General features: G+C 38.4%; 166 protein-coding genes, 2 pseudogenes, 1 CRISPR repeat array and 1 riboswitch. Of the genes and pseudogenes, 144 read left to right on the forward strand and 24 right to left on the reverse strand.

The window, feature by feature from the left end; translation table 11 throughout:
- Positions 1-322 precede the first annotated feature (322 nt).
- On the forward strand, positions 323-871 hold the full coding sequence (locus tag ACIP9W_RS06300) for an RNA polymerase sigma factor (protein WP_282243072.1): 549 nt from the start codon (positions 323-325) through the stop codon (positions 869-871).
- A gap of 517 nt (positions 872-1,388) precedes the next feature.
- Here ACIP9W_RS06300 and ACIP9W_RS06305 read toward each other — a convergent pair.
- The 3 genes from ACIP9W_RS06305 to ACIP9W_RS06315 are packed head-to-tail and all read right to left on the reverse strand — an operon-like array spanning position 1,389 to position 4,225.
- Positions 1,389-2,957, reverse strand: a complete 1,569-nt coding sequence (locus ACIP9W_RS06305; RefSeq protein WP_142538031.1) for an ABC-F family ATP-binding cassette domain-containing protein — start codon at positions 2,955-2,957, stop codon at positions 1,389-1,391.
- Between the two features lie 33 nt (positions 2,958-2,990).
- The gene (locus ACIP9W_RS06310) at positions 2,991-3,173 is read right to left on the reverse strand and encodes an SE1832 family protein (protein ID WP_142538030.1); all 183 of its coding nucleotides are present in this window, start codon (positions 3,171-3,173) and stop codon (positions 2,991-2,993) included.
- 47 nt (positions 3,174-3,220) lie between these two features.
- Entirely contained in the window at positions 3,221-4,225 is a 1,005-nt protein-coding gene (locus ACIP9W_RS06315; protein ID WP_400787284.1) for a hypothetical protein, read from the reverse strand.
- Between the two features lie 89 nt (positions 4,226-4,314).
- On the opposite strand from ACIP9W_RS06315, the gene ACIP9W_RS06320 reads away from it, so the two are divergent.
- The 4 genes from ACIP9W_RS06320 to ACIP9W_RS06335 all read left to right on the forward strand — a co-directional run bounded on the left by ACIP9W_RS06320 (position 4,315) and on the right by ACIP9W_RS06335 (position 7,685).
- Entirely contained in the window at positions 4,315-5,115 is an 801-nt protein-coding gene (locus tag ACIP9W_RS06320) for an NAD(P)H-binding protein (RefSeq protein WP_400787287.1), read from the forward strand.
- Positions 5,116-5,189: 74 nt separating this feature from the next.
- Positions 5,190-5,753 carry an NADPH-dependent FMN reductase gene (locus tag ACIP9W_RS06325; protein ID WP_400787290.1) on the forward strand — a complete coding sequence of 188 codons (564 nt, stop codon included), beginning with the start codon at positions 5,190-5,192 and terminating at the stop codon, positions 5,751-5,753.
- Between the two features lie 116 nt (positions 5,754-5,869).
- Positions 5,870-6,388 carry a sigma-70 family RNA polymerase sigma factor gene (locus ACIP9W_RS06330; RefSeq protein WP_400787293.1) on the forward strand — a complete coding sequence of 173 codons (519 nt, stop codon included), beginning with the start codon at positions 5,870-5,872 and terminating at the stop codon, positions 6,386-6,388.
- Positions 6,381-7,685, forward strand: a complete 1,305-nt coding sequence (locus ACIP9W_RS06335; RefSeq protein WP_400787296.1) for a DUF4179 domain-containing protein — start codon at positions 6,381-6,383, stop codon at positions 7,683-7,685. The genes ACIP9W_RS06330 and ACIP9W_RS06335 overlap by 8 nt, the downstream gene beginning before the upstream one ends.
- Before the next feature lie 53 nt (positions 7,686-7,738).
- On the opposite strand, the gene ACIP9W_RS06340 is transcribed toward ACIP9W_RS06335, so the two are convergent.
- Positions 7,739-8,266, reverse strand: a complete 528-nt coding sequence (locus ACIP9W_RS06340) for a helix-turn-helix domain-containing protein (RefSeq protein WP_282243068.1) — start codon at positions 8,264-8,266, stop codon at positions 7,739-7,741.
- 226 nt (positions 8,267-8,492) lie between these two features.
- Here ACIP9W_RS06340 and ACIP9W_RS06345 point away from each other — a divergent pair, with 226 nt between their 5' ends.
- The gene (locus ACIP9W_RS06345; protein ID WP_400787299.1) at positions 8,493-8,885 is read left to right on the forward strand and encodes a DoxX family protein; all 393 of its coding nucleotides are present in this window, start codon (positions 8,493-8,495) and stop codon (positions 8,883-8,885) included.
- Positions 8,886-9,181: 296 nt separating this feature from the next.
- Here ACIP9W_RS06345 and ACIP9W_RS06350 read toward each other — a convergent pair whose 3' ends face one another.
- Together ACIP9W_RS06350 and ACIP9W_RS06355 are read right to left on the reverse strand one after the other, a co-directional pair.
- Entirely contained in the window at positions 9,182-11,371 is a 2,190-nt protein-coding gene (locus tag ACIP9W_RS06350) for a DNA topoisomerase III (RefSeq protein WP_400787301.1), read from the reverse strand.
- 193 nt (positions 11,372-11,564) lie between these two features.
- Positions 11,565-12,506, reverse strand: coding sequence for a VOC family protein (locus tag ACIP9W_RS06355; RefSeq protein ID WP_400787303.1), 942 nt, complete (start codon positions 12,504-12,506; stop codon positions 11,565-11,567).
- Positions 12,507-12,662: 156 nt separating this feature from the next.
- On the opposite strand from ACIP9W_RS06355, the gene ACIP9W_RS06360 reads away from it, so the two are divergent.
- The 18 genes and pseudogenes from ACIP9W_RS06360 (at position 12,663) to cas2 (ending at position 29,222) form a co-directional block, all read left to right on the forward strand.
- On the forward strand, positions 12,663-13,076 hold the full coding sequence (locus ACIP9W_RS06360) for a BlaI/MecI/CopY family transcriptional regulator (RefSeq protein WP_400787306.1): 414 nt from the start codon (positions 12,663-12,665) through the stop codon (positions 13,074-13,076).
- Between the two features lie 3 nt (positions 13,077-13,079).
- The gene (locus ACIP9W_RS06365) at positions 13,080-13,925 is read left to right on the forward strand and encodes a M56 family metallopeptidase (protein ID WP_400787308.1); all 846 of its coding nucleotides are present in this window, start codon (positions 13,080-13,082) and stop codon (positions 13,923-13,925) included.
- Positions 13,926-14,058: 133 nt separating this feature from the next.
- Positions 14,059-14,700, forward strand: coding sequence for a DsbA family protein (locus ACIP9W_RS06370; protein WP_400787310.1), 642 nt, complete (start codon positions 14,059-14,061; stop codon positions 14,698-14,700).
- Positions 14,693-15,094 carry a disulfide oxidoreductase gene (locus ACIP9W_RS06375; protein ID WP_400787633.1) on the forward strand — a complete coding sequence of 134 codons (402 nt, stop codon included), beginning with the start codon at positions 14,693-14,695 and terminating at the stop codon, positions 15,092-15,094. Before ACIP9W_RS06370 ends, ACIP9W_RS06375 begins: the two co-directional genes overlap by 8 nt.
- 18 nt (positions 15,095-15,112) lie before the next feature.
- On the forward strand, positions 15,113-15,646 hold the full coding sequence (gene resA / locus ACIP9W_RS06380; RefSeq protein WP_400787312.1) for a thiol-disulfide oxidoreductase ResA: 534 nt from the start codon (positions 15,113-15,115) through the stop codon (positions 15,644-15,646).
- 486 nt (positions 15,647-16,132) lie between these two features.
- Positions 16,133-16,768 (forward strand): hypothetical protein, encoded by a 636-nt coding sequence (locus tag ACIP9W_RS06385; protein WP_400787315.1) that lies wholly within the window; start codon positions 16,133-16,135, stop codon positions 16,766-16,768.
- 12 nt (positions 16,769-16,780) lie between these two features.
- A complete protein-coding gene (gene ybaK / locus ACIP9W_RS06390; protein WP_400787317.1) occupies positions 16,781-17,266 on the forward strand; it encodes a Cys-tRNA(Pro) deacylase in 486 nt (161 codons plus the stop codon).
- 72 nt (positions 17,267-17,338) lie between these two features.
- Positions 17,339-17,989 carry a YczE/YyaS/YitT family protein gene (locus tag ACIP9W_RS06395; RefSeq protein ID WP_400787320.1) on the forward strand — a complete coding sequence of 217 codons (651 nt, stop codon included), beginning with the start codon at positions 17,339-17,341 and terminating at the stop codon, positions 17,987-17,989.
- Positions 17,990-18,068: 79 nt separating this feature from the next.
- Positions 18,069-19,130: a hypothetical protein gene (locus ACIP9W_RS06400; protein ID WP_400787323.1), complete on the forward strand. Its 1,062-nt coding sequence runs from the start codon at positions 18,069-18,071 to the stop codon at positions 19,128-19,130.
- A gap of 84 nt (positions 19,131-19,214) precedes the next feature.
- Positions 19,215-20,411: a glycine C-acetyltransferase gene (locus tag ACIP9W_RS06405; RefSeq protein WP_400787636.1), complete on the forward strand. Its 1,197-nt coding sequence runs from the start codon at positions 19,215-19,217 to the stop codon at positions 20,409-20,411.
- Positions 20,412-20,826: 415 nt separating this feature from the next.
- Entirely contained in the window at positions 20,827-21,519 is a 693-nt protein-coding gene (locus ACIP9W_RS06410) for a CRISPR-associated endoribonuclease Cas6 (RefSeq protein ID WP_400787326.1), read from the forward strand.
- A 24-nt stretch (positions 21,520-21,543) separates the two neighbouring features.
- Positions 21,544-23,280: a hypothetical protein gene (locus ACIP9W_RS06415; protein ID WP_400787329.1), complete on the forward strand. Its 1,737-nt coding sequence runs from the start codon at positions 21,544-21,546 to the stop codon at positions 23,278-23,280.
- On the forward strand, positions 23,277-24,233 hold the full coding sequence (locus tag ACIP9W_RS06420) for a type I CRISPR-associated protein Cas7 (RefSeq protein ID WP_400787331.1): 957 nt from the start codon (positions 23,277-23,279) through the stop codon (positions 24,231-24,233). Before ACIP9W_RS06415 ends, ACIP9W_RS06420 begins: the two co-directional genes overlap by 4 nt.
- 3 nt (positions 24,234-24,236) lie before the next feature.
- Positions 24,237-24,971, forward strand: coding sequence for a type I-B CRISPR-associated protein Cas5b (gene cas5b / locus ACIP9W_RS06425; protein WP_400787334.1), 735 nt, complete (start codon positions 24,237-24,239; stop codon positions 24,969-24,971).
- A 67-nt stretch (positions 24,972-25,038) separates the two neighbouring features.
- Positions 25,039-27,534, forward strand: a complete 2,496-nt coding sequence (gene cas3, locus ACIP9W_RS06430) for a CRISPR-associated helicase Cas3' (RefSeq protein WP_400787336.1) — start codon at positions 25,039-25,041, stop codon at positions 27,532-27,534.
- Positions 27,535-27,548: 14 nt separating this feature from the next.
- A complete protein-coding gene (gene cas4, locus ACIP9W_RS06435; RefSeq protein ID WP_400787338.1) occupies positions 27,549-28,049 on the forward strand; it encodes a CRISPR-associated protein Cas4 in 501 nt (166 codons plus the stop codon).
- A gap of 61 nt (positions 28,050-28,110) precedes the next feature.
- Positions 28,111-29,055 (forward strand): annotated as a pseudogene (gene cas1b / locus ACIP9W_RS06440) (type I-B CRISPR-associated endonuclease Cas1b); the annotation flags it as partial.
- Complete coding sequence (cas2, locus tag ACIP9W_RS06445) at positions 29,055-29,222, forward strand: CRISPR-associated endonuclease Cas2 (protein ID WP_400787340.1); 168 nt, start codon at positions 29,055-29,057, stop codon at positions 29,220-29,222. The pseudogene cas1b and the gene cas2, both read left to right, overlap by 1 nt.
- A gap of 295 nt (positions 29,223-29,517) precedes the next feature.
- Positions 29,518-32,906: a CRISPR direct-repeat array (repeat unit 30 nt; unit sequence GTTGAACCACAACATTGGATGTATTGAAAT).
- A 676-nt stretch (positions 32,907-33,582) separates the two neighbouring features.
- Here the strand turns inward: cas2 and ACIP9W_RS06450 are convergent.
- Positions 33,583-34,218, reverse strand: coding sequence for a hypothetical protein (locus ACIP9W_RS06450; RefSeq protein ID WP_400787343.1), 636 nt, complete (start codon positions 34,216-34,218; stop codon positions 33,583-33,585).
- Positions 34,219-34,386: 168 nt separating this feature from the next.
- Between ACIP9W_RS06450 and ACIP9W_RS06455 the strand changes: the two genes are divergently transcribed.
- Complete coding sequence (locus ACIP9W_RS06455; RefSeq protein ID WP_400787346.1) at positions 34,387-35,346, forward strand: L-threonine 3-dehydrogenase; 960 nt, start codon at positions 34,387-34,389, stop codon at positions 35,344-35,346.
- A 198-nt stretch (positions 35,347-35,544) separates the two neighbouring features.
- On the opposite strand, the gene ACIP9W_RS06460 is transcribed toward ACIP9W_RS06455, so the two are convergent.
- The 5 genes from ACIP9W_RS06460 to ACIP9W_RS06480 all read right to left on the reverse strand — a co-directional run bounded on the left by ACIP9W_RS06460 (position 35,545) and on the right by ACIP9W_RS06480 (position 39,321).
- Positions 35,545-36,885, reverse strand: coding sequence for a YjiH family protein (locus ACIP9W_RS06460; protein WP_400787349.1), 1,341 nt, complete (start codon positions 36,883-36,885; stop codon positions 35,545-35,547).
- A gap of 107 nt (positions 36,886-36,992) precedes the next feature.
- Entirely contained in the window at positions 36,993-37,679 is a 687-nt protein-coding gene (bshB2, locus tag ACIP9W_RS06465) for a bacillithiol biosynthesis deacetylase BshB2 (protein WP_400787352.1), read from the reverse strand.
- A 13-nt stretch (positions 37,680-37,692) separates the two neighbouring features.
- The gene (locus tag ACIP9W_RS06470) at positions 37,693-38,043 is read right to left on the reverse strand and encodes a YojF family protein (protein ID WP_400787355.1); all 351 of its coding nucleotides are present in this window, start codon (positions 38,041-38,043) and stop codon (positions 37,693-37,695) included.
- 118 nt (positions 38,044-38,161) lie between these two features.
- Entirely contained in the window at positions 38,162-38,995 is an 834-nt protein-coding gene (thiD, locus tag ACIP9W_RS06475; RefSeq protein ID WP_400787357.1) for a bifunctional hydroxymethylpyrimidine kinase/phosphomethylpyrimidine kinase, read from the reverse strand.
- A 68-nt stretch (positions 38,996-39,063) separates the two neighbouring features.
- The gene (locus ACIP9W_RS06480; protein ID WP_400787360.1) at positions 39,064-39,321 is read right to left on the reverse strand and encodes a hypothetical protein; all 258 of its coding nucleotides are present in this window, start codon (positions 39,319-39,321) and stop codon (positions 39,064-39,066) included.
- 103 nt (positions 39,322-39,424) lie between these two features.
- Between ACIP9W_RS06480 and ACIP9W_RS06485 the strand changes: the two genes are divergently transcribed.
- The 4 genes from ACIP9W_RS06485 to ACIP9W_RS06500 all read left to right on the forward strand — a co-directional run bounded on the left by ACIP9W_RS06485 (position 39,425) and on the right by ACIP9W_RS06500 (position 41,713).
- Positions 39,425-40,183, forward strand: a complete 759-nt coding sequence (locus tag ACIP9W_RS06485; RefSeq protein ID WP_400787361.1) for a DUF4230 domain-containing protein — start codon at positions 39,425-39,427, stop codon at positions 40,181-40,183.
- A gap of 6 nt (positions 40,184-40,189) precedes the next feature.
- Positions 40,190-40,843 (forward strand): uracil-DNA glycosylase, encoded by a 654-nt coding sequence (locus tag ACIP9W_RS06490; protein WP_400787364.1) that lies wholly within the window; start codon positions 40,190-40,192, stop codon positions 40,841-40,843.
- Between the two features lie 213 nt (positions 40,844-41,056).
- Positions 41,057-41,305 carry a YwdI family protein gene (locus ACIP9W_RS06495; protein ID WP_400787367.1) on the forward strand — a complete coding sequence of 83 codons (249 nt, stop codon included), beginning with the start codon at positions 41,057-41,059 and terminating at the stop codon, positions 41,303-41,305.
- 27 nt (positions 41,306-41,332) lie between these two features.
- Positions 41,333-41,713: a DUF423 domain-containing protein gene (locus ACIP9W_RS06500; RefSeq protein ID WP_142537999.1), complete on the forward strand. Its 381-nt coding sequence runs from the start codon at positions 41,333-41,335 to the stop codon at positions 41,711-41,713.
- A 66-nt stretch (positions 41,714-41,779) separates the two neighbouring features.
- Here ACIP9W_RS06500 and gerQ read toward each other — a convergent pair whose 3' ends face one another.
- The 3 genes from gerQ to hemQ all read right to left on the reverse strand — a co-directional run bounded on the left by gerQ (position 41,780) and on the right by hemQ (position 43,407).
- A complete protein-coding gene (gene gerQ / locus ACIP9W_RS06505; RefSeq protein ID WP_142537998.1) occupies positions 41,780-42,103 on the reverse strand; it encodes a spore coat protein GerQ in 324 nt (107 codons plus the stop codon).
- 25 nt (positions 42,104-42,128) lie between these two features.
- Entirely contained in the window at positions 42,129-42,548 is a 420-nt protein-coding gene (locus ACIP9W_RS06510; RefSeq protein ID WP_142537997.1) for a cell wall hydrolase, read from the reverse strand.
- A 109-nt stretch (positions 42,549-42,657) separates the two neighbouring features.
- On the reverse strand, positions 42,658-43,407 hold the full coding sequence (gene hemQ / locus ACIP9W_RS06515; protein WP_400787370.1) for a hydrogen peroxide-dependent heme synthase: 750 nt from the start codon (positions 43,405-43,407) through the stop codon (positions 42,658-42,660).
- Between the two features lie 167 nt (positions 43,408-43,574).
- On the opposite strand from hemQ, the gene lipL reads away from it, so the two are divergent.
- The gene (gene lipL, locus ACIP9W_RS06520; protein WP_400787373.1) at positions 43,575-44,417 is read left to right on the forward strand and encodes an octanoyl-[GcvH]:protein N-octanoyltransferase; all 843 of its coding nucleotides are present in this window, start codon (positions 43,575-43,577) and stop codon (positions 44,415-44,417) included.
- 18 nt (positions 44,418-44,435) lie between these two features.
- Here lipL and ACIP9W_RS06525 read toward each other — a convergent pair whose 3' ends face one another.
- Positions 44,436-45,059 (reverse strand): RsfA family transcriptional regulator, encoded by a 624-nt coding sequence (locus ACIP9W_RS06525; RefSeq protein ID WP_400787375.1) that lies wholly within the window; start codon positions 45,057-45,059, stop codon positions 44,436-44,438.
- A 157-nt stretch (positions 45,060-45,216) separates the two neighbouring features.
- Here ACIP9W_RS06525 and ACIP9W_RS06530 point away from each other — a divergent pair, with 157 nt between their 5' ends.
- The 3 genes from ACIP9W_RS06530 to ACIP9W_RS06540 all read left to right on the forward strand — a co-directional run bounded on the left by ACIP9W_RS06530 (position 45,217) and on the right by ACIP9W_RS06540 (position 47,355).
- Complete coding sequence (locus tag ACIP9W_RS06530; RefSeq protein WP_282243032.1) at positions 45,217-45,444, forward strand: YuzB family protein; 228 nt, start codon at positions 45,217-45,219, stop codon at positions 45,442-45,444.
- Positions 45,445-45,528: 84 nt separating this feature from the next.
- The gene (locus ACIP9W_RS06535; protein WP_142537992.1) at positions 45,529-46,824 is read left to right on the forward strand and encodes an HD domain-containing protein; all 1,296 of its coding nucleotides are present in this window, start codon (positions 45,529-45,531) and stop codon (positions 46,822-46,824) included.
- 15 nt (positions 46,825-46,839) lie between these two features.
- Positions 46,840-47,355, forward strand: coding sequence for a YwgA family protein (locus ACIP9W_RS06540; RefSeq protein ID WP_400787379.1), 516 nt, complete (start codon positions 46,840-46,842; stop codon positions 47,353-47,355).
- A gap of 109 nt (positions 47,356-47,464) precedes the next feature.
- Here the strand turns inward: ACIP9W_RS06540 and ACIP9W_RS06545 are convergent, their stop codons facing one another.
- A complete protein-coding gene (locus tag ACIP9W_RS06545; protein ID WP_282243030.1) occupies positions 47,465-47,650 on the reverse strand; it encodes a 2-hydroxymuconate tautomerase in 186 nt (61 codons plus the stop codon).
- Between the two features lie 165 nt (positions 47,651-47,815).
- Between ACIP9W_RS06545 and ACIP9W_RS06550 the strand changes: the two genes are divergently transcribed.
- On the forward strand, positions 47,816-48,094 hold the full coding sequence (locus tag ACIP9W_RS06550) for a YciI family protein (protein WP_400787382.1): 279 nt from the start codon (positions 47,816-47,818) through the stop codon (positions 48,092-48,094).
- Between the two features lie 327 nt (positions 48,095-48,421).
- Positions 48,422-48,946, forward strand: coding sequence for a YwhD family protein (locus ACIP9W_RS06555; RefSeq protein ID WP_400787385.1), 525 nt, complete (start codon positions 48,422-48,424; stop codon positions 48,944-48,946).
- A gap of 1,141 nt (positions 48,947-50,087) precedes the next feature.
- On the opposite strand, the gene ACIP9W_RS06560 is transcribed toward ACIP9W_RS06555, so the two are convergent.
- Positions 50,088-52,160, reverse strand: coding sequence for a transglycosylase domain-containing protein (locus ACIP9W_RS06560; RefSeq protein ID WP_400787387.1), 2,073 nt, complete (start codon positions 52,158-52,160; stop codon positions 50,088-50,090).
- 245 nt (positions 52,161-52,405) lie between these two features.
- On the opposite strand from ACIP9W_RS06560, the gene ACIP9W_RS06565 reads away from it, so the two are divergent.
- The 37 genes from ACIP9W_RS06565 (at position 52,406) to ACIP9W_RS06745 (ending at position 94,007) form a co-directional block, all read left to right on the forward strand.
- Positions 52,406-53,560, forward strand: a complete 1,155-nt coding sequence (locus tag ACIP9W_RS06565; RefSeq protein ID WP_400787389.1) for an RNA-guided endonuclease InsQ/TnpB family protein — start codon at positions 52,406-52,408, stop codon at positions 53,558-53,560.
- A gap of 164 nt (positions 53,561-53,724) precedes the next feature.
- Positions 53,725-54,558 (forward strand): spermidine synthase, encoded by an 834-nt coding sequence (speE, locus tag ACIP9W_RS06570; RefSeq protein ID WP_282243026.1) that lies wholly within the window; start codon positions 53,725-53,727, stop codon positions 54,556-54,558.
- Positions 54,559-54,562: 4 nt separating this feature from the next.
- On the forward strand, positions 54,563-55,435 hold the full coding sequence (speB, locus tag ACIP9W_RS06575) for an agmatinase (RefSeq protein WP_400787392.1): 873 nt from the start codon (positions 54,563-54,565) through the stop codon (positions 55,433-55,435).
- 126 nt (positions 55,436-55,561) lie between these two features.
- Positions 55,562-55,981: a YwiB family protein gene (locus ACIP9W_RS06580; RefSeq protein ID WP_400787393.1), complete on the forward strand. Its 420-nt coding sequence runs from the start codon at positions 55,562-55,564 to the stop codon at positions 55,979-55,981.
- Entirely contained in the window at positions 55,982-57,649 is a 1,668-nt protein-coding gene (gene argS, locus ACIP9W_RS06585; RefSeq protein WP_400787396.1) for an arginine--tRNA ligase, read from the forward strand.
- A gap of 708 nt (positions 57,650-58,357) precedes the next feature.
- Positions 58,358-58,497: riboswitch (cobalamin riboswitch) on the forward strand.
- Between the two features lie 132 nt (positions 58,498-58,629).
- The gene (locus ACIP9W_RS06590) at positions 58,630-59,604 is read left to right on the forward strand and encodes an ABC transporter substrate-binding protein (protein WP_400787398.1); all 975 of its coding nucleotides are present in this window, start codon (positions 58,630-58,632) and stop codon (positions 59,602-59,604) included.
- A gap of 4 nt (positions 59,605-59,608) precedes the next feature.
- The gene (locus ACIP9W_RS06595; protein WP_142538226.1) at positions 59,609-60,592 is read left to right on the forward strand and encodes a FecCD family ABC transporter permease; all 984 of its coding nucleotides are present in this window, start codon (positions 59,609-59,611) and stop codon (positions 60,590-60,592) included.
- Between the two features lies 1 nt (position 60,593).
- Complete coding sequence (locus ACIP9W_RS06600; protein ID WP_400787400.1) at positions 60,594-62,063, forward strand: adenosylcobinamide amidohydrolase; 1,470 nt, start codon at positions 60,594-60,596, stop codon at positions 62,061-62,063.
- Positions 62,064-62,065: 2 nt separating this feature from the next.
- Entirely contained in the window at positions 62,066-63,025 is a 960-nt protein-coding gene (cbiB, locus tag ACIP9W_RS06605; RefSeq protein WP_400787403.1) for an adenosylcobinamide-phosphate synthase CbiB, read from the forward strand.
- Positions 63,012-64,088: a pyridoxal phosphate-dependent aminotransferase gene (locus ACIP9W_RS06610; protein ID WP_400787406.1), complete on the forward strand. Its 1,077-nt coding sequence runs from the start codon at positions 63,012-63,014 to the stop codon at positions 64,086-64,088. Before cbiB ends, ACIP9W_RS06610 begins: the two co-directional genes overlap by 14 nt.
- On the forward strand, positions 64,061-64,591 hold the full coding sequence (locus ACIP9W_RS06615) for a bifunctional adenosylcobinamide kinase/adenosylcobinamide-phosphate guanylyltransferase (protein ID WP_400787409.1): 531 nt from the start codon (positions 64,061-64,063) through the stop codon (positions 64,589-64,591). The genes ACIP9W_RS06610 and ACIP9W_RS06615 overlap by 28 nt, the downstream gene beginning before the upstream one ends.
- Before the next feature lie 9 nt (positions 64,592-64,600).
- Entirely contained in the window at positions 64,601-65,425 is an 825-nt protein-coding gene (locus ACIP9W_RS06620) for a cobyric acid synthase (RefSeq protein ID WP_400787412.1), read from the forward strand.
- Complete coding sequence (gene cobS / locus ACIP9W_RS06625; RefSeq protein WP_400787415.1) at positions 65,422-66,171, forward strand: adenosylcobinamide-GDP ribazoletransferase; 750 nt, start codon at positions 65,422-65,424, stop codon at positions 66,169-66,171. The genes ACIP9W_RS06620 and cobS overlap by 4 nt, the downstream gene beginning before the upstream one ends.
- Positions 66,141-66,740, forward strand: a complete 600-nt coding sequence (locus tag ACIP9W_RS06630; protein ID WP_400787417.1) for a histidine phosphatase family protein — start codon at positions 66,141-66,143, stop codon at positions 66,738-66,740. The genes cobS and ACIP9W_RS06630 overlap by 31 nt, the downstream gene beginning before the upstream one ends.
- The gene (locus tag ACIP9W_RS06635; protein WP_400787426.1) at positions 66,692-67,081 is read left to right on the forward strand and encodes a bifunctional adenosylcobinamide kinase/adenosylcobinamide-phosphate guanylyltransferase; all 390 of its coding nucleotides are present in this window, start codon (positions 66,692-66,694) and stop codon (positions 67,079-67,081) included. The genes ACIP9W_RS06630 and ACIP9W_RS06635 overlap by 49 nt, the downstream gene beginning before the upstream one ends.
- Positions 67,078-67,668 carry a cob(I)yrinic acid a,c-diamide adenosyltransferase gene (locus ACIP9W_RS06640; RefSeq protein WP_400787431.1) on the forward strand — a complete coding sequence of 197 codons (591 nt, stop codon included), beginning with the start codon at positions 67,078-67,080 and terminating at the stop codon, positions 67,666-67,668. The genes ACIP9W_RS06635 and ACIP9W_RS06640 overlap by 4 nt, the downstream gene beginning before the upstream one ends.
- 5 nt (positions 67,669-67,673) lie before the next feature.
- Positions 67,674-68,156, forward strand: a complete 483-nt coding sequence (locus ACIP9W_RS06645) for an ECF transporter S component (protein WP_400787434.1) — start codon at positions 67,674-67,676, stop codon at positions 68,154-68,156.
- Positions 68,149-68,811 (forward strand): hypothetical protein, encoded by a 663-nt coding sequence (locus ACIP9W_RS06650; protein ID WP_400787437.1) that lies wholly within the window; start codon positions 68,149-68,151, stop codon positions 68,809-68,811. The genes ACIP9W_RS06645 and ACIP9W_RS06650 overlap by 8 nt, the downstream gene beginning before the upstream one ends.
- Before the next feature lie 452 nt (positions 68,812-69,263).
- A complete protein-coding gene (locus ACIP9W_RS06655) occupies positions 69,264-71,291 on the forward strand; it encodes a sigma 54-interacting transcriptional regulator (protein ID WP_400787440.1) in 2,028 nt (675 codons plus the stop codon).
- Positions 71,292-71,303: 12 nt separating this feature from the next.
- Complete coding sequence (locus ACIP9W_RS06660; protein ID WP_400787443.1) at positions 71,304-72,158, forward strand: 3-hydroxyacyl-CoA dehydrogenase family protein; 855 nt, start codon at positions 71,304-71,306, stop codon at positions 72,156-72,158.
- 6 nt (positions 72,159-72,164) lie between these two features.
- The gene (locus tag ACIP9W_RS06665; protein ID WP_400787446.1) at positions 72,165-72,944 is read left to right on the forward strand and encodes an enoyl-CoA hydratase/isomerase family protein; all 780 of its coding nucleotides are present in this window, start codon (positions 72,165-72,167) and stop codon (positions 72,942-72,944) included.
- Between the two features lie 15 nt (positions 72,945-72,959).
- Positions 72,960-74,117 (forward strand): acyl-CoA dehydrogenase family protein, encoded by a 1,158-nt coding sequence (locus ACIP9W_RS06670; protein ID WP_400787449.1) that lies wholly within the window; start codon positions 72,960-72,962, stop codon positions 74,115-74,117.
- Between the two features lie 5 nt (positions 74,118-74,122).
- On the forward strand, positions 74,123-75,319 hold the full coding sequence (locus ACIP9W_RS06675; RefSeq protein ID WP_400787452.1) for a thiolase family protein: 1,197 nt from the start codon (positions 74,123-74,125) through the stop codon (positions 75,317-75,319).
- Positions 75,320-75,349: 30 nt separating this feature from the next.
- Positions 75,350-76,504 (forward strand): acyl-CoA dehydrogenase family protein, encoded by a 1,155-nt coding sequence (locus ACIP9W_RS06680; protein ID WP_400787455.1) that lies wholly within the window; start codon positions 75,350-75,352, stop codon positions 76,502-76,504.
- A 21-nt stretch (positions 76,505-76,525) separates the two neighbouring features.
- Complete coding sequence (gene menB, locus ACIP9W_RS06685; protein WP_400787458.1) at positions 76,526-77,365, forward strand: 1,4-dihydroxy-2-naphthoyl-CoA synthase; 840 nt, start codon at positions 76,526-76,528, stop codon at positions 77,363-77,365.
- 15 nt (positions 77,366-77,380) lie between these two features.
- Complete coding sequence (locus tag ACIP9W_RS06690; RefSeq protein ID WP_400787460.1) at positions 77,381-79,012, forward strand: AMP-binding protein; 1,632 nt, start codon at positions 77,381-77,383, stop codon at positions 79,010-79,012.
- Positions 79,013-79,029: 17 nt separating this feature from the next.
- Positions 79,030-79,776, forward strand: a complete 747-nt coding sequence (locus ACIP9W_RS06695) for an SDR family NAD(P)-dependent oxidoreductase (RefSeq protein ID WP_400787462.1) — start codon at positions 79,030-79,032, stop codon at positions 79,774-79,776.
- A gap of 66 nt (positions 79,777-79,842) precedes the next feature.
- Positions 79,843-80,595 carry an SDR family NAD(P)-dependent oxidoreductase gene (locus ACIP9W_RS06700; RefSeq protein WP_400787465.1) on the forward strand — a complete coding sequence of 251 codons (753 nt, stop codon included), beginning with the start codon at positions 79,843-79,845 and terminating at the stop codon, positions 80,593-80,595.
- Between the two features lie 156 nt (positions 80,596-80,751).
- A complete protein-coding gene (locus ACIP9W_RS06705) occupies positions 80,752-82,905 on the forward strand; it encodes a (Fe-S)-binding protein (RefSeq protein WP_400787468.1) in 2,154 nt (717 codons plus the stop codon).
- 162 nt (positions 82,906-83,067) lie between these two features.
- Positions 83,068-84,276 (forward strand): acetyl-CoA C-acetyltransferase, encoded by a 1,209-nt coding sequence (locus ACIP9W_RS06710; protein WP_400787638.1) that lies wholly within the window; start codon positions 83,068-83,070, stop codon positions 84,274-84,276.
- Positions 84,273-85,124, forward strand: coding sequence for a 3-hydroxybutyryl-CoA dehydrogenase (locus ACIP9W_RS06715; RefSeq protein ID WP_400787470.1), 852 nt, complete (start codon positions 84,273-84,275; stop codon positions 85,122-85,124). Before ACIP9W_RS06710 ends, ACIP9W_RS06715 begins: the two co-directional genes overlap by 4 nt.
- Before the next feature lie 14 nt (positions 85,125-85,138).
- Complete coding sequence (locus tag ACIP9W_RS06720) at positions 85,139-86,275, forward strand: acyl-CoA dehydrogenase (RefSeq protein ID WP_400787472.1); 1,137 nt, start codon at positions 85,139-85,141, stop codon at positions 86,273-86,275.
- Positions 86,276-86,352: 77 nt separating this feature from the next.
- Positions 86,353-87,492 (forward strand): acyl-CoA dehydrogenase, encoded by a 1,140-nt coding sequence (locus tag ACIP9W_RS06725; RefSeq protein WP_400787473.1) that lies wholly within the window; start codon positions 86,353-86,355, stop codon positions 87,490-87,492.
- A gap of 9 nt (positions 87,493-87,501) precedes the next feature.
- The gene (locus tag ACIP9W_RS06730) at positions 87,502-88,119 is read left to right on the forward strand and encodes a TetR/AcrR family transcriptional regulator (protein ID WP_400787475.1); all 618 of its coding nucleotides are present in this window, start codon (positions 87,502-87,504) and stop codon (positions 88,117-88,119) included.
- A 27-nt stretch (positions 88,120-88,146) separates the two neighbouring features.
- Positions 88,147-91,404, forward strand: a complete 3,258-nt coding sequence (gene icmF / locus ACIP9W_RS06735) for a fused isobutyryl-CoA mutase/GTPase IcmF (RefSeq protein ID WP_400787476.1) — start codon at positions 88,147-88,149, stop codon at positions 91,402-91,404.
- 314 nt (positions 91,405-91,718) lie between these two features.
- Positions 91,719-92,258: a DNA-directed RNA polymerase subunit delta gene (gene rpoE, locus ACIP9W_RS06740; protein WP_400787477.1), complete on the forward strand. Its 540-nt coding sequence runs from the start codon at positions 91,719-91,721 to the stop codon at positions 92,256-92,258.
- Between the two features lie 153 nt (positions 92,259-92,411).
- On the forward strand, positions 92,412-94,007 hold the full coding sequence (locus ACIP9W_RS06745) for a CTP synthase (protein ID WP_400787478.1): 1,596 nt from the start codon (positions 92,412-92,414) through the stop codon (positions 94,005-94,007).
- A 959-nt stretch (positions 94,008-94,966) separates the two neighbouring features.
- Here the strand turns inward: ACIP9W_RS06745 and ACIP9W_RS06750 are convergent.
- Positions 94,967-95,482 (reverse strand): DUF2529 family protein, encoded by a 516-nt coding sequence (locus tag ACIP9W_RS06750; protein ID WP_400787479.1) that lies wholly within the window; start codon positions 95,480-95,482, stop codon positions 94,967-94,969.
- Positions 95,483-95,646: 164 nt separating this feature from the next.
- Between ACIP9W_RS06750 and ACIP9W_RS06755 the strand changes: the two genes are divergently transcribed.
- The 31 genes from ACIP9W_RS06755 to murA all read left to right on the forward strand — a co-directional run bounded on the left by ACIP9W_RS06755 (position 95,647) and on the right by murA (position 122,527).
- Positions 95,647-96,003, forward strand: coding sequence for a response regulator (locus tag ACIP9W_RS06755; RefSeq protein ID WP_400787482.1), 357 nt, complete (start codon positions 95,647-95,649; stop codon positions 96,001-96,003).
- Between the two features lie 107 nt (positions 96,004-96,110).
- Positions 96,111-96,968, forward strand: coding sequence for a class II fructose-bisphosphate aldolase (locus ACIP9W_RS06760; protein ID WP_400787484.1), 858 nt, complete (start codon positions 96,111-96,113; stop codon positions 96,966-96,968).
- A gap of 86 nt (positions 96,969-97,054) precedes the next feature.
- Positions 97,055-97,702 (forward strand): fructose-6-phosphate aldolase, encoded by a 648-nt coding sequence (gene fsa / locus ACIP9W_RS06765; RefSeq protein WP_282242988.1) that lies wholly within the window; start codon positions 97,055-97,057, stop codon positions 97,700-97,702.
- Between the two features lie 19 nt (positions 97,703-97,721).
- On the forward strand, positions 97,722-98,999 hold the full coding sequence (locus ACIP9W_RS06770; RefSeq protein WP_400787486.1) for a UDP-N-acetylglucosamine 1-carboxyvinyltransferase: 1,278 nt from the start codon (positions 97,722-97,724) through the stop codon (positions 98,997-98,999).
- Between the two features lie 118 nt (positions 99,000-99,117).
- The gene (gene glpX / locus ACIP9W_RS06775; RefSeq protein WP_142537944.1) at positions 99,118-100,080 is read left to right on the forward strand and encodes a class II fructose-bisphosphatase; all 963 of its coding nucleotides are present in this window, start codon (positions 99,118-99,120) and stop codon (positions 100,078-100,080) included.
- Between the two features lie 264 nt (positions 100,081-100,344).
- Positions 100,345-101,628 carry a transcription termination factor Rho gene (gene rho / locus ACIP9W_RS06780; protein WP_400787489.1) on the forward strand — a complete coding sequence of 428 codons (1,284 nt, stop codon included), beginning with the start codon at positions 100,345-100,347 and terminating at the stop codon, positions 101,626-101,628.
- A 160-nt stretch (positions 101,629-101,788) separates the two neighbouring features.
- On the forward strand, positions 101,789-101,998 hold the full coding sequence (gene rpmE / locus ACIP9W_RS06785; RefSeq protein ID WP_142537942.1) for a 50S ribosomal protein L31: 210 nt from the start codon (positions 101,789-101,791) through the stop codon (positions 101,996-101,998).
- 302 nt (positions 101,999-102,300) lie between these two features.
- Entirely contained in the window at positions 102,301-102,897 is a 597-nt protein-coding gene (locus ACIP9W_RS06790; protein ID WP_400787491.1) for a thymidine kinase, read from the forward strand.
- 130 nt (positions 102,898-103,027) lie between these two features.
- Positions 103,028-104,107, forward strand: coding sequence for a peptide chain release factor 1 (prfA, locus tag ACIP9W_RS06795; RefSeq protein ID WP_400787493.1), 1,080 nt, complete (start codon positions 103,028-103,030; stop codon positions 104,105-104,107).
- Positions 104,100-104,957, forward strand: a complete 858-nt coding sequence (gene prmC, locus ACIP9W_RS06800; protein WP_400787495.1) for a peptide chain release factor N(5)-glutamine methyltransferase — start codon at positions 104,100-104,102, stop codon at positions 104,955-104,957. Before prfA ends, prmC begins: the two co-directional genes overlap by 8 nt.
- A gap of 45 nt (positions 104,958-105,002) precedes the next feature.
- On the forward strand, positions 105,003-105,536 hold the full coding sequence (locus ACIP9W_RS06805; RefSeq protein ID WP_400787498.1) for a stage II sporulation protein R: 534 nt from the start codon (positions 105,003-105,005) through the stop codon (positions 105,534-105,536).
- A gap of 68 nt (positions 105,537-105,604) precedes the next feature.
- Positions 105,605-106,633: an L-threonylcarbamoyladenylate synthase gene (locus ACIP9W_RS06810; protein ID WP_400787501.1), complete on the forward strand. Its 1,029-nt coding sequence runs from the start codon at positions 105,605-105,607 to the stop codon at positions 106,631-106,633.
- A 666-nt stretch (positions 106,634-107,299) separates the two neighbouring features.
- Positions 107,300-107,803 (forward strand): manganese efflux pump, encoded by a 504-nt coding sequence (locus ACIP9W_RS06815; protein ID WP_400787504.1) that lies wholly within the window; start codon positions 107,300-107,302, stop codon positions 107,801-107,803.
- 58 nt (positions 107,804-107,861) lie between these two features.
- On the forward strand, positions 107,862-108,302 hold the full coding sequence (locus tag ACIP9W_RS06820) for a low molecular weight protein arginine phosphatase (protein ID WP_400787507.1): 441 nt from the start codon (positions 107,862-107,864) through the stop codon (positions 108,300-108,302).
- Position 108,303: 1 nt separating this feature from the next.
- Positions 108,304-109,611, forward strand: coding sequence for a methyl-accepting chemotaxis protein (locus ACIP9W_RS06825; protein ID WP_400787510.1), 1,308 nt, complete (start codon positions 108,304-108,306; stop codon positions 109,609-109,611).
- 97 nt (positions 109,612-109,708) lie between these two features.
- Positions 109,709-110,146: a ribose 5-phosphate isomerase B gene (gene rpiB, locus ACIP9W_RS06830; RefSeq protein ID WP_282242976.1), complete on the forward strand. Its 438-nt coding sequence runs from the start codon at positions 109,709-109,711 to the stop codon at positions 110,144-110,146.
- Positions 110,147-110,165: 19 nt separating this feature from the next.
- Positions 110,166-110,711 carry a TIGR01440 family protein gene (locus ACIP9W_RS06835; RefSeq protein WP_400787513.1) on the forward strand — a complete coding sequence of 182 codons (546 nt, stop codon included), beginning with the start codon at positions 110,166-110,168 and terminating at the stop codon, positions 110,709-110,711.
- Positions 110,712-110,732: 21 nt separating this feature from the next.
- Positions 110,733-111,968 (forward strand): serine hydroxymethyltransferase, encoded by a 1,236-nt coding sequence (gene glyA / locus ACIP9W_RS06840; RefSeq protein WP_400787515.1) that lies wholly within the window; start codon positions 110,733-110,735, stop codon positions 111,966-111,968.
- 483 nt (positions 111,969-112,451) lie between these two features.
- On the forward strand, positions 112,452-113,081 hold the full coding sequence (gene upp / locus ACIP9W_RS06845; RefSeq protein ID WP_142537930.1) for a uracil phosphoribosyltransferase: 630 nt from the start codon (positions 112,452-112,454) through the stop codon (positions 113,079-113,081).
- Positions 113,082-113,372: 291 nt separating this feature from the next.
- On the forward strand, positions 113,373-113,591 hold the full coding sequence (locus ACIP9W_RS06850; RefSeq protein ID WP_282242973.1) for an AtpZ/AtpI family protein: 219 nt from the start codon (positions 113,373-113,375) through the stop codon (positions 113,589-113,591).
- 6 nt (positions 113,592-113,597) lie between these two features.
- Positions 113,598-113,969 carry an ATP synthase subunit I gene (locus tag ACIP9W_RS06855; RefSeq protein ID WP_282242972.1) on the forward strand — a complete coding sequence of 124 codons (372 nt, stop codon included), beginning with the start codon at positions 113,598-113,600 and terminating at the stop codon, positions 113,967-113,969.
- Between the two features lie 29 nt (positions 113,970-113,998).
- On the forward strand, positions 113,999-114,712 hold the full coding sequence (gene atpB / locus ACIP9W_RS06860; RefSeq protein ID WP_142537927.1) for a F0F1 ATP synthase subunit A: 714 nt from the start codon (positions 113,999-114,001) through the stop codon (positions 114,710-114,712).
- Between the two features lie 62 nt (positions 114,713-114,774).
- On the forward strand, positions 114,775-114,999 hold the full coding sequence (atpE, locus tag ACIP9W_RS06865; protein ID WP_142537926.1) for a F0F1 ATP synthase subunit C: 225 nt from the start codon (positions 114,775-114,777) through the stop codon (positions 114,997-114,999).
- Between the two features lie 145 nt (positions 115,000-115,144).
- Entirely contained in the window at positions 115,145-115,669 is a 525-nt protein-coding gene (atpF, locus tag ACIP9W_RS06870) for a F0F1 ATP synthase subunit B (protein WP_400787522.1), read from the forward strand.
- On the forward strand, positions 115,666-116,202 hold the full coding sequence (locus ACIP9W_RS06875; protein WP_282242970.1) for a F0F1 ATP synthase subunit delta: 537 nt from the start codon (positions 115,666-115,668) through the stop codon (positions 116,200-116,202). The genes atpF and ACIP9W_RS06875 overlap by 4 nt, the downstream gene beginning before the upstream one ends.
- A 27-nt stretch (positions 116,203-116,229) precedes the next feature.
- A complete protein-coding gene (gene atpA / locus ACIP9W_RS06880; RefSeq protein WP_142537923.1) occupies positions 116,230-117,738 on the forward strand; it encodes a F0F1 ATP synthase subunit alpha in 1,509 nt (502 codons plus the stop codon).
- Positions 117,739-117,783: 45 nt separating this feature from the next.
- A complete protein-coding gene (atpG, locus tag ACIP9W_RS06885) occupies positions 117,784-118,644 on the forward strand; it encodes an ATP synthase F1 subunit gamma (protein WP_400787526.1) in 861 nt (286 codons plus the stop codon).
- Positions 118,645-118,678: 34 nt separating this feature from the next.
- Entirely contained in the window at positions 118,679-120,094 is a 1,416-nt protein-coding gene (atpD, locus tag ACIP9W_RS06890) for a F0F1 ATP synthase subunit beta (protein WP_282242968.1), read from the forward strand.
- 24 nt (positions 120,095-120,118) lie between these two features.
- Positions 120,119-120,523, forward strand: a complete 405-nt coding sequence (locus ACIP9W_RS06895) for a F0F1 ATP synthase subunit epsilon (protein ID WP_142537920.1) — start codon at positions 120,119-120,121, stop codon at positions 120,521-120,523.
- A 144-nt stretch (positions 120,524-120,667) separates the two neighbouring features.
- Complete coding sequence (locus tag ACIP9W_RS06900; RefSeq protein ID WP_282242967.1) at positions 120,668-120,904, forward strand: DUF1146 family protein; 237 nt, start codon at positions 120,668-120,670, stop codon at positions 120,902-120,904.
- A gap of 327 nt (positions 120,905-121,231) precedes the next feature.
- The gene (gene murA / locus ACIP9W_RS06905) at positions 121,232-122,527 is read left to right on the forward strand and encodes a UDP-N-acetylglucosamine 1-carboxyvinyltransferase (protein WP_282242966.1); all 1,296 of its coding nucleotides are present in this window, start codon (positions 121,232-121,234) and stop codon (positions 122,525-122,527) included.
- Positions 122,528-123,110: 583 nt separating this feature from the next.
- Here the strand turns inward: murA and ACIP9W_RS06910 are convergent.
- Positions 123,111-124,061, reverse strand: coding sequence for a nuclease-related domain-containing protein (locus tag ACIP9W_RS06910; protein WP_400787532.1), 951 nt, complete (start codon positions 124,059-124,061; stop codon positions 123,111-123,113).
- A gap of 277 nt (positions 124,062-124,338) precedes the next feature.
- On the opposite strand from ACIP9W_RS06910, the gene spoIID reads away from it, so the two are divergent.
- The 9 genes from spoIID to ACIP9W_RS06955 all read left to right on the forward strand — a co-directional run bounded on the left by spoIID (position 124,339) and on the right by ACIP9W_RS06955 (position 131,386).
- Positions 124,339-125,280 carry a stage II sporulation protein D gene (spoIID, locus tag ACIP9W_RS06915; RefSeq protein WP_400787534.1) on the forward strand — a complete coding sequence of 314 codons (942 nt, stop codon included), beginning with the start codon at positions 124,339-124,341 and terminating at the stop codon, positions 125,278-125,280.
- Between the two features lie 30 nt (positions 125,281-125,310).
- Positions 125,311-125,973: a peptidoglycan DD-metalloendopeptidase family protein gene (locus ACIP9W_RS06920; RefSeq protein ID WP_400787537.1), complete on the forward strand. Its 663-nt coding sequence runs from the start codon at positions 125,311-125,313 to the stop codon at positions 125,971-125,973.
- 68 nt (positions 125,974-126,041) lie between these two features.
- Positions 126,042-126,317, forward strand: a complete 276-nt coding sequence (locus ACIP9W_RS06925; protein WP_142537915.1) for a sporulation transcriptional regulator SpoIIID — start codon at positions 126,042-126,044, stop codon at positions 126,315-126,317.
- A gap of 845 nt (positions 126,318-127,162) precedes the next feature.
- Positions 127,163-128,155 (forward strand): rod shape-determining protein, encoded by a 993-nt coding sequence (gene mreB / locus ACIP9W_RS06930; protein ID WP_400787539.1) that lies wholly within the window; start codon positions 127,163-127,165, stop codon positions 128,153-128,155.
- A gap of 252 nt (positions 128,156-128,407) precedes the next feature.
- A complete protein-coding gene (locus ACIP9W_RS06935; protein ID WP_400787542.1) occupies positions 128,408-129,247 on the forward strand; it encodes a flagellar hook-basal body protein in 840 nt (279 codons plus the stop codon).
- A gap of 22 nt (positions 129,248-129,269) precedes the next feature.
- Positions 129,270-130,109, forward strand: a complete 840-nt coding sequence (locus ACIP9W_RS06940; protein WP_400787544.1) for a flagellar hook-basal body protein — start codon at positions 129,270-129,272, stop codon at positions 130,107-130,109.
- Positions 130,110-130,133: 24 nt separating this feature from the next.
- Entirely contained in the window at positions 130,134-130,400 is a 267-nt protein-coding gene (locus ACIP9W_RS06945) for a DNA-directed RNA polymerase subunit beta (protein ID WP_400787546.1), read from the forward strand.
- Positions 130,401-130,412: 12 nt separating this feature from the next.
- Positions 130,413-130,853, forward strand: a complete 441-nt coding sequence (fabZ, locus tag ACIP9W_RS06950) for a 3-hydroxyacyl-ACP dehydratase FabZ (RefSeq protein ID WP_142537910.1) — start codon at positions 130,413-130,415, stop codon at positions 130,851-130,853.
- 149 nt (positions 130,854-131,002) lie between these two features.
- Positions 131,003-131,386 (forward strand): hypothetical protein, encoded by a 384-nt coding sequence (locus ACIP9W_RS06955; RefSeq protein ID WP_400787549.1) that lies wholly within the window; start codon positions 131,003-131,005, stop codon positions 131,384-131,386.
- 47 nt (positions 131,387-131,433) lie between these two features.
- Here ACIP9W_RS06955 and ACIP9W_RS06960 read toward each other — a convergent pair whose 3' ends face one another.
- A complete protein-coding gene (locus tag ACIP9W_RS06960) occupies positions 131,434-131,862 on the reverse strand; it encodes a YwpF family protein (protein WP_400787551.1) in 429 nt (142 codons plus the stop codon).
- A 259-nt stretch (positions 131,863-132,121) separates the two neighbouring features.
- On the opposite strand from ACIP9W_RS06960, the gene ACIP9W_RS06965 reads away from it, so the two are divergent.
- Positions 132,122-132,541 carry a single-stranded DNA-binding protein gene (locus tag ACIP9W_RS06965; RefSeq protein WP_400787553.1) on the forward strand — a complete coding sequence of 140 codons (420 nt, stop codon included), beginning with the start codon at positions 132,122-132,124 and terminating at the stop codon, positions 132,539-132,541.
- A 78-nt stretch (positions 132,542-132,619) separates the two neighbouring features.
- On the opposite strand, the gene ACIP9W_RS06970 is transcribed toward ACIP9W_RS06965, so the two are convergent.
- Positions 132,620-135,331, reverse strand: a complete 2,712-nt coding sequence (locus tag ACIP9W_RS06970) for a DEAD/DEAH box helicase (RefSeq protein WP_400787556.1) — start codon at positions 135,329-135,331, stop codon at positions 132,620-132,622.
- Positions 135,328-136,908, reverse strand: coding sequence for a hypothetical protein (locus ACIP9W_RS06975; RefSeq protein WP_400787558.1), 1,581 nt, complete (start codon positions 136,906-136,908; stop codon positions 135,328-135,330). The genes ACIP9W_RS06970 and ACIP9W_RS06975 overlap by 4 nt, the downstream gene beginning before the upstream one ends.
- A 334-nt stretch (positions 136,909-137,242) precedes the next feature.
- On the opposite strand from ACIP9W_RS06975, the gene ACIP9W_RS06980 reads away from it, so the two are divergent.
- The 19 genes from ACIP9W_RS06980 (at position 137,243) to ACIP9W_RS07070 (ending at position 155,175) form a co-directional block, all read left to right on the forward strand.
- A complete protein-coding gene (locus ACIP9W_RS06980; RefSeq protein ID WP_400787561.1) occupies positions 137,243-137,599 on the forward strand; it encodes a hypothetical protein in 357 nt (118 codons plus the stop codon).
- A gap of 141 nt (positions 137,600-137,740) precedes the next feature.
- Positions 137,741-138,202: a transcriptional regulator gene (locus tag ACIP9W_RS06985; RefSeq protein WP_400787564.1), complete on the forward strand. Its 462-nt coding sequence runs from the start codon at positions 137,741-137,743 to the stop codon at positions 138,200-138,202.
- A gap of 405 nt (positions 138,203-138,607) precedes the next feature.
- Positions 138,608-139,420 (forward strand): flagellin N-terminal helical domain-containing protein, encoded by an 813-nt coding sequence (locus ACIP9W_RS06990; protein ID WP_400787641.1) that lies wholly within the window; start codon positions 138,608-138,610, stop codon positions 139,418-139,420.
- Positions 139,421-139,623: 203 nt separating this feature from the next.
- Entirely contained in the window at positions 139,624-141,003 is a 1,380-nt protein-coding gene (locus ACIP9W_RS06995; RefSeq protein ID WP_400787567.1) for a S41 family peptidase, read from the forward strand.
- A 16-nt stretch (positions 141,004-141,019) separates the two neighbouring features.
- Complete coding sequence (locus ACIP9W_RS07000; protein WP_400787569.1) at positions 141,020-141,697, forward strand: hypothetical protein; 678 nt, start codon at positions 141,020-141,022, stop codon at positions 141,695-141,697.
- Entirely contained in the window at positions 141,694-142,941 is a 1,248-nt protein-coding gene (locus tag ACIP9W_RS07005; protein WP_400787571.1) for an efflux RND transporter periplasmic adaptor subunit, read from the forward strand. The genes ACIP9W_RS07000 and ACIP9W_RS07005 overlap by 4 nt, the downstream gene beginning before the upstream one ends.
- A 147-nt stretch (positions 142,942-143,088) precedes the next feature.
- Entirely contained in the window at positions 143,089-143,367 is a 279-nt protein-coding gene (locus ACIP9W_RS07010) for a hypothetical protein (RefSeq protein ID WP_400787573.1), read from the forward strand.
- A gap of 275 nt (positions 143,368-143,642) precedes the next feature.
- Positions 143,643-143,903, forward strand: a complete 261-nt coding sequence (locus ACIP9W_RS07015) for a YhdT family protein (RefSeq protein WP_400787576.1) — start codon at positions 143,643-143,645, stop codon at positions 143,901-143,903.
- Positions 143,900-145,345: a sodium/pantothenate symporter gene (gene panF, locus ACIP9W_RS07020; protein ID WP_400787578.1), complete on the forward strand. Its 1,446-nt coding sequence runs from the start codon at positions 143,900-143,902 to the stop codon at positions 145,343-145,345. Before ACIP9W_RS07015 ends, panF begins: the two co-directional genes overlap by 4 nt.
- 15 nt (positions 145,346-145,360) lie before the next feature.
- Positions 145,361-146,278: a DMT family transporter gene (locus ACIP9W_RS07025; protein WP_400787581.1), complete on the forward strand. Its 918-nt coding sequence runs from the start codon at positions 145,361-145,363 to the stop codon at positions 146,276-146,278.
- A gap of 149 nt (positions 146,279-146,427) precedes the next feature.
- On the forward strand, positions 146,428-147,117 hold the full coding sequence (locus tag ACIP9W_RS07030; RefSeq protein ID WP_400787583.1) for a hypothetical protein: 690 nt from the start codon (positions 146,428-146,430) through the stop codon (positions 147,115-147,117).
- Between the two features lie 86 nt (positions 147,118-147,203).
- The gene (sigI, locus tag ACIP9W_RS07035; RefSeq protein WP_400787586.1) at positions 147,204-147,956 is read left to right on the forward strand and encodes an RNA polymerase sigma-I factor; all 753 of its coding nucleotides are present in this window, start codon (positions 147,204-147,206) and stop codon (positions 147,954-147,956) included.
- Positions 147,953-148,951, forward strand: coding sequence for an anti-sigma factor domain-containing protein (locus ACIP9W_RS07040; protein WP_400787588.1), 999 nt, complete (start codon positions 147,953-147,955; stop codon positions 148,949-148,951). Before sigI ends, ACIP9W_RS07040 begins: the two co-directional genes overlap by 4 nt.
- Positions 148,952-149,159: 208 nt before the next feature.
- Positions 149,160-150,194, forward strand: a complete 1,035-nt coding sequence (gene argC / locus ACIP9W_RS07045) for an N-acetyl-gamma-glutamyl-phosphate reductase (RefSeq protein WP_400787591.1) — start codon at positions 149,160-149,162, stop codon at positions 150,192-150,194.
- 36 nt (positions 150,195-150,230) lie between these two features.
- Positions 150,231-151,436, forward strand: coding sequence for a bifunctional glutamate N-acetyltransferase/amino-acid acetyltransferase ArgJ (gene argJ, locus ACIP9W_RS07050; RefSeq protein ID WP_400787644.1), 1,206 nt, complete (start codon positions 150,231-150,233; stop codon positions 151,434-151,436).
- On the forward strand, positions 151,399-152,175 hold the full coding sequence (gene argB / locus ACIP9W_RS07055; RefSeq protein WP_400787594.1) for an acetylglutamate kinase: 777 nt from the start codon (positions 151,399-151,401) through the stop codon (positions 152,173-152,175). The genes argJ and argB overlap by 38 nt, the downstream gene beginning before the upstream one ends.
- A complete protein-coding gene (locus ACIP9W_RS07060) occupies positions 152,172-153,296 on the forward strand; it encodes an acetylornithine transaminase (protein ID WP_400787597.1) in 1,125 nt (374 codons plus the stop codon). The genes argB and ACIP9W_RS07060 overlap by 4 nt, the downstream gene beginning before the upstream one ends.
- 352 nt (positions 153,297-153,648) lie before the next feature.
- Entirely contained in the window at positions 153,649-154,116 is a 468-nt protein-coding gene (locus ACIP9W_RS07065; protein ID WP_400787600.1) for an SRPBCC family protein, read from the forward strand.
- A gap of 114 nt (positions 154,117-154,230) precedes the next feature.
- Complete coding sequence (locus ACIP9W_RS07070) at positions 154,231-155,175, forward strand: NERD domain-containing protein (RefSeq protein WP_400787602.1); 945 nt, start codon at positions 154,231-154,233, stop codon at positions 155,173-155,175.
- Between the two features lie 181 nt (positions 155,176-155,356).
- Here ACIP9W_RS07070 and ACIP9W_RS07075 read toward each other — a convergent pair whose 3' ends face one another.
- Positions 155,357-155,911 (reverse strand): helix-turn-helix domain-containing protein, encoded by a 555-nt coding sequence (locus ACIP9W_RS07075; RefSeq protein WP_400787605.1) that lies wholly within the window; start codon positions 155,909-155,911, stop codon positions 155,357-155,359.
- Between the two features lie 249 nt (positions 155,912-156,160).
- On the opposite strand from ACIP9W_RS07075, the gene ACIP9W_RS07080 reads away from it, so the two are divergent.
- The 12 genes and pseudogenes from ACIP9W_RS07080 (at position 156,161) to ACIP9W_RS07135 (ending at position 176,580) form a co-directional block, all read left to right on the forward strand.
- Positions 156,161-156,988 carry a transporter substrate-binding domain-containing protein gene (locus ACIP9W_RS07080; protein WP_400787607.1) on the forward strand — a complete coding sequence of 276 codons (828 nt, stop codon included), beginning with the start codon at positions 156,161-156,163 and terminating at the stop codon, positions 156,986-156,988.
- Between the two features lie 31 nt (positions 156,989-157,019).
- Positions 157,020-157,679 carry an amino acid ABC transporter permease gene (locus ACIP9W_RS07085; protein ID WP_400787609.1) on the forward strand — a complete coding sequence of 220 codons (660 nt, stop codon included), beginning with the start codon at positions 157,020-157,022 and terminating at the stop codon, positions 157,677-157,679.
- Positions 157,680-157,700: 21 nt separating this feature from the next.
- The gene (locus ACIP9W_RS07090) at positions 157,701-158,429 is read left to right on the forward strand and encodes an amino acid ABC transporter ATP-binding protein (protein ID WP_400787611.1); all 729 of its coding nucleotides are present in this window, start codon (positions 157,701-157,703) and stop codon (positions 158,427-158,429) included.
- Positions 158,430-159,514: 1,085 nt separating this feature from the next.
- The gene (locus ACIP9W_RS07095) at positions 159,515-161,770 is read left to right on the forward strand and encodes a hypothetical protein (RefSeq protein WP_400787613.1); all 2,256 of its coding nucleotides are present in this window, start codon (positions 159,515-159,517) and stop codon (positions 161,768-161,770) included.
- 957 nt (positions 161,771-162,727) lie between these two features.
- Positions 162,728-163,018 carry an immunoglobulin-like domain-containing protein gene (locus ACIP9W_RS07100; RefSeq protein WP_400787647.1) on the forward strand — a complete coding sequence of 97 codons (291 nt, stop codon included), beginning with the start codon at positions 162,728-162,730 and terminating at the stop codon, positions 163,016-163,018.
- Positions 163,019-163,965: 947 nt separating this feature from the next.
- Entirely contained in the window at positions 163,966-166,359 is a 2,394-nt protein-coding gene (locus tag ACIP9W_RS07105; protein WP_400787615.1) for a bifunctional metallophosphatase/5'-nucleotidase, read from the forward strand.
- 96 nt (positions 166,360-166,455) lie between these two features.
- The gene (locus ACIP9W_RS07110; RefSeq protein ID WP_400787617.1) at positions 166,456-170,244 is read left to right on the forward strand and encodes a chitobiase/beta-hexosaminidase C-terminal domain-containing protein; all 3,789 of its coding nucleotides are present in this window, start codon (positions 166,456-166,458) and stop codon (positions 170,242-170,244) included.
- 104 nt (positions 170,245-170,348) lie between these two features.
- Positions 170,349-170,762, forward strand: a pseudogene (locus tag ACIP9W_RS07115) (DUF6359 domain-containing protein); the annotation flags it as partial.
- Between the two features lie 537 nt (positions 170,763-171,299).
- Entirely contained in the window at positions 171,300-172,139 is an 840-nt protein-coding gene (locus ACIP9W_RS07120) for an endonuclease I family protein (RefSeq protein WP_400787650.1), read from the forward strand.
- A gap of 147 nt (positions 172,140-172,286) precedes the next feature.
- Positions 172,287-174,668 (forward strand): preprotein translocase subunit SecA, encoded by a 2,382-nt coding sequence (gene secA, locus ACIP9W_RS07125; RefSeq protein WP_400787619.1) that lies wholly within the window; start codon positions 172,287-172,289, stop codon positions 174,666-174,668.
- A complete protein-coding gene (locus tag ACIP9W_RS07130; protein WP_400787621.1) occupies positions 174,668-175,543 on the forward strand; it encodes an accessory Sec system S-layer assembly protein in 876 nt (291 codons plus the stop codon). The genes secA and ACIP9W_RS07130 overlap by 1 nt, the downstream gene beginning before the upstream one ends.
- A gap of 431 nt (positions 175,544-175,974) precedes the next feature.
- Positions 175,975-176,580 carry a hypothetical protein gene (locus ACIP9W_RS07135; protein ID WP_400787623.1) on the forward strand — a complete coding sequence of 202 codons (606 nt, stop codon included), beginning with the start codon at positions 175,975-175,977 and terminating at the stop codon, positions 176,578-176,580.
- Positions 176,581-176,799 lie beyond the last annotated feature (219 nt).

Consider the following 176,799-nt stretch of genomic DNA (forward strand, 5'->3'; position numbering starts at 1 on the left):
TCTAGCCGGAATAGCTTAAGCTGAAGTCCATGGACTGAGCTTAGCGAAGGAAGCGGCTGAAGCCAAGCCAGCGTAAAGTGTACGTCCTGCAGCGGAAATCTTAGCGGATTCTTTATTCAATTCACTACGTCGCAGTTTCCCTATTATGCGCGACATACCAATTTTATTGCTCATTTTCATTTCTCCTATTGAAGCGGAAATAGGCGTTTTCATTTTTCTAACTTACACGATTGTAATTATATTGAAAGAGAATACGATAGAGGGTAAGGTTCGGATTTGGCATTATAGAGTTATAAAGAAAAGCCGAGCGGAGGAATAAAAAATGCAAGTTCAAATTGAAAATATTTACGAAGAATATAACCGATACATATATTACTTATGCTTGAAACTAACTAAAAATCAAATAGATGCAGAAGATTTAATGCAAGAAGTATGGATGAAAGTTGTACGATATGAATCCTATATGAAAGAAGTGGACCATGTAAAAGCTTGGTTAACGACTATTTGTATGAATACTTTTCGCGACAGATACCGTAAACAAGTAAGACGTAGCAAATACGTTGCCAATCAACCAGAGCAACTAGATATTTCTTTATTGGATTTAATTGCTGCAGATGTTTTATCTGTAGAAGAGCAGTTGGAGAAAGAAGATGTAGGAGAAATTATTCGTTCCAAAGTTGCTGAATTAGATGGCATCTACCAAAAGACAGTGATGTATTTCTACGTACATCAATTTTCACTGATGGAAATTGCAGAAGTGATGAAAGTTTCCATCGGTACAGTAAAATCACGATTATTTAGAGCGAAGCAACGTCTAAAAGAGCTCATCATGAGTGATGAAGTTGCAAAAGATTCATTAGTTTTAGTGTAATGTGAAAGAGCTTCCCCTTGTTCGAATGCGACAAGTGGAGGCTTTTTTGTTTCGGGGAAAGGGGAGAGCAAAGAGGAGTGCGAACCGAGCTAAGTATCACCACCACCCGAGCAATCACCTCAGTAAACCGCGCATATATTGATGCAAATCGAGCAATAAGTATCGCCACTCGAGCAATCACCTCAATAAACCGCGCATATATTGATGCAAACCGAGCAATTAAGTAGAGGTCGAGCAATAAGTATCGCCACTCGAGCAATCACCTCAATAAACCGCGCATATATTGATGCAAATCGAGCAATTAAGTAGAGATCGAGCAATAAGCATCGCCACTCGAGCAATCACCTCAGTAAACCGCGCATATATTGATGCAAACCGAGCAATTAAGTAGAGGTCGAGCAATAAGCATCGCTATCCAAGCAATCACCTCAAGGATTCGCATATTACCGAGCACGATTTTCCAGCATCATAACCAACTAAAAACCCCAAGCACAAAATGCTTGGGGTCACCAAAATACTATTCTTCTACAACCTCTTTACCAGTAGAGAACCATTCTTCCACGTTCCATACTTTCGTTACTAATCCTTCATAAAACTCAGGCTCATGGCTGACGAGGACGATTGTGCCTTTAAATTCTTTCATCGCACGCTTTAATTCTTCTTTTGCATGGATGTCTAAATGGTTTGTCGGCTCATCGAATATTAACCAGTTGCTTTCTTCCATCATAAGCTTACATAAACGGACTTTTGCTTGTTCGCCACCGCTTAAAGAAGAAAGTGGGCGAGAGATATGCTCACTTTTCAAACCAGTACGAGCTAGAGCGGCACGAACTTGGTTTTGTTCCATACTAGGATAAGTTTCCCAAATGGATTCAATTGGTGTAATATTACCAGCTTTTACTTCTTGCTCGAAGTAAGAAGGGTATAAGAAATCCCCGCGGATTACTTTTCCGCCTAGTGCAGGAATCTTACCTAAAATTGTTTTCAGTAAGGTCGATTTACCGATACCATTCATACCAACAAGTGCAATTTTTTCTCCACGCTCAATGGTAAATGTAAGTGGTGGGAGCAGTGGATTATCATAACCAATTTGTAAATGCTCTGCTTCGACTACGTAACGTCCAGAGCTACGTGATTCTTTAAAACCGAATTCTGGTTTAGCGGCAGTTTCTGGACGATCAATGCGTTCGATGCGGTCCAATTGTTTTTGTCGAGATTTTGCACGACCAGTTGTAGAGTATCGTGCTTTGTTTTTGGCGATGAAATCTTCTTGTTTTTTAATGAATTCTTGTTGCTTTTCATAAGCGTCGATATGCTGCCTTTTATTCAACTCAGCAAGCTCTAAAAACTTTTCGTAAGAAGCTGTGTAGCGTGTAAGCTTAGAGAATTCTAAGTGGAAAATAACATCAACAATGCCATTCATGAATTCCGTATCATGGGAGATCAATAGAAATGCATAGGGATAGTTCTTCAAGTAATTGGATAGCCAATTAACATGCTCTTCGTCTAAATAGTTGGTAGGCTCGTCCAATAAAAGCACTTTTGGCTTTTCTAATAATAGTTTTGCCAATAGAACTTTCGTACGCTGACCACCAGAAAGTGCTTCCACAGGTCGATCTAAACCAATAGCATCTAGGCCAAGCCCACGTGCAACTTCTTCTACTTTCATATCTAGCGAATAAAAATCTCCGGCATCTAATACATCTTGTATTTCGGCCATTTTTTCTAGTAACACTTCTAATTCTTCTGGCGTTGCATCCGCCATTTTAGCAATGATTTCATTCAATTCTTCCTCTTTCTTATAAAGAGGTAAGAATGCATCACGTAATGTGTCGAACATTGAACGTCCTGGTTGCAGGCGAGTATGCTGATCTAAATAGCCGTAATGTGTACCAGGAAGCCATTCAACACGGCCTTCATCGTAAATGATTTCCCCTGTTAAAATATTCATCAATGTCGATTTTCCAACACCGTTTGCCCCAACAAGTCCAACGTGTTCACCTTCCACCAAGCGAAACGAAACTTCTTTAAAAAGCGTACGATCTCCGAATGTATGTCCCAAATTTTCTACATTTAATAAGCTCATATATTATTTCCTCCAAAAAGAAAGCTCAACGGACTATAGTGCCGCGAGCTGTTTGTTTAGTTCTGCAAGGTCTTCTTCCATTTTGGCTAATCTACGTTCGGCGTTTTCTACTTGAGTGGGGTGGCCATTCGACTCTAGTTTTTCCATGTCACCTTGTAATCGGATATAGTCCATTTTTAACTCAGCAATTTCCGCTTGTAGTTGATCTTTTGTCATGAATAATCACCTTCAGCTTTTTGCCCTATTGTAGCATAAAAATGGGTTTAACGTGCGATTTCTTCCTCAGCTTTTTTATTTGCAATCGTTTGTTCAATCAGTTCTACTACTTCTACTAAATTAGGAGTAAAGTCAAAGTTTTTTTGTTTGTGAATATAAGCTTTTCTACGATTATCATGCAGTATAATTTCCATAACGGCATTTTGTAAGTATGATTGTTTTATTTTCCGACCTAGCCCTAAATTTGCGAAGCCATGTCCTTCCTGCGGAAAGGCGTAATTCACTTCCTCCTCGTGTGCGCAAAGGATAATACATGGAATTTGGAATTGTGCTACTAAGAAAGGCATGTAAGAACCGGAAGTTATGACGATATCACTAGTAGTAATAAAAGAATCCGGCGTGGCTGTCTGGATAACCTTAATCGATTTTCTAGTGAGTGCAAACCGTTTAAGATCCAAGATATCATGCTTGTAGTGCTCATCTACTAAAACACTAATCTGCAAAGGAATATGAAGTTGCACAAGATGTCTAAGCGTTCGATATGTTAAGTTTTCTGGATCCTCATGTGGAAACGCGACAACAATATGTGGTGGATTCTGTGTCGTGTTATTATGTTTAGGAACAATTGCTTGGGATGGGATATATCCTGTTAGCCCATAAACAAAATGCTCTTTGGAAAGATCTTTTGGATTTTCATATAATGCTTGGAAAACAAGATCAGCTAGAGCACCGCCATCCCCGTGATCGTCAAAATGAATAAGTGGACAGTTCAAAGCTTTTAAACGGCGAATTAAATCCTTTTCAGAATTTCCACTATCATGGATTATACAATTGGGGTTAAAAGATTTCATTTCTTCTAGTAAATGTGCATTATTATTAAAAGCACATGTTTTAATATGTTTTTTTTCTAAATAGTTTAGAAGGCTTGTATTAGTACTAGGCACAAAAACCTTATAATCGGATGTTTTCAAAGCAGGTAACAGCGCATTCGCACGGTCAGCAGGGTATAAACCCCGGTGTGGTAATGTATTTAATAGATAAGCTAGTTTCATTATTCATCTTCCTTTCCTGTGCATATTCTTAATATTGTATGGAAAAGGACAGGTGTATATGACAACTAGAAATGCGAGGAGGGATTGAGGTGGCAAAAAGAACGGCCATCGTAGTGGGGGCTACGGGCTTTACCGGGCAACACTTAGTCAAACAATTATGTGAAAGTGAAGAATATGTTGCAGTGACGATAATTGCTCGAAGAAACATTACATACACACATGCAAAGCTAGATGTGAAGATTCGAGAATTCGATAAACTAGAAGAAAGAGATTTTGAAATTGCGGATGATTTATTTTGCTGTTTAGGGACCACGATGAAAAAAGCGAAAACAAGAGAAAACTTCGAAAAAGTAGATTTGGAATACCCACTTAGAATTGCTTCTTTAGCTAAAAAGCGTGGTATTCCCAACTTTCATGTTATCTCCGCCGCTGGATCCAGTAAAAGATCTCCTTTTTTCTATAGCCGTACAAAGGGAAGAATGGAGCAAGAGCTGATAGACTTAAAGCTACCGCATCTATTTATTTTCCGTCCTTCGTTATTGACGGGGGGACGGGCAGAATTTCGATTAGGGGAGCGGTTAGCAGAAGGAATTTTTCAATTAATCAATCCGATATTAGTCGGTCCATTTAGAGGCTTGCGGGCAATTGAAGGGAAGCAACTAGCATTTGCTATGTACCATTATGCAGTGCATGGAAGAACAATGAGTGTAAATACATATAAATCGAGCGATATTTTAAATGCTAGACCTATTGAAAAGAATGATGAAGAACCAATTACTAGAGAAGAGCTATTTGATTGGAGCAAGCGGAAAGATATTTTTGTAGAAGCTGATAAAATGCAGGAACAAACAAGTGACAATCTTCTCAGTCGAAAGAATGAACTTTTTTAGAACCATGCCAATTTTCTCACAAGAGAGCCCCTTCTTTGATACAATAAAGTACGGGTAAAGGAGGTTCTACAACGATGAAAATTCTACTCGTAGACGGAACAATTATCGGCACGAAAACTAGTGTCATTCTTGAAAAAGTGAAAGACTATATAGAGGAAATTAGTACAGAGCACACCCTAGAAATTATTCGATTTGCCAATTATGAGCATCAGTTTGTAGATGGCAGACCAATGGATCAATACAATGATGATATGAAGCTGCTTGTCAGTAAGTTCGAGCAAGCAGATGGATATATCATTGCAACACCGATTTTCCAAGGATCCATTCCAGGTGTTCTAAAAAACGCTTTTGACTTTTTACATCCGAAAACGATGCGATACAAACCGGTATCTATTGTTGCTAACGGTGGGACATATCAACATCACTTAGTAATCGAAAATCAGCTGAAGCCAATTTTGGATTACTTCAGATGTCTTGTGACACCAAATTATGTCTATACACACTCTAGCCATTTTGATACGAATAATGTAATCGTGGACGAAGATGTGCATAATCGTCTACGTGAATTAGCTCGTGTATTCGTGCAATATGCGGAAATGAGCAAAGGTCTTTGCAAAGAGCCAATTGATACGCATTAAATAAGTCAGAGGATATCCCATTCAGTTGGTGGTATCCTTTTTTAATTTTAAAATAAATGAACTTTTTCCTTACTCGGATGTCTAATAGATAATAACAACTGGAATGGGGTGATGGGATGGAGGAAGTGGAGCTTGCAAGTAAAGCGATCAAGCGAGATGAACAAGCATTTTTACAGCTTATACAACTGCATAAATACGCTCTTTATCGAACGGCTTTGGCATTTCTAAAAAATGAACATGAAGCAATTGAAGCAATACAGGAAGTGACATTTAGAGCCTATCAAAAAATACATACTGTAAAAGAACCAGCGTATATGAAGACATGGCTTATTCGAATTATGATCAATTATTGCCAAGACCAGTTGAAAAAGAAGAAGCGTTTTACATCAGGTGAAATGTTAGGGGAGATTGGAAACCACTCGGATAACTTGAAGCTTGAAATAGAAGAAGCAATAGCATCCCTATCCAAAGCAGATCAACAGCTAATTTATCTGAAATACTACCAAGATACAAAAATTAAAGAAATAGCAGCACTTGAAAAAATACCAGAAGGCACAGTCAAATCAAGACTCCATAAAGCACTCAAGTCACTGAGAAAATTCCTGGCGGAGAAAGGGGACGTAGATCATGTATGAGAAAGAAGAAGAGATGCTAAACCAATCAAGAGAGCAACTGGAGCAACTGGCAATACCTGAACAGCAGATAAATGATGCCATTCAAAGAGGTATATGGGAAGCTAATAGTAAAAGAAGAAAGCGTAAAAAAACATTTTGGACTCTATCGGTCGCTGCAATACTCATGCTCACCTTTATCACTTCCATTCGTGTTTCCCCGGCCTTTGCAAACGTAGTTGCGTCATTACCTGGTATGGAAAGATTCGTGGACATAATTCAGTTTGATAAAGGGCTAGAAGCAATTATAGAAAACGAATATTATGAGCCATTAGGTGTAAGTCAGGTGAAAGACAATATGACGTTTACGATAGATGGAATTATATTAGATGAAACAGGAATGGAAATCTTTTATACATTGGAAGCACCGTTTTCTATTGAAGATATCCCATATGGAGAAATTGAAGTGTGGAATGATGGGAGAAATCTTAGTGAGGATTCAAGCTATTCATTTGGATATTATGGTGAAAAAACAAATAGGATAGTCGAACGTTTTAGTTTTACGTTTGGAGAAGTAAAACAATTTCCTTCTCAACAATTCGAATTGATCTTTCAGCTAGAGAACGAAAAAAAGACAACCTTTAATATTCCGTTCACCTTGAAAAATAAATTACAGCAGGGAAAAGTATATGCTTTAAATCAAGAAGTAGAGATGGACGGACAAAAAATGTTGTTGAAAGATATAACGGTTTACCCGCTACGTGTAGCAGTGAAGATAGTATTTGACGAACAAAACAATATGGAAATTTTGCAGTTCGAAGATATGCGTCTAGAGGACGAAAACGGGGAAGTATGGAGCTCCATTCAAAATGGAACAAGTGGTTTTGGTGGAATAGAAAATAAAGAAAGAACTTACTTCTTGCAAAGTAATTATTTCAAAAAACCTAAAGAACTTTTTATAAAAATGGATAAGGTGCAGGCGCTGCCTAAAGAAGAAAGCTATTTACTAGTCGACTTTGGAAAGAAGAAGATTCTCAAACAGCCTTCAATAGGTAAAGTAGAAGTGACAAATATCGAAAGCAATTCATTAACAGTAAAATATCTACCAATACGAGAAAACCATTCCTATTCCCTGTTTTCCCAAGGTAAGAATAGAAATGGTGGAGTAGTCGATATACCCTCTCAAAGTATGAGAGGCGATGGAGAACATGAATACTCCGAAATAATTGTAGATGCAGCAGATATTATTAATCCGGTAAGAATTGACTTTATTGCTTATCCAAATTACTTAGATGGTTCTATGTCAATTCAGATTAAATAATAAAAAAAGCTACCGCCAAGGAAATCTTCAGCCTTGGCGGTTATATTATTCCCTTAACGACTCTCTTCCTTATAAACAGCAATAAGTAAGACAGCGTTCTCTTCCCCAATATTTTTGACAAAGTGGGGGACACAAGCGTTCCAACTGAATGAGTCACCTTCATTTGCAATGACCGAGTCTTCCCCTTGTTCTGCGAGTACAGTTCCCTTAAGGACAATATGACTTTCTTCCCCTTCGTGCGCATTCGCTTCTCCGGTTGATGCACCGGGTGCTAATTCCACATGCATCATGCGTAGCCCACTTTGAGAGGTAAGATGTTCAATTTTAATATCATTATGTGTTGTATATACTCGCTCGGACTTCCTTACTACTTTCATATGTTCCTTTTTTTCTAGTAGTAAGTAAGGCAATGGAACATCCAAATAGTTTGCGATCGTTTGTAGTGTATTGAGGGAAGGGGAGGTATTATCGTTTTCGATATTACTGATAAACCCTTTTGACAACCCGATTTGATCACTCATTTGCGCAATGGTAATCTTCTTTCGTTTACGTATATCCCGGATTTTGGAGCCAATTTCCATGTTCAATCCTCCCGAAATAGTTTTATTGGTTATATCGTAACACAATTTAATTGACGATATCTATTACACGATGTTATCTTATAAGAAATAAATATTCTTAATAGAAAACTATATTTTAGTTGACTGGGCCCAATTCAAAAAAGAATATTTTTTTAAATAAAAAGTTCACTTATATGAATAAAATATTTTTAAGTGAATAAAAAATAGACGAAAGAAGGAAAGTAAATTGGATAAATTAGGTATTGGTACATTGTTATTAAGACTTGTGTTAGGAATAAGCTTTTTTATACATGGGCTTGTAAAGTTTCAAGGTGGTATTGAAAATACTGTAGGATGGTTTGAAAGCATTGGAATTTTAGGTTTCTTCGCTTATGCAGTAGCTACATTGGAATTAGTAGGAGGCATTGCACTTATTTTAGGAATTGGAACTCGTGTAGTTTCTGCATTTTTTGTTGTATTAATGGTTGGCGCAATTATAAAAGTGAAATTTGCTATCGGATTTTTAGGTACACCTGAGATGGCTGGTTATGAATTAGATCTTGCATTTTTAGTAATTGCTCTGTTTTTAGTGTTAAACGGCAGTAAGTTTTTATCTATTGACGAAGCATTTTTTAAATAAAACATCCAGTGAAGGATTCTAGAAACTCGCTTTTATAAAGTGGAGACTCACAAAGCTGCTTAAAGCCAACTTTGTGAGTCTTTTATTTGACAGTATATGGCTAAGGGATACCAAAAAAGTGTGGAAGCAACCAATTGGATCATGCAAGCAACCAAATGGACGGCGAAAGCAATTAATTTCTGGATGAGAGCAACCAATTCACGCGCAGGAGCAATTACTTTCTGCGACGAGCTTTGCGCAGGAGAAACCAACTATAAACAAGCCGATTCATACAAAGAATCGGCTTGTTTTTTTATTTAGAGTTTTAAGTTTTTCAAAGCTTCAGCTAGTGCATTGTTCACTGGCTCTTCTTCTTTATTTTGCTTTTTCATATACTTTTGTACATCGCGTTTATCTGCTTTTCCACCGGAAGTTTTTTTGCGTCGTGCTTCAAAAGCAGACAGCTTTTCACGGTAACCACATGTACAAGTGAAAATTTGTCCATCACCTTCACCACGTAGCTCTAGTTTTTTCTTACACTGTGGACAGCGAGCGTTTGTCACTCTCGATACGTTTTTGCGATGTCCGCATTCACGGTCTTGGCAAACGAGCATTTTGCCTTTTTTGCCGTTCACTTCAAGCATTGGCTTGCCGCAGTCTGGACAGCTCTTGGTGGAAATATTATCATGTTTGAATTTTTTATCGCTGTTTTTAATGTCACTAACAATTGTTTTTGTATAGTTTTTCATTTCACCGATAAACAGGTTTTTGTTCAGTTTACCTTTTGCGATAGCCTCGAGTTTTTGTTCCCATTCTGCTGTAAGAGCAGGAGTTTTCAAATCAGCTGGCACTAAATCTAGCAATTGTTTCCCTTTAGAAGTAAGGTAAATATCTTTTCCTCTTTTCTCCAAGAGGAAGGAATTGAATAGTTTTTCGATAATATCTGCTCTTGTCGCAACTGTACCCAAACCACCTGTTTTATCGAGTGTTTTTGCTAATTCTTTATCCTGTGTACCCATATATTTTGCCGGGTTTTCCATGGCTGTTAGTAGAGAAGCCTCATTGAATCTTGCTGGCGGCTTTGTTTGTCCAGATGTTTCGTTTACGAATTTGATGGAAAGCTTATCGCCTTTTTCGATACGAGGAAGTATTTGTTCCTTCATATCATCGGCATTTTCATCTTCGTCAAAACGATTTTCATATACTTCCTTCCATCCGGAGGAAAGAATCGTTTTTCCTCTTGCTACAAAATTTTCGTCACCAATAGAAGCTTTCACTGTAATTTGCTCGTATTCAAAAGGAGGGTATAGAACTGCTAAAAAGCGTTTCACGACTAAATCATAAATTTTACGTTCTTTATCTGTGAAGCTGGCTTGATTGACAATTTCCTCTGTTGGAATAATGGCGTGATGATCTGATACTTTACTATCGTCGACAAATGCCTTATTTGCTTTAATTGGTTTTTGCAACACTTTGTTCGCAAGCTGTCTATATTGTCCGATCCCGCAAGATTTTAGACGCTCTGGTAGCGTTTCTACAATATCACTAGACAGATATCTCGAATCTGTACGAGGGTAAGTTAATACTTTGTGTCGCTCATAAAGTGTTTGCATAATGCCAAGTGTTTCTTTCGCGGAGAAGCCAAATATTTTATTGGCATCGCGTTGTAATTCTGTTAAATCATATAGCTGTGGAGCAAAGCTCTTTTTGTGTTTTTTATCGACATCGATAATCGTACCTTGCTTATTGTCTACTTTTGCAATGACTTGTTCTGCTTTTTCCTTGGAGAATGTCCGCATATCATTAGTTTGGCGATCCTGCCATGTTAGTTTTAGGTTATTCGTTGTATGTGCTTCTACACCGTAGAATGTCTTCGGTTTAAAATTGCGTATTTCATCTTCTCTTTGTGCGATGATCGCAACTGTAGGAGTTTGCACGCGCCCACATGATAACTGCGCATTGAATTTACTTGTCAGTGCACGAGTTGCGTTTAGTCCGATATACCAATCTGCTTCTGAGCGGGCAACAGCTGCATGGTATAAATTTTCATACGCTTTACCAGACTTTAAGTTTTGAAAGCCCTCTTTAATCGCTTTATCTGTAACCGATGAAATCCAAAGACGTTTAATCGGTTTGTTTACTTTAGCTTTTTCAATAATCCATCTGGCAACTAGCTCACCTTCACGACCAGCGTCTGTTGCGATAATAATATCACTAACATCCGTACGAACTAATTGACTTTTGACTGCATTATATTGCTTGCTTGTTTGTTTAATCACAACTAGTTTTAAATCATTTGGAAGCATCGGTAAGTCTTCTAGATTCCATGTTTTGTATTTTACATCGTAGCTTTCCGGATCTGCTAGCGTTACGAGATGCCCGAGTGCCCATGTGACAATATATTTGTCGCCTTCTAAAAACCCGTTTCCTTTTTTATGACAATTCAATACACGCGCAATATCGCGAGCTACTGAAGGTTTTTCTGCAATTACTACACTTTTCTTCATCTATATAAAACATCCTTTCCACGTAACCATTGATATATCAATTACGCCTCGGAGTAATTGCGTCCAAATTTGGTATTGAGCATGCTTAATTAACTCCTCACCAAATCTGTGACATCCGCCGGAGGCTTTAACTTCAATGCGTTGGGGTTTTGTTCAACTCATTAAAGTTAAATATAGCATAGAAAGGCCGTTTTTACTTGCTGATGATTTCAATCGTGTTTCTTGAAGGATCTTGAACGATGATCGAGTTAGCTTTCTCTTCAAACTGAAAATCCAAGTCGGTCAGTCGAGCCTTTGCTTCCTCTAATTCTTCTTTTGAAAAAAGAAGGGTAAAGTTTTTTAGCCCTTTAGAATTATCTGGTGGAGCAGGGATCCCAGTACCTGACCATGTATTTAGAGCTACATGGTGATGATAGTTATCTTTGGATAAAAATAAACTTCCATTATCTTTACTCGTAATATCAAATCCCAGGCCATCCACATAAAATTTTTCCGTCATTACAAGTTCTGTAGCTTGTAGATGCATATGTCCGATACGAGTATTTTCCGGAAGTCCGCTCCAATTAGGATTAGCTTCATTTGCTAATTTTTCAAAATCTATCGGGTAAGATCCGCCTGCATAACCGCCGTTTTTGTCTCTTTCCCAAGTATCAGGTGGAAGATCTACATAAATTTCAATCCCATTGCCATCTGGATCTGCTAAATAAAGTGCATCGCTATACTGATGATTGGCAGCGCCTTGCATTGGATATTCGGTTTGTGCTAAATGCAACATCATATTTCCTAAACTAGCATGATCAGGCATTAAAATCGCAAAATGATAAAGTCCCGTTGTGGGAAATGGTCTTTCCACAGAGTCCTCTTTCTCTTCTAGTATAAGTAGGGGAGTGCTCTCATCGGCAGTAAGTGTTACCCGTTTTGGTTCTTTCGTTAAAATATCAAATCCTATTACTTGTTGATAAAACTCAGTAAGGTTATCGATATCAGAAACAACTAAGTGCACTTCTCCGATTCTAGTAGGAGAGTCTGTATTATATACTTCATAAGTTGAAACGTTCTTTTTAAAAAGCATAAATAGTAAAATAAACACTATTATTAAGACAATACCTATGATGATCAATCGTTTATTTTTCATTGCAAAGTTCTCCTTTTTTATTTACACTACAAATTGTAGTGTAACAAGAGAGCATTACAAAATACAATTATTTTATTCGCATATTCTTATTCGAGCAAATATGTTTGACCGGAAAACCTGTTTAAACTACAATGTGTAATGTGAGGAGCTGAAGCTATGAAAATTCGAAAGTTTAAAATGAATGAGAGTGGATTGAACCGCTTTTTTGGTCCTCTAGAAGCAAAAATTATGGACATCTTATGGAACGACGTAGAAATGACGATTAAAGATGTGCAACAAGTGCTTGATAAGGAAAAGGTTACGAATTTTAACACAGTGATGACCGTCATGAACAGACTAGTGGAAAAAGGAATTTTGCAAAAGAGAGCAGAAGGAAGATCCTCTCTTTTTAAACCGGTACAAACGAGGGATGAGTTTTTAAGTGCGCAATCGAAAGAAATGACAAACGAGCTGATGGATGAATTCGGCAACGTTGTAGTCAGTCATATGTTAGATGCACTAGAAGACGTAGATGATGACCTTGTTGCGAAGCTAGAGCAAAAAATTAAAGAATTGAAAAAGGAACAATAGCCTATGTCCAAACGTCAATCATCGTTTCTATTTCTCGCAGCACTCGTCATATCAGGTACCATTTTCCTGCAGATGGCTATATACGCAGTCTCTATACTAGTAGGGTGGAACGTCAAATTTAACCTCGTGGTAGTATGTCATAGCTGGTTGAAGGCAGTTGGGCTATCCTCACTAGAGTATGCTTTGGACGGACTCGTAATCTTTACGCTCCTTTTAACCATTTGGCATATTAGCTCGCAATTGATTCATACTGCACGTATGAAAAAACGATTAGAGCAATATAGAGCAAAAAAACTGACGACTGAGTTCAATCAAACATATGGCAATGAAAAAGAAGATTTAATTATCATCTCGCATCCTACACCAATGGCAATTACGATGGGATTTGTGCAGCCTAAAATCGTTATTTCAACAGGCTTGATAAACTTATTAACAAATGACGAACTGGAAGCTGTCATTGCACATGAGATGTATCATAAGGCAAACCGTGATCCACTAAAGTTATTTATATTATCGCTTTGTGCATCTACAATTGGGTACATCCCCATTTTAAAATGTTTTAACCAGCAATATAGAATAATTCAAGAAATTTTAGCGGATGAATTTGCTATTAAAAAACAAGCAACATCTGTGCACTTAGGTAGCGCACTTTTGAAAATGTTGAAGGTGGGATCGGCGAAAAAAATGCCCTTTTCCTATGCATCCTTTGCAGATACATCGGTTAATTACCGAATTGAATATATATTGAATCCATTACAAATTCAAATGAAAATTCCGGTAAAAGTCGCATGGCTATCATTCGCTATTTTTAGCATGATTTGCGCCATTTTTATGTACGCAATAGCGTAGTTAAATTATTTTGTTTGGATAAGCTGGCCGCTCGATTCTGCGGGAAATCGAGCAGTGAGCTTTAGAAAACAAGATACTTTCATTTTTTACCCCACTACACTACATAATGTAGTTTGAATTAGGAGTGTTTTAATTGTCAAAAAAATTATTTTGGATCATTGGAATAATCGCTGTATGTATTATAGGGATTATCGTATTAACAGACGCAAAACAGGAGTCAGTAGACATTGACTATGCAGGGCAGCCATTTATCGGGGAAGAATCAGCACCTGTTGAAATTATCGAGTTTGGGGATTATAAATGCCCGCATTGTGGAGATTTTGATAGTACATTATTTCCACTCATCAATGAACAATTTGTAGAAACAGGAAAAGCGAAGTTTTACTTTATGAACTACTCATTCATCGCACCAGACTCTACGACTTCTGCGCAATTTGCAGAGACCGTGTATAAAGAGCTTGGGAATGAAAAGTTTTGGGAATTCCATCACTTATTATTTGCCAATCAGACAACTGAATCAGGACAAGAAAATGTAATGACGGAAGAGTTTTTACAGGCAGTATTAGCAGAAGTGGCGACTGCTGAAGAAGTAGAAAAGGTAAGTCTTGCATATAGCGAAAGTTCTGCAAAAGAAGCATGGCAGAAGGATATGAATATAGCAAACAATCTAGGAGTTGCTTCTACACCGACAATCTATATAGGGGGGAAGGAATTCACTGGTGCAACGATGGATGATTTTGCAAAGAGGGTAGAAGAGGCTACCGATGATAAATAAGCCACTTCTATTTGCGTGGATCACCTCTCTTATTGCGGTGGTAGGTAGTTTGTTCTTCAGCGAGCGTATGGGGTTTATCCCATGTACGCTTTGCTGGTATCAGCGAATTTTAATGTATCCACTTGTTATATTTCTAGGCATCGCTTTTTATCGAAATGATCGGGAGATTTATAAATATATATTGCCCATTTCGATTATTGGCATCGTTATGTCTAGCTATCATTATGCGCTGCAAAAGATTCCTTCCATGCATGAATTCAGTAGTTGCACAAGTGGAGTTCCATGTACTGGACAATATATTAACTGGTTTGGATTTGTGACCATTCCATTTTTAGCGCTGATTGCTTTTATATTTATTACTATTATGATGCTCATACTTTGGAAACGTAAGTAAGAAAGGAGAATTGTGTCAATGGAAAAAAAGAAAAAACGGTTTTACATCCGTACGAGTATTTTAACCTTATTAGTCGTAGCAATCGTTTTTACTATCTATTCGAATTTAACGAAAGAGAAAACTGCGATATTACAAGTAGGAGACAATGCACCGGATTTTGCGCTTATTGATATGAATGGTGAAAAGCATCAATTATCCGATTACAAAGGGCAAGGCGTCTTTTTAAACTTTTGGGGAACTTGGTGTAAACCATGTGAAAGAGAATTTCCACTCATGGACAAACACTATCAGGATTACAAAGAACAAGGTGTTCAAATACTCGCCGTTAATATTGGAGAATCCAATTTCGCTGTTCAGAAATATGTAGATAGAAAAGGCTTAACATTTCCTGTTCTAATCGACAACAATAAAAGTGTCATGGAAACATACAATATCAATCCGTTGCCAACAACGATGCTTGTGAACCCAGAAGGCAAGATAGAGAAAATCATAACTGGGGAAATGAGCGATGAAGCAATTAAAGGGAATATGGAACAAATTAAGCCGAATTAAAGCATCCTTACAATAGCAGTACAAACCAATGCCATGGTTTGTGCTGCTGTTTTTTTATTCATGCTAGAGACATTGACTACCAATTAAAACAAAATTTCATATAGTACTTTTCAATAAAGGCATCCAGGAAATGGTTAAGGGCAACCAATCAACCATTGAAAGCAATCAGTTTTACTTGGAAAGCAACTAAAATAGCAGGAGAGCAACCAAATTGCATGTGAAAGCAATCAATTCTTAAAATAACAAGTTTACTTGGATTGAGATACCAACGATTGAAACATGTTATTGACATGAATAACCCTATATAAGTTTCGCATTTATTATTGTCCACAGCCTAATAGTTATTTATACCTGTTTTGTCTGTAAAAAGCTTAACTGCATTTTGTATCATTTTTCATACATAAGCTTATGACTAAAGTTTGTTTGATTATTCTGATAATGTGGTAAAATATTCTATAATAGAAATGCAGGAAAGAGGTGCATCATTTGAACTTAGTAAGATCCACTGGTAATGGCATGCTAGGGCGATGGGCAGACGTTGAAGAAAGAAAACGAATGCACAAACGTCATAATGCTGGCGATGCATACCGTAGACAAGCGGAATATCTCCAACCCAAAATACCAACCCTATCGCAAATAGAAGAGTTGCTATTAGGGAATAAAGAAAAAGTAACTGATACGCCAAGCAATCCAAAAACGAATATAATTGATATAAAAGGTCCTAGTATCCCAGTGCAAACAATCGATGGACCGACACTAGAAAAAACAGTGGAGCTATTAGAGAAAGTAAGAAGCACCGCACTTGCCCCTACAGAGCCAACGCCTGAGGACCTACGTGTTGCGGCTAGTGCATCCGCTAAGATTCAGCGTGTGAATGCACAAATAACGTTAAATATGGAAGCGAACCGTCAAATTGCGCTTGAAGTAAAACAACAACTAGAAGACGAAGCATCTATTTCGAACCGCTCCGTTCCTTCGGATCTTTCCTCACCTAAAGTGTTGCAAGAAGACCTACAGAAAAAACGATTGAAAGAACAAGCGATTGCAAAATATTCGTATCAAGTACATTTAAAGAGATACGGATTTGCTGATGTAGAGCCGAGTTTCTTCCATATAGCTTAGGAGCACTGAGAAATGGCCAAAAAACCAAAAACGAATGCAGTTCGAATATTAGAACAGCAAAAAATAGATTTTGAACTAATAGAATATGAATTGACTGGTGACAAAGTAGACGGGGTAACTGTAGCAAACAAAATCGGCTATCCTGTTTTTGTCGTCTATAAAACGCTGCTTGTAACAGCTGGAACAGGGAAATATTATGTGTGCATCATCCCTGTTGACAATGAACTAAATTTAAAAGCAATTGCGAAGGTAGTCGGAGAGAAAAAGGTAGAATTGCTTCCTCTAAAAGATTTACTCCCGACTACTGGATATATACGAGGGGGATGTTCTCCTATAGGAATGAAAAAACTATTTCCAACAGTAGTGGATGCAAGTGCGGAAAAGCATGATTTTATCATTGTAAGTGGCGGGAAAATTGGACTTCAAGTAAAGCTTGCATTACCTGATTTACTTCGAATGACAAAAGGGCAGGTAGCTGCAATTAGTAATAATGGATAGCTATCTACCTGTTAGAATTTAAGCCATTACCACATTGTGTTGATGGCTTCTTTGTAGGGAAGAAGGAGTGAAATGAGCAAAGAATGTATATGGCGCTGGACGTTTTTTATTAGCGGTGTTCTTTTGATGTCTCTTGGTATTTCATTGACGATTAAAGGGCAGCGCTTTGGAATTAGTCCATGGGATGTTTTGCATGTTGGACTGTATAATCACTTAGGATTGTCGATTGGTACGTGGGCTATATTAACTGGCATTATTATCGTCGTAGCTACGATGATTGGCACAAAAAAATGGCCACCATTAGGTACATGGCTAAATATACTTTTCATCGGTTTTTTTATTGATCTCTTCAACTGGATGTTACCAGATTTCAAGAGCTTTGCTGGTCAATCTATTAGTTTTTTGTTGGGACTAATCGTTATGGGGATCGGTGTTGGAGTATATGTATCTCCTAATATTGGAGCTGGTCCGCGAGATTCATTGATGCTTTTAATAGTACAGAAGTTGGGTTGGAGCATTAAAACAGTACGTACTGGCATCGAAGTAATTGTAGGAATTGCCGGTTGGATACTTGGTGGTCCAGTAGGTATCGGAACCGTTATAACAGCACTCCTCCTAGGCCAACTTGTTCATTACACTTTACCGATGTCTCAAAAAATTTTACTAAATATAAGTGGCTATACACAGCCTTTTGCAAAACTGAGTGTGGATGATCAGGAATGATTTTCTACACTTTTTTTCATCTTTTTCATTTCGTTCGCATATAGTATCCATGGAACGAAGAGATGGAAAGGGTGATAATTTGGGCGGGACAGTTACGCATTATATGGGAAGATCTTATACAGGACAAGGCGTGAAAAACTTTTATAAAGAACTTATTCAGGAAGCTAAAAAAGTATATTTTTTTAAAGGACCGACTTCTTATCGACTAACAGAAGTATTGAAAGAAATAGGATATGCCGCTATTCGCAGAGGCAAAGATACGGAATGGTTCTATGATCCATTACATGAGGATGTTTTAGAAGCTGTATATATTATCGATTCGAAAACGCTCTATTTACAAGCGGATACGATTGATCCTACTTACTACGGGGCAGGACATATATGGGTTCCATTTTATGAAACATATGATGATCGAAAGCTGCACGATTTAGCTCCTTTAATTCGCGATAAACAAATTGCAAATGAAGGTTGGTTGACGAAAGGGCTACAAACTTTATCACGTGCTAAGGTTATTCATGATGAATGGGAGCAGCTAATCCTTCCGGCAATCGATTGGGATGGCATCAACGCATTGCTAGAAACGGTCAAAAAGAAATGTCTTGGAAATGTGCAGCTTCAAAAAAAGTCAGACGTGACGCATCGATTAATGGGGTCACTCACTCCTGTAGGCGCACAAGATACGTTAAAGTCTATTTCTAAAAACTTAAAGTCTCGTTTATATATAAAAGGTTTACCTGGTAGCGGAAAATCCTCCTTTATGAAAAAGTTTGGAGAAGCCGCAAAGCTACAAGGATTGGATATTCGCTTCATCTGGTGCGGATTAGATGCAAATAGTGTGGATGGAATCATTATTCCTGAGTTGCAGCTATGTATTGTAGACGCAACAAGCCCTCATGTATACGACCCTGAACGTGAAGGAGACGAGATTGTCGATTTCATGTCACATATTAATCAAGAATTATTAGAGGATAAGAAGATTGCAGAGGTAAGACAACGATATTCAAACGAAATGGAGCTAGCACAAGATTACATTTCCACGTATGCAGGTGACTCTAGAACGATCAGAATGCTCTATGATTCTACAATAGATGAAGAGAAATGGACAACTTTCCAAAATGAGATGATTGCAACAATCGAGTGAGCAGGGATATTTTCCTGCTTATTTTTTTCGTATTTTTCTAGGAACATGGTAAACTAGAGAGGAATATTTCGCTTGAAAGGAAAGATGACCTTGTCAAACGTACTAAACAACTTTTTAACAGAAAACTTAGATGCACTAAAAAACCAAGGATTATATAACGAAATTGATCCAGTAGAGGGAGCAAATGGTGCAAAGATTCTAGTTCGTGGTTCGGAACTTATTAACTTGTCTTCTAATAACTATTTAGGACTAGCAACTAATACAGAGCTTAAACAAATCGCAAAAGACGCAGTGGACAAGTATGGTGTCGGTGCAGGTGCGGTCCGTACAATCAACGGAACACTAGACCTTCACGTAAAACTAGAACAAAAACTAGCAGAATTCAAAGGAACAGAAGCAGCTATTTCCTATCAATCCGGCTTCAACTGCAACATGGCAGCCATTTCAGCCGTAATGGATAAAAACGATGCAATTCTATCGGACCAATTAAACCACGCATCCATTATCGATGGTTGCCGACTTTCAAAAGCAAAAATCATTCCATTCAATCACTCCGACATGGAAGATTTACGTGCAAAAGCAAAACAAGCTACAGAATCGGGCCAATACAATAAAGTAATGGTTATCACGGATGGCGTATTCTCGATGGACGGCGATATCGCAAAACTACCAGAAATCGTAGAAATCGCAAAAGAATTTGACCTAATCACTTACGTAGATGACGCTCACGGTTCAGGTGTTACTGGTAAAGGAAAAGGAACAGTAAAACACTTCGGTTTAGAAAAAGAAATCGACTTCCAAATCGGTACTTTATCCAAAGCAATCGGCGTCGTAGGTGGATACGTTGCCGGTAAAAAGAACTTAATCGACTGGCTAAAAGTCCGTTCACGTCCGTTCTTATTCTCAACAGCACTACCACCAGGAGACGTTGCGGCAATCACTGCAGCAGTTCAAATGATCATCGATTCAACAGAATTGCATGACAAGCTTTGGGAAAACGGAGACTACTTAAAAGCAGGTCTATCCAAGCTTGGCTTCGATATAGGAGAATCCGAAACACCAATCACTCCATGTATTATCGGAGACGAGAAACTTACACAGGAATTCTCTAAACGACTATTCGAAGAAGGCGTCTACGCAAAATCCATCGTCTTCCCAACAGTACCAAAAGGCACTGGTCGCGTCCGCAATATGCCAACAGCAGCTCATACGAAAGAGATGCTGGATGAGGCGCTTGCGATTTATGAAAAAGTTGGGAAAGAGCTTGGGGTAATTCAATAATAATAAAATCCCTAATTATTTTGAAATGCTTTAACATAATTAGGGATTTTTTCTTGTTTAGAGTATTCGACTATTTTAAGTAATGGAAATACAAAAAAGAAAAGATACATTTTTACTATGCATGTAATGCGTATATATTCACTTGTAGTAGGTTAACATATGGTTTAATGTTTAATATATTGATTTATAGCAAATTAACTTCAACATTATATGTATTGAAATTTAGTATTGTAAATAATATTAGTTTTCGATTATTATTGAACCGCAACATAAGATGTATAATAGCTTCTAAGCCTTTTAAAGCTATTTAATGAAATTTTCATTAGTATTGTAAATAATTTAAGTAAGTATTTGACAAGTTGTGAGTAGTACTTTATGATGAAGATAAAAGTCAGAATATTCGAAAGGTGAACTTATGAAAATTTTCGAAATACGTTTAAAAGTTTATTTATTAAAAAATGTTCCGGGAGAAAATAGTGCCGAAGAAATTAGTAAACTGATAGACCAATCACTATTTATGAATGAGCAGACAAAAGAAATGCACGAAAAAAGAGAGTATGCCCCATATACTTTTAATAGTTTTTTTCCAATCGAAAAGTCCAATCTATATAAGGAAGGAAATATTTACACAATCATTATTCGTACCATTTCGGAAGAGTTTAAAAATCATTGTGAAAACTACTTAAGTAATTGTTATACAGAAACTTTGAAAGCTCTTTCGGTCGAAGCAAGAATCTTTAGGGAAGGGTTGATTGAAAAAGTTTATTCAATTAGTCCTGCTTTGATTAAAACTGATAGTGGTTATTGGAGAAATCAACTAACTTTGCAGGATTTTGAAAGATTGTTGAAAGAAAACTTGTATAAAAAGTATAAGCATTTCTACCAGCAAGAAATTGATGAATCGGTAGAACTCTATACACATTTACAATTCGATAACAGAATTCCAGTAGCTATTAACTATAAAGGGAAAAAATTATTGGGAGACAAAGTAACAATTCAAGTGGCTTCTAATGAAGTTGCACAAACGTTATTTTTTATGGCTTTAGGCGTAGGTATATTAAATAACAATGCTCGTGGTTCGGGGTATCTGAATGCTAAATTCTACTAATAGATTAAAAGGCAGGTGGATAAAGTGCTAAAAGATATAATGACTGTTTTTGAAAAAGAATATGAAATATATGGAGATCAATTAATAATTGATAATTACTTTTTATCTCCTGGAACTTATGTTGAATTATCCGTAACAGAAGGCATTAAACATACTTTGGAGGTGGATAAAAATCTTGACGTGGATGAGGAACTTTACGCTTATTTCGCTGTCAGAGATTACTATTCTAAGCTATTAGATATGAACAAACCAATAGATGGAAAAAAGGTGATACATTCCAATCAATTAAACGGTTTTTTTGTCAAGAAAGAAAGTTTAACGAATGGGAAATTGACGAAAGATGTTATCCGAAATTATTACAATGTTCTACTAAATCCGAGGGGAAAATACAAGGATAAGAAAAAACTAGAAATGTATGAGAAGGTTGAAAAAGAGTACGGAGCAGTTGATAAAGAAGAAATAGAAAAAATTCAAAGATGTGTAGAAGAAAATTTGCCGAGAATACAAGAAAATTTGAAGATTGATAAAAACTATTTAAAAATATTTATTGAAAAAGAGGAAGCCGATTTTATCAGTGAAGGGAAAAAGTATCTAATTCCAAATATTTATAACAGCACCGATTTTAATGTCCAAATAGGGAAAGAAACATATGGTCTTCCGAACAATAACATGGGGTTAAATACGAAGAAGCCATATCTTGAAAATAAAAACCGAAAAACAACTGTTCCTTATTTAGTTTCAATTGAAGAAGTGCAAAAACAAAAAGCATTATTCGATTATTTAATGAACTTTGCTAGTCAAGGAAAGCGACATATTTTCATTGAAATAGGTGAAGACGAAAAAATATCTGCACGAAAGGACGGAGAGCTAATTTCGGAAGCCTTTACTGGATACTATATGCGCATTCAGAAGGGGAAAGAGCTTGAAATCCACGACTTTGATGTGATTCAAAGATATGATCCGAAAATCGAATTCCAAATGCAAAATATATTAGATATTGACCTTAGTAAAGAAAAGTATTTTTCAATTTCTTTCAGTCAGACTGATGACTTGAAGGAAATACAGCAATATGTGAATGAAATTTACTTTAATAAGTACTTAATAAACAATTATTTTACAGATTCAAAGGATTTAAGAATATTTGATTTCCGATTGAAGGAAGCTTTAATAGTGTCTCGTCGTGCATGGTTTGATTGGTTTTATAAAGGAAATTCGCAATTGGTGAAGCAAATGTTAGATTATGTTTCTTTAAGTCTTATTAAAAATTCTATTATACAGGATTCTTTTTTTAGAGCAAGACATCAATTTAATCTATATCACTCATTAAGAGAATATTTTTATAAAGGAGATGTAAAAATGGCAGATATAGTGAATGAAGTTAAAAATAAGTTACGAGCGAAGAGTGAACGAAAAAAAACTGCATCAATTGAATCAGATGATGAATATTTCTTTGCAGTAGGACAAGTACTACGTTATTTATTATCGTTAAATAAGTCAAGCAGTAAAAATGACTCCTTAATAAATCCATTTCTAAACAGTAGTAATAGTTCTCGCTTGAACAAACTCATAGTAAATTTATTTAAAAAGTATAATTACGGAATTAAAGGGAATAAACGACTATATAATTTGATGGCTATGGTACAAGGTTATGATACTAAAAGCAAGGTGAATGACAGTATGATTTTAGCAGGTTATTTAAACAATAATATAGTGTATGAAAAAAATGAGAATACGGATACAGAGGGAGATGGAGAACAATGAAAAACAAAGTCTACGGTGTATTAGGGATCAAATCAATTATGGCAAATTGGAATGCTGATTTTTCCGGGCATCCAAAAAGTATTTCTACTGGAGAAGTGTTCGGTAGTGATAAGGCATTAAAATATCCTATGAAAAAAATGTGGGAGAACCAAAATGAAAAAGTATTATATGTAAAATCCTATAAAATAGATGTAGATAAAAAGAAAAATGAAAGTACACTCCGACCAAAGTCTTTAAAAGAGCGTTATGAAGAGCTTTTTGAAGTGGAAAATTTAAAAAATGAAAAACAGCAAGACGTTATATTAAGAAATTTATTTAATGCAATTGACGTTAAAAATTTTGGTGCAACATTTGCCGAAGAGGGATCCAATATTTCTATAACAGGTGCGGTTCAAATTGGACAAGGGTTTAATAAATACGAAGATACAACAACAGAGGAACAACAAATTTTATCCCCATTTCGTTCGGATAATAAAGAGCAAAAAGGCAAAGGGGAAGAAGCAAAATCTTCTACACTAGGCTCTAAAATCGTCAGTTCTGAAGCACACTACGTATATCCTTTTGCTATTACGCCATTCGTCTACAACGAGTATGTAGGTTTAGGTGTTACCGAAGGATATACCGAAGAAGATTACGAAAAATTTAAAGCTGCTTCATTAGTAGCGGCAACATCTTTTAATACAAATTCTAAACTAGGTTGTGAGAATGAGTTAGCGGTTTTTATTAAAGTTGAAAAAAGCACTTATTTACCCGACTTAGCGCAGTTTGTTACGTTTGTAAAAGGCTACGAAGGGGAAAAAAATACGCTTAATCTAGAATTTAGTGAGTTACTAAATGAAATCCAAGAAAAAATTGTGAATATTGAAGTGTACTTTAATCCATATACTACAAATCTTGAAGGAAAAATCGAAGGAGCAAAATACTACAATATTTTTACTCTGAAAGAGGTGTAATAAATGAATGCTATTAAGTTTAGCCTCTCTGGGAGAACTGCTTTTTTTAAAAAGCCGGATGTAAATACATATTTGTATTTTACATATGGCCAAATTCATAAAATAGCTCTTTTAGGAATGGTAGGTGCTATTTTAGGATTTAAGGGATATGCTCAGCAATCGAAAAATGATGTGTATCCTGAGTTTTATTCTAGGCTAGGGAATTTAAAAGTTGCAATTCGCCCAGAAACAGAAAAAGGATATACAAGTAAGAAAATGCAACTATTTAACAATTCGGTTGGATATGCCTCACAGGAACAGGGGGGAAATTTGATCGTTAAAGAACAGTGGCTAGAAGATCCTAAATGGACTATTTATTTATTAACTGAGGATCATGCTGATGGTTTATTAATAGAAAAACACTTTCTAGAGAAACATTTTATTTATTACCCATACTTAGGGAAAAATGACCACTTTGCTACAATCAGGGACATTGAACTAGTATCTTTGCAGGGAATAGAGGAAGTTCAAAAGTTAGATAGTCTCTTCGTAAAAGATGAAAATACCAAATTAGAAAGTGTTTATGATGAGGATGGTTATACAAGCGATTGGAAATATGAAGAATCATTGCCGATATCACTTAACTTGGAAACGAATCAGTATGAAACAAAGAAATTTGCATTTACAAATATGAATGCTGTGCTGAGAGATACATCCCTTTGTTTTTTAGATGAAAATAAGTGTTTATTTTTCTTTTAATTCGAAAAGACTTGTGATTATTCACAAGTCTTTTTTGGGAAAACTATCAAAAAAGGATGATTATTATATGCTGCAAAGTAAATTGTTCGACATGAAAGTTATTGCCAATATAGATGAATTGTACGCACATACTAAAAATGAAGGATTAGAAAAGGAGTTTCTTATTGACCATTTAGATAAAACAATCTTTTATTTCGAAAAAATTTATACTGAGAAGAATTTAGACAGCATTTTTAACAATATAGCAAAAACACTTTTTAATAATAATGAAAAAGCATTAATTGACTTTAATGAACTTGCATTAAATGCAGTTTATATGCACGACATAGGAAAAATAAATGTTAATTTTCAAAACTTTAAAATGAGTAATCCACTACCGCATCTGAAAAAAATAAGGAATACTGATTCTAATCACTCTATGTTATCTGCTGTTATTTATTACTGCAACTACATGAAAATCGTAAAAAAATGGACGGATCCTCAAGTCCAACAAAAATTTAGAATGCTATTATTACTCAACAGTTATGTTATTTCTAAGCATCATAGTAATTTCGATTCTTTAGCTGACTTTCAAAGGAAATTCGAGAAAGGTTTCAAAGATTATTCCAAAAATAGTTTTTTCGATAGTTATTCCATTCCATTTGAAAATGCAATTGCCCCAGGGATTGAAGGGTATTTTAAATCTTATAAATGGATGAAAGATGTTTCTAAAGAATTATATATTTACACACGTTTATTATTTTCTACTTTATGTGCAGCGGACTACTATGCAACAGGAGAATTTATGAATAATAAACCTGTAAAAGATTTTGGAGTAATAAAAAACCTCGAAAAATTTGTTTCGAAGTATCAATCAACCAATGTTTATCAAAGTATCCAAAAACAAAAAGAAAAAAGTTATCCCTTTGAAGTCCTGGATGATGTTAAAGATATTAATATACTTCGTTCAGAAATGTTTTTAGAAGCGGAGAAAAATTTAGAAATACAAAAAGATGAGGACATTTTTTATTTGGAGGCTCCAACAGGGAGTGGGAAGACGAACATGTCTATTAATTTATCATTAAAGCTTCTTGAGCAAAATGAGCAACTTAATAAAATTATTTATGTTTTTCCCTTTAATACTCTTGTAGAACAGACGTATAGCACATTAGTTGAGTTATTTGAGTTTGAGGATGATATTGCAGTGTTAAATTCTATTACCCCCATGTTGGAAAGAAAGGAACGGTCGGACGAAGAAATTCTTAGGACAGATTATGAACAAACGGTTTTAGATAATCAGTTTTTGCATTATCCAATTGTATTGACATCCCATGTAAATTTCTTTGCATATCTATTTAGTACAAAAAAGGAACAATTATTTGCTTTATCCCATTTAGCAAATAGTGTCATTATTTTGGATGAAATACAAAGCTATCGTAATAATATTTGGAAAGAAATGATTGGTTTTTTACAAAAATATGCAAGCACATTAAATATTAAAATCATTATCATGTCTGCTACTTTACCGAGGCTAGGAAATTTAATCGGTGCTTCTGTACCCACACTAATTGAAGATAGAGAAAGATACTTTTCGCATCCTTTATTTAAAAATCGTGTGGTACTGGACTATTCCTTGTTAGAAATTGAGGAATTTGAACTGAATGATTTAGTTGAAAAAGTTGAAGTAATAGCAAATGGGTCAAATAAGAATATACTTATAGAATTTATTACGAAAAAGACCGCTGCAGAATTTTTTAATCTTGTAAAAGAAAAGTTTCCAACAAGGCAAGTGGAGCTAATAACGGGAGATGATCATAAAGCGGAACGAAAAAGGGTAATAAATCTTGTAAAGAAAAGTAAAAACTTTCTACTGATTGCGACACAGGTGATTGAGGCTGGCGTGGATATTGATATGGATATAGGATTTAAAAATATATCAACCTTAGACGGAGAAGAGCAATTCTTAGGTCGAATAAACCGCTCATGCAAAAATGATGAACTAGGAAAGGTTTATTTCTTTCAATTAGATGTCGTAAATACTATCTATAAAAAGGATTTGAGAGTTAACAATAAAGAAGATTATTCTTTAAAAAACCCAGATTTTCAACATATGTTACTGGAAAAGGATTTTATAAATTTTTATGAAAAAATATTTAATCGAATTGAAGTTAGTACAACAAAAAAGAATAGCAAAAACTTGGATGAATTTTATAAAGAATGTGTAGATCGTTTAAACTTTTTAGAAGTCCAAGAAAGATTTCGTTTAATAGATGAAAAAGACTATGAAATTACGGTATTTGTTAATAGTGAAATTATTTTAGAGGATGGTACCAGATTAATAGGTGAAAAAGTATGGGAAGAATATAAGCAAATAGTCATCAGTAAAGGGTTATCGTTCGCTGAAAGAAAGGTTAAACTTTCCGTGCTGAACGAAAAGATGAATTACTTTTTATATCAGATAAATTTTGTTGTTAATTATCAAGATACAATTGGCGGTATTTTTTATATTAGAAATGGAGGGCAATGTTTTACGGAAGGAAAGTTTGACCGAGAACTAGTAAGGATGAATTCAATGTTTGCATAAAACGGAGGAATTTTATGAAAGCTACGGGTACTTTAGTTAACTACTATTTCCATTGTAAAAGACAATGTTGGCTTTTTGCCAATCGAATTAATTTAGAAGACAATAGTGAAAATGTAAAGATCGGAAAAGTGATGCATGAGATAAATGCTGAGAAATCAAAACTTGCAGAAGTGAAAATTGACAATATTCGTATCGATAAAATTACGGATGATTTTTTAGTGGAAGTGAAAAAATCAGATGCGGATGTAGAAGCAGTAAAATGGCAAACATTATTTTACTTGAAAGTGTTAAAAGAAAAGGGAATTGTAAAGAAAGGAAAAATAGAATTTATTGAAAAAAACAAACAAAACCAAAAAGTAATTATCGTAGAATTGTCAAAAGAGGTAGAACAGGAATTAGAAAAACTAATCTTAGAAATTGAAAAAGTTTGTACCCAGGCGATTGTTCCGCCACCGATTTATGAAAGAAAATGTAAAAAATGCGCTTATCATGATTATTGTTATATAGGAGAGTGATAGAATGGCAAGCTCTACAAAATATATTACAACAATGGGTGAAATGTAACGAAAAGATAATTCGTTAATATTTAGAAATGATCAGGGGCATACACATATACCAATTGAAGGGGTCAAGGAAATATATTGTTTAAATGAAGTTTCGATGAATACAAAACTTTTTGATTTTCTCTCTAAGAGTGGAATCACAGTACACTTTTTTAATTATTTTCAACAATATTCTGGTACATTTTATCCTAAAGAAGGATTAGTGAGTGGAAGAGTTACGATTTCACAAGTAAAAGCTTTTGAAGAAAAAAGGCTAGATATCGCAAAATCAATTGTAAGGGGAATAGCTAGCAATATACATCAAGTTTTATATCATTATTATAAGCATTCAGTAAATGAACTGAAACCATTAATTGATTGGTTAGCTAAAGATGTACAGAGAACAATAAATACTGCTCAAAATGTTCAGCAATTACTATTTATAGAAGGTAGTATTTGGAAGAGATTCTATGAGTCGTTTATTAACTTTTTACCTGAGAATTTCTTATTTAATAAACGAGTAAGAACACCACCTGATAATCCTATGAATGCCTTAATTTCTTTTGGCAACTCGTTACTATATGCAAAAACAATTTCTCAAATCTATCAGACACATCTCAATCAAACTATCAGTTTTTTACATGAACCCTCAGAAGCAAGATTTTCTTTAAGCCTAGATTTATGTGAGGTTTTTAAACCACTCATTGTATTTAAAACAATTTTTGATTTAGTAAATAATCGAAAGCTTCGAATCGATAAGCACTTTGAGCAAAAGCTAAATTATTGTTTGCTGAATGAAACAGGAAGCAAAATTTTTATACAAGCATTCGAAACAAGATTAGATACTACATTTGTACATGCAGCTTTAAATAGAAAAGTAACTTACCATACTGCAATCAAACTCGATGCATATAAACTAATAAAATCCGTAACAGAAGGTAAGGAGTTTGTTCCATTTTCTATTAAGGAGAAAAAGTAATGACCAAAACGTTCAATTCAAATTATGCTTTAGTATTTTACGATGTAAATGAAAAGAGGGTTAACAAAGTTTTCAAGGCTTGCAAAAAGTATTTAACCCATTATCAAAATTCTGTATTTAGAGGAGTAACAACCCCTTCGAAAATAATGCAACTGAAAAAGAAATAATGAATATAATTGACGATGAAGAGGACAGAGTATCGATAATCATGTTAATGAATGAATTGTCTTTTAAAGAGATGGAGCTAGGTAAAATCAAGCAAGAGGATGATCTCTTTCTTTGAATTTTTCCCAGGCAAATAAAAGCAGTGACTTTAAGAAAACCAGTATTTACAAAGGTTGAATGTCATTTTTATTGCATTTTACGATACAACTCAATTTACCTGGTAAAAATTCCGTTAATGCCATGGTGTATATGATGTTATAATGAATTGAAGTTAGCAAGAAGCCTTTATTTTTCGGCGTTGAACCACAACATTGGATGTATTGAAATTCTATATTTGGAGTCTCAGCACTCTCAGTATTCTGGTTGAACCACAACATTGGATGTATTGAAATATGGTCGATGAATCACCAATCATTTCCGCTTGTTTGGTTGAACCCCAACATTGGATGTATTGAAATTATTTATGCCAAGGCAATAACGAAGGATTCCTTGACGTTGAACCACAACATTGGATGTATTGAAATTTTTCCTTTGAAACATTTTGCATACTCTTGAAAAAGTTGAACCACAACATTGGATGTATTGAAATGTGTCATAGTTTTGAAGCCTTTTCGAGTCTTCACGTTGAACCACAACATTGGATGTATTGAAATTCACAGTTAAAGGGTCGGCTATTTGGTCGGCTTCCGGTTGAACCACAACATTGGATGTATTGAAATTAAGCTTTCATATTCCAAGCATCATAAGCTTTATGTTGAACCACAACATTGGATGTATTGAAATAGCCTTATATCATTATAAGACCTTCCAGACATAAATGTTGAACCACAACATTGGATGTATTGAAATATAGATACAGTGTGATTTTCAAATGTTCTAGGGTCTGTTGAACCACAACATTGGATGTATTGAAATGAAGGGGACTTCATTTTGGACTAACTGCGTAGATCGTTGAACCACAACATTGGATGTATTGAAATTCATATTCGATATTAAAAATATCACAGAATTTAAAGTTGAACCACAACATTGGATGTATTGAAATTGATTTATAATATAACGGCTTCTGCGGTCAACTTCTGTTGAACCACAACATTGGATGTATTGAAATTTCCCTTACCCACGCTTTGTTTTTTAATCGGACCACGTTGAACCACAACATTGGATGTATTGAAATAAGAAGTGCCGTCAAAGGACTACCCAAGTATTCCAAGTTGAACCACAACATTGGATGTATTGAAATATGATTCCAACAGTAATTAGCTTCTTAATTGCTCGCAGTTGGACCACAACATTGGATGTATTGAAATGAGGGTTCTAAAGGACTTTCTTCAAAACTTTCCTCGTTGAACCACAACATTGGATGTATTGAAATATAAATTTCTCATTCATATCATACGTCTTTACACGAGTTGAACCACAACATTGGATGTATTGAAATATATTAATCTCACCGCATGAATAACACCGATAATCGGTTGAACCACAACATTGGATGTATTGAAATTATACTTGTCCACTTTTGATATATCGTACACATACGTTGAACCACAACATTGGATGTATTGAAATATACCTAGTACATCACAACCACCAAAGCAACCACCGTTGAACCACAACATTGGATGTATTGAAATTTCAGTAGCGGGTGGGGTTGTTTCATCGCTACAAAAAGTTGAACCACAACATTGGATGTATTGAAATGTAACAATAGGCCAATATCAAAAAGTATTATATTGCGTTGAACCACAACATTGGATGTATTGAAATTAATAAGTTCCTCCTCTTATTAGGTATACCTTATTAGTTGAACCACAACATTGGATGTATTGAAATTAGCTGGATGGATTAACATTCCCATTTACCCCTACATGTTGAACCACAACATTGGATGTATTGAAATTTAGGAGGTTTTTCGCACTCTTCTTCTTCTGGCTCTTGTTGAACCACAACATTGGATGTATTGAAATATAGAATCTGCAAGATACTCATATGATTGTTTAGCGTTGAACCACAACATTGGATGTATTGAAATTTCATAGGTATCTAACAGCTCGTTGTCGTCAAGTTTGTTGAACCACAACATTGGATGTATTGAAATTGAAAAGTATGAACTGTAAGAACTTGCTTTAAAATTGTTGAACCACAACATTGGATGTATTGAAATCCGATATGAGGAACTAAAGGACCTATGTTCTCTTGGTTGAACCACAACATTGGATGTATTGAAATTGATTAATGGCAATATCCACTGATAGACCAGTAGCCGTTGAACCACAACATTGGATGTATTGAAATAAGATAGTGACTCATAAATCTCTTGATTGCTTCTTGTTGAACCACAACATTGGATGTATTGAAATATGATGCTATAAAAGAAAATGGAGTCCCAGAGGAGCGTTGAACCACAACATTGGATGTATTGAAATATAAAACCGCACTCGGTTAGTATTGACGGCATTTGTTGAACCCCAACATTGGATGTATTGAAATCTAACAAACTCATGGAGAAAGGTGAAATCGAGCTTAGTTGAACCCCAACATTGGATGTATTGAAATTTTGGTAGCAATAGCTTTTTTCCTCTGCAATGTTCAGTTGAACCACAACATTGGATGTATTGAAATTTTCGACGTCAGCCTATAATCGTATGAAAATGGACGTTGAACCACAACATTGGATGTATTGAAATTCACAACTGTTAATGCCATGCCGAGTAGAATAATCGTTGAACCCCAACATTGGATGTATTGAAATGTGTTATGGTTTTAAGATCTTTAAGTTCAAGACCTGTTGAACCCCAACATTAGATGTATTGAAATATGCAAGGAATACTTCGATTAGGTAGAGAGCTGTAAGTTGAACCACAATATTGGATGTATTGAAATATCTCTAAGGCTCTTGCTAGTGCGATAGCTTTACCTAGTTGAACCACAACATTAGATGTATTGATATTAATCAGCTGCCATTAAACCATGCTTTACTAGTTTATGTTGAACCACAACATTAGATGTATTGAAATTAAAGATATTAAATATTCGAGATGAATTAGGACTCATTGGAAGAGGTTGAACCCCAACATTGGATGTATTGAAATTTTTATTCACCTACTTGGTATTGTGCGTTGGTGTCGGTTGAACCACAACATTAGATGTATTGAAATAACGGTAAAATCTTATAGATGCTAGCGCCTTTTATTCGTTGAACCACAACATTGGATGTATTGAAATAACGCTTGCTATAGAAGGTCTACAAGCCGAAATGTGTTGAACCACAACATTGGATGTATTGAAATTTGGTCTCTTGGATCAGCTCCATAAAATCGATTCGGTTGAACCATAACATTGGATGTATTGAAATAATAAATAATCCAGAAGGGTATTTCTAAAAAGCTCAGTTGAACCACAACATTGGATGTATTGAAATAGTAGTAAGAGAAAATAATGAAAAACATTCAGCCTCGTTGAACCATAACATTGGATGTATTGAAATTTAGCCACTAACGTTCCTGTCTGAAGAGTTTCAGGTTGAACCACAACATTGGATGTATTGAAATATACAAGCGATTGAACGGTTGAGTAATGAGCTATAAGTTGAACCACAGCATGGGATGTATCGAAATTATTTTAAGTCTGAAAATCTAGCGAAAATGCAAGAAGTTGAACCCCAACAATGGATGTATTGAAATAAGTTCTTCATACGAATAATCTTCGGACATGTGATAGTTGAACCACAACGTTGAATGTATTGAAATTCAGAAACAACGAAAAGTGGGCCATTTGAAATTCTCGTTGAACCCCAACATAGGATGTATTGAAATATCCAGAGAATAGTGTTTTCACTTTGATAAAGCCGTTGAACCACAACATGAAAAGTAATGAAATAGGGAGATGAAGAAAAATTTAATTGGCACTTAATGTTGGAGCATAACATGAAATGTATGTATTGAAATTAAAAAGATTGTATCCGATGTTTGAGCCGGTTTACGTCGAACCACAACATGTGGTGTATTCAATCGCTTACCGTAATGGCTATGGTTGAACCATGGCTATCGTTGAACCGGAATATGAAATGTATTGAAATTAATAATGAATTGAAAATTAATGATGAAATTATCGTTTTGAACCACAACATGGGTTGTATCGACATACATATATTTTGACAAATTACTGCGAGTGACATCATAATTGATCTACAAGAAATCATTGACTATACCAAAGCGGTTAAACGATGCGGCAGAGTCAGAAGGATTCATTTTTCTCAGCTTCTTCAATTTGATAAAAAAAACGATTAGACGTTACGAACCACCCTTATTAAAGGGAAGTATCCAACCAAAAAAGCAGCCGCTTATCGGCTGCTTTTCTTTACGAAAAGTCTCTTTCAGCGTAGTGAAACGAATAAAAAAGACTAAACTTCTGTATACCCCGCGCACTCTCCACACTAGCACTTGCTGCAATCTGAAACGTCTCCAAGTCTCCTTGTTCCTTTGCAATGATCGCATCAATTGCATATGGCATCCAACCAGGTAGCAGGTTCGCTTTTAATGTTTGGGCTTCCTCATATTTCCCTTGCAAAGCTTTTGCATAAGCAATGTAGTATGTACGAAGTGGCTCTTTACTTACTTGTTCAGCAAGTCTTACAAACGAAGAAACATCCTTTTCATATAGTGCTAAATTAGCTTTGTAAACTTGTTGCATATAAGGTTGTTTATATTTCTTTAGGACGCCATTAATCGCTTGCGCAATGGCTTCACGATGGCCCGTTTTTATGGCAAGTGCATAAGCAAAAAGCGGCTTTTTTTTATTTTCCTGTAAATAACGCTCAATTCGTGCAAGTTTATTCGATTTGTACACAATATACATCTGTGGTCCAACCAATAAAACAAAAAACAACACCACAACACTCAAATAAATTAGCCAAAAGGGAAGGTCCGAAGCACCCATGACAACGGAGAGTACCGTACCTAGTAAAATAATCAAAACATATCTAAGAATTTTCATATTTACCTCTTTTTTCTTTTATTATACCAAATCCACATATAAATCTCTTATTGTATTTTCCAAAAGAACAGCATATAATAATAAAAAATAAATGCTATTAAAACAAGGTTAATTACTATAAAGTGTTCTTTCCAAAAATACAATTGTTTTCGAGAGGGAGTAGACAGCATGAAAAAAATTATGGTCACCGGAGCCTTAGGGCAAATTGGTTCAGAATTAATCACCAAACTTCGAAAAGAATATGGTGCAGAAAACGTACTTGCAACAGATATTCGAGAAATCACTTCTGAAACCACGAAAAGCGGCCCTTTTGAAGTATTGGATGTTACAGACGGAGAAAAAATGCATCAAATTGCAAAGAACTTTGGAGCAGATACCATTATGCATATGGCTGCACTTTTATCGGCGACTGCAGAAGCGAAACCACTATTTGCATGGAACTTAAACATGGGTGGGCTAATGAATGCGCTCGAAACTGCTCGCGATTTAAATATGCAATTTTTCACGCCAAGCTCAATTGGAGCATTTGGACCTTCTACTCCCAAACAAAACACACCTCAAGACACACTTCAACGCCCGACGACTATGTACGGTGTAAACAAAGTGTCAGGAGAATTACTATGTGATTATTACTTCCATAAGTTTGGATTAGATACACGTGGCGTACGTTTCCCGGGACTGATTTCGAACGAGACTTTACCTGGTGGCGGAACGACTGATTATGCAGTAGATATTTATTACAAAGCGTTAGCAGAAGGGAAGTACACTTCTTATATTGCGGAAGGTACTTTCATGGATATGATGTATATGCCGGATGCACTGCAGGCGATAGTAGATCTAATGGAAGCAGACGCGTCGAAGTTAATTCACCGCAATGCGTTTAATGTAACAGCGATGAGTTTTGAACCAGAACAAATTGCTGCATCTATTAAAAAAGTAATTCCAACATTTACAATGGAGTACGATGTAGATCCTGTGCGCCAAGCGATTGCAGACAGCTGGCCGGATTCAATTGACGCTACTGTAGCAAAAAATGAGTGGGGCTTTACTTATAAATACGATCTAGATGCAATGACGAAAGATATGCTAGAAAAATTAGCAACTAAAAAAACAGCGAACTCCTTGTAAAAGGGTTCGCTGTTTTTTATTTCTTAAGAGACTATAAAATTGATCACATGTAGATAGCTTACTATGAGTACAATTACATCCAGACTCCAGCGCCTTGCCCCTCGGGGTCAAATGTGAAAAAGCTGTGGCTTGGGAGCTGCCTCCTCGCTTTTCCTCATTTGCCTGTCGGGGCAGACATAGGCGCTTCCGCTTTTGTTCTTAGAACAAAATATGTGCTGCCGCTGCAATAATAGGAAATGCAATAAGTGTACGTAGTAGGAAAATAAAGATTAAATCTTTAAAGTTAACGGGAATTTTCGAACCAAGTAACAATCCACCAACCTCAGACATATAAATGAGCTGCGTTACAGACATTGCGGCGATGAAGAATAGTGTCTTATCTGACTCGATTCCACCGCTTAGTAGCGTCGGTAGGAACATATCCGCAAACCCGACAACCATTGTCTGAGCCGCCTCGGCAGCTTCCGGAATGCCAAAAAGCATTAATAAAGGTTCAAAAGGTTTTCCTAAAATCGTGAAAATTGGTGTGAACTCTGCAAGCATTAGTGCGATTGTACCGAAAGCAAGCACGACTGGTGCAACACCGATGTATAAATCGATAACATTTTTAATCCCATCTGAGAAGAACTTCTTAATGGAGCGGTTATCATTCGCTTTCACAAGCGCATTTTCTAAACCATGTGTAAAAGCATTATAGCCTTCAGGAAAATCTTCAGCTTTTAAATCTAGCGGACGACCATCAATGTGTTCCTCTGGTTTACCACGTAATGGATAAATTCTAGGCATGATGAATGCTAATACAAAACCGCAAAGCAGAACGGTAAAGTAAAATGGCAAGAAATAGTTAGAAAGACCAACCTCATCAAGTACGACGATACAAAATGTGATAGATACCACTGAAAATGTAGAACCAATAATGGTTGCTTCTTTTTTCGTATAATAGCCTTCTTCATATTGTCTTGCTGTCAATAAAACTCCAATAGTTCCGTCACCAACCCAAGAAGTAAGGGCATCTACCGCAGAACGTCCTGGAAGCTTGAAAAGCGGACGCATAATTTTTACTGCCATTGTACCGAAAAACTCTAGTAATCCAAAGTTCAATAAAAACGGCAATAATAGACCTGCGAATAAGAAAATCGTAAATAAGAATGATACTAAACCATCTGGGCTAAGTAGCATTCCACCAGTATTTTCATTCCAAACCGCTTCCGGTCCCATTTGGAAGATGATTAATACAGCAAAAACAGCACCAACTACACGAGTAATGGTCCAAAATATCGATACCTTAAATAATTGGTTAATAAATGTATTTTGCTTAGGCAAAAATAGAAATATAACTGATCCAATTGCCGCAATCCATATCATTACTAATGCAATCCATTGCACGAATGGAGAAATTGCATTAGATAACATATTAGAAAACAACGCAATCGGAATTTTAAAGCCTTCCGAAGTAGGAAGGGGAATCATAAACATAATAACTCCTGCAATCGATGGAAACAGGAACAAAAGCCATGTAGATAAAGAAAACTTCTTCAATGTTATTGCCCAACTTTCTATGAATGAATAAATATGCGTAGTGCCAAGTCATTTATACATACTAATTCATTTGCATAGAGAAGTCTATATAAACAAGGGATGTTCTATTATTCGAAATCTTTGTTGAAATCGTACGTATAGAAGCGTTCGAAATGCAGCCAATTTTCTGCTTCCGGCTCACCATCCGCTAAGCGTTTATCCATTTCTTCTAGCATCCATGCCGTCTGCGAAATATGTGCGCGCATCGCACCCATTTTTTCTTCTCTCGACTCCTTGATATTATGCACAATATCTGGTTCTCCTAAAGCTTCCTTGGTATCATTTGAAAAAGCAAGTGCATAAATAGTAGGACGAGCCTCTTCTGGCATGCGGCGAATTGCACGGATCATAGCACGCCCAGTTGCATCATGATCAGGGTGGACCGCGTAGTTTGGATAGAACGTAATAACAAGCGATGGATTGGTATCAGCAATTAAATTTTCCATCATTTCCACCATTTTTTCATCATCTTCAAACTCCACTGTTTTGTCACGGAGCCCCATCATGCGAAGATCCGTTACGCCCATTGCTTTGGCAGAAGCGAGTAGCTCCTCTTTTCGAATTTGTGGAAGTGTTTCACGTGTCGCAAAAGGAGGGTTTCCTAAGTTTCTTCCCATTTCGCCTAAAGTTAGACACGCATATGTAACCGGAATTCCTTGTTTTACGTAAGTTGCAATCGTGCCGGAAACGCCGAAAGCTTCGTCATCTGGGTGAGGGAATACAACAAGTACATGTCGTTCCATTGGTAAAGTCATTTGTTTGTCCTCCTTAATAAGTGAATGGTGTTTTACTGATTTGTAGTGCTACTGCAAGCTTTCCATTTTGGTCATGTCCTGCCATTAGTAAGCGATCATGTTCGTCTAATTCGAAATGCGTAATACCTTGAGCGTATACCCAGCCATGCGGTAGTTTAAGGCCGACACGATGCGGTGCTTCACCCGCTACTTTTCCAAGCTCATATCGAAGCATGACATTGCGGATAAAAGCCCCTGCATTGAATACCTTTTCATCAAAATGAGATGCATATGCACCATTTGTAGTTTCTAGATGTATATACACATCTTCATTTGCAAATTTATTCAAAAGTACTTGTAGTTGTTCTACTTTAACAAGTTCCATTTATATATAGCCTCCTAACATAACGTCTTTTATAAGTATAATGAAAATAAGTTTGGGAAGCGAATGATTGAGATGAAAAACTCGCAAAGTCAGTGAGACTTTGCGAGTGAATAATTTCTTATACAGTAGTTGTCGTTACTTCTGGTGCCCCGTATTTACCTTTAGCTCCGTGAAGTACTGGTCCTACATATTGGTTTAGTTTCCAACCATGTGCAATAGCGGCTGAAACGAATTCTTTTGCTTCGAAAACAGCATCCGCAACTGATAAACCATTTGCCAAGTTAGCAGTCACCGCGGCAGCAAATGTACAGCCAGCTCCGTGGTTATAAGTTGTATCTGTTTTTTCTGTTTCTAACAATGTGTGGGTTTGTCCATCATAGAAAAGATCGACCGCTTTTGTGTGTGCTAATTGTTTGCCGCCTTTGATCACAACATTTTTAGCACCAAGTGCATGAATTTTCTCCGCAGCAGCTTTCATATCGTCAATTGTTTTAAGTGTTCCCAGACCTGAAAGTTGTCCAGCTTCAAAAAGATTTGGAGTAACGACTAAAGCACGTGGTAGTAGGTTAGTAATCATCGCATCCACTGTGCCTGGGTTTAATACTTCATCTTCACCCTTGCACACCATAACAGGGTCGATTACGACATTGTTTGTGCCAGACGCTTCTATGATGTTTCCAGCTGTTTCGATAATTTCTTCTGTACTTAGCATACCCGTTTTAATCGCATCGACATTTGTCGATAAAGCGGTTTTAGCTTGTCGTTTTATCTCTTCTACTGGAAGAGAAAATACACCATGGCTCCAACCGTTATCAGGATCCATCGTAGCAACAACCGTTAGAACGTTCATGCCATATGTACCATGCTCTTGGAATGTTTTTAAATCTGCTTGTATACCAGCTCCGCCTGAAGTGTCAGAGCCTGCAATTGTTAGTGTTTTTTTAATCGACATTTTAGCGTTTCCCCTTTTGATAAAAAGTTAATATTTTTCATTATATCAGACAATAGTCGAAACTTAAATTAAGGAAGTTTCGGAGCCGTTAATAATTTCAGCAGAATGAAAATGAAAAGAGCTGCGACGAAAAAAGTGATAACAGACCCGAATTTAATATCATTAATAAATAAGGAGATTGCTAAAAATAGAAGAAAGCCAATGAATAGTAGCATGCCCACTGTAAAACAGCCAAGCCCAAAGCTTTTCGCACCATTAGAAACTTCATTTGTACTAGCTGCTTGTTCAATTTTTCTTAGTTTCTCCCGATAATGTAAATCAGCCATACACATATCACCCTTTTTTAGCTTAACAGATATAGAATAGTTGTGAAACGGACAATTTTTTTGTACTGTTAACGTAGTAGATTAAGAGGAAAAGAGAGATGATATGCGAAAAGATGACAAAATTCGAGAAATGGAGAAACTTCTAGCAGAATTGAAAGCACAAAAAAACGAAACAACTGCAACAATAGCAGAAAATCCTTCTAGACAAGGGTTTGGCTTTGGGAAAATTCCACGTGCTTTATATAGATTTAGAACGAAATCGATTATCCTTATTGTAATAATTGTTCTCCTCTTGTTAGCTGCATTACCATTTGCCGCTTATTGGGCGATTCAAGGTAGTACGTTTACGGAGAACAAAGGTTCAATTGTCGAACGAGTACAGGCACTAAATGAATTGTCGACCGCTGAAGCCTATACAAAAGTAATTATTGAACGACAGGATAATCAGTTATTCGGCAAGGAAATCGGCATAGACTTACCAGGGACAAAAAGGCAGCTTCTTGTTGTGGTGCCTGGAGCTGTTCGTGCAGGAGTAGATTTCTCTCAAGTGACGGAATCGGATATTAAAGTGGACGACGAGAATAAGACGGCGACACTTACATTGCCGATGCCACAATTTCTAGGTGGACCTGAAATTTTCTTCGACCAAGTAGAAGTATTCTCATATGAAGGATTATTTCGTGAAAAAGCGGATATAACAGAGGCATACGAGCTTGCAGAAACAGCGAAAGAAATGATGAAGGAAGAAACGATGGAACAAGGCATTTTACAGTTAGCGGAAGAAAATGCGGAGAAATCTGTGAAAGAGATGTTCCAATTAGTAGATTACGACGTACAAGTTCAGTTTAAGGATAAGGAGTGATGCGCATTGCCAAACTGGAAAGAAGTCTTAGCAGATGAATGGGAAAAGCCATATTTTTTGGAACTCCAATCTTTTTTAGATAAAGAATATGCAGAACAAACAATTTATCCAAAACGAAAGGATATTGGCAACGCATTTCGTGCAACGCCTTTTGATGAAGTAAAAGTAGTAATTTTAGGACAGGATCCCTATCACGGGGAAGGACAGGCGCATGGGATGAGCTTTTCGGTAAATCCTGGAGTTCGCATACCACCGAGTTTACGCAATATGTTTAAGGAGCTCGCGGATGATATAGGATGTCCTATTCCTTCGAACGGCTATTTATTGAAATGGGCACAGCAGGGGGTTTTATTGCTTAATACGGTAATGACCGTACGAGCAGGGCAAGCTAATTCACATAAAGGAATGGGTTGGGAAACGTTTACGGATGAAGTGATCAAGCGTCTATCGGAAAGAGAAAAGCCGATTATCTTTGTCCTCTGGGGAAGACCAGCTCAAATGAAGAAAAAGCTTATTGATACGAAAAAACATATGATTTTAGAATCTCCACATCCAAGTCCGCTAAGTGTGCATCGAGGATTTTTTGGGAGTAAGCCGTATTCTAAGATAAATGCGCAGCTTGAAGCATGGGGAGAGACCCCAATCGATTTTTGCTTGTGATTATGCTATTATATGGACGGGAAAGCGAGGGAGTAATTTGGCAGTAAACTGTTTTAAATGCCGCCACTTTTTTACTACATGGGATGCGAGACATCCACGTGGGTGCAAAGCTTACGGATTTAAAACGAAAGAGCTCCCATCTGCATTAGTAAAGCGTACCTCGGGCATGGAATGCTTGAAATTCGAACGAAAGCAAGAAGAGGGGCAAAGACGATGATTTCAAATGAACATATTTTCATGCAAATAGATAAACAGCTTACGCTAGCCAAAACAACTGGTAATGAACAAACGAAAAGAGAAGCACTCGCTGCAATACGAGCATTATGCGATTTAGCGTTAGAATCCGGGGGAACATCGCAAGCTTCACCAGTTGTCCAAGCGGTAGCCCTAGCCCCAGCAATACAACAGCCGGTTGCATTAAAAGAAGACGATGCAAACGGAGAGTCATTATTTGATTTCTAAATAGAAAGATAGAAAGTAGGAATGATTGTGAAATTATTTATCATTGCAGGAGCTATCAATGGATTTTTGGCAGTAGCATTTGGAGCTTTTGGCGCACACGCTCTAAAGGAAAAACTATCGGAAAAGTATTTAGCGATTTGGGAAACGGCTGTACAATATCAAATGTTCCATGCACTGGCATTAATCGCAATCGGCATTTTGATGAGTAGCAAGATACTTGGACCTGTTTCATCATTAAATACAGCAGGCTATTTAATACTAGCAGGAATCATTTTATTCTCTGGTAGCTTGTATGTATTGAGTTTAACTGGTATTGGCATTTTAGGAGCTATTACTCCGATTGGCGGCGTAGCATTTTTAGTAGGATGGATTATGATTATTGTTGCTGCTGCGAAGTTTGCGAGTTAATGAAGTGAATAGCGTAACAATGACAACAAAGAGACTTATCCTTTAAATTCGGATAAGTCTCTTTGTTTATAAGTTATAGTTAATTTCTTCATCAAATGTTACATAGTCTAGATAAATCATTAACATTAAGTATCTTTTCCCATTTGGATCACTAATGATCACATGATCGCGGCCTGCTGCTTCTACATAGCCTTTAATCACTTTGGCATTCCATTCTTTGTTATTTTCAAAAGTGAAATAGAATGTACCTAGCTTACCTCTGTTCATTCGTAAAATGTTCTCGATATACGATTCTTCTTGTCGGCCTGGGCTTGGCGGTTGAGCAGGAGGAGTCATCGGTTGTTGCTGTTGAGGTGGAAAAGCTCCAGGATACCAATAATATTGAACCATTCATACATCCTTTCTGGAAATAGAATTATACACTTGGGCAATCGGCAACGGTTGGAGAGTAAAAACAATGCGTTTTAAAACGTCCGGTGTTCCATTGGTTATACCACTGAGGAGGACAATCGCCACCTGGATCAAAAAACCATAAGGAGCGTTCGCCGGGACTAAAACGTTCTCCATTAATAACGCGTCTTGCTAAATTTCGATCCTGTTCACGGGCACGTTGATAAAAATAAGATTGGGTTGTTGCCACAAAGCCACCTGGTTTTTGGAATACCATCTCTTCCAAATTACGAATATTACGAAAATCTAAGCAATCGGCAAGAACCCGGTTCACTCCAACATTACCAACCAATAACATACCAAGCTGACCATCACCCTCAGCTTCCGCACGCATTAGCCTTGCTAGTAAATCTAGTTGCCTTGAAGTGGACTTAACTACTGCCAACGCATCACCTCCTATATATACACTATGTTCGGAGAGAAGAAATGATACATATCGCAAGAAGAGGTGGAAAGAAAAAAAGACTGCGGTTGCAGTCTTTTAGATTAACTATTTAAATATTGAAAAATTCTACTCGTTTTTCGCCTGCTAAAATGGTACCGATAAAGAACGAACCGAATTCCGCAAAACGAGCACTTACTTCATCAAAGCGCATTTCGTATATTAGTTTTTTAAATTGAAGAACATCGTCTGAGAACAGTGTTACTCCCCATTCGAAATCATCGAAGCCTACAGATCCAGAGATGATTTGTTTGACTTTACCAGCATAGCTGCGGCCGATTAAACCATGGCTGCGCATCAGATCTTTACGTTCTTGCATTGGAAGCATATACCAGTTGTCTTCTCCGGTACGACGCTTGTCCATTGGATAGAAGCAGATATATTGTGAACGTTGAAGTTCTGGATATAAACGAGCTCGTACATGTGGATTTTGATATGGATCTTCCGTAGATTCTCCAGCTAGGTAGTTAGATAATTCTACAACTGATACATAAGAATAAGCAGGAATTGTAAAGTCTGCAATCGTTAATTTATTGAATTTCGCTTCGATTTCTTGAAGTTCGTCTATTGTTGGACGTAGAGTCATTAACATGAAATCTGCTTTTTGCCCTACAATCGTGTAAAAAGCATGTGCGCCTGTTTTTGCGTCATCTGCTTGTTGAAGTTCGTCTAAAAATGCCACAAATTCATCTGTTGCTTCTTTGCGAAGTTCTGGATCTACTTGTTTCCAAGATGCCCAGTCCATTTGGCGAAAATCATGTAAAACGTACCAGCCGTCTAGTGTAATTGCTGCTTCATTCATTTTATCAGACACTCCTTTTATATAAGAAATTTACATCTTTAGTTTATCACAAGAAAAGATTCTTATCTCGTAATGACCTCGATATTGCATGACAATATGTGACAAAGTCGTGTATGCTTAAACTAATGAAAACAGTAGAGCAATCGTTAGATTAAGGAGTAAGAAGTATGTCACAAATAGAAGCATTATTACAGCACAAAGTTTGGCGATTTTGGGATCAATCACTAAGTGGTAAAAGTCGCTCCGCATTGGAGTCATTTGCAGCGGACGATCTTCTTTGTCATTTAGTTGGTCAAGGATTGTCACCAGCAACTGTTCGAACATGGGTACATGATCAGACGGTTGTGTTAGGTATCCAAGATCACCGATTACCATTCGTAGAAGAAGCACAAGATTTTCTACGTACACAAGGATACATATCAATTGTCCGTAATTCGGGAGGTCTCGCGGTTGTATTGGATGATGGAGTGCTGAATATTTCCATCGTATTGTCTGAACAAGCGCAGTCAGTTGATATTTCCGCTGGCTATGACGTAATGCTTACTTTCATCCGGCTTCTCTTTCCAGAAGCAGAAGGAAAAATAGAAGCTTATGAAATTGTCGGTTCCTATTGCCCAGGTTCATATGATTTAAGTATTGATGGCAAGAAATTTGCTGGAATATCACAGCGAAGGCTTCGTCAAGGAATCGCTGTGCAAATATACTTATGTGTAGAAGGTAGTGGAAGTGAGCGTGCTGAATTGATTCGCCAATTTTATGAAATCGGTGTGCAAGGGGAAGAAACGAAATTCACCTACCCGGTCATAAAACCAGAAGTAATGGCTTCGTTAAACGAACTATTAAATGAATCGTTTACAGTTCAGGATATCGTCATCCGAGTTCAACAGGTTCTACAACAGCTATCTACAAAAATAGTATCGCAATCCGTCACGCAAGATGAAATGGAGCTTTATCAGTTTTATATGCAACGTGTTGTCGATCGTAATAAAAAGATGCTTACAAAGGAATAAGAAAAACCACCAACTGCATTACATAGTTGGTGGTTCTTTTGAAACTAGGTTTCCGTTTTTCTCCATTTGGAAAACAGGTACAGCTGGCACTTCTTCATCATTCAATGTAACAAGTCGTCGTGCGCGGTTCATAATTTGTACAAACTGCTCGTAATCTTGTTTAATCGCTGCATTTTCTTTTTCAAGTTTGGCAAGTTCAGTTTCTAGTTTGCGAATTTTCTCGTTTGATATAGAAGCTAAATGACGATATCTAGAAATATCCGAATCGCTATGCTGTAAACGAACGAGATACGCAATAATAATATCGATTGATAAAGCAGAAACTGGAACCGATGTGGTGCGTTCGCCTTCTTCTTGAGGCTTGGCAAGATAGATACCGTTTCCTCTACGTCTATAATCTTTTCCTAATATACGTAGCTTTTCTTTTCTTTCTTTTTTTGCTTCTTTTAGTTCAGCTTCATATTGATGGCGGACAACTGCATTCCAGCGAAATCCACATGCAGCAGCAGTTCGATTTAATTCGTCACCTGCTTCTTCAAATGCATTTAGTTGTGTACTGCCTTCGCGGACGTGTCGTAACACCATTTCCGCTAACATTTCATCATTTTCTGTCATCCATGCGTCTTGTCTGATTTTTACCATATTGCTCCTCCTACCATGTTCATAGTTTCGTTACTCTATTAACATCATGGACAACATAGCGCTCTTTTATTCACGTAAAATACACTTGATAGCAATATATATTTTAAGATACAATGGCGTGTAGACTATTATCATATAGAGAAAGGGTTGTGGACGAATGGCAAACCATTTCAGAGTTTGCGATGAGTGTCAGGCCGTGAATTTAAAAACATTAATTCCAAAGCTTAAAACAATAGATCCAGAAGCAGAAATTGAAATTAAAGAATGTCAATCCTACTGCGGGCCGGGGCGAAAAAAGACATTCGCATTTGTCAATAACCGTCCTGTTGCAGCTTTGACAGAAGATGAATTAATGGAAAAAGTACGCGCCAAACTAGAAGACTAAACAGAACTTTTGCCGCCTTACCATGAGCGGTTTTTTTCTTTATAATGAAGGGTAAATAACATTTAACTTCACGGAGGTGGGCAAATGAGCTATGCAACGCAGAAACTAGCAGAAGAGAAAGTGTTTAAAGATCCGGTTCACAGGTACATTCATGTTCGTGACCAGGTCATTTGGGACGTCATCGGCGCAAAGGAATTTCAACGACTTCGCCGCGTTAAACAGCTTGGAACTACATATCTAGTTTTTCACGGGGCAGAACATAGTCGCTTTAGTCACTCTCTAGGAGTTTACGAAATTGTCCGTCGTATTGTGGATGATAGTTTCAATGGCCGACCGGAATGGGATGCCTCTGAAAGACTTTTAGTTTTATGTGCAGCACTTTTACATGATTTAGGACATGGACCGTTCTCACATGCTTTCGAAAATGTGTTCAATCTAGATCATGAGGAATTTACAAGAAAAATATTACTTGGGGAAACCGAAGTAAATGAAATATTAAAAAGGGTAAGCAAAGACTTCCCACAAAAAGTAGCAGATGTTATTGCGAAAACCTATGGAAATAAACAAGTCGTTAGCTTAATATCCAGCCAAATCGACGCCGATCGTATGGATTATTTACAGCGAGATGCTTACTTTACAGGCGTAAGCTACGGTCATTTTGATATGGAGCGAATTCTGCGTGTCATGCGTCCAAGGGAAGATCAAATCGTGATCAAATCTAGCGGTATGCATGCAGTGGAAGACTATATTATGAGTCGCTATCAAATGTACTGGCAAGTGTATTTTCATCCCGTTTCCAGAAGCGCAGAAGTGATTTTAACGAAAATCTTACATCGTGCAAAAGCTTTAAGTAAAAGTGGGTATGATTTTGCACAGCAACCAACTCATTTCCAAGGCTTTTTCGATGGCACATTCACGTTAAATGAATATTTAGCTTTAGATGAAGGTGTCTTAATGACCTATTTTCAGCTTTGGGTGAACGAGAAGGATCCAATATTAGCTGATTTAAGCTATCGTTTTGTCAATCGGAAACTATTCCAATATATTGAGTTTGACCTGGCAAAAGATTATATGAAGATGAAAGAGTTGGAGTTATTATTTAAAAAAGCGGGTATAGACCCAGAGTATTATTTAGTATTTGATTCGTCATCGGATTTACCATACGATTTTTATCGTCCAGGGGAAGAGGGAGAACGAATTCCTATCCATTTACTTATGCCATCCGGAGAAATTAGAGAGCTTTCTCGTGAATCGGAAGTAGTAGAAGCGATTTCAGGAAAACGTCGAACTGATCATAAATTATATTTTCCAGAAGACTTTTTAACGGAAGACGGAAAGAAAAAAGCATTAAAAAAACAAATATTAGATCTGTTGAAATAAAGGTGGGGGCTAGAATTGCTAGAAGAACATGCAAAAATCATACAATTTATCGGAGCAGCAGACGGGATAACTGGCAGAAAAAAACTGCAAAAAATGGTGTACATCGCTAAAAAGTTAGACTATCCATATAAAGAAAAATACGAGTTTCATGTATATGGTCCATATTCGCATGAGCTCACATTGCGAGTAGAAGAGCTTTGCAATATGGGATTTTTACAGGAAGACAGACAGGATAAAGGCTCATACGTCCAATACAAATACCAAATGACGAACGCAGGCGAGCATTTCACACAAATGGCGCAACTGGAAGAAGCAGCACCAGCGCTAGTCGAGTGTATTTCACAAATGAAAAACAAAAGCTCTCGCTTCTTAGAGCTCGTTTCAACTCTTTTGTTTTTCGACCATCTTCCAAAAGAAGAACAAATCGAAAAGCTCCACGCTGTGAAAGGAAAGCTAAATTTCACAGAAGAAGAAATTGCAGATGCATACGAATTCGTCATGAATTTAATGAACATGAGAACTATCCACTAAGGGATGGTTCTTTTTTTATGGAGCAATAATCCTAACTGAGACAAAACAAGCGCCGAACGCGACAAAACCAAAAAATGCCCTTTGCTAAAGCAAAGAGCACTCTCCAAAATTATTTATCACTAAATAATTTCCCAGCGACACCGTAGTGATTTTTTGGCATGTCCTCGATAAACACGACAACATTTTCAGCTGGTGCGTTCACTGTTTCCACTACTGCAGCTGTTACTTTTTCTACCAAAGCTCTTTTTTGTTCTTCAGTACGGCCTTCTAGCATTTTTACTGTTACATATGGCATTTCATTTCCTCCTTTAGTGAAAATTTCTGTATAGTAGTATCATAACATAGTGATTTGCAAAAAAATCAGATATATTCAAAACAAAATAGTGGATTATACCCTTCATGCAATTGAAAAACTAAAGTGAAAATGGAAACCGTAATAGGAAAGAAAGGATGATTATAAATGAAATACTTCGCCGTTTTATTACCGATGTTAAATCAGGAGAAGAGCATAGAATTCCGCGCACAGCATCTTCAGTATTTAGAGCAAAAGCGCAATGAAGGCAAAATAATTGCCAATGGTCGATTTGCTGATAGTACTGGGGGATTAGTCATTTATCGAGTTGAAACGGTAGAAGAAGTGGAACAACTTGCAAAACAAGACCCTTATGTGATTCAAGGAGCGCGAGGGTGTGAAATACACGAATGGGAAATGGACAGTAACTCAGCATTACTCCATTAATGTGAATAGTGTACACGAAGGAGGCATTGCTGCACTTTTATAGTGCGTATGGGATAGGAAGTGTTTAGACCTTTAACATAGCCTATAAATGTATGAACAGTAAATGTGTTAAACCTTCCTTTTAATGCTCTCAAGTTAGGCGTTTTTTCCCTCGACAACTGTTTTGTACATACGCGCAATTAGCCTGCTTTTCTATGCATTAACTTGCGTTTATGATAAGATTAAGAAAAGTTTCAATCCTTGATATATCAAGGGTTCAGGAAGTATAATTCACATTATGTAATATGAAAATACTAGATATTAAAAAAGAACGGAGGGAACTTTCGGATGGCAAATGAAGAAAAACCAAAACAAAAAATCGGCTTCACCATTATAAAAAATGATCCAACTGATGGACATAAAGGATTCGGAATTGGTTCTCTATCTTTAGAGAATGTGTCACCGGTTATTATCGACGTTGAAGAAGATGTTGCAAGAATTGAAATTGGTGCGATGCACGCGCGCAGCGACACGGAAAAAGGTATCAAGTTTACGACGAACCGCGAAGACTCAGAAGGCGGAAAACCGTATTGGCTAGTGTGGGTAACAATCGATTACAAAGCAGAAGGTCCGTATTATGCAGGGGTTACTGCATGCGAAATGGTAGTAAACCGCGAAAAACGCCGTGGCTACAAATTACTTGCAGACCACGTAAATCGAATGGACAAATCGATGAAACGCCATATTATGGTAGATTTTATGGATGATCGTTCCAAAAATATTTTAAGCGACTTCTTACAAACGCATAACCATGAAATGTGGGAGCGTAGCGACGAAAAGCTACATAATGACCTGGCTGTAACTTCCAATTAAACAGTAACAATTTGGTATAATTTCGTAATGAGGTTGAATTCAAACCAAAAAGAAAGTACAATTTACTTAAAGCTTACTTCACAGTAATGCTAGGACACTTAGGAGTCGTAAGTAGGCTAGGAACGTGTAATCATTGTGACAACCCAATCCTGTAATTACATAATTTTGGCAGAACGCAACACTAAGAAAAAGCTTTCTATTACCTTTTATAGGTAGTAGAAAGCTTTTTATTTTGGTTTGGTTGCTTTCACCGAGAATTAGTTGCCCTAGCTAGGAAATTGATTGCTTTCACCAAGGAACTGGTTGCTTTCACCAAGGAACTGGTTGCTTTCATTAGCAATTGGTTGCCCTTAACCTTTTATTCCAATCAGGCTTATTTCTCAGCCAAGTTAACTTGTTATAAAGAGAACTAGTTGCTGTCCCAGCCAAATTGGTTGCTTTCGCCGAGAAATGGTTGCTCTGGCTAGAGAATTGATTGCTGTCACCAAGGAACTGGTTGCTTTCATTAGTAATTGGTTTCCCTTAACCTTTTATTTCCAATCAGGCTTATTTCTCAGCTAAGTTAACTTGTTATAAAGAGAACTAGTTGCTCTCCCAGCCAAATTGGTTGCTTTCACCGAGAAATGGTTGCTCTGGCTAGGCTATTGATTGCTTTCACCAAGAAACTGGTTGCTTTCGTCTGCAATTGGTTGCCCTTATCCGTTTATTTCCAATCAAGCGTATTTCTCGGCCAAGTTAACTTGTTATAAAGAGAACTAGTTGCTCTGCCAGCCAAATTGGTTGCTTTCGCCGAGAAATGGTTGCTCTGGCTAGAGAATTGATTGCTTTCACCAAGAAACTGGTTGCTTTCATTAGTAATAGGTTGCCCTTAACCTTTTATTTCCAATCAGGCTTATTTCTCAGCCATGCTAATCGTTAGAAAGAGAACTAGTTTCTCTGCCAGCCAAATTGGTTGCTTTCGCCGAGAAATGGTTGCTCTGGCTAGGGAATTGATTGCCTTCATCAAGAAACTGGTTGCTTTCATTAGCAATTGGTTGCTCTCGCTGGGAAACTGGTTGCTTTCATTCGCAATTGGTTGCCCTTATCCGTTTATTCCCAATTAAGCTAACTAGTTGCTCATATCCATCCATTCCCACTCACTTCATTCTCCAAAAAACGAAAATGGGAATATGGACCATGGTGTTGTATCCTCGCTATCGGATGCTTCGAATGTTTGTTGCTTCAGCGTTGGATCTGTACATAGCTTAGTTGGAATGTCTTCCTCTTTTAAATAGACAAGTCGTTGTTTTTCACAAGCGGAAGTGGCAATTCCACCAGTCTCAATATCCACAATAACTCCGCGAACTCCTGCAGGAGCAATAAATGGTTCTGATGGTAAGCCTTGATGTGCTTTTTCCATAAATTCAATCCACACTTGCTTTGTTACTTGTCGAGCTTCGGCTTCACTCACCTGTTTTCCTTGGTCATAGCCATTCCAAACACCAGCAGTCAATTGAGGGGAGAAGCCGATTAAATATTGATCGGAAATCGTCGTCCCGGATTTTGCTGCATATGGTCTCGTTTGTTTTGCACGAATACTTAAGCCAGTTGCAGGAGAGTAATCATTGAAAGTCGGATCGAACATACCGGTTAGTAAATGAGACAGCAAAAAGGCATCTTGTTCAAGCAACACTTTTTTATCTTTCCTTTTATCTTTTTCCAAATCATAAAGAACCTTGCCGTTGTTATCGGTTATTTTCGTAATATAAGTTGGTTCTCTTAATATTCCCTTTGCAGAAATAGCATTATATGCTTTCGTCATATCCAACAAAGAAGCTTCTGAAGTGCCGAGCGCAGTTGCGGGCGTTTCATCGATGTCCATTTTAATATTAAACCGTTCAATCAATTGTTCAAAAGGCTTGTACCCAATTTGTTCAAGCGTTTTGACAGCGTATATGTTATCCGAGATGGCAAGTGCTTGTGCCATCGATATAGGGTGCTCCGCAAACTTATCATTGACGTTTTTCGGCTCATATTCCTGTCGTCCATTATCGTAAGTGAAAATAGTTCGTTCACTTTTCATATAAGTCAGAGGTGTGAATCCATTTTCTAACGCAGAAGCAAATAATAATGGTTTTATCGTCGAACCAGGCTGCCTTTTCGCTTGCGTTACTCGGTTAAATGGACTTTCGCTGAAATCGCGTCCACCGACCATTGCTGTAACGTATCCCGTTTTTGGCTCGATGCTGACAAACCCAATTTGTAGCTCTCCTTCGGGCATCCACTTTTCGATGACCTCTTCGGCTGCTTGTTGGTGACTTCTGTTCAAAGTGGTCTCGATTGTCCAACCACCTTCTTCAATTCGGCGACCCTTTTTCTGAAGAATTGCTGTCGCTTCCTTCCAAACCTCTTCTAAAAAGTAAGGAGCTGCTTTTTTCTTCACAAGCGAATCTTCCGTTTTTAACACATAATGTTCACTGACTGCACGTTCCCGTTGATCTGCAGTTATAAATTGCTCATTTTCCATTAATTTTAAAATCAGTTGTTGTCTGTTTACCGCTTTTTCCTCATCGACTAATGGGGAGTAATAGGTAGGTCCTTTAGGGATTCCCATCAATAAAGCCGATTCTGCAAGTGTTAAGTCTTTTGCACTTTTTCCAAAATAATATCGGCTAGCGGCTTCTACACCGTACATACCGTGACCAAAATAAACAGTGTTTAAAAATCCTTCGAGCAATTCATCTTTTTCATAGAAAACTTCCAAACGGTAAGCATACAAAGCTTCATTGATCTTCCGAGTCCAAGACTTTTCATGTGTCAAAAATAGATTTCTAGCATATTGCTGGGTAATCGTACTCGCGCCTTCTACTTTTCGCATCGCTTTTATATCCTTCAAAAGAGCAGAAGCAATTCGAGTATAATCAAACCCGTGATGCTTATAAAATTCCTGATCTTCTACTGCAATAATCGCATCAGGAATAAATGGTGACATGTCCTCGAGAGAAACCCAGTAACGCCTTTGATCTTCAAATCGATCCCCAATTACATTTCCCTGGTCATCTAAAAATACCGACGAAATAGGTACTTGGATAATAGGTGCACCAACGATTTGAGCGTAAACCCGGAGCGTAACAAGTGCACCAATTAATGCAAAGCTAGCAACGATACTTAGTAAAAAAACTCTTTTCATGCGTTTAGATCGAGTGGCTTTTTTCCGGTATTGTGCACGCCCCAATAAAATCTCCTCCGTCCTGTTTGGATGTTTTTATTAGTATGAGAACAATAGATTCAAATTAAACGGAAAAAGAAAAAAGTATTGCACTTTTGTGAAAAAGCTCTATACTTTCTTTGTATTATTTTTTTTGAGATAAAATATATACAAATAATATTGATAAGGGAGAAAATTAGCGTTAAATTATAAATTATGAGGTATATTTAATATAGAAGTGAAAGAAATAAAGTATTATGAGGATGATGAAGTTGAAAAAGGCTTATAAAACAGAAATTCTCCTAGACGATAAACAAACTCAAATAGTGAACCAAACAATTGGGGTTTGTCGTTATGTGTATAATCTTTATCTCTCCACTGCTCAGGAGCATTACGAAAAAACTGGTAAGCATCTTTCAGGTTATAATTTTTCAAAATGGTTGAACAATGTTCATACAATTCATAGGGACTTATGGATTAAAGACGTTTCAAGCAAAGCTGTAAAACAATCCATTATGAATGGGGACAGGGCATTTAAAAATTTTTTTAAAGGCTTAGCTAAGTTTCCACAATTTAAATCAAAGAAAATCCGTGATGTTAAAGCTTACTTTCCGAAAAATAACAAAACAGATTTAACTATTGAACGTCATCGGATTAAAATCCCAACAATTGGGTGGGTAAGATTAAAAGAATATGGTTATATTCCTACAGAATTAGATGCTTCCAGTTGTACGGTATCAAAAAAGGCTGGGAGATATTTTATTTCAGTCCTTGGTGAAATCGAGCAAAAAAATGAACATACTATAAACAGCCATGATGGAATTGGAATTGATTTAGGAATAAAAGAATTTGCAACATGTAGTCATAATAAAACATTCCTAAATATCAACAAAGGGCAAAATGTAAGGAAGCTAGAAAAGAGTTTAAAAAGACAACAAAAAAAGTTAAGTAGAAGTTATGAACAAAATAAAAATCGAAAGAGAGGTGAAATCTGCTATAAAAATAGGCAGAAGCAACTACTAGTTGTACAAAAACTGCACGTTAGATTAGCGAATATTCGTAAGGAGTACATCCGATTTGTAGTTCGACAGTTGGTGAAAACCAAACCAACCTATATTGCTATTGAAAATTTATACATCAAAGGCATGATGAAAAACAGACATCTTTCAAAAGCGATTTCGCATCAGCTTTTCTATAATTTCAGAGAATGGCTTCTTAAAAAATGTATTCAGCATAATATTGAATTACGTTTGGTAGATAGATGGTATCTATCTTCTAAGTTGTGTTCTTCTTGTGGAACAAAGAAAACCCAACTGAGCCTTTCAGAACGATTATTTAAGTGCGATTCTTGCCAACTGGAAATGGATAGAGATTTTAATGCTTGTATAAATATTAAATTTGCAACGAATTATACAATATTAACTTAGTTAATCTATGTATATATAGGGTGGGCTACATCCGAATTTAAGCCTGTGGAGAACTAAAAAACGTTAGTAACGAGTAGTTGGTGAATTCGGGTTCATTGAAGCAGGAAATTGTCTAGCGTAGTAAAATTATACATTTTACTATGTTTTTAGTAGCAGATAGATAGATGAGCGGATTTTGGTTTACTGAAAAACAAACCGAGAATTTTGGAATTACGATGAAGGTAAAACGTACACTTCATACGGAGCAAACAGACTTTCAATTATTGGAAATGGCAGAAACAGAAGAGTGGGGGAATATGCTCTTTTTAGATGGCATGGTTATGACATCTCAAAAAGATGAGTTTGTTTACCACGAGATGGTTGCACATGTTCCTTTATTTACTCATCCAAACCCGGAAAATGTATTAGTTGTTGGTGGCGGAGACGGTGGCGTAATTCGTGAAATTATGAAGCACCCGAAAGTAAAAAAAGCAACACTTGTTGATATAGATGGAAAAGTTATTGAGTATTCAAAGAAATATTTACCGGAAATTGCTTGTGAATTAGAAAACCCACGTGTAGACGTTCAAGTAGGCGACGGATTCATGCATATTGCAGAATCTGAAAACGAATACGACGTTATCATGGTAGATTCTACTGAGCCAGTAGGTCCTGCGGTAAACCTATTTACAAAAGGTTTCTATGCTGGAATCTCAAAAGCCCTAAAAGAAGACGGATTGTTCGTTGCACAATCGGACAACCCATGGTTCAAAGCGGACTTGATTCGCCAAGTACAAAAGGACGTAAAAGAGATTTTCCCAATTACAAATATGTACTTAGCGAATATCCCGACGTATCCAAGTGGACTTTGGTGCTTTACGATCGGATCAAAAAAATACGATCCACTTCAAGTGCCGGACGAGCAGTTCCACGAAATCGACACAAAATATTACACAAAAGAGCTTCACAAAGCAGCATTCGTATTGCCTAAATTTGTGAAGGACTTAGCAGGAGAGTAAGCCGATGCGATTTGATGAAGCTTATTCAGGAAATGTTTTTATTAAAAGCAAGCAAAATTACGAAGAAGCACAAGCAGTTATTTACGGGATGCCAATGGACTGGACAGTAAGCTATCGCCCAGGCTCACGCTTTGGCCCGCAGCGTATTCGTGAAGTTTCCATTGGTTTAGAGGAGTATAGCCCATATTTAGACCGAGAGCTGGATGAAGTAAACTATTTTGATGCAGGAGACATTCCGCTTCCATTTGGAAATGCATCGAAAAGCTTAGATTTAATCGCAGGTTTCATTCGCCAACTTATGCAAGACGGGAAAGTTCCTGTTGGCATGGGCGGCGAGCATTTAGTGTCATGGCCGGTTATGAAAACAGTGGCGGACAACTATAAAAATCTTGCGATCATTCATATGGATGCGCATACGGATTTACGTGTGGAATATGAAGGGGAGCCACTTTCTCACTCGACACCGATTCGTAAAATTGCGGAATACATCGGTCCAAAAAACGTTTATTCATTTGGAATCCGTTCCGGAATGAAAGAAGAGTTCGATTGGGCAAAAGAAAATGGCTTGCATATTTCAAAGTTTGAAGTATTAGAGCCATTAAAAGAAGTATTGCCTACACTAGAAGGTCGTCCTGTCTATGTCACAATTGACATCGACGTATTAGACCCTGCACACGCACCTGGTACGGGAACAGTAGATTGCGGTGGAATCACTAGCCGTGAGTTACTTGCTTCTATCCATGCGATCGCAAACTCAGGCGTCAATGTAGTTGGGTTCGATTTAGTAGAAGTCGCACCGATTTACGATTCATCGGAACAGACTGCTAACACTGCGTCGAAGTTGCTACGTGAAATGATTTTAGGTTGGGTTAAATAATTTAAAGACGTGTTGTCCTTTTAGGACACACGTTTTTTTAGGTTTTACCTATGTTTAGTTGTCATTATCATGCTTTTAGCTTTATAATAAAAAGGTTACATTAAAATGCTCTAAAGGATGAACGCAATGTCTCAACCAATAAAAAAAATAGTTAATATCCACTTACAATCTACGATTCAACACCCAGATGCCGCATTAGAAACATTTGATATCCAAACAACAGGCGAACTTATGATAAAAGGGAAACAATCTTATTTAGTTTACGAAGAAACCCAAAATGACAAAGCAGTCAAAACGACCGTAAAGTTAAATAGCGATTCTGCTTTAATTCTTAGAAGTGGCGGCGTAAAAATGAGACTGCCATTCGTAAAAGGAGAGCTTCAAACAGGAAGCTATGATCCAGGTTACGGAACTATAATGATCACAACAAATACGAAACAACTACGATTTGAAGATGGGCAATTCCGAGTGGAGTATGAACTCTTGATAAACGAAGAAGTAGTTGGTACATATACATTAGAACTAATTTACATGGAGGCGAATTAAATGAACGCAGTAGAACAAGTACAACAATCGATCAAAAACGCGTTACAACAAGCAATTGTGAAAGCGGAACTTGTAACAGAAGAACAAATTCCTTCTATCCATTTAGAAACACCGAAAGACAAAGCAAATGGGGATTACGCAACAAATATTGCCATGCAATTAACGAAACTAGCGAAAAAAAATCCACGTCAAATTGCAGACGCTATCGTAGAAAACCTAGATATGTCAGGTACAATGATGGAAAAAATCGACATCGCTGGTCCAGGATTTATGAATATTACCGTGCGTAAGGATTATTTACAGGAAGTAGTAAAAGCAGTACTTGCTGAACAAGCTGATTATGGCCGTACTAAATCTGGTGCTGGCGAAAAAATTCAAGTCGAGTTCGTCTCTGCGAATCCAACTGGTGACTTGCATTTAGGACATGCGCGTGGTGCATCTGTTGGAGATTCACTATGTAACGTACTTGATTTTGCAGGATATGATGTTTCTCGTGAATATTATATTAATGATGCTGGAAATCAAATCCATAACTTAGCGGTTTCTATTGAAGTGCGCTATTTCGAAGCATTAGGCTTAGAAAAAGAAATGCCAGAAGACGGATACCGCGGTCAAGATATTATTGATATCGCAGCGGATCTAGTAAAAGAGCATGGCGATAAATTTGTACAAATGTCTGACGAAGAGCGTTATAAAGCGTTCCGTGCACACGGTTTAAAAGTAGAACTTGCGAAGTTACAAAAAGACTTAGCGGACTTCCGTGTAGGATTCGATAATTGGTTCTCTGAAACTTCTTTATACACAGATGGAAAAATTGAAGTAGCATTAGATAAATTAAAAGCAAACGGTCATATTTTCGAAGAAGAAGGAGCAACTTGGTTCCGCTCTACAACGTTTGGCGATGACAAAGACCGCGTATTGATTAAAAGTGACGGCTCTTTCACGTATTTATTACCAGATATCGCTTACCATGAAGATAAGCTAGTACGCGGCTTCGACCAACTGATCAACATTTGGGGAGCAGACCACCACGGATACATCCCACGTATGAAAGCGGCGATTGAAGCACTTGGATACGAGCGTGAAAAACTAGAAGTTTCCGTTATTCAAATGGTTCAACTATATAAAGACGGCGAAAAAATGAAGATGAGTAAACGTACTGGTAAAGCAGTTACGATGCGTGAACTAGTAGAAGAGGTAGGCCTGGATGCAGTTCGTTACTTCTTCGGCATGCGTTCAGGCGACTCACATATGGACTTCGATTTGGACTTAGCCGTTTCTCAATCAAATGAAAACCCAGTGTATTATGCTCAGTATGCACATGCACGTATTTGCTCCATCTTACGAGCAGCTGAAACTCAACAATTAAAAGCTTCAACAGATTCACTTGATTTATTACAAAGCGAAAAAGAATTAGATCTATTGAAAAAAATCGGTGACTTCCCACAAGTAGTAGCAGATGCTGCAAAACTTCGTGCACCTCACCGCGCTGCAACTTATATCCAAGAGCTAGCAGCAACATTCCACAGCTTCTACAATGCGGATAAAGTACTCGATGCAGAAAATGTCGCTTTAACTGGCGCTCGTCTTGCACTAGTTACATCTGCTCGCCAAACAATCGCGAACGCACTTCGCTTAATCGGCGTTGCGGCTCCAGAAAAAATGTAATATCGAACACTTCGACCTCGGTCGGAGTGTTTTTTGTTGGAGGAATATGTTTAGTTGGAAAAATACATGCGTTAGTTGGAATTTTGGAGAGTTTAGTTGGAATTTTAGCGCATTTAGTTGGAAAATTGAGCATCTTAGTTGTAAAAGGATATTTCTTCCTTAAATCATGGTAGAATTCTTTATCGGCCATATGTCCAGTTTGTGCTTGGGTGGAGAGTTTCTTGATGAGAAAGTGTTTAGTTGGAAATATTCAAGATTTAGTTGGAATTTTGGGGTGTTTAGTTGGAATTTTAGCGCATTTAGTTGTAAAAATGAGCGACTTAGTTGTAAAAGGATATTTCTTCCTTAAATTATGCCGAAATTCTTTATCGGCAATATGTCCAGTTCATGCTTGATTAGAGATTCTTTTGGGGTGAAAGTGTATAGTTGGAAAAATTCATGATTTAGTTGGAATTTTGGAGAGTTTAGTTGGAATTTTAGCGCATTTAGTTGTAAAAATGAGCGACTTAGTTGTAAAAGGATATTTTTTCCTTAATTCGGACCGGCTTTCTCTAGCGGAAATATGTCCAGATCATGCCTGGTCGTAACGTTTTTTGGGGGAGAAAGTGTTTCCGTCTTAGTCGGAAAACCATTTTCCCCTTCATTCGCTATAAAAAAATCCCTGTCGACAACCATGCCATTTCATGTATAATGAAGTCGATGCATACAAAATATTTTGAACATAAAGGTGCTTGCTATGAAACTAGTAAGTTAAAAGGGAAGCTGGTTTAAATCCAGCACGGTCCCGCCACTGTGTGTGATAGTCCGCTATCATGAGTCAGAAAACCTGCCTTTATGTGTGAACACTTTAATGCCTACGAGGATAGGTAACGTGTGAGTCGGCTTGGCTTATGGAAACCTTGCAGATTTATACCTATTCTATCTCTCGTTCATTGGACGAGAGTTTTTTATTTGCACAGAAGAAAATGGGGGAAAGTAACATGAAGAAATTATGGCAATTATGGATGACATCCGCTTTAGCAGCATTGCTATTAGTCGGTTGTGGTCAAGAAGAAGCAAAACCTGTCGAAAATAACGACAATGCTCAACAAGAACAACAAGCAGAGGTAGATGAAGCTACATTTCCGATAACAATGACGGATGCGGTTGGCAATGAAATAACGTTAGAAGAAGCTCCAAAAACAATCGTTTCCATGATCCCAAGTAATACAGAAATTCTATTCGCGCTTGGGTTAAATGAAGAAATCGTTGGTGTAAATGACTATGATAACTATCCAGAAGAAGCGCTAGAAAAAGAGAAAATTGGTGGACAGGAATTCAACGTAGAGAAAATCTTATCGATGAATCCAGAAATCGTATTTGCGCATGAGTCTATGTTAGGAATAGGCGAAGCTGGTTTACAACAACTCCGCGATGCTGGTGTGAAAGTATTTGTTGTGAAAAATGCAACTGATTTCAATGAAACATATACAACAATCGAACAAATTGGTCGTGCTACAGGTAAATTAGAAGAAGCACAAAAAATTGTAGAAGATATGAAAGCAAAAGTAGAAGAAGTAAAAGAAAAAGTGGCAAAAGTAGAAACGAAGAAAACAGTATTTGTAGAAACTACAGATGTTCCAGAAGTTTATACACCTGGTAAAGGAACGTTCATGCAAGAAATTTTAGATATGGTGAATGCAGAAAATATCGCAGCAGATCAAGAAGGCTGGTTTATGATTTCACCGGAAGAAATTGTTAGCCGTAATCCAGACGTAATTATCGTTATGTATAGCTATGTAGATGGAATTGTAGATAGTGTAAAAGCACGTGATGGTTTCGATACGATTACTGCGGTGCAAAATGATGCGGTAGTACAAGTGGATGAAAACTTAACGAGTCGTACAGGTCCACGTCTTGCAGATGGGTTAGAAGAAATCGCGAAAGCAATTTACCCAGAGGCATTTAGTGAGTAAAGCCATGATCGGCTACATCTTGTCGATTGCAGCACTACTTGTTGCAATTTGGCTTGGTGTATCGGTCGGATCCGTTAAGGTACCGATCAGCACATTATGGGATACGGGAGCAGATGCAATCGCATCGAATATTGTTTGGAAAATTCGCATGCCGCGTGTTGTGCTTGCAGGGCTAGTTGGTGCATCACTAGCTATTGCAGGCGCTGCGTTTCAAGGATTGTTAAAAAATCCGCTTGCCGATCCTTATACGTTAGGAGTGTCGTCCGGTGCCTCGGTAGGTGCCGTGACTACGCTCTTTTTCGGTATTTCGGTACCATTTTTAGGGATATTCACGTTGCCGGTTTTCAGTATGATCGGTGCATTAGTGACGATGTTTCTAGTTATTTCTTTTGCAAAACTAGTCGATCGTGCGATGAAAATGGAAACAATTATTTTAACGGGTATTATATTTAGCTCTTTTTTAGGCTCCGTTATTTCACTAATGATTGCACTCACTGGGGAAGAGTTACGCCAAATTATTAGCTGGCTTCTCGGTAGTGTGTCGATGCGCGGCTGGAGTTTTGTGCAAATGGCTATCCCTTTTGTGCTCATTGGTACGCTGTTATTATGGTTAAACAGAAGAGAGCTAAATGCGATGCTGTTTGGGGAAGAGCGAGCACAGCATTTAGGAGTCAATGTGAAAAAGAGAAAAATGATGATTTTGATCGGTGGGTCAATGCTTACCGGCACAGCAGTTGCAGTATCTGGAACAATTGGGTTTGTCGGGCTTGTCGTTCCCCATATGACAAGACTACTATTTGGCTCGGACAATCGGCATGTATTACCGCTTAGCTTTATAAATGGGGCGGCGTTATTGATCATCTGTGATTTAGTGTCTCGTACGATTATTGCGCCTACTGAGCTGCCGATTGGTGTTATTACAGCATTTATCGGTGCACCGGTGTTTGCATTTATTTTCTTTAGACAACGAAAAAAAGGAGGCATTTAATATGTTGCAAGTAGAAAATGTTTCAGGTGGTTATGACCGTAAATTGATCGTTAAAAATGTCTCCTTTCATGTTGAAAAAGGAGAGATGCTCGGAATTCTTGGTCCAAACGGGAGCGGGAAGTCCACTTTGCTAAAAGTAATCAGTGGCATACTGCATAAGGAATCTGGAGATGTATTAATAGATGGTAAATCCCTACATGCTTATTCGTCGAAAGAGCTAGCGAAAAAAATGGCGGTTCTTCCACAACTACATAGTCACGCATTTTCCCATACGGTGAGAGATACGATTGCGCTTGGTCGCTACCCTCATCAGAGTGGTTTGTTTGCTTCGTGGTCAAATGAGGATGAAGCAGCCGTAAACTTGGCGATGAAGCAAATGGGGATAGAAAAATACGAACATCATATGTTAGATCTATTGTCCGGTGGGGAGCAACAGCGTGTATTTGTCGCACAAGCACTCGCACAACAAGCTCCAATCCTGCTACTGGATGAACCAACGAATCATTTGGATATTGCACATCAAAAACAATTGTTAGATACGATCAAAACGCAAGCAAATGAAAACGGGATGACCATCATCAGTATATTTCATGATATCAATCTTGCATCTCTTTACTGTGACCAGCTCCTATTAATGGATCATGGCCAAGTAAAAGTCATCGGAGAACCGCATGAAGTCGTTATGAAAGAACAAATTGAAACGGTATATAAAGCCAGAATTAGCACAAATCCGCATCCAGAGCGTCCAAAACCTCAAATCACGATACTACCAGATATAAAAGAGCGGCGTGAGGAGAAACTCATTACAATTGAAAACTTTCAAGTGACCGATGAGTTAGTCGTATTTCAAGCAGAACACCAATTAAAAACTTGGTCATCCGCAGTCATAAATGCGGGGACTGGCTGGTATCGAACGTTCGTGAATCGAAGAGTAGATGCCCACTATAATATTGATAACGCCCAAACAGAAATGCAACAATTCCTAACCGATCGCGGCTATTCTGAAACGGAAACAGTAGGAATGATGACTGCTGTTTATACGAAAGATGCGGTCATTAAACAATACGATGGAGATTTTGGCTCCGTTATTATTATGGTGACTGCAGGAGTTGGAAATGCAGTAGATGTGGCAAAAGCTTATGAAGTAGAAGCAATGCCCGCTATCGGTACAATTAACACATGGATCATCATAAACGGGGAACTAGCAGAGGAAGCTTTTATACAAGCGGTCATTACTGCAACCGAAGCGAAAACAAAAGCACTAGCCTACGAACAAGTTAAGGATCCACGCACTGGCACGATTGCGACTGGAACATCGACAGATAGCGTGCTCGTTGCAGCCGCGCAACAAGGAGCGCATATTCCATATGCAGGCCCTATTACGGAAGTAGGTAAAAAAATAGGGCTTGGTGTCTATGAATGCACAGTGGAGGCAATCCAAACTTACAAAAAAGCAAAAGGCTGGGAATAGAAATGGGTCCTCATATTATCGCAATTGCAATAGGGCTCTTGCTCGATAGAATAATCGGAGATCCGCAGAATTGGCCGCATCCCGTTCGATTTATTGGTACGCTCATTTCAAAGCTAACCACTTGGTTGAATAAAGGAAGGTCGAAGAAAGCAAAAGGATTTCTACTCGTTTTTATCGTAGTAGGCATTACCTTTTCTGTCACGATTGCACTTTTAGTAAGTGCGTATTCCATTCATATGTGGGTTGGAATTATAGTGGAAAGTATTTTAATTGCTTCAGGATTAGCCCAAAAAAGCTTAAGAGAAGCAGCGATGGATGTATATAAACCGCTAGTTGCAAATGATTTACCTACTGCTAGACAAAAGCTATCGTGGATCGTCGGAAGAGATACAGAAACGTTAGGTGAACAAGAAATTACACGAGGTGTCGTGGAAACAGTTTCCGAGAATATTAGTGATGGAATTACGGCTCCGCTTTTTTATGCGTTCTTGTTTGCAGGAGCTCCCGGGCTTTGGGTTTATAAAGCGATCAATACACTCGATTCGATGGTTGGTTATAAAAACGAGCAGTACGAAGAGTTCGGATACGCTGCTGCAAAGCTGGATGATATAGCAAACTTTATACCTAGTCGTTTGACGGGCTATCTTATTATGCTGTGGGGTAAAAAAGAAAGTAAGCTACCTTTTAACAAGCGTATGAAAGGCTGGTGGCTTGATGCGAAAAAACATCCAAGCCCAAATAGTGGTTATTTAGAGGCAGCAACTGCTTACCAGCTAGGCATTCAACTTGGGGGAATGAATACATATAAAGGAATTATTTCAAATCGTGCCCGCATGGGAATTGGAGAGGTCCCTTTATCACCAAACCATATATTAAGTACCATCTCTCATTTGAATACAGCAGTATATCTATTTTGGCTTTGGATGATGGTCATTGGAGGAATTTTATATGGCATTACCTAATCATGGAGCAAATGCACATCACGTATATGAACGTCTAGGAATCGAGATGCCAGAAAAAATAATGGATTTTAGTGAAAATGTAAACCCATTAGGTCCACCAGCTTTCGTAATGGAAAAATGGTCTTCATATGCGGAGTTAATCACAAAATATCCAGATCCGGCTGGAGAGCCTTTTTTATCTGCAGCCGCTAAGTATCACGACGTATCCGTCAGTAACATCATCGTTGGAAACGGAGCAGCAGAACTATTTGCAAGCATTGCAAAACGATATGAAAACAAGCGTGTCGTCTTGATTCATCCAACCTTTTCAGAATATGCGGCGACACTTGCTCCTTATCATGTATACATAAAAGAAATAATTGCAACAGGCCAGCTTCCTTTAGATGAGGTATTCGATGAAATTGAGTTTGCAGAGGCAATCTATATTTGCAGACCAAATAATCCAACCGGTTATTTAATTCCTTTAGAGGAAATTATCCAACTTGCAAGCTACGCAAAAAGATATAGATGTGAAGTCATCTTAGACGAAGCATTTCTCGACTTTATTGATGAAAAAGAATCCTTTATCCCGTATTTGAAGGATTTTCCTAACGTGATGGTCGTGCGTTCGATGACGAAAATGTATGCGATCCCAGGTTTACGTCTTGGATATGCATTAGGGAGCGAAGCGTTCATAAAAGATATCCGCTCCCGGTTGTCACATTGGAATAGTAATGCGATTGCTATAACGATCGGAGCTGACTGTTTGCAGGAAGAAGCGTACCGAATGCAAGCAATCACTTTTGCAAAAGAAATGCGGGAGGGCTTTACCGATTTCCTAGAAAAGTGGAATTGCATTGTATTGCCGTCCACAACTAATTTCCTCTGTTTCCAACTGCCCGCACCTTCAAGTTCGAAGGCGTTTTTCGAGTATTTATTGGCAAAAGGGTGTGTCCTTCGCCATACAGAAAACTTTAAAGGTTTGGATGGAAAGTGGTTTCGTGTTGGCATGAAGGTAAAGGCACAAATGGAGTATTTGCAAAGGGAGATGACCACATGGTTCGAGGAAAACTTGTCTTCATAACAGGGGGAGTGCGGAGCGGAAAAAGTAGCTTCGCTGAAAAACTTGTCATGAACGAGCAAGCAAAACGAAATGTGTACATTGCTTCTGGTATTGCAGTCGACGAGGAAATGAAAGCACGTATTACCAGACACCAAGACGATCGTCTAAATTACCCAGTCGAATGGGTGACAATTGAGCAGCCACGACATATGGAGCAGATTCTTCCACACATTGAAGAAGATGATGCTATTCTTTGGGATTGTGTTACTACTTGGCTTGCAAATGAGCTTTACGAAGGTCAAATGGAAGAAGTAGAAAAGCAGTTATTCGTGACAATGGAAAAATTATTAGAAAAAGTACAGGTGCTAGTCATAGTTTCAAATGAAGTGCTGGATGAACCAGTATCAAAATATGAATATACAGCTTTCTATCAAGAGTGGATTGGTCGGCTCCATCAAAAGCTTGTAGCAAAAGCAGATCATGCCTATGAAATGGAATATGGCATCGGTCATCAGTGGAAATGAGGGATGCAGATGAAAGGCTTAATGGTGCAAGGGACCGCTTCTAGCGTAGGGAAAAGCTTAGTATGTACAGCGATTTGCAGGCTCCTAGCAAATGAAGGAAAGCGAGTGGCTCCATTTAAATCACAAAATATGTCGTCTTTAAGTATCCAAACAGAGGAAGGCTTGGAAATAAGTGTTTCGCAATCTTTACAAGCAAGAGCCGCAAAAACCCCTTATAGAGCAGAAATGAACCCTATACTGCTGAAACCCGCGGGAAACATGGAATCCGACATCATTATTTTAGGGGAAAAGCTGAATAAAATGAATGGAATGCATTACCGGGAGCAGTTTTTTGAAGAAGGTCAACTATTGATAAAACATAGCTTAGAGAAGCTTTCCGCGACTTATGAATATTTAATTTTAGAAGGGGCCGGTAGCCCTGTAGAAGTGAATTTAAGAGATCGAGAATTAGTAAATATGCGGATTGCTGATTTAGCAGATGTCCCAGTTTTATTAGTAGCAAATATTGAGTATGGAGGAGTATTTGCATCTATCGTCGGTACGCTTGCACTGTTACCAGAAGCGCAAAGAGCCCGAGTAAAAGGAATCATTATCAATAAGTTTCGAGGGGATGCTTCCTTATTTCAAGACGGAATAGATTTTATCGAGTCATATACGGGAATCGATGTGATTGGAATCGTTCCTTATTTTCCTAATGAACTAGAGGAAGAAGACGGCGAAGCGAAAAATGGCCGGAATGCATCTGATGAACAAATAGACGAATGGGCAAACCATTTCAATAAACATGTAAAATGGGAAAAGATCATTTCCATGTTAAACGGGGTGCAAAAGTGAATAGCCTGTTACTAGCACTTCAATTTTTCACCATCATACCAGTGAACAAAAATTTACCGATGGAAAGACGTCAGATTACGGGGATGTATAGTATTTTTCCTTGGTTAGGTGCTGTAATCGGGGCCATTGCCTGTATCGTGCTTTACGCTCAATGGAGTCCATTAATGACTGGATTTAGTATTGTACTGCTTGGCATTTTGTTTTCTGGCGGACTTCATATGGACGGGTTTATCGATACATCGGATGCATTTTTTTCTTATAAAGACCGTATGAAGCGATTTGAAATATTAGATGATCCGCGAGTCGGTGCATTTGGTGTAATGGCTGTTGTTTTGCTGGTCGTTGGCAAAGTTATTATAGTATCGGAAGTAATTGCAGCAACATCTTTTCATGGGATTTTACTCCTACTGATCCCTTATTTTTCTAGGGTGGTACTTGTCGTTTTATTCTCTTGCACAAATAATGCGAAAACGAGTGGACTCGCTCATTTTTTCAAGCAAAAAATGAATGAGAGGGCTGTGTTGTTTGCAGCTGTATGTCACTTTTTACTTGGTCTAGCTGTTTTAGGCTTGCTGACGGATTGGCTTATTGCGGTAACAGTAGCAGTTGTGTTGTTTGGTTTTATTTGTTTATTTCGCAATTGGGCGCTTAGGAACTTCGGAGGGGTTACCGGCGATTTGCTTGGAGCGAGTGTGGAAGTTTCGGAGGTGGTATTATGGCTGGCACTTTTACTATTACTCTCGTAAGACATTTGCCAACGCAAGGGAATCGCGATAAAAAATACATCGGCTGGACCGATGAACCGATCATCGATGACATCCTAACGAAAAAACTAACTGCCATAAACAAACAAGTGATTGGCAGCGATTTAACGCGATGCAAACAAACGGTAGCAAAAGTTTTTAGGGGAATTTCTTATACGGAAAATGCAAATTTCAGGGAATGCTCCTTTGGTGATTGGGAGCAAAAAACATATAATGAATTAAAAGAAGATACTTTATATAGAAATTGGTTGGATAATCCGAGAGAAGTTGCTCCTCCAAATGGAGAGTCGTTAGAACAAATGGAAGACCGAGTATTGCAAGCTTTTTATGAAGTAGTGGAAGAAGTAAACCATCCCATTATTATTACACATGGTGGTCCCATTCGCTTTTTGTTGATGAAATTTGCACCTATTAAAAAAAGTTTTTGGGAATGGGAAGTACCACATGGGTGCAGCTACGAGTTGCAATGGACACTTAAAAAAGACGTACTGGAGGGAAAGCGATGCATGTCATTTTCGGTGGAGCATTTAATGGAAAACGAGCGTACGTAGAGAACCGGATTCAAGGACAAAACGTGCAATGGATGAATGCCGAGGAGGATATTCCAGTATTATTGTCAAATACAGAAGTAGTCGTTGTTTATGGGGTAGAAAATTTGGTACAAACAAAGTTGGAAGAATGGCTCGAACACTTGGAGCGATGGAATATGAAATTCGAGGTTATTGTAATCGCAACTGAAATTGGTCGAGGAATTGTACCGATGGAAGCAACTGCCCGTAGATTAAGAGATGACGTCGGTCGATTTTATCAACAACTTTTTACAAAGGCGGAAAGTGTTACACGTATTTGGTATGGAATTGCACAAACAATAAAGGGAGATGTGTGGAGATGAAGATTTATACAAAAACTGGCGACAAAGGGAAAACAGGCTTAATCGGAGGAAGAACAGATAAGGATAATATACGTGTAGAAGCATACGGAACAATCGATGAGCTAAATTCATTTATCGGAAAAGCAGTGACGGAACTAGACCCGGCTGTATTTGCGGATATTCTAGAAGATCTAGAAACTATTCAGCATGAGCTATTCGATTGTGGCGGAGATCTTGCAAATGTATCGAATCGTCGCGTATATAAAATGACAGACGAACCAATTGAAGCAATGGAAAAACGAATAGATGTACTAGTCGATGAGAGCCCAGCGTTGGAGCGCTTCATTTTGCCTGGCGGAACACCTGCAGCAGCAACACTTCATATAGCACGCACTGTTACGAGACGTGCAGAACGACAGGTGGTCACTTTGACAAAGGCAGAAGAAGATGTACCAACAGTTGTGCAACGCTATTTAAATCGACTATCTGACTATTTATTTGCGGCAGCTCGAGTGACTAATGCACGGATGAAAGTTTCAGATGTAGAATATGTTCGAAGTGCAAAAGTATTCAAGAACGTAGGAAGCGTTAAAAAAGAGGGGGAGTAAGTAGAGTGAAGCTTCGTTTACTTACACTTGCAGCAATGTTTGCAGCTCTATCGGCGATAGGGGCATTCGTTAAAATTCCAGTTGGGATAGGGAGTGCGGCACTTGATACAGTGCCAGCACTTATATCTGCGGCATTTTTATCACCTGTTTATGCTGGTGCTGCATCTTTAATTGGCCATCTATCATCTTCTTTATATGCTGGATTTCCTCTTGGACCACTGCATATAATTATCGCTATCGAAATGTTTTTGATTTTATTCGTGTTCTCGAAGCTGCATCAAGCAGGCCGAAATGTGTGGAAATGGGTATTTTTCATCTTTGCAAATAGTGTGCTTGCAACACTGCCGTTTTACTGGATTATTTCACCTGCATTTTTTGCAACTGCATTACCGGGAATTACAATCGCGACGGTTTTGAACGCTGGCATCGCGATAGTTGTTACACCAGTCTTAGAGCGAGTAATGGAAAGAGTGAAAATGCATGCGTAACGCGGTATTATTGCCAAATGGGCTTGTATTAACAACCGATAACTCAGCTGCAATCGGTGAGAAACAGGCGGATATTGTCCAAGTACCAGATGAAGTCGTTGCTTATTTTGCAGGTAGAGTTGCACTGTTGGAGCAGTGGGCAGCCGGCGCATATCCAGTTTCCATCGTACTACATAATTTTTCTGGCAATAAAAGCTGGGATAAATATATAGCAGGGATGGAGAAATTATTTGGAGAAATAGATCAGCCGTGTCCCGAGATTACTGGCAGCACAGAATCCAACATGGAAACGTTGCAATCAGCGATGGCTGTAACAATGATCGGCACTAAACAAATAACGAGTCCTGAAAATTATGCGTGGTATGTGTACGGAAAACCATGTGTTGGTGAAGAAGTAATGACAGAGTCTGAGAAAATTGCAGACATGAAGAAAATTTTGGACGGTGTGAATAGCGAGTTCGTTCAGAGAGTTTGGCCAGTTGGTTCATCTGGAATTACAGGAGAATGCGAACAACTTGGTTTATCTTGCGAGTTAAAAGAATGGGACACAGAGAAATCGGCAGGTCCAGCAACTTCGGTACTACTTGGTATTGCAAATGATCTAGTGGAAGAAGCAAGACAGCATTTTGGACAGTATTTTGAGAAAATAAATTAATCGGAAGAGGCTATCTCGTATAGGGATAGCCTTTTCATATGAAATTTAATCACGCTTAACCATATTAAAACAGTTGTTAGCAAACAATCCCCTATTCAAACTTCTTTTTAATATATTTCATTTTAAATAAAAAGAAAATTCTAAAATATTTTAATATATTACAATATGGTTCTTGGAATAATAAACTCACCATATTTAATAAAAGATGCCAATACAATACTATTCTTCCTAATATCGTTGCAATAACGCAACGAATAAAACTTTCCTAATATCATATAGTTAAACTTTTGCAACAAATATCGTCTAGTTGATGCACCGAGTGAAATTGATACATAAAAACCTTTATGCTACTGTTGTTGTAATACGATGAGGAACATAAAAATAAAAAATTGAACTAATATATAGCTCAAAAAACTGTTGCAAAAATGCAACAGTTGAAAGTAGGTGTAAAAATGGAAACATCCATTTCGATTCAACCGGTTGGTGTATACAAAACTACGCTCCATTCATTGCATATAGTTGTGAAAGATTTTATGGAACAACAATATCAATACGGAATCGTTTTAAATCGACTAGGCAAAGTAGAAGGGTTTTTCACAAGTACCGAGTTACTCAAGCATTGTTATGAAATAGGATTCGATTATGTAGAAGATATGGAATCATTGATGACTTTGTCAAAAGTGCTCAATAAAAAATTTGAAATCTTTGACGGTGAACCTGTAACTATTACAGACATGCCGAAAAATAAAGAGTTATATATTTTACGAAAAGACAAAGAAATTGTTGGGGTTATGGACCGTGAAAGTTATCTTTCTTTTATTGTGAAAAAGCAACAGTTCGAACTATATCACTTTAATACGATATTTAATGCAGTTCCTAGTGGCATTATGGCGGTCAACATTGAAGGCAATGTGACTATGTTAAATCCAGCTGGAGAAAAAATTTCTGGTGTACCAAAGGAAAAAGCCATTGGAAAATTTATTACAGATATCGTGCCACCGGAAGGTCTATTGCAAGTATTACAAGACGGGCAAGGGCATGTGGAAAAATATAAAGTACGAAAAAGATGGTATATATCGTACCGGGAACCTATTTTTGATGGAAAGCAACTTGTTGGTGCAGTTGGCGTTTTCGATGATATTTCAAAAATAGAGAAGTTATCATCGGAGCTAGATACTGTGAGAGAACTTGTAAAAGAAAATGAGGCATTAATGGGGAATAGCGAAAACGGGATCGCCATTGTAGATATAGCCGGTAATATTTTGAGGAAAAATAATCAATTTCAACAACTATATTTGTCCATTATTAATGACAAAAATCATATGGAAATCTTTTTTAGGACGATAAACGATGTAGTTAGATCAAAGAAAATACAGCATTACGAAGGAACGATTGGGCAAGGGGTGGTATGTCACTTTCAATTTGAGCCTGTGTTAGAAGAAGAAACTACTCATAAAATCATCGTGCGAGTAAGAGATATTACGGCTAAAAGAGTAGCTGAACATCAAATGATACAGATGAAAAAAACATTAAAGAATTTACTGTACATGGAGCAATCCATTCCATATATTCACAAAAGTATAGAAATGAATGACATTGCAAAGGAAATCCTTAAAATTGCTAAAGTGAGTGCACCAGTCCTTATTAAAGGTGAAATTGGAACAGGCCGTACTAAGTTAGCAAAAGAAATTATGCAAAACAGCGATCGAAAAAATGCTCTTTTTATAGAAATTGATTGCCGAGGAAAAAGTTATGCTGAATTGAAAAAGGTATTAGTAGGAGAACCACACCAGTTTTTGCGCTTATTAAAAACAGTAGAAGGCGGCATCTTGTACATAAAAAACATAGATTTTTTACCTTTTACATTGCAAGAGCAACTAGCAAATCTTATTATGCACCAATCTAAAGAACAGTCTGGAACAAAAGTGGATGTAAGGTTTATAGCTTCTCTAAGTAAAGAAATAGCTTTTGACGGACCTCATGCTTTTAGTGAACGATTGTATTATTTAATAAATGCCATGACCGTTACCGTTCCACCTTTAGAAACGAGAATAGATGATGTTAAATTGATTGTGCAACAGTTTATAAGACTACTACAAGAGAAATATAATCGGGAAATCATATGGACCGAGGATGCGCTAGATTTTATCGTCTCTACTAAATGGGAACGTAATTTTCTAGATATTCAGGAATGCTTAGAACAAGTTGTTGTTACTTGGCCAGATGCAGTCCTTACTAAAGAACAGTTGATATATTACTTAAAAGATAAAGAGCAGGAATTAAAAAAAGCGATTGTGGTCAATAAAATCATTCCATTAAAGCAAGCAGTGATGGAAGTGGAAAAAGAATTAATTGAACTGCTTAGTACACAACAGATTTCCTATAGAAAAATGGCTAAAATTTTAGAAGTCAATGCCTCTACTATTATCAGAAAAGTGAAAAATATAGAAAATGATAATAAAACTTTGCAGGAAGAATAGGAGTGAAACTAGATGGTACAAGAAATTACAGTTGTAGGTGCAGGCATTATGGGGAGTGGCATTGCCTATACAAGTGCATTAAATGGTTTTTCAGTCGTATTGCAAGATATTGCGGAAGCTAGCCTTTTGAAAGCAAAAAAAGAAATTGAAAAGCTAGCCTTGCATAGTGAGGAAAAAGGATTCATCACGACTCAGCAAAAAGAAAGCGCTTTAAAAAGGATAACATATGAATCCGATTTAGAAATCGCTGTGCAACAAGCAGAATTAGTCATCGAAGCAGTTATAGAAAACATGGACGTAAAAATAGAGCTGTTTCAGAAACTAGATCATCTATGTCATCCGAATGCTATTTTAGCGACTAATACATCTTCCCTTAGTCCAACGGAAATCGGCGGACAAACTTCGCGGCCGGGTAAAGTGGTTGCAATGCATTTCTTCAATCCTGTACACAAAATGAAATTAGTAGAAATCATACGAGGGCTTGATACAACAGACGATACAGTAGCTGTGATTAAAGCGGTAACGGAACAATTGCAAAAAGAATCAGTAGAAGTAAATGAGTTCCCGGGATTTGTTACATCACGCATGAATGTACTTATTGGCAATGAAGCAATGAATATGTTAATGGAAGGTGTTGCATCAGCGGAAGATATCGATAAAGCGATCAAACTCGGTTTAAATCATCCGATGGGTCCTTTTGAAATGGGTGATCTTGTAGGATTGGATACACGTTTACGAACATTGGAATATTTATATAAAACATTAGGTGAAAAATATAGACCAAGTCCTCTTCTAGTGAAATATGTGAAGGCAGGTCGGCTCGGTAAAAAAACTGGCAAAGGTGTTTACGATTACAGGGAGGAGTGATGGATATTGTTCACATTTGAAAATATTCAACTAGAAGTAGAGCAACAGATTGCCTATATTACGCTCAATCGTCCAGAAGTTCGAAATGCATTAGATACCAAAATGCAACAAGAGTTAGAGAAAGCTTTTGAATATGTAGAAAAACAGCAAGATATTCGCATTGTCATCGTGCAAGGTGCAGGTGGAAAAGCATTTGCAGCGGGTGCGGATATAAAAGCTTTGCATGAACGGCCAACACTTGATGCGCTAATGCCAGGAATGCAAGGATTATATACAAAAATTGAACAGTGTACGAAAGTGACAATCGCCGTTGTTAACGGATATGCGCTTGGTGGTGGTTGTGAGTTAGCGATGGCTTGCGATTTAAGAATTGCTACAGAAAAGGCGAAATTTGGATTGCCCGAGTTAAATCTTGGCATTATACCGGGTGCTGGTGGCACGCAGCGCTTACCACGATTAATCGGAAAAGGACGTGCACTCGATTTAATCTTAACAGGCAGGATCATTGATGGTGTGGAAGCAGAGCGTATTGGATTAGTGAACTATTATACGACCGAAGAAGAGCTAGATGAGACACTTGCTTCCATTACATCCGCTATTTTGAAAAAAGGACCAATGGCCTTGCAGTTAGCGAAGTTTGCAGTTAATCGTGGAGTTGATGTAGATATGCAGACGGCACAATGGATGGAGAAATTATCGACAGCGGTTTTATTTGGAACAGAAGATAAAGAAGAAGGTACAAGAGCTTTCATGGAAAAAAGGGATGCGGTATTTATAAACAAATAATAGGGGGGAAGCATAATGAATTTCCGATTTTCCGAGGAAATAGAGTCATTAAAAGAGATCGTAAGAAAGTTCGTAAGAGAAGAAGTAGAACCAGTTGCCAATCAAATTGAAGAGGAAAATGTGATTCCTCCTCATCTCGTATCGATGTCAAAGGAAATGGGGTTATTTGGTCTTAGCATCCCGGAAGAGTATGACGGATTAGGTTTAAGTATGGTAGATAAATGCGCGATTCTTGAAGAGCTTGCAAAAACACATAATGGCTACACAACATTGATATCTTGTCATATCGGCATTGGTTCTGTAGGACTTGTTGAATTCGGAAACGAAGAACAAAAAAAGAGGTATTTGCCGAAAATGGCGACTGGAGAATGGATAGGTGCTTTTGCATTAACGGAGCCTGATGCAGGTTCCAATGCGGCTAATCTAAAAACAACCGCTGTAAGGCGTGGAGATAATTACATTTTAAATGGTTCTAAGCACTATATTACAAATGCACATGATGCACATGTATTTACAGTAATGGCGGTGACAGACCCGACAAAAGGCACTCGTGGAATTACTTCTTTTATCGTAGAAAAAGGAACGCCGGGCTTTGAGATTGGCGCACCGGAAAAGAAACTAGGTCTCCGGGGCTCCAATTCAGCTGAACTTTACTTTGAAAATGTAGAAATACCAGCTGAAAATGTGCTCGGTACAGAAGGAGAAGGGTATATTAATGCACTGAAAATTTTAGCAAATGGACGTGCAGGTATGGCAGCAAGGTGTTTGGGCTCCTCTGAACGTTTGTTAGAACATTCGATGGAACATGCGCTAGAACGTAGGCAGTTTGACCAACCAATTTTTAACTTCCAAGCAATTCAGCATATGATCGCCGATATGGCATTGCAAATTGAATCATTGCGCTCGTTTACATACCGGGTAGCATGGATGGTCGATCAAGGGGAGCGAGTTGTGAAGGAAGCAGCTATGGTAAAGCTTTACGGTTCAGAAGTATATAACAAAGTAGCCGATAGTGCTCTTCAAGTGCACGGTGGATTAGGCTATATGAAAGACTATCCAATTGAGCGTTTTTTCAGGGATGCACGTATTACGAGAATTTATGAAGGCACATCTGAAATACAACGGAATATTATTGCATCTGAATTAAATAGAGAGTATACGCCTAGGAGGTAAGTTGGATGAGAGATGTTTACATTGTGGAAGGGGTTCGTACTGCTATCGGGAAACTTGGTGGGGCTTTTAAAGAAGTGCAAGCGGATCTATTAGCAGCCCACGTCATTCGAGGACTCTTACAGAAAACAAACCATTCCTTTGAAGTAGATGAAGTGATTTTAGGACAAGCAAGACAAAGTGCAGATGCAGCAAATATTGCACGGGTTGCAGCGCTTCACGCGAAGCTAGGAGAAGGCGTAACGGGTTATACTGTGCACCGACAATGTGGCTCTGGCTTACAGGCGATTAATAACGCTGCGCAACAAATAGCGCTAGGTTTACATGATGTTGTCATTGCAGGTGGTACAGAGAGTTTAAGTACTGCACCGTATTATTTACGAAATGCTAGATACGGATTTAATGTAGGAAATGGCGTGTTATGTGACCCGAATACAGAGAGCCAAATCCACTCGCAACCAATCGATCAATACGGCACATTCACAATGGGTTATACAGCTGAAAATCTAGCGGAAAAATATCATATTTCGAGAGAAGCACAAGATGACTTCGCCCTTCGAAGTCAGCAATTAGCATTACTAGCAATTGCAGAAGGTCGTTTTGAAGAGGAAATTATCCCATATGAGATAAAAAATCGAAAATTGAACGTGCAAGTCGCAGTAGATGAGCATCCACGTCAAACCTCACTCGATTCGCTAGGGAATTTAAAGGCTGTTTTCAAAGAAGGTGGAACAGTAACAGCAGGTAACTCAAGTGGTAGAAATGATGGTGCTTCGGCGTTACTACTAATGACAAAAGAAAAGCTGGAGGCATATGGTTTACAACCGAAAGCGAAAATTATCACCCAAGCAGTTGCAGGTGTTTCACCAGAACTAATGGGAATTGGACCAGTACTATCTACGCAAAAAGCGTTAAAACAAGCAAACTTGACGCTTCAAGACATAGATGTAATTGAACTGAATGAAGCATTTGCTGCACAAGCTTTAGCCGTTATACAAGAAGCAGGGATGGAGCTAGACAAAGTAAATGTCAACGGAGGAGCAATTGCGCTTGGTCACCCAATTGGAGCAACAGGTGCAATTTTAACGACAAAACTTATATATGAATTACAAAGACAAAAAGCGCGTTATGGATTAGTGACATTATGTATTGGCGGTGGACAGGGCATTACTACCATTATAGAAAACTGTCAGTATTCTAACTAGAATAAGCGAACAAAAAAGGGGAATATACGTATGTTAAATTTTGAATTTTCAGATGAGCAAGAGCAGTTTAGAAAGATTTTACGAGATTTTGCTAAAGAAGAACTGCTCCCCCATTATACAAAATGGGATCGTGAAGGCATTACACCTAGGCATCTATGGAAAAGGCTCGGCGATTTAGGGGTCAATGGTTTACGGATTCCGGAAGAGTATGGTGGCAGCGGGGCTGATTGTGTCACGACAGGTATCGCAGCAGAAGAAATTGGAAGAGGCGACTTTAATCTAACATATGCAGTCATGTTAAATGCCTTAATCGGTGAGATTATTGCCAAACACGGTAGTGCAGATTTAAAAGGAGAGTGGCTTCCACAAATTGCAAGCGGTGACAAAATCGTTGGTATTGCGATTACAGAACCATCTGCTGGAACAGATGCTGGGGGAATCCAATCGACAGCAAAATTAGATGGCGACTATTACGTACTAAATGGAGAAAAGTCCGGCATTAGCGTAGCCACTTGCGGCGATGCATTTATTATTTTTGCTAAAACAGATCCATCACTCGGCAATAGAGGAATTAGCGCATTTCTAGTACCAGCCGAGTTGGACGGACTAGAAACAAAAGGTTATGAAGATATGGGTAATATTCCTATTGGTCGGGGTTCCCTTTATATGAATGATGTCAAAGTTCCGGTTGCAAACTTAATCGGCAATGAAAACAAAGGATTTTCTCAAGTTATGAATGGCTTCGATTTAAGTCGCTTACTTATCGGCTTGCAATGCGTAGGAACGGCGATGCAAAGTATTGACGAAACGATTGAACATGTGAAAATTAGAAAATCATTTGGTCGTCCCTTAGCAACATACCAAGCAGTGTCATTTTCCCTAGTAACGCATTTTACTCAGCTAGAACTTATCAAATGGCAAGCATATCGAGGATTATGGCTCCGCGATAACAATTTGGAACATTCGAAGGAATCTTCTAGCGTAAAATGGTTAGGTCCCAAATATAGTGTAGAAGCAATTCATGAATGTTTATTGTTAAATGGTCACTATGCGTATACGAAAGAAATGCCTTTAGAGCAACGTTTACGAGATGTTATTGGATTAGAAATTGGAGATGGTACTGCGCAAGCAAACCAAATGGTCATTGCAAAAAGCATTATTGGAAAAGAGTTCCGTACTTACTAAAAAACAAAGGGGATAGGAACAATGGAAACGACAAAAAACACAACCGAAAATACAGTGCAAATCGATTTGACGGATATTTTATATGAAAAGAAAGATGGAATTGCAAAAATTACAATTAACCGACCAGCCGTTTATAACGCATTTCGTGCACAGACGATTCAGCAGCTAATCTGGGCTTTTCGAGATGCATGGGACGATTTGCGAATTGGAGCGGTCATTCTAACGGGTGCAGGTGAAAAGGCTTTTTGTGTAGGGGGTGACCAAAAAGAAAAAGGAAATGAAGGCGGTTATGATTATTCCGGTGGTTTAGGCGGTGGAATCGGTCTTGAAATAGAATCACTACATCAAGTAATTCGTAATATTCCAAAGCCTGTTATTGCGGCTGTTAATGGGTTCGCTATTGGAGGAGGGCATGTATTACATGTAATTTGTGATTTAACCATTGCCGCAGATACTGCGAAGTTTGGGCAAAGTGGACCGAAAGTCGGGAGCTATGATGCAGGTTTCGGTTCTGCTTACTTAGCGCGTATCGTTGGGGAAAAGAAAGCTCGTGAAATTTGGTACTTATGTGAACAGTATACTGCAGAAGAATGTAAAGAAATGGGGCTTGTCAATAAAGTCGTACCTGCCAATGAATTGCAACAAGCAGCTCAAGAATGGGCGGAAAAGATTTTGCAAAAAAGCCCCACAGCTATTCAAATGCTTAAATACTCGTTTAATGCAGATAGTGCCAACATACAAGGCATTTCGCAGCTTGCAATGGGGAGCTTGGCGATGTTTTATAACACACCAGAATCGAACGAAGGAAAAGAAGCATTTTTAGAAAAACGACCAGTCAACTTCAATAAATTCCGTGGATAATGAGGGAGGAAAAGGATGAAACTCGAAACGTTATTAACTGCGAATCTGATAGATGGGTATCAATCTGTTTGGCCGTATAAAACGATTTTGAATTACTTGAACGATGCAATCGAAAAGTATCCACAGAAAGAAGCAATTATTGATAAAAATTCTCGTTATACATACGAGGAATTAGGCAAGATGGTCGACCGAGTAGCATTAGGTTTATTAGAACTAGGCATTGAAAAAGGTGATGTTGTATCTATACAACTGCCTAATTGGAATGAATTTATCATACTCCACTACGCGATTACTAGAATTGGAGCTATTACAAACCCGTTAATTCCAATTTATCGAGAACGCGAAATTTCCTATATGGTTGGCATGGTTGAATCAAAAGTACTTATTATTCCATCAAAGTTTAGAAATTATGATTATGTACAAATGGTACAAGCGATTCGACCAAAACTACCTTCACTAAAGCATTTGTTTGTGATGGGCGATGATATTCCGAGTGATGCACAACCATTAAGTTATTTATTTGATACCCCGTGGGAAACGAAGAAAGATCCGAGGATTTTAGATGATATTCAACACGATCCGAATGATGTCACTGAAATTATATTTACTTCAGGCACAACAGGTAATCCGAAAGGGGTTATGCACACGCATAATACACTATGCGTGTCGACTAATTTTTGGATTGAACGTTTGCAGTTAACAAGTGAGGATGTCATGTTTATGGCTTCTACTTTTGCGCATCAGACAGGATTTGGATATGGCGTTCGCTTACCTACACATATTGGTGGAACCGCTGTATATCAAGATATATGGAATCCCGAAGAGTTTTTACGATTAGTAGAAAAGGAAAAGATTACGTTTACAGCTGGTGCAACGCCATTTTTGCAAGATACAATCCAATCACCCGATATTGAGCAATATAATTTAGATTCACTGCGTGCATTCGTAGCAATTGGTGCACCGATACCACGGCCACTTATTAGAAAGGCAGCGGATATCGTCCGCTTTTCCACCCTGTCCGGGTGGGGGCAAACAGAAGATGGGCTAGTGACGCTTACTAAGTTGAATGATTCAGAAGAAAAATTAACAAATACAGACGGCGTTGCTCTTCCGAGTATGGCAGTGAAAGTCGTGGATGCGGATTTCAATGATCTACCCGCAAACGTAGAAGGTAGCTTACTTTGTAAAGGTCCAGCTCTGTTTGTCGGTTATTTAAAACAAATGGAACAAACGCTTTCGGAATTTCATGATGGATGGTTTATAACTGGTGACCGTGCAATCATGGATGAAGACGGATATATTCGAATATCTGGACGAAACAAAGATGTCATAATTCGAGGCGGTGAAAATATTCCCGTCGCATATATTGAAAATATTTTGTATGAACATCCAGATGTAGCAATCGCCCAAATTGTTGCGATGCCTGACTTACGCTTGCAAGAAAAAGCATGTGCTTTTATCCGAATGAAACCTAATACAACACCGCTTACATTACCACTTCTTCAAGTTTTCTTAGAAGAAAAAGGGGTAGCAAAACAGTATTGGCCAGAGCGATTAGAAATACTTGAAAACTTCCCGCAGACAGCAAGTGGGAAAATACAAAAGTTTAAATTACGCGAACTGATTACAGAGGATGTTACAAACTAAGGCAGGGGGAAATGAACATGACAAATAAAGTCGCTTTTATTACAGGGGCTGGACGAGGGATTGGTAGACAAATTGCATTGACGCTAGCAGCTAAAAATGTAACAACTATTGTGTCGGATGTGAACGATGCAAATGCAAATGAAACAGTATCACTCATAGAACAAGCTGGTGGAGAAGCAATTGCAGTGTATTGTGACGTAACCAAATTGAGCAGTGTAGAAGAAGCTGTGCAGGAAGCCGTAAGTAAATTAAGTCGTATTGATATACTAGTGAATAATGCAGGATGGGATAAAATTGAACCATTCTTAAAAAGTGAACCATCTACTTGGGAAACGATTTTAAATATTAACCTATTAGGTCAAATTCATACGTGTAAAACAATACTTCCGCTCATGATTGAAAATGGATACGGAAAAATTGTCAATATTTCCTCTGATTCTGGACGGGTTGGTTCAAGTGGAGAAGCAGTTTATTCCGCAGCAAAGGGCGGTGTAATTGCGTTTACGAAAACATTGGCACGCGAAATGGCAAGACATAAAATTAATATAAATAGCATAGCGCCAGGACCTGCGGATACACCGTTATTCAAGGAAATTGGCGAATATAATGCTGGCATCGCTGAAGCACTTATTAAAGCGATTCCATTTAGACGACTTGCGCAGCCAGAAGATATTGCAAATGCAGTAGCATTTCTATCTTCAGAAGAGGCGAATTATATTACAGGCCAAGTATTATCGGTCAATGGTGGATTGGCAATGGTGTAAAAAGTACAATCAACAGGAGCCAACTTTGACTCCTGTTTTTTTCTATCTAGAAAGGAAGTGTGGAAAATGGGGAACTCACTAAGTGGCCGCATAATTTTAGTTACAGGGGCTGCAAATCGAATTGGAAAGGCAATAGCCATTGCAGCAGCAAATGAAGGAGCAACTATTGCACTGCATTATAACCATTCTGCCGAACAAGCAGTGATAACAGCTAAAGAAATTGAACAATTAGGGAGCCAAGTTGCTTGTTTTCAATCAAATATCGCCAACTTAGAGGATGTACAAAAGATGCACAAAGCTATCCAAGAGCAACTAGGAACAGTGTATGGAGTAATAAACAATGCAGGATATGGACAAATGAAGCCTTTCTTTGATTATGAACCAAATGAATGGAAACAAGAAATCGATGTTTGTTTAAATGCGGTTTTAAACTTAGCCTACACATTTGTCTCATCTATGAAAGAACAAGAAGAAGGCAAGTTTATTACGATTGTAGGCGACTCAGCGCGCACCGGTGATCGCAAGCTCATCGTATCAGCAGCGGCGAGAAATGGAGTGATAAGTTTTATGAAGTCTTTAGCGCAAGAAGTAGGGAGACAACAAATTCAGTGTAACACCGTCTCACTCGGTTTAATTGATCAAGATGACTTGCAAATGGGAGAAGATATATATCGTAAAGTTGTAAAAGGGTATCCGCTTCACCGTTTAGGCAAGCCAGAAGATATTACAGGGATGATGAAGTTTTTATTGAGCGATCAATCCGATTGGATCACAGGCCAAGTGTTTTCTATCAACGGTGGTCATAGTATGTTAGGCTAATGGAAAAAGAGAAGATTAATTTAGACTATTCTTGAAAATAATTATTGACTGAATGCTCATTCAGTTTTAATATTAAATTAATTCTTTATTAATCTATTAGCCTAATGGTATTCTATGCATAACATCATTTTACGTCTTTAAGGGGGAGAGGATAAGATGAATCCATTGTTAATCGCTAACTGGGTACTGTTTATCGCAGTTACTTTGTATGCAATTGGTTTGTTCGCATATTTGTTAAAAACAAGATATGCATATATCAAACTTGGGAAAAAAGTGGAGTTTGAAGATAATGTGAAAGAACGACTCCAGAAAATTTGGGTGTATGTATTTGGACAAAAGAAACTGTTAAAGGATAAGAAAAGTGGAGCAATCCATGTCATGTTCTTTTATGGGTTTTTACTTGTTCAGTTTGGAGCTATTGATTTTATTTGGAAAGGTTTAGCGCCTGGTTCGCATTTGCCATTAGGTCCGTTGTATCCAGCGTTTACATTTTTCCAAGAAATCGTGACATTTGTTATTTTAATAGCGGTCGTTTGGGCATTCTACCGACGCTATATTGAAAAATTAGTTCGTTTAAAAAGAGGATGGAAAAGTGGATTAGTTCTTATTTTCATCGGTGGTCTAATGGTTTCCGTTTTAGTAGGTAACGGTATGGGCATGATTTGGCATGATCACGCAGCAACTTGGTCGGAACCGATTGCCTCATCTGTAGCGACAATTTTTGGAATATTGCCAACGGCGGCGGCTATAACTATCTTCTATGCAATGTGGTGGGTGCACCTACTATTCTTGCTAACATTCTTAGTATACGTACCGCAATCGAAGCATTTCCATTTAATCACTGGTCCTGCAAACGTTTACTTCCATCGTTTAGATAATGTGGGGAAATTACGTCCGATCAATTTCGAAGAGGAAGAGGACGAAGAGGCGGATGAAGAAGAAATGCCATCGTTTGGTGTTGGGAATATCCATGAGTTTACCCAAGCACAAATGATCGACTTCTACGCATGTGTAGAATGTGGTCGTTGTACAAATATGTGTCCTGCAACGGGAACAGGTAAAATGCTGTCTCCAATGGACTTAATCACCAAGCTTCGAGATCATTTAACATTTACTGGAGCTGTAGAAACAAAGGCAAAACCTTGGGTACCGGCACTGGCATTCCAAGGGACAAGAGGTAACCAACTTGCAATGGCTGCTGGTGCAGAAGGTGCGATCATCGAAGATATTTATAGCCCGTCCCTGATTGGTGACGTTATTACCGAAGAAGAAATTTGGGCATGTACGACTTGCCGTAACTGTGAAGACCAATGTCCAGTTATGAATGAGCATGTTGATAAAATTATCGACCTTCGCCGTTATTTAGTAATGACAGAAGGAAAAATGGATCCAGATGCACAACGCGCTATGACGAATATTGAGCGTCAAGGAAATCCATGGGGCTTAAACCGTAAAGAGAAAGAAAATTGGAGAGATGCTCGTCCAGAAATTCATATTCCAACAGTGAAAGAAGTATCTAAAGCTGGAGAAGAATTTGAATACTTATTCTGGGTAGGCTCCATGGGATCATTCGATAACCGTTCCCAAAAAATCGCTTTAGCCTTCGCACATTTGATGAACGAAGCTGGAGTGAAGTTTGCGATTCTCGGCAATAAAGAAAAGAACTCTGGCGATACACCACGTCGTCTAGGGAACGAATTTTTATTCCAAGAGCTAGCAACATCGAATATTTCTGAATTTGAAAAAGCTGGTGTCACAAAAATTGTCACTATTGACCCGCATGCATATAATATCTTTAAAAATGAATACAGCGATTTCGGTTGGAACGGGGAAGTGCTTCACCATACAGAAATGCTATACGACTTAGTACAGTCAGGACGCTTGAAACCACAATACGCAGTGGAAGAAACAATTACATTCCATGATTCTTGTTATTTAGGTCGATACAATGATGTCTATGACGCACCACGAGAAGTGTTAAAAGCAATTCCTGGAGTGAAACTAGTGGAAATGGATCGTAATCGTGAAACAGGTATGTGTTGTGGAGCTGGTGGTGGACTAATGTGGATGGAAGAACATGTAGGAAATCGCATCAACGTTGCGCGAACTGAACAAGCGCTTGAAGTGAATCCAACGATAATTTCATCTGGTTGTCCATACTGCTTAACGATGTTATCTGATGGTACGAAAGCAAAAGAAGTAGAAGAAAAAGTAGGCACATACGATATCGCTGAATTACTAGAGAAATCTATTTTTGGTGAATTCACGCCATCGTCTGAAGAAGAAGAAAAAGAAGAAGCAATTGTTTAACAAATATATTGCAAATAGTTTAACAGTTTCGTAAACTAGAAGTAACAGTAAAGGGAGTAGTTGATACTCCCTTTTTCTAACAAGTCAAATTGAGCGAGCGTTCAGTCAGTTAAATTTTTTATTTTATTAGTGATGAAAGCGCATACAAAAGGGGTGGCTATGTTGACAAAAACAGTAATTTTAGATGGGGCACGTACAGCATTTGGTAAGTTCGGTGGAGCACTTAGCAGTTTAACTGCTTCGGATCTTGGAGGAATTGCGATAAAAGAAGCATTAGCTCGCGCAGGGGTAGACGGAGTAGATGTGGATGAAGTAATTATGGGAACTGTATTACAAGCAGGGCAAGGACAAATTCCTTCAAGACAAGCGGCAACAAAAGCGGGAATTCCTTGGTCAGTGAAAACGGAAACGATTAATAAAGTATGTGCTTCTGGTATGAGAAGTGTGACGCTAGCTGATCAATTAATTCGACTTGGTGACGAGGAAATAATTGTTGCAGGTGGAATGGAATCGATGTCGGGAGCTCCTTATTACTTACCAAAAGGTCGATTTGGTCTTCGTATGGGTGATGGTCAAATAGTAGATGGCATGATTTATGATGGACTTTCTTGTTCTTTCCATCCGAAAAAGGTACATATGGGAACATACGGAAACTCTACTGCCGAGAAGTTTGAATTATCACGGGAGAAACAGGATGAATGGTCCTATAGAAGTCATAATCTTGCATTAAAAGCGATTGACAATGGAATTTTAGCAGAGGAAATAGTTACAGTAGAAATACCTCAGCGAAAAGGAGATCCAGTTGTCGTAAAAGAAGACGAAGCACCAAGACGCGATACATCAATCGATTCACTTGCTAAATTGAAACCAGCGTTTGGTAGTGATGGAACAATCACAGCAGGTAACGCGCCAGGGGTTAATGATGGGGCTTGTGCAATCGTTTTGACCAATGAAGAAAAAGCAAAAGAGCTTGGTAAAGAGCCACTGGCATACGTCATTGGACATGCGGAAATCTCGATTGAGCCAGAAAACTTTCCTCAAACACCGGGAATCGTCATCAATAAATTGCTTGATAAAACTGGAAAAAGATTAGAAGATATTGATCTATTTGAAATAAATGAAGCATTTGCAGCAGTAGCACTAGTTAGTAGTCAAATTGCAGGCTTAGATGAGGAAAAAGTGAATGTAAATGGTGGAGCGGTAGCACTTGGTCATCCGATTGGAGCATCTGGTGCAAGAATCATCTTAACACTTGCGTACGAATTAAAACGCCGTGGCGGTGGAATTGGTGTTGCTGCAATTTGTTCAGGCGGCGGGCAAGGGGATGCAATAATGATCGAAGTTCCGAAAACAGGGGGAAATAACGCATGACGATTCAAAAAGTAATGGTAATTGGTGCAGGTCAAATGGGATCGGGAATTGCGCAAGTTTGTGCGCAGGCTGGATTTGAAGTGAAGCTAAATGATCGGGAAGAACAATACTACGAACGTGGTATTCAAACAATTACAAAAAATCTTTCCCGTAATGTGGAAAAAGGTCGCATGACAGAAGAGGAAAAACAAGCAGTACTAAATAATATTACCAAATCACTGTCAATCGAAGACGCAAGCGACGTGGACATCGTGATTGAGGCAGCAGTTGAAAATATGGAAATCAAGCAATCTATTTTCAAACAGCTAGACGAAATCACACCAAAGCACACAATTTTAGCTACAAACACTTCATCGCTACCAATTACAGAAATTGCTGCTGTAACGAATCGCCCGGAACAGGTCATTGGGATGCATTTTATGAATCCAGTTCCTGTCATGAAGCTAGTAGAAATTATTCGTGGTCTTGCAACTTCGGATGAAGTATACACAGCTATTGAAGAGATGACGAAAAAACTAAGCAAAGTACCAGTTGAAGTAAATGACTTTCCAGGTTTCGTCTCCAATCGTATATTAATGCCGATGATCAACGAAGCAATTTACACGCTATATGAAGGGGTTGCTTCTAAGGAAGCGATAGACGATGTAATGAAACTCGGGATGAATCATCCAATGGGTCCACTTCAACTGGCAGACTTTATCGGTTTGGATACTTGTTTATACATTATGGAAATCTTACACGAAGGGTTCGGAGACAGTAAATATCGTCCATGTCCACTGCTTAGAAAATATGTAAAAGCTGGTTGGCTAGGGAAAAAATCAGGTAGAGGTTTCTACATTTACGAGTAAAAGGGGAAAATAAGATGGAGCTAAAGTTTACTGAAGAACAACTTATGATGCGCAACATGGTCAGAGATTTTGCTAAAACAGAAATTGAACCTTTTATCGGCCGCATGGAGCAAGGGGAATTTCCTCGTGAAATCATTCGGAAAATGGGGGAGCTAGGGCTAATGGGTATTACGGTCCCAGAGGAATACGGCGGCTCAGGGATGGATTTTACAAGCTATGTCCTTGCAATTAATGAACTCTCAAAAGTAAGCGCAGTAGTTGGGGTAATTCTTTCTGTGCACACTTCTGTTGGAACAAACCCAATCCTCTATTTTGGCAATGACGAGCAAAAAAATAAATACATTCCAAAGCTTGCAACTGGTGAATACCTAGGAGCATTTTGCTTAACTGAACCGTCCGCTGGATCTGATGCGGGAGCATTGAAAACAAAAGCTGTAAAGAAAGACGACCACTATGTACTGAATGGTTCTAAAGTATTTATAACAAATGGTGGAGAAGCAGATGTAAACATTGTTTTTGCTTCGACAGATCCTTCTCAAGGCTCCAAAGGAATTACAGCATTTATCGTAGAAAAGGATACGCCAGGTTTCATTGTTGGAAAAGACGAAGAAAAAATGGGCTTGCACGGCTCTAGAACAGTTCAGCTGACGTTTGAAGATATGAAAATTCCTGTAGCAAATAGACTTGGTGAAGAAGGCGACGGATTTAAAATCGCAATGGCGAACTTAAACACAGGGCGCATCGGAATCGCAACGCAAGCGCTAGGCATCGCAGAAGCGGCCTTCGAGGCAGCAGTTGCGTATTCAAAAGAGCGCATTCAATTCGGCAAGCCAATTGCTGCGAATCAAGGAGTAGGCTTCAAACTTGCAGATATGGGGACTGCAGTAGAGGCAGCGAAACTCCTTGTCTACCGAGCGGCAAGTCTTCGCGATCAAGGAGCACCTTGCGGTAAAGAAGCATCGATGGCAAAACTATTTGCCACCAAAACAGCAGTAGAAGTAGCAATTGAAGCAGTGCAGGTTTTCGGTGGATACGGCTACACAGAGGACTATCCAGTAGAACGCTATTTCCGTGACGCGAAAGTAACGGAAATTTACGAAGGCACTAGTGAAATTCAAAGAATCGTAATTAGTAAACACATAACTAATTAAAGTATCTTCCAATAAACGGTGAGAAGAGACGAACTTAACAGTGAACGCGACATAACAAAAAAGGGGCGGGATACACAATGAACTTTCAACTTTCAGAAGAGCATGAAATGATTCGTAAAATGGTACGTGATTTTGCAGAAAACGAAGTAGCACCAACAGCAGCAGAGCGTGACGAAGAAGAACGTTTTGACCGTGAAATCTTCGATAAAATGGCAGAACTTGGCTTAACGGGTATTCCTTGGCCAGAAGAATATGGCGGAATCGGTTCTGACTATCTTGCTTATTGTATCGCTGTAGAAGAACTTTCTCGTGTTTGTGCTTCCACGGGAGTTACACTTTCTGCACATACTTCACTTGCAGGATGGCCGATCTTCAAATATGGCAATGAAGAGCAAAAGCAAAAATATCTTCGCCCAATGGCTGAAGGCACTAAAATCGGTGGTTACGGTTTAACAGAAGCTGGCTCTGGTTCAGATGCAGGAGGCATGAAAACGACAGCTAAACTAGATGGTGACCACTACGTTTTAAACGGATCTAAAATCTTCATTACAAATGGTGGAATTGCAGATATTTATGTTGTATTTGCGGTAACAGATCCAGAATCGAAGCATAAAGGAACGAGCGCATTTATCGTGGAGGCAGATTTCCCAGGATTCTCGGTAGGGAAAAAAGAAAAGAAACTAGGCATTCGTTCTTCACCTACAACGGAAATTATTTTCGATAATTGCCGCATACCAAAAGAAAACCTCCTTGGGGAAGAGGGAGAAGGCTTTATCATCGCGATGAAAACTTTAGATGGTGGACGAAACGGGATTGCTGCTCAAGCAGTTGGAATCGCACAAGGCGCATTAGATGCAGCGGTCGGATATTCAAAAGAGCGCGTGCAATTTGGTAAGCCAATCGTTGCGAACCAAGGGGTATCCTTTAAACTAGCGGATATGGCGACAGCAACAGAAGCATCACGACTACTTACGTATCAAGCAGCGTGGTTGGAATCGAATGGGCTTCCTTACGGAAAAGAATCCGCGATGGCGAAGTTAATGGCTGGAGATACAGCGATGAAAGTAACAACAGAAGCTGTGCAAGTTTTCGGTGGATACGGATATACAAAGGATTATCCAGTCGAGCGTTATATGCGCGATGCAAAAATTACTCAAATATACGAGGGAACACAAGAAATTCAACGACTTGTTATTTCTCGTATGTTGACGAAGTGATAGATGCCTATGGAAAAGCATGAAGTACTGACATCTATAAAAGATGAAAGTCTCATCGAAAAAAGACGCCATCAAATGATCCGTGCTGGTGTGACGCTATTCAAACAAAAAGGCTTTCACCGAACGACAACAAGAGAAATTGCAAAAGAATCCGGCTTTAGTATCGGAACGCTATATGAGTACATTCGGACAAAGGAAGATTTGCTCTATTTAGTTTGCGACAGTATTTACAATGAAGTGCATAACAAACTATCGCAAATTCCACTGCAAAACGGCACGACGCACGGGCTTAAAAATGCGATACGTCAATATTACGAGGTCATTGACGATATGCAGGATGAATTCGTCGTGATGTATCAAGAAACAAAATCCTTACCTAAAAGTGCATTGCAATACGTACTTTCCAAAGAGTTGGAAATGGTTGAAATTTTTCGTAGTATTCTGATTGGCTGTCAACAAGCTGGGGAACTTGAGCTAACAGATACACAAATCAATCTGTATGCTCATACACTTGTCGTTCAAGGGCAAATGTGGGCATTTAGAAGATGGGCGCTCGGCAAAGAATATTCGCTCGAACAATTTACTGAATTACAAATACAGTATGTACTGAAGGGGATGGGACAGTAAATGGTTACTAAACAAAGGGGGAGCAACATGTCTTCTGTAGAAGTATATCGTCCAAAAAATCATATTCGTTTTGTCACAGCATCGAGTCTTTTTGACGGGCATGACGCATCGATTAATATAATGCGTCGTATTTTACAAGGTAGCGGGGCAGAAGTCATTCACTTAGGCCATAATCGTTCCGTAGAAGAAGTCGTGAATGCTGCGATTCAAGAAGACGTTCAAGGAATTGCGATATCTTCCTACCAAGGAGGACATGTAGAGTATTTTAAATATATGAAGGACTTACTCGTAGAACGTGGTGCACCTCATATTCAAATATTTGGTGGAGGCGGCGGAGTAATCATTCCAAAAGAAATAAAAGAGCTGCAAGAATACGGAATATCCGGTATTTTCTCACCAGAAGATGGTCGAAAACTGGGTCTCCAAGGAATGATCAATAAAATACTGGAAGCATGTGATGTACCTACTAAATCGAAAGGTGCCAGCCTAGAAGTGGAATCCGTATCTACGGAGAAACCAGAATTGCTTGCGCACTTAATCACCGTTGCGGAAGAAGCACATCAAACGGGAGATGTCGAAGCAAAAGCGATGATTGAACATGCAAAAAGTATTACAAAAGGTACACCAGTGCTTGGTATTACAGGAACAGGGGGAGCAGGGAAAAGTTCATTAACCGACGAATTAATTCGCCGTTTCCTTCATGACTTGCCAAACAAAAAAATTGCAGTTCTTTCTATTGACCCAACGAAGCAAAAAACTGGTGGCGCGTTACTTGGTGACCGTATTCGCATGAACGCCATCTTCAATAAACGAGTATTTATGCGAAGTCTTGCAACACGTGGATCTCGTACAGAATTATCCGGTGCAATATCGGATGTGCTGGATGTCGTAAAAGCAGCAGGATTCGATCTGATCATTGTAGAAACGAGTGGTATTGGACAAGGGGACGCTGAAATTGCCAATGTATCAGATGTTTCGATGTATGTAATGACAAGCGAGTTCGGTGCACCGTCTCAACTGGAAAAAATCGACATGATTGACTATGCAGACTTAATCGTCATCAATAAATTTGAACGAAAAGGCTCAGAAGATGCGCTTCGCCAAGTGCAAAAGCAATATCAACGAAGCCGTGAATTATGGCATGACGATTTAGATACAATGCCAGTTTACGGGACGATAGCGAGCCAATTTAATGATAAAGGAACGAATTCATTATTTGCAGCATTAATCGGGGTATTAAATGATAAAGCAGGTACAGACTGGGAGACATCCTACGAACAGTTTGTGAAAACACAAAAACAAAACGTTATCATTCCAAACGAACGTCGCTACTATCTTCGTGAAATTACCGATGCAGTTCGTGGGTACCATAAAAAATCTGAAGAACAAGTAGCTTTTGCACGAAGACTATTCCAATTAGAAGGTGCCCTTGAAGCGGTAAAAGAAAAAGCAGCAGATGACGCGCTAGTAAGTTCCCTAGAATCACTTGCTTCAGGTGTACGTGACGAATTAACGGCAGAATCTAAACGTATATTAGAAAAATGGTCTGCTTTAAAAGTAGCTTATGCTGGAGATGAATTTATCACCAAAGTTCGCGATAAGGAGATTCGAACTATCCTTCGTACCGAAAGCCTATCGGGGCTTAAAATACCAAAAGTAGTCCTTCCGAAATTCGCCGATTACGGGGAAATTTTAAGATGGGTGTATAAAGAAAATGTACCGGGATCGTTCCCATATACAGCAGGAGTTTTCCCTTTCAAACGAGAAGGAGAAGACCCGAAACGTCAATTTGCAGGAGAAGGTACACCAGTACGTACGAATCGTCGTTTCCACTATTTATCAAAAGATGATGATGCTAAACGATTGTCTACTGCATTTGACTCTGTAACTTTGTACGGAGAAGATCCGGATCACCGTCCAGATATCTTCGGGAAAGTGGGAGAATCAGGCGTAAGCGTTTGTACGCTAGATGATATGAAACAGCTATATGATGGCTTTGATTTATGTGCACCCTCGACATCGGTATCGATGACGATTAATGGGCCAGCACCAATCATTTTAGCGATGTTCATGAATACAGCAATCGATCAGCAAGTGAAGATTCGAGAAGCAGAACTTGGGCGCACTTTGACTTTGGAGGAATTCACAGAAGTAAAAACAAATACATTGCAAGTCGTTCGTGGAACGGTGCAAGCAGATATTTTAAAAGAAGACCAAGGACAAAATACCTGCATATTCTCAACAGAATTTGCCCTTCGTATGATGGGTGATATTCAACAATATTTTATCAACCAAAAGGTTCGAAATTATTATTCCGTATCGATTTCCGGATATCATATTGCAGAAGCTGGTGCCAATCCGATTTCACAGCTGGCATTCACGCTTTCTAATGGTTTCACGTACGTGGAATACTATTTAAGTCGTGGTATGCATATAGATGATTTTGCACCAAACCTATCATTCTTTTTCTCAAATGGCCTAGATCCTGAGTATACGGTAATTGGCCGGGTTGCTCGTCGTATATGGGCAGTGGTAATGCGAGACAAATACGGTGCAAATGAACGAAGTCAAAAACTAAAATATCATGTGCAAACTTCCGGTCGAAGCTTACATGCGCAAGAAATCGACTTTAATGATATTCGCACGACACTTCAAGCATTAATGGCATTGCAAGACAACTGTAATTCACTTCATACAAATGCGTATGATGAGGCGATTACCACACCAACAGAGGAATCGGTTCGACGTGCAATGGCTATTCAAATGATTATTACAAAAGAACATGGTCTATCGAAAAACGAAAATCCACTGCAAGGTGCTTTCATTATCGAAGAACTAACAGACATAGTGGAAGAAGCCGTTCTTGCAGAGTTTGACCGTATTAACGATCGCGGCGGAGTACTTGGTGCAATGGAAACGCAATATCAACGAGGGAAAATCCAAGAAGAATCAATGTACTACGAGATGAAAAAACATACAGGCGAATTACCTATTATTGGAGTTAACACGTACTTAAATCCTAATCCAGCAAGTGCGGAGGATATCGATAATATGGAAATTGCCCGTGCAACAACAGAAGAAAAAGAATCACAAATAACCAATCTTCGAGAATTCCAAACAAAGCATGCAGAAGAAGCAAGCGTTGCACTTGCCAAGCTGAAGCAAGTAGCAGTATCTGGTGGCAATATCTTCGAAGAGCTGATGCACACAGTCCAAAAAGCAAGCTTAGGACAAATCACCAACGCACTTTATGAAGTAGGCGGACAGTACCGAAGAAATATGTAAAAAGAATTAGTGTCTCGATGTATTATCGGGACACTTTTTTGTATAATGAAGTAAGGTAGATTATGTAGTAGAGGAGAATAAGCGTGAAAAAACCAATTCAAATAATGCTAATTATTATACTCCTACTACTTACTATTTTTTTGTATAATAGAAGACTGGCTTCTATTCCATTACTCTTGCTCTCTTTTTATTTATTTTTATTGGCAGGAGAAAAGTTTTCTCTTTTCAAAAAGAATAAATGACGGTAGCATATAACATAATGGTTTGTATATAATGGAAAGTATGCAAACGGACATAGAAAGGACGTGCACGATTTGAATTTTCGTGAAATGACAACAGCACAACTACAAGAAGAATCGCTAATAGATTTAGGATTTGCGATTTTAGAAGATAAGAAAAATGCATTAACACTAACAGATCTATTTGATGAAATACAAAAATTAAATGGATTCACGGATGAAGAAATGGCTGCTCGTAAACCACAATTCTATACAGATATGAATATCGACGGTCGCTTTTTAGCAATTGCTGAAAACCAATGGGGACTAAGAGAATGGTACCCAGTGGAACAAATTGAAGAAGAAACTGCTCCTACTGTTAAAGTACGTAAAAAGAAAGCAAAAGCAGTGGATGATGATGATTTAGAAGATTTAGATGAAGATGAAATCGTATTCGAGGAAGAATTCGATGAGTTTATTGAAGACGAAGAAGAAGATGAAGAAGACGATGTCGTAGTTGACTTTGAAGAAGATATCGATGAAGAAATCGAAGAGGATCTAATCGATGAGGATGAAGAAGACTTCGACATTATCGATGACGAAGAATTAGATGAAGAAGAAGAGGAAGAAGAATAATTCTTGACATCTTCTTAGAATCGCTATAAGATTCTATTGGGCTCTTTTTAAAGAGACGTTACTCATGTGCATATAGCGCTCCCCTGCCAAATTAGCAGGCGGGGCGCTTTTTTGTTATTGTAGAACTAATTAACATTCTAGGAGGAACACATTTTGACTAAATTTATTTTTGTTACTGGTGGGGTTGTATCTTCATTAGGTAAAGGAATCACTGCAGCATCACTAGGTCGTTTATTGAAAAATAGAGGATTAAATGTAACAGTTCAAAAGTTTGATCCATATATTAACTTGGACCCAGGGACAATGAGTCCATATCAGCACGGGGAAGTTTTCGTTACAGATGATGGTGCAGAAACGGATCTAGACTTAGGTCATTACGAGCGTTTTATGGATATTAATTTGAATAAGTATTCCAATATTACAACAGGGAAAGTGTATTCTTCCGTTTTAAGAAAAGAACGTCGTGGTGATTATAACGGTGCAACTGTACAAGTAATCCCACATATTACAAATGAGATTAAACAACGTCTATTCTTAGCTGCAAAAGAAACACAAGCAGATATCGTTATCACTGAAATCGGTGGAACGGTTGGAGACATCGAATCTCTTCCATTCCTAGAAACGATTCGTCAAATGAAACGTGATGTAGGAAGCAATAATGTGATGTACATTCACTGTACATTAGTTCCGTTTATAAAAGCTGCTGGTGAGATGAAAACAAAACCAACACAACATAGTGTAAAAGAACTGCGTAGCCTTGGTATTCAACCAAACGTAATTGTTCTTCGTTCAGAAGCACCAGTTCCTCAAGACATGAAAGACAAAATCGGTCTTTTCTGTGATATCAAACCTGAAGAAGTAATTGAATGTATCGATGCGGATTCATTATATGAAATCCCATTAAATCTTCAAGCGCAGCATTTAGATCAAATCGTTGTAGATCACTTCCAACTAACTACAAAAGAAGCAGATATGACGGACTGGAGAGCATTAGTAGATCAAGTAAAATCTTTATCGAAAAAAGTACGTATTGGTCTAGTTGGTAAATATGTTGAACTTCAAGATGCTTACATCTCTGTTGTAGAAGCAATGAAACATGCAGGATACCAATTCGATGCAGATGTCGAAGTAAAATGGGTGAACGCAGAAGAAGTGAACGATGCAAATGTAGCAGAAGCTCTTTCAGATGTAGACGGCATCCTTGTTCCAGGTGGATTCGGAGACCGCGGTGTAGAAGGGAAAATCTCTGCAACTAAATACGCTCGTGAAAACAATGTGCCTTTCCTAGGTATTTGTTTAGGAATGCAATTGGCAACAGTGGAATTTGCACGTTCTATTTTAGAGCTTCAAGGTGCACATTCTTCAGAGCTGGATCCAACTACAGCACATCCAATCATTGACTTATTGCCAGAACAAAAAGATGTAGAAGACTTAGGCGGTACACTGCGTCTTGGATTATATCCATGTAAACTAACTCCTGGATCTAAAGCTTTCGAAGCTTACGGAGAAGGACTTGTATATGAGCGCCACCGTCACCGTTATGAATTCAACAACGAATACCGTGAACAATTTGAAGCAGCAGGATTTGTATTCTCTGGTACAAGCCCAGATGGTCGTCTAATCGAAATCATCGAGCTTCCAGAGCACCCATTCTTCGTAGCTTCTCAGTTCCATCCGGAATTTGTGTCTCGTCCACGACGTCCACAACCACTATTCCGAGAATTCATCAAAGCATCAGTAGGTGAATAATATAAAACAAGCAGTTCGACATAGTCGAGCTGCTTTTTTAGTGTGCATAAAGGGATGATTGGCAATAAGAAACCAATTGGAGCAGTGGATTGGAGAAGAATGGCTAAGGGCAACAGAATAGCGTGGGAAAGCAACCAAATCTGCGCTTTAGGCAACCAACTCAGCACGAGAGCAACCAAATAGTAGGCGAAAGCAACTAATTTGACCGTGAGAGCAACTAAATCTCATAATAATAAGTCGACTTCGATTGAGACAGTTTTCAAATGGAGGTAAATGGCAAAGGGCAACCAAATAGTTGGGAAAGCAACCAAATCTGCGCTCTAGGCAACCAACTCAGCACGAGAGCAACCAAATAGTAGGCGAAAGCAACTAATTTGACCGTGAGAGCAACTAAATCTCATAATAAAAAGTCGACTTCGATTGAGACAGTTTTCAAATGGAGGTAAATGGCAAAGGGCAACCAAATAGCGTGGGAAAGCAACCAAATCCGCGGTCAAAACAACCAATTCAGCATTAGAGCAACCAAATGATAGGCGAGAGCAATCAATTAAAGCGTGAGAGCAACCAAATCTCATAATAATAAGACGACTTCTATTGAAATAGTTTTCAAATGGAGGTAAATGGCAAAGGGCAACCAAATGCGAAGGGAAGCAACCAAATTCGCGGTTAAAGCAACCAACTCAGCACGAGAGCAACCAAATAGTGGGCGAAAGCAATCAATTTGACCGTGAGAGCAACTAAATCTCATAATAATAAGTCGACTTCGATTGAGACAGTTTTCAAATGGAGGTAAATGGCAAAGGGCAACCAAATAGCGTGGGAAAGCAACCAAATCCGTGGCCAAAGCAACCAACTCAGTGAGAGGGCAACCAAATAGTAGGCGAAAGCAACCATTTCCCTAACAAAAGCAACCAAGCCAAAAAAATGCCCAAAGAAATGTCTTTGGGCACTCTCCATCACTATTCACCTAATAGCATTTCATCTAGCTTCATCTTCACAGCTTCGTACACAAACATTGCCGCCAATGCATATGGCAAAACCATACGGGACCCATCTTCTGCAGGTAGCAAACCTTTCGTTAACTTCAAAGAAATATATGTATAGGCAAGATCGGCTAGCTTATTTTCTTCGCTTGCAGGCTCTGCAGCAAGTACGCTAAATGGGATAAATTCCTCGCTTAAACGTTCGGCAAGCTCCATTACTTCCTCATTTTCAGAAGAGCGAGCGATAATCCAAACGCGATCTGCGCTTGTAAGCTGAACGGTTGGTGTCCAAGTTTTCATACTTGGAAAAGGCTCTGCAGCAAATTGGGCATTTACAGCAATACTTGCCATTTCTCCAAATGTTGCAAAATAGATATTACCTTCTCTTGCAGCTGCTTGTGCCAATAGTCGAGCAGTTTCTTCTATGTTCTCTTCCTCCGAAGTTGCTATACGCTGAAAAAGACCAGTGAGTTGTGTTGTTAACATTTTCATTCTTTATTCACCTCTTTGTCATTATATCGGAAAGTCAAAAAAAGGTCGCCTTTATGCCTATCAAATGAAAGTTTGAAAAATAATTAGGAAAAAAGGAGGAATAGGAAGCTATGTATCGAATAGTAGTATAAAAGTGGGAAATTCAAAAAAGGGGTTTGTTCATCATGAAACACATTTTAATTGTAGACGATCAGCTCGGAATACGAATGCTCTTAAAAGAAGTTTTTTCACAAGTAAAATACGAAGTAAGTTTAGCAGCAAATGGTTTTGAAGCATTAGAAATTGCAAATTTAGGGCAAATTGACGGTGTACTATTAGATATGAAGATTCCCGGGATGGATGGTATTCAAATCTTAAAAAAACTGAAGGATAAATGGCCCGATCTACCTGTAATGATGATGACTGCTTATGGGGAATTGAACTTAATTCAAGAAGCGATGGATTTAGGAGCATCTCTCTACTTCACAAAGCCCTTTGATATATTTGAAGTGCGCGATGCTGTAACTAATTTATTGAATTAAGGAGCTTTCCTAGCAGGCAGTGGAAAGCATCGCCTTTTTTTGATATGATGAAAAGGATATAGGGTAAAAACACATTATGAAATAGTGAATAGAGGAGGCCCATTTAAATGGCTTTAGTATCAATGAAAGAAATGCTTGAAAAAGGGAAAAAAGAAGGCTATGCAGTAGGACAATTCAATATTAACAATTTAGAATTTACACAAGCTATATTACAAGCTGCTGAAGAAGAAAAGTCTCCAGTTATTTTAGGCGTTTCCGAAGGTGCGGCAAAATATATGGGTGGCTTTACTACAGTAGTGCATATGGTAAAGGGATTAATGGAAGACTACCAAACAACAGTACCAGTAGCTATTCACTTAGACCATGGTTCTAGTTTTGAAAAATGTAAAGCGGCAATTGACGCAGGATTTACATCCGTTATGATAGATGCATCTCATCATCCTTTTGAAGAAAACGTAGAAATTACATCGAAAGTGGTAGATTATGCACATGCACACAACGTTTCTGTAGAAGCAGAGCTTGGCACAGTTGGAGGTCAAGAAGACGATGTAGTAGCTGATGGTGTTATTTATGCAGACCCAGCAGAATGTGCAGAACTAGTTAAACGTACTGCAATTGATTGTTTAGCTCCAGCGTTAGGCTCTGTTCACGGACCATACAAAGGAGAACCAAATTTAGGGTTCAAGGAAATGGAAGAAATCTCTCAGCTTGCGGACCTTCCATTAGTATTACACGGTGGAACTGGAATCCCAACACATGACATTACACGTGCTATTTCTCTTGGAACAGCGAAAATTAATGTGAACACGGAAAACCAAATTGCTGCTACAAAAGCGATTCGCACATACTTAGCGGAAAATGAAGCGCAATATGACCCACGTAAATACTTGACTCCAGCACGCGATGCGATTAAAACAACTGTAATCGGCAAAATGCGCGAATTTGGAAGCTCAAACAAAGCGTAAACGAGTCAACACAAACTACTATAAGGGAGAAGTGTTCATCCAAAGGACCTTCTCCTATTTGTCCATCATGAGGAGGAAATACTACAATGAAATTTTTTATCGATACAGCAAATTTTGAAGAAATAAAAGAAGCACACGCATGGGGGATTTTATCTGGTGTTACAACGAACCCATCGCTAGTTGCAAAAGAGAACATTTCTTTTCATGATAGACTTCGTGAAATTACAGCGCTTGTGGATGGCTCAGTCAGTGCTGAAGTAATTGCACTAGATGCAGAAGGAATGATTAAAGAAGGTAGAGAGCTTGCTGCAATTGCGCCAAACATTACAGTGAAGCTACCAATGACGCCAGAAGGTTTAAAAGCTTGTGCCGTATTCACAAAAGAAAATATTAAAACAAACGTAACGCTGATTTTCAGTGCAAACCAAGCATTGCTTGCAGCTCGCGCTGGTGCCACATATGTATCTCCATTTTTAGGCCGTTTAGATGATATTGGGCATGATGGTATGGAGTTGATCGCTAAAATTGCACAGATCTTCGAAATGCATCAAATCGATACAGAAATCATTGCGGCTTCTATTAGACATCCACAGCACATTACAGATGCTGCGTTAAATGGCGCGCATATTTCAACAACTCCATTTAAAGTATTAAAGCAATTATTTAACCATCCTTTAACAGACAAAGGGATTGAAGGGTTTCTAGCGGATTGGAACAATCGTAAAAGCGAGTAACAAGTCGAAGGAGAAACGTATGGAAGTTTATAAGATAAAAGGTGCAAAACGCCTAAAAGGTACGATTAAAGTAAATGGAGCGAAAAATAGTGCGGTTGCATTAGTTCCAGCTTCGCTACTTGCAAATTCACCTGTTACAATAGAAGGCTTACCAGAAATATTAGACGTGTGGACGCTAAAAGAAATTTTAGAGGAACTAGGAGCAGATGTTACTTTTGAGAACGGAACGATGACGATCGATCCAACAAAAGTAGTGGATTTGCCGCTTCCAAATGGCAATATTAAAAAGTTACGCGCCTCCTACTATTTAATGGGTGTCTTACTTGGGAAATTTAACAAAGCAGCAATCGGATTGCCGGGTGGATGCCACCTCGGCCCACGTCCGATTGATCAGCATATTAAAGGTTTTGAAGCTTTAGGAGCTACTGTATCCAATGAGCATGGCGCAATTTATTTGCGTACAGATGGGTTAGTAGGATCCAAAATTTATTTAGACGTCGTAAGTGTTGGAGCGACGATTAATATTATGCTTGCCGCAGTACTTGCAAAAGGAAGAACTATCATTGAAAACGCTGCGAAAGAACCGGAAATCATTGATGTTGCAACGCTTCTTTCCAATATGGGAGCAAACATAAAAGGTGCCGGAACGAATGTCATTCGTATTGATGGTGTAAAAGAGCTGCATGGTACAAAGCATACAATTATTCCAGATCGCATCGAAGCAGGGACATTTATGATTATGGCAGCGGTTGCAGGAGATGGTGTCACCATCGATAATGTCATCCCATTCCATGTAGAAGCATTAACTGCGAAACTGCGGGAAATGGGCGTAAAAGTAGAAGAATATGAAGAAAAGATATTCATTCCAAAAACAACCCGTTTGCATGCGGTAGATGTGAAGACGCTTGTATATCCAGGCTTTCCAACCGATTTACAACAACCATTCTCGGTGTTAATGACACAAGCAACTGGCACATCGGTTATTACGGATAGCATATATTCTGCCAGATTTAAACAAATCGATGAACTTCGACGCATGAATGCTAATGGTCGTGTCGATGGTAGAACAGCCATCATTACGGGACCAGCGAAGCTAGAAGCGGCAACGGTTCGAGCTAGTGATTTGCGTGCTGGAGCGGCACTCGTTATTGCCGGTTTGCTAGCAGAAGGAGAAACCGAAATTCAAGATATTTTTCATATTGAACGAGGGTACAGCTCAATTATTGAAAGACTTCAAGGACTCGGAGCAGACATTCGCCGTGTAACTGTAAAGGAAGTAGAAGTCAACAACGAGTAGGTCTGCTTCCTTGGCATGACATAGGTGCTTCCGTTTTTCTTATAAAATATGCTACAATAAAGCAGGAAGAAACATAGACCGGATTTTATTTACCGTAAAACGGGAGGCATATAATTAGATGGAACGTAGTTTATCAATGGAATTAGTCCGAGTAACAGAAGCAGCAGCAATCGCATCAGCTCGTTGGATGGGACGCGGATTAAAAAATGAAGCAGATGATGCAGCAACTACAGCAATGCGTACAGTTTTTGACACAATCCCAATGGAAGGTGTCGTTGTAATTGGGGAAGGGGAAATGGACGAAGCACCGATGTTATATATCGGAGAAAAGCTCGGACATGGAACTGGAGGACCTCAAGTAGACGTAGCTGTAGACCCTTTAGAAGGTACGAATATCGTAGCTTCAGGTGGCTGGAATGCATTAGCAGTACTTGCTATTGCTGATCGCGGAAATCTGCTTCATGCTCCAGATATGTATATGGACAAACTAGCTGTAGGTCCTGAAGCAGTAGGGCAAGTAGATATAAACGCACCTGTAATTGATAACCTAAGAGCAGTAGCACGTGCAAAAAACAAAGATATTCAAGATGTTGTGGCAACGATTTTAGGTCGTCCACGTCACCAAAAGATTATCGATGAAATTAGAGCTGCTGGTGCTCGCATCAAGTTAATCAATGACGGGGATGTAGCAGGAGCAATTAATACAGCATTTGATAACACTGGTGTAGATATTTTATTTGGCATGGGGGGAGCTCCAGAAGGAGTAATCTCAGCAGTTGGATTAAAATGTTTAGGCGGAGAAATTCAAGGGAAACTTGTACCACAGGATGAAGCAGAGCTAGCTCGTTGTATCAAAATGGGTCTTGATGTAGACAAGGTTTTACGTATGGAAGACTTAGTAAAAGGCGACGATGCAATTTTTGCAGCAACTGGGGTAACCGATGGAGAACTTCTTCGTGGTGTACAATTTAAAGGTGCTTTTGGTTCTACACACTCAATCGTTATGCGTGCAAAATCAGGTACGATTCGTTTTGTAGAAGGACGCCATAGCTTGAACAAAAAACCGAATTTAGTTCTATAAGTGAAACTTCTCTTAAGTATACCCGGTCATTATGTACCGGGTATCCTCATAATAAAGTGAAACTTCCATTAGTGGGGGTTTTTCTTCACCCCTACTTGATGGTTAGTTAAACCAATCGGGGATTTACAGGCTGTTTCTCCCTCTATTTTTCTCTCGCAAAAGTTGAGGAGGAAATACAGCATGTTAAACCGGGGTAAACTTCATTCCTATTAAATCCGAAAAAAGTCTTCACAACAAAATATAATAAAGAGTGGTGCGTTGCCGATGACACAAACGACAATTAATGAATTAGAAAACATGACGCTTAAAGAGCTATATGCTCTTGCGCGTAAATACAAAGTGGCTGCTTATAGTAAACTTACAAAAAAAGAACTTATTTTTGCTATATTAAAATCACGTGCCGAACAAGAAGGCTTCTTCTTTATGGAAGGTGTATTAGAAATTATTCAGCAGGAAGGTTTCGGATTCTTACGTCCGATTAACTATTCTCCAAGTTCTGAGGATATATATATTTCTGCTTCTCAAATTAGAAGGTTTGATCTGCGTAACGGAGATAAAGTTACAGGAAAAGTGCGTCCTCCAAAGGAAAGTGAGCGCTACTACGGTCTTCTACATGTAGAACTAGTAAACGGAGAAGATCCGGAAATCGCGAAAGAACGTGTACATTTCCCCGGACTTACACCACTATACCCAGATCGTCATATTAAATTAGAAACTGTTCCGGAAAAGCTATCTACTCGCATAATGGATTTAGTAGCACCGGTTGGATACGGTCAACGCGGATTAATCGTTGCTCCTCCAAAAGCAGGGAAAACATTATTGATAAAAGAAATCGCAAATGCTATTACAACTAATCATCCAAACGCAGAACTTATTGTTCTGTTAATAGATGAACGTCCTGAGGAAGTAACTGATATCGAGCGTTCTGTAAAAGCTGATGTCGTGAGCTCCACATTTGATGAAGTACCAGAAAATCATGTGAAAGTGGCGGAATTAGTTTTAGAAAGAGCAATGCGTATGGTCGAACATAAGCGTGACGTAATCATTTTAATGGATTCTATTACACGTCTTGCTCGTGCGTACAACTTAGTAATTCCACCAAGTGGACGTACATTATCTGGTGGTATTGACCCTGCTGCTTTCCATCGTCCGAAACGATTTTTCGGAGCGGCGCGTAATATTGAAGAAGGCGGTAGCTTAACAATCCTTGCTACAGCTTTAGTAGATACAGGTTCCCGCATGGATGAAGTAATCTATGAGGAATTTAAAGGAACAGGTAACTTAGAACTTCACTTAGATAGAAGCCTCGCAGAACGTAGAATTTTCCCAGCCATCGATATTCGCAGATCTGGAACTAGAAAAGAAGAGCTACTCATCCCTAAAGAGCAGCTTGATAAATTGTGGGCAATCCGCAAAACATTCTCCGACTCATCTGATTTTGCAGAGCGTTTCTTGAAAAAACTTCGCCAAACAAAAACAAACGAAGCATTTTTCGAGCAACTAGCAGAAGAAATGAAAGCACATCGAAGTGGGAAAGTAACGCTATAAAATAAAATAGTTGCAAGTGAATGTTAAAGATGATACTATATTTAACGTAACATCATACATTTCTGCTACATATGCGGTTGACATCAATCGGATCGTGTAAGGTATCAGTTTTCATAACCAACTCTGTTCCAGATGGTTCAGGGCGAGAGGAGAGATAGAGATGAAAGCAGGAATTCATCCCGATTACAAAGAAGCAACAGTAACATGTTCATGTGGTAACACATTTACAACAGGTTCTGTTAAATCAGACATTAAAGTCGAGTTCTGTAACGAATGTCACCCATTCTATACTGGACGTCAAAAATTCGCAGCTGCGGATGGCCGTGTTGATCGCTTCAACAAAAAATACGGTATTAAAGAAGAAAACTAATAACAAAATACCTGTAAGGCACATGGTGCTTTACAGGTATTTTTATTTGTGTGATACATATTCTCGTATAGCTATTCGCTAGAATAACGCTGAAGTAAAAAGTGAAAATATTTCTTTAAATGAAGAAGTACAGCTGTGTATGTTATAAATAGATAGTGAAAAAATCATAAACTATTAATGATAAAGTGGAAGTGCTTGGAAACCAATTTTTCTAAAGCACATTTTTATGATAAATAAAAGACAAGATTTTTAATTTGTTTTTCGGTATGATGAGTAAAGACTGTTTGAAAGGGAGTATTTAAATGTTTATTACATCCCAAATGGGCTGGATAGAAGTTATATGTGGAAGTATGTTCTCTGGTAAATCAGAAGAGCTAATTCGTCGTATTAGACGTGTGCAATTTGCAAAACAGAAAATTGCCGTGTTTAAGCCGATGATTGATAATAGGTATAGTGAAGAGGCAGTCGTGAGCCATGATGGAACATCTACAATCGCGATTCCGATTCAACAATCCGAGGAAATATGGGAACATATTTCAGATGAAATCGATGTAATAGCAGTAGATGAAACGCAATTTTTCGACGAAGGAATAGTGGATGTTGTCACAAAACTTGCAGATCACGGTTATCGTGTAATTGTAGCGGGACTGGACCAAGACTTCCGTGGCAAGCCATTCGGACCTATGGCTGCTATTTTATGTATGGCGGAGGACGTAACGAAACTCCATGCTGTTTGCGCAGTTTGTGGATCTGAAGCAAGTAGAACTCAAAGGCTAATTAATGGACAACCTGCCGGTGCAGATGATCCGATCATTTTAGTTGGAGCATCGGAAGCGTACGAACCTAGATGCCGCCACCACCATGAAGTACCTGTTGGAACAACAACTTTACAGAAATAATATTACGAAGAGTGGCTAAAGCTGCTCTTTTTTCTTGCAGTTAAGTTGCCTAAGATAGAAAAAGTAGCGGAAGCCATGATTTTTCTTTATAATAGGAATGATATAGACTTAAACGAACGAGGTGAGGTCGATGTTTGATCGATTACAGTCGGTGGAAGATCGTTATGATAAATTAAATGAATTACTCAGCGACCCGGATGTCGTAAATGATACGAAAAAATTGAGACAATATTCGAAGGAACAATCCGATTTACAAGATACAGTAGATGTATATCGCGAATACAAAGAAGTAAAAAGTCAGCTTCAAGATGCGAAGCTTATGCTAGAAGATAAGCTAGATGCAGACATGAAAGAAATGGTAAAAGAAGAAGTGAATGAGCTGGAGTCACAAATCGTGGAATTAGAAGAGCGACTTCGTGTTTTATTGATCCCGAAAGATCCAAATGACGATAAAAACGTTATTATGGAAATTCGAGGAGCTGCAGGTGGAGACGAGGCAGCACTATTTGCGGGTAATCTATTCCGCATGTATAGTCGTTATGCGGAAACTCAAAATTGGAAAATCGATGTAATGGATTCTTCCCCTACAGGACTTGGTGGTTATAAAGAGATTATTTTCATGATCAACGGAAACAATGCCTATTCGAAGATGAAATATGAAAACGGGGCGCACCGAGTACAACGTGTCCCAGAAACAGAGTCTGGTGGTCGTATTCATACATCAACAGCAACAGTTGCGGTACTTCCAGAAGTAGAGGAAGTAGATGTAGAAATTCATGAAAAAGATATTCGAGTTGATACTTTCGCATCTTCTGGTGCAGGGGGACAATCGGTTAATACAACGATGTCTGCTGTGCGTATGACCCATTTACCAACTGGTATTACTGTGTCGATGCAAGATGAAAAATCACAAATCAAAAACAGAGAAAAAGCGATGAAAATACTTCGTGCTCGTGTTGCAGATAAATTCTTACAAGAAGCGCAAGCGGAATATGATGCGGTTCGAAAATCTGCAGTAGGTACCGGGGACCGCTCCGAACGAATTCGCACATACAATTATCCACAAAACCGAGTGACGGATCACCGTATTGGATTAACGATTCAAAAGCTTGACCAAATTTTAGAGGGTAAGCTGGACGAGATCGTTAATGCGTTAATCGTGGAAGATCAAGCAGAAAAATTAGAAAGAATGAATGATACGAATGTGTAAAACAAATTATGAGGCCCTTACCCGGGCTTCTTCTTTTTTAGAGGAGAATAATCGGGAAAAAGGAGTCGCACGTTTTCTGCTGCAGCATGTCTTAGGAAAAAGTTATTCACAACTAATGCAAGACTTATATGAAGACATATCCACAGAAGATTTTCAAACCTTTTGGTCATATGTGGAGGAACATAAAACGGGTCGACCATTCCAATATATTATTGGGCAAGAAACATTTTATGACCGAAGCTTTTTAGTGAATGAACATGTCTTAATACCTCGACCTGAAACAGAAGAGTTAATAATAGAAGTAAAAAATCGAACGAAAAAACTATTCGGCGCACAAATGGCACCGAAAATCGCAGATATTGGGACTGGCAGCGGCGCAATTGCCATTACGATAAAAAAAGAAATGCCAACTGCAAGCGTTACAGCAACGGATATTTCAGCGGATGCACTAGAAGTAGCTAAACAAAATGCACAGAGGCTAGATGTGGAAATAGCATTCAAACAAGGGGATTTACTTGCCCCAATTGCAAATGAAAAATGGGATATCATCTTATCGAATCCACCTTATATAGGAAATGAAGAAGCGGTGGAGATGTCTGATACAGTGCTAGATTATGAGCCACATCTTGCTTTATTTGCGGAAGAAAACGGCTTGCAATTATACCGAAAAATGGCGGAGCAACTCCCACAAATGATGAAAATTCCTAGTTTCATAGGTTTTGAGATAGGTTATGCCCAAGGACCTGCTGTACAAAGTATGCTACAAACAGCTTTTCCAACTGCAACTGTAGAAATTGTAAAAGATATTAATCAAAAAAATAGATTTGTTTTTTGCACAATCGATGTATAAGTTATGAATCTATTGGTAACAATATTCCTAAGGGAGGAATGTTACATGTTACCAGATTACGAGATAAAAAAAGCACCGCGAATTGGCGGGCAAATAGATGCAGTTATTTTCTTTATATGGATGTTGCTACTTATTCAGTTTTGTTTATTTTTTCTTTTCCAACAAGGAGAAGAGGCAGAAGGATTACGCTTTCGTTTAATTGCCAATAGTAATACCGTCCAAGACCAACAAATAAAAGAAGAAGTCAAAAAAACAATTGAACCGATCTTACTGAAATATAATCTAGATCAGCAACAAGCATATAGCGAATTAGAACAAGCTGTGGATAAGTTGTCAGAAAAGTTAAATGAAGAGATTCATCTATCCACAGGTATAGCTCTATTTCCACCTAAAGTTTGGAATGAAGGAATTACTTCCCAAACGAATGTCGAATCAATCGTAATATCTATTGGAAATGCACGTGGAGATAACTGGTGGTGCTCGCTATTTCCTAAGGTTTGTTATAAAGAAGAAGTAGAAAAAGAAGAAAAGCCGAAATTTTGGGTATGGGAATGGTTAAAAAAGAAGTTTTCCACATAATTACCCACAAAATTCAGAAAGTTATCAACAAATTGTGGACAAAGTAGAGGGAAAGGAGAAAATACGACATGAAAACTGAAATAATGAGTGTGGATAACTTTTTAACAAGAGATCTTAGTTATACACAAGCTGTGGATTTGTTAAGTGCGGGAGAAACAGTGGCGTTTCCAACTGAAACTGTTTATGGCTTAGGTGCTATTGCCACGAGTGAAAATGCGGTGTCTAAAATTTTCGAAGCAAAGGGTAGACCGCAGGATAATCCACTTATTGTTCATATTGGTTCAAAAGAAGAACTATCCACATTTACACAAAATGTTCCGAATCTAGCCAATATATGTATGGATGCATTTTGGCCAGGACCACTTACGCTAGTATTACCTATTAAAACTGATTCGCTTGCTAAAAATGTGACAGCTGGATTAAATACAGTTGGTGTTCGCATGCCGGATCATCCTGTAGCGCTAGAATTACTTAGACGTTTAAAACAACCTGTCGCTGCTCCAAGTGCAAATAAAAGCGGAAAACCTAGCCCTACGAAAGCTGCACATGTATATCATGACCTTAACGGGAAAATTCCACTTATATTAGATGGCGGAGCAACTGGAATTGGATTAGAGTCAACGGTTTTAGATTTTACAACGGAAGTACCAACAATCTTACGCCCAGGCGGAGTAACGAAAGAAATGCTAGAAAAAGTAATAGGCCCGGTAAATGAGTCAAAACTTACAGACGAAGCAGAAGCACCTCGTGCACCAGGGATGAAGTATGCACACTATTCGCCGGATGCTCCTGTCTATTTAATAGAAGCATCCATTTCAACAGTACAACAGGCGATTGAACAAATACATAAGGATGAAAAAAAAGTAGCGTTAATTGCAACCGAACAGTTCACTTTCACAAAAGCGGACTATTATTTTTCATTAGGACAAGAACACCAACTAGAAGATGCTGCTCACTTGCTATACGAAGCGCTAAGAAATTGTGATGAAACAGACGCACATATTATATTAGTCCCAATATTTGTGAAACAGGGTGTGGGAACAGCTATTATGAATAGACTGGAAAAAGCAGCTAATGGGAATTGGTTTGAGAGTTAACTACTTTAATGCCATTTAGGATACTTTATGTATAGGTGCTTTTGGAGAGCTTTGAACTGAACGAGTTCTATACGATTATCGAGAATCCTTGATGTGAAAGCTTTTGGGAACGAAAGAATAATCACTTTCCTATCGAGAGAAAAGCAGCCAAAGATACAATTTTGGCTGCTCTGTACTTCTCTATTGTATTTCGGCCTTTTCAATTAGAAGGAATTATCCAATTCTAATATAGTGTCAACAGATTGTTAGCATTTCACTTTTCAAAAGTAAGTAAGGAACGCATGATAGAAAGCGCGAGAGCTCCCGAAATTGCATCTTCGGAGGTCCGCACGATGCGGGTCAGACAGTCATTGCGACACGATGTCGCGTACTTAGACTGTCTTCCCTTAAACATATGTATTGGAAAGCAGCTTTTCACTTATTATCCAAAAAGGTTTAAACTGTTTTTTTATGTCTTCAAAAGGGAGAAGGACAGACGTCTGCCATAAGATTGCCTCTCCAGAAATCATTCGGTAATGATATAGCAACATGTCTGTCCAGAGTCCTTCGAAACCAATAGAAACAGTTTTAAAATTTAAAGTACGCCCTTTGCTTTTATGATCTAGGTGTATTCTCTTCCATCCTTTTGCATACATTTAATTATGCAAAAGGACGGGGGAGATTTTTTTGTGGCGTGAAATTGTCGCGGGTGGATTAATGTCAGTAGATGTCCTGATTTTGTTTTCACTCGTGCTATATCGGAAGCAAATATTTACACTGGCAGCGTGGGTCGCATCTTTACATATGCTTTTTCCGTTAATTGGTTACTATGCGGGAGCAGTAGTGCAAAATTATTTGAAATTTGCAAGTCCGTACTTATCTTCATTTTTACTAATACTTGTTGGTTTACAGATGATTTTAGCAAGGTCTCCTAAACAAGTGCCGCTGCTATCACCTTATTTACTAGCGGTTGTTGCAAGCATTGATACCTTTTCAGTAAGTATTTCATTTGGTATGCTTAAAGTAGAAAAGTTTCTATTCATTTTAAGTTCGGGCATATTTTCTTATTTGGCTGTATTTATTGCCCAAAAAGTAATTTTCAAGCATGCTTTTCTGAATAGAGGACTTATAATGAAGTTGGCGGGAGTCGGGATTTTAATATTAGGGGTTATAATTTTACGAAATATTTAACAATTTACAACAATATTTGAGGCTAATTATTATATACTAGAGATGGGGAAATGTTACGATGAATATTTTGTTTGTTTGTACAGGTAATACATGTCGAAGTCCAATGGCAGAAGCGATCTTAAAGGCTAGAGATATAGAGAATATCCAGGTCCGTTCCGCAGGTATTTATGCGATGGATGGGGGAGAAATGTCTCTTAATGGGCAAAAAGTCTTAGAAAAAGAGAATATACCTTTTACCCATGAGTCCGCTGCGATGAACGAAGCATTAATGGATTGGGCGGATCTCATTCTAACAATGACTGCATCACATAAGCAAGCGATTATTTATTCATTTCCACAGGCTATTTCCAAAGTGTATATGTACAAGGAGTTTGTGACACCTGAAAATGCACAAGATGTGTCCGATCCTTATGGAGGCGATTTACGTACATATGAGTACACATTCCAAGAACTAAACACACTTACAGACGGACTAGTGAAAAAACTCCAGGGGGATTAGGATGACAACCGAAAAAAAGCGTTACTCATTTGGAATTCAAAAGAAAATTGTTTTATTTGTTACAGTTCTAGCGTTGGTTACATACACAACGAGTGCATTATTCATCAATTTTGTACAGCCGTTACTTTTTGAAAATGCGACAAATTCGCTTGCGTTTGAGATTGCTATGTATGCATTAGGAATAATTTGGTCCGGTATACTTGCTTATTTTTTCAGTGGACTAATTATTAAACCTTTATTTCATTTGGAAAAGGTAGCAACACTTGCGTCAGAAGGTAAAATCGGTGTAGACGTGGAAGTACCAAAATCGAAAGATGAAATCCAATCTGTTTCAATCGCTTTTCAATCAATGCTTGTCAATTTAAGAGATATGGTTCAGAGCATTGAAGATAATTTTGAGAAAACGAATAATTCGGTGCAACAATTATCACAGCAATCTTCTGTAGCCGCTGATCAGGCAGAAGCGATTGCGCAAACGATTGCACAAATTTCCGAAGGGGCGGAGCATTCGGCTGTCGCTGTACAAGAAACGGTAGAGTCTGTGGAAGACGTTCGAGTACTAGCCTCTGAAGTAAATATGCGTGCAGAAAAGTCCAACGTACAGTCTAAAGAAATGATTCAAGGCTTGTCGCAAACAACCGAAGTCATTCAATCGCTTGTAAATGGTATCCAACAAGTTGCTACTGGTAGCGAAGCGGCTTTAGTCAATGTAAAGCAGCTCGAAGTAAACGCCGGAAAAGTGGAAAATATTATTCAACTAGTAGGTGATATAGCGGCTCAAACGAATTTACTTGCATTAAATGCATCAATCGAAGCTGCGCGTGCTGGAGAACATGGAAAAGGTTTTGCGGTCGTGGCAGAGGAAGTTCGTAAACTAGCAGATGAAAGCGGGAAAGCTGTTCAAGGGATTTCTTCCTTAATCAACGCCATTCAAACTGATGTCCAAACGGTTGTTCATCAAATGACCAATCAAGTAAACTTTGCAGTGGGAGAAGCGAAACGTGTTTCTGAAACGAATGAGGCTGTAGAAGGAATGTCGGATAAAATCCATCATATGGCGCAATCCGTTGCCGAAATTTCTTCATTGGTAGAAAAACAATTAACGAATATCGAAAATACTGCCCGTCAGTCCCAAGAAGTAGCAGCGATTGCTGAAGAAACGTCTGCAGGAGCAGAAGAAGTAAGAAGTGCAACAGATGAACAAGCACGATCAATCGAACAAATTGATCGCTTATCGTTCGGATTAAAGCAACAATCTGAAGAATTATTCAAGGTAATTTCGCAATTTGACAGAAATTCGTCAAAATAGATACTTTAAATACAATTCACTTAGCGTGAATTGTATTTTTTTTTGCAGATAAATGGTATGATGAAGTGGAGTACTAAAACAGAAAAGAGGGAACAAATTGAAAATTGCAATTTCTTCTGATCATGGTGGAAATAATCTTCGCAAGGAAATTATACAACAACTAGAAGAGCTCGGACTTTCTTATGAAGATTTTGGTCCAATGAGTGATGATTCTGTTGACTATCCTGACTATGCAATACCGGTAACAGAAGGTGTAGTAAGTGGGGAATTTGATCGTGGTATTTTAATTTGCGGTACAGGCATTGGTATGTCAATTGCGGCAAACAAAGTAAAAGGTATTAGATGTGCGTTAGTGCATGATGTATTTTCGGCAAAGGCAACAAGATGCCATAATGACTCAAACGTACTTGCAATGGGAGAACGAGTAATTGGTCCAGGACTTGCAAGAGAAATCGTTGCAACTTGGCTTGCACAAGATTTCGAAGGCGGACGCCATACGCGCCGTGTAGAAAAAATAACAGCTTTAGAAAACTGAGGAAGAAGGGGATTTTCAGATGGAAGCAAAAGATTTGTGGAAAGAGCAAATAGAACAGCTTCTGCTGGAAGTAGAGCAGCAAATTGACTTTCACGAAGATGATCTTTTTGTTGTCGGCTGTTCAACCTCAGAAATTATAGGGCAAAAAATAGGAACTGCCGGTGGTTTAGAAGTAGCGGAAATCTTATATGGACCATTGGAAGCATTTGCGAAGCGTAACAGTGTGCATTTAGCTTTTCAAGGCTGCGAGCATATCAATCGCGCTATAACACTGGAAAGAAAAACGCAAAGGCTTTATAGATTACCGGAAGTTTCTGTTATTCCAGTTGTTCGTGCAGGCGGCTCCATGTCTGCTTATGCGTACACACAATTCCAAGACCCAGTCGTAGTCGAGCATGTAAAGGCGCGTGCCGGCATTGATATAGGACAAACCCTTATTGGTATGCAACTGCAACCTGTAGCTGTTCCAATTCGCGTGTCCACAAAACAAATTGGGGGAGCAATCGTGACGATTGCAAACACACGTCCGAAACTAATTGGTGGAGAACGTGCATTTTACGGTTGATATTAGAGGAGGAAATGAGAAATGCAGAAAATTTTAGCACAAGATCCAGCGGTATACGAAGCGATGCTTGCGGAGAAAAAACGTCAACAATCCAATATCGAGTTAATCGCATCTGAAAACTTTGTATCCGAAGCAGTTATGGAAGCACAAGGTTCAGTTTTGACTAATAAATATGCAGAAGGCTACCCAGGTAAACGCTACTATGGTGGCTGTGAACATGTGGACGTAGTAGAAAATATTGCTCGTGATCGTTTGAAAGAAATTTTCGGAGCAGAGCATGCCAACGTACAACCCCATTCAGGTTCACAAGCGAATATGGCGGTTTACATGACAGCTTTGCAACCAGGTGACACAATTTTAGGAATGAATTTATCACATGGTGGGCATTTAACACACGGTTCCCCTGTAAACTTTAGTGGAATTCAATATAACTTCATCGAGTACGGTGTAAGTAAAGAGACAGAACTAATCGATTACGAAGAAGTTCGAGCAATTGCATTAGAGCACAAACCAAAAATGATCGTTGCAGGAGCTAGCGCATACTCACGTACAATAGACTTCGCTAAGTTCCGTGAAATTGCAGATGAAATCGGCGCATACCTATTTGTAGATATGGCTCATATTGCAGGGCTAGTTGCTGCAGGTCTTCATCCAAACCCAGTTCCACATGCTCATTTTGTAACATCAACAACACATAAAACATTACGTGGACCACGCGGAGGATTAATCTTAACAACTGAAGAATTCGCCAAGAAAATTGATAAAACAATTTTCCCTGGAATTCAAGGTGGTCCACTAATGCATGTGATCGCAGCAAAAGCAGTTGCATTTGGAGAAGCACAACAACCTGCATTCAAAGAATACCAAGCACAAGTGATCGCAAACGCTAAAACACTAGCAGATAGTTTAGTAGCAGAAGGTCTTCGTATCGTATCTGGTGGTACAGACAATCACGTAATGCTAGTAGACGTTTCTGCACTTGATCTTACAGGTAAAGTAGCTGAACACGTTCTGGACGAAGTTGGAATTACGGTTAACAAAAATACAATTCCTTATGAAACACAAAGTCCATTCATCACTTCTGGCGTTCGTCTTGGAACACCAGCGGTAACTTCTCGTGGATTCAAAGAAGAGGAAATGAAGGAAATTGCAGCAATCATTGCAAAACTACTGAAAAACCACGAAGACGCAGAAGTAATCCAAGAGGCAAAAGACCGCGTTGCAGCTCTAACAAATAAATATCCATTGTACAATTAATACAATAAATTGAAAGTAAGCTACTTTTTTTTCATAGAAAGGTAGCTTACTTTTTTTATGGTACATGCGCTTTCAGGAGACATGGGTTCCGCTCAATTTTTGCCAATAAGTGGTTTAACGGGACAAACTTCACTGTAAACACGACAAACCGGACAAGCAGATCCATTCCGGCACCCTGCAACTCCAAATCTCTAGCCGTATTTTGGATGGAATAAGACCATTTTGGAGAAGCTACATAAATAGTAAGATTTACAGAGGCGAAGATACTAATTTAGCGAGTAACTTTCCGACGCTAGAGGAGAAATCATAGAGGCCATTTAATCGAGCTATATTTTGGAACCACGGTCAAGAAATACTTTTTTACAAACTAATGACGCCAGTGTGAATAGACGCAATATTAAGATATGCTATTAGTAGTATGTTACCTGCGTTTTTTGTTATAATTAATAGAATTTTAAATAAAACCGCGAAGGAGACAAAAATATGCCAAAAGTATTTGTATTTGATCACCCCCTTATTCAACACAAACTAACATATATCCGCAATATCGAAACGGGAACGAAAGAATTCCGCGAACTTGTTGATGAAGTTGCTACACTAATGGCTTTCGAAATCACACGTGATTTACCGTTAGAGGAAACAGAAGTAAGAACTCCAGTACAAACAACGAAATCAAAAGTATTAGCAGGAAAGAAAATAGGAATCGTGCCTATTTTACGTGCAGGAATTGGGATGGTTGACGGAATCTTGAAATTAATCCCAGCGGCAAAAGTGGGACATGTCGGCCTTTACAGAGACCCAGAAACATTACAACCAGTGGAGTATTATGTAAAACTTCCAGCAGATGTGGCAGAACGTGATTTCATTTTAGTGGATCCGATGCTTGCAACAGGTGGTTCTGCAATTGAGGCAGTTAATTCTCTTAAAACCCGCGGTGCAACGAGCATTAAGTTTATGTGTTTAATTGCAGCTCCAGAAGGTGTAGAAGCATTACAAAAAGCCCATCCAGATGTAGATATTTACATAGCTGCACTTGATGAAAAATTAAATGACCATGGTTACATCGTACCAGGTTTAGGTGATGCTGGAGACCGTCTGTTCGGAACAAAATAAAAACTCTACCCTATTTAAGTGAAAAGCTAGTAATGAAAGTAGCTTGGCCATAAAAATGGTCTGCTGACAAGCAAGTAGTTTCCACATTTCTTTTAAATTTGTCAAACCGATGTCAAATAAGAAGTATTTGTGAAGTTTTTCACTCTTACCAATTGACATCAAATTGCCCCTATTGTATGCTTACAAAGGATGTCAATGATAGGGGTTTCATGCGCGAAACACCTTGTCACATCTACTTTCTACTAGATTCACAGTTTTTACTTAATGCAGGAAAACATGAGGATTCTATTTATGCGTCACACAAGACGTCCGTTACAAGGGATAGCATTATATTCAGCGATTCTCTCACAGCTTGTAGGTTCTATATTAATAGGAATATTCACAGGAATGTGGATAGACAAAACATATGGAACCACTCCAATTTTTTTAATAATTTGCTTACTACTAGGTCTTATGTCTGGTGTGTTAGCGCTTATTACTACCATTCGAAAATATAATTCAGGAGACTAATGAACAATGCTAGAAATGCAACGTATTTTTACGAAGCAGAAGAAATACATATTTTTTTTGCTCGCAGTATGTGCGGTAGGTTGGGGATTCACCCCATATTCGACAATTTTTGCAGGCTTAGCACTAGGTTCGTTGTTTGGTTTGTATAATTTCTGGATTCTAACTCGTAGAATGGAGAAATTTGATCGAGTGTTATCTGGTGAAAAAGGACGAGCAGGTTTAGGAACAGTATTCCGCTTTGGATCTGGTATTGCAGCTGTTGCAATTGCACTTGCCCTTCCACAATATATTCATCTTATTAGCACGGTAATTGGTTTAATGATTCCCTATGTTCTGCTTTTAGTAGAACGAGTTATGTTTCATTCAAAAAATCAGTAATGAGTATGTGAAAGAGAGGTGAACAAATCGTGGAACATGCAAATCCCACATTTAAGTTTCTAGGGATGTACGGTAACTGGTCCAACATTTTAATGCTTGCTGTTACTACACTCATCGTATTTTTGATCGCTTACATAGCGACAAGAAACTTGAAACTTAAGCCAACTGGTATGCAAAATTTCATGGAGTGGATTATGGACTTCGTGAAAGGCATTATTAAAAGTAACTTCGATTGGCAAACTGGTGGACGATTCCATATTCTTGGTATTACATTAATCATGTTTATCGCTGTAGCGAACGTACTAGGACTTCCGTTTTCTATTTCGTATGATGGAGTACTTTGGTGGAAATCTCCAACAGCAGATCCAACAGTAACAATGACACTAGCAGTAATGATTCTTCTATTAACGCACTATTATGGTATAAAAATGAAGGGCTTGTCGGAATATGGGAAAGACTTCTTAAAGCCACTACCATTCCTATTACCTTTAAAAATTATTGAAGAATTTGCAAACACGTTGACACTCGGTCTTCGTCTTTACGGTAACATCTATGCAGGAGAAGTTCTATTAGGACTACTTGCAGGCTTAGCAACAGGTTATGGCTTTTTCGGCTTTGTTGGTGCAATTATCCCAGCAATGGCATGGCAAGGTTTCTCTCTATTCATAGGCGGAATCCAAGCGTTCATTTTCGTTATGTTAACAATGGTGTATATGTCGCACAAAGTGTCGGCAGACCATTAATATAATTGCTTGATTTTTAAGCAAAATAAAACAAAACAACATTCCAAGGAGGAAATTAAACAATGGTAGGTTCAGTTGGTCTTTTAGCAGCAGCTATAGCAATCGGTTTAGGTGCACTTGGTGCAGGTATTGGTAACGGTCTAATCGTTTCAAAAACAGTAGAAGGTATCGCTCGTCAACCAGAAGCTCGTGGAGCTCTACAAACAGTTATGTTCATCGGGGTAGCATTAGTTGAGGCGATTCCAATCATCGCTGCAGTTATCGCGTTCATCGTATTAAACCAATAGTATAAATATAGACAAGTCTATAATGGCGGAAACTAATCCGCCATTCTCTTTATGAATTAGAAAACAATAATAAATTATTTACATGATAAAAGCAAGATTTTAAAAGCAAGATCTCTTAATAGCGTTTGAAAGGAGTGAAACAATCGTGTCTTTTGATTACCTAGTCCTTGGTGCTAGTGGCCATGACGGATTAAACATTTGGGATATCATCGCTACACTATTCTTCTTCTTATTACTTATGGCTCTTTTGAAGAAAGTAGCATGGGGTCCACTTATGGGAATTATGACTCAACGTGAAGAGTTGATCGCAAGTGAAATCGAAGCAGCTGAAAATAGTCGCCAAGAATCACAGCGTTTACTTGAAGAACAACGTGACTTACTAAAAGAAGCGCGTACAGAAGCATTAGCGATTGTTGAAAATGCGAAGAAGCAAGGAGAAGCATCTCGTGAAGATATTATCACGACTGCTCGTACCGAAGCTGTGCGTTTGAAAGAATCAGCTGTTCGTGAAATCGAGACAGAAAAAGAAAGAGCGATTGCAGCAGTACGACAAGAAGTAGTTTCACTTTCTGTACTTGCAGCGTCGAAAGTTCTTGAAAAAGAAGTTTCGGAAGAAGATAATCGTGCGCTAATCGAGGCAACGATTGCGAAGGCAGGGGAAGCTAATTGAGTAATTCAACTGCAGCAAAACGATACGCAATCGCATTATTCGAGCTAGCACAACAAAAAAACGAAATTCCATCTGTTGAAAATGATTTACGTGAACTTAAGCTTGTTTGGAATGGCAACAAAGAAGTGAAGACATTATTCACTTCACCGAAGCTATCACTAGATAAGAAAAAATCGTTAATCCGTGAGATTTTCAAAGATGCTAATCCGATTGTGATTAATACACTTTTAGTATTGATCGATAAGAAAAGATTAGGTGAAGTATCAGATATTATTACTGAATTTATGGCGCTTTCGAACGATGCACAAGGCATTGCGGACGCAAAAGTATATACGACTCGCGAGTTATCAGAACAAGAACGTGCAAACGTTTCAGCTGTATTTGCGAAAAATGTCGGAAAACAATCTTTACGTATTCAAAACATTGTAGATCCATCCATTATTGGTGGAATGCGTGTTCAAATCGGAAACCGCATTTACGACAGCAGTCTTAGCACGAAGCTAGATCGTTTAAAACGTAATTTGATCGGTTAATATTATGAATTTTGAGAGGTGACATACATGAGCATCAAAGCTGAAGAAATCAGTGTCTTGATTAAACAGCAGATTGAGAATTATGAATCTGAGATGAAAGTTAGCGATGTTGGTACAGTTATCAAAATTGGTGACGGTATTGCCCTTGCTCATGGCCTCGACAACGTCATGGCTGGAGAACTTTTAGAATTCTCAACTGGTGTTTTAGGTATGGCACAAAACTTGGAAGCGAACAACGTTGGTATCGTTATCCTTGGACCATACACTGACATCAAAGAAGGCGATGAAGTACGTCGAACTGGCCGTATTATGGAAGTTCCTGTAGGGAAAGAATTGATTGGTCGCGTAGTAAACCCACTTGGCCAACCAGTCGATGGACTAGGTCCTATCGCAACTACAAAAACTCGTCCAATCGAAAGTCCTGCACAAGGGGTTATGGCACGTAAATCTGTTCATGAACCACTTCAAACAGGTATTAAAGCGATTGACGCACTTGTTCCTATCGGTCGTGGTCAACGTGAGTTAATCATCGGTGACCGTCAAACAGGTAAAACAACTGTAGCAATTGATACAATCCTTAACCAAGCAGACCAAAACATGATCTGTGTTTACGTTGCAATCGGTCAAAAAGAATCGACTGTACGTAATGTAGTTGAAACACTTCGTAAAAAAGGTGCGTTAGACTATACAATCGTTGTTACTGCATCAGCATCACAACCAGCTCCATTATTATACTTAGCTCCTTATGCGGGTGTAACTATGGCAGAAGAATTTATGTTCGAAGGCAAGCACGTGTTAATCGTTTATGATGATTTATCTAAACAAGCTGCTGCTTACCGTGAACTTTCATTACTTCTTCGTCGTCCTCCAGGTCGTGAAGCATATCCAGGGGATGTATTCTACTTACACAGCCGTTTACTAGAGCGCGCTGCGAAGTTAAATGAAACACTTGGTGCAGGTTCAATCACTGCATTACCGTTCGTTGAAACGCAAGCTGGGGATATCTCTGCTTATATTCCAACAAACGTAATCTCAATTACAGATGGTCAAATCTTCTTACAATCTGACCTATTCTTCTCGGGTGTACGTCCAGCGATCAATGCTGGTTTATCCGTATCTCGTGTAGGTGGTTCAGCTCAAATTAAGGCAATGAAAAAAGTTGCGGGTACACTACGTCTAGACTTAGCTGCATACCGTGAACTAGAAGCATTCTCTCAATTTGGATCAGATCTTGACGCTGCAACTCAAGCAAAACTTAACCGTGGTATGCGTACAGTAGAAGTATTAAAACAAGACTTGAATAACCCAATCAAAGTGGAAAAACAAGTTATGATTTTATACGCTCTAACTCGTGGCCATTTAGATGATATTCCAGTAAAAGATGTTACTCGTTTCGAGACAGAACTTAATAGCTGGTTAGATTCAAACCACACAAACGTTTTAGATCATATTCGTACGACTAAAGACCTTCCTTCAGATGAAGATATGTCAAATGCAATCAATGCATTTAAAAAGACTTTCGCTAAATCTGAGTAATTCTAAAGTCTAAGTGAAAAAAAACGATAAGGTGGTGAAATACCAGTGGCATCATTACGCGATATTAAAGGTAAAATTACGTCAACAAAGAAAACAAGTCAAATTACGAAAGCTATGCAAATGGTTTCAGCTTCTAAATTGAATCGTGCAGAGGAAAATGCGAAAGCATACGTTCCTTACATGACGAAAATTCAAGAAGTAGTAGGTGCAATTGCAACAGGAACAAGCGATGGAGCGCATCCAATGCTAACTTCTCGTCCTGTGAAAAAGACTGCATATCTTGTTATAACGGCGGATCGTGGCTTAGCAGGTGCGTATAATAGTAATATTATTCGTGCAGCAGCAAATAGCATAGCGGAGCGACATTCTTCGAAGGATGAGTATGTTATCTTTGCAATTGGTCGTATGGGACGTGACTTCTTCGTGAAACGTGGTTCGAATGTAATCGGAGATGTAATAGGTTTACCAGACCAACCTGCTTTTTCTGATATTAAAGAAATAGCGCGCAGAGCTGTTGGTATGTTCACGGATGGTACATATGATGAACTTTATATGTACTATAACCACTTTGTCAGTGCCATCTCTAGTGAAGTTACAGAGAAAAAGGTACTGCCACTTACGGATCTTGCAGTAGAAACAGGCACAACTGCTTCTTATGAATTCGATCCTTCAGCTGAAGCGATTCTAGAAGTGTTACTTCCACAATATGCGGAAAGCCTAATTTTTGGTGCATTACTCGATGGTAAAGCAAGTGAACATGCTATGCGTATGTCCGCGATGAAGTCTGCAACAGACAACGCAACTGACTTAATTGGTAACTTAACATTAGTTTATAACCGAGCACGACAAGCAGCAATTACGCAAGAAATTACGGAAATTGTCGGCGGTGCAGCGGCTCTTGAATAGTCTATGAAAGAAAGTAAGACAGGAGGGAACAGTAGTGAACAAAGGACAAGTACTACAAGTAATGGGTCCAGTTGTTGACGTTAAGTTTGACAACGGACAATTACCAGCTATTTATAACGCTTTAACTGTAGCGATTGAACGTCCAAACGAAGCGCCTACTACGTTAACGCTAGAAGTAGCTTTACACTTAGGAGATGACGCTGTTCGTACTATTGCAATGGCATCAACTGATGGTCTTAAGCGCGGTACGGAAGTAATTGATGCTGGTGCAGCGATTTCTGTTCCTGTTGGTGACGTAACACTAGGACGTGTATTCAACGTATTAGGTGAAGTTATCGACTTAGGAGAAGAAATTTCAGTGAATGATCGTCGTGATCCAATTCACCGTTCAGCTCCAACATTTGAAAATCTTTCAACAGAAGTTGAAATTCTTGAAACAGGTATTAAAGTAGTAGACCTTCTTGCTCCATATATTAAAGGTGGTAAAATTGGTCTATTCGGTGGTGCCGGTGTAGGGAAAACAGTTCTTATCCAAGAACTTATCAATAACATCGCCCAAGAACACGGTGGTATTTCGGTATTCGCTGGTGTTGGTGAGCGTACACGTGAAGGAAACGACTTATTCCATGAGATGAGCGATTCTGGCGTTATTAAGAAAACAGCAATGGTATTCGGTCAAATGAACGAGCCACCTGGAGCACGTATGCGTGTTGCATTAACTGGTCTTACAATGGCTGAATATTTCCGTGATGAACAAGGTGCAGACGTACTATTATTCATCGACAACATTTTCCGTTTTACACAAGCTGGTTCGGAAGTATCCGCACTATTAGGTCGTATGCCTTCTGCTGCTGGTTACCAACCAACACTTGCAACGGAAATGGGTCAATTACAAGAGCGTATCACGTCTACTAATACTGGTTCGGTTACATCTATCCAAGCGATCTATGTACCAGCCGATGACTATACGGATCCAGCTCCAGCAACAACATTTGCTCACTTAGATGCAACAACAAACCTAGAGCGTAAATTATCTGAGATGGGTATCTACCCAGCTGTGGATCCTTTAGCTTCTTCTTCTCGTGCGCTTTCACCAGAAATCGTAGGGCAAGAGCATTATGAAGTAGCACGCCAAGTGCAATATACTTTACAACGCTACAGAGAGCTACAAGATATCATTGCAATCTTAGGTATGGATGAATTAGGGGACGATGACAAATTAACGGTTAACCGTGCGCGTCGTATTCAGTTCTACCTATCTCAAAACTTCCACGTTGCGGAACAATTTACTGGTCAAAAAGGTTCATACGTTCCAGTTAAAGAAACAGTTCAAGGATTTAAACAAATTCTTGAAGGACAATATGATCACCTTCCAGAGGATGCTTTCCGTCTAGTTGGACGTATTGAAGAAGTAGTTGAAAAAGCGAAAAGCATGGGCGTAGAAGTATAATAAATCGGACCAGGAGGTAAAAATATGAAGACACTTACAGTCAATATTGTCACTCCCGACGGCCCGGTATACGATTCTCAAGTCGACATGATCATCGCTAAAACAGCATCCGGTGAAATCGGTATTTTACCTGGACATATTCCAACAGTTGCGCCACTTGTTATAGGTGCCGTTAAACTGAAAAAAGATGGGAAATCCGAGTACGTAGCAGTAAACGGCGGATTTGTTGAAGTTCGTCCTGAAAAGGTTTCGATTCTAACACAATCAGCTGAAGTTGCTTCCAATATCGATGTAGCTCGTGCTAAAGAATCGATGAAACGTGCAGAACAACGTCTTCAAGGAAAAGCAGATGCAACAGATTTTAATCGTGCAGAACTTTCATTGAAACGTGCGATGAATCGTATCAACGTTTATGAGGGTAACATTTAACTATATTTTGTATTATGGAACGGGCAGATAAAGTTCTGCCCGTTTTTTCTTGAATACATAGTTTGTGATGTTATAATACTAATCTAGTGTTTTATTCGTAACTAACTAGTAAGTGAAGGAAAACAAAATGGAGGACGATGAAAAATGAGTTTATTAAATAGCGAACAAGCAGTACTTGCGATTTTAGCAAATATTTTTTTTATCGGAATTTCTTTTTATGCATTACAGGCACTTATGCTGGACAGAATAATTAAAAAGAATCATGTGTTTCAAGCACAGCTTTTATTCATTTTGGCTAGCATTACAATAGGCTCAACTGTCGCAAATTTTTTCTTGAACCTTACTGCATGGTCAGATCAATTACAATTTTTATTTAATTAAAAAAACAGATCCTATATGCTCATGCAAATATTGGACAAGTTTGTATGAGCATGTAGAATCTGCTCGTATTTCCTGGGAAATAGTTTGTCGAATAGGTTTTAGTCAAAGCTTTAGAGGGTACTAAAAATTATCTACACGAAAAGCCTGGGTATTACGTATAATAGAACAAGAAAATATACTGAATTAGACATTGAAAATAGTGTTTTTGATGCTTGTATATAGTCGAATTACGTTGTATGATGAATATTGTTTTGAATACCTAAATATGACATCATACATATTTCTTTTATATAAAGCAAATGAGGATAAGAACGCGGAGGGAACGAAGTGGATAAAATCATTGTTAAAGGTGGCCAAACGTTAAACGGGAAAGTTAGAGTAGAAGGTGCAAAAAATGCAGTTCTACCAGTACTTGCTGCGGCATTGCTCGCTACAAACGGAAAAAACGTTATTAAAGATGTGCCTACACTTGCAGATGTTTTGACAATAAACGAGGTTTTAAAAAGTTTAAATACAGAAGTAGTATATAATCCGGAGAAGAATGAAGTGATTATTGATTCACAAAATAGACTTTCGAGTGAAGCTCAATTTGAGTATGTGCGCAAAATGCGTGCATCTATTCTTGTAATGGGTCCTATTTTGGCGCGCAATGGTTTTGCTCGTGTTGCGCTACCTGGAGGCTGTGCGATTGGATCACGTCCAATTGATCAGCATTTAAAAGGATTTGAAGCAATGGGTGCTGAAATTTCTTTTGGTAATGGCTTTGTTGAAGCAAAAACAAATGGTCGTTTACAAGGTGCTAAAATTTATCTAGATGTACCAAGCGTCGGTGCAACAGAAAATATTATGACAGCAGCAGCTCTTGCAAAAGGCACTACTGTTATCGAAAATGCTGCAAAAGAACCGGAAATTGTCGATTTAGCTAACTTCATCAACGAAATGGGAGGTAAAGTCAAAGGTGCTGGTACAGATACAATTCGTATCGAAGGAGTAAATGAACTTCACGGCACAGAACACCATATCATCCCAGATCGTATAGAAGCAGGTACTTTTATGGTAGCAGCAGCTATTACAAAAGGTGATGTAATTATCGAAAATGCCGTACCTGAGCATATGACTGCTCTAATTTCGAAAATGCAAGAAATGGGTGTTGAAATCACAGAAGAGGAACAGGGACTTCGTGTGAAAGCTAGTGGCGATTTAAAATCTGTTGATATTAAAACAATGCCGCATCCTGGTTTCCCAACTGATATGCAATCACAAATGATGGCATTAATGATGACTGCACACGGAACTGGTATTATTACAGAAACGGTTTTTGAAAATCGTTTTATGCACGTAGAAGAATTCCGCCGCATGAATGGCAACATGAAAATTGAAGGACGTTCCGTTATCATGGAATCTCCATCTAATCTTCAAGGTGCAGAAGTCGGTGCAACAGACTTACGTGCAGCAGCAGCATTAATCATCGCAGGCTTAGTTGCCAATGGTATCACACGTGTAACAGAACTATATCATTTAGATCGTGGTTATGTGGACTTCGACAAGAAGCTTGCAGCACTTGGTGCAGACATCGAACGTATTGGAACAGAGAACCCTGAAAAAGCAATACAATTTGTGTAATATTATATGTAGAGCATTATTCATGTATTCGTGAATAGTGCTTTTTTTGTGTTTGATTGCTTTTGATTGGGAACTGGTTGCGTTCGCTAGGGGATTGGTTGCTTTCGGTTGCATACTAGTTGCTTTGAGGCGGATACAAGTTGCTGTCACAGTAAGTTTGGTTGCCCTTTGCCAAATATTAGAAGACGAGCCTCTTTTTCCGAACGCCTAGCTACTAATGTACTTGTTATTTTTAGTTGGTTGCTCTGATCGAAGAATTGGTTTCTTTGACCAGAGCTTTGATTGCTCTCGGCTGCATACTAGTTGCTTTGAGACGGATACTGGTTGCTGCCACAGTCAGTTTGATTGCCCTTTGCCATATATTAGACGACGAGCCACTTTTTCTGAATGTCCAGCTACTAAGTACTTATTATTTTTAGTTGGTTGCTCTAGTCGAAGAATTGGTTGCTTTGATTGGAGCTTTGATTGCTTTCGGCTGCATACTAGTTGCTTTGAGGTGGATACTGGTTGCTGTCACAGTCAGATTGGTTGCCCTTTGCCACTTATTAGAAGATAAGCTACTTGATTTTCCTACTGGGCCACATTATTTATCAAAATTCATCGTATATTTTCTGCTTCGGGACTGTCCTGTTTTGATTAGCATGGGATTGTTTAAAATTTTTGTTGCCTCATACTTATTGTTCAGCTGTAAATATTGTTGGCATTCCCGATTAGATATTGTGCTTTTATAGATGAGAAAATAATCTTTTAGTGCGGATTCGTGTGCATAACGATGAGAGGATTTGCATTTTGGGCAATACCAATTTCTAATTACTTTTTTCATTCCAATCAATCCACAATGCAAACATTCAACTCCTTTTCGAAGTGAGCTGGGATTTATATCAAAATGATTGGTTAAGGGAAATGGATGAAAATCGATATTTTCTTTTAGAAGTAAATACTTTAAGTTTTCTAGCTGTGCGGGAGATAGAATGCAAGGACTAGCTTTGAGTTTCCGTATATAAGGTTTGATTCCTCTTCGGAATAATATCGTTTTATTTCGTGGAGGGTCTTTAATAATGCTAGAAGAAAAGGGGAAAACGACGGCGCTAAAGACAGGTAATGAAATATGATTTGCTTGAAAGAGTCGTTTCAATTGGATTTCGTATTCTTCTAATTGAAGAAATGGATTGTCAAAAGCATGTGTTTCCTTTGTTGCAAGTGTTCTAATCATTTGTTGATCTGTAAATGTAATTTCTCCTTTAATATTTTTTACTTCTAAAATTATCGCATAGTATTGGGTAATAATTAGTATATCCATTTGAAAAAGAGTTTCGGAATCCAACAATACATCATGGAAAATGTAGAAATTATACGGTAAATCTAGCTGCTCTATCACTTTCATCACAGCTTCCTCTCCAATATTACCAGCAGCTATTTGATAGTATTCCTCCTGAATCTTAGAAAATTTTAAATGGTTTTTAGGAGTTCTTTTATATAGAGCCTGCAAAGCTTCTGCATATAGCGAAGCCGAATAGTTTTTGGCTATCATCATATCACCTCGCAAATAGCTTAGCATAATCTATGGGAAAATTAGAAACTGCAGTAACAGCGTTTTGGCATTGTTTTTTACAAGGGAATGAAGTAGAAATTGCATTCCGAATGGAAACAAGCATCAAAAAATCAATTTTGCCATAAATTTTTTTATATTGGTTGTTTTCGTCATTTAAATAGTCGCCCTTCGCCGATATTTGTTAATAATTCAGTTCGACCTTCACTGTACGCGAAAAAATCCACTCATGAGAACTCCCTCCTTAGCATATAGTTGTCCCATGAAACAAAATATCCTACTACTAATCCTATGCATCGGTCTTTTGTTATTACCCTTTTTATTAATCAAAGAAAAGCATGACGCTAAACCTGCACCAGTAGTCGATAAAGTATTAGAAGTAGACTGCCCAATACTAATAGAAGTGGAAGGGGTCAAGGAGAAAATTCCTCTTGAAACATACGTACTAGGTGTCGTGGCTGCAGAAATGCCTGTTTCCTTCCATGAAGAAGCGTTAAAGGCGCAATCTATCGCGGCAAGGACGTATGTGCTAAGAGAAACAAACTATGGGGAAAAGTCGATCGACAAAACAGTGCAAAAACAAGTATACGCAACAATTGAAGACCGCAAGAAGAAATGGGGGGCCTCCTTCGAAGCATATGAGGACAAGCTTCAAAAGGTTATCGCAGCAACAGAAGGAGAAATTATTGTTTACCAAGATCAATTGATCACTGCTATGTTCTTTTCTTCTAGTAACGGCCAAACAGAAAGCGCGGAAAATTACAGTGGATATGCAATTCCTTATTTAGTCTCCGTACAAAGCGAGGCGGAAGAACAATATGCACCGAATGTAAAGAAGCAATTTGAGTTCACCCAAAGAGAGTGGGCAAAGGCTTTTGGTATAAAGTGGTCTTCTAACATAGCAACTAGTTTTCAAGTTACAAAGACAGATACAAATCGCGTGGAGTCGATTCAAATGAACGGCAAGACATGGACTGGTAGAGAAGTTAGAGCTCTACTTGGACTACCTTCCACTGATTTCACAGTAACTTTTCAGAATGATAAAGTGGTAGTAAACACTGTGGGATATGGGCATGGGGTAGGGATGAGCCAGTACGGGGCCGAGGTGCTTGCGAACAATAACGTAAGTGCTCACGACATTTTATTGCACTATTATAAAGGAACAGAAATAAAAAGTTTTTCAGCATGTTTAAAATCTCCTTGATTTGCCAACAATGCAATTGAGGTGATGAAAATGAGAGAAGAACAATCAAACAAGACTTCTCAGAAGAAGAAAAACAATCCGAAAAAGCCATGGTTTTGGCCACTAGTGTATACTGGTTTTTCGGTAGCATTCGTAGGAATGATTTGGGGGTACAATGTCTATGTGAGCAATGATTCAGCAGAGGATGCTGAATGGAGCAAAACTGGTGAAGAACCTGATAAAGTAGCAATTGAAACAAATGCTCAAACAGAAACGCTGAAATATCCATTTGAAGAAGCACTGTTTGACAAAGTGGAAGTTGTACAACATTATTACGACATGGAAGCTGATGAAACGACTCGTGAAAAATCACTACTCGTATTCAATCAAACTTACAGAACAAGCACAGGTGTCTCCCTATCTATGAATAGCGAACCTTTCGAAGTAGTAGCTGCTATGAGTGGAAAAGTAGAAGAGGTAAATTTAGATCCATTTGTAGGAGATGAAATTGTCTTATCACATGCAAATGGTATGCAAACAAAATATCGCTCAGTCACTGGCATTCTAGTAAAAGTTGGAGACGAAGTAGAACAAGGGCAACCTCTTGCATCTACATCAGAGAATGAATGGAATCCAACAGCAGGTAACCACTTGCAATTTGAAGTACTTGAAAACGGCGTACTTGTTAATCCGGAATCATTACTAGCTTTTTAATTCATAATACCTTATACGTATGCATAAAGTGATGAAAAGTGTTCCTTTACTAACGAAAGGAAGAGTTGGTGCACGAAACGATTCGTCATAGATGTATACGTTTAGGTGAAATGGTCATTGAAACGAAAAAAACTGTCCGTGCCATCGCGAGCACAACCGGTCATTCCAAAAGTACTGTTCATAAGGACTTAACGGAAAGACTTCATTTAGTAGATCCGCAGCTAGCAAAAGAAGTGAAAGAAATTCTTGCGTATCATAAATCGGTCAGGCATTTGCGAGGTGGAGAAGCTACGAAAAGAAAATGGAAGTCAAAAAAGGAAGATAGAAAAGGTCGTGATTTGTAAAATCACGGCTTTTTCTTATGGAGTGAGCAGAGAGAAAACCTAGATTGGTTGCTTTCGCTCGCAAACTAGTTGCTCTACCATAGGATTTGGTTGCCATTAGCCATTTATTTCCAATAAATCAACAGAAATTCTGAGTTTGCTGAGATTTCTCGTTGTAGCCAAGAGTTTCTGTTAATTGGTTGCTCTACCATAGGATTTGGTTGCTTTCACAGAGATCTAGTTGCTTCCAGGATCCAATAGGTTGCTCTCCGCCCGATTTGGTTGCCCTTAACCATTTATTTCAAATAAATCAATAGAAATCCTGAGTTTGCTGTGATCTCTCGTTGTAGCCCAGAGCTTCAGTTGATTTGGTTGCTTTCACTCGCAAACTAGTTGCTCTACCATAGGATTTGGTTGCTCTCGCAGAGATTTAGTTGCTTTCAGGATCCAATTGGTTGCTCTTCGCCCGATTTGGTTGCCCTTATCCATTTATTTCAAATAAATCAACAGAAATCCTGAGTTTGCTGAGATTTCTCGTTGTAGCCAAGAGTTTCAGTTGATTTGGTTGCTTTCACAGAGATCTAGTTGCTTTCAGGACCTAATTGGTTGCTCTCCGCCCGATTTGGTTGACCTTATCCATTCATTTCCAATCAAGCACCGACGTTCTTCCCAGTTATATCATCTACCACTCCTCAATTAATTACCCTCCTCCGTAAATTTATTTCCCCCAGTCATTCCCCACAAATTCTACCTAATACGTTTCTAAAAAAAGTGTAATTCTGACAAAACTATGATAAAATAATAAGTTAGAGACGTATGGAAATATACATATAAAAGGTTCTGACAGGGAAGGAGAAACACTGTTAATGTTTGCGAAGGATATTGGAATAGATTTAGGTACTGCGAACGTACTAATTCATGTAAAAGGAAAAGGGATTGTATTAAACGAACCTTCCGTTGTAGCCATAGATAGAAATACTAAAAAAGTGCTTGCAGTAGGCGAAGAAGCTCGTCAAATGGTTGGGAGAACTCCAGGTAACATCGTAGCGATTAGACCCCTTAAAGACGGTGTAATTGCCGATTTTGATATAACCGAAGCCATGCTCAAGTATTTCATCAATAGTTTGAATGTAAAAGGATTTTTGTCCAAACCACGCATTTTAATTTGTTGTCCAACAAACATTACAAGTGTCGAACAAAAAGCAATCCGTGAAGCTGCAGAGAAATCTGGCGGTAAAAAGATATACTTAGAAGAAGAACCAAAAGTGGCGGCGATCGGTGCCGGCATGGATATATTCCAACCGAGCGGAAATATGGTTGTGGATATAGGAGGCGGTACAACTGACGTTGCGGTGCTATCAATGGGCGATATTGTAACTTCCGAATCCATTAAAATTGCTGGGGATGTTTTTGATAACGATATTCTTCAATATATTAAAAAAGAATATAAACTTTTAATCGGGGAACGTACAGCAGAAGATATTAAAATGACGATTGGTACAGTTTTCCCAGATAGCCGTAAGGAAGAAATGGATATTCGCGGGCGCGACATGGTAACAGGACTTCCGCGAACGATAACGATCCATTCAGAAGAAATAGAAAAAGCATTACGAGAATCAGTTTCTGTTATTGTACAAGCTGCCAAAAATGTGCTTGAAAAAACGCCACCTGAATTATCCGCTGATATTATTGACCGCGGTGTCATTATAACTGGCGGGGGAGCTTTGCTTCATGGTATGGACCACCTACTCATGGAAGAACTGAAAGTACCAGTATTTATTGCAGAAGCACCAATGGATTGTGTCGCAATTGGAACCGGAATTATGTTAGATAATATCGATAAAATAACTAGACGCTAGTTAGAAAAGTGGAAGCGCCTATCTCTGCCACGACTGGCAAATGGGGACGTGGTAGGTCTGCAAAGTACGCCACATCCTGTGGCAAAGCAGACATAACCCGCATCGTGCGGGCCAAGGAGGCAGCTCTTCAGCCACCACAGCTTTTTCACATTTGACCCCGAGGGGCAACGTTCTTCTGCGACGAGCTGTGCGCAGGAGCAAGGCGCTGCAACTAGACATTAGAATTAAACAAATTAGAGTGGAGGCTTTCTCATGTTTCGTGGATTTCATACAGTTGCATCGGGAATGATTGCGCAACAACGTAGAACAGAGTTGCTGACTAATAATATGGCAAATGCCAATACACCAGGATATAAAGCAGATCAAACGACGATTCGTTCTTTTCCGGAAATGCTGATGTCTAGGCTTGGGCCAACTAAAATACCAACGGAAAATGCTATACATGGAAAGTATGCAGCAGAAATTGGTGGACTTGGAACAGGTGTATATATGCAAGAAACAATTGCACTCTTAACACAAGGTCAATTGCAACAAACCGAGTTAAATACGGATATTGCCTTGATTGATGGAGCACTTCCGGTAGACGAGGAAACTGGTCAAACTGGTGCAGTATTTTATCGTTTGCAACATCCTGAAGAAGGAGAAGCCTACACTCGAAATGGTAATTTTACGCTAGATGCGGCAGGCTTTTTAACGAATGCACAAGGACTATATGTGCTGGATAATAACGGGGAGCGGATTCAACTGCAAAATGATGATTTTCGATTAGCCGAGGATGGGCAGATTTTTGTAAATGATGCTTCCGTTGCACAAATCGGTGTTTCATTTGCAGCGCAGCCAGATACGTTAATAAAACAAGATAATGGTCTATTCCAAACGGCAGACGGCGCAAACCTACCATCTGCTTATGATACAGCGAACGTGAGCTTCTCTATGCAGCAAGGGTATATTGAACGTTCAAACGTCGATGCACAAAAAACAATGACGGAACTTTTAACCGCATACCGTGCATTTGAAGCAAATCAAAAAGTACTGCAAGCATACGACCAAAGCATGCAAAAAGCAGTGAACGAAGTTGGAAGAGTAAACTAATGAAGGAAGGAGGTCCACTTACATGTTACGTACAATGATTACTGCAACTAACACGATGTCTCAGCTACAAAGCCAACTAGATATTATTGGAAATAACCTTTCCAACTCAGGTACCCATGGCTACAAAACAAAAGATGTAAAATTTCAAGAGCTTCTTTACCAGCAATACAATAACGACAAGTTAGATACAGCTGAAAGACAATCGCCTTTAGGAATTCGTTATGGAGTAGGAGCTTCTCTTGCTCAAGCACAGATGAATTGGAAACAAGGAAGCTTGCAATCTACTGGTAGAGATCTAGATTTTGCTTTTCAAGAACCGAAACAATACTTTAATGTGCTAATGCCAGATGGCGAAAATGGACAACAAACGGTATACACACGCCAAGGCGCATTTTATGTATCACCACTTGAAAATGGTCAATTAATGCTCGTTAATGGCGATGGCTATCCAGTAGCAGATAGTGCCGGACAAGCAATTACAATTCCAGAAAACGTTTCAAGCTTTTCGGTCAATGAAACAGGAATCCTTAAAGCAACCTACCCAGATGGTACAACAGTTCAGCGTGAACTAGCCGTATCTGTATTGCAAAAACCACAGTTAATGGAACAAATCTCTTCGACATATATTGGGATGCCTACTAATTTTGATGAACTCGGTGTAAATGCAGAGGACGTAATGACGGATCTCCAAGGTGCTGAGCGAAGCGAAATTGCATTAACAAACCAAGTACTTGAAATGTCAAATGTGGATATATCAAAGGAAATGACCGATTTAATGACGGCGCAACGATCGTATCAATTCAATGCGCGTTCCATTACAATAGCAGACCAAATGATGGGTCTCATCAATGGAATAAGATAATCATTTCCGTAAGGAGTTAAACTAATGACAGAAGAAGTAAAAATCTCTGGCAGACGACAGCGACGATTAGAGAAAGAACAAGATCAAACAGCAGAACCTAAAAAAACATATTGGGTACAAATTCGTATGTTTCCTATTTGGCTGCGTATACTACTATGCATCATACTTTTTGCAGCAGCAGCCGCTGCTGGATTAATGGTAGGATACGGTGTTTTAGGTGACGGCAAGCCAACAGATGCACTAAAATGGGAAACATACCAACATATTTTAGATATAAAAGATGGGAAATAGGAGGACGTTTCTATGTTAACAACTGAGCAAGTACAAGCACTTTTACCTCATCGTTATCCATTTTTAATGATAGATCGTATTTTGGAATTAGAAGAAGGAAAACGAGCAGTAGGATTGAAAAATGTAACAATAAACGAAGATTTTTTTAACGGTCATTTCCCTGGATACCCAGTAATGCCAGGCGTATTGATCGTTGAAGCTCTTGCACAAGTAGGTGCGGTAGCTGTTTTACAAATTCCTGAAAACAAAGGAAGACTCGCTTTCTTTACAGGCATTGATAATTGCCGTTTCAAACGACAAGTAAAACCAGGCGATCAATTAAAATTAGAAGTGGAACTAACAAGATTACGCGGAGCAATGGGCAAAGGCCACGGTATTGCAACAGTAGACGGTGAGCTTGTTTGTGAAGCAGACATCCTATTTGCATTAGGTCCAGTAGTAGAGAATGCTTAATAATAGTATTCCTTTATTCGCTTAAAAATACAATTAGTTAACATGTAAAAACAGGCAAGTTTGCCATGGCATAGTTCCTTCTTTTCCTGGACAACCTATCGTAAGTCACAAAATGTGATGAACATAATCCAGGAAGGAGGAATTTTTTAATGCTAAAAAAAGCTTTGCCGGTAGTGGCTCTTAGTTCTGTTTTGTTAGTTGGTTGTAATATGAACGATGATAACGTTCCAAATAATAACGAAACGCCGATGGAAGATGTTCGTGAAGGTGTGGACAAAATAGTTCCAGATCCAAATGTAAATACACCATCGCCAACAAACGAAAATGGAAATGATAATTTCAACAATAACATTGATAACAATGGTAATACTGGCGGCGGAGCAAACAATGGTGTGAATGATATGCAGCCGAATATGCAAAATGAGAACGTTCCAAATGTAAGTGACGGTCCAATTGCACAACCGGATACGGGGAATAATGCAGATATGAATACAAATGAAGGCGTTATTCGAAAAGATGACGACAACAAGTAATAAAAAAAGCTGATTCCTTTATTGGGAGTCAGCTCTTTTTGAATTTATTATTGATCCCTTTTTAAAGTAGGTCTCGTCTTCATATCATGTTCAAATTTTGCTAAAAGTTCTTCTCCGGTCAATCCTTCTTCGATTAAATCAGAAAGCAGAGACTCTGCATATTTTCGTCTAGCACGTTTCAATGTACCACGCAATAACACCGATAAATGATCCCCGATTTGTTTCACTGAATAAGTTACCACTTCAAAATGTGCCGGTTCGTTTTCTGGATAAGAAATAACCACCTTTGCATTAAATAATTCGCCAGAGGTTTTCAATTCATTAAAAAAATCCTCATATTTTTGATCGATAAATAATTCTAATATCCATGACCGACTTGTATTCTCCTGGTTGATAACAATTCCATCTTCCAGTGCAATCTGCGTTTCTTTACTTTCTCGAATAATATCAACGGAAATCATTTTGAATGTTTTCATAGACAGTCCATCCACCTTTACAGGGTTTATTAATACCCATTATAACATAGCAGTCGCCCCCCATAAAAAAACTTACGGAAATGCCAAAATTGTATTTTGGTTTTTTCTTTTATAGAGTTTATTAGTACCTGAAGCTAATAAGGAAATACAAAATACCATTTCCACAAAGAAAAGCCCAGGTAAATGAAATTGTTGGCTTTTGCTAACAATTAAAAGAGACGTTATGATGTTGCCATTGAGACAAAAGGAGGTGACAAAAGTGAACACGGTTTCGATAATCGGACGAATGACAAAAGCTCCACAGCTCAAGTATTTATCGGAAGGAAGGTTACAAACAAGCTTTGTCCTTGCCGTAAATAAAGGATATAAAAATGATGATGCGGACTTTGTGCTATGCACGATTTGGGGGAAGCTCGCAGAAACAACGGTCAAGTATTGTGGGAAAGGCTCACTTGTTGGGATATCAGGTAGGCTAAATACGAGATCATATGACAAAGGCGATGGAACAAGAGTATTTGTGACAGAGGTAGTTGTGGAGGACATCCGATTTCTAGTGACTAAAAAACGAGACGAAGAAGAACAAAACGATATGCAATCGATTGCTACACATGAACACTCCAAGAATGAAGAAACCGATTTCGAGTTTCCAGCAACACAATCCAATCAACTTCCAGTATAGAAAGCGAAGACCGCAAAACTTTGCTGTTACAAAAGAGGAAAACCTGACCGGTGAAGCTCGGTCAGGTTTTAAATAAAATCAAATCGACAATGTTAATAAATCTTTTATATCCGCATCTGACATTTCCGTGATCCACTGACTTGAATGAATCAATTCTTCCGATAATGCTTGTTTTTCCTCTAGTAGCTTATCGATTTTTTCTTCGATAGTACCAATCGTTATAAACTTATGCACATGCACAAAGTTTGTTTGACCAATCCGATATGCTCGGTCGGTTGCCTGATTTTCGACAGCTGGATTCCACCAACGGTCCGCATGCAAAACATGGCTTGCAGCAGTTAAATTTAAACCAGTTCCACCAGCTTTCAATGATAAAAGGAATACAGGAAATTCCTTCGCCTGGAAAGCTGTTACTAAGTGATCACGTTGGTTTTTCGGCATGCTTCCAGTTAAAAATGGTGCATCGACTTCATATAGTTCGGTCAAGCAATGCTGCAGTAAATGTCCCATTCCAATATATTGTGTGAAAATCAGACATTGCTCACCACGAGCTGCAATTTCACCTGCCAGCGTCACGATTTGCGCAAGTTTTTCAGAGCGTTCAAGCATATCTTCCGCATCATCGAACGGCTCTTTCAAATAAAGAGCGGGATGATTACATAGCTGTTTTAATTTACTTAGCATTTTTAAAATGAGTCCCTTTTTCTCAAAACCAGAAAGTGTATCTAGTTTACTCACTGTTTCTTGAATAAGCGATTCATATAAGGCAGCCTGCTCGGTAGTCAACGCACAATATTCACGTTGTTCTAGTTTTTCCGGTAAGTTGAGCAGAAGCTCTGGATCTTGTTTCGTTCTTCTTAATAAGAAAGGCTGAATTTTTACCCGTAGTTTATGTTTAGTAGCATTAGAATTATCCCGTTCAATCGGCACGATATAGTTTTCCTGGAACTTACCGAACGAACCTAAATAACCTTTATGGATAAAATCGAAAATAGACCATAGCTCCGATAATCTGTTCTCGACCGGCGTACCGGTTAACGCGATATGATGTGCACCTTTAAGCTTTCGAATTGCACGAGACTGCTTTGTATGCATGTTTTTAATGTTTTGTGCCTCATCAAGTGTAATACTAGACCAAACAATTTCTTCAAGTGATTCTGCATCTTGCATGGCAGTCCCGAATGTTGTGATGACAACATCTGCAGTCAAATCTATTTCTTTTGTACGAGCAGAACCATAATGCGTTTGTACTTTTAAAGAAGGCGCAAATTTTGCCAACTCTTTTTGCCAGTTTCCTAAAACGGAAGTCGGACAAATGATGAGCGAAGGAGTTTTTCGCTTTTCGTTTTCATGTACATGCAATAAGTAGGATATTAATTGCACCGTTTTTCCAAGCCCCATATCATCCGCTAAACAAGCTCCGAATTGTTCGTTACGCATGAAAACAAGCCATTCTAGACCAAGCTGTTGATAAGGGCGCAGCGTAGTTAGTAAATTAGGAGAAACAGCTACTGCAGGAAATCCTTTTTTCTCTGAAAGTTGTTCCATAAGTGTTTGAAGGGATTTTTGCATTTCAAATTGGAATAATGGATCCTCATCAGACTCTTCGTCATCATCTAGCATCAGTGCCATTTCTTCCGGTATTTCTCGGAATAATAGTTCTTTCACTGTCCAATTTTCGTCCTCTGATTTTTTCATTAGCTCGCGTATTTCATGCATCCATGCAGCATCTATGCGGAACCATTCATTTCCGGCTTGAATATAAGATCGGTTTTCACTTACAAGACGCTGAAAATCCTCTGTAGAAATTTCTTGGCCATTTAAAGAGAAGCTCCAGTTAAATTGCAAAATTTCATTGAGCCCAGCAGTAGTTTTATACGTATTCGACGTTTTGGCAATTGTTTTGACGCGCATTTTCGTATCTTTTACTGCTTTTAACCATGCAGGAAGTACAATTTCAAATCCGAGCGCTTGTAGTTTAACTAAGTCATCTCGCAAGAATATGCGAACTTCTTCATCCGATAAAGTGGAGGAGAAGAATATGTCCGGATTCAAGCTATCAATCGAAGAAATTAGAGAAAACATTTTCGATTGTATTTCTTCTATAAAACTGCTAAATTCACTCCATTTATCAGGTAAAGCCTCTTTGATAGGTAGTGCCTTTTTACGATAAGCCGGTGTCCAGTATACACTGCTTTTCTTTCCACGAACGACTGTTTCAAGTAACCATGTGTCATCAAGTGCTTCTGGTTCGGATAATCGTAATGCAACGAGTATATTTGGATGCTTCGTTTGCGATTTGATCGGCCATCCGCCTTGTTCAAAAAACGGGATAAGTGCAGGTATATCTTCCATCGCAAGACCGGCTTGATAAAGCTTTTGTGTCACAGCATTCGAAATAAGCACCTTTGCTTCTTCATCAATCGGCGCTTTCACTTCAAATCGATTGTCTTTCAGTTGAAGCTGGTCCCATAAGTTTGGACTTGCCCAAACATTTGCTGCTTCTTTAAATGTTTGCAACCAATTGTTAGAATCCTCGTTTACGCCGGAAAAAGTGATAAAAGGATGTTTTTTTCCGGAAAAAAGTTCAATTAATTCAACTGGAGAAGCAATAAGAGCGTTGTCTTCCACTTGTGCATTAAGTCCGAAATAACTTTCTCGGTGGTCTATATATAAATAGGGAACCCATTGTTCTGCAGGGCTGATTGCCGTTGTTAAATGGAAGTTCCCATTCTCAGTGGCATGAATATGGAGTGAAAAATCTTTTGTAATAGATAAAGGCTGGGTCATAATGGCAAGTTTCCTTTCTCTATTTCTTGTTGTAATGCACGAAGACGTTTGTATTTTTCACGTACGTTTTCAACATATGCATTCCAATAATCGGTGTCATTTGATTTCTTGGCTACTTGTTTCATCTTCTTCCAAATACGGACTGCCTGTTTGTAGCTATATCGATTTTTTTCTTGAATAAAACGCATCGCATAATGATGGTAAAGCGGAAGCAATACTTCTGGAGCTTCTTCCTTTACAACAGGCAAGCCACAAGCCTCCGCATATTCGAGCGATGAATTTGCTGACTGATGTAGCGCCATCCAATCGCGGTAACGTTTCTCTTTTAATAACAAAGTCGAATAAGACTGTATTCCATACAGCCCAAATGATTGATATAGCTTTTCAAGTTCTTCTGATTCCAGTTGGATTGATGCAAATAACAACTCTAACCGTCGAATGAGCATAACGCGTGTTGGATTGGTAACCACTTCATTTAGATATCGGGAAACATGCGGCAATATTTTCCGCGCAAGATTATTTACCATATCTTTATTGGTTGTGTGAAGCGCTTTTTCGCACACTTCCAACCATTCTAATAATTGCTCCGTTTCCATCTTCTCAGCTGCTGCAAGCAACTCAGTAGTCATCGATAACGTAAGATAGAAATATGGCAACACGATATTCAAAGGAATATCCTCATCTGTTTGATCCAGTTGTTCTAAATATTTTACTTCTTCTAGACGTGTCTTTTTATCCGTCACAAGGGCATCCCAAAATGCTAAATATACGTGCTTTCGAAAACGAAAAAGGGACTCCGTTTCAAAATAAAAAGAACGAACACGTTTCATCATGTCGTCGTAAAAAGGATCTGCTGCGAACATTCTCGGCTTGGAAGCTAGCTGGGCTAAAGAATCATCCAGTTCATCTACATACTCATGTAAAAAATGAAAAACACGATTGCGCATATTTGAATCGGCAAATGGCTCTAAATAAGGCCAAATTTTAACAAGAATCGACAGATTTACATACACATCATAAATCGGCTGCCATTCTCTTTCAAAAGGGCGAGATTTTTTAATTTGCGCTTTCAAATCATGCACGGCGAATTCTAATAAATAAAAACTCGTCGGTGGATATTGAGAAATGAACTTCCGGAAGAAGTTTTCGACGATTAGCTCCCAACTTCGAGGACTACGTTCATCTTTTAACAAAGTTAGCTGGGTCATATCATCATTGGCACGCCACTCCGAAATCCATGTCGACAACGAATCATTTTGTTGATACAAATAAAAAACAGCCGCCACAATATGCCGACAAGGCTTCTGCATTGGGCAAGGACAGTTAAAACGATTTTGTAATAGGTCATAAGATATGTCAATATTACTAACGTCTCGAACCGTGAAATCAATTTTGTGCTCTTGCGGATAATAATTAGAAATAGAAACTGCCCCATTGCGCACAAAAAAAGTGGCACGTCGAACAAGCTCTTCGTCCTCTAAAATAGCAGGATGTAGCTTCTTTTCAATCATGTCCATTGATTGGTAAATATATTTTTTATAATGCGCGGCAAGTTTTTGGTAAGAAGTAAGGTTCAAGGGAATCTCTCCTAAGAAAAAAGGCTTTCCTTCCATTATACGTATAATCGAACGAGAATAAAAGCCGTACCTATTATTTAATAGAGAAAAGCTTAAATGAATGGTACGTTTATTTGGAAGGCGTTTTTTACGGTTTTTACTATTCCTTTAGTGACGTCAGTGGTAATAGTATTCTTCATGAAAAGGAACAAGAGATCATTATCTACTAAATGATGAAAATTTACAATAATTAACCTAATCTTTGTATTATTTAGGGAATAGTATGTTACTATAATTAGGAGGGAATTGGGGTTAAACTGATAAGAAGGACGTGTAGATAATAGAAAGAATACAGTTGCATATACCTAATTTATTAGGTATTCTAACTCGCCAACCGACAATGAAATCTGAAAAAATAAAATTGGTTGGTGCGAAAGCAAGCAATTTAAAGTATTTAAGTAATAATCCCTCAGAAGTAGAAACATGTATTAAACAAATTGTAGCGGAAGAATTCACAGTTTATGATTTGGAGTTAGATTTTGAAACAGAAACGTTTACGTTCTATTTAGAAAACGACAATGATCTAAACGAACCGGAAATTTTACAAAAAGTATTTAAGACGTTTGCGATTAGATATGGTCCTACAAAGGTCGGATTTTTCTCTTATGCAAAAGGAAGAAATGAACCGACTGCTTTATTAGAAAAAAGATGAATACCAAAAAAGCAAATGCGATCTGCATTTGCTTTTTTTATGCGTGAAACTTCACTAAACACAGGAGATGCACTACACGAAAAACGAAAAATATGATAAACTAATATTAATCAGAAAATTCTAATATAAGGAGGGGATGACATGCTACTCGTACAATTAATGAAACCATTTTACACAAAGCAAGAAGGCAATCGAATAAAATTAGTTTTTGCATACCAATACTTCTCCATCCGTAAAGATGATGAATTGTTCCATTTCATACCGGTCGAAGGGAAGGAAATCATTGTTAATGCAGAAACATTGCAAGTGGAAAACCTAGCAGAAATTTTTGTTTTTCAAAAAGGAAATCGATATATCCGTCTACCACTCTATCAACTATTAGTCGTTTCAGATGTTCATAAGCATTTACAAGCAATCATCGAAAAAAATGTCCATATGAATTTAAGTTCTTCATCTCTAGAAAATGCTGCTACAGTTATACAGGAGCTAGAAGAAAAAAACTATGAACGTATGATTGATTATGCATTATTGCATAGAGACGTTAGCTTATTCAACAAATTACAACAATATAAAGAATTTAATGGGGGTTTCCCAATTGAATAATACGAACACATAGAAACACCTAACACAAAAAAATGATAGGTGTTTTTGTGATTCTAAAACGAAATGAAAAAGTGAAAAAACAATACGAAACCACTTGATCCAAGCACCCCAAACCAAATATCCCCTCAACTGAAACCTGTCCATTTGTCGATTTTCATATACTTTCGACTCCTTTCTATGTAAATTTCCCGGGAAATAACTCGATTGAATGTGTAAGTCTAAAATTATTTGAAAAGTTTTAAGCAACATCCCCTAAAACCTAACAAATTATACGAAACTACTAGCACCATATTACAAAGGGGTTACATGTACCAAGTACTTGTAACCTCTGAAACAAAACTCTCTCAATACTATGCAAAAATTGCCGATATAAAAAGAAATGCAAGCACGGAGGGAGCTGAGTCGATGCTAGGGAAATGGAATGCTACTGGGTTGTCTATTTTAAGAAACATGAATACACATTGGGCGATAGCAAATAAGTCCATGGAACGCATCTCCTCTGGCTATCGTATTAACCGTGCTGCAGATGATCCCGCAGGACTTGCTATTTCAGAGAAAATGCGTGCACAGATTCGCGGTCTTGGTCAAGCGGCTCGTAATATTCAAGATGGTATTTCCCTGCTTCAAACAGCAGAAGGCGGACTAAATGAAACTCATTCTATCTTGCAGCGAATGAGGGAACTAAGCATACAATCTGCCAACGATACATTAACAGATAATGATCGGAACCAATTGGCAATCGAATTTGATGAGCTAAAGAAAGAAATTTCAAGAATTTCTACCGATACAGAATTTAACACAAAGACATTACTCGATGGTTCTCAGACTTCATTAAAAATACAAGCTGGTGCAAATGCAGGACAACAAATAGAATTGGTAATTGGCGACATGGGAGCAGCCACAATTGGAATAGAGAATCTTTCTATTTCTACAAGAGAAGCAGCTAACAATGCAATTGGCGAACTAGACAAAGCGATTAATAAAGTATCAAGTGAGCGTTCTAGAATGGGTGCATATACAAATCGATTAGAACATGCTTACAATAATGCAGTGAACATGGAAGAAAATTTGACCGCTGCGGAATCTCGGATTCGTGACGCGGACATCGCAAAAGAGATGATGGCACTTACAAAAGCGAACATCCTTGCGCAAGCAGGACAATATGTACTAAGTATGCATATGCAACAAGCGCAATCCATACTACAACTATTAAAATAAGCTGTTCTATATTATTAACTTTTCCAAAACAATCGTGAATGCATCCTATTCACGATTATTTTGTTTGAAAACGGTGAAAGCGCCAATTCCATAACTAGTAGGAGTGCTATAAATTATTACCAATTTATTGATCGTAGAAAGTTCTGCAAAATGGTAGGTTTTGGGGTAATATAGGTTTATAGAGTACGAGAGGGGGAATAGGTATGAAGAGGTTTTCTGCATTTGGTGCAATACTGATGACAATTGGTTTGTTGTTGGCTCCAATGACAGCAACGGCTGCGCCGATTGATGAGGTGAAGCAACTAGTTAGTGAACATTATATGGGAGAGCTTCCTTCGAATTTACAGAGCATGACTTCGATTAATGACATTATTGTAAAACTGGATCCGTATTCTTCTTATTTTACAAAAGAAGAATTTGAGGCATATACAGGCTCTATCAACAATTCAGCGACTGGTATCGGTGTTATAATTGAAGAACATGAAAAGGGAATCCAAATAGTGAGCACGTTGGATGGAGCGGCTGCCGCACTTGCAGGGATAGAGCCAGGAGATATTATTTTGTCGGTTGACGGTGAGACGACAAAAGGTATGTCGATTCAACAGGCATCTTCCCTTATTACTGGCAAGGAAGGGACGACGGTGAAGCTAGTAGTGTTGAAATCTACTAATCTAACAAAAACATACAAAATAACACGCAACAAATTCACTGTTCCCGCCGTAACGAAGCAACTTTTGTATGGAAATATCGGATATATTGGACTCAATACATTTTCAGATGATGGCGCAACACTTGTATTAAAAGCAAAAGAGGAGCTTCAAAAGCAAGGAGCAACTTCATTTATCATGGATCTAACAAATAATGGTGGTGGCTTTGTACATACTGCAGAGGAACTCGTTGGTTTATTTCCAAAAAGTCCTTATGCCTATGCACTCCATATGAAAAAACAAAATGGGTTAGTGAAATCCGTGCAGCAACCATCCCTTTTCCCTGCAAACACCAAAGTACTCATAAATGGATATAGTGCCAGTGCATCAGAAATGGTTGCTGGAGCATTACTCGATCAGAAATCGGCAACACTATACGGCCAAACGACATATGGCAAAGGTTCGATGCAAACGTTTTACGAGTTGTCGGATGGTTCCTATTTAAAACTGACGGTCGCAAACTTCACGGGACCAAAAGGAACGGTTATCCATAAAACCGGCGTCAAACCACAAATAACGACAACGGTCGGACACGAACTAGCAAAAGCACATCTAGATGCCATTCTCGAAGCAAATAAAACCTACAAAAAAATGCCAACACTACAAAAGGTACCAACAACAAAAGAATTTACGGTTACATTCTCTAAGTCTGTAACAACAAGCAAACAGCAAAAAGTAGAGTTAGTTAAACTAGGAACTGCGAGCAATGTACAAGTAAACATCAAGCAAAAATCGCAGAATCAGGTCATATTATCACCAATAGCACCGCTTGAAAAAGGAGCAGCGTACTTACTGCTCATTCATCCAACATTCCAAACAGAAACAGGAGAAATGATGAAAAACGGTGCCTACGTGGAAGTAACTGTCCAGCCATAAGAGGGGGAACAATGGAATGTTTTTTGAATTTCGATTTTGGAAATACCTTTTTAACCGAAATGAGTTAATAGAGTCACTAGAAGATACAAAGATGCGCGGCTTTGAAAAGCGTGTTTGGCTAATCGCAATACTTGGAGTCCTCCTTTTTGCACTTCGTGATATATGGGGTATGCACACAGAAGGACTCACTTCCCTATTTGTGGGTGGCTTTGAAGATACATTCGTCATTGCGCGAGCGACATCTTTAATAGGAGCAATTATTTGGTCCTTTCTTTACATGGCGTTCCATTTCTTTGGGATTGCCTTTCTATTACATAAGATAACGAAAATTGAATTGTCGAAAGTGGCGGTCATCCAGCTATTTGTCGTAGCACTACTGTTAATGGAAAAAGCATTTACTTTTTTCTTATATGCAATCGTAGGATATACAACGGACTTTTCCATTTTGTCATTCGGCCCGCTTGCTGCAACATTTTTAAACAATGAGTTTTTCACTTACTTTTTCAATGAATTAACGTTGATTACCGGATTAATCATTGCTATTCAGTTTCACTTTTTACGAGCATTTACCGAAATGTCGGCTCGCAATCTCTTTATTATATTACTAGTGATCCAACTGGTTCTTGCTTTATTCGTAGCAGGGATCCAAGTTCTTCCACTGGAAGCATGGTTCGAAGGGGGGCAATCCGCATGAACAAAGTGATAACAATCGGTATTGCCATTGTAGTATCTACATTCGTTGCTTCCAATGCCATTCTTTTGCTTTCGGAGAAAAGCGAGATAAAAAGAACGTATTACGTCCATGAATACGACCGCGTACACGAAAGTACATATACGAAAGAACTGGAAAAAGAATCCGTTGTCGTACCTACCAATGAAATGACCGTCACCGTTGATGTAGATGCTATTTCTGACATCGTCGTGACAGAAGGAGATATGGTACAAGAAGGAACGGAGCTTGCTACTTTAAATACACAGTCAGCCGATGCACAGCGTGTGCAATGGGAATCTGAGCAACAGGCATACACGGAAGAACAATCGCGACTCCATGAAATTATGGACAACCTCGAATCGGAGCGCTACGGAGCCGGCTCCAACTCGACTAGCAACCAATCAGCGGGGAATGATGAAACGACCGTCAATGTGCAAGTCGACGTAAACGTTTCTCCTGAAGGAAACTTCTCCCAAGCAATTGCTGAAACAGAACAAAAAATTGCCGAAATAGACCGCAAGCTACAAATTGTCAGCACCCAACTTAGCCAAAATTCCGGTGAAACAGCACTATTAAGCCCAATAGAAGGGAGCATTGCTGCAATTGAAGAACGAAATGGCAGCTATTTCATCACTATTTATGCAAATGAAAAATCGGTCATCACGTATGCAAAAGAAGATGAATGGCACCAAATCAACGAAGGTCAACGAGTAAACAACTACTCTGCCCACCGAGAAGGAGTAGTAGAGGGAACTGTTTTAGCCAAAACGCAAGTACCAGCAAACGAATCCAAGTGGCTAAAAGCATACAAGCAATTTGGTGAGAATCCAAATGAACCTGTATACGAAGTACAAATCCAACTAGAAGAACAACTAGAATCACTACCGTTTTCAGCAAACATCAACTCCGTCCTCATCACAAATGAAGCCGAAAATGCTGTGCACGTGAAAGCAAACTGGCTCCTAAACCGATCAGATGAAACTGCCGAAGTATACACCCTTTCAGCAGATGGAAAAATCATGCGAGCACAAGTAACCGTACCATTTGACTTGAAAAAACACGCGATTCTATCAGAAGGCTTGCAAAACGATAGCATCGTACTTAACGGAGATCCAAAAACCGAAGAAGCACCAGCTTTCCTGCCATTCCCACGTGACCTACCATCCTGGAACAGCATCAAAGCAATCGGATGGAAAGACTACGCAAGATATTTAACTTACAAATAAAAGAAACCAGCTGTTGCACTAAGCGCAACAGTTGGTTTCTTTGCTTTAGGGTTGTTACTTGCGCTTGGTGTGAGCAACATTGATTTGGACAATCTCTCGCCGAAGTTGGACAATCTTATGTAGAACCTGGACAATCATCTCCAATAGATGGACAATCAAGCACGAAAGTTGGACAATCATTCAGAACTTGTACAATATCTCCCTGAAGTTGGACAATCCAATGCAAAACCTGGACAATCCCTTCAAATAGTTGGACAATCAAGCACGAAAGTTGGACAATCATTAGAACTTGGACAATCTCTCCCCAAAGTTGGACAATCCTATGCAAAACCTGGACAATCATCTCAAATAGTTGGACAATCTCGCAAGAAAGCTGGACAATCATTAGAACTTGGACAATCACTCCCGGAAGTTGGACAATCCTAAGCAAAACCTGGACAATCCCCTCCGATAGATGGACAATCTCGCAAGAAAGCTGGACAATCATTTAGAACTTGGACAATCTCTGCCCAAATTTGGACAATCCTATGCGAAACTTGGACAATCGCAGTCTATTTCTGGACAATAAATCAATCTTCCTGGACAAACAACCAATCTCCCTCAATCGATTCCACCAAATCTCCTAACAAAATCTCCCCTTAACAACTCAAAATAACTTCGCTATACTAATGTAATAATATAAACGCAAGAGGTGGATATTAATGGATCCAAGATTTAAAATTGCCCACCGTGAGGCATGGATCGGAGTGGGGCTGGCGGTTGCTCACTTTATATGGTGGTTCGGTTTTGCATATGGGCTAGGCTCGCGGCCGGTAGAGGAATACACGTATATCCTCGGCTTTCCAGATTGGTTTTTTTATAGCTGTATCATAGGGTTCATCCTCATATCGGTAACGGTGATAGTTCTCGCAAAGTATATTTTAAAAGATGTGTCGTTTGAGAATGAGGGGGATGAGTCATGAATATTGGGGTGATCATTCCGCTTATTATTTTTTTAGTAGTTATTTTTATCATTGGCTTATGGTCCAGTAAAAAAGCGGGATCGCCCACTGGCGGATTTTTACAAGACTATTTTTTAGGTGGACGAGAGCTAGGTGGATTTGTTCTCGCGATGACGATGGTAGCGACATATGGAAGTGCATCTAGTTTTCTAGGTGGACCCGGAACCGCCTATACAATGGGTTTTGGTTGGGTTCTGCTTGCCATGACACAAGTGGTCACTGGGTATTTTATATTGCTTGTGTTAGGGAAGAAATTTGCCATTTTAGCTCGAAAGTACAATGCAATCACATTAATTGATTTCTTAAAAGTGCGCTATAATAGCTCTGTGGTTGTGTTACTCGCGGCGATTAGTATGATTATCTTTTTATTTTCATCCATGACCGCACAATGGGTCGGTGGTGGTCGTTTGATCGAATCATTAACTGGCGTGCAATATACGACGGCTTTATTTATTTTTGCTATATCGGTGCTTGTGTATGTCATAATAGGAGGTTTCCGTGCGGTTGCAGTGACGGACGCTGTGCAAGGAGTCGTAATGATCATCGGAACGCTTATTTTATTGATCGCCGTCATAATCGCAGGCGGCGGCATACCGAATATTATTCAGGATCTACTTGCAGAGAACCCAAGACTCTTGACGCCATACGGCAATGAAGGAAATTTATCCGCTGCATATGTATCATCCTTTTGGATACTTGTCGGTGTAGGTGTCGTCGGGCTACCGCAAATGGCAGTGCGTGCAATGTCCTATAAAAACACACGCTCGATGCACCGAGCACTAGTGATCGGAACGATTGTCACTGGTTTTATCATGCTGAATATGCACTTAATCGGGATATTTGCTCGGCCAATATTACCTGGTGTGGAAATTGCGGATTCAGTAATACCACTTGTGACGCTGAAAGTGCTCCCTGCTTGGCTTGCGGGAATAGTACTAGCTGCCCCACTTGCAGCCATTATGTCGACGGTCGATTCGCTACTCATTTTAGTGAGTTCCTCTATTGTAAAAGATGTATATATTAACTACATAAAGCCAGATGCAAGCGAGAAATCGATTAAACGGTTGAGCTTTGGGGTAACAACTCTATTAGGTTCCATCGTCTTTTTATTGGCATTGGATCCTCCTGACTTACTTATTTTCCTGAACTTATTTGCATTCGGGGGACTAGAAGCAGCATTCATCTGGCCAGTCGTGCTCGGTCTGTACTGGTCGTATGGCAATAAATACGGAGCCATCGCATCCATGCTTACTGGAATTATTTCCTATATTGCGTTACACTTTTATAATGAAGCGTACGGCAATCTATTCGGCGTGCACACAGTCGTGCTGCCCGTTATTTTATCACTACTTGCTTATGTGGCATGTAGCTTATTGATCAAGAAAACCAAATACATTTATTAACAAGGAGGCCCTCAAGTGAAAGAATGGAAAATTTACGCCATGCTCGTGTTCGTTATGTTCGTTTGGGGAGCCAACCTTCCTATATTAAAATATTTAGTAACCGTAGTACCACCCGTTTCTTTAACGGCTATTCGAATACTATGCGCTAGTTTAGCAGTATTTATCATCTTATGGAAAATGAAACTCCTCCGTAAACCGACAAAACAAGAGTGGAAGTATATATTACTAGGTTCTTTAACAAATGTCGTCTTGCACCACTATTTTCTAAATATCGGTTTATCCATCACAAGTGGTACCCACGGTGGACTCATTTTAGGTACGGGACCAATGCTAACAGCCATATCTGCAGCTATTATATTAAAATACTTTCCAACGAAATTTCAGTGGCTTGGTCTAGTATTCGGACTCGCTGGAGTAAGTGTATCTATTTTAGTAGGAGGAGGCGAGTCGAACGGAGCAAATATTGGAGACTTCTACGTATTTCTCGCTATATTAGCGCAAGTACTCAGCTATATGGTCGTGAGTAAAGCAGCAGCAACACTTGACCCACGATTGCTTACTGCATATATGATGTTGATCGGTGCAGTAGTATTGGTCATCATAAGCTTTATACAAGAACCTGGAGGAATCTCCGTGTTTGCAGAAACAAATCCGACGTTTTGGGTATTATTCTTAACATCGGCTATTATCTGCACTGCCATCGGCCACATGATGTACAACTACGCAGTAGGCAAAGCTGGCGCAACGAAATCAGCAATCTTCATGAACTTAAATCCATTATTCTCGCTAATTCTATCTGCCATTTTCCTAGGCGAAATATTAACAGGACGCCATTTCATCGGCCTGTTCCTCATCATAATAGGCGTAATGCTCGGATCTGGAGCGGCAGAAGATATGTGGAAGAAATATAGAAAAAAAAGAGCGACTTCCTAAAAGTCGTTCTTTTTTTGTGCCGATCACCTGTAATATATCTGTAATATTCTTTTTTCTAACATAACCCCCATAAACAGAAAAGTACCTACGAATAATAGAGTGTCCGAACATAGAAACAAGGACAAAATTCTATTCGAGGTGATTGGAATATGCAGATGAAATGGAAGAAAACTAGCGCAGCATTATTAGTTGCAACACTAACGGTAACAGGTAGTGGATACGCATGGGCAAATGAAAACCTATTTGATACGGTTGATTTGAGTAAATTAACAAAAACAACAGAAGAGACAACTGAAACTACTACAAAAACCACAGAAGATTCCAAGAGTGAAGTAACAACGGGAGATACGGTAGGATTGGATATTCAAATTCCAGAAGATTATCCAGCTGGAAACTTAGAAGCACTCTCAAAAGCATATGAAAATGCCGGCAATGAAACTGCTAAAGCGGCAATCAAACGAAATGCAGAACGTGCAATTGCAAAATTTGAAGCAGCCCAACAAGCGGAGTCAGAAACTCCTGAAATCGAAGAGCCAAAAACAGAACAACCAGAAGTGGAACAACCAGAAACTGAAAAACCAGTAGTAGAAGCACCAAAAACGGAAGTACCAAAAGTAGAACAACCAAAAGTAGAGCAACCTAAAGCAGAAGAACCAACTGAGAAAAAACCTGTGGAAGAAGTGACATCTACAAAAGAACAACGTAAAGCACTTCAGGAAGAACAAAAAGCAGAGCGTAAAGCTTTGAAAAAAGAGCACAAAGAAGAACGCAAAGCATTACAAGCAGAACATAAAGCTGAAAAACAAGAAAACAAAAAGAACAAAAAAAACGAAGACTAATCATTTCGCAAAATAACCGCTTTTCATTTACCGATCTGCCTATTACAATAAGGGACGACCGGTCAAGGTGAGAACGGAGGGTATGTATGCTTTTGTCCATTATTCAAGGATTATTCAAAACAAAAACAAAACAAACAATGAACGAGCTTGCTCACAAGGCGAAAGCAGGCGATGAGGAGGTTCTCAGTGACCTCCTTTTTGCCTTTACCCCATTTATAAAAAAAACGGCATCCTTTATTTGCAAAAGGCCGATTGATGAGCATGATGAGGAGTTTAGTGTAGCGATGAATGGGTTTCATGAAGCGGTGATGGGTTTTGATTCGTCAAAAGATGCCTCCATCCAAACATTTGCGCATCTTATCATCAAAAGACGTATGATCGATTTCATCCGAAAAGAAGCTACAAGAAACGAGAAAGAGCTCTTCATGCAAGCCGACGAAGAAGCGGCTACATCAGAACAATATTTTCTATTAGATAAACAATCTATCCATACATACATAGAAGAACAGCGAACCGCTACAAGAAGGGAAGAGTTGATCCGTTACCGTGAACTATTAGCGACATTTCATTTATCATTTGACGAGCTTACAAAAGTTGCTCCAAAGCATGCGGATGCAAGAAAAACGGCATTTCAAATAGCGCAAATAGTTGCTGAAACCGAAGAATTCTATGACCATTTAATGAAAACCAAACAACTACCATTGAAAGAAATCGAAGCAATTGTCGAGGTATCTCGAAAAACATTGGAACGGCATCGCAAATATATGATTGCCGTTGTCTTACTGTTAAACAGTGACTTCGTTTATATAAAAGAGTACGTAAAAGGAGAAATCATATGATGCGCACATACAAGGGCATTGTTTGCGAGAAGAAAAGTAAATACTCGGTTTTCCTGACGGAAGAAGGTAAGTTTCTACGTGGTATTCCCATTATTCCAAATTCCGAAATTGGGGAAGAAGTGGAATTTCAGTTAGTAACAGGGGCTCTTCAACAGAAGCGTGCCAAACCTTTTTTCATCGGACCAGCACTTGTCGCAGCGGTCCTACTTGTATTTTTGGTAGCATCATTCATTCCTAAATCGAGTAGTGCACTAGCAGCTTACGTGCAGCTGGAAGGAGAAACGGCACTTGAACTAGGTGTAAATCACGAAGGTAACGTCGTCTCTCTAAGATCTCTAGTCAATGATCCGATATCAATCGATGAATGGGAACAACTTCCTTTAGCGATTGTCCTCGATAAAGCTGTAAGCCAGATGAACCCGAAAGTAGAAAAAGTAGAAATCATCATGATATACGAAAACGAAGAACCAGCGGAAACAAAGAAAATCGTCGAAGAAGCAGTCCGTACCGTGCAAAACGAGCACGCTAATCGAACTTGGCACGTATCCGAAAGCACAAAAGAAGAACGGACGAAAGCAAACAAAAACAACCAAACGATCAAACAGCTAAGAAAAATTGAACAAGCACCAGCTATAAAGAAAGAGCAAAAACCAACACCGGTTCAACCGTCTACTCCAGAAACCAAGCAAGAGAAGCAGCAGGCTCCGCCTAAGGAAAGCCAACAACCGAAAATAGAGAAACAAGAAATAAAACAAGAGAAGCAAGAAGAAAAATTACAAAAGAAAACCGAAAAAGCAGAACAAAAAGCAGATAAGAAAAATAGCGGTAATCAGGGAAATGAGCACAACAATAATAATCAAGGAAATGAAAACAGTAAAAATGAAAATAAGCCTCATACCAATCATGGAAATAATAATGCCAACAATAAGGAAAACAAAAAATCCAATAATCAAGGCAACAAGAATAAAGAAGGAAACAATAATAACAAGCAATAGAACACCAAAAAGAGAGCGGCACCCAAACGGGTCGTCCTCTTTTTTGAATAATTTTTTTAAATAAGACAAAATAAAGCGCGTACACGCCCCCCCTCCAATACGATAAATCCCTAAAAACTACGAATTTCGAAATATATAAAAATACAATTGACTTTATAAATATGCAGTATTATACTTATTTCTAACATGAACGAAGAGGTGAACGAAAATGAAGGTAGGTATTATTGGTGCAACAGGGTACGGGGGGCTAGAGCTGATCCGGCTTCTTCATAACCACCAAGAAGTTGAACGCATTGATTTGTTCACTTCTTCGGAAGAGGGAATACAGTTTTCGAATAAATATACACATTTATTGAATATTCACGATCAGCCCTTACAAAAAATTGAAAATGATAAACTAGCAAACTACGATGTCATTTTCACAAGCACGCCATCAGGAGTTTCCACGGAACTTTTGCCTCCATTAATTGGAGCGGGACCTAAACTCATCGATCTGTCAGGGGACTTCCGTCTAAAAGATGCAGCAGAATACGAACAGTGGTATAAAAAAACACCAGCACCGGCAGAAGCAGTCGAACAAAGCGTATACGGGCTAACTGAATGGAACGAAGAAGCAATCCAACAAGCGCAGCTGATTGCAAACCCAGGCTGCTATCCAACGGCTGTCCTACTTTCTGTATTACCACTTATTAAAGAAAACCTAATCGACGCATCTGGACTCGTAATCGACGCGAAAAGTGGAATTTCCGGAGCAGGAAACAAGCCGAACCAAATGACGCATTTCAGTGAAACGAATGAAAACACAGCTATTTACAAAATTCATGAACACCAGCATATACCGGAAATCGAGCAAGCAATCAGCAACTTTGCGGGCCAAACAGCGCCAGTAACATTTACAACTCATCTAGTACCGATGACAAGAGGGATTATTACAACTAGTTATGCACCAGTAACTTCCGGGGTGACAGAAGAACAGCTCATAAACGCATTAGAAGAAACATACGCCAACCATCCGTTTGTCCGTATCATCAAAAAGTCAAACAAATTCGGCACAAACCAAGTGTACGGCTCCAACTTCTGTGATGTACATGTGAGACTAGACCCCAGAACGAACCGAGCGACTATCGTTTCGGTGATCGATAACTTAGTAAAAGGAGCAGCCGGGCAAGCGATTCAAAACATGAACGTCCAGTTCGGTTTGGATCAAACGTCAGGCCTCCAGCAAGTCCCACTTTTCATTTAAAACTAGGAGGAATTTCATTTGACAACAGTAACTACGATGAAATCAATTTCATATAAAAATATTGCATCACCAAAAGGCTTCAAGGCTACGGGTATTCACTGCGGGCTAAAACACAAGAAAAAAGATCTTGCTTTACTAGTAAGCGATGTTCCAGCAAGCGTTGCGGGCGTCTTTACAACGAACGTGTTCCAAGCAGCACCACTTCTTGTCTCCAAAGAAGTCGTGCAAAAAACGGGCAAGATGCAAGCAATCATCGTCAATTCAGGAAATGCTAATTCATGTACTGGCAAACAAGGAATGGCTGATGCCTACACGATGCAACAAAAAACTGCTGAAAAACTAGGTATCGAAGCGAACCTAGTAGGTGTAGCATCCACAGGGGTAATCGGTGAAATGATGAAAATGGAGCCTTTACTTGAAGGCATTCAAAAACTTCATCCGATCGACGAACTCGAAGGAGCCATGGGGTTCGCACAAGCAATCATGACAACAGACACAGTTACTAAAAATACATCGTACAAAACAACGATCGATGGAAAAGAAGTCATCTTTGCTGGAACGGCAAAAGGCTCTGGAATGATCGAGCCGAACATGGCGACGATGCTTGGATTTATTACAACCGATGCAAACATTGAATCGAATCATCTGCAAGCTGCACTTAAATCGATTACCGACGTAACGTTCAACTCCATCACAGTGGACGGAGACACATCGACAAATGACATGGTTCTCGTTATGGCAAACGGTCTAGCGGAAAATAACACGCTTACACCTGAACATCCAGACTGGGAAAACTTTATCCAGGCGCTCCATGCAGTCTCTCAAGATTTAGCAAAAATGATCGCAAAAGACGGAGAAGGTGCTACAAAACTGATTGAAGTAGAAGTGAATGGAGCAGCGTCCGATGAGGAAGCGCGAAAAATTGCCAAAACAGTAGTAGGCTCACCACTTGTTAAAACAGCTATTTTCGGAAGTGATGCAAACTGGGGAAGAATTATCGCCGCAGTAGGGCGTAGTGGTGCACAAATCGATCCAACTGCGATCAAAATCAAAATCGGTGATGCTGACGTAGTTGAAAAAGGCGAACCAGTACCATTTTCTGAGGAAGATTTATTTAATTATTTAAAGCAGCATGAAGTAAAAATTACCGTCGAACTAAACACTGGTGACGGCCAGGGGATAGCATGGGGGTGCGATTTAACATATGACTATGTCCAAATCAACGCAACCTATCGCTCCTAAACGCATCGTTATCAAGCTCGGCGGAAGTATGCTCGAACGGTTAAATGAAACCCATATTGCAAACTTCAAAAGCCTGCAAGAACAAGGGCTCGATGTCATTATCGTTCACGGCGGAGGCCCTGCTATCAACAAACAGCTAGAAAAAAACAACGTCACTTCTACTACAGTAGGTGGAATCCGAGTAACGTCAGAAGAAGCAGTAAGCATCGTACAGTCGACCTTGATCGGTCAAGTGAACCCAACACTAGTTCACCAGCTTAATAAAGGCGGGATAACCGCGATCGGATTAAGCGGCTACGACAACTTGCTAACCTGCACTTTTCTAGACAAAGAAATATATGGCTTCGTCGGGGAAATAAAAGAAGTAAACAGCCAATTACTCGATACCCTGCTCGCAAATGGCATCATGCCGGTCATTTCCTGTTTCGGCTGCGCAAATGACGGCATACCACTCAACATAAACGGAGACATCGTAGCGAACAAAATCGCATTGGCAATTAAAGCAGAGAGTCTACTACTAGTAACTGACACACCAGGCATCAAAATTGCCGGCGAAGTGCAGCAAGTCGTCACCGTAAAAGCAATAAACAACTGGATCACATCCGAGGACATATACGGTGGAATGATTCCAAAAGTAACTGCAGCACTAGATTGTCTTGCAGAAGGTATCCCATCCGTCCAAATCGTCGGCGAAACATTAAAAGGAACAACCATTTTACAGCAGGAGGTTTACGCATGAGTGCATTATTTCAAAACTACGCACGCCGACCCGTTCATCTCGTGCAAGGCAAAGGCACCATTGTGACAGATGACAAAGGAAAAGAATATCTCGATTTCACAAGCGGCATCGCAGTACTAAGTCTAGGCCATGCGAACCCTGCAATCGTGCAAGCCATTCAACAACAAAGTGAAAAACTATGGCATACTTCGAATCTATTCGAAAGCCCTGAACAAGAAAAACTAGCCGCAACTCTTGTAAAAGACACGCATCTTTCGCATGCATTTTTCTGCAACAGTGGAGCAGAAGCAAACGAAGCTGCGATCAAAATGGCGCGTAAACACACAGGCAAAAACATTATCATCACATTTGAAAAATCATTCCATGGTCGAACATTTGGCGCCATGTCAGCAACCGGCCAAGACAAAATACGCCAAGGCTTCGGTCCATTACTAGAAACGTTTCGCACGATCCCTTTCAATGACATCCAGGCCCTAGAAGCTGCCATCGACAATGATGTAGCAGCAATCATGCTCGAAGTCATCCAAGGGGAAGGCGGTATAAACAAAATATCGCCTGAATTCGCACAAGCAATTGCGGATATCTGCGAATCAAAAGGCATTCTATTAATCATCGACGAAGTTCAAACAGGTATCGCACGCACCGGAACTCGCTACGCGTACGAGCAAACCGTCCTAAAACCGGACATCATGACACTTGCAAAAGGTCTCGGCGGCGGCTTTCCAATCGGAGCTATGCTAGGCACAAGTGCACTCTACGACACATTCAGTCCCGGAACACACGGCACCACATTCGGTGGAAACCCACTAGCAGTAGCTGTCGCGCAAACCGTTCTCGACAATGTGTTCACGACTGAATTTTTAAATGCAGTCAATGAAAAATCTGCGTACTTTTTGGATAAACTAAAAACAGCACTACCAAATCATCAAATCGTCGGCTCCGGCTTACTGCTAGGAATCAAATGCGAAGAAGATGTAGCACCAATCATTGAAAAAGCTGAACAGGAAGGCCTCTTACTAGTATCAGCGGGTCCAAACGTCATTCGACTCCTGCCACCGCTAACTGTTAAAAACGAAGAAATCGACCAAGCCGTAAACATACTTTCTTCTATATTAATGTAGAACAAAAATACTTGAATTAAAGCGCTCAGAGAACCGCTATTCACAACCGGACCGTCCTATTCCATAGGCCGGTCCTTTTTCAATTTTCACAAACGAGCGACAAACCGAAAAGCAAAATTAAATCCATGTAAAATTCCATAATAAACCTTAACGAGACAAATCACACCGTGAACACGACAAACCAACCATCGAACGCGACAAAACCCCCTCCGAACCCGACAAACTCTCAGTCCAACACGACAAACCCAAAAACCAAAACAAAGGCCAAAAAACAACCATTGCAATCACCCAACTATATGGTACACTTTAGATGAATTCACCAACTATTCCGAATATGAAAAGGAGCGCACACATGCTAACTTGGCACAAAGAAACCACGATTCAAGCACCAATCGAAACAATATGGAACCTATTTGACCTCGACAACATCCAAAGAATCATGCCAAACATAGTAGAACACAAACCGCTAGAAATAAAAGAAGGTGTAGTTGGCTCCACTTATCAGCAAACCTACAGAGAAGGAAAAAGAACGGAAACGTACATCGTAACAGACATCGAATATGAAAACACCACACATAAAAAACACAATAAAATCGAGTTCACATTAGCAAAACTCTTTAAAATCCAAGCAGGCTTTACCTTAATACAAATCGACGAACAAACAACTAGATTTATTTACACGGGTCAAAATGAAGGTATTAATTTCATTGGACGCATTTTATCGAAGATGGGCAGCCAAAAACAAAACGAAAAAGTAGTAAACGATTTTGTAGAGCTAGTTCGTACCGAAGCATTAAAAGATGCAAGTATGGTGGTATAAAAAATCCATTGATTCTGCTATCTGGGAAAGCTTGTGACAAATACTGAAAATTCAGTCTCCTAGTATATACCACATACTTAATATGTTAATATAGAAATGAGGTGATTATCATTGATGGCAAAACCCTATGCAAAAACCAAACATGCAGAAGCACTTGTAGCGCTCACTAGGAGACTCCGCAAAACAAATCCGAAATACCCCAAAATCCGTGAGGACATGTTACAAAAAAATGCAGGTGAAATTGGTGAAGAAACAGTAATGCGCGAACTAGAAAAATTAAAATTACCCCACAAATTTTATATCTTTCACAACCTCAGCTTATACTCTGACACCAGTTTTCAAATGGACATTCTATTAATTTCTCCTTATTACGCACTCATACTAGAAGTGAAGAATATTTCAGGAGAAATTGAAATTGAAACCAACCCCTCAATGCTCGTCTACACCAAACCAACCGGAGAAAAGAAATCAATCAACAGCCCAGTCCCTCAACTGGAAGATTATATCTATCAACTATCCCAACTCTTTCAAAGATACAAAATAAATATCCCAATTTATGGTGTCATCACATTCGCATTCGCAAAATCATATGTAAAAAAAGTCCCTACAAATAGTGTATTTCTACTTACCAATGAACTGCGGAAATTTATCCGATCCATAAACACAGAAAAACAATTCCTTTCCGAAGAAGAACTGGACAAACTCAAAAGCTGGCTACTTCGCAAAAATAACGAATACAATTCACTCCCATTAAGCAAACATTACGCAATAGATCCACATGACATAGTAACAGGAGTCGAGTGTCCAAGCTGCGGTTATATAGGAATGAAAAAAATCAGAAGAAACTGGGCTTGTCCGAATTGCAGGGAGTTCAGCAAGCATGCACATGAAAAAACACTAAAAGACTTCTTTCTAATTTATAAAGAAACGATCAACAATCAAGAATGCCGTCGCTTCTTCCACCTACAAGACAAACACGATGCCACAAGAATACTCATGAATCCTAAGTTAATAAAATCAGGAAAATCAAGAAGCACAAAATACACCATGACCTATTAAATACAAAAAATAGCTCTTTGCCCAGCCAAAGAGCTATTTTCATACATATTAACATCCAAAATAATCCTTTACGAGACAAACTCCACCGCGAACACGACAAAACCCCCTCTGAACGCGACAAACCCGCCTGCAAACACGACAAACTCCCTCACGAACGAGACAAACCGCACGCTGCCGCCATCTAAAAACTAGAAGTCATCGTCCAAATCGCCACCGCATCCTCGTCCCCTTCATTAAAAAAACGATGTGGCTGCGAACTATCAAAGTAAATACTATCCCCCTGACAAAGTGTATGGCACTCACCCTCTAGTTCTACACGCAAGCAACCAGAAAGAATCATCCCACATTCCTCGCCGCCATGAAACACAAAAGGAGTATCCAAATCCTGCCCAGGTTCCACAGTCATCCTAAAAAAACTCATCTGCTTGCCAGTACTTGGAGACAACAACTCATAACTCACAGTCGGACGCACTCGCTTCACCACTTTAGCCTCACCAGCTCGTGTAATGGAAACAGCAGTAGACTCCTCCGTTTCGAAAAACGAAAAGATTGGCACCTTCAAACTATGACTCAACTTCCATAGTGTCTCCAACGAAGGAGATACAAGTCCTCTCTCTATTTGGGAAATCATACTTTGACTCACTCCTGCTAGTCTAGCAAGCTCTTCTGATGTTAATCCTTGAAATCTACGCAAATAGCGTATTCGCTTACCAATCTCTCCTTTTGGAAACTCCATAACAAAACCCCTTTTCGAATAAATATACAATTACCAGAATAATAAAACATATAATATGTTAAAGTTACCTCACATATAATCTATTAGTAATTCTATTTTGCACCTTTTTGCAAATAGAATCAATAATAATAATATTATAACTATTTATTTTTTATGTAGACAGTTGAATAATAATAATCTATACTACTAATAATTCACTAGTTTCAAAAGGGGAACTGAATTAATTAGAGAAAAATGGGGGACACAAACATGAAAAAATGGTTAGCAGCAGTATTAATGATTACCATGTTAATCATTGCAGGGTGTAGCAATGATTCAGGTGGGGGAGTATCAACAGAAAACTCAACCATTCAAAAAGTATTAAAAGAGAAAAAACTAGTTATCGGGATGTCACCAGGATATTTCCCATTTGATATGAAAGACCCGAATGGCGACTTCGTTGGTTACGATGTAGACACAGCGAATGCGTTAGCAGCAGCATTAGGAAAAGATATTAAAGTAGAATTTAAACAATTCACATTTGACGGTTTAGTTCCTGCATTACGTACAGGTGAAGTAGACATGGTTTTCGCAGGTATGACGATTCGTGGGGACCGCGCTTTAGCAGTAAGCTTCTCAGATCCATACTTCCAAACAGGTCAAGCTGTAATGGTTCCAGGAACAGATACAACAACGAAAACATGGCAAGATCTTGATGTAGCGGGCAACAAAATCGCTGTAGGTATCGGAACAACTGGTGCGTTACTTGCGAAAGACGTATTCAAAAATGCCCAAATCTTAGACTTTGAAGAATTCCCATCTGCAGCAGCAGCGATGGCACAAGGGGAAGCAGACGGAGTAGTATACGATGAACCGGCAATCGCTGTTTGGAAATTGAAAAATGGTGATTCAGTGAGAGCGATTGAAGATCTAATTTCTACAGAAAACTTAGGGATTGCACTTCAGAAAAATGATATCGATACGATTCAATGGGTGAATTCATTCCTTGATAGTTACTTAGGAAGCCCTGCTGAACTTACTTCTCGTGAAAAATGGTTTGAAACTTCAGATTGGTTAAGTGAAGTAGTAGAAGAATAAAACACTCTGGCAACTTAGAGGGGGACCAACTATGTATAACTATAACTGGAGTGTTATACCGCAAAATATGGACGTCTTCATCGATGGGGCATTAAAAACACTAGAAATTTCAGTGATTTCCATCCTTTTAGCGATTCCAATAGGTATCATCTTCGGACTAGGACGTATTTCAAAAAACAAAGTGATTCAAATTATATCATCTACGTATGTCGAGATAATTCGTGGAGTACCACTACTTGTATTATTAATGTGGATATTTTATGTGCTAGGGCAGGTGTTTAGATTAGGATCGTATTGGGGCTCCATTGTGGGGCTCGCAATATTTGCTGGCGCCTTTATCGGAGAAATCGTGCGTTCGGGTATTCAAGCTGTACCAAAAGGACAGATGGAAGCAGCGCGTTCTCTTGGGATGTCACATGGAAAGGCGATGAGACATATTATTTTGCCACAAGCATTTAGACGCGTATTACCGCCGCTTGCATCGCAATTTATTATGCTCATTAAAGATTCATCCCTAGTATCCATCATAGCGGCGACCGATTTAACGCTAAACGCAAAAAACTTAGTAGCAACATCATTCGCCTCCATCGAAGTATGGACATTCGTTGCGCTAATCTATTTCATCATGACATTCAGCCTATCATTGATCATTCGATTCTTCGAAAAACGATTACTGAAAAGCGAAGCATAAAGGTAAGGAGGGTGTAACCAAATGATTTCTATCAAAAATGTCAATAAAAGCTTCGGTGCCCACCACGTCCTAACCGACGTTTCGCTCGAAGTACCAAAATCGAATGTAGTCGCACTAATCGGACCGAGTGGAGCAGGGAAATCTACTCTCATCAGAACGATCAATGCACTAGAGCCAATCAATAATGGAGAAATCGTGGTCGACGGGATATCCATTCACGCCCAAAAGACGGACATAAACAAAGCCCGACTAAATATCGGATTCGTATTCCAAAGCTTCAACCTATTTCCGTTTTTAACAGCATTAGAAAATGTAACGATTTCACCGATGAAAGTAAAAGGACTCTCAAAGGAAGCAGCTGAAAAAAGAGGAAAAGAACTACTAACCTCACTTGGACTGGGGGACAAATTCGCCTCTTACCCAAACAGACTTTCCGGTGGGCAACAACAGCGTGTAGCCATCGCACGAGCACTCGCAATGGATCCACACGTCATGCTATTTGATGAACCAACATCCGCACTCGACCCAGAAATGGTAACCGAAGTGCTCGATGCCATCCGTAAACTAGCAAAAGACGGCATGACCATGGTCGTCGTAACACACGAAATGGGCTTCGCTAAAGAAATATGCGATGAAATCGTCTTCATGGCAGACGGCAAAATCGTCGAACGCGCAGCACCAGACAAGTTCTTCACCAACCCAGACACACAACGTGCGCAAGACTTCTTATCGAAAGTATTAAACCACTAGAGCGATCTAGTGGTTTTCTTCTGTAATAGATAAATAACAATAACTTTTTTATCTTTTATCCTAAACGAACACATTTATATAGAAGAAACTCCCCTAAATATAAAAAGTAATCAATGCCTCTAGGAAACTTTATAGATATGAATAGCCACCTAACAGGCAATTCACAAGGATTTTTAGAGCCATAGACATTACTATTCTTTTACGATAGTAATAAAAGCTTAATACTACTGAAAAGTTCGAATAGGTAAACAGTAAGTCGATTTAACTATTATATACAACTTTTCTACTCTAGAATTTTTGCTAAATAACACCAAATAATCTGCACTCTTGGATACGAGTTGCACCATAATATGCTCTTAATTATTATCGAAATTCAAACAAAAGAAGGCTAAGCGTGTTTCCCGACCTACATCAATCCACCCAAAAACACCTGTCCTACCACCAGTAAAAGTTATTGTAGATCTGTTCAGAGGGTTTGTATTTGCGGTACGAATATAAAAAAAACGCCCTTTGCATTAGCAAAAAGGCGTAAAAATAAGAAAAGAAGCATCCGAAGTTCAGATGCTTCTTTTCTTGAGCGATAAAACGAAGGAAGTAGAAGGCTGCACACTAATGAATGTACAAACAAGTTTACGGCGTTACACATCTATAAGTAACCTTCTATACTGTACATCATAACACAAATTTTTAAAAATGCACGCATTTATACAAAGAAAATTAAAATAAAATAATTCAGTAAGAGAAATCTACTATATTATAAATAAAAAAATAGCAAGAAAATTCTATTTAACTGAAAAAATAAGGGTAGGTAATCTAGCATTCTAAAAATGGTAATAATTAATCAGAAAAAAAGGTAGCATAAAAAGAAATATTCCTGTAATATGGAACATGTAATAGAGTCCTTGGTGCTTTCAAAACATCATCCTCAAAAATAAACTGGTAATCTTTGAGGTTTCTAGTTGATTTTAGCATAAGAGTTTTGTATACTCATATATTAGTTAGGGTGATGATATTGGACGCTATCAAGCGACCGGCGTTACACACTACAAAATTGCAACACACAAGCGAAGGGAGATCACAAGTTTATGAAGAAAAAAGCTATCAAAATTGCAGCTTCAACTGCAGTAGCAGCTTCAGCATTCGTTGCAGTAGCACCAGTAAATCAAGCTGATGCAGCAACAAATGTAAATCAATTAGTAACAGACGCACAAAATGCAGGTACAGTTCTTAAATGGGCTATTTCAGTAGAAGGTACTGCTGACTACAAAAATGAACCATGGACTGAATATAACAATGCTAAAAATGCATTGAAAAAAGCAGAAGATGCAATTGCAAAATTACCAGCTTCTGAAAAACTTAGCGCTCAAGCTAAATTAGTAGATCCAAAAGTAAGCATCTCTCGTGCACAAGCATACATCGATGCTATCACTTCTGGTAAAAAAATCCTTGCTAAAAATGCTGATTTCGAAGCAGCAGTTAAAACAGGCGATTTAGAAAAAGTTGAAAAAGCTTACCACGTAGTAACTGAAGAATTCCGTAAACAAACAGTTCTTAACTACCGTGTTTATGGTCAATCAACTCGTGATGAAATCCTTAAAGAATATAAATTACCAATTGAAAAAACAGTTAGAGAATATGCTTCTGAAGTAACAGTTCATATGCTAACTAAATCAGCAGCAGCTGATGTTAAAGCTTCTAAATTTGAAGATGCTGCTAAAAAATTAACTGAAGCACAAGCATTACTTGATGCTGAAGCATTAGTATGGGAAGAAGCACTTCAAAAATCAGTAAATGATGTAGAAGCTTCAATTCCACTACAAGTACTTTCACTTGTTAGCGATAACAAAAATACTGTAACTGTAAAATTCTCAACTAAAATCCAACCAGGTGCAGCGGTACTTCCAGCTGGACAATTTACTTTCACTAACGGTTTAGTCGTTCAATCAGCTTCTGTAGCTGCTGACGGTAAAACAGTTACTTTAACAACAATTGACCAATCTGCTGATACTGAGTATGCATTGTCTTACCAAGGTAAAGCTACTGGTAAATCATTTAAAACTCCTGCAAAAGCAACTGACAATACAATCGGTGTTGTAGAAACTGATGCAGTAAACTTAGAAAACGGTGGAGAACGTTCATACACTGTTAATGTAACTAAAGCAGACGGTACTGCTTATACTGGAAAAGTAAAAATTGAATTATTAGATTCAACTGGAACTGTTCTTACAGATGCAGCTACTCAAGCTAACATTAAATCAGTAAATGGTTCTGCAATTTCAGCTGCTATAACTCATACTGTTGATGCAATCAATGGAAAAGTTACATTTATCGTAGCAGATGGTTCAGCTGTTCCAACTTTAACAGTACAACCTAAAATTACTAGAGTAGAAGATGGTTCTTATAAATTAGCTCCAAAAACTACTTTCTGGGAAGTTGCAGGAACTGGTAATGTAAGTGCTGCAGTTACTGGTGTAACTGTTGACGCTACAAATGGTGTTATCTACTTCAATGGTAAAAAATATCTTTATGATGCAAATGATAAATTCTTCTTCAAAAATGTAGAAGTTAATTCAGCTGATTTTGTTAAAGCACTTTCTTTAGGTGATGTAGTTACTTTTAACTACAATGATAACAAAGCTAATATCTCTACATTTACAATTGATACAGACATCACTGCTGATGCAGCATTGAAAGTAACTAACCCTGCTGACGTAATTACGGCAGATACAAATGCAACTCGTTTAGAAGGTACAGGACAAGCTGGACACATTATTGAAGTTTACAAAGGAACAGTTGCTACAGGTAATGCAGTTGCAACTACTACTGTAGGATCTAATGGTGCTTGGGTTGTTAACTCTCTAAACCTTACAGAAGGTTCTAAAAATGAATTTGTTGTAACTTCTCGTCCAGTTGGTTCTACTGCTGCTGCGTTCACTTCTCCTGCAGTGACTATTTACCAACAAGACTTTGCTACAGTTGCAAACGGATTAACTGTTACTGATACTGACGGCAATAAAAAACTTGGTATTGGTGATGTAATTAACTTTACTGTTCAAAATGATACAGTAGTAAATAACAACTTGAAAGTTGCTTCTAATGCTACAATCACTTTAAAAGACGATCAAGGATATACTCGTTTCTATAAAGTAACACCTGTAGCAAATCAACCAAAACAAGTTAAGATTGTTGACGTTGAAACTAAAGCAACTCAAGATAGCTACAATACTGGATTTGGTAATACTTTAGTTTCTGTTACTGGTATTACTAACCAAGATAACTTAACATTTAACGTTACTAAATCTGCTGATGTTAAATTAGATGCAGGCGTAGTTGCTCCTTAATAAAACTAAACGAAACGTTGCTTAATAAATCGTTAATTCGATGAAATAAGCGGAAAAGAAACTCATGTTTACCCTATAATTCTGGTTGTTTATCTTCTATGATTTTAGTAAGTAGACATGAGTTTTTTCTCTAACTGTTATCTTCCAATTGATGGGCGAAATTCCTATCCTTGTTAAACAGTCTTTAAGCAAGTGCCTAATCCTCCTGGATCCAGTGATGCTCTGATAAGCAGAAGGGATTAAGTCAGGTGAAGTCGTACTCATAGAATGAGGCGGGGCTCTTTAAAAGACAACTATGGTCAGGTAGACGAATCCATGTAGGCAGGGTGAGGTAGTGAGTATCGTGAAGAATGCTAGGAGCTCGGTATTCATCCTTACAGATGAAATAATGTAATGGCGCTTAGGATAATTGACTGTTAAACTAAGCGTTCTCACTCCTGTATAGTGGAGACCTACGGTTGTCAAAATAAGGGATGGACGTAACGGAACGTTTGAAGTTCTCTTGGAAGAGGTGTATCAGCACCATGGAAGCTAAGAGAATGGCAGCAGGTTCATAGTAGTGTAGATTACTAGCCGTTTGGACTTGTATGGTAACATACGAGAAGGGTAAAACTAGTGGGAGCGAAGGAACCTAGTCAGTGGTAATTATTCTAAAAAAGCTTATTTCCCCAAAATATGCTTTTTAAAGTTAATAGGACCAATCAAGTAATATTGATTGGTCCCATCTTTTTGGTTATTTTATAGGCATTTTAACATGCATTATATTACATACATAATTAGGTGTTTTCTAGAATAACATAAGACTGATGGCACGCCGTATGCGCTAAAAGGCGCTTGTACGGTGTAGGCCCTAATCGAAAGCCACACGGAGGTGTGGTATAAGAGGGGAATAGCGAGCAGGAAATTAATCTTATTGCGGTAAATGGTGCTAAAGAAGCGCTTGTAGCTCCTAGTTTTATCGGTGGAGAAAGTGCTACTACAAGTACACCAAAATTAAACCTTCCTAAAAACGGAATTAATGGAACAACAATCACTTGGACTTCAGATACAACTACTTGGGTTGCTAATAGTGGAGCAATAAATCGTCCAGGAAGCGGAGCTCCAAAAGAAGTTACTTTAACGGCAACGATTAAAAAAGGAACTGCTGAGGCTACACAAACATTTAAGGTAACTGTTCCAAATAATGATGACGCTGATTCAAGCAAAGCTGGCAAACAGTATGCGCCTGTAACTGTAGTAAAGAACTAATATAAATTCATTAGTGTTCCAGCGCCAGAAATTATTGTATAATTATCCCTGTTAATCTGGGTAGCAAGTTCTTAAATAATTCTGAGCGGTTTATGAAATTTAGGTTGCATGAGGATAGAAAGCCTCTTGATCGAGTAATCGATCAAGAGGCTTTTTTCCTTTTTCTTATTTTATATTGTCTAGCAATGTTGATCATAAAGCACAACGTTACATAATAAATGTTTAGTTAGAGACAAATAGAACCATAAAGGAAGAAATAAGCATAATATAGCTTATTTCTTCTTTTTGTAGTTTGTAATTACTCATTACTCTCTGAATTATAAAAGAAAATTAATTAATATCTTAACAATAGGTTGACATAATTTACAATTTCCTTACAGTAGTTTTACACTATTCAGAAAAGGAGAATGGTACAATTTTCATGGGGAAATAAGAAGAATAGTACTACTGATGGCACGCCGTATGCGATGAAAGTCGCTTGTCCGGTGTAGGCCCGAACCGAAATCTACATAAATGTAGTATAAGACGGGAATAGCGGAAATATTGTAACAGAATTTAACAATGCAATCTCAGGAGGGGCTAAAGCTTTCACAATCTCTGGAGATATTGCTACTGGTTCAACATTCAATTTAACTGGGAAGACAATTGATGAACTAACAATTGATCTAACAGGTATGACAAATGGAGAAGCACTTACTTTAACAAACGGAACTGTGAAAAATTTGATAGTTAAAGATAAAGCTAACGTTACCTTAAACATCCATAGTATTAACGTAGAAAGAAGCACTACTTTCAACTAAGTTTAGAAAGATAAGAATTGGGAGAAGTCTGATTTCTCCCTTTTCTTCTGTTATCTAATTACTAAGTTAATATATTTGTCGAATAGAGAAATATTTTGTAAAACACATAAGACTCCATGGATATAGAAATAGAAGGGAAGAGAATAGATGCAAATCAAAAAAAGAAAATCATTTAAGAAACCTGTAGGATACGCGGTATTATCTACAGCGGCTTTAGTAGGACTAGCATCAGTACCAGCAGTAGTAGCTCATGCAGATGTGAATTTCTCAGGAAATACTAATCTAAAAGGTGAAGTAGTTATTACAAAACAAGTTGAACTTTTGGATGCAACTGCTAATGGTTCATTGAAAGATGCCAAAATAATTATTAATCCAGCTAGCAATAATCCTGTTATTAGTTTAGGAAATATCGCAGCTAATGATATCGAGATTAAAGGATCGGTAGCACTTAAAGGAAACAAGCTTGAGAATGCCACAATATTCCTAAACCCAGTGGCACAAAATAGCAAAGTTGATTTAAGTGGTACGAATGCAACAAAGATAACGATTGAAAATAACAATGTAACAGAAATTTCAGTTCCCGAAAATGTAACAACTATCACACTTGCAGAGGGAGTGTCGGGAGAATCTCTAAAAGTAACTGACAAAACTGGGAAAGAAAAAGAAGTTACGTTTGAACCAGTAGAAACTCCAAAAGAAAACTTTAACTTATCTATCATGCATACGAATGATACACATGCTAGTCTTGACAATGTCGCGAAACGTGTAACAGCTGTAAAAGAAGTAAGAGATGAGAAACCAAATGCGTTGCTACTGGATGCTGGTGACGTAATGTCTGGAACATTATACTTTAATGAATTCCAAGGAATGGCTGATTTAGAATTTATGAATTTAATGAAATATGATGCAATGACATTTGGTAACCATGAGTTTGATCTAGGTTCATCTGCTGAAGGTCTTCAAGCTCTAAAAGATTTTGTAGAAGCGGCTAAATTCCCGTTTGTATCTGCTAACGTAGATTTCTCGAAAGATGATAAGTTCACAGGATTATTTAGCGATGTAATTTCAAGTAAACCGGAAGAAGGAAAAATCTATCAAGGAATTATAAAAGAAATTGATGGAGAAAAAGTGGGTATTTTCGGATTAACTACTGCAGAAACTGCATCTCTTTCAAGTCCTGGAAAAGTAACTTTTGAAGACTATAAAGCAGAAGCTGAAAAAGCGGTTAAAGCATTTGAAGGCCAAGGAGTAGACAAAATTATTGCGATTACGCATATTGGATTCGATGACAATGCAGCAATTGACAATGACTTGACATTGGCTGCTGAAGTTGAAGGCATTGACGTAATCGTTGGTGGGCATAGTCATACAACATTAAGTAAACCAACTGTTGTTGACGCGGAAGGAACACCTACATTAATCGTTCAAACTGGAAATGCTAATAGCAATTTAGGTGTACTGGATGTTGAGTTTGATAAACAAGGAAAAATTATAGGACATGCAGGAAAACTAATTGCTATTGGTAGTCAGGCTGCAGATCCAGAGGCTGCAGCTATCTTAGCAAAGTATAAACAAAAAGTGGATGCAACTGCTTTAACAGAAATTGGTGTGGAAGCAAAAGTTGCGTTAACAAACCCACGTACTGGAGATACAGGAAATACAACTGGTGAAAGTGTCCGTAAAAATGAAACAATTCTAGGGAACTTAATCACGGACGGAATGCTTAAAAAAGCTAAAGAAGTATCAGGTAAGGAAGTTATCATGGCATTACAAAACGGTGGTGGTATTCGTGCAGCAATCGATGCAGGTCCTATCACAGTTGGTGAAGTTATCACGGTACTGCCATTTGCGAATACATTAGCAACAATGGATGTAACAGGGGCAGAATTAAAAGCTGCATTTGAAATTAGCTTAAAATCACTACCAGGTGAAAACGGTGGATTCTTGCATGTTGCAGGAGCAGAAGTAAAATATGATTCTACTAAACCTGCTGGTCAGCGTGTAGTATCCATCAAATACAAAAATGCAAATGGTCAGTTAACTGCACTTGAAGATACAAAAACATACACTATTGCAACAAACGCCTTCACTGCAAAAGGTGGAGATGGCTTTGATGTATTTGCAACAGCTTATGCAGAAGGTCGTGTAACAGACTTGGGTCTGTCCGATTGGGAAAATTTCAAAGAACTTTTAGTTTCATTAACAGCAATTCCGACTGAAATTGAAGGACGTATTATTGATGTAAATGGGGAACCAGAACAACCAGAAACAGAAATACCAGGTGGAGAAATAGCGGGTAAAGATTTCTCTGGTACAGAAAATGCACCAAAAGTTTACTCTGGTGACGTTACAGTATCTGTGACTGATGTAGCTTCTTTTAAGCATGTAGTTGTTAAAGGTGACCTAGTTCTTACAGGTACACTAACAGAGAATGCTTCCTTTGAGAACATTAAAGTAGAAGGCAATCTTGATCTTTCAGGTCTTGATACAGATGTCTATAACTTGAGTGGTATTGAGGTAACTGGAGAAACAACTATATAAAATCTATTATAAGCCTTCTGTTAATGGCGGAAGGCTTATAGACTTTATAAAACATTCGCTTCATTAAAATCTGTAACTAAAAGGAGAATCGTTTTAATGAGTAATAAGTGGAAAAAACCAGTAAACGCTGTATTATCAGCTAGTTTAGTAGCTGGTGTAGTAGTACCTACAATGCCATCTGCAGTGGTAGCGGCTACTCAAGCAACGGATTTGATTATTTCAGAATATGTTGAAGGTAGTGGTACTAACAAAGCGATTGAGTTATACAATGGAACAGGTTCTACAATTGATTTAGGTAAATACACTCTGGAACTTTATTCTAATGGTGCTACTTCAGCAAGTCAGAAACTAAACTTAACTGGTACATTGGAAAATGGAAAGACATATGTAATTTATAACTCTACTAATACTGAAATCACTAGTAAGGGAAATCTTAAAAATACGTCAGTTATTAATTTTAGTGGAGATGACCCGGTCCTTTTAAAGAAAAATGATGAAGTCGTAGATTCGATTGGACAGGTTGGTTCAAGAATTGAGAATTTAAAGGATGTTACTCTAGTCCGTAAAAACAATGTTACTTCAGGAGATAGGGACACAACAAATTCTTTTGATTCATCTGAAGAATGGATTGAATATCCTAAAGATACTTTTTCAAATCTAGGCTCACACGAAATGGATGCTTCCTCACCGTCTGATCCAACAAATCCAGTTGTTGAGGTTACAACAGCAACAATTACTGGGACAGCGAAAGTTGGTGAAACTTTAACGGCTTCAGTAAATGAAGGCGCGACAAATGTATCTTTCCAATGGCAAATGGCTGATACAAAAGAGGGACTTTACACAAATATTGATGGAGCTACAAATGAAACATTAACATTAGCGGTGGAACAAGAAGGCAAATTTATTAAAGTTAATGTTAAAGGTGACAAGGAATCATCTATAACAAGTGAAGCAACAGTAGCAATTGCAGCAGCAGACTCAACAAATCCTGAAACACCAGTTGAAGGAATGTCTATCGCAGAAGCACGTGCGCAAAAAACGGGGGAAGTAACTGTAAAAGGTATTATAACAGCTTCACTAAAAAATACACTTCACTTTGAAGATGGAACTGGTGCACTTGCAATCTTCCCAAAACCAGTTAAAGGAAATGTTGGAGATGAAATTACTGTTACAGGTAGTTTGTCTGAATATAATGGATTATTACAATTACAAAATGCAACGATTGTAGGAGAACCAGTATTTAAAGGTGTACCAACCCCTGTATTACTAACTGGTGCTGAAGTAGATGAATCAAATGAGTCTAAGTTAGCAAAAGTTAATAGTGTAACTATATCTGGAAAAAGTCAAAACTATACAGCTACGGATGCAAATGGTGACACATTCACTGTTCGCGATGAAACTAGTAACTTAGGATTAGTTGCTGACACTACATACGAATCTATCACAGGAATCGTACAAGAATTTAATGGAACTTTTCAAATCATTCCACGTTCTAAACAAGATATTGTTGCAGACAGTTCCCTTATATCACAAGCATCTGCTACACCAGGTAGCGGGGTATTAACTGGAAGCACAAACGTAACGTTAACTACAACTACTGCAAATGCAGAAATATATTATACATTAAACGGTGATACACCAACTGCCGACAGTGCTAAATATACAGGTCCAATTACAATTGATAAAAATACAACTGTAAAAGCAATTGTAAAAGGACAAGATGGTACGTTTAGTGAAGTAAGTACATTTAATTATGAAGTAACAGATAAACTTCACGTTCATCACATCCAAGGTGAAGGACATGATTCATCGTATAAAGGTAAAACTGTCCAAAATATTGAGGGTGTAGTGACATATAAATATAAATTAGGTGGAAACAACTACTTCCATATGCAAACACCTGATGAGTTAGCAGACAGTAATCCAAAAACCTCAGAAGGTATTGTTGTGTTCACGGGAAATACGGCTGCTAATGTAAACGTCGGGGAATTAGTAAGCGTATCAGGTTCGGTTAGTGAATACAATATTGACGGATATAATGATACAAAAGGTGAAACTGACCTACCAGTGACACAAATTAGTGCTAGAAATGATCAGGGTGGAAAAGTAAGTGTGGTGGAAACCAACGTAACTCTTCCAACACCAATAGTTATTGACGAAACTAATTTACCATCGGAAGTAATTGACAATGACGGTCTTACTAAATTTGATCCTGAAGAAGATGCAATTGATTTCTGGGAAAGCTTAGAAGGTATGCGCGTTCAATTTGGAAATCTAAAAGCAGTAGCGCCACAAGAACATGGAGATCTAATCACGGTTTTAGAAAGCAGAGAAACGAATACACTTCATGGTGGAGTAAAATTAACACAAGAAACTGCAAATCCTGATAGAATCCAATTCAAAATGTATGATAACAATGAAGCAAGAAACTTTGAGGTAGCAACAGGAGACAAATTTACTGGACCAATTATAGGAGTAGTAAACTATGGTTTCCAAAACTATAAAGTAAATGTAGATTTACAAGTCATGAAAGATGCTTACCAAAAAGGAAATGCTAAACCAGAAACAACAAACATTGTAAAAGCGAATGATAAGTTAACAATAGCATCCTATAACTTAGAGAACTTCTCGAACAACAAAGCTAGTAATGAATCTCCAGACGATAAAGCAAAAAAATTAGCTAGAGCATTTGCAAAAGACATGCAAAGCCCTGATATTATCGGTGTAACGGAGGTTCAAGATAATAACGGATCAGCAGCTGGAGGTACTGCAGCAAACGAAAGCTATGAGAGGCTGATCGCTGAGATCGAAAAAGCTGGTGGAGTAAAATATAAATACGTAAATATCGACCCTGAAAGCGGTAAAGATGGTGGAGCACCAAATGCTAATATCCGTGTTGGATTCCTATACAATCCAGAGCGTGTTAAGTTAACAGAAGGTGCTACTGCTGGTAGTGCAACAACAGCTGTAGGGTATGAAAATGGTAAGTTAACACATAACCCAGGACGTATTGATCCTAATAACTCCGCATTTAATAGTAGCCGTAAACCATTAGCTGCACAATTTGAATTCCAAGACGAAAGTGTGATTGTTATTGCAAACCACTGGAACTCGAAGTCAGGAGACACTCCATTATTTGGTTCTACACAACCACCTAATTATGGTAGTGAAGTACAACGTAAAAAGATTGCACAAGTGGTTTATAACTTTGTAGAAGGTATCAAAACTAAAAACCCAAATGCAAACATTGTATCTCTTGGAGATTTTAATGACTTCCAATTTACGGATGCTCTTAAAATTCATGAGGGAACGCTTATGACAAATATGATTAATAAAGTGGAAGAAAATGATCGTTACACATATCTGTTCCAAGGAAATTCCCAAGTACTCGATCATATCTTAGTATCGAATAACCTAGTAAACAAAACAATAACAGATATTCTGCATATCAACGCAGATTTTACAGATATGGCTGGTCGTGCAAGTGACCATGATCCAGTAATGGTACAAATCGATTTAAAAGGTGAAGGGGAAGTTGTAGCGCCAATCATTCCTGAAAAACTGTATGACTTCAAAAATCTTACAACGAAAAAATTAATCATTACGAAGCCTAGTATTTCACTTACATTAGGAGAAAATTCCACAATTACGGATGGCGTGCTATTCACAGGAAATTATGCAGAGTTTCATGGTGAAGGATTTGCTGATCAACAATTGACGATTAAGCCAATAAATGCAGGAGCAATAATTGATTTTAAAAATACAAAAGTAAAATCAATTATTATTGATGGTTCTAATGTAAAAGAAATTCGTAATCTACCTTCTGATGCAATTATTGAATACAAAAACGGAGCATCTAAGGATACAATTCTATTTAGAAACTAAAGGTACATTAATAACAGAATAACTCATTGGTTAAGAAGTGAACCTCATTTATGAGGTTCCTTCTTTATTATTCAGATCGGAAACTTGTAGATGGGAGCAATATAATGAAAAACTTTAAAAATCGATCAGTTTTGGTAGGGTTGATCTTTCTATTATTTGTAAGTTTAGTTACCCCATATAATATTCAGCAAGCGGAAGCGGCAGAAAAGACAATAACAGTAGCAGAAGCTATTGCTAATAATAGCGGTAGCGCGACAGTTCAAGGTTATATTGTAGGATATACAACAGGGGCAAACTCGATAACAAATGATCAAAGTAAATTTAAAGATGATTTAAATTTTGTATTAGCAGATAATGCAACAGAAACAAATATCAGTAACGTAATTTCAGTACAACTCACTAACTCCTATCGATCGGAATTTGGGTTATCCACCAACCCTGATCATATTGGGAAGAAAGTAAAAATTACTGGTAGTCTAGAAGCTTATCATGCAATGTCCGGGTTAAAATCACCCACTAAGATAGAGTTTATAGAAGATGAAGTAGAAGAAGTACCACTCACAGCTGAGAAAGTATATTATTTCAACAGTCTAACAACCAATAAATTAGTAATTACGAAGCCAAGTATTTCACTTACGCTAGTTGAAAATACTAACATTTCAAATGGAGTACTATTTACAGGTGATTATGGAGAGTTTAATGGGAATGGTTTTACGAATACATCATTATGGATTAAACCATTGAATTCAGGAGCAATTATTGACTTCAATGATACTATCATCCCAAAAATCATTATAGACGGGAATAATGTAAAACAAATTCATGCCCTTCATGCAGAAACAAAAATTGATTACATAAACGGAGCATCAAAAGAGAATATTCATTTTTTCAATGTTAATGGCGATCTGATCGAGGGAAATCCTATTGTACCAGATGAAAATCAAGCTCCGATTATAGAAAAAGCAATCGCCAATGCAACGATTACAACGGAAGAAGTGTTAACATTCTACTTGCCAGAATACTTTTCTGATCCTGACAATGATGAATTAACATTTATGGCTACAAAGGGGACGATTGAAAACTCTGTTTTAACGCTAGAGCTTGAAGAAGGAAGTCATACTGTAGATATTACAGCAACAGATGGAGAAAAGTCTGCTAGTATGAGCTTTACAATAACAGTAAGAACTGAATCGGAAGAACAGTCACCACTAGATATATATTATCAAGATGCATTTGGAAAACAAGGTCAAGCATTAAAAGCAGCCCTTCATGAAATCATAGATGATCATAACATGCTAACTTACGATCAGGCATGGGAGGCTTTAAAAGAAACAGATGAAGATCCAAATAATCCCGATAATGTTATTTTGTTTTATACGGGAGAGTCACGTTCTAAAAATCGTAACGGTGGTATGGTTGGAGACTGGAACCGTGAACATACATGGGCAAAGTCGCACGGTAATTTTGGGACAAGTATAGGTCCCGGAACGGATATTCACCATCTTCGTCCAACTGATACACAAGTGAATAGTTCTCGAGGAAATTTAGATTTTGATAACGGTGGTAGTTCAGTGAAGAATTGTGTTGCATGTAAAAAAGACGGAGACTCTTTTGAACCACCAGATCGAGTAAAGGGCGATGTTGCAAGGATTCTATTTTACATGGCAACACGCTATGAACAAGGAGATAAAGTAGATTTAGAGCTAAATGAAAAGGTAAACAATGGAAGCAATCCTTATCATGGAAAACTTTCTGTGTTACTACAATGGCATAAACAAGACCCAGTAGATGAGTTTGAACGTAACAGAAACAATGTTATCGAAAATTGGCAAGGCAACCGTAACCCATTTATCGATCACCCAGAATGGGTCAGTGCTATTTGGCAAAATAACTAAAAAAGTATTAGTTAGATAATTAGAGAAAGACCTCATGGATAAAACTTTCATTTGCCATACACCATGGGGTCTAACTGCCTTTCATAAAGCGAATGGGAAATTACAATTTAATAGATGAGTAGAGTAATACAAAGGGAGAATCATTCAATGCTACTAAGCATAAAAAAACTATTTAATGATAGTTCCAAAGATTTGAAACGAATAAACAAGATGGTAGATACAGTTAACGAGTTAGAAAACAAATATGAAGCATTTTCAGATGAAGATTTACGCGGGATGAAGGATCAATTTAAAGAAATGCTTTCTACTGGTAAAACATTGAAAGATATTCAAGCAGATGCATTCGCTGTTGTTCGAGAAGCGGCAAAACGTGTACTTGGGATGCGCCATTATGATGTGCAACTAATAGGGGGCTTTGTACTTCACGAAGGATCGATTGCGCAGATGAATACTGGGGAAGGTAAAACACTTGTTTCAACTTTACCTAGTTATTTACACGCGCTAGAAGGAAAAGGGGTTCACCTTATCACAGCAAACGAATATTTGGCAGCTCGTGATAAGGAGCAGATGGGCCAAGTACTTGAATTTCTTGGCATGACGGTGGGTTTAAATGTTTCACAATTAAACCCATACGCAAAAAAGCATGCCTATGCAGCGGATATTACATATGGTACAGGTACTGAATTCGGCTTCGATTATTTACGAGATAATATGGTATACCGTAAAGAAGATAAAGTGCAGCGAGGGCATCATTTTGCAATTGTCGATGAAGTAGATAGCATTCTAATCGACGAAGCAAGAACACCACTAATAGTAGCTGGCAAGTCGAATGAAGGAGCAGAATTATTTTTAATTACCTCTCAAATAATGAAATCCTTTAAAGAAGGAAAAGAATATGAATTGTTCCCAGAAACAAGACATATTTACTTGACGGATGAAGGTTCATCCAAAATTGAAAAATTATTTGGCATTGAAAATCTCTATGATCCAGAGCATAGGGAACTTCTTTTACATGTTAACCAATCCTTGAAAGCACATGCCACTCTAAAACTTGATGTGGACTATATCGTAAAAGAAGGAAAAATTGAGTTAATTGATAAATTTACAGGTCGAGTGATGGAGGGACGCTCGTTAAGTGAGGGCTTGCATCAAGCAATTGAAGCAAAAGAAGGTGTAAAAATTACGGATGAAAATGTGACCCAAGCTACAATTACCATCCAAAATTATTTCAGACTATATAGCGGGTTAGCTGGTATGACTGGAAGCGCAACTCCTTCTAAAAAAGAATTTTGGGAAACGTACCATCTTCCGGTTGTAACGATTCCAACAAACAAACCTATTTTACGTGAAGATATACCTGAATTAATCTTTAAAGATAAAGACAGCAAACTAAAGAAAATAGTTTCAGAAGTAAAACGAATACATAGTGTTGGCCGACCAATTTTAATTGGAACAACCTCCATCGAACAGTCAGAAAATCTTTCGAAGCAATTGAAAAAAGAAAAGATTCAACATAAAGTTTTAAACGCAAAAACAGAGGCAGATGAGGCAGATATTATTGCAACTGCTGGACAAAAAGGACAAGTAATGATTGCAACGAATATGGCAGGTCGCGGTACCGATATTTCGCTCGATAAGGAAGTAAAGGATTTAGGGGGATTATATATTATCGGAACGGAGCACCATGAGAGCGGTCGAATCGATATGCAGCTTCGCGGCCGGGCTGGTCGACAAGGAGATCCAGGTACATCCCAATTTATCATTTCTTTAGAAGATGATTTGTTCACTTATTATGATGAGGGACAACATGAGATTTACTTAAAAAAAGTAAAATCAAATGAAGAAGGACTCGTGCTATCACCACATCCCGATAAGTATTTAATTACAGTTCAAAAAACAGTTGAGTACATCCATAAAGCTGCTCGGGAGCATTTGTTAAAACTAGAGACGCCGCTTAGTGAACAAAGTAAAATTATATATACGATGCGTGATCGAATTATTGATATGAATAATGAAATGCTTTTCGAGGAGCTCTATGAATATATGGGAAGATACATCCAACGTCTTTCGGCAATTCACTGTGGAGACAACGAAAACTATGTAAACGATCGCAATTCTGCAACTTTTTTCAAAGAGTTATCCCTTATCTTCTTGTCTCTAGAGTGGGATGAACAGGAATGGAAGGAAGCAGAGCAAGAACAAATAGAGAAGATGGCTATTTCAAAATTAGGGGAGCAAAAACCACAAATAGATATATTCCAAGCGAATTCACTATTTATTCAACAGCTAAAGCGAATGATTTTACAGCATATGGATACGAATTGGATGAACCATTTACATCGAATGACGAGTATCCGCGAAGGAATTGGATTAAGCGGATATAGCCAACAAGATCCATATCAACTGTTCGAAAAAGAAGCACTATCTGAATTTACATCCCTGATATCTGAGATAGAAGCGAATGTAAGTACTAGCTTTGTGGGGTTAGTTAAACAACTATTGAAAGAACAAAAGGAGAGTGAGCGGTAATGGCTTTTTTCCAAAAGAAAAAACAGGAAAATGAAGAAGAAAAGTTAGAAACTGCTATGATTACGGATACAGTTAATCAAGATGCAGTGCCTACCACACTAGAATTTCATCCGTTACAACAATACTCCACGCCTCAAACTTATGTTTTAAAATACCATCATGAGCAGTTACCTACTTTGAAACTAAACCAAATATCAATCTCAGGTATTCGGTTAACTCAAACAGGGGAAAAATTAGAAATCGAAGCGTTTATTCGAAACACGGTTGATCAACCGATAAAATTTTCCACATTAGATCTAGTTCTATTAGATGAAGTAGGAAAAACATTGGCTAATAAGTCTTTTAATATGGAAGAGGTGGGTACCCTTTCTGCTTTATCCTCTATGCCTTGGGTATTTACGTTTGAAAAAGAAAATATATTAGTAGACGATATTCCAAATGAGGGATGGAAGATAGCTTTTGCTATACAACAAGTACCGAAAGAACATTCTTTAGATCTTGAGCCGTCATGGGAAAATCATCTTTCCCAAATGCAGCGCAAACGTATTGAAGAATTGGTAACGTCTTTACCAAAACTAGGAGAAACCGAAGTCAGCCTCATGATACTAGATGTAAAGCTGAAAGAAAATGGCGATGTAATAGCATCCGCTCTTATCCGTAATGGAAAAATGGAAGCAATTAATGTAAAGGATTTTTCACTTATTGTTATGGATGCAACGAATGAACAAATCTGTTCTAGAAATTTTATACTGGAAGATTTCATAGTAAAAGGCAATGCAACAAAGCCATGGACTTTCAAATTTCCAGAACAATTAGTGCAAAAGAAGAACCCTGATTTTTCTAAATGGAAAGTTCAAATTTTGAAGAATAAATAAAAAATCATTAATTAGTTGTAAAGGAATCACTCTAAGAATTATTTAGAGTGATTTTTATTAAAGATATTTTCCCTATTAATCTACAAATTTAGATAGAAAACACTGTATATTATTGTTGATAAAAGACGGAAACATAAGAAAAAGCAATAAATTGCGAAATATATCATAATTTTCTGATTTATTTTATTTTGATTTAATTGTATAGTTTAATGGGGGAATAAGAATATGATTACTATTGATGGCACGCCGTATGCGATGAAAGTCGCCTGTATGGTGTAGGCCCGGAACGAAAGCTATACAAGTGTATGGTATAAGACGGGAATAGCAATGAAATTACGAGTGATTTAGTTCAATTAACTGAAGGAATAAAAGCAGTAGGGGGAACGAAAACGGTCGTAAGTTACAAATTTGATGAAGGCTTAGCTCCAAAAATGAGCAACTTTAAGTTTTATATCAATGACGGTGACGGAATCATCAAAGAAAATTTATTTGGTAGCACTCAAACTACTGATCATACTCCAAAACCTAGAAACGGTACACAAGTAGCAGAAGCTTTAATTGAAAATATATATGTAACACAAAAAGGTTCCTATAAAGATCTAACAGAAAAATGGGATATTACAAATGTAGGTAGTGAATTGATTTTTACATCCAAAGCAGAAAAAGCATATAAGGATGCCCAGTTTAAGGTAAATGAAAAAGAAAATCGTGCAGAAATAAAAGGAGAAATGTTCTTAAAAAACTTAGGTAATGTTGGGGTGACAGGTAAAAAAGAAGTGAATATTCTATCGGTGATTGGAACTGCTGTAACAAATGGTAAATTGGATGTAACCTTTGATGACGGTACAAAAGTTACGAAAACAATAACTGTTGCTAAAGGAGATACAAAAGAAACCATAGCAGCTAAAATCAGTACAGCGTTTCAAAATCTTACTGATTGGGATGTAACAAATACTGCTGGAACTGCAAAAGTAGAATATAAAGCTAAAGCTGAAGCAAGTGATAAAGATGTAAAAGTTACAATTATTAATAAGTAAATATTAATCTTAGAATTTATTCAGAGTAAATACTAAACGTTATGTTGTGTAACTTCCACCACATTATTTGAAAAAAAGTAGGTTGTAAGGAAAAGAAAGTCTCTTAATCTAGCCGATTGAGAGACTTTTGTGCGCTTGGCAGCGCTTTTCTCTAACGGGTGAAAGTCCCTAACATGCCGTAGTGGCGGAAGTGTATAGCTGACTGGTAGTGCGGGTATC

Source organism: Psychrobacillus sp. NPDC093180, assembly GCF_044754065.1.
In the GTDB taxonomy this organism is placed as follows: domain Bacteria; phylum Bacillota; class Bacilli; order Bacillales_A; family Planococcaceae; genus Psychrobacillus.

Coding starts and splice junctions, on each gene's coding strand:
- ACIP9W_RS06670 (WP_400787449.1), top strand. CDS start 72,960: ATGAATTTCCGATTTTCCGAGGAAATAGAGTCATTAAAAGAGATCGTA.
- fsa (WP_282242988.1), top strand. CDS start 97,055: ATGAAATTTTTTATCGATACAGCAAATTTTGAAGAAATAAAAGAAGCA.
- ACIP9W_RS07110 (WP_400787617.1), top strand. CDS start 166,456: ATGAGTAATAAGTGGAAAAAACCAGTAAACGCTGTATTATCAGCTAGT.
- ACIP9W_RS06300 (WP_282243072.1), top strand. CDS start 323: ATGCAAGTTCAAATTGAAAATATTTACGAAGAATATAACCGATACATA.
- ACIP9W_RS06955 (WP_400787549.1), top strand. CDS start 131,003: ATGCTAAAAAAAGCTTTGCCGGTAGTGGCTCTTAGTTCTGTTTTGTTA.
- ACIP9W_RS06970 (WP_400787556.1), bottom strand. CDS start 135,331: ATGACCCAGCCTTTATCTATTACAAAAGATTTTTCACTCCATATTCAT.
- ACIP9W_RS06615 (WP_400787409.1), top strand. CDS start 64,061: ATGGTTCGAGGAAAACTTGTCTTCATAACAGGGGGAGTGCGGAGCGGA.
- sigI (WP_400787586.1), top strand. CDS start 147,204: ATGCTTTTGTCCATTATTCAAGGATTATTCAAAACAAAAACAAAACAA.
- ACIP9W_RS06350 (WP_400787301.1), bottom strand. CDS start 11,371: ATGAAGAAAAGTGTAGTAATTGCAGAAAAACCTTCAGTAGCTCGCGAT.
- ACIP9W_RS06695 (WP_400787462.1), top strand. CDS start 79,030: ATGACAAATAAAGTCGCTTTTATTACAGGGGCTGGACGAGGGATTGGT.
- ACIP9W_RS06630 (WP_400787417.1), top strand. CDS start 66,141: ATGGCTGGCACTTTTACTATTACTCTCGTAAGACATTTGCCAACGCAA.
- argJ (WP_400787644.1), top strand. CDS start 150,231: ATGAAATCAATTTCATATAAAAATATTGCATCACCAAAAGGCTTCAAG.
- ACIP9W_RS06550 (WP_400787382.1), top strand. CDS start 47,816: ATGAAATACTTCGCCGTTTTATTACCGATGTTAAATCAGGAGAAGAGC.
- ACIP9W_RS07065 (WP_400787600.1), top strand. CDS start 153,649: ATGCTAACTTGGCACAAAGAAACCACGATTCAAGCACCAATCGAAACA.
- ACIP9W_RS06945 (WP_400787546.1), top strand. CDS start 130,134: ATGACAGAAGAAGTAAAAATCTCTGGCAGACGACAGCGACGATTAGAG.
- speE (WP_282243026.1), top strand. CDS start 53,725: ATGAGCGGATTTTGGTTTACTGAAAAACAAACCGAGAATTTTGGAATT.
- ACIP9W_RS07135 (WP_400787623.1), top strand. CDS start 175,975: ATGAGCAACTTTAAGTTTTATATCAATGACGGTGACGGAATCATCAAA.
- ACIP9W_RS06920 (WP_400787537.1), top strand. CDS start 125,311: ATGAGAGAAGAACAATCAAACAAGACTTCTCAGAAGAAGAAAAACAAT.
- ACIP9W_RS06655 (WP_400787440.1), top strand. CDS start 69,264: ATGGAAACATCCATTTCGATTCAACCGGTTGGTGTATACAAAACTACG.
- ACIP9W_RS06770 (WP_400787486.1), top strand. CDS start 97,722: ATGGAAGTTTATAAGATAAAAGGTGCAAAACGCCTAAAAGGTACGATT.
- ACIP9W_RS06325 (WP_400787290.1), top strand. CDS start 5,190: ATGAAAATTCTACTCGTAGACGGAACAATTATCGGCACGAAAACTAGT.
- ACIP9W_RS06850 (WP_282242973.1), top strand. CDS start 113,373: ATGCGTCACACAAGACGTCCGTTACAAGGGATAGCATTATATTCAGCG.
- rpmE (WP_142537942.1), top strand. CDS start 101,789: ATGAAAGCAGGAATTCATCCCGATTACAAAGAAGCAACAGTAACATGT.
- lipL (WP_400787373.1), top strand. CDS start 43,575: ATGTCACAAATAGAAGCATTATTACAGCACAAAGTTTGGCGATTTTGG.
- ACIP9W_RS06310 (WP_142538030.1), bottom strand. CDS start 3,173: ATGACAAAAGATCAACTACAAGCGGAAATTGCTGAGTTAAAAATGGAC.
- ACIP9W_RS06405 (WP_400787636.1), top strand. CDS start 19,215: ATGACCTTGTCAAACGTACTAAACAACTTTTTAACAGAAAACTTAGAT.
- cbiB (WP_400787403.1), top strand. CDS start 62,066: ATGGGTCCTCATATTATCGCAATTGCAATAGGGCTCTTGCTCGATAGA.
- ACIP9W_RS06675 (WP_400787452.1), top strand. CDS start 74,123: ATGAGAGATGTTTACATTGTGGAAGGGGTTCGTACTGCTATCGGGAAA.
- ACIP9W_RS06340 (WP_282243068.1), bottom strand. CDS start 8,266: ATGGAAATTGGCTCCAAAATCCGGGATATACGTAAACGAAAGAAGATT.
- spoIID (WP_400787534.1), top strand. CDS start 124,339: ATGAAACAAAATATCCTACTACTAATCCTATGCATCGGTCTTTTGTTA.
- ACIP9W_RS06760 (WP_400787484.1), top strand. CDS start 96,111: ATGGCTTTAGTATCAATGAAAGAAATGCTTGAAAAAGGGAAAAAAGAA.
- glyA (WP_400787515.1), top strand. CDS start 110,733: ATGCAGAAAATTTTAGCACAAGATCCAGCGGTATACGAAGCGATGCTT.
- argB (WP_400787594.1), top strand. CDS start 151,399: ATGACTATGTCCAAATCAACGCAACCTATCGCTCCTAAACGCATCGTT.
- menB (WP_400787458.1), top strand. CDS start 76,526: ATGGAAACGACAAAAAACACAACCGAAAATACAGTGCAAATCGATTTG.
- ACIP9W_RS06455 (WP_400787346.1), top strand. CDS start 34,387: ATGAAAAAAATTATGGTCACCGGAGCCTTAGGGCAAATTGGTTCAGAA.
- ACIP9W_RS06725 (WP_400787473.1), top strand. CDS start 86,353: ATGAACTTTCAACTTTCAGAAGAGCATGAAATGATTCGTAAAATGGTA.
- ACIP9W_RS07060 (WP_400787597.1), top strand. CDS start 152,172: ATGAGTGCATTATTTCAAAACTACGCACGCCGACCCGTTCATCTCGTG.
- glpX (WP_142537944.1), top strand. CDS start 99,118: ATGGAACGTAGTTTATCAATGGAATTAGTCCGAGTAACAGAAGCAGCA.
- ACIP9W_RS06820 (WP_400787507.1), top strand. CDS start 107,862: ATGAATATTTTGTTTGTTTGTACAGGTAATACATGTCGAAGTCCAATG.
- ACIP9W_RS07030 (WP_400787583.1), top strand. CDS start 146,428: ATGCAGATGAAATGGAAGAAAACTAGCGCAGCATTATTAGTTGCAACA.
- mreB (WP_400787539.1), top strand. CDS start 127,163: ATGTTTGCGAAGGATATTGGAATAGATTTAGGTACTGCGAACGTACTA.
- ACIP9W_RS07015 (WP_400787576.1), top strand. CDS start 143,643: ATGGATCCAAGATTTAAAATTGCCCACCGTGAGGCATGGATCGGAGTG.
- atpA (WP_142537923.1), top strand. CDS start 116,230: ATGAGCATCAAAGCTGAAGAAATCAGTGTCTTGATTAAACAGCAGATT.
- ACIP9W_RS07070 (WP_400787602.1), top strand. CDS start 154,231: ATGGCAAAACCCTATGCAAAAACCAAACATGCAGAAGCACTTGTAGCG.
- argS (WP_400787396.1), top strand. CDS start 55,982: ATGAACGCAGTAGAACAAGTACAACAATCGATCAAAAACGCGTTACAA.
- ACIP9W_RS06730 (WP_400787475.1), top strand. CDS start 87,502: ATGGAAAAGCATGAAGTACTGACATCTATAAAAGATGAAAGTCTCATC.
- ACIP9W_RS06485 (WP_400787361.1), top strand. CDS start 39,425: ATGCGAAAAGATGACAAAATTCGAGAAATGGAGAAACTTCTAGCAGAA.
- prfA (WP_400787493.1), top strand. CDS start 103,028: ATGTTTGATCGATTACAGTCGGTGGAAGATCGTTATGATAAATTAAAT.
- ACIP9W_RS06660 (WP_400787443.1), top strand. CDS start 71,304: ATGGTACAAGAAATTACAGTTGTAGGTGCAGGCATTATGGGGAGTGGC.
- argC (WP_400787591.1), top strand. CDS start 149,160: ATGAAGGTAGGTATTATTGGTGCAACAGGGTACGGGGGGCTAGAGCTG.
- thiD (WP_400787357.1), bottom strand. CDS start 38,995: ATGTCGATTAAAAAAACACTAACAATTGCAGGCTCTGACACTTCAGGC.
- ACIP9W_RS06530 (WP_282243032.1), top strand. CDS start 45,217: ATGGCAAACCATTTCAGAGTTTGCGATGAGTGTCAGGCCGTGAATTTA.
- ACIP9W_RS06420 (WP_400787331.1), top strand. CDS start 23,277: ATGAAAAACAAAGTCTACGGTGTATTAGGGATCAAATCAATTATGGCA.
- ACIP9W_RS07005 (WP_400787571.1), top strand. CDS start 141,694: ATGAACAAAGTGATAACAATCGGTATTGCCATTGTAGTATCTACATTC.
- ACIP9W_RS06620 (WP_400787412.1), top strand. CDS start 64,601: ATGAAAGGCTTAATGGTGCAAGGGACCGCTTCTAGCGTAGGGAAAAGC.
- ACIP9W_RS06450 (WP_400787343.1), bottom strand. CDS start 34,218: ATGAAAATTCTTAGATATGTTTTGATTATTTTACTAGGTACGGTACTC.
- ACIP9W_RS06335 (WP_400787296.1), top strand. CDS start 6,381: ATGTATGAGAAAGAAGAAGAGATGCTAAACCAATCAAGAGAGCAACTG.
- ACIP9W_RS06940 (WP_400787544.1), top strand. CDS start 129,270: ATGTTACGTACAATGATTACTGCAACTAACACGATGTCTCAGCTACAA.
- ACIP9W_RS06715 (WP_400787470.1), top strand. CDS start 84,273: ATGACGATTCAAAAAGTAATGGTAATTGGTGCAGGTCAAATGGGATCG.
- ACIP9W_RS07075 (WP_400787605.1), bottom strand. CDS start 155,911: ATGGAGTTTCCAAAAGGAGAGATTGGTAAGCGAATACGCTATTTGCGT.
- ACIP9W_RS06700 (WP_400787465.1), top strand. CDS start 79,843: ATGGGGAACTCACTAAGTGGCCGCATAATTTTAGTTACAGGGGCTGCA.
- ACIP9W_RS06720 (WP_400787472.1), top strand. CDS start 85,139: ATGGAGCTAAAGTTTACTGAAGAACAACTTATGATGCGCAACATGGTC.
- ACIP9W_RS06960 (WP_400787551.1), bottom strand. CDS start 131,862: ATGAAAACATTCAAAATGATTTCCGTTGATATTATTCGAGAAAGTAAA.
- ACIP9W_RS06640 (WP_400787431.1), top strand. CDS start 67,078: ATGAAGATTTATACAAAAACTGGCGACAAAGGGAAAACAGGCTTAATC.
- ACIP9W_RS06590 (WP_400787398.1), top strand. CDS start 58,630: ATGAAGAAATTATGGCAATTATGGATGACATCCGCTTTAGCAGCATTG.
- ACIP9W_RS06935 (WP_400787542.1), top strand. CDS start 128,408: ATGTTTCGTGGATTTCATACAGTTGCATCGGGAATGATTGCGCAACAA.
- gerQ (WP_142537998.1), bottom strand. CDS start 42,103: ATGGTTCAATATTATTGGTATCCTGGAGCTTTTCCACCTCAACAGCAA.
- ACIP9W_RS06835 (WP_400787513.1), top strand. CDS start 110,166: ATGGAAGCAAAAGATTTGTGGAAAGAGCAAATAGAACAGCTTCTGCTG.
- ACIP9W_RS06805 (WP_400787498.1), top strand. CDS start 105,003: ATGTTACCAGATTACGAGATAAAAAAAGCACCGCGAATTGGCGGGCAA.
- ACIP9W_RS06525 (WP_400787375.1), bottom strand. CDS start 45,059: ATGGTAAAAATCAGACAAGACGCATGGATGACAGAAAATGATGAAATG.
- ACIP9W_RS06470 (WP_400787355.1), bottom strand. CDS start 38,043: ATGGAACTTGTTAAAGTAGAACAACTACAAGTACTTTTGAATAAATTT.
- ACIP9W_RS06330 (WP_400787293.1), top strand. CDS start 5,870: ATGGAGGAAGTGGAGCTTGCAAGTAAAGCGATCAAGCGAGATGAACAA.
- ACIP9W_RS07040 (WP_400787588.1), top strand. CDS start 147,953: ATGATGCGCACATACAAGGGCATTGTTTGCGAGAAGAAAAGTAAATAC.
- ACIP9W_RS06480 (WP_400787360.1), bottom strand. CDS start 39,321: ATGGCTGATTTACATTATCGGGAGAAACTAAGAAAAATTGAACAAGCA.
- ACIP9W_RS06555 (WP_400787385.1), top strand. CDS start 48,422: ATGGCAAATGAAGAAAAACCAAAACAAAAAATCGGCTTCACCATTATA.
- ACIP9W_RS06750 (WP_400787479.1), bottom strand. CDS start 95,482: ATGAAAATGTTAACAACACAACTCACTGGTCTTTTTCAGCGTATAGCA.
- ACIP9W_RS06680 (WP_400787455.1), top strand. CDS start 75,350: ATGTTAAATTTTGAATTTTCAGATGAGCAAGAGCAGTTTAGAAAGATT.
- panF (WP_400787578.1), top strand. CDS start 143,900: ATGAATATTGGGGTGATCATTCCGCTTATTATTTTTTTAGTAGTTATT.
- ACIP9W_RS06600 (WP_400787400.1), top strand. CDS start 60,594: ATGTTGCAAGTAGAAAATGTTTCAGGTGGTTATGACCGTAAATTGATC.
- cas3 (WP_400787336.1), top strand. CDS start 25,039: ATGCTGCAAAGTAAATTGTTCGACATGAAAGTTATTGCCAATATAGAT.
- ACIP9W_RS06995 (WP_400787567.1), top strand. CDS start 139,624: ATGAAGAGGTTTTCTGCATTTGGTGCAATACTGATGACAATTGGTTTG.
- ACIP9W_RS06990 (WP_400787641.1), top strand. CDS start 138,608: ATGCTAGGGAAATGGAATGCTACTGGGTTGTCTATTTTAAGAAACATG.
- ACIP9W_RS06790 (WP_400787491.1), top strand. CDS start 102,301: ATGTTTATTACATCCCAAATGGGCTGGATAGAAGTTATATGTGGAAGT.
- cas4 (WP_400787338.1), top strand. CDS start 27,549: ATGAAAGCTACGGGTACTTTAGTTAACTACTATTTCCATTGTAAAAGA.
- ACIP9W_RS06545 (WP_282243030.1), bottom strand. CDS start 47,650: ATGCCATATGTAACAGTAAAAATGCTAGAAGGCCGTACTGAAGAACAA.
- ACIP9W_RS06825 (WP_400787510.1), top strand. CDS start 108,304: ATGACAACCGAAAAAAAGCGTTACTCATTTGGAATTCAAAAGAAAATT.
- ybaK (WP_400787317.1), top strand. CDS start 16,781: ATGGCCAAAAAACCAAAAACGAATGCAGTTCGAATATTAGAACAGCAA.
- ACIP9W_RS06910 (WP_400787532.1), bottom strand. CDS start 124,061: ATGATGATAGCCAAAAACTATTCGGCTTCGCTATATGCAGAAGCTTTG.
- ACIP9W_RS06900 (WP_282242967.1), top strand. CDS start 120,668: ATGAGTTTATTAAATAGCGAACAAGCAGTACTTGCGATTTTAGCAAAT.
- ACIP9W_RS06535 (WP_142537992.1), top strand. CDS start 45,529: ATGAGCTATGCAACGCAGAAACTAGCAGAAGAGAAAGTGTTTAAAGAT.
- ACIP9W_RS06395 (WP_400787320.1), top strand. CDS start 17,339: ATGAGCAAAGAATGTATATGGCGCTGGACGTTTTTTATTAGCGGTGTT.
- ACIP9W_RS07085 (WP_400787609.1), top strand. CDS start 157,020: ATGTATAACTATAACTGGAGTGTTATACCGCAAAATATGGACGTCTTC.
- hemQ (WP_400787370.1), bottom strand. CDS start 43,407: ATGAATGAAGCAGCAATTACACTAGACGGCTGGTACGTTTTACATGAT.
- ACIP9W_RS07080 (WP_400787607.1), top strand. CDS start 156,161: ATGAAAAAATGGTTAGCAGCAGTATTAATGATTACCATGTTAATCATT.
- ACIP9W_RS06595 (WP_142538226.1), top strand. CDS start 59,609: ATGATCGGCTACATCTTGTCGATTGCAGCACTACTTGTTGCAATTTGG.
- ACIP9W_RS06580 (WP_400787393.1), top strand. CDS start 55,562: ATGTCTCAACCAATAAAAAAAATAGTTAATATCCACTTACAATCTACG.
- ACIP9W_RS06360 (WP_400787306.1), top strand. CDS start 12,663: ATGAAAATTCGAAAGTTTAAAATGAATGAGAGTGGATTGAACCGCTTT.
- prmC (WP_400787495.1), top strand. CDS start 104,100: ATGTGTAAAACAAATTATGAGGCCCTTACCCGGGCTTCTTCTTTTTTA.
- ACIP9W_RS06410 (WP_400787326.1), top strand. CDS start 20,827: ATGAAAATTTTCGAAATACGTTTAAAAGTTTATTTATTAAAAAATGTT.
- ACIP9W_RS06315 (WP_400787284.1), bottom strand. CDS start 4,225: ATGAAACTAGCTTATCTATTAAATACATTACCACACCGGGGTTTATAC.
- ACIP9W_RS06895 (WP_142537920.1), top strand. CDS start 120,119: ATGAAGACACTTACAGTCAATATTGTCACTCCCGACGGCCCGGTATAC.
- speB (WP_400787392.1), top strand. CDS start 54,563: ATGCGATTTGATGAAGCTTATTCAGGAAATGTTTTTATTAAAAGCAAG.
- ACIP9W_RS07105 (WP_400787615.1), top strand. CDS start 163,966: ATGCAAATCAAAAAAAGAAAATCATTTAAGAAACCTGTAGGATACGCG.
- resA (WP_400787312.1), top strand. CDS start 15,113: ATGGAAAAAAAGAAAAAACGGTTTTACATCCGTACGAGTATTTTAACC.
- ACIP9W_RS06985 (WP_400787564.1), top strand. CDS start 137,741: ATGCTACTCGTACAATTAATGAAACCATTTTACACAAAGCAAGAAGGC.
- ACIP9W_RS06355 (WP_400787303.1), bottom strand. CDS start 12,506: ATGAAAAATAAACGATTGATCATCATAGGTATTGTCTTAATAATAGTG.
- ACIP9W_RS06635 (WP_400787426.1), top strand. CDS start 66,692: ATGCATGTCATTTTCGGTGGAGCATTTAATGGAAAACGAGCGTACGTA.
- ACIP9W_RS07120 (WP_400787650.1), top strand. CDS start 171,300: ATGGCTACAAAGGGGACGATTGAAAACTCTGTTTTAACGCTAGAGCTT.
- atpE (WP_142537926.1), top strand. CDS start 114,775: ATGGTAGGTTCAGTTGGTCTTTTAGCAGCAGCTATAGCAATCGGTTTA.
- ACIP9W_RS06305 (WP_142538031.1), bottom strand. CDS start 2,957: ATGAGCTTATTAAATGTAGAAAATTTGGGACATACATTCGGAGATCGT.
- ACIP9W_RS07010 (WP_400787573.1), top strand. CDS start 143,089: ATGGACAATCAAGCACGAAAGTTGGACAATCATTCAGAACTTGTACAA.
- ACIP9W_RS07095 (WP_400787613.1), top strand. CDS start 159,515: ATGAAGAAAAAAGCTATCAAAATTGCAGCTTCAACTGCAGTAGCAGCT.
- cas2 (WP_400787340.1), top strand. CDS start 29,055: ATGACCAAAACGTTCAATTCAAATTATGCTTTAGTATTTTACGATGTA.
- ACIP9W_RS06650 (WP_400787437.1), top strand. CDS start 68,149: ATGCGTAACGCGGTATTATTGCCAAATGGGCTTGTATTAACAACCGAT.
- ACIP9W_RS06755 (WP_400787482.1), top strand. CDS start 95,647: ATGAAACACATTTTAATTGTAGACGATCAGCTCGGAATACGAATGCTC.
- fabZ (WP_142537910.1), top strand. CDS start 130,413: ATGTTAACAACTGAGCAAGTACAAGCACTTTTACCTCATCGTTATCCA.
- secA (WP_400787619.1), top strand. CDS start 172,287: ATGCTACTAAGCATAAAAAAACTATTTAATGATAGTTCCAAAGATTTG.
- ACIP9W_RS06495 (WP_400787367.1), top strand. CDS start 41,057: ATGATTTCAAATGAACATATTTTCATGCAAATAGATAAACAGCTTACG.
- ACIP9W_RS06855 (WP_282242972.1), top strand. CDS start 113,598: ATGCTAGAAATGCAACGTATTTTTACGAAGCAGAAGAAATACATATTT.
- cas5b (WP_400787334.1), top strand. CDS start 24,237: ATGAATGCTATTAAGTTTAGCCTCTCTGGGAGAACTGCTTTTTTTAAA.
- ACIP9W_RS07090 (WP_400787611.1), top strand. CDS start 157,701: ATGATTTCTATCAAAAATGTCAATAAAAGCTTCGGTGCCCACCACGTC.
- ACIP9W_RS07000 (WP_400787569.1), top strand. CDS start 141,020: ATGTTTTTTGAATTTCGATTTTGGAAATACCTTTTTAACCGAAATGAG.
- ACIP9W_RS06705 (WP_400787468.1), top strand. CDS start 80,752: ATGAATCCATTGTTAATCGCTAACTGGGTACTGTTTATCGCAGTTACT.
- ACIP9W_RS06365 (WP_400787308.1), top strand. CDS start 13,080: ATGTCCAAACGTCAATCATCGTTTCTATTTCTCGCAGCACTCGTCATA.
- ACIP9W_RS06690 (WP_400787460.1), top strand. CDS start 77,381: ATGAAACTCGAAACGTTATTAACTGCGAATCTGATAGATGGGTATCAA.
- bshB2 (WP_400787352.1), bottom strand. CDS start 37,679: ATGACTTTACCAATGGAACGACATGTACTTGTTGTATTCCCTCACCCA.
- ACIP9W_RS06610 (WP_400787406.1), top strand. CDS start 63,012: ATGGCATTACCTAATCATGGAGCAAATGCACATCACGTATATGAACGT.
- ACIP9W_RS07130 (WP_400787621.1), top strand. CDS start 174,668: ATGGCTTTTTTCCAAAAGAAAAAACAGGAAAATGAAGAAGAAAAGTTA.
- ACIP9W_RS06810 (WP_400787501.1), top strand. CDS start 105,605: ATGAAAACTGAAATAATGAGTGTGGATAACTTTTTAACAAGAGATCTT.
- upp (WP_142537930.1), top strand. CDS start 112,452: ATGCCAAAAGTATTTGTATTTGATCACCCCCTTATTCAACACAAACTA.
- icmF (WP_400787476.1), top strand. CDS start 88,147: ATGTCTTCTGTAGAAGTATATCGTCCAAAAAATCATATTCGTTTTGTC.
- rho (WP_400787489.1), top strand. CDS start 100,345: ATGACACAAACGACAATTAATGAATTAGAAAACATGACGCTTAAAGAG.